Source organism: Murimonas intestini (genome assembly GCF_024622195.1).
Lineage (GTDB): Bacteria > Bacillota > Clostridia > Lachnospirales > Lachnospiraceae > Murimonas > Murimonas intestini.
Genome location: NZ_JANKBI010000004.1, coordinates 173,015 through 363,806, shown reverse-complemented (window position 1 = coordinate 363,806; position 190,792 = coordinate 173,015). Strand labels below are relative to the sequence as shown.

Annotated in this window: 159 protein-coding genes, 2 pseudogenes and 1 other annotated feature (1 of these 162 only partly in view); of the genes and pseudogenes, 125 read left to right on the top strand and 36 right to left on the bottom strand. The window is 46.0% G+C overall.

Annotated elements, in window-relative coordinates; genetic code table 11:
- Positions 1-146: 146 nt before the first annotated feature.
- Both NSB28_RS09440 and NSB28_RS09435 read right to left on the bottom strand, forming a co-directional pair.
- On the bottom strand, positions 147-1,712 hold the full coding sequence (locus NSB28_RS09440; protein WP_109626655.1) for a response regulator: 1,566 nt from the start codon (positions 1,710-1,712) through the stop codon (positions 147-149).
- A gap of 74 nt (positions 1,713-1,786) precedes the next feature.
- A complete protein-coding gene (locus tag NSB28_RS09435) occupies positions 1,787-3,526 on the bottom strand; it encodes a sensor histidine kinase (RefSeq protein ID WP_109626654.1) in 1,740 nt (579 codons plus the stop codon).
- Between the two features lie 125 nt (positions 3,527-3,651).
- Here NSB28_RS09435 and NSB28_RS09430 point away from each other — a divergent pair, with 125 nt between their 5' ends.
- From NSB28_RS09430 to NSB28_RS09410, 5 genes are read left to right on the top strand one after another with little or no spacing between them, the layout of a single operon-like run.
- Positions 3,652-5,094, top strand: a complete 1,443-nt coding sequence (locus tag NSB28_RS09430; RefSeq protein WP_109626653.1) for an ABC transporter substrate-binding protein — start codon at positions 3,652-3,654, stop codon at positions 5,092-5,094.
- Positions 5,095-5,147: 53 nt separating this feature from the next.
- Entirely contained in the window at positions 5,148-6,056 is a 909-nt protein-coding gene (locus NSB28_RS09425; RefSeq protein ID WP_109626652.1) for a carbohydrate ABC transporter permease, read from the top strand.
- Complete coding sequence (locus NSB28_RS09420) at positions 6,056-6,925, top strand: carbohydrate ABC transporter permease (protein WP_109626651.1); 870 nt, start codon at positions 6,056-6,058, stop codon at positions 6,923-6,925. Before NSB28_RS09425 ends, NSB28_RS09420 begins: the two co-directional genes overlap by 1 nt.
- Positions 6,926-6,975: 50 nt before the next feature.
- On the top strand, positions 6,976-8,307 hold the full coding sequence (locus NSB28_RS09415) for a carboxylesterase/lipase family protein (protein ID WP_109626650.1): 1,332 nt from the start codon (positions 6,976-6,978) through the stop codon (positions 8,305-8,307).
- Positions 8,308-8,313: 6 nt separating this feature from the next.
- Positions 8,314-9,237 carry a DMT family transporter gene (locus NSB28_RS09410; RefSeq protein WP_109626649.1) on the top strand — a complete coding sequence of 308 codons (924 nt, stop codon included), beginning with the start codon at positions 8,314-8,316 and terminating at the stop codon, positions 9,235-9,237.
- Between the two features lie 82 nt (positions 9,238-9,319).
- Here NSB28_RS09410 and NSB28_RS09405 read toward each other — a convergent pair whose 3' ends face one another.
- From NSB28_RS09405 to NSB28_RS09390, 4 genes are read right to left on the bottom strand one after another with little or no spacing between them, the layout of a single operon-like run.
- On the bottom strand, positions 9,320-10,183 hold the full coding sequence (locus NSB28_RS09405) for an aldo/keto reductase (protein WP_109626648.1): 864 nt from the start codon (positions 10,181-10,183) through the stop codon (positions 9,320-9,322).
- Between the two features lie 15 nt (positions 10,184-10,198).
- Complete coding sequence (locus NSB28_RS09400) at positions 10,199-11,632, bottom strand: sensor histidine kinase (protein WP_109626647.1); 1,434 nt, start codon at positions 11,630-11,632, stop codon at positions 10,199-10,201.
- Complete coding sequence (locus tag NSB28_RS09395) at positions 11,633-12,331, bottom strand: response regulator transcription factor (RefSeq protein WP_109626646.1); 699 nt, start codon at positions 12,329-12,331, stop codon at positions 11,633-11,635. It lies immediately after the preceding gene.
- 34 nt (positions 12,332-12,365) lie between these two features.
- Positions 12,366-14,741 carry an endonuclease MutS2 gene (locus NSB28_RS09390; protein ID WP_109626645.1) on the bottom strand — a complete coding sequence of 792 codons (2,376 nt, stop codon included), beginning with the start codon at positions 14,739-14,741 and terminating at the stop codon, positions 12,366-12,368.
- A gap of 220 nt (positions 14,742-14,961) precedes the next feature.
- On the opposite strand from NSB28_RS09390, the gene NSB28_RS09385 reads away from it, so the two are divergent.
- The 5 genes from NSB28_RS09385 to NSB28_RS09365 all read left to right on the top strand — a co-directional run bounded on the left by NSB28_RS09385 (position 14,962) and on the right by NSB28_RS09365 (position 21,318).
- Positions 14,962-16,599 (top strand): trypsin-like peptidase domain-containing protein, encoded by a 1,638-nt coding sequence (locus NSB28_RS09385; RefSeq protein ID WP_109626644.1) that lies wholly within the window; start codon positions 14,962-14,964, stop codon positions 16,597-16,599.
- Between the two features lie 125 nt (positions 16,600-16,724).
- Entirely contained in the window at positions 16,725-17,669 is a 945-nt protein-coding gene (locus NSB28_RS09380) for a 3'-5' exoribonuclease YhaM family protein (RefSeq protein WP_109626643.1), read from the top strand.
- Positions 17,670-17,989: 320 nt separating this feature from the next.
- Entirely contained in the window at positions 17,990-19,351 is a 1,362-nt protein-coding gene (rlmD, locus tag NSB28_RS09375) for a 23S rRNA (uracil(1939)-C(5))-methyltransferase RlmD (protein ID WP_109626642.1), read from the top strand.
- A gap of 299 nt (positions 19,352-19,650) precedes the next feature.
- On the top strand, positions 19,651-20,286 hold the full coding sequence (locus NSB28_RS09370) for a GIY-YIG nuclease family protein (RefSeq protein ID WP_109626641.1): 636 nt from the start codon (positions 19,651-19,653) through the stop codon (positions 20,284-20,286).
- A gap of 24 nt (positions 20,287-20,310) precedes the next feature.
- A complete protein-coding gene (locus tag NSB28_RS09365) occupies positions 20,311-21,318 on the top strand; it encodes a PDDEXK nuclease domain-containing protein (protein ID WP_069424093.1) in 1,008 nt (335 codons plus the stop codon).
- 296 nt (positions 21,319-21,614) lie between these two features.
- On the opposite strand, the gene NSB28_RS09360 is transcribed toward NSB28_RS09365, so the two are convergent.
- Entirely contained in the window at positions 21,615-22,430 is an 816-nt protein-coding gene (locus tag NSB28_RS09360; RefSeq protein ID WP_257497631.1) for a tyrosine-type recombinase/integrase, read from the bottom strand.
- Between the two features lie 158 nt (positions 22,431-22,588).
- A complete protein-coding gene (locus tag NSB28_RS09355) occupies positions 22,589-22,771 on the bottom strand; it encodes a hypothetical protein (protein ID WP_257497632.1) in 183 nt (60 codons plus the stop codon).
- A 110-nt stretch (positions 22,772-22,881) separates the two neighbouring features.
- Between NSB28_RS09355 and NSB28_RS09350 the strand changes: the two are divergent.
- From NSB28_RS09350 to NSB28_RS09255, 19 genes and pseudogenes are all read left to right on the top strand, one after another.
- A pseudogene (locus NSB28_RS09350) lies at positions 22,882-23,438 on the top strand (nucleotidyl transferase AbiEii/AbiGii toxin family protein).
- Between the two features lie 120 nt (positions 23,439-23,558).
- On the top strand, positions 23,559-23,897 hold the full coding sequence (locus NSB28_RS09345; protein ID WP_109626640.1) for a hypothetical protein: 339 nt from the start codon (positions 23,559-23,561) through the stop codon (positions 23,895-23,897).
- A 396-nt stretch (positions 23,898-24,293) separates the two neighbouring features.
- Entirely contained in the window at positions 24,294-24,740 is a 447-nt protein-coding gene (locus NSB28_RS09340) for an ABC-three component system protein (protein ID WP_257497633.1), read from the top strand.
- 16 nt (positions 24,741-24,756) lie between these two features.
- Positions 24,757-25,245: a three component ABC system middle component gene (locus NSB28_RS09335; RefSeq protein ID WP_109626638.1), complete on the top strand. Its 489-nt coding sequence runs from the start codon at positions 24,757-24,759 to the stop codon at positions 25,243-25,245.
- Positions 25,245-27,182, top strand: coding sequence for a DUF3732 domain-containing protein (locus NSB28_RS09330; RefSeq protein ID WP_109626637.1), 1,938 nt, complete (start codon positions 25,245-25,247; stop codon positions 27,180-27,182). The genes NSB28_RS09335 and NSB28_RS09330 overlap by 1 nt, the downstream gene beginning before the upstream one ends.
- 547 nt (positions 27,183-27,729) lie before the next feature.
- Positions 27,730-28,593, top strand: a complete 864-nt coding sequence (locus tag NSB28_RS09320) for a DUF6602 domain-containing protein (protein ID WP_109626636.1) — start codon at positions 27,730-27,732, stop codon at positions 28,591-28,593.
- Between the two features lie 373 nt (positions 28,594-28,966).
- Positions 28,967-29,596, top strand: a complete 630-nt coding sequence (locus tag NSB28_RS09315) for a CatA-like O-acetyltransferase (RefSeq protein WP_109626635.1) — start codon at positions 28,967-28,969, stop codon at positions 29,594-29,596.
- Between the two features lie 116 nt (positions 29,597-29,712).
- Positions 29,713-30,374 (top strand): annotated as a pseudogene (locus NSB28_RS24980) (CatB-related O-acetyltransferase).
- A 211-nt stretch (positions 30,375-30,585) separates the two neighbouring features.
- The gene (locus NSB28_RS09305) at positions 30,586-30,996 is read left to right on the top strand and encodes a DUF3795 domain-containing protein (RefSeq protein WP_109626634.1); all 411 of its coding nucleotides are present in this window, start codon (positions 30,586-30,588) and stop codon (positions 30,994-30,996) included.
- Between the two features lie 43 nt (positions 30,997-31,039).
- Positions 31,040-31,768, top strand: a complete 729-nt coding sequence (locus tag NSB28_RS24690) for a DUF3795 domain-containing protein (protein WP_306812159.1) — start codon at positions 31,040-31,042, stop codon at positions 31,766-31,768.
- Positions 31,769-31,831: 63 nt separating this feature from the next.
- Positions 31,832-32,245, top strand: a complete 414-nt coding sequence (locus NSB28_RS09295) for a DUF3788 domain-containing protein (RefSeq protein WP_109626633.1) — start codon at positions 31,832-31,834, stop codon at positions 32,243-32,245.
- Between the two features lie 231 nt (positions 32,246-32,476).
- On the top strand, positions 32,477-32,863 hold the full coding sequence (locus tag NSB28_RS09290) for a UPF0158 family protein (RefSeq protein ID WP_109626632.1): 387 nt from the start codon (positions 32,477-32,479) through the stop codon (positions 32,861-32,863).
- Between the two features lie 5 nt (positions 32,864-32,868).
- On the top strand, positions 32,869-33,009 hold the full coding sequence (locus NSB28_RS09285) for a hypothetical protein (protein WP_257497634.1): 141 nt from the start codon (positions 32,869-32,871) through the stop codon (positions 33,007-33,009).
- Between the two features lie 25 nt (positions 33,010-33,034).
- The gene (locus tag NSB28_RS09280) at positions 33,035-34,462 is read left to right on the top strand and encodes a Wadjet anti-phage system protein JetA family protein (protein ID WP_109626631.1); all 1,428 of its coding nucleotides are present in this window, start codon (positions 33,035-33,037) and stop codon (positions 34,460-34,462) included.
- Complete coding sequence (locus tag NSB28_RS09275; protein ID WP_109626630.1) at positions 34,463-35,101, top strand: DUF4194 domain-containing protein; 639 nt, start codon at positions 34,463-34,465, stop codon at positions 35,099-35,101.
- On the top strand, positions 35,101-38,397 hold the full coding sequence (locus NSB28_RS09270; RefSeq protein ID WP_109626629.1) for an SbcC/MukB-like Walker B domain-containing protein: 3,297 nt from the start codon (positions 35,101-35,103) through the stop codon (positions 38,395-38,397). Before NSB28_RS09275 ends, NSB28_RS09270 begins: the two co-directional genes overlap by 1 nt.
- A 3-nt stretch (positions 38,398-38,400) precedes the next feature.
- A complete protein-coding gene (locus NSB28_RS09265; protein WP_109626628.1) occupies positions 38,401-39,609 on the top strand; it encodes a Wadjet anti-phage system protein JetD domain-containing protein in 1,209 nt (402 codons plus the stop codon).
- Positions 39,610-39,745: 136 nt separating this feature from the next.
- Positions 39,746-39,997 (top strand): DUF3781 domain-containing protein, encoded by a 252-nt coding sequence (locus tag NSB28_RS09260; RefSeq protein WP_109626627.1) that lies wholly within the window; start codon positions 39,746-39,748, stop codon positions 39,995-39,997.
- Positions 39,998-40,031: 34 nt separating this feature from the next.
- Positions 40,032-40,412 (top strand): YdeI/OmpD-associated family protein, encoded by a 381-nt coding sequence (locus NSB28_RS09255; RefSeq protein WP_109626626.1) that lies wholly within the window; start codon positions 40,032-40,034, stop codon positions 40,410-40,412.
- A 116-nt stretch (positions 40,413-40,528) separates the two neighbouring features.
- Here the strand turns inward: NSB28_RS09255 and NSB28_RS09250 are convergent, their stop codons facing one another.
- Positions 40,529-41,914: an MATE family efflux transporter gene (locus NSB28_RS09250; RefSeq protein ID WP_109626625.1), complete on the bottom strand. Its 1,386-nt coding sequence runs from the start codon at positions 41,912-41,914 to the stop codon at positions 40,529-40,531.
- A 264-nt stretch (positions 41,915-42,178) separates the two neighbouring features.
- Here NSB28_RS09250 and NSB28_RS09245 point away from each other — a divergent pair, with 264 nt between their 5' ends.
- From NSB28_RS09245 to NSB28_RS09180, 14 genes are all read left to right on the top strand, one after another.
- Positions 42,179-42,628 carry a GNAT family N-acetyltransferase gene (locus tag NSB28_RS09245; protein WP_257497635.1) on the top strand — a complete coding sequence of 150 codons (450 nt, stop codon included), beginning with the start codon at positions 42,179-42,181 and terminating at the stop codon, positions 42,626-42,628.
- A 58-nt stretch (positions 42,629-42,686) separates the two neighbouring features.
- Positions 42,687-43,055 carry a hypothetical protein gene (locus tag NSB28_RS09240; RefSeq protein ID WP_109626624.1) on the top strand — a complete coding sequence of 123 codons (369 nt, stop codon included), beginning with the start codon at positions 42,687-42,689 and terminating at the stop codon, positions 43,053-43,055.
- A gap of 114 nt (positions 43,056-43,169) precedes the next feature.
- Positions 43,170-44,678 (top strand): DEAD/DEAH box helicase, encoded by a 1,509-nt coding sequence (locus NSB28_RS09235; RefSeq protein WP_109626623.1) that lies wholly within the window; start codon positions 43,170-43,172, stop codon positions 44,676-44,678.
- Positions 44,675-45,172, top strand: a complete 498-nt coding sequence (locus NSB28_RS09230) for an acetyltransferase (protein WP_109626622.1) — start codon at positions 44,675-44,677, stop codon at positions 45,170-45,172. The genes NSB28_RS09235 and NSB28_RS09230 overlap by 4 nt, the downstream gene beginning before the upstream one ends.
- Positions 45,172-45,762: a nitroreductase family protein gene (locus NSB28_RS09225; protein ID WP_392391509.1), complete on the top strand. Its 591-nt coding sequence runs from the start codon at positions 45,172-45,174 to the stop codon at positions 45,760-45,762. The genes NSB28_RS09230 and NSB28_RS09225 overlap by 1 nt, the downstream gene beginning before the upstream one ends.
- A gap of 33 nt (positions 45,763-45,795) precedes the next feature.
- Complete coding sequence (locus tag NSB28_RS09220; protein ID WP_109626684.1) at positions 45,796-46,398, top strand: DNA-3-methyladenine glycosylase I; 603 nt, start codon at positions 45,796-45,798, stop codon at positions 46,396-46,398.
- 212 nt (positions 46,399-46,610) lie between these two features.
- Complete coding sequence (locus NSB28_RS09215; RefSeq protein WP_109626620.1) at positions 46,611-46,985, top strand: GntR family transcriptional regulator; 375 nt, start codon at positions 46,611-46,613, stop codon at positions 46,983-46,985.
- A 1-nt stretch (position 46,986) separates the two neighbouring features.
- Positions 46,987-47,844 (top strand): ABC transporter ATP-binding protein, encoded by an 858-nt coding sequence (locus NSB28_RS09210; RefSeq protein ID WP_109626619.1) that lies wholly within the window; start codon positions 46,987-46,989, stop codon positions 47,842-47,844.
- A 2-nt stretch (positions 47,845-47,846) separates the two neighbouring features.
- Positions 47,847-48,485 (top strand): ABC-2 transporter permease, encoded by a 639-nt coding sequence (locus tag NSB28_RS09205; protein WP_109626618.1) that lies wholly within the window; start codon positions 47,847-47,849, stop codon positions 48,483-48,485.
- 132 nt (positions 48,486-48,617) lie between these two features.
- Entirely contained in the window at positions 48,618-49,187 is a 570-nt protein-coding gene (locus tag NSB28_RS09200) for a TetR/AcrR family transcriptional regulator (RefSeq protein WP_109626617.1), read from the top strand.
- 119 nt (positions 49,188-49,306) lie between these two features.
- Positions 49,307-49,933, top strand: a complete 627-nt coding sequence (locus NSB28_RS09195) for a class I SAM-dependent methyltransferase (protein WP_109626616.1) — start codon at positions 49,307-49,309, stop codon at positions 49,931-49,933.
- 206 nt (positions 49,934-50,139) lie between these two features.
- The gene (locus tag NSB28_RS09190) at positions 50,140-51,027 is read left to right on the top strand and encodes a ribokinase (RefSeq protein ID WP_109626615.1); all 888 of its coding nucleotides are present in this window, start codon (positions 50,140-50,142) and stop codon (positions 51,025-51,027) included.
- 149 nt (positions 51,028-51,176) lie between these two features.
- Positions 51,177-52,037, top strand: coding sequence for an RNA polymerase sigma factor (locus tag NSB28_RS09185; RefSeq protein ID WP_109626614.1), 861 nt, complete (start codon positions 51,177-51,179; stop codon positions 52,035-52,037).
- Complete coding sequence (locus NSB28_RS09180) at positions 52,034-52,720, top strand: DUF2461 domain-containing protein (RefSeq protein ID WP_109626613.1); 687 nt, start codon at positions 52,034-52,036, stop codon at positions 52,718-52,720. Before NSB28_RS09185 ends, NSB28_RS09180 begins: the two co-directional genes overlap by 4 nt.
- Before the next feature lie 12 nt (positions 52,721-52,732).
- Here the strand turns inward: NSB28_RS09180 and NSB28_RS09175 are convergent, their stop codons facing one another.
- Positions 52,733-53,650 (bottom strand): LysR family transcriptional regulator, encoded by a 918-nt coding sequence (locus tag NSB28_RS09175; protein WP_109626612.1) that lies wholly within the window; start codon positions 53,648-53,650, stop codon positions 52,733-52,735.
- 198 nt (positions 53,651-53,848) lie between these two features.
- Here NSB28_RS09175 and NSB28_RS09170 point away from each other — a divergent pair, with 198 nt between their 5' ends.
- From NSB28_RS09170 to NSB28_RS09150, 5 genes are all read left to right on the top strand, one after another.
- A complete protein-coding gene (locus NSB28_RS09170) occupies positions 53,849-55,153 on the top strand; it encodes an NCS2 family permease (RefSeq protein ID WP_109626611.1) in 1,305 nt (434 codons plus the stop codon).
- 55 nt (positions 55,154-55,208) lie between these two features.
- Positions 55,209-56,999 carry an adenine deaminase C-terminal domain-containing protein gene (locus tag NSB28_RS09165; protein WP_109626610.1) on the top strand — a complete coding sequence of 597 codons (1,791 nt, stop codon included), beginning with the start codon at positions 55,209-55,211 and terminating at the stop codon, positions 56,997-56,999.
- Positions 57,000-57,399: 400 nt separating this feature from the next.
- Positions 57,400-58,446 carry an aromatic acid exporter family protein gene (locus NSB28_RS09160; RefSeq protein WP_109626609.1) on the top strand — a complete coding sequence of 349 codons (1,047 nt, stop codon included), beginning with the start codon at positions 57,400-57,402 and terminating at the stop codon, positions 58,444-58,446.
- A gap of 26 nt (positions 58,447-58,472) precedes the next feature.
- Positions 58,473-58,726 (top strand) — a binding site (T-box leader).
- Positions 58,727-58,866: 140 nt separating this feature from the next.
- Entirely contained in the window at positions 58,867-60,624 is a 1,758-nt protein-coding gene (gene thrS / locus NSB28_RS09155) for a threonine--tRNA ligase (protein WP_109626608.1), read from the top strand.
- Positions 60,625-60,789: 165 nt separating this feature from the next.
- Positions 60,790-62,148, top strand: a complete 1,359-nt coding sequence (locus tag NSB28_RS09150) for an MATE family efflux transporter (RefSeq protein ID WP_257497636.1) — start codon at positions 60,790-60,792, stop codon at positions 62,146-62,148.
- Here NSB28_RS09150 and asrC read toward each other — a convergent pair.
- From asrC to NSB28_RS09130, 4 genes are all read right to left on the bottom strand, one after another.
- Positions 62,131-63,105, bottom strand: a complete 975-nt coding sequence (asrC, locus tag NSB28_RS09145; RefSeq protein WP_109626607.1) for a sulfite reductase subunit C — start codon at positions 63,103-63,105, stop codon at positions 62,131-62,133. The genes NSB28_RS09150 and asrC overlap by 18 nt on opposite strands.
- A 14-nt stretch (positions 63,106-63,119) precedes the next feature.
- The gene (gene asrB / locus NSB28_RS09140) at positions 63,120-63,914 is read right to left on the bottom strand and encodes an anaerobic sulfite reductase subunit AsrB (RefSeq protein WP_109626606.1); all 795 of its coding nucleotides are present in this window, start codon (positions 63,912-63,914) and stop codon (positions 63,120-63,122) included.
- Positions 63,901-64,923: an anaerobic sulfite reductase subunit AsrA gene (gene asrA, locus NSB28_RS09135; protein ID WP_109626605.1), complete on the bottom strand. Its 1,023-nt coding sequence runs from the start codon at positions 64,921-64,923 to the stop codon at positions 63,901-63,903. The genes asrB and asrA overlap by 14 nt, the downstream gene beginning before the upstream one ends.
- A 71-nt stretch (positions 64,924-64,994) precedes the next feature.
- Positions 64,995-65,684: a Crp/Fnr family transcriptional regulator gene (locus tag NSB28_RS09130; protein ID WP_257497637.1), complete on the bottom strand. Its 690-nt coding sequence runs from the start codon at positions 65,682-65,684 to the stop codon at positions 64,995-64,997.
- A gap of 294 nt (positions 65,685-65,978) precedes the next feature.
- Between NSB28_RS09130 and NSB28_RS09125 the strand changes: the two genes are divergently transcribed.
- The 9 genes from NSB28_RS09125 to NSB28_RS09085 all read left to right on the top strand — a co-directional run bounded on the left by NSB28_RS09125 (position 65,979) and on the right by NSB28_RS09085 (position 78,139).
- Positions 65,979-67,523 (top strand): DUF5605 domain-containing protein, encoded by a 1,545-nt coding sequence (locus tag NSB28_RS09125; protein ID WP_109626604.1) that lies wholly within the window; start codon positions 65,979-65,981, stop codon positions 67,521-67,523.
- A gap of 217 nt (positions 67,524-67,740) precedes the next feature.
- Positions 67,741-68,265 carry a nitroreductase family protein gene (locus NSB28_RS09120; RefSeq protein ID WP_109626603.1) on the top strand — a complete coding sequence of 175 codons (525 nt, stop codon included), beginning with the start codon at positions 67,741-67,743 and terminating at the stop codon, positions 68,263-68,265.
- 16 nt (positions 68,266-68,281) lie between these two features.
- Positions 68,282-69,298, top strand: coding sequence for a LacI family DNA-binding transcriptional regulator (locus tag NSB28_RS09115; protein ID WP_109626602.1), 1,017 nt, complete (start codon positions 68,282-68,284; stop codon positions 69,296-69,298).
- Between the two features lie 226 nt (positions 69,299-69,524).
- On the top strand, positions 69,525-70,925 hold the full coding sequence (locus tag NSB28_RS09110; protein ID WP_109626601.1) for an L-fucose/L-arabinose isomerase family protein: 1,401 nt from the start codon (positions 69,525-69,527) through the stop codon (positions 70,923-70,925).
- A gap of 78 nt (positions 70,926-71,003) precedes the next feature.
- The gene (locus NSB28_RS09105; protein ID WP_109626600.1) at positions 71,004-71,837 is read left to right on the top strand and encodes a transketolase; all 834 of its coding nucleotides are present in this window, start codon (positions 71,004-71,006) and stop codon (positions 71,835-71,837) included.
- Positions 71,830-72,798: a transketolase family protein gene (locus tag NSB28_RS09100; protein ID WP_109626599.1), complete on the top strand. Its 969-nt coding sequence runs from the start codon at positions 71,830-71,832 to the stop codon at positions 72,796-72,798. The genes NSB28_RS09105 and NSB28_RS09100 overlap by 8 nt, the downstream gene beginning before the upstream one ends.
- 1 nt (position 72,799) lies before the next feature.
- Positions 72,800-74,299: an FGGY-family carbohydrate kinase gene (locus NSB28_RS09095; RefSeq protein ID WP_109626598.1), complete on the top strand. Its 1,500-nt coding sequence runs from the start codon at positions 72,800-72,802 to the stop codon at positions 74,297-74,299.
- A gap of 190 nt (positions 74,300-74,489) precedes the next feature.
- Positions 74,490-76,241: an ABC transporter ATP-binding protein gene (locus tag NSB28_RS09090; protein ID WP_109626597.1), complete on the top strand. Its 1,752-nt coding sequence runs from the start codon at positions 74,490-74,492 to the stop codon at positions 76,239-76,241.
- Entirely contained in the window at positions 76,241-78,139 is a 1,899-nt protein-coding gene (locus NSB28_RS09085; protein WP_109626596.1) for an ABC transporter ATP-binding protein, read from the top strand. Before NSB28_RS09090 ends, NSB28_RS09085 begins: the two co-directional genes overlap by 1 nt.
- A 20-nt stretch (positions 78,140-78,159) precedes the next feature.
- Here the strand turns inward: NSB28_RS09085 and NSB28_RS09080 are convergent, their stop codons facing one another.
- Complete coding sequence (locus NSB28_RS09080) at positions 78,160-78,981, bottom strand: AraC family transcriptional regulator (protein WP_109626595.1); 822 nt, start codon at positions 78,979-78,981, stop codon at positions 78,160-78,162.
- A 357-nt stretch (positions 78,982-79,338) separates the two neighbouring features.
- On the opposite strand from NSB28_RS09080, the gene NSB28_RS09075 reads away from it, so the two are divergent.
- The gene (locus NSB28_RS09075; RefSeq protein ID WP_109626594.1) at positions 79,339-80,358 is read left to right on the top strand and encodes an alpha-L-fucosidase; all 1,020 of its coding nucleotides are present in this window, start codon (positions 79,339-79,341) and stop codon (positions 80,356-80,358) included.
- Between the two features lie 25 nt (positions 80,359-80,383).
- Positions 80,384-82,363 carry an alpha-amylase family protein gene (locus NSB28_RS09070; RefSeq protein ID WP_109626593.1) on the top strand — a complete coding sequence of 660 codons (1,980 nt, stop codon included), beginning with the start codon at positions 80,384-80,386 and terminating at the stop codon, positions 82,361-82,363.
- Positions 82,364-82,380: 17 nt separating this feature from the next.
- Here NSB28_RS09070 and NSB28_RS09065 read toward each other — a convergent pair whose 3' ends face one another.
- Positions 82,381-83,355 carry a LysR family transcriptional regulator gene (locus NSB28_RS09065; RefSeq protein ID WP_330665360.1) on the bottom strand — a complete coding sequence of 325 codons (975 nt, stop codon included), beginning with the start codon at positions 83,353-83,355 and terminating at the stop codon, positions 82,381-82,383.
- Between the two features lie 164 nt (positions 83,356-83,519).
- Between NSB28_RS09065 and NSB28_RS09060 the strand changes: the two genes are divergently transcribed.
- Positions 83,520-84,965, top strand: coding sequence for an aspartate ammonia-lyase (locus NSB28_RS09060; protein WP_109626592.1), 1,446 nt, complete (start codon positions 83,520-83,522; stop codon positions 84,963-84,965).
- Positions 84,966-85,047: 82 nt separating this feature from the next.
- Here NSB28_RS09060 and NSB28_RS09055 read toward each other — a convergent pair whose 3' ends face one another.
- The gene (locus NSB28_RS09055; RefSeq protein ID WP_257497638.1) at positions 85,048-86,592 is read right to left on the bottom strand and encodes a response regulator transcription factor; all 1,545 of its coding nucleotides are present in this window, start codon (positions 86,590-86,592) and stop codon (positions 85,048-85,050) included.
- Positions 86,582-88,411, bottom strand: a complete 1,830-nt coding sequence (locus NSB28_RS09050) for a sensor histidine kinase (RefSeq protein WP_109626590.1) — start codon at positions 88,409-88,411, stop codon at positions 86,582-86,584. The genes NSB28_RS09055 and NSB28_RS09050 overlap by 11 nt, the downstream gene beginning before the upstream one ends.
- A 199-nt stretch (positions 88,412-88,610) precedes the next feature.
- Here NSB28_RS09050 and NSB28_RS09045 point away from each other — a divergent pair, with 199 nt between their 5' ends.
- The 11 genes from NSB28_RS09045 (at position 88,611) to NSB28_RS08995 (ending at position 99,611) form a co-directional block, all read left to right on the top strand.
- A complete protein-coding gene (locus tag NSB28_RS09045; RefSeq protein WP_187374319.1) occupies positions 88,611-89,876 on the top strand; it encodes an ABC transporter substrate-binding protein in 1,266 nt (421 codons plus the stop codon).
- Positions 89,877-89,989: 113 nt separating this feature from the next.
- Positions 89,990-90,865 (top strand): carbohydrate ABC transporter permease, encoded by an 876-nt coding sequence (locus tag NSB28_RS09040; protein ID WP_109626588.1) that lies wholly within the window; start codon positions 89,990-89,992, stop codon positions 90,863-90,865.
- Positions 90,858-91,688 carry a carbohydrate ABC transporter permease gene (locus NSB28_RS09035; RefSeq protein WP_109626587.1) on the top strand — a complete coding sequence of 277 codons (831 nt, stop codon included), beginning with the start codon at positions 90,858-90,860 and terminating at the stop codon, positions 91,686-91,688. The genes NSB28_RS09040 and NSB28_RS09035 overlap by 8 nt, the downstream gene beginning before the upstream one ends.
- A gap of 68 nt (positions 91,689-91,756) precedes the next feature.
- Complete coding sequence (locus NSB28_RS09030) at positions 91,757-92,980, top strand: hypothetical protein (protein ID WP_109626586.1); 1,224 nt, start codon at positions 91,757-91,759, stop codon at positions 92,978-92,980.
- Between the two features lie 89 nt (positions 92,981-93,069).
- On the top strand, positions 93,070-93,744 hold the full coding sequence (locus NSB28_RS09025; RefSeq protein WP_109626585.1) for a response regulator transcription factor: 675 nt from the start codon (positions 93,070-93,072) through the stop codon (positions 93,742-93,744).
- The gene (locus NSB28_RS09020) at positions 93,732-94,907 is read left to right on the top strand and encodes a HAMP domain-containing sensor histidine kinase (protein WP_109626584.1); all 1,176 of its coding nucleotides are present in this window, start codon (positions 93,732-93,734) and stop codon (positions 94,905-94,907) included. The genes NSB28_RS09025 and NSB28_RS09020 overlap by 13 nt, the downstream gene beginning before the upstream one ends.
- A 249-nt stretch (positions 94,908-95,156) precedes the next feature.
- Positions 95,157-96,407, top strand: a complete 1,251-nt coding sequence (locus NSB28_RS09015; protein WP_109626583.1) for a glycosyltransferase family 2 protein — start codon at positions 95,157-95,159, stop codon at positions 96,405-96,407.
- A gap of 90 nt (positions 96,408-96,497) precedes the next feature.
- Positions 96,498-97,076 (top strand): CDP-alcohol phosphatidyltransferase family protein, encoded by a 579-nt coding sequence (locus tag NSB28_RS09010; RefSeq protein WP_243134910.1) that lies wholly within the window; start codon positions 96,498-96,500, stop codon positions 97,074-97,076.
- Positions 97,077-97,155: 79 nt separating this feature from the next.
- Positions 97,156-97,317 carry a rubredoxin gene (gene rd, locus NSB28_RS09005; protein WP_109626582.1) on the top strand — a complete coding sequence of 54 codons (162 nt, stop codon included), beginning with the start codon at positions 97,156-97,158 and terminating at the stop codon, positions 97,315-97,317.
- A 162-nt stretch (positions 97,318-97,479) separates the two neighbouring features.
- Entirely contained in the window at positions 97,480-98,649 is a 1,170-nt protein-coding gene (locus NSB28_RS09000) for an FprA family A-type flavoprotein (protein ID WP_109626581.1), read from the top strand.
- Positions 98,650-98,744: 95 nt separating this feature from the next.
- Positions 98,745-99,611 (top strand): DegV family protein, encoded by an 867-nt coding sequence (locus NSB28_RS08995; RefSeq protein WP_109626580.1) that lies wholly within the window; start codon positions 98,745-98,747, stop codon positions 99,609-99,611.
- 100 nt (positions 99,612-99,711) lie between these two features.
- Here the strand turns inward: NSB28_RS08995 and nagA are convergent, their stop codons facing one another.
- From nagA to NSB28_RS08980, 3 genes are all read right to left on the bottom strand, one after another.
- Complete coding sequence (gene nagA, locus NSB28_RS08990) at positions 99,712-100,851, bottom strand: N-acetylglucosamine-6-phosphate deacetylase (protein ID WP_109626579.1); 1,140 nt, start codon at positions 100,849-100,851, stop codon at positions 99,712-99,714.
- A 42-nt stretch (positions 100,852-100,893) separates the two neighbouring features.
- Positions 100,894-101,619 carry a glucosamine-6-phosphate deaminase gene (gene nagB, locus NSB28_RS08985; protein ID WP_109626578.1) on the bottom strand — a complete coding sequence of 242 codons (726 nt, stop codon included), beginning with the start codon at positions 101,617-101,619 and terminating at the stop codon, positions 100,894-100,896.
- Between the two features lie 91 nt (positions 101,620-101,710).
- Positions 101,711-102,316 carry a carbohydrate-binding family 9-like protein gene (locus NSB28_RS08980; RefSeq protein WP_109626577.1) on the bottom strand — a complete coding sequence of 202 codons (606 nt, stop codon included), beginning with the start codon at positions 102,314-102,316 and terminating at the stop codon, positions 101,711-101,713.
- 270 nt (positions 102,317-102,586) lie between these two features.
- On the opposite strand from NSB28_RS08980, the gene NSB28_RS08975 reads away from it, so the two are divergent.
- The 3 genes from NSB28_RS08975 (at position 102,587) to NSB28_RS08965 (ending at position 106,485) form a co-directional block, all read left to right on the top strand.
- Positions 102,587-103,567: a LacI family DNA-binding transcriptional regulator gene (locus NSB28_RS08975; protein WP_109626576.1), complete on the top strand. Its 981-nt coding sequence runs from the start codon at positions 102,587-102,589 to the stop codon at positions 103,565-103,567.
- Positions 103,568-103,725: 158 nt separating this feature from the next.
- Entirely contained in the window at positions 103,726-104,439 is a 714-nt protein-coding gene (locus NSB28_RS08970; protein ID WP_109626575.1) for a hypothetical protein, read from the top strand.
- Between the two features lie 327 nt (positions 104,440-104,766).
- A complete protein-coding gene (locus tag NSB28_RS08965; protein ID WP_257497639.1) occupies positions 104,767-106,485 on the top strand; it encodes an alpha-glucosidase in 1,719 nt (572 codons plus the stop codon).
- A 169-nt stretch (positions 106,486-106,654) separates the two neighbouring features.
- Here NSB28_RS08965 and NSB28_RS08960 read toward each other — a convergent pair whose 3' ends face one another.
- Together NSB28_RS08960 and NSB28_RS08955 are read right to left on the bottom strand one after the other, a co-directional pair.
- Positions 106,655-108,271 (bottom strand): CTP synthase, encoded by a 1,617-nt coding sequence (locus NSB28_RS08960; RefSeq protein ID WP_109626574.1) that lies wholly within the window; start codon positions 108,269-108,271, stop codon positions 106,655-106,657.
- A 158-nt stretch (positions 108,272-108,429) separates the two neighbouring features.
- On the bottom strand, positions 108,430-109,908 hold the full coding sequence (locus NSB28_RS08955) for a DUF1846 domain-containing protein (RefSeq protein WP_109626573.1): 1,479 nt from the start codon (positions 109,906-109,908) through the stop codon (positions 108,430-108,432).
- 216 nt (positions 109,909-110,124) lie between these two features.
- Here NSB28_RS08955 and ftsH point away from each other — a divergent pair, with 216 nt between their 5' ends.
- The 8 genes from ftsH (at position 110,125) to NSB28_RS08915 (ending at position 119,661) form a co-directional block, all read left to right on the top strand.
- The gene (gene ftsH / locus NSB28_RS08950) at positions 110,125-112,173 is read left to right on the top strand and encodes an ATP-dependent zinc metalloprotease FtsH (protein ID WP_257497663.1); all 2,049 of its coding nucleotides are present in this window, start codon (positions 110,125-110,127) and stop codon (positions 112,171-112,173) included.
- A 144-nt stretch (positions 112,174-112,317) separates the two neighbouring features.
- Entirely contained in the window at positions 112,318-114,150 is a 1,833-nt protein-coding gene (gene uvrC, locus NSB28_RS08945) for an excinuclease ABC subunit UvrC (protein ID WP_109626571.1), read from the top strand.
- A 111-nt stretch (positions 114,151-114,261) separates the two neighbouring features.
- On the top strand, positions 114,262-115,206 hold the full coding sequence (gene hprK, locus NSB28_RS08940; RefSeq protein ID WP_109626570.1) for an HPr(Ser) kinase/phosphatase: 945 nt from the start codon (positions 114,262-114,264) through the stop codon (positions 115,204-115,206).
- 2 nt (positions 115,207-115,208) lie between these two features.
- Positions 115,209-116,144 (top strand): ROK family glucokinase, encoded by a 936-nt coding sequence (locus NSB28_RS08935; RefSeq protein ID WP_109626569.1) that lies wholly within the window; start codon positions 115,209-115,211, stop codon positions 116,142-116,144.
- A gap of 104 nt (positions 116,145-116,248) precedes the next feature.
- Entirely contained in the window at positions 116,249-116,914 is a 666-nt protein-coding gene (locus NSB28_RS08930) for a response regulator transcription factor (RefSeq protein WP_109626678.1), read from the top strand.
- A gap of 104 nt (positions 116,915-117,018) precedes the next feature.
- On the top strand, positions 117,019-117,936 hold the full coding sequence (locus tag NSB28_RS08925; protein WP_109626568.1) for an ABC transporter ATP-binding protein: 918 nt from the start codon (positions 117,019-117,021) through the stop codon (positions 117,934-117,936).
- On the top strand, positions 117,929-118,759 hold the full coding sequence (locus NSB28_RS08920) for an ABC transporter permease subunit (protein WP_109626567.1): 831 nt from the start codon (positions 117,929-117,931) through the stop codon (positions 118,757-118,759). Before NSB28_RS08925 ends, NSB28_RS08920 begins: the two co-directional genes overlap by 8 nt.
- 20 nt (positions 118,760-118,779) lie before the next feature.
- The gene (locus NSB28_RS08915) at positions 118,780-119,661 is read left to right on the top strand and encodes a sensor histidine kinase (protein ID WP_109626566.1); all 882 of its coding nucleotides are present in this window, start codon (positions 118,780-118,782) and stop codon (positions 119,659-119,661) included.
- A 17-nt stretch (positions 119,662-119,678) separates the two neighbouring features.
- Here NSB28_RS08915 and NSB28_RS08910 read toward each other — a convergent pair whose 3' ends face one another.
- Positions 119,679-122,393, bottom strand: a complete 2,715-nt coding sequence (locus NSB28_RS08910) for a PBP1A family penicillin-binding protein (protein WP_109626565.1) — start codon at positions 122,391-122,393, stop codon at positions 119,679-119,681.
- Between the two features lie 160 nt (positions 122,394-122,553).
- Here NSB28_RS08910 and NSB28_RS08905 point away from each other — a divergent pair, with 160 nt between their 5' ends.
- The 3 genes from NSB28_RS08905 (at position 122,554) to NSB28_RS08895 (ending at position 124,585) form a co-directional block, all read left to right on the top strand.
- Positions 122,554-123,207: a YigZ family protein gene (locus NSB28_RS08905; RefSeq protein ID WP_109626564.1), complete on the top strand. Its 654-nt coding sequence runs from the start codon at positions 122,554-122,556 to the stop codon at positions 123,205-123,207.
- 94 nt (positions 123,208-123,301) lie between these two features.
- The gene (gene murI / locus NSB28_RS08900) at positions 123,302-124,126 is read left to right on the top strand and encodes a glutamate racemase (protein ID WP_109626563.1); all 825 of its coding nucleotides are present in this window, start codon (positions 123,302-123,304) and stop codon (positions 124,124-124,126) included.
- A 9-nt stretch (positions 124,127-124,135) separates the two neighbouring features.
- Positions 124,136-124,585, top strand: a complete 450-nt coding sequence (locus NSB28_RS08895; protein WP_109626677.1) for a YwiB family protein — start codon at positions 124,136-124,138, stop codon at positions 124,583-124,585.
- Positions 124,586-124,605: 20 nt separating this feature from the next.
- On the opposite strand, the gene NSB28_RS08890 is transcribed toward NSB28_RS08895, so the two are convergent.
- Complete coding sequence (locus tag NSB28_RS08890) at positions 124,606-125,091, bottom strand: hypothetical protein (protein WP_109626562.1); 486 nt, start codon at positions 125,089-125,091, stop codon at positions 124,606-124,608.
- A 255-nt stretch (positions 125,092-125,346) separates the two neighbouring features.
- Between NSB28_RS08890 and NSB28_RS08885 the strand changes: the two genes are divergently transcribed.
- The 19 genes from NSB28_RS08885 (at position 125,347) to NSB28_RS08795 (ending at position 151,891) form a co-directional block, all read left to right on the top strand.
- The gene (locus tag NSB28_RS08885; RefSeq protein WP_109626561.1) at positions 125,347-126,771 is read left to right on the top strand and encodes a polysaccharide deacetylase family protein; all 1,425 of its coding nucleotides are present in this window, start codon (positions 125,347-125,349) and stop codon (positions 126,769-126,771) included.
- 39 nt (positions 126,772-126,810) lie between these two features.
- Positions 126,811-128,370: a polysaccharide deacetylase family protein gene (locus NSB28_RS08880; RefSeq protein WP_109626560.1), complete on the top strand. Its 1,560-nt coding sequence runs from the start codon at positions 126,811-126,813 to the stop codon at positions 128,368-128,370.
- A gap of 42 nt (positions 128,371-128,412) precedes the next feature.
- Positions 128,413-129,885 carry a trigger factor gene (tig, locus tag NSB28_RS08875; RefSeq protein WP_109626559.1) on the top strand — a complete coding sequence of 491 codons (1,473 nt, stop codon included), beginning with the start codon at positions 128,413-128,415 and terminating at the stop codon, positions 129,883-129,885.
- 195 nt (positions 129,886-130,080) lie between these two features.
- Entirely contained in the window at positions 130,081-131,880 is a 1,800-nt protein-coding gene (locus NSB28_RS08870; RefSeq protein WP_257497640.1) for a cache domain-containing sensor histidine kinase, read from the top strand.
- Positions 131,877-133,406: a response regulator gene (locus tag NSB28_RS08865; RefSeq protein ID WP_109626557.1), complete on the top strand. Its 1,530-nt coding sequence runs from the start codon at positions 131,877-131,879 to the stop codon at positions 133,404-133,406. Before NSB28_RS08870 ends, NSB28_RS08865 begins: the two co-directional genes overlap by 4 nt.
- A 159-nt stretch (positions 133,407-133,565) precedes the next feature.
- On the top strand, positions 133,566-135,026 hold the full coding sequence (locus tag NSB28_RS08860; protein ID WP_187374317.1) for an ABC transporter substrate-binding protein: 1,461 nt from the start codon (positions 133,566-133,568) through the stop codon (positions 135,024-135,026).
- 92 nt (positions 135,027-135,118) lie between these two features.
- A complete protein-coding gene (locus NSB28_RS08855; protein WP_257497641.1) occupies positions 135,119-135,991 on the top strand; it encodes a carbohydrate ABC transporter permease in 873 nt (290 codons plus the stop codon).
- Positions 135,988-136,839 (top strand): carbohydrate ABC transporter permease, encoded by an 852-nt coding sequence (locus NSB28_RS08850; protein WP_243134908.1) that lies wholly within the window; start codon positions 135,988-135,990, stop codon positions 136,837-136,839. Before NSB28_RS08855 ends, NSB28_RS08850 begins: the two co-directional genes overlap by 4 nt.
- 8 nt (positions 136,840-136,847) lie before the next feature.
- Positions 136,848-140,042, top strand: a complete 3,195-nt coding sequence (locus NSB28_RS08845; protein WP_109626555.1) for a type 1 glutamine amidotransferase family protein — start codon at positions 136,848-136,850, stop codon at positions 140,040-140,042.
- A 2-nt stretch (positions 140,043-140,044) separates the two neighbouring features.
- Entirely contained in the window at positions 140,045-141,310 is a 1,266-nt protein-coding gene (gene larAH6, locus NSB28_RS08840; protein ID WP_109626554.1) for a nickel-dependent malate racemase, LarAH6 family, read from the top strand.
- A 1-nt stretch (position 141,311) separates the two neighbouring features.
- Positions 141,312-142,241: an AEC family transporter gene (locus NSB28_RS08835; protein WP_187374315.1), complete on the top strand. Its 930-nt coding sequence runs from the start codon at positions 141,312-141,314 to the stop codon at positions 142,239-142,241.
- A gap of 68 nt (positions 142,242-142,309) precedes the next feature.
- On the top strand, positions 142,310-143,548 hold the full coding sequence (locus tag NSB28_RS08830; protein ID WP_109626552.1) for a 3-isopropylmalate dehydratase large subunit: 1,239 nt from the start codon (positions 142,310-142,312) through the stop codon (positions 143,546-143,548).
- Between the two features lie 34 nt (positions 143,549-143,582).
- Positions 143,583-144,083 carry a LeuD/DmdB family oxidoreductase small subunit gene (locus NSB28_RS08825; RefSeq protein WP_109626551.1) on the top strand — a complete coding sequence of 167 codons (501 nt, stop codon included), beginning with the start codon at positions 143,583-143,585 and terminating at the stop codon, positions 144,081-144,083.
- A gap of 482 nt (positions 144,084-144,565) precedes the next feature.
- Positions 144,566-146,050, top strand: coding sequence for a ribosomal protection-like ABC-F family protein (abc-f, locus tag NSB28_RS08820; protein ID WP_109626549.1), 1,485 nt, complete (start codon positions 144,566-144,568; stop codon positions 146,048-146,050).
- Between the two features lie 60 nt (positions 146,051-146,110).
- Positions 146,111-147,088: a Gfo/Idh/MocA family protein gene (locus NSB28_RS08815; protein ID WP_257497642.1), complete on the top strand. Its 978-nt coding sequence runs from the start codon at positions 146,111-146,113 to the stop codon at positions 147,086-147,088.
- Between the two features lie 78 nt (positions 147,089-147,166).
- Positions 147,167-148,336 carry a glycosyltransferase gene (locus NSB28_RS08810; protein WP_109626674.1) on the top strand — a complete coding sequence of 390 codons (1,170 nt, stop codon included), beginning with the start codon at positions 147,167-147,169 and terminating at the stop codon, positions 148,334-148,336.
- The gene (locus NSB28_RS08805; RefSeq protein WP_187374313.1) at positions 148,323-149,039 is read left to right on the top strand and encodes a lysophospholipid acyltransferase family protein; all 717 of its coding nucleotides are present in this window, start codon (positions 148,323-148,325) and stop codon (positions 149,037-149,039) included. The genes NSB28_RS08810 and NSB28_RS08805 overlap by 14 nt, the downstream gene beginning before the upstream one ends.
- Before the next feature lie 93 nt (positions 149,040-149,132).
- On the top strand, positions 149,133-151,721 hold the full coding sequence (gene clpB, locus NSB28_RS08800) for an ATP-dependent chaperone ClpB (RefSeq protein WP_109626546.1): 2,589 nt from the start codon (positions 149,133-149,135) through the stop codon (positions 151,719-151,721).
- Entirely contained in the window at positions 151,718-151,891 is a 174-nt protein-coding gene (locus tag NSB28_RS08795; RefSeq protein ID WP_109626545.1) for a DUF4250 domain-containing protein, read from the top strand. The genes clpB and NSB28_RS08795 overlap by 4 nt, the downstream gene beginning before the upstream one ends.
- Positions 151,892-151,957: 66 nt before the next feature.
- Here the strand turns inward: NSB28_RS08795 and NSB28_RS08790 are convergent, their stop codons facing one another.
- A complete protein-coding gene (locus NSB28_RS08790) occupies positions 151,958-152,611 on the bottom strand; it encodes a hypothetical protein (RefSeq protein WP_109626544.1) in 654 nt (217 codons plus the stop codon).
- Between the two features lie 33 nt (positions 152,612-152,644).
- Positions 152,645-153,412, bottom strand: a complete 768-nt coding sequence (locus tag NSB28_RS08785) for a hypothetical protein (protein ID WP_109626543.1) — start codon at positions 153,410-153,412, stop codon at positions 152,645-152,647.
- Positions 153,413-154,586: 1,174 nt separating this feature from the next.
- On the opposite strand from NSB28_RS08785, the gene NSB28_RS08780 reads away from it, so the two are divergent.
- From NSB28_RS08780 to pgmB, 6 genes are all read left to right on the top strand, one after another.
- Positions 154,587-155,576: a LacI family DNA-binding transcriptional regulator gene (locus NSB28_RS08780; protein WP_109626542.1), complete on the top strand. Its 990-nt coding sequence runs from the start codon at positions 154,587-154,589 to the stop codon at positions 155,574-155,576.
- Positions 155,577-155,871: 295 nt separating this feature from the next.
- Positions 155,872-157,206 carry a sugar ABC transporter substrate-binding protein gene (locus NSB28_RS08775; RefSeq protein WP_207708149.1) on the top strand — a complete coding sequence of 445 codons (1,335 nt, stop codon included), beginning with the start codon at positions 155,872-155,874 and terminating at the stop codon, positions 157,204-157,206.
- 181 nt (positions 157,207-157,387) lie between these two features.
- Positions 157,388-158,266: a carbohydrate ABC transporter permease gene (locus tag NSB28_RS08770; RefSeq protein ID WP_109626541.1), complete on the top strand. Its 879-nt coding sequence runs from the start codon at positions 157,388-157,390 to the stop codon at positions 158,264-158,266.
- Positions 158,263-159,132 (top strand): carbohydrate ABC transporter permease, encoded by an 870-nt coding sequence (locus NSB28_RS08765; protein ID WP_109626540.1) that lies wholly within the window; start codon positions 158,263-158,265, stop codon positions 159,130-159,132. Before NSB28_RS08770 ends, NSB28_RS08765 begins: the two co-directional genes overlap by 4 nt.
- A gap of 10 nt (positions 159,133-159,142) precedes the next feature.
- A complete protein-coding gene (locus NSB28_RS08760; RefSeq protein ID WP_109626539.1) occupies positions 159,143-161,431 on the top strand; it encodes a glycoside hydrolase family 65 protein in 2,289 nt (762 codons plus the stop codon).
- A gap of 9 nt (positions 161,432-161,440) precedes the next feature.
- Positions 161,441-162,079: a beta-phosphoglucomutase gene (gene pgmB, locus NSB28_RS08755; protein WP_109626538.1), complete on the top strand. Its 639-nt coding sequence runs from the start codon at positions 161,441-161,443 to the stop codon at positions 162,077-162,079.
- A gap of 64 nt (positions 162,080-162,143) precedes the next feature.
- Here the strand turns inward: pgmB and NSB28_RS08750 are convergent, their stop codons facing one another.
- From NSB28_RS08750 to NSB28_RS08730, 5 genes are all read right to left on the bottom strand, one after another.
- Positions 162,144-163,622, bottom strand: coding sequence for an MGH1-like glycoside hydrolase domain-containing protein (locus NSB28_RS08750; RefSeq protein ID WP_109626537.1), 1,479 nt, complete (start codon positions 163,620-163,622; stop codon positions 162,144-162,146).
- A gap of 7 nt (positions 163,623-163,629) precedes the next feature.
- Positions 163,630-164,454, bottom strand: coding sequence for a carbohydrate ABC transporter permease (locus NSB28_RS08745; protein ID WP_109626536.1), 825 nt, complete (start codon positions 164,452-164,454; stop codon positions 163,630-163,632).
- Positions 164,451-165,329, bottom strand: coding sequence for a carbohydrate ABC transporter permease (locus NSB28_RS08740; RefSeq protein WP_109626535.1), 879 nt, complete (start codon positions 165,327-165,329; stop codon positions 164,451-164,453). The genes NSB28_RS08745 and NSB28_RS08740 overlap by 4 nt, the downstream gene beginning before the upstream one ends.
- 68 nt (positions 165,330-165,397) lie before the next feature.
- Positions 165,398-166,633, bottom strand: coding sequence for an ABC transporter substrate-binding protein (locus tag NSB28_RS08735; RefSeq protein ID WP_109626534.1), 1,236 nt, complete (start codon positions 166,631-166,633; stop codon positions 165,398-165,400).
- A 71-nt stretch (positions 166,634-166,704) separates the two neighbouring features.
- Positions 166,705-168,102 (bottom strand): ADP-ribosylglycohydrolase family protein, encoded by a 1,398-nt coding sequence (locus NSB28_RS08730; protein ID WP_109626533.1) that lies wholly within the window; start codon positions 168,100-168,102, stop codon positions 166,705-166,707.
- Positions 168,103-168,196: 94 nt separating this feature from the next.
- On the opposite strand from NSB28_RS08730, the gene NSB28_RS08725 reads away from it, so the two are divergent.
- Both NSB28_RS08725 and NSB28_RS08720 read left to right on the top strand, forming a co-directional pair.
- A complete protein-coding gene (locus tag NSB28_RS08725; RefSeq protein ID WP_257497645.1) occupies positions 168,197-169,018 on the top strand; it encodes an AraC family transcriptional regulator in 822 nt (273 codons plus the stop codon).
- 180 nt (positions 169,019-169,198) lie between these two features.
- Positions 169,199-170,086, top strand: a complete 888-nt coding sequence (locus tag NSB28_RS08720; protein ID WP_109626531.1) for a helix-turn-helix transcriptional regulator — start codon at positions 169,199-169,201, stop codon at positions 170,084-170,086.
- Positions 170,087-170,129: 43 nt separating this feature from the next.
- Here the strand turns inward: NSB28_RS08720 and NSB28_RS08715 are convergent, their stop codons facing one another.
- The 3 genes from NSB28_RS08715 to NSB28_RS08705 form a co-directional block, all read right to left on the bottom strand.
- Positions 170,130-170,585 carry a hypothetical protein gene (locus tag NSB28_RS08715; RefSeq protein ID WP_109626530.1) on the bottom strand — a complete coding sequence of 152 codons (456 nt, stop codon included), beginning with the start codon at positions 170,583-170,585 and terminating at the stop codon, positions 170,130-170,132.
- A gap of 50 nt (positions 170,586-170,635) precedes the next feature.
- Positions 170,636-171,814: a DUF5050 domain-containing protein gene (locus tag NSB28_RS08710; protein ID WP_109626529.1), complete on the bottom strand. Its 1,179-nt coding sequence runs from the start codon at positions 171,812-171,814 to the stop codon at positions 170,636-170,638.
- Positions 171,815-171,920: 106 nt separating this feature from the next.
- The gene (locus NSB28_RS08705) at positions 171,921-172,853 is read right to left on the bottom strand and encodes an AraC family transcriptional regulator (RefSeq protein ID WP_109626528.1); all 933 of its coding nucleotides are present in this window, start codon (positions 172,851-172,853) and stop codon (positions 171,921-171,923) included.
- Between the two features lie 175 nt (positions 172,854-173,028).
- On the opposite strand from NSB28_RS08705, the gene NSB28_RS08700 reads away from it, so the two are divergent.
- The 13 genes from NSB28_RS08700 to NSB28_RS08635 all read left to right on the top strand — a co-directional run bounded on the left by NSB28_RS08700 (position 173,029) and on the right by NSB28_RS08635 (position 189,206).
- Positions 173,029-174,114 carry a Gfo/Idh/MocA family protein gene (locus NSB28_RS08700; protein ID WP_109626527.1) on the top strand — a complete coding sequence of 362 codons (1,086 nt, stop codon included), beginning with the start codon at positions 173,029-173,031 and terminating at the stop codon, positions 174,112-174,114.
- A 24-nt stretch (positions 174,115-174,138) separates the two neighbouring features.
- Entirely contained in the window at positions 174,139-175,110 is a 972-nt protein-coding gene (locus tag NSB28_RS08695; protein ID WP_109626526.1) for a sugar phosphate isomerase/epimerase family protein, read from the top strand.
- Positions 175,111-175,161: 51 nt separating this feature from the next.
- Complete coding sequence (locus tag NSB28_RS08690; RefSeq protein ID WP_257497646.1) at positions 175,162-176,208, top strand: Gfo/Idh/MocA family protein; 1,047 nt, start codon at positions 175,162-175,164, stop codon at positions 176,206-176,208.
- A gap of 163 nt (positions 176,209-176,371) precedes the next feature.
- Positions 176,372-178,702, top strand: a complete 2,331-nt coding sequence (locus NSB28_RS08685) for a glycoside hydrolase family 65 protein (protein WP_109626525.1) — start codon at positions 176,372-176,374, stop codon at positions 178,700-178,702.
- A gap of 10 nt (positions 178,703-178,712) precedes the next feature.
- Positions 178,713-179,531: an MBL fold metallo-hydrolase gene (locus tag NSB28_RS08680; protein ID WP_109626524.1), complete on the top strand. Its 819-nt coding sequence runs from the start codon at positions 178,713-178,715 to the stop codon at positions 179,529-179,531.
- Between the two features lie 23 nt (positions 179,532-179,554).
- On the top strand, positions 179,555-180,475 hold the full coding sequence (locus tag NSB28_RS08675) for an aldo/keto reductase (protein WP_109626523.1): 921 nt from the start codon (positions 179,555-179,557) through the stop codon (positions 180,473-180,475).
- Between the two features lie 467 nt (positions 180,476-180,942).
- On the top strand, positions 180,943-182,811 hold the full coding sequence (locus tag NSB28_RS08670; RefSeq protein ID WP_109626522.1) for an ABC transporter ATP-binding protein: 1,869 nt from the start codon (positions 180,943-180,945) through the stop codon (positions 182,809-182,811).
- Positions 182,812-182,822: 11 nt separating this feature from the next.
- Positions 182,823-184,646 (top strand): ABC transporter ATP-binding protein, encoded by a 1,824-nt coding sequence (locus NSB28_RS08665; RefSeq protein WP_109626521.1) that lies wholly within the window; start codon positions 182,823-182,825, stop codon positions 184,644-184,646.
- A gap of 65 nt (positions 184,647-184,711) precedes the next feature.
- Positions 184,712-185,680, top strand: coding sequence for an RluA family pseudouridine synthase (locus NSB28_RS08660; protein ID WP_109626520.1), 969 nt, complete (start codon positions 184,712-184,714; stop codon positions 185,678-185,680).
- A gap of 36 nt (positions 185,681-185,716) precedes the next feature.
- Positions 185,717-186,583 carry a metallophosphoesterase family protein gene (locus NSB28_RS08655; protein WP_109626519.1) on the top strand — a complete coding sequence of 289 codons (867 nt, stop codon included), beginning with the start codon at positions 185,717-185,719 and terminating at the stop codon, positions 186,581-186,583.
- Positions 186,580-187,152, top strand: a complete 573-nt coding sequence (locus NSB28_RS08650; RefSeq protein WP_109626518.1) for a GNAT family N-acetyltransferase — start codon at positions 186,580-186,582, stop codon at positions 187,150-187,152. Before NSB28_RS08655 ends, NSB28_RS08650 begins: the two co-directional genes overlap by 4 nt.
- 29 nt (positions 187,153-187,181) lie before the next feature.
- Positions 187,182-188,354 (top strand): bifunctional GNAT family N-acetyltransferase/class I SAM-dependent methyltransferase, encoded by a 1,173-nt coding sequence (locus tag NSB28_RS24685; protein ID WP_306812158.1) that lies wholly within the window; start codon positions 187,182-187,184, stop codon positions 188,352-188,354.
- Positions 188,355-188,360: 6 nt separating this feature from the next.
- Entirely contained in the window at positions 188,361-189,206 is an 846-nt protein-coding gene (locus NSB28_RS08635; protein WP_109626517.1) for a class I SAM-dependent methyltransferase, read from the top strand.
- Positions 189,207-189,291: 85 nt separating this feature from the next.
- On the opposite strand, the gene NSB28_RS08630 is transcribed toward NSB28_RS08635, so the two are convergent.
- Positions 189,292-190,792: the 3' portion of an FtsX-like permease family protein gene (locus NSB28_RS08630; protein ID WP_109626516.1), read on the bottom strand. The gene runs 434 nt beyond the window's last position; only the last 1,501 of its 1,935 coding nucleotides appear in the window; its start codon lies beyond the right edge, outside the window — the gene reads right to left on this strand; it ends in the stop codon at positions 189,292-189,294.

Below are 190,792 nucleotides of genomic sequence, written 5' to 3'. Positions count from 1 at the left end.
TCGACAAGAAATTTCTACATATCTGGTTCTTACCAGAAAACATCATTTTTTATAGACACAGAAATTTTTACGCCCTCCTTATACTGGCATAAGGGCTATGCCAGTATAAGTGGCAAAGGTGTGTAAAAAGTATGCGTTTGAAATAATCATATCTCATTTCGGCTCCTGTACTGTTCAGGCGTCATATGTTCATATTTTTTAAATACCCGGAAGAAGTATTTTACATTGTCATATCCAACGCTCCTGGCTATCTGGTACATCTTTTTGCTGCTGTCAAGAAGCAGCTGTTTTGCTTTCTCAATGCGGATATGGTTCAGGTAGTTCACATATGTATCCCCGGTCTTTTCTTTGAAGAGATGGCTCAGATAGCTTCTGTTCATATAAAAGAGGGAGGAGAGAAATTCGATGGTCAGATTGTTCTGGTAGTGGCGTTCTATATAGACCTTCATCTTTTCAACTGTGTCATTTCCCGCGTAGACGCTCTGCAGCTTCAGTATTCCCGCTATATTTTGGAAAAACTGCAGATAGTACTGCTTTAGCTCTTCCAGGTCAAACAGGCCGTTTAATATATTCTGCATACTGCTGTTGGCGGAATCGGGGTTGATCTGCTCTATGTACTGGCTCATGATATGGCGCGCCTGGTCTGCCAGCCGGAAACAGAAAACTTTGATGTCATAAAGCGTATATGCGGCCTCCTGGCTGAAATGCAGGAACAGTTCATCCAGCAGCTCCCCGACCTGCTCTGACATGCCTGCCTCCACACGGAAGAGGAATTCATCCATCCTCTCCCAGACAATGGCCTGGGCCTCCTGGGGGCTTTTGCTGTAATAATAAGAATTCACCGTATCTCCTGGATGTCCGGAATTCAGCGCGCTCACTGTCTCAATAAAGGCTTCATGAAGCTCACCCAGGGAGTGGTGGACTCCGCTGATGCCGTAGGAGACATCAAGGGAGAGCTCAAAGAACAGATGGCCTAAGCTGCGCACAATCTGGCGGCAGAGATCCTTTGGCAGCAGGGCGGCATGCTCCGGGATAAAAAGGACGAGAAATCCCAGGGTCTTGTGATGGATATGCTGCAGATACAGAGCCAGATCGCCAAAACCATTCTCTTCCAGAAAATCCTGTATGTCCTTCTCATTTATGGGGGAAGGGCAGTGCAGGGTCATCAGGATCAGGTCATGTGTCCTGCTGATGAATTTCAGCTTTTCTGACGTGATGTTACAGGAGTCAGTATGGTAGCCCAGGACCACATTCTTGAGCATCTGGATATCGTATTCATATCTGGCGGATTCCCGGCTCTCTTCACTGGAAATCAGCTGGTTTTCTATAGCGGCGCCCTTTTCCAGCTGGGAGACTGCGCGCAGTACGGCGTCCTGCAGATCCTGCCTGCTGAAAGGCTTCAGGAGATAGTCCACAGCTTTTGCCGTGAGTGCGTGCTTCATGTATTCAAAATCCTTATAGCCGCTGATAACAATAATGCGCTTTCCGGGAAAGCGCTCTGTGAGGATTGGCAGCAGCTGTGTTCCGTCCATCACAGGCATGTTCATATCTGTTATGATAATATCAGGATCTGTTTCTTCTATCAGCTCCAGGGCCCGGCTGCCGTCCTCAGCCTCTCCCGCACAGGAGATCCGGTCTTTTAGAGGCTCCAGCTTTTTAATGGTGCCTTTTCTCATAAGCCCTTCATCATCGATGACAATATAAGTATACATATGTATCCTTCCCCTTTCATAAATAGCCGTATGCCTGCAGGATCGCGGCCCTTCGGCAGCAGTCCGGGATGCGGCTAAGTGAACAATACAGGCAGTTTAATAGTCATAGTGGTCCCCATGCCGGGTTCACTGTCAATATGCAGGCCGTAGCCCTCGCCGTAATAGAGCACTATCCTGGTATGTATGTTTTTAACACCGATGCTCTGTTTATTTCTCTGTCCAAGCTCTGTGAACCTGGCCGGCTCCATGAGTGTTTTTTCAAGCTCCTCTTTCTGTTCTTTTGTCATACCTGCTCCGTCATCAGAGACTGAGAGGTAAAGGAACCTGTCATCGTGCCAGCCCCTGATTTTGATGAAGCTGCCGCAGCGGCAGTACTGGAGGCCGTGGTAGAATGAATTTTCTACAAGAGGCTGGAGGATGAGCTTGAGCACTTTATAAGAATACATCTCTTCAGGGATTTCCAGTTTCAGGTCAAATTTATTCTCGAAGCGTATCCTCTGGATAGAGACATAATCCCTGACATGCTTCAGCTCGTCAGCCACGGTCACAAGTTCACTCTGTGTCTTGATGCTGTAGCGGAACATATCACCCAGCGCCAGCGCCATAGTCGAGATACTCTCCACCTCTTCCAGCTCCGCGATACTGTTTATAGATTCCAGAGTATTATAGAGAAAATGTGAGTTTATCTGCGCTTCCAGGGATTTCATCTGGGAATCCAGGGTTATCAGCTTGTTCTGCAGCTCTTTCTCAATATATTCTGACAATGTCTCTATCATATGGTTATACTCGTTGTACAGGACTCCTATCTCATCCGTCCTGTTGAGATATCGGGTGGTAGTCACCAGCCGGTCCCCTGTCTTGATGGCCATCTTGCGGCTCAGATGCACAATAGGCTTTGTGGTGCTGTAGGAGAGGTACACAGACAGGATGATAAATACCAGTCCGCAGATGAGGGAGATGGTGAGTATCATAGTGCGTGTATATCCGAATTCCTCATACAGCTCCTGATAATTAATGGAAAACAGAAGGCGGAACCCGTCCAGGTCCAGATCCTCTGTACGGATGCGGGCATTTTCAGGTGTCAGCTCTGTCTTCAGGGAGTCTATATTGCTGTAGAGCACATTTCCAAACGAATCCTCCACAGCCAGCATGGCGATGTCAGGGAGAGTGTTCACAGCGGACAGGTCAAAGAATTCAGGGCTGCAGTCTATGAGAAGCACACCCAAAAACTCGTGTGTATATACATCGAAGAGGGCCTGGGAAAAGGACAGGGAAGGCTTTAAGTCACCTGCTATAAAGAAATCCTTCTGGGACAGCCCGTTTATGTACAGTTTTCCCCCCAGGTCCACAGTCTGCTGGTACCAGGAGTCCTTCTCAGGCTCATAATCGGGGTGAACAGAGATATTTCCCCCATATCCGTATCCAAGCACAGGACCGGTTGGAGTGAAAATAAATATCCCGTTTAAATAGTCATGGGAGAAGATCAGGTTCTGGCAGATGAAGCTGATCTTCTGGTTGCTCTTCAGAACATCGTAGTCAGTGTAGCCAGGGCCGTTTTCCCGGTATTTTTTAATATTATCAATTATGGATTCTTCGGTCTGGGAGTAAAAGTTAAACATCTGGGCGATATTTTTCAGGTCCCCTATGGCGTCGTTTGCCTGGTCGGCTGCCTTGTCCACGATATTGTCAGCCACCTGGCTTGTCTGCTCTTCTATGAGCTTTGTATACCTGTCATAAGTAAAGCTGGTCACAATGGTAATTGGGATTATGGAAATAGTGATAAAGATCAGAAGGAATTTATTTTTAAGTTTCATATAGATTACCTCCGTGGAAAAACCTAACAATAGTATACCAGAATAACAAACAAAAGTATACTTTAAATGTGATATTATGTAATTACCATAAAGATTATGAAGAATAAATAAAGGGAGGCAACAAAATGAAGATGAAAAAAGTAATTGCACTTGCTTTGGCTGGAACAATGGCAGCTTCTATGGCCGCTGGCTGCGGAGGAAGCGGCAAGGATTCGTCAGCTACAGAAGCTGCAAAAACGGAGGCTAAAACAGAGGCTAAGACTGAAGCTAAATCAGATGATAAAACAGAAGATGCTAAAACAGAAGACGCTAATACAGACGACGCAAAAACAGAAGCTGCCGGAGATGAAGCGAAGGCAGAGACTACAGGAAAAGATATTACTCTCACAATGATGTTCTCAGGTACTGCTTCGGAAAATGATTTTGAGACACAGCAACTTCCGGGACTTGTAAAGGAAGCCTTCCCGAATATCACTCTGGAAGTCACAAAGCTCCCGGATGACCAGTACTATACAGCGCTGAAGACAAAACTGGCTTCGGGAGAATGCCCTGATATAATCCTGGCCCAGCCTAAATATGCAGGCGCAAATTCTGTGGTCGGTCTGGCAAAGGCAGGGTATCTGGAACCTCTTACGGATCTGGAATGCATTTCCTTAAATGAGGCGGGCGCTGAATCCATGAAGTATAACGGGGAAGTCTATGCGATCCCAAATGGTGTCAGCATACTTGGTACATATTACAATAAAGACATGTTTGCAGAAAACAATCTGGAAGTGCCCACAAACTGGGATGAATTTTTAAACTGCTGCAAGGTTTTAAAAGAAGCGGGTATCCAGCCTATCGTCATGGGCGACAAGGATATGTATGTAATGCAGTTCGGTCTTTACCAGATCGCAGCAAATACCGTGTATCCCCAGAATCCGGAATTTGACGACCAGCTGCGCACAGGCGAGACAAAGTTCACAGATGACGGTACATGGAACAAAGTCCTGGAAATGTACAAGACACTGTATGACAATGAATATATCAACACTTCTTCCCTGGGCTTAGGCGCACAGCAGGCTATCCAGAAATTCGTGGACGGAGAAGCAGCTATGATATTTGACGGTTCCTTCAATGCCCCGGCCCTTCAGGCACAGGGTAAAGCAGAGTTTGAAAGAGGATACTTCCCGCTTCCGGGAAATGCTGCAGGTGAGGAGCTCTACGGCGCAGTGGCAGCCGGAGCAGGCCCGGCCATCTATTCAGGATCTGAATATAAAGAAGAGTGCAAGAAGATCCTGGAACTGTGGTATGACGGAAAATCAGATATCTGGAAAGCACAGGCAGATACAGGAAAATTCGTAGTGACTTACGGCTACGGATCAGACACAGTCAATCCATTATTCCAGCCATTTGTAGACTTGTACAATGAAGGCAAGGTATTCTACTGGTGCAACCAGGGCTGGCCTGCAGGTGTAGAAAACGAGATGGAATCTCTGTTCGGAGAAATGGTGGGAGGACAGGGAACCACGATCGATGATATTACAAACGGAATGCAGATGAAATTCGAGGAGCTGTATACAGAATAAAGAAGGTGTAGGGGGATGCTCTTGTGGCATCCCCCTCATGGAAAGGAGAAATTATGAAGGAAAAGAAAAAGAGAGGTACTCCCATATCGCTTGTATTCCCAAAGAGGATGTACGTGTTCATTATTCCTGCGATCGCGCTGTTTTTAACCTTCTGGATCATTCCTGTATTCCAGCTGTTTTATTACAGTGTCACAAACTTTAATGGTGTTAACTATGATTACGATTTTGTAGGATTCAAGAATTACATGACTCTGTTCAGAGAGGGAACACTTGTAAATTCTATTAAAAACACTCTGATATACGCAGTCATCATGGTATTGGGAAGCAATCTCCTGGGCCTGGTCCTTGCTATGGCCCTGAATGTGAAGCTGAGGGGGAAGGCATTTTTCAGGACTGCATCTTATGTGCCGGCGCTGTTCTCAGCAATTGTGGTAGGCTTTATATGGTCCTACGTCTATATGCCTGAGAGCGGTATGATCGCCTCCCTCATGAATACACTGGGGCTTGACGGTTCCAGCTTCAATGTTCTTGGAAATTACAAGACAGCTCTGTATGCCATCGCCATTGTGGAAATGTGGAAGGCATTCGGAACAACTATGATCATTTATCTGGCGGGCCTGCAGACAGTAGATGAGAGCCTTATTGAGGCGGGCAGGATCGATGGGTGCACGGAATGGCAGCTGATCCGCAAGATCAAGCTCCCTCTGATATCCGCAACGATCACCATCAATGTGATCTTAAGCATCATCGGCGGCCTGAAGGCATTCGACTACGCATTCATTATGACAAACGGGGGCCCCGGAAAGTCAACAAATACCCTGATGTTTACCGTTTATAAGATAGCATTTACAGATCAGATGATGGGCAAGGCCAGCGCCCTTTCTGTAGTGGCGTTCATTGTAATTATCGCGATCACGATTTTTATGCTGTACTTTATGAATAAGAGGGAGGTGGAATTATAATGGCTAAGAGACAGAAGTCATATAAAGAAAAAGAGGCAGCTGCAAAGCTCTCGCCAGGCATCATCGTACTCTATATCCTGCTGATATTATTCTGCCTGCTTGTCATTTCCCCGCTGCTCATTGTTGTGTCCAGTTCCTTCAGGGAACCTGGAAATATGCGTTCCCCGCTGGAGCTTTTTACTCAGTTTTCATTTGACAGCTACATATCGGCATTTACCAAAATGAATTACCCCATGCAGCTGCTGAACAGCCTTATGACTACAGGTGGCTCTGTAATATTAATAGTTATCTTTGCAACCATGGCATCATATCCCATTGCCAGGATTAAATCAAAGACCAGCCGTTTTCTCTATTACTTCTTCATCGCAGGTCTTGTTATTCCTTCACAGATGGTTATCGTGCCTGTGGCCCAGATGTTTGGAAACCTGAATATACCAAATACAAGATTTACGCCCATGGTCATGTTCATAACCTGCAGCCTTCCATTTTCTACATTTTTGTTTACAGGCTTCATGAAAGGCGTGCCGGTAGAGATCGAAGAATCAGCTTATTTAGACGGCGCCAGCCTGTGGCAGCGGTTCAGCAGGGTCGTATTCCCTCTGCTCAAGCCTGCGACAGTGTCTGTAGTGATCACCCAGGGAATGTGGATCTGGAATGACTATTTCTTCCCAATGATCTTTATCTCAAAATCCAGCCAGTACTCACTTCCAGTAGGAATGATCCAGTTCTTAGGTGACAGGGAGAATCCGGCCCAGTGGAATGTATTGTTTGCAGCCTGTGTGCTGTGTGCCCTTCCGCTCATCGTGGTATTTGCCGTATTGCAGAAGCAGTTTATAAACGGTATTGCCGCTGGAGCAGTGAAAGGTTAGGCGCAGTGTTGAAAGGCTTGGCACAGCAATGAAAGGTCAGGTGTGTTAAAATGCAGCTGTGGGAAGTAATGACAGGAGAAGGAAAAGTCCGGGGTGTAAAGGAAGACGGATATACTGTATTTAAGGGGATACCTTATGCCCGGCCTCCTGTGGGAGAGTACCGTTTCCGCCCGCCTGCCCCTCCTTTTGTGAGGGAAGGTGTGCTGGAGGCAGACCATTTCCGGGATGCGGCTTTCCAGGAAGCACCCGAAGAGGGGACATTCTATGAGAAAGAATTTAACCGGGATGACAGATTCCGGGTGGGAACATCAGAAGACTGCCTGTATCTGAATATCTGGACTCCGGCAGAGAGTGAAGAGGATAATCTGCCCGTGGCATTCTGGATCCATGGAGGAGGTTTTTCCCATGGGAATGGAAGTGAGATGGAATTTGACGGCAGGGAGTACTGCCGAAGGAATGTTATACTTGTCAGCATACAGTACAGGCTGGGAGTTTTTGGATTCCTGGCTCATCCCTGGCTGTGTGGGGAGAATGAAAGAGGTGTTTCCGGTAATTATGGCATATTGGACCAGATAGCAGCCCTCAGGTGGGTAGTGGGAAATATCAGAGCCTTCGGCGGTGATCCGGAAAATATCACAGTTTTTGGCCAGTCAGCCGGGAGCATCAGTGTACAGACTCTAATAAGCACTGAACTTACAGAAAACTGGATAAAGAAAGCTATTTTCCAGAGCGCCGGAGGTTATGATACAGGCCTGAACCTGGCTGTGCCTGCCAGGGAAGCGATGGAGACGGGAGTAAAGTTTGCGGCCCGCTGCCATGCATCCTCTGTTCGGGAACTGAGAAGCCTTCCTCCCCAGGTGCTGCTGAGGAACCAGGAGGAGATGGCTGCTGAGTCTGACGGGCTTTCGCTCATCTTTATGCCAAATATTGACGGATATGTCCTGGAGGACGGGTACATGGAGCTTGCCAGTCATGGAAAAATAAAAGATATTCCCTATATGGCAGGCTGCACCAGAAATGATATATTTGTCACTGAAGAAATGCTGGCAGCAGGTGACAGAGGACAGCTGTACAGAGGATGCGGGGAATGGTGCCTGCTGCTTGAAAGGCTGGGCAGAGCTCCTGCTTATATATATTATTTTACAAGGCAGCTGCCCGGAGACGATGCAGGGGCCTTCCATTCCTCGGAACTCTGGTATATGTTCGGCACACTGGACAGATGCTGGCGCCCTATGACGGAAGCGGATCATGAACTGAGCAGCCGTATGCTGGACTGCTGGACAAATTTTATAAAATATGGAAATCCTAACGGAAAAGACTTGGGGCAGTGGGAAACTTATACAAAAGAGAACCCATATGTCCAGATCCTGGATTTGAGGTGATAAAAGATGGATTCGGAAAGTGTCTGCCTGCAGACAGACGAGGCGGGGGCCAGGAAGAAAGGTTACATTTATCTTATCCTTACATTTACACTGTGGGGAAGCCTGTATGTAGTGAGCAAGTTTGTGCTGGGCAGGCTCCCGGCCTTTACTATCTCCTTTGTGAGGTTTCTGCTGGCATTTCTGGCGCTGACGCTCATTGCGGGAAAATCTGAGACAAGGATTGAAAAAAAGGATTATAAATATATAGTATTGATCGGGTGCATGGGATATTTTATTGCAGTGGGAGCGCAGCTGCTGGGAACAAAGTACGCAGGTTCCGCTATGGCATCTCTGCTCAACTCTTTAAATCCGGTAACTATGACGATTTTTGCAGCAGTTATCCTGCATGAGAAACTTACGCTCAAGAAGGCTGCAGGCGTGCTGCTGGCCCTGGGTGGAGTGTATGTCATAATGGGAACCGGAGGAGACGGCGGCAGCCTGGCAGGGATTCTGCTGTCACTGTTTTCAGTCCTTCTCTGGTCAGCAGTATCTGTGATAACAAGAAGAGTGACTCAGAAATACGATCCTCTCCAGATCACAAAGTACGGGGCAGGTGCGGCAGCCCTGTGCTATCTGCCAGTCTGTACCTGGGAGATAGCAGCCGGAGGAGGCCTTCAGAATATTTCCGCAGATATCCCCTGCGTATTGTCCCTGCTGTATATGGGGATCGTCTGCACGGGTGTGGCCTATCTGCTCTGGAACAAGAGTCTGGCTGTACTGGAGGCTGGCACATGCTCTGCCTTTTATCCCATCCAGCCCCTTGTGGCCACTCTGCTTGGTATTCTTTTTCTCGGTGAGCGTGTGGAGCTTTCATTTGCTGCAGGAGCTGTGCTCATAGTGGCGGGCGTACTGATCAGCCTCAGGCCCGGCCGCTCCTGTGCCAGAAAATAATAAAAACGCACCATGGGAATAATGATATAGTATCAAGGTATCATATCATTAACCACGGTGCGTTTTTTAATTTATTAGAAGATTAGAAGAAATAATGTCCGTCTATCTTTTTCAGCTCTTTTTCCAGCAGTGCCATATCTTTGTCATTCAATGGATTTGCCAGGCACTCTTCGATGTGCTCTGTGACAAAGGAGAAGCTCTCAAAATTTCCGGGAGGAACTACAGCATCAGCGCCCATTGAAAGGGTGTATTTGATAGCTGCAATACCCAGCTCTTCATTTTCCGATATAGGCTTACACCAGGACTTTGGAAATCTGGACTGATGTTTCTCATCATCATTGATCCAGGCCCGGTGAATCAGTGTCTTCATGCCGAGAAGCCCGATATTCCGTTCTTTTGCAGCCCTGCTGATACGGCTTCCGAATTCCTTGCCCATATTGATGCCCCAGTTCAGGGGGAACAGCACAGTATCAAAGTCATAGAGGCTTATGGCTTTCAGAGCCACATCTTCATCATGGCAGGTAATGCCCAGCTTCCTGGTGATACCTTCTTCTTTTGCCCGTATCATGATTTCCATGACTCCGCCTTTTCCAAAGGCAGCCTCCAGTTCCTCCATTGTAGCCAGTCCATGCATCTGATAATTATCGAAATAATCTGTGTGGAGCAGGCGCAGAGATTCGTCCAGCTCACGCTCGCCCTCCGCGGCAAGCCGCTTGTTTGTCTTACAGGCCAGATAGATATCTTTCCTGTAAGGCTTTAAAGAGTTCCCCAGCTTTTCCTGGGCATCCCCGTAGGAGGGAGCGACGTCGAAATAATTGATCCCCTTATTTATGGCATATTCTACATACTGGTCAGAAGCTTCCTGGCCGTCTGACATGGAGACGATGCCTCCATATACTACAGGTGCGATCTCATAGCCCGTGTTCCCAAGTTTTCTTTTAGTCATTGCTGATCCTCCGATCTATTCATGATATTCCCTGGTGTCATCCGGCGCCAGATCCAGGGTGAAGGTAAATTCGCTTCCCACGCCCTCGGTGCTGACCACATTGATATTCTGGCCGTGTGCCTGGATGATCTCTTTCGTGATAGCAAGGCCGAGGCCTGTGCCTTTTTTATCTTTTCCTCTGGAAGGGTCTGTTTTATAGAAGCGCTCCCAGATTTTTTTGATACTGTCTTTTGGTATACCTTCTCCTGAATCCTTGACGGAAATGAATATCTTTTCATGCTTCTCCGTAGTCTCGATATAGATGGAGGAGTTTGGATAGCTGAATTTTATGGCATTATCTATCAGGTTGTAGAGGACCTGCTGGATCTTGCCCAAGTCAGCCCGGACAATGAGGGAAGGGGTGTCGAAAATCAGCTCGATAGTGATCCCCTTGGTGCGGCAGGTGCCTTCAAATGTGGCAGCAGTATTTTTTATGACTCTGTTTATGTCAAAGTCTGTCTTATCCAGCAGCGTCCCCTTGTCATCAAAATTATTCAGTGTCAGCAGGCCGCTGGTGAGTTTATTGAGTCTCTCAGTCTCAGTCAGAACGATGTTCAGATACTTTTCCTGCATCTCACAGGGGATGGTCCCGTCCAGCATGGCTTCCACATAGCCTTTAATGGAAGTCAGCGGAGAGCGGAAATCGTGTGAGATATTGGAAATGAATTTTCTCTGGTATTCTCCCGATTTATTCAGCTCACTTGCCATATAATTCAGGGAGGCGGCCAGATAGCCCATCTCATCTCTTGTCTCCACGGGCAGCTTATAGTTCAGGTTGCCGGCGGCATATTCGTTAGCCCCTGTAATGATCCGCTTCAGCGGCACATAGACTGTGAGCGCGAAGGTCAGCAGGATAATAAGGGACAGCAGCAGGATACATCCCCACGTAATATATACGATATTCAGTATGGAATTCTTCTCCCGGTCCAGCTCACTCAGATTATAATGCATGACGATGTAGCCTATTGTGCGGAACTCTGTAGTAATTGGAGCCAGCACGCTTAATACGTCTGAGGAGAACATATGGAAGAAATTGCCCTGCTGGTAGTACCCTCCGCTGAGGGCAGTAGGATCAAAGCCTGGTATGGGAACTGCCATCTCAGGATCATATTCCTTAACTGTATCAAGTATGATCCGGCCTTCCGTATCCACGAGCCATATCTGGACAGACTGGTAGGCGCCCAGAGAATTCAGCACACCGTAGACGCCTTCAGTGGAGGACGTGTTCTTATAGGACTGGACAAGGCGCCCGCTTGCCACGGTATTTGCCTCCTTGTACATGGATTCAGTCTTTGCCTTGATCAGATGGTTCTGGAGCAGCCTGGAAGAAAAAGTGGCTACAGCTATAAAACTTAAGACTCCGAAGCAGATGTAGGCAGCCAGGAATTTTAAGTACAGTGTCTTCTTCATCTAGTTCTTCACCTCGAACTTATAGCCGATTCCCCAGACAGTGGACAGTGCCCAGTGTTCGTTATCCTTGATCTTCTCCCTCAGCCTTTTGATGTGGACATCCACGGTCCTGGTATCCCCAATGTATTCATATCCCCAGATATGGTCAAGGAGCTGTTCCCTTGTAAATACCTGGTTTGGGGAGGAGGCCAGAAAATAAAGCAGTTCCAGCTCTTTTGGAGGCATGTCCACCGATTCCCCTTTGTATATTACAGAGTAATTCGTCTGGTTGATGATCAGGTCCGGATACTCCACATATCTGCCGGAGGGCTTGTTGGCAGGCTTGTCCGGCTGGAAACGGCGCAGCACAGCTTTTACCCTTGCAACCAGCTCCTTGGAATCAAATGGCTTGATCATGTAATCATCTGCACCCAGCTCCAGCCCCAGCACCTTATCAAAAATCTCGCCCTTGGCCGAGAGCATGATAATGGGCACATTTGAGCGCTGGCGCAGCTCACGGCAGACCTGGTAGCCGTCTATTCCGGGCAGCATCAGATCCAGCAGCAGCAGGTTCGGGGCAAAGGAATCGAATTCTCTTAAAGCCTCCTCACCGTCATTTACAATCTTTGTGTCGAAGCATTCCTTAGTAAGATAAAGGGATATCAGCTCCGCAATGTTATTGTCATCATCGACAATCATAATTTTTTGTCTGGCAACCATAATAAACCTCCCGCATTTTGTCTTCTATATTATGTCATTTGAATTCCACGATCGTAACTCCCGCGTCACCTTCTCCAAATTCGCCAAGCCTGTAGTTTGCTACATTTTTGGCACGGCGCAGGTAGGCGTGGACGGCTTTTCTGAGAGCCCCTGTACCCTTGCCGTGTACTACTCTTACCTGGGGGATGTGTGCCAGATATGCATCGTCCAGATATTTGTCCAGCTCAGCGATAGCTTCGTCTGTCGTCTTGCCGAGCAGGTTGATCTCTGTCCCCACGTAGGAGGACTTGGACATTTTGATCTTGCCGGTTCCTGTTTTGGAAAGTCCCGGTCCTGTGACAGAGGGTTCATCCAGGAGCTCCAAGTCTTTGATGTTCACCTGGGAGCGGAGTATGCCCATCTGCACGAACAGATCGCCCTTTGCATTAGGAAGTGTGCTCACCGTACCTTTCAGATTCAGGCTCAGGACCTTTACGCTGTCGCCTATTTTCAGCTCCCTTGGCTTCAGTTCTTTTTTGGGGGCCGGCGCTTTTTTATCAGCCAGCTTCTTTTCCACATTTGACATCTTTTCTCTTAAACGGCTGCGTTCCAGTTCCATCTCTCTGGCAGAGATGTTGGCTTTCCCGAATTTGTTAAAGTTCTTGATAGTAGTATCTGCAAATTCTTTGGCTTCACGCAGTGCGGCAAGAGCCTGCTCATTGGCCTCCCTCAGAATGTTTTCACGGCTGTTTTCCAGCTTTTGCTGCTTTAATTCAAGCTGTTTTTTCAGACCTTCGATCTCGGATTTGTAGCGCCTGATCTCTTCCTGCTCCTGCTCGATGGTCACACGGCTGTGCTCCAGGTCACTTAACAGGTCCTCAAAGCTCTCATCCTGTTCGCTGATCTGTTCTCTGGCCTCCTCAATGACAGCTTTAGGCAGCCCCAGTTTCTCAGAGATGGCGAAAGCGTTGCTCTTGCCTGGAATACCGATAAGAAGGCGGTACGTAGGCTGGAGCGTCTCCACGCTGAATTCACAGCAGCCGTTCTCCACGCCTGGTGTTGTCAGTGCAAATACCTTCAGCTCGCTGTAATGTGTGGTGGCCATGGCACGGACATTCTCCCTGTGAAGCCTGGAGAGGATAGCGATGGCCAAAGCTGCGCCCTCTGTGGGGTCTGTGCCTGCGCCCAGCTCATCAAAAAGAACAAGGGAATGGTCATTTACATGCTTCAGGATAGAGACAATGTTTGTCATGTGGGAAGAAAACGTACTTAAGCTCTGCTCAATGCTCTGCTCATCCCCGATGTCAGCAAAAACCTCCTCAAATACAGAGAGCCTGGAATGGTCAAAGGCCGGGATATGAAGCCCTGCCTGTCCCATCAGGGTAAACAGCCCCACTGTTTTCAGGGAGACTGTCTTGCCGCCTGTATTTGGTCCTGTGATGATGAGCAGGTTGAAATCATCGCCCAGGCGGATATCGATGGGTACCACCTTATGCTTATCCAGCAGGGGATGGCGTCCCTTTTTGATATTGACAATGCCCTGGTCGTTAAAATCAGGCTCTGAACCATTGTAGGATTTTGAAAGCTGGGCTCTGGCGAAGATAAAATCCAGTTTTGTAAGCAGCTTCAGATCCTCCAGAATGGCCTCTGATTCCTCAGCGGCACGTTCACTCAGATTGGAGAGAACGACCTCGATCTCCTTTTCCTCCTTAAGCTCCAGTTCACGAAGCTCATTATTGAGCTTTACTACAGCCATAGGCTCCACAAATATGGTGGAACCTGTGGAGGACTGGTCATGGATCATACCTGAGACCTGTCCCCGGTGCTCTGATTTGACTGGGATACAGTAACGCCCATTCCTCATTGTAATAACTGCATCCTGAAGATAAGTTCTCATAGAACCATTTACCATGGAACTTAACTGGCTGTGGACCTTATCATTTGTCAGTTTGATAGAGCGCCTGATCTGTCTGAGCGCCGGGGTGGCATCATCACTGATCTCCTCCTCAGAAACGATACAGCGGCGGATCTCACTGGACAGCAGAGTCAGAGGCTGCAGCTCCTCAAACAGCCCGTCAAGGCTGTCCGGCGCTTCCTCCGCATTCTCACGCCTGGAGAATGCCTTCACCCTGCTGCATGTTTCCAGAAGCCTGCAGATGCGCAGCAGCTCTTCAATGCTCAGAATACTGCCTATTTCCAGGCGCTTCAGGGAGCCGCGTACATCAGTTACGCCTGAAAAAGAAATACTTCCCTTCTGGTAGATCCTGGATAAGGCATCACTTGTTTCCTTCTGCATCTGCTGTATCTCACCCAAGTCGGAGGAGGGCAGCAGATTTTTACAGAGCTCCTTGCCGGGTACGGAGCCGGCAAACTCTGTGAGCTGGCTGATGATTTTTGTATATTCTAATGTTTTTAATGCTTTCTCATTCATAGTGTAAACCATTCCTTATACTGTTACTGTCTGCTTGTAGTTTTTTGTGCATAACAAAACTGCAACCGGCCGAAATGGGTCTGTAACGGACAGTCACTGCTATCCTTATATTTTAACCTATAATAGAGGAAATGGAAACATGAAATTTGTCCAAATTCATAGAATGTTCATATATATCTGCTAAAATAACCGGGTATTGTGTGAAAAGGGGAATTACACTATGGCGAAACAGGAGAAGAAAGAATTTGATTTTATAAATGAGCAGATAAAGACAAGGCCTTTTTATAAAAAGAAATGGTTTGCCAGGATGATGACGGGAATCGGCTGCGCAGTAGTATTTGGCGGAGTGGCAGGGGTGACCTTTGCAATCGTAAAGCCCTGGGCCGAAAAACAGTTTGGCAATCCGGAGCCCCAGACGCAGATCGTGATACTCCCGGAGGAATCGGAATCTGAGACAGAGAGTGCAGCTGAGACGGAGAGCGCGCTTAAGACAGAGAGCATGCCTGAGACAGAGAACATGTCTGAGACAGAGAGTGCGCCTGTGAAAGAAGGTGCGCCTGAGACAGAGAGTGCGTCTGTGACAGAGAAGGGGACGGCAGGGCCTCCAGAAGACGTGTCTGAGACAACTGTGCCCAGGACAGAGCATTCGGCAGAGCCCACAACTAAGCAAGCCGAGTCAGAGAGTCCAGCAGGCGATGATGATACAGAACCGGCAGTAAACAAAGCAGAGACAGAGCAGACGTCAAAGGAAACCAAGACGGAGCCGCCAGCAAAGGAAACGGAGCCGGAAAGCAAGGCTCCTGCAGAGACATCGGGGGCGGCCGGGACGCATGGGCAGACTGAAAATACAGAGTCTGGCGGAGAACAGGAAGAGCCGGAGAAAAAGGGAATGGAAATAGAAGATTACAAGATGCTGTACGGAAAACTTGCCGAGGTGGCAGGTGAAGCATCTAAATCAGTGGTGACTGTGACTGGTCTTCAGGAAAACGCGAATCTCTTTGATGATGTATACGGCAGCGATATACAGTCCTCCGGGCTGATTGTAGCGACTACAGGCTTAAATATTTATATTCTGACAGAGTGGCGTACCCTGGACGGATCCTCAAAGACTCTGGTTACATTCCCGGACGGATGTACAGCTGAGGCTGTTCTTCAGAAGAGAGATCCGGAGACAGGCCTGGCAATTGTCCGGGTGGCCTTCAGCGCCCTTCCCGCTGACATGAAGTCTGAGATAAAGATAGCTGAACTGGGGAGCTCCCAGAATATCAGCAAAGGCGATCCCGTCATCGCAGTGGGGAGCCCGCTGGGATACAGCAACTCCATAGCATTTGGCATGGTCACTTCCATGACAGAGACGCCGGCAGTTGACTGCTGTTACAACGTGATCACCACAGATATGATCGGCAGCTCCAACGGCAGCGGGATCATACTGGACTTGGACGGCAAGATCATAGGAATAATTTCTCAGGATTTTTATAAAGAAAATGAACAGATCACTGTATCAGGCATCTGTATCTCAGAGCTCAGGTGGCTGATAGAGACACTCTCAAACGACAGTGAGATACAGTATCTGGGCATAGTGGGCAAAGAGGTCACGGACAGCGTGGCAAAAGAGCTTGACATGCCGAAAGGCCTTTACGTAAAGAGCGTGGAGGTGGATTCACCCGCCATGTACTGCGGGATCAGGACTGCTGACGTCATCACTGCGATACAGGGTACAGATATAGAAAATATGGATGATTATGTGGAAGTGCTCCGCAGGCATAAGTCAGAAGATGTACTTAAAATAACGCTGATGCGCCAGGGACCGGACGGGTATGTGGAGATGACAAAGGATATTACGGTAGGGGCACGTTAGAGCATTTTTAAAACACGCTCCAGAGCGCAGCAGCGGCTCTTAGCAGCGCCAAGGTCAGGCAAGCCTGACTTTGGCTCGTTGCTTACGGAAATAAAAAGTGTCTGTAGGATTAAGAGGAGGAAGAAATGAAGTTTATTGAGACATTAAGAGAAGGAGAACGGGTAGGAGATATCTATCTGTGCAAATTCAGACAGGCAGCAGTTACAAAGAACGGGAAATCATATGAAAATGTGATCCTTCAGGACAAAACAGGCACATTGGACGCCAAGATATGGGAGCCCAATTCCCAGGGCATAGATGATTTTGAAGTCCTGGATTATGTATATGTGGTGGGAGACGTGACAAGCTTCCAGGGAGCGCTTCAGCTGAACATCAAAAGAGTCCGCAAGGCAAATGAAGGTGAGTATGAGCCGGCGGATTTCCTTCCTGTCAGCCACAGGGATATTGATGAAATGTACCAGGAGCTTCTCCAGCTCATTGGACAGATACAGGATCCGTACCTGAAGCAGCTGACTGACAGTTACTTTGTAACTAATGAGAACTTTATCAAGGCTTTTAAATTCCACTCAGCCGCAAAGAGTGTACACCATGGATTCGTGGGCGGCCTCCTGGAACATACGCTGAATGTGATGAAGCTGTGCGAATACTATGCGAACCAGTACTCCTTCTTAAACAGAGATCTGCTGTATACAGCAGCAGCATTTCATGATGTTGGCAAGATTCGCGAACTGTCAGCTTTCCCGGAAAACGATTATACGGACGACGGGCAGCTGCTGGGACACATCGTCATGGGAGTTGAGCTTGTGGGTGCCAGCATCCGCAGGATACCCGGGTTCCCCAAGAAGCTTTCCAGTGAACTGAAGCACTGCATCCTGGCCCATCACGGTGAGCTGGAATACGGTTCCCCAAAGAAACCGGCCCTCGCAGAGGCCCTGGCCCTGAACTTTGCCGACAACACAGACGCAAAGATGGAGACCTTCAAAGAAGCTCTCGCCAGCGGCGGCGACAACACAGACTGGCTTGGATATAACAGGCTGTTTGAATCGAACATTCGGAAGACCAGTATTTAGGAGCATGCAATCGTATGACCTATTGATCCTGGCATCAAGGAATTGAATATTTGGAATCAGGATGAGCTGTGAGGGCAGAAGAAATAATTATTTTCTGGCTTCACAGCTTTTCAAATATGCTTTAAAATAAAGAGAACAGCGGCGGAATGGCCGTTCATATCAATAGGCTCAATAAGTTAAAAATAAAATTTAAAGTTGGGAGATGTTTGAAAAAATGTTCACTGTGAAATGAGCAGTATACCGCAAAGCAGGGCAAACAGTTTCAGGGAATAAATTTTCAAACAGGCTTAGGAATACAGGAAGTGAGAGGAAGAGAAAGTATGCTGAAGAAGGGCGACATTGTACAGGTTAAAATCGAAGATATGGGAAATGATGGGGAAGGCATCGGCAGAGCCGAAGGTTTTACCCTTTTTATAAAGGACGCGGTAATTGGTGATACAGTGCAGGCACTTGTCATGAAAATGAAGAAAACATATGGATATGCCAGGCTGATGGAGGTGACTGAGCCGTCACCAGACCGGGTGACACCGGCTTGCCCAGTGGCAAGGCAGTGCGGGGGCTGTCAGCTGCAGTCCATGAGCTATGAAAAACAGTTAGAATTCAAAGAGAATAAGATAGCAAATCATCTCAGGCGTATTGGCAAATTTGAGGAGATCCCTATGGAGCCGATAATTGGCATGGAGCATCCGTTCGGTTACAGAAATAAAGCCCAGTTCCCTGTGGGAAGAAATAAAGAGGGAAAACTGGTAGCAGGATTCTATGCGGGACGTACCCACAGCATTATAGATAATAGAAAATGTATCCTGGGTGTGCCTGAAAATGAGATCATACTGGAAAAGGTACTTTCCTTCATGGAGGAATACGCCATAGAGCCTTATAATGAAGAAACCGGGACAGGCCTGGTACGCCACATATTGACAAGATACGGGTTCAGGACAAAACAGATCATGGTGTGCCTCATCATTAACGGCAAAGTTCTCCCCCATAAAGACAAACTGACAGAAAGCCTCTGCCAGATCCCGGGAATGACAAGCATCAGCCTGAACGTAAATATGGAAAAGACAAATGTGATCCTGGGCAGGGAAATTATCAGCCTGTGGGGCCAGACATATATCGAAGATTATATTGGAGATGTCAAGTATCAGATATCACCGCTTTCCTTCTATCAGGTCAATCCTGTACAGACAGAGAAGCTGTACGGACAGGCCCTGGAATATGCCGGCCTGACAGGAGGCGAGACTGTGTGGGATCTGTACTGCGGCATCGGAACTATCTCTCTGTTCCTGGCTGAGAAAGCAAGGAAAGTATACGGTGTAGAGATAGTACCCGAAGCCATCGAAGACGCCAGGAACAATGCAAGGATAAACGGGATACACAACGCAGAATTTTACGTAGGCAAAGCAGAAGAGGTACTTCCTCGTAAGTATAGGGAAGAAGGCATCACAGCCGACGTGATCGTGGTAGACCCGCCAAGAAAAGGGTGCGACGAGAGCCTCCTTGAAACAATTGTGCAGATGGCGCCCGAAAAGGTGGTGTACGTAAGCTGCGACAGCGCTACATTGGCGCGGGATTTGAGGTATCTCTGTGACAGGGGGTATGAGCTGCGGCGGTGCAGGGGGGTGGACCAGTTTGGGGAGACGGTGCATGTGGAAACCGTCACGCTTCTCGTGCGGAAAGGTTGATTCTACGGGCGTTTGCGGGATTATATGAGGAAAATGAAGTTGTGTTTTAACGAAAAGTGAGATGGATAAGTTTCCTCGGATGTGGGGATGGGGTAACGCCATGTGAATATGAGAAAAGTAATTTATTTCGTTGAAATGAACCACGGGGCAAAACCTATACTTTTTAGCAAAAGGTATACTCTGAAGCAAATGACCTACTTATGACAAAAATAGGGTACTTCGCTTTGATGGATTGATTAAAATACATTAAATTGAACTTAGCAATAATTAAAATTTTTGGAGGAAAACTAAGAATCAAAATGGAAGAAGGATATGTTTATATTCTACGTAATGATTCATTAAAAGGGCTGCTTAAAATAGGAAGTACAACATTCGGAGCTGAAAAAAGAGCCAAACAGTTATCTAATACTACAGCCATTCCTACCCCTTTTATAGTAGCTTATGAAATTTATGTTCGTCATTACGAAGAATTTGAAAAGACTATACATAATAAGTTGGCTATTTACAGAGTGAGTTCTAAAAGAGAGTTTTTTGAAGTATCTATTGAGAAAGTTATAGAAATAATGAATGATGAAAAAGAGAAGCCATATTACAAAGCAAATGATAAATATTCAGCTATTGAAATTTTACCCCAATTAGTAAAAAAATATGGTATCTATATTGAGCCCAATATTGTATCAGCAAGAATATATCAGGAAATAGATAAAGTCTATTTTGAATATACAAAGTATGAATATATAGCAGATTATTTAAAAGATCAAATTATAAAACGAATTGATTTAGGTTTCATAATAAACGGGGTAGATGAAAGAGATAAAACTTTTAAAGAAACAGTAGCCATTGAAACAAATGTGAATATTTTTCTTGGATTAGATGACCTTTCAATGGCTAATTGTGTTGGTGATTTATTTATAAAGGAATGGTTTAACATATAAAAGTGGTTAAATGGAAGGAGTTTTATGGAACAGAAATTTTATGAACAAATAAAATGTATTCTTTCGGAAGCCAGAGATAAAGTATATCAAACAGCAAACTTTGCAATGGTGGAGGCATACTGGGATATAGGAAAAAGTATTGTGGAACAGCAGGATGGTTATGAGAAAGCTGAATATGGTACCAGACTAATAGCAGAGTTATCGAAACAGATGACAATAGATTTTGGGAAAGGTTTTACGCCAACAAATCTCAAATATATGAGGCAGTTTTATTTGACGTTTCCAATTCGTCACGCACTGCGTGACGAATTGAGTTGGACACATTATCGCCTGCTTATGCGAGTGGAAAATGAAAATGCTCGTCAGTTTTATATAGAAGAGGCAGTAAAATCAAATTGGAGTACGCGGCAGTTAGAAAGGCAAATCAATTCGTTCTTCTATGAAAGGCTGCTTTCCAGCCAGAATAAAAAGGAAGTTTCGGAAGAAATTCAAAAATTAGAGCCTGCAAAAGTGCCAAAAGATATTATCCGTGACCCATATGTATTAGAGTTTCTGGGATTGAGTCCGAATAATGATTTTTATGAGAGCGATCTAGAAGAAGCATTGATAACTCATTTGCAGAAGTTCCTTTTAGAATTGGGGAGGGGATTTTCCTTTGTTGCCAGACAAAAGAGGATTACATTTGATGGACGGCATTTCCGAATAGACCTTGTCTTTTACAACTACATCTTGAAATGCTTTGTGTTAATTGATTTGAAAATTGGAGATTTGACACATCAAGATTTAGGGCAGATGCAAATGTATGTACATTACTATGAACGTGAATTAATGAATGAAGGAGATAATCCTCCAATAGGAATTGTATTGTGTGCGGATAAAAGTGAATCTGTAGTTAAGTATACGTTGCCAGAAAATGAAACACAGATTTTTGCATCAAAGTATAAGTTATATCTGCCAAGCGAAGAAGAGTTGTTGCAGGAATTACAGAGAGAATACCAAGCATTGGAATATGATAAGGAAAACGGAAAATAACATTATATTTTAGCGATGTGCAATTTTTGCAGGAAATTTATTAAAGGGGGTAAATGTTTTCATAAAGGGGTGATTTTTATTCAAAAGGGGTAGGCAGGGTAAATAAACGAAGAAATTTACCCCACCATGCTTATACAATAACCCTTTTTGCCATGTAGTATAATACAAGCGTTTCACCGCATGTGGAGACGGTGTGCCTTTTAGCCCGTAAATAAGCTTGCTTACTAAGGATACAGACGATAAAAGTAGTGATTTGCCTACCAGCTGCCTACCCTTTTTTAATTGGGTAGGCAAAATCATCTTACAGCTTTTTCAAAAATGTCAACAGCATCGCTCTGGAGCTTTTCTGTATTGAAGACATATCTTTCCAAAGTGGTCTTGATATCCTTGTGCCCCAGACGTTCCATAACAGTCCGCGGCCAGGCTCCATTTTCGGCGAGAATGGTCCCATGAGTATGCCTCAGGCAATGATGGTGGAACAAAGGGTTATTCAATGAATCATGGATCACGCGTACACAGTATTTAAAAGTATCGGTTGTAGTCAGCTCACCACTCTCTTTTACAGCAGCTGGCCATATCTCCTTATAGGGGACGATAATATCAGCCCTGGCCTGGGTTATTGTTCCATCGTCAGCAAGATAAGTTTTTAGATAATAAGGCCCGTATTTAAGCATATTTTTCTTACGGCTGGTAACTTCTTTTTTAAGTGCATTTAGTAGTTCAGGCCCAATCTTTATAGTTCGAAAAGAATCAAATTTAGGATTACACAGCACCCAATTTTTGTTTTGCATCTGCATTTGGTGGTTTACAGAAAGGGTGCTATTTTCAAAATCGACATCTTCAAGTAAATCTATCCCATAACTTTCCCCCAAACGTAAACCAGCATAAAATCCTGACATTAAAGGCAGATAAAAATGTGTACCTGCAAAACGTGCAAGGATGGTCTCCCACTCATCCAGAGACAGGATATAATCTGTCTTAGTCTGTGCGTTCTTGTCTACCGGGATTTTAGGGATTTTTACATAATCACAGGGATTATATTTAATATATTTACATGGCTGTACAGCATAATTCAGAGCGCCGGACAGACAGGTAAGTGAATTTTTAATCATGCTCTTTGACAGCCCCTTTTTAACCTTCAGATCATCCACCCAAAGTTGTATAATGTCGGGTTCCAGGGACGCGAGACGATACTTACCCAAAACAGGCTTAATATGGATACGGATTTTACTTTCATAATCTCTCTGGGTGTTATAAGAGAGATGCTTTTTTACATAATTTTCAAATCAGTAATCCATATAATCGGACACAGAGATCGTTGATGGGGTAAACACTCTTCCGCTCTGGTGCGGAAGCCGACTTTTGAAATAGGGTTGCGTTTTCCATCAACTCGGGCACCCTCGAAGCTGTATTCCCGGGTTTTTCCTCTTTTTCGTGTTAGTAATTCTCCCATAGTATCATCCTCCTTATAATTTTACGGTATTTTTTTATGAAAAGTGAGGTAGTCTTTGACACTACCGTGAAAATAATGGAGGTACTCTTATGATAAAGACAGCATGACAACTGAAGGATTTGATCCGCAACCTGTCAAAAGAAAAATCTGCGGATGCACAGATTTTAGTGAAGAATTATATGTTGGAGTGTTTTCTGGAACGCATTTCTCTTCTAAAAAATATATATCCACCGGCAATGCGATTACACCAAGAGAAGTCCGATACCATTTCAAATTCATGCTGGAGGATCGCACCATTGACATTATTGCGCATAATCTGGAAACGGTTCTGGCTGAGAAGCTAGAATCCATTATCACTCGGGCAGTTACCAATACACGGATGAGAGATTTTTATGATGTTAATGTTCTGTATCAGCTTTACGGAAAACATTAGACCAAACCGTGATGCATGATGCGTTGCTTGCAACAACTCGTAAACAGAGTACAGAAAACCATCTGCCAGAAGTTATGGATGAAGTGGAGAATAGTCCTATACTGCAGAGGTTTTGGTTACTTATCAGAATAAATTCTTCTATGCAGCGGAATAAACTGGGGCAATGTCATAATGGTGATGCGCGAACTGTGTGCTGAACAAATCAGAATTGCCAATAAGCAGCAAATTGATTGAGAAATCTAATCGAGAAGGTGAAGATTCCGTGTAACAAAACCATCGCATTTCTACCAAATGAGATGTGACAATTGTTGATATTGTGATATAATTGTAAAAAAGTGGAGAGGAGGTCTTCCAATGTCGAAACACCAAGCTTCTGAACAGATGATAGGCTATTTATATCAGGTTCGATATGCTTTAGCTTTATTACTGGATGATGAAAATCCTGATTTTCAAATAAGCATCGAAAAATTTGACGATGTTGCTTTTAGTCAGGATGGAGAACCAAGGCAGTTGATACAGTTAAAGCACCATGTGCAAAAGCATGGAAATCTTACAGATGCAAGTACTGACTTGTGGAGAACGTTAAAGGTTTGGATTGATACAATTACCAAAATCCCAGATATGCTTAATGAAACAAAATTTTTAATAATTACGACAGCCGTTGCACCTGATGAGGCAGCCTCAGACTTTTAAAAAAACAACGATAAAAGAAATGCGGATAATGCATATCAGAAATTAAAAAGTGTTTCTGACAAATCAGAAAATAAGGAACATAAAAAGTACTATGAGGCTTTTTCAAAAACAGATGAAAATACCCTGAAAAAGTTACTTAGTCAAATTTATATTATTGATAATGCAAGTAATATCATTGACGTTGAGAAAACATTTCGCAAGCAAATACGCTATAGTTGCATCCCCAAATATGAAGATTCAATATGTGAACGTCTGGAAGGCTGGTGGTATAAGAAAGCGATTGAGGCTCTCTGTTCAGACAATCCTATATTTGTTACTCAAAATCAAGTGAGGTCGTTTATAGTATCCATAAGTCAAGAATACACCGATGAAAATCTTCCAATTGATATTTTTGATGTGGGAGATTTCAAAGAAAGTGATTTGGGCGCAGATGAAAAGATTTTTTACGAGCAGCTTAAACTGATTTCAATAGGAAGCCGTCGGATGCAGATGGCACTAAGAGACTATTATCGTGCATTTAGACAAAGGGCTAATTGGATTAGAAATGATCTTCTTTATATAAATGAGTTAGGTAAATATGAAGAAAGATTAATTGACGAATGGGAGCATTCTTTTGCTTCAATGGAAGATGAGTTGATGGAATATGCGGGTGTGACCGAAGATGAGAAAATTAGAGAGGGTCGCAAGCTTTTTACTGATATCGAGAAGAAAGATATAAGAATTCGTCCAAAATGTCAAGAGGCTTTTGTAATGCGTGGTAGTTATCACATTCTAGCAAATCAACTTAGAGTAGGGTGGCATAAAGATTTTTATGATCGCCTCAAGGAACTATTGAATAATTAAAGGGAGGTGGTTACAAGTGAAAAGCTGGAAAATAAGAGCACATGAGGTGGCCTATCTCCTAAATCCGGCGTTCTGCGGGAGATTATTGTATACAACAATTAAGACTTATGGTGAGAAAACAAATCGTGCATTTCCGTTTCCACTTATTTACTTGGTTTTGCCTCTTGTACTTCACAAAGGAACCAGAAGTTGTATAAATAGCCGTACACAATTGCTATTATGGGTTCAGAAGTATCCACAATTGTTAATTGACTTTCCCCAAAGAGCAAAAGAATTGGTTCCGATTACAAATGAATCTATCGAATTTCTTTTGCAAACAGAAAAAATACTTTTAACTCCAAATGGAGAGTTAGAGGCACCAGCAAGTGCACGGTCTTTAAGCAAAACCAAATTTGTAGATGATGAAGTAACAGAGTGCATAAAAAAGAGTGAACATATAGCTAAATGGTTTGCAGGGGCTGGAAAAGTAGAGACAATATATGTTGAATTGGGGGTGAGACCATAATGCAGATACGTGAACTTGTGCTATATGGTTACAATGGAAAAGTGCGGCATCTTCCTTTCGTATTGGGTCAGGTAAATATTATTACAGGAAGATCAAAATCAGGAAAATCTGTAGTGGGAGATATCATAGATTATTGCTTAGGAGGGGACTCTTGCAATATCGCAGATGGTGTTGTTCGTGATAATGCATCGTGGTATGGGATTTTGCTTCAGTTTGATTGTGAACGTGTATTTGTGGCACGTAAAAACCCAGATAAAGGACAGCAAACAACAAAATTTTGTTACATTGAAGTTGGAGAAAAAATAGAGGTTCCTGAACAACTCAATTTTTTATCTAATACAAATGTTGCTGGAATTGAACAGGCACTAACGAGTAGGCTGGGAATATCAGAAAATCTAAATATACCACCTGAAGGACAAAGTCGCTTACCGCTGGCTGCTAATATTAGACATGCATTATACTATTGTTTTCAAGGTCAAGATGAAATTGCTGCAAAGAATTTTCTGTTTCACCACCAATCTGATGACTTCATTACCCAAGCGATTAAAGATACTTTGCCATATTTTTTAGGAGCCGTTAGCGAAGAAGCCTTGGCACTTGAAAACGAAAGAGTATTGCTAAAACGAAAACTAGTATTAGAAAAGCGAAAACTTGAAGAAAATCGTTATTTAATGGGCGGAGGTTTTGAAAGAGCAGTTTCCCTGATTGAGGAGGCCCGTCAAGTTGGTCTTATTGATAGTTTAACATCGGTTGACTATCAAGATTATCATGCAATGTATGCCGTATTACAAGATGCTATGAGCTGGACTCCAAGCAAGGTGGAATCCAATAATGCAATGGATCGCCTCACTTTTTTGCAAAGTGAACTGCAGAAGATACAGGAAGATTGCGATGAGATTAGCATTAATATTGAGAATGCCAAAAGATTTGTTGGAGAGACAACAGGATATTCTGGAGAAGCCAAGCACCAGAAGGTAAGACTGGAGTCAATTGGACTTTTTGAGCAACTAAATTTTGAACCAGAAAAGTGTCCGTTATGTTCTGGAAAGCTGGAACAACCGCTCCCTAGCGTGGAAATGATAAAAACCTCTATCAAAAATTTAGACAAGTCGATTGCAAATGTTACGCGTGAACAGCCTAAGTTACGCTCTTTTATTTCTGATTTGGAGCAGGAACGTGAGAAAAAACAAGAGATACTTCGGACATTTGAGGTTGAAATTGATGGGTTATACAGGCAGGATGATGACAAAAAACGCCTACAAGATTTAAATGCTAGGCGAGCCAAGGTTGTCGGGAGAATTAGCTTATGGGTTGAAAGCGTTGAGGCTGATATGGAATCAGAGAAGCAAGAGCAAGTGATTAAAAAAATTGAAGATCGTCTCACTGAAATAGATAGTATTCTTGATAGAGATTCTGTTGAGGAGCGAAAACAGTCAGTTCTTTCTCGCATACAAGGTAATATGACAGCTTGGGCTGAAGAATTGCAACTTGAACATTGCGATAATCCATACCGGCTTGATTTAAATAAAGTTACTGTTATAGTGGATAAACCAGAAAGGCCAGTGCCGTTAAAACAATTAGGTAGCGGTTCAAACTGGGTAGGAGTTCACCTTATTACTTATTTTGCGTTACAACAGTTCTTTATTATGGCAAATCGTCCTGTTCCAAGTTTTATATTTCTTGATCAACCTTCGCAGGTTTACTTTCCTTCAGAGTTGGATGAAAAGAATATTGACTGGAACGAAGTCAATAAAATGTACCAGTTTATAATTAGACGTACAGAGGAGATGAAAGGAAAGCTGCAGGTTATTATTGTTGACCATGCGGAACCAAATAAAGATAAGGAATTCTACAAAAAATACATTCGTGAAAACTGGTGGCCAATTGACAAAAACCTCGTGCCAAATGATTGGTATGAGAGTAAATCTCAAGAGTAATGCATAGGTTAATTTACATTTTGGAAATGGAAGCATCAGTCACAATCAGGCGATGGACAAAGCACAGACAGAATACAAAAAATACAGAGCCAAAACACTCAGTAGTGTGGAGCAGGACTATTTGGATAGCATAAAGCAATTGGAGCAAAAGAGTAAAAAGAAGTAAAAGCGAACTCTTCGGAAAATTTGAATGGTTCATAACAGTACAGATGCTATTTGAACCATTCGGGTTTGCTGAATAGTTCAGAATACGCCACATTCATCAGTTGTAAAGAAATTCTTTATATCTGCAGTTTGAGTTGTTCGAAATTTTGGATAACTGGATACGGAGTGTCCAAGGAAAAACGATGTCAAGACGATGGGAGTGGACCTATTCCCTCATAGCCATATTATCGGGTATGGAAAAGTTGAATAGTGTAGTGAGATTTAGGGTGACGGGCCTGATATAACAGGTAAAAAGACGATGTATGGAATTGATGCGGAGAGTGCTATCAAAAAGATGATGTGACGAAAAGATTTTACCAATAAACTAAAGGGAAAGTAAATTATGGCTAGTGAAATTTTTAAGAATATAATAGAGCAAAAAATAGATGTTTTTGCTAGTACTTTTGGAGATGTTGCAAATAATATCTTTACTAGAAAAGATAAAATATTCCATCCATTAGAGTACGGGATGTATAAGGAAAGAGCTGCAAAAGAGTTATTAATGTATACAAGTAATAAAAGTATCAATATTTCCGATGGTTTTTTAATTACCTCAAACAATAGTGTTAGCACACAATGTGATATTGTAATGTATAAAAATAATACTATTCCATTAATAGATAACGGCATATGTAAATTTTTCCCTATTGAGATTGTAAAAGGTATTGGTGAAGTAAAATCAACTCTTGATAAAAAAGAGTTCTCAGATGCTTTAATAAAACTTTCAAAAAATAAAATGTTGCTTGATGAACGATCTAAATCATCAATAACTCAATTAAATAAATTTGATGAATGTAATGAAATTTTTACATTTTTAATATGTAATAAGTTATCTTTTAACTTTACAGAAATTGATTTCGATGAGGTTTATAAGGATATTTCAGAAGTAAAGTACAGGCATAATGTGATTTTGAGTTTACATGATGGATTTTTTTCATATAAATTAACAGATACAGATGTATTAAAAAAGTTTGCGTCTATTATAAAAGGATCTGAGTTAAAAAATGATGATGCAATAATATGGGATTTTCCACATCATATAGTAGATGAAGCAGATTATAAATGTGATAATCATTTTATAGAAATTAACATGGACGATGAATATAATCATATTATACAGTTTCTAATCAGCATTAATTCACTTTTAGATAAAATTAATGAATATGAATTTTCCTTTGCCTCATATTTGACTTCTGATATTATTTAATATAGAAATGATTCAAAAGAAGTTATTTCTGTATGACATAAAACTTTTAATTCTTTAACGAGACAGATTAAGTCTGGCAGGTAAAACTATCTTATTCAAAAAAATTTTGTTGAATGCTTTATTGAATGTAGGGACTGTGACATTATTTGCAGTAAATCAGCTCGTTTATTGAGTTAATAGAAGAATAATCCTGTATATTACGGTAAAAATGCTTCCGGAATAACGGTTCAGATTCGCGCACGAGAATATTCATACCCATCAGCATACTTGAGACCAAAAGCAGATTAAAAACCCCTCTTACTATAGACTCATTACCAAAAATATAGTAAACTGAACTTATCATATCATAATTTAAATTTAGGAGGCAAAAGCTATGTCTAATCAATACAAGGTAATTGATGAAAAAACATGGAACAGGGCAATGCATTGTATGGTTTTCAGGAATAGTATCGAACCTGCATTTTGTGTGACATTTGAAGCGGATATTACAAACTTTAGACATACTGTTAAAGAGCAGGGGCTTTCCTTTACAATGGCTATGGTATATGCAGTTTGTAAATGTGCGAATGAAATTGAGGCGTTCCGCTATCGGTTTGCAGATGGACAGATAGTGTTATTTGACAGGATTGATACTGCATTTACATACCTGAATAAAGAGACGGAGCTGTTTAAGGTAGTGAATGTTCCGTTTATAGATGATTTGAAAGAATACTGTGAATTGGCGCTAAAGACAGCAGATGAACAGAAAGAATATTTTACAGGTCCCTTGGGAAATGATGTGTTCCAATGTTCTCCTATGCCTTGGGTTACATATACGCATATTTCGCATACGAATGCGGGGAAGAAAGACAATGCAACCCCTCTTTTTGATTGGGGAAAGTATTATGAAAAAGATGGACGGACAATGATACCGGTTTCTGTTCAGGCACATCATTCTTTTGTGGATGGTCTGCATATAGGACAATTTGTAGAAAAACTGCAGAATTATTTTGATGAGTGTTGATTTTGAAGCTGTAAAAATTGAAAAATGAAAATCGGAGAGGTGATATAGGTGAAACGATGCATTGTATTGAGCGGAATTGTCGAGTAAACCAATAATAATTTCAGGAGGTATTTAAGATGATTCCGCAAGATAAAATTTATCCGCGTTCTAATGATATGCAGACCGTATATTTGAAAAATGTTGTTAACAATGTGAATATTGAAGTGGGCGATTATACGATATACAACGATTTTGTGCATGATCCGTGTGGCTTTCAGGGAAATAACGTGTTGTACCATTATCCGATTAACGGTGACAAACTTTAAATCGGTAAGTTCTGTTCTGTTCTGTTGCGTGCGGCGCTAAATTTTTATTCACCAGTGCAAACCATGCAATGAAGTCGCTTTCCACATATACTTTTCCTATTTTCTTCGAAGAGTGGGATTTAGATGTGAAAAATATCACTTCAGCATGGGACAACAAGGGCGATATTATCATTGGCAATGATGTATGGATTGGATATGAGGCTGTGATTCTTTCAGGAGTAAAGATTGGAGACGGGGCTGTTATAGGCACAAGAGCTGTAGTTACAAAGGATGTTCCGCCATATACAATTGTTGGCGGTGTCCCGGCCAGACCAATCAGAAAGAGGTTTTCTGATGATATTATTTCTGAATTGCTGAGAATTCAGTGGTGGAATTGGCCCGCGGACAGAATCCGCAGGAATATTGCTGATATTCAATCGGGAAATATTGATGCATTGAAATCGTTTGACAGTATGGTTTGCAAGAAAATTTAATCTTATCTGATAGGGCATGAATGTTTTTAATTGGATATGGATGCAGGTTTTTGAAACAGCGGTAAAAAAGATGAAAACATGACATACAGTTGTCATATTGACTTTGATAAAATATTGCTGTAACAAACTGCAGGATGGAGCAAGAATGGGCATGGACAAATATTTTAAATAGGTGTTCATGCCTTTTTCTATAATGGAGGAGTGAGGGAATATGAAAATGCCGGAAAAAATAGAGCCTGCCATGTTTGCACCGTGTGGAATGAATTGTCTCGTGTGTTATAAGCATTGCTATCATAAGAGGCCATGTGCAGGCTGCCTGAATAGTGATTTGGGAAAACCGGAGCATTGCAGGAAGTGTAAAATAAAAGACTGCGCAAAAGAGCAGAATCTTACCTACTGCTTTGAATGTCCCTCTTATCCATGCAGGCAGATAAAGTTATTGGAAAAAAGCTATAATACCCGTTATTATGCCAGCCTTATAGAAAACAGCAGGATTGTACATAAACAGGGATTGACGGAATTTCTGGATAAACAGAGAGAAAAATACACCTGCCCGGAATGCGGCGGCATTATCTCGATTCATGACGGCGAGTGCAGTGAGTGCCAGCATAAAGTATGGTAAAGGTAAAAGAGAGGGTAAAAGAGAGAAGGGAGTGAAAGTACATATGGAAAAGCGAATAAGCTGCTGCGGAACAATATGTTTAGAGTGCGAGTATTATCCAGACGGGTGCCGGGGATGTGAAGAGATAGAAGGAAGGGTATTTTGGCTGGAATATACGGGTGAAAGTATTTGTGATATTTATGACTGCTGCCGGAAACAGAAAAAATTTGTCTGCTGCGGACAGTGTGACGAACTTCCCTGCCGCCGCTATGAACGAGATGATCCGACCAAGACACCAAAAGAGAATGAGGCGGATCATTGCAGGCAGATGAAGACTTTAAAGGTATATCAGGAGATAGAAAATCTGGTTTTGGATTTGCGTCAGCAGGATTCCAGGAAGGCATATGAAAGTCTTAAAGTGTTGAAACAAAAGAGCCGGGAGGATGCTTTTGTATATTCGTTTCTGGATGATTTTATTCAAATGATGGAGGATAAAAATTCCTATTTCAGAACCCGGGGATTACAGCTTATTGCGGCGAATGCAAGATGGGATGAGGACAATAAAATTGATGAAGTGGTTGATAAATATCTTAAACATATCATGGATGAAAAGCCGATTACGGCAAGGCAATGTATCCAGGCGCTGCCTGAAATTGCACAATATAAAGAAGGACTGAAAGCAGATATTGTGGAGGCGCTGCAGCATGCAAAACCGGAGTGTTACCGGGAGAGTATGATTCCATTGGTGAAAAAGGACATAGAAGAAGCACTGCAGAAGATTAAATGTTTATGACGGAAAAACAAGCGGTATTGGAAGCTAAGGGAACCATCCAAAATAGTATAAGAGAGGTTGATTATGATGGAAAAAATACCGGATATTGAAGAAATCAGAGCATTAGTTGGAGCTCCGCTTTGTGAAATATGGGTTAAATTGTGTGATGCGATTGACATGAAATATGAGATGGAATGTACCTGGAACAGCGGCGGCAAAGCATGGACGTATGAGTACAAATACCGCAGGGGCGGAAAAACACTGTGTGCACTTTATGCAAGGAAGGACTGCATTGGTTTTATGGTTATATTTGGGAAAGCCGAGAGAGAAAAATTTGAAGCTGTCAGAGCGGAATTTGGGACTGAGATTCAGAGAGTCTATGATGAGGCAACCACCTATCACGATGGAAAATGGATGATGTTCATGCCGCAGGATACCTCTATGTTTCCTGACTTTTTGAAATTACTGGAAATAAAGAGAAGGCCTAACCGGAAGTGATAGAAGATGTTTGAAGAGAATTCTGCGGTCTGCTTTGGAAAACTTACAGATAAAATGGTTATTTTGAATGAAAGCAGACGGAAAAACAAAGTCTTTTTATCTGGGACAGATACTCTCAGGCATAAGTAAAAAATTACTGAAACTTTTTACTTCTCATGCTATACTTAATAAAACAAATGTAAGAGCGGCATAGCGTTTACAAATTGTGAAAAAACAAGTTAAGAGGCAGGTTTGATCATACTAGAATTTGATTACGTAAAAATATTTGATAACAGAAGACAAGGGGATAGTGTGTTTCTTGCAGATGAGCTGGCTACTGGCCTGGATAATGAGGGATTGGAAGATGAAATTGATGAAAACCCCGGGCGTTATTTAAGGCTTCCAACGAAATTTGAGATTCATGAATATCATATCATGGAAGAATTTATCCAGACTTTAAAAGGTGAGAGGGCGGACAGACTGGAATACGCCATACAGGGGCGGGGGGCGTTCAGGAGATTTAAGGATATGGTTGGCAGAATGGGAATTTCACAGCAGTGGTATGATTTTCAGGCGGAATATTACAGGAATCTGGCTATTGAGTGGTGCCGGGATCATGGGTTAGAGTATACGGAGTGAAGCATGTGAATATCAGGCTTGCGGAAAAGTTTGGCAGGGTGATTGTGGCTGAGGATAGCGGAACGCTTATGGGCTGGCTGTGGTGGAATTTGTTCAGGGATAATATGCTGTTTATGAAGAATCTTGATAAATTTTCGGAATTATAATTGAGATAATTGGGGGAGGTGCAAAATGCTGCTTTTTGATAATATAGAGTATGAACATTTTTTTAATCCTCTATGCTGTAAGAATAGAAAAATATATTATGAGTGCATTTTGCAGCTCATTGAAAAGTCGAAGTCTGTTCCGCTTCTTTATGAAAAGGATGCCAGGGATACTTTGATTCTTTATTTTAGAAACTGTAAATATGTGGTGGCTGATGAGGACAACAGCGGGGATGCTGACGAGAATATCAGCAGTAAAAAATCGGAAACGGAGAATGCAAGTGCGCTTTTAAGGTATTTCAGGTATTGTGGCTGGGTTTCAGAAAAAGAGATTGGCAGAAATGGTGATAATATTGCCACAGTTTCGCCTTATTGCAGAAAAATGATTGATGCCATTGAGCGGATCTTTAACCGTGATAATAACCGCGGGGCGCTGACAAACCATATTTTCATGATTTATGATATCCTGCATTCTGCTTTTATTGTGGATCACGGAAGAACACTCAGACCATATTCGAGTATACTTGTCCCGGTAACGGATAGTGTGTCGGATTTGAAGAATGAACTTCTCATATTAAAAGACAGCATTCGTTCTATCATGCGGATGGTTATTAAAATGACTGAGACGAATCAATTGGGGCAGTTCATTATCAAGGATGAGATGATGGAATCATTTTTTAATGACTACTTTTTTATAAAGAAAGGCGGCCTGATTCCGGGATATATTGAAGAAATCGAAAAGATGCTGAGGAAGATCATAAAAACTGAAGTTTATGAGAACATGATCAAGGAGTATCAGAGTTTCAACAATGTAGATGAGATCAAGGCCCGTGAGACAGTAGATGGCCAGCTGGCTGAGGTCAGGAGTTTCATAAGCTATGATTATATTAAAGAGATGGATTTTATTGATAAGAAAATCAATAATTACTACAGTCTTTATTCCACCAGGATCCTTATGGTGTTAAGCAACAGTGTGAATATGCAGACGTATCTGAATGATCTGTTGATGGCAATTAAAGACTTTGATGCAGATGAGAAGAAAGAAATCCTGGATGATGTCTCGAAATTCTTTAGTCTGCAGTCTTATAAGTATGTTGGCAGGAAATCTATTGAGCGGAGAAAGAAGCGCAAGCCTAACACAAAGAGCGGCGCCCTGGTTATCAGTTCCTTATCGGATGAAGACAGGGCAAGGCTCACCAGGGAACTTTTGTATGAGTACCCTGACCGGTATGGAGTAAAGCAGGCTGCGGGTTATTTTAATAAGCTATTCATTGATAAAGAAAGCATAATACCGGGTGAAACAATGATCAGGACAAGAGATGACGCTATGATGGTAGCTGCCAGCATTATTTATTCCGGCAGCAGTGAATTCCCGTATGAAGTGGAATTTTTAGATGGGATAATTGAGACTGAGGCTGCTGTGATCAGCAAGATCAGGATAAAAAGGAAGAGCTGAATGGGTGATATTAGATTAAATATTTCTGTAAAGGAAGAAAATAATATATTGTTCAAACGCTGCATACGTAAACTGCTGGAGTCAACCTTCATTGTAGGTGATAAGGAGGAAAAGCTGTATGCATTTATTTCCAGGGAATCGAACAGGCAGGATATTTCGGATTATCTGCGCATGATCGGATTTGATGTGTTTGTTGACACTAATGTGAGAATTGCAATGCTTAAGCCTTATGAAGCAGACGAGGAAGCGGTAGGGCTTAAACGCGCCAATGTTGTCTCGTTTACAACGGAACAGTATCACCTGCTTCTTGTATTGTGGGAGGTGTATTTGGAGAACCTTGGCTACAATGATGAGAATGTTGTAATGCGTGGAGATTTGATAGATAAGATCAAGGTTTATGAGGTTGATTTGGATAAAGCAAAGCTGTCGGCGGCTATGAAGATATTTAAAAAATATAATCTGATTGATTATGATGCAAAAGATGAGTCGGAGGACGCGATCATAACTTTATACCCGTCACTCCAGTTTGGGTGGGACATTGCCCAGTTTCAGACTGTGACAGCTGAATATATGAAGAATGATCTGGAGGAAGATGAAGAAGAGGCATCTGATACAACTGGTGAGGAGGAGGACGAGTAATGATTAAACTGAAACAGATCCGGTTGATTAACTGGTATGCTTTTGGCCAGATTACCGTTCCTATAGGGTCTTTCACTCTGATCGCAGGGAAGAATGGAAATGGCAAATCCGTGTTCCTGGATGCAGTCAAATATGCTTTGTATGGAGATACTGTATTCAATAAATCAACTGAGAATAGGGGCAGCAGAACAGTGCCTTCATATACCAGAGGACTGCTGGACGCAACGGCAGGTACATATATGAGGCCGGCTGATAAGATGCCTAATGTGTACACACACATCGTACTTGAAATGGAGGAGGTACCCCTTAAGAGAAAATTTCTCCTGGGTACAGCCATTGATACAGATTCTGGAAATGGATGTAAGACACAGAGATATGTGATTGAAAATAAAACGTTAAGTGATGTTGCCCATACATATGTGCAGGATGGGCAGACTATTCCATATAGCACATCTGAACTTCAGAAGGCTTACGGACTCAAGATGATGGATGTGAGGGAGGGCCTTTCTAAGTTTATGCAGAGGACCGGTCTGCGCCTGAATGAACAGCAGTTAGCAGCCTTTAGACGTAAGCTGCGCAGCATTATGTCGTATGATCCAAATGCAAAGATCGACCAGTTTATCCGTGAGAGTGTACTGGAAGAAAAGAAGGTAGACTTTTCTAAGCTTGTGGAAGCGAAGAATAACATAGATACATTGAATGCCAATTTTGAAATTATTGATGCTGAGATCAGGGAGCTTGAGGGGATTATTAAGCTCTTTGATGAACTTAGGAGAGCCCGGAATACGATCCTGGCCGATGATGTAAAAATTACATATAAGCGTTTTCTGAAATGTCAGAAAGCATTAGAAGAAGCTTCTGGAAATATGGAAATTGCAGCGAGGCAGATTGACGAGGACGAGAAGCAGCTGAAAGTAATTGAAGTCCGTGAAAAAGAAACAAGAACAGCATATAATTCTGCAAAAGAAAACCTGAATTCCATGGATTGTGCCAAGGCGATCGTGGAGGCTGAAGAGATTTTGCAAAAAGCATATCAGTTGAAAGAACGCATGAAGGAAGAAAAGGAAAGGCTTTTGGGATTTCAGACAAAAGTCAGTGAATTGATTGCGTGGTTTGCAAAGGAACAGTATACAGTACCCCAGCAGAAGATCCTGTCTTCTTTGACGGAAGATATTGTGACCAGGGTTCAGAAGGAGAGCTGTGCTGCCGGTTTTTTGGAAGAAATCAAAAAGCGCAGGGATGAAATTCTCAGTAAGATAACGAGAATCAAAGACGAATTGGAAAGTAATCAGAGAGAACAGGATAAATGCCGGCAGATTATTGATGATTGTGAGGCAAAAAAGACTACTTTCTCAGAAATACCTGACTACGTAGCCTTGAAGAATGAAATCAACCGGGAGTTTGAAAAAAGAAAAATAAAGTCAGAGGCAAGGTTCGCCTGTGAATATGTATTGGGGCTTAAAGACGAGGCATGGAGGGATTCAGTGGAAGGATATCTGGGGAGACGAAGATATACAATTCTTGTTGAACCGGAATACTATGATATTGCAGATGATATATTGAATGCTTCTAAAAATAAATATGCCCACTTATTCAACACAAAACTTTTAATGAAGAAGCGTATCACTCCGGAAGAAGACTCGGTGGTCAGGTTTATTGAGGTGAAGAATCCGGTGGCGAAGCAGTATTTCGACTACCAGCTTGGAAGATTTCACGCTGTTGACAGGGATAAGGTGAGAAATTATGAGAATGCCATGTCAAAAGAGGGAAGGGTATCTGTTGCAATGGACAGCTATTTTCTGCGCTTTGACAGTATCAGATTCTATTGCTTCGGACAGGAAGCTATAGAACTGAACAGAATCAGAGCTGTTAAGAAATTGGAGAATCTGAGGCAGGTATATAGCGGATATAAGCAGCAGATGTCTGATGAAAAATCTAAAATGTCGTATCTGGATACGCAGATGAATTTCTTTGGTGAATACAATTATGATGCCTGCAGGGAATATGAAGAAGCACTGGTTGACTGTTCCAGGAAAGAATCAGAGCTTAAGGCGCTGAAGGAAGCGCAGAAGAATAATATGGAATACATGGAGCTTGCCCAGAGAGTCAGCGGATTGGAACAGGAACTGAAGGCAGTTGAGGATGAACGGGGAGCCGTATATGAAAATAAATCTCAAATGCTGACAGAATATAATATTAATAAAAATAACTGTGATAAATCCAGGGAAGATCTTGACATTGCCCGGAAGGAGTTAAAAGAGTATAAGGCTGGAAATAATACTGTCTATGCAAAGGCAATTGAAGATTATGATAAATTTATTGCCAACGGGAAAATAGGACCGGGCGGCACATTAAAGGATAGGAAACGTGCAGAACGTACTTTGGAAGAGGCGGGAAAAAATTTAAGGGGCGGACAGGCTTCTTATAACGCATCCAGAACAGGCGATAATCAGCTGCCAATGACGGACAGTTCTATCGCTTATTACCAGGAAAGAAAGTCCCGGATATGGATGGACGACAGAGAGGAAATACAGGCAAAATTAAAGGAACAGACACGCCGTTATGAAGAAATATTCAAGAATGAATTTGTTCTGACCGTACTAAAATCCTGTGAGGCTGCCAGAGATGATCTGAAGCTTATCAATGCTGAATTATCACGCCTGGAATTTAAATCAAAATATGCATTTGATGTGAAGTATGTAAAGGATGGTTCGGATTACGAAAAAATCCTGGAATACGCCAGGTATTTAAAAGAACGGGAAGATATTGGAACTTCATCAGGGCAAATGACACTGGATGCTATAACATCTTATTCTGACGGCATGGGAGAAGGGCTGGAGCAGGATATTAAGAAGATTATAAACCGTATTGTGGAAAGCAATGATAAAGAGAAGATTGAACATTATGCAGATTACCGAAACTACATGACTTATGAAATCCTTCTGACAAATGATGTGCTCACTAAGGCAAAGCTGTCTAAGCAGTCAGGCTATAATTCAGGCGCGGAGGTTCAGATCCCATATATGCTAATTCTCTTGTCTGCACTGCTTATGATCTATAATGACAAGAACAGTTCAACAAGGCTGGTGTTCATTGATGAGCCGTTTGCAAAAATGGACCCGACTAATGTAAAGATCATGCTGGGTTTCATGGAGGAACAGAATCTTCAGATGATTTTCTGTGCCCCGGATAAGACGGAGCTCATCGGGAACGAGTGCGATGTTGTACTTCCTGTGCTCCGGACAAGGCCGGATCTTATGGAGATGGGATTTATTGATATACATAAAGGAGTGTAGAACTTGACATACGAGGAAAAAATACTGACGTACCTGGCTGAGAATTACCGCAAAAGCAGGAAAGACACTGGCAATAATAAAACAAATAGAAGAACACAGGTAAAGCCGGAAAAACTATATAAGAAGTATAATGCCAATGAGGGTGATTTTGAAGAAATCTCAAAACTCAATCAGGCAGTGGAGGGCCTATCCCGGAAAGGTTTTATAACTGCAGAGACAGAAACCTTTGGAACACAATTAAAGTGCATTTACATGACGGATGAGAAAATAAAGGATATAGAGCACTACTTAACAGATAAGTTCGGATATACGCCGAAGGATATGAAGCTTCAGAAGCTTAAAGAACTGGTTGAAAGATATCAGAACGCGTCATCTATTTGTAAAAAGGAATGCGCCGTATTGGCAGAGTACATTGAAAGCAGGAAGATTCCAAAGAATATTGATGAACTGGATGATATATTAAAAGCAGTGGCTTTTATTGAAAAAAACCGGGAAGACCTCTATATCAGGGAAGTTTCCATGAAGGTATATGGGGACTCGAAGTTTTTTGAAGAGGAAACATTGCAGCCAGTCTGCAGTATGCTCCGCAAATACTCATGCAGATCTTTTGAAGATGAGTTGTTAGACGAGATCCTGCTGGATTTCCATATTTCAAAAGATCCACAGAAGCTTTGCATCAAAGGAAATGCTATAATAAACATATCCGGAAAAGAAGCAGATATAAGCGGTTTTTTAAACGGGATAGAGTTTCTGGCATCTGATTTGGCTAACATCTCGTCAGTTAAAATTATAGCGCGGGAGTTCATGACAATAGAAAATCGAACTTCATATCTCCGGTATCATGCAGATAACGTAGTGACATTTTATCTTGGAGGTTATGCAAACAGGTACCAGAGGGATTTCATCAAAATGGTGTATGCATCTAATCCGGATATTGTATACAGACACTTTGGGGACATTGATGCAGGCGGTTTTTGGATACATCACAATCTGTGTGAAGTTACAGGAGTGAAATTTGCCCTGTTTGCCATGTCTGTTAAGGAACTGCAGAATAAAGAATACGCTTTGTGCCTTCACAAACTTACGGATAATGACAGAAGCAGACTTCAGGAATTAAAAAAGATGGATATATATGCTGAGGTGATCAACTACATGCTGGAGCATGATACGAAGCTGGAGCAGGAGATTGTGAGTTTGACCTTGGCAAAATAAGGCCGGGTCTGTTCAGCAGCCGGATAAAACCCGGTGGTGGAAGAAAGAATGAAAGTTACAGAAGGAGAATGTAGTAAACTAAATATATTAGGATATTAGGATACGGAAATTTATAACAGGAAAGAGACAGCTAAATATGACAGAAAACAATGAATTATTAAAGAATCTGGATAAACTGCACACAACTGAACTAGGTGTAATGCGTATAAAAAGAAATCTGTCTCTGGATACAGATGATGTGGTGGAGTGGTGCAAATTCAAAATTAGTTCCGGGAATGCTGTTATTACAAGAAACGGGAAAAATTGGTATGTAAATGTGGATGGCTGCATCATAACGGTAAATGCGTATAGTTATACCATTATTACAGCACATAAGGAAAAGAGATGAACTATATAATTCAAATTTTGAAGGGGGACAGCGCATGAATGAACCGTTATGTTTAATGACGCGTGAGGAGTTTAGAGAGTGGCTCTCAGAGAATGGTCAGTCTGCTGACCGCCGCAAAAACAGTAAATGGTCTGATAAAAACAAGTCATTAGCTGAAAGCTTGGAGAAGCGGGGATTAATGACCGGTTTTGGAAGAGCAAAAATCGAGGAAGCCAGGAAGAACGGGCAGTGGGAGAATGCGGGTAAGCCTTCTGTCATTACAGAGGAACAAATTGAAGCGGTAAGCAGTTTGCTGAAACAAAATGAAAAAGCTTTTATTAATTTTCAAGGAATGTCTCCGTCTGTGAAAAAGACATATGCTAGGGCGTATTTCGATGCCAAGACAGATAAAGGACGTGAGAAACGTTTAGCGTAGTCCGATCTCACCTGCCATAAAGCCCCCAGCGGATCCTGGAGGCGCGCAGATGTATCACTTCATGTTCTGCATGGCGCGCACCTCCCGGCAAGAATGATGGGGCATTTTTGAATATATTATGGGTGTGCTTCTGTCACATTGTCATTAAGTGTTTTCCAGACACGACACATCATAACAGCAGCCACGATCAGTGAAATAACATCGGCAACGGGCGCTGAGTACAGCGGGCCCATTACACCGGAAGGAAAAACATGGGGCAGCAGTAAAATTAACGGTACGCTCAGGATAAAATCACGCAGGAGGGAGAGCGTCAGGGACATGACAGGTTTTCCGATTGACTGCAGAAAAATACTTGTTGCTTTTTGGATACAGCAGAGCAGGATTGTGGAGAGAAAAATCCGGAAAGCAAGGGAAGCAAATTCATTGTAGAGAGCGTTCTCACTTCCAAACAGGCTGATGATCTGTACCGGGAATAATTCAAAGGCCAGTGTGGAAATTACTCCAATGACAACCTCTGCCATAATCATGGTTTTATAGATCTGCTTTACACGTCTGCCGTTGCCTGCACCGTAATTATATCCCACAATTGGCTGACAGCCTGCGGCAATGCCGACAACAAAGGCGATCACGATCTGAAATACCTTCATGACAATACCGACCACGGTCATGGGAATGTCAGCGCCATATTTAGATAATGCACCATATTTAACAAGGGTGGTATTCATTACTCCCATAATTACTACTATGGACAGCTGAGTGAGCAGACTGCTGATACCCAGGGGCAAAATTTTTCCTGCAAGGGAAGCCTTGAGCTGAAAGCTCTCTTTCTTCAGTGTGAATGATTTTGTATGGAGCAGATAATATATGGCAAGTATGGCAGAAACAATCTGTCCGGCGATAGTAGCAAGCGCTGCTCCGGTCACGCCCCAGTGCAGCACAAAGATGGCAATAGGGTCCAGGATCATGTTCATGATACAGCCTATGAGGGTGGACATCATTGCAAATTTAGGGCTTCCGTCAGCACGAATAACAGAGTTCATTCCATTAGTGAAAATATAGAATGGAATTCCGAGGACGATTACATTAAAGTAGTCTTTGGCATAGGAGAGATTGTTCTCTGTTGCACCAAAGGCGGACAGAATCGGGTCGCGGAATACTGCAAAGAGTACCACAAGTACTATGCTGCAAAGGATGAGCCATATGACTGCGTTGCCCACGCTTCTGTGTGAATTTTCTGTATCCTTTTTACCCTGGCAGATACTTAGAAAGGCGGCACAGCTGTCACCGATCATCAGCGCTGCAGCCAGTGCTATAATGGTAATAGGGAAGACTACGTTTGTAGCGCCGTTTCCCAGATATCCCACACCCCAGCCGATAAAGATCTGGTCAACAATGTTGTAAAGTGATGATACCAGAAGTGACAGGATGCATGGAACAGAAAATTTGATCATTAGCTGTCTGACAGGAGTCACAGCTAAATAGTGGTTTGATGTTTCTTTCATTTTGAATCTCCTTTCATAGAAAAAGGCGGTAACCTGAGTATGTGGCTTTCGCACTCAGGTTACCGCCGATTTATCTTTTATATTTTAGCAGAATAAAATTTATTCTGTAATAGTTACTTTTTAACAAAGAATAAGTTTTTGCACAACAAAAATGTAAACAAGTGCTGTAGATATGCTTTATGTTGATAAGCCTGTTATTTCTTGGTATAATCCATGTTATCAAACCGCAGGCTGTAATAATCCCATATTGGAGGGTAATATAAAATGATGGACATCAGAAGGGCAAAACAAGAAGATATTTCAAGGATTGCAGAGATATTAGTTTTTACAAAGAGAATAAATTTTCGTCCGATTTTTCAGGATGATAAGTATTCGTTTGGGGAGATGCAGGTTTTATCTGTAGCTCAGGAATATATAGATAATCCCGGCATTTTAGATAGTATATGGGTCTATGATGATGAATTTGTGAAAGGCATGATCCATGTAGAAGATAAAGAAGTAAAGAAGCTTTACGTTGATTGTTTTTTTGAAAGTAAAGGTATTGGAGGAAAACTGCTAGAATTTGCAATTAAGAGTTTTGATGTCCGTTATTTGTGGGCATTAGAGAAAAATGAAAGAGCCCTGGCATTTTATGAAAGACACGGTTTCCATTATGAAGAGGTATGGCAATATGAGGAAGGGACCACAGAGCGCCTTCTAAAGATGGAACGGTGAATCAAAATCCTCTGCGTGCAATAATAAGGATGATATATTGTCAAAAAGGAGGACACAGATGAGTGATACGGATATAAAAGATATGGAAAAAGCCCTGGAGGCCATTCTTTCCATGGCAGATAAGGGAAAGAAAGCACAGGTTAAATTTCGGCGAGGGACTTCACAGTATACGCTGCTGGAAAATAGAATATACGCGCTGAATATAGCTTTTTCTTTAATAAATAAGGAATTGGGAAACGACATGTCGCAGGAATTTGAAAGAGCGGCTTTAGAAAATGCATGTGCGCCCATTCAGTCTCTGATCAGCAAGTCAGAAAAAGCACAGACAAAATTAAAGCCTGGAACCTGGCAGTATGTTATGCTGGAGAACAATATAAAAGCCTTATATATAGCCTGGCCATTGGTATTAAAAGAATTAGATAGATAAGTAAATGGCGGTTCATAAGTCTTTCACAAATTAGAAAATTTCCGAATCAGGATCAAAAGCAGCAGATGAGGCAGATCCGGAGCAAAAGTTCCGGATAGAGAAAGGTAAAATATAATGGCAAATGATTTTAATAATTACTCTCTTTCAGAGGAGATCCTGGAGGCATTAAACGGGCTGGGATACAGGGAGCCGACAAGCATACAGCGGGAAGTTATCCGCCCTATGCTTGAAGGAAAAAATGTGGTGGTGAAAGCGCCTACGGGAAGCGGAAAGACAGCAGCTTTCGCCATACCTGTCTGTGAGAGTATTGAGTGGGAGGAAAATGCGCCCCAGGCGCTGATTTTAGAACCCACAAGAGAATTGGCAGTCCAGGTCAGTGAAGAAATTTTCCATATAGGAAGGAAAAAACGGCTGAAGGTGCCGGCGCTGTTTGGAGGATTTCCTATCGACAAACAGATCCAGACTCTGCGGCAGAAGTCTCATATTGTGACGGGAACACCTGGGCGTATTATGGACCATCTACGCAGGGAGAGCCTGAGGCTGGACAAGATAAAGTGGCTTGTCATTGATGAGGCGGACTTAATGCTTGATATGGGATTTATAGATGAGGTTAAGAGGATCCTGGGGCTTGTTCCGGCGGACTGCAGGATTTCCCTGTTTTCAGCCACATTGAAACCGGAGATCCAGGAGCTGGCCGATGTATTTATAAAGGATACCACAGTTGTGCTTCAAGAGGCCACAAGTGAGCAGGCAGCGGCTATAACGGAAAAGATATATTTAACGGATCAGGAGAGTAAATATGATACTTTTCTTAATGTACTCATGGACGAGAATCCGCAAAGCTGCATGATCTTCTGCGGGACAAGGGAGATGACAAATACTCTGTTTCAGAAGATGCGCAGAAAGCGTATATTTTGCGGCATGCTGCACGGTGAGATGGAGCAGAGGGACAGGCTTAAGACTGTAGATGCATTCAGGAGAGGTTGTTTCCGGTTTCTGATTTCAACAGATGTAGCTGCAAGGGGAATTGATTTTGAAGAAATATCCCATGTAGTAAACTATGATTTTCCTTCAGGAAAAGAGGTGTATGTACACAGGATAGGAAGGACAGGGAGAAACGGAAAAAGGGGCACAGCTGTCAGCCTGGTGACTGAGGATGATAAAAGGATGTTAAAGCAGGTTGAGCTGTATGTGGGAAAGGAATTGCCATGTATGGAGCCTCCTGCTGCAGAGGAAGAAAAGGAAAAGGCATTCTGGAAATCCCAGCGTGTAAAAGCGGAGGTAAAGCCTAAAAAAGGTGAGGCTTTAAATGAAGGGATCATGCGGCTGTCGATCGGAGGCGGACGGAAGTCAAAAATGCGGGCGGGCGATATTGTAGGTACCCTTTGCAGCATAGAGGGTATGGAGGCCTCGGATATCGGGATCGTGGACATCAGGGACAGTCTGAGCTATGTGGAGATATTGAACCATAAAGGAAAACACGTAATGGAGTGCCTTCAGACGAAACCAATTAAAGGGAAGATACGTAAAGTCAGGAAAACAAGGCTAAATGATAAAGTAAATTTACAGATGAACGGTGAGGAAGATAAAGGGGTCAAAATGAACAGGGAGAAAAATATATGAAACTTGCAGAGGTGGAGAATAGGGACTTATCTTTGATCAGCGAACTCCTTAAAATATGGGAGGCTTCTGTCAGGATAACACACTCGTTTTTATCTGAAGCAGAGATTAAGAATATTGCAGAATATCTTCCCCATGCATTAAATTCTGTTCCACATTTAATTGCCGCTTTAAATATGGAAAATAATCCTGTGGGGTTTATGGGAATAGAGGGGAGAAAGCTGGAAATGCTCTTTATTTCCCCGGAAGAAATGGGAAAAGGAATTGGCCGGCAGCTGATTTTATGGGCCATGGAAAATTATGCGGTAAATGAAGTTGATGTAAACGAACAAAATCCGCAGGCAAGAGGATTTTATGAGCATATGGGGTTCCATGTTTTTGCCAGGTCAGAAACCGACGGCCAGGGGAATCCCTATCCGATCCTGCATATGAGATATGTGCAGGATTCTGGGCGGCGTATGATACGGCAGGCGAATAATACTCAGGAGGGCATATGATAAAAGAGATTGCAGACAGAAGAAGCATACGTAAATATTCAGAATGTGAAATATCAGATGAAGATATCAGAGATATTATCGAGAGCGGCATTTTAGCTCCCTCGGCAAAGAACAGGCAGCCCTGGAAATTCATTGTAGTTAAAGGGCGGCAGAAGGAGGAAATGCTCGATGTTTTCCGCAGAGGCATTATGCGGGAGGAAACAGAAGACGCGCTTCTAATAAACAGCAGGCAGCATCTGGCAGCTGCCAAATACACAATAAAGATCATGGAACAGGCGCCGGTATCCATATTTGTGATGGATGTACAGGGAAAGGGGCTATTTACTCCATTAAATGAAGAAGACAGGATCTATGAGATCGTGAATGTCCAGTCCATTGGAGCGGCCATCCAGAATATGCTCCTGACTGCAACAGAAAAAGGGATGGGCAGCCTCTGGATCTGTGATATATTTTTTGCTTATCAGGAGCTTTGCGAATGGCTGGGGGAAGAAGGGGACCTGCTTGCCGCCGTGGCCCTTGGGTATCCCCAGGAAGCTCCTCATGCCAGACCACGAAAACGTCTGGAAGATGTAACTGTGTGGAAGGAATAAAGCTGAATATTGTAAATGGAAGGCGGGGGACAGATGGAACGGTGCGGTTGGTGTACATTTAACGATAAGATGATAAAATATCATGACGAGGAGTGGGGGATACCGCTCCACGATGATCAGAAACAGTTTGAATTTTTGATGATGGAAGTCATGCAGTGCGGACTGAACTGGAATATGATGATTCAGAAAAGAGAGATTTTCCGCAGCTGTTTTGATGGGTTTGATTATGAAAAAATTGCTTCCTATGGTGAGGAGGATGTCCTGCGTATCCTGGGAACAGAGGGGATGATCAGGTCAAGACGCAAGATAGAGGCTGTGATACATGATGCGCAGTGCTTTCTTAAAATCCGGGAGGAATTCGGAAGCTTCAGCGCCTACATCTGGAATTTTTCAAATGGGAAAACGATTCTTTATGCAGGGCATCAGAAGGGAAAAATTCCGGCAAAAAATGGATTATCTGATATGATCAGCAGGGATCTGAAGAAGAGAGGATTCAAGTATCTGGGATCTGTTACTGTGTATTCCCATCTGCAGGCTTGCGGAATCATTAATGACCATACAGAAGAATGTTTCAGATACCGGGACATTGTGGAAAACTATCCTGTTATCCATAAGAGAAAGGATAAAGAAGAGTAGCGGATGGATTTTGGGAGAGTCAGCATTAGTCCTGATCCGCTGGTTTGGTTAGAGAATATAGATTTGAAAATATGGATTAAAGATGAGAGTGAGGCGGCTTTGTCTGCCTTGCTTTTTTATATAACATTATTGTGCGAAGTATATTGACAAGCATGTGCTATAAGTGTATAGTGTGCTTATGGAAACATCACACTGAGGGGGCGATAGAAAAAATGAAGGTTATTATTTCAAATACATCAGACCAGCCGCTCTACCAGCAGATCAAGGAACAGATGAAAGAAGCTATTTTCTCCGGGGAATTGAGGGACGGCGACCCGGTTCCGTCTATCAGGAACTTTGCAAATGACCTGAAGGTCAGTGTCCTGACGATCCGCCGGGTGTATGAAGAGCTTGAGAATGAAGGGTTTCTGTCACGGCAGGTGGGAATAGGGACATTTATCTCAACCGGGAATCTTGAACTGCTCAGAGAATCTAAAAGACGCGTGGTGGAACAAAAGATGGCAGATATGATAAAAGATGCAAAGGCACTGGGAATCCCCCAGGAAGAACTGCAGGAAATGATGGATATCTTATACGGGGAGGAATAGTATGGATAACATTTTAGAAGTAACAGGTCTGAATAAAAGATATAATAAGTTTTCACTGACGGATGTGAGTTTTACACTGCCGGAAGGATGTATTACAGGGTTCATAGGAGCAAATGGGGCAGGAAAGACAACTACCATCCGCGCTATACTGGGAATTATCGGGAGGGAATCAGGGCGCATCAGGATATTTGGAAAAGACCTGGAGGGAAATGAGAGGTCTCTTAAAAACAGGATCGGTGTTGTCTTTGATGACAGTTATTTCTATGACGAGCTGTCAATGGCGGAGATGAAAAGCATAGTTGCCCCGGCATATGACAAGTGGTGTGAGGCAGACTACAGGATGTATATGGAATTATTTAAGCTGGACGGAAAACAGACAATCTCGACTCTGTCCAAAGGGATGAAGATGAAATTTGCTCTTGCACTTGCGCTCTCCCATAAAGCCGAGCTGCTGATTATGGATGAGCCCACCAGCGGGCTGGATCCCCAGATACGCAGCCAGATCCTTGACATCCTTGGTGAATATATGAAAAAAGGCGGGCGGGGCGTATTCTTTTCAACGCACATTATTTCAGACCTGGACAAAATAGCAGATACTATTGTACTCATTGACAGTGGACGGATAATACTGGATTGTGAAAAAGATGTCCTGGTGGACAGGCACAGGAGAGTTAAAGGGGATATCAGCTGGTTAGATAATGAAAGCAGGGCGATGTTCTTAGATCTGCAGGCCACAGACTATGGCTTTAGCGGAATCACTGCAAGGCTGGATGAGCTGCGGCGGAGAATGCCGGATATTCTGGCGGAACGCCCTGATATTGAGGATATAATGCTGGCCTATATTGGAAGGGGGAAGTAATTATGCTTATCCATTTAGTGAAGAAGGATATTCTGATTTCAAAGAAGTATGCCCAGTTAGTTATACTTATGGCAATAGGCATACCATTGTTTATAGGATGGAGAATGCCGGAATTTGCACAGTATACGGGTTTCGCGCTGGCTGTGGTTTTTTCAGAGTTTATGTTCTTCCAGAATTTATCTATGAAGGAAAACCAGTATTCCAAAGCCTCGGCGCTTCTGTGTTCTACGCCTTACCCCAGCAGGGGGCTCGTACAGTCAAAGTATATTGTATTTATTTTGATCTTTGTATACTGTGTATTGATCTACTGGATAGAATCTCTGTTTATACCTCAGGTAGGGAGTATGAATCTGACTGGTGTTTTAGCGGTTTTTCTGGGAGCTTCAGTTGTATACAGTATTTATGTACCTTTACAATATAAACTGGGATATGACAAAACAAAGATATTTTTTATGTTGGTCATAATGGCATCCCCTGTCTCATTAGCTGCATTTGCAAAGTACGGAAATCTGAGACCGGACTTCTTAGACATGATCCCCGTGCTGCTGCAGAATGTACTGCTGTTTATGGCAGGAGCAGCCGTACTTTTAATTTCCATGAAGATCTCGGTTCATATATACAGGCATAAGGAGCTTATATAGATATTGGGAAATATCCTATTTACCAGAAACAGCTGCAAAGCTCTATTGATCTGCTGATGCTGAATAGTTGATTGAATATTATTCATTGACATATGTTCAATGAGGTGATATATTTATCCCAGAGGTGAGAAAATGCGTATATCAAAAGAGCCGGAGGTCAGGAAACAGGAGATCATAGACACAGCCATGAAGGTCTTTGCTGAGAGAGGCTATGAGGCTGTAACAATGAAAGATATAGCCAGGGAGATGAATGTAGCGTCAGGACTGTGTTATCATTATTTCCAGAATAAACAGGCTTTGTATGAAGAAGCAGTCAAAAAATATGCACAGTCCTGCAGCAGGAGTTTTATTGAAGTCTTCAGCCAGACAGATCTTTCGGTGAATGAGTGCATTGAGAGACTGGGGAAGGTGTGGCAGGAAGCAGAGGATGACTGTTCATATGTATATGCAGGTTTTTTCCATGAAAAGGGGAATGAGCTGTTCCACAGACAGCTGGACATGGAAATGCTGCATATTATTCTGCCGTATGTGGCTGCCTACCTGGAGGAATTAAAAAAGAGAAAAGAAATTAATGTGCCTGATGCCAGGGCGGCAGCCCTATTTATCCTGAATGGTGAGATTGGGCTTATTAATGACAGCGAGATGAATTCTGACCAAAAACTGGAGATCCTCAAGGAGTTTGTATTAAAAGTCTTAAAATAAATAACAGTGTAGATTTAAGCAAGCCCCGCCAATGCTGGCGGGGAAATTTACACCTGGATATTGAATTATAGTCAATGACACATGTTCAACCAATGATCAACAGGAGGGGTTATAGAGCTATGAATACAAAGAAAAGAATGCAGGAAAAAACAAAGTCGTATTTTGACAAGGAGGCAAAGGAGTATGATTCCAGCAGTGACGGTAAATTTGTGAAGTGTATGTACTCAGAGATCGTCAGCAGGGTTATGGAGCTTCAGGGGAGAAAGATACTGGATCTGGGGTGCGGAAATGGAAATGTTATCAGAATGCTTCAGAAAAATAGAGAGGCAGAATATTCGGGCGTAGATATTTCAGAGGCAATGATCCGGGAAGCACAAAAAAGAGTGGGGAAGGGAGTGGAGTTAAAGGCAGCAGACGCGGCGGCGCTCCCATACAGCAATGATATATTTGATATCATAATCTGCAATGCCTCTTTCCACCATTATACTGACCCGGATGCGGCGCTGGAAGAGATAAAAAGAGTCTTAAAACCAGGGGGAACACTGGTGCTTGGTGACCCCACAATTCCGGTTGGCCCCGTCCGATGGCTGTTTAACAGGGGGCTGCAGTATGGAAACAGCGGGGATTACCGGATCTATGGGAAAAAGGAAATCATTGTCCTGCTGAGTAAGCATGGCTTAGAAGCAGAAAAGTGGAAAATGATTAACTGGCACACGTTTGTCCTAAATGCCGTAAAACATAGCTGAGTACATCTGTGCTGAGCCAGTTCTCTGTGATTGCTTCAAACAGGGCATCCTGGTATTTCTGCTGAAAAGTAAAAACGAGAGTTGACTTATTGACGTGTTGCTTATAAAATACCGATAGAAGAAAGCATTTTAAGAAATCGTTTTCACTGAAAGCAGGCTTTCTGGGGCCGGAATGCTGCAGAGATTAGATTATGGGAGGGAAAAAGATGAAGGTATTAAATATGGGGTCACTGAATCTGGATTATGTCTACACAGTAGACCATATCCTGAAAGGCGGGGAAACGCTGGCGTCTAAAAAAATGGAAGTATTTTGCGGGGGCAAGGGTCTGAACCAGTCTATTGCCATGGCGAAAGCAGGAGTGCCTGTCTTTCATGCAGGACTTATAGGGGAAGAGGGAGAGCCTCTCCTTGCAGTGTGCCAGGAGAATGGGGTAGATACAGGATATATCCAGAAGATAGAGGGCAAGAGCGGACATACGATTATCCAGGTAGACAAGGAAGCCCAGAACTGCATTCTGCTCTATGGGGGCAGCAACAGGTCATTTACAAAGGAATATATTGACAGGGTGCTGGAAGATTTTGGGGAAGGTGATCTGCTGATCCTGCAGAATGAAATAAATCTCCTGGACTATGTGGTAGACAGGGCATATGATAAGAATATGGTCATTATCCTGAACCCGTCGCCTATGGATGAGGCGCTTGAGGCTGTGGATATGGGAAAGATATCTATATTTCTCATGAATGAGATAGAAGGCGCCCAGATAGCAGGCACGGAGAATCCTGAGGATGTGCTGGCTGTCATGAAGGAGAAGTTTCCGCAGGCCAGAGTGGTGCTGACACTAGGCAGGGACGGCTGCATTTACCAGGACAGTGAAAAGCTCTGCCGGCAGAGTGCTTATGAGGTTAAGGCTGTGGACACTACGGCTGCCGGGGATACATTTACAGGCTATTTCATAGCAGGACTGCTTAAAGGCATGGAGATTGAGAAGATACTGGATATGTGCGCCAGAGCATCAGCCATTGCAGTCTCAAGAAAAGGTGCGGCTGCATCCATACCCATGATGGAGGAAGTGATCAGGGCATCACAGAAATAAATAATAATGACAAAAGGCGTCTGGATTGAATTGCAATTCAGGCGCTTTAGCTTTATATTATTCGTAACTATTTGGCAGGTCTGTGTATTTACTATTTTATATGTCACAAATCCGGACGGGGACTGTCTAATTATCAGGAGGTAAAAATAATGGAAAATAAATTACAGACAGAAATGGAAATTTTGATCGATCAGGCGATCGCAGGGGATAAGAAAGCGCTGGAGCTCATTATAGGTGATATCCAGGACCTGGTGTTTAATCTGTCCCTGAGGATGCTGGGCATGGTTGCAGACGCTGAAGATGCATCACAGGAGATCCTGATCAAGGTAATGACACACCTCTCTTCCTTCAGGCGTGAGAGCAGCTTCAGCACGTGGGTGTTCAGGATCGCAGTAAATCATCTGAAAGACTACAAGAAAAATATGTTTTCGCGTTATCCGCTCAGTTTTGAGTATTATGGCGAGGATATAGCAAGCGGGAAGGAGAAGGACGTGCCTGACATGACTATGGGAGTGGATCAGGCCATTCTGGAGGAGGAGCTTAAGATGTCGTGTACAAATGTAATGCTCCAATGCCTTGATAAAGAGAGCAGATGCATTTATATTCTTGGCACTATGCTGAAAGTAGACAGCAGGATAGCTGCCGACATACTGGAGATCACTCCTGAAGCATACAGAAAACGCCTGTCCCGGGTGAAAGAAAAAATGGCGGCCTTTCTGGAGGAATACTGCGGCCTCTCAGGTAAGGGGATGTGCAGGTGCAAGCGGAGGATCAATTATGCGGCAGCCACCCACAGGCTCAATCCTGCCAGGCTGGAGTATACAGTGATGGAAAAGGGAAATGAGGGAATCCTCAAAAAATGCAAGGAAGCAATGGAAAAAGTAGATGATCTGTCATTTGTATTCTGGGATATGCCTTTTTACCGCACCAGCCCAAAAGCAAGGGAGTGGATAGAGGGATTTCTGGGATCAGAAGAATTTAAGACAATCGCAGAGGGGGAATTAAATTGAATACGAAGATAATGCTGGAGTATCTGGCAGATTTAGAGAAAAATAATACAAAAGAGTGGTATAACGGGCATAAGGAGGAATACAGGGCGGCAAATGAGGAATTCCTTCAGCTGACAGGTGAGCTGATCTGTGAGATCGGCAAGGCAGACCCGTCAGTCTTGGGACATGAGCCAAAAGATCTGACCTTTAAACTGGTGAGAGATACAAGATTCAGCAAGGATAAATCTCCGTATAACCCGTGTTTCCGCGCAAATATCTCCTCAAGGGGAAAGCTGCCTGTCCCGGTGGGATATTTTCTTGTGATCAGGCCGGGCGGACGCTCCTTCCTTGGAGGCGGGCTTTTTGCAGATATGTTTAAGGATGCCACGGCCATGGTGAGGGATCATATCTCGGCACATGGTGAGGAATGGGAAAATATTATCAGTGATCCGCAGTTTAAGGAGCTTTTTGAGGTAAAGGGAAATGCGCTGAAGAACGTTCCGGCCGGATATGACAAAGAACATCCCCAGGCTGAGTATCTGAAATATAAGAGCTGGTATCTGGAAGCATACATAGCGGATGAAGATATTCTGGATGGGGAGGGATTTATAAGAAAAGCAGGAGAGATATGTGCAGTCATGAAACCCTTCAATGATTTCCTGAACAGGGCACTGGCAGATTTCAAGATGCCGGAGCGCCCATAGTATTCCACTAAATTAACTGAAATACTCTTTTGCAATACAAATGAAGTCCTGGGCGTAGGCAGTCAGGTACGCTCCTCTTCGGAAAGCCAGGATCGTGGTGGTGAATGCTTCATCATCACCAAGTGAGAAGCACACAGGCGGTCTCTCAAATGACATGCTGCGGATATAAGTCTCAGGGGCAAAACAGATCCCCTGGTTCTGTGAGGCCAGCAGCAGCGCTGCCTGGGTGTTGCGGGTATAAAAAGGTATCCCTGGTTTAATATGGTGTTTTTCAAGCAGGCGCTGTGTGATGGCGCCTGTATTTTGTTCCGGGAAATGAAGGATAAATTTAGCGTCTGATATCATCGTCCAGTCCAGCAGGGGGTAATTCCCTCCGGCAGCCAGAAAATCAGGGTGCCCGGCCGCGAGGGGATGATCCGGGGAGACGGCAAGAAGGACAGGCTCACAGCCAAGGATCTCGCTGTCCAGCTTAGGGTCAAGCCGGTCCTCACTGAAAATAGCAAAATCTATCCTGGTATCGTCCAGCAGCCGTTCCTGGATGGCGTGTGTCTCCTCAAGAAAGTTGACACGGATATTGGGATGCTGTCTCCTGAAGGACGGCAGGATCTGCGGTATCATGCAGGAACTGCGCATCAGCGGAATAGCTATATTTAATTCTCCGTCGTTGCAGGAGAGCAGGTCCTGGCGCTCGTGCTCCCAGTCCTGGGTCAGAGCCAGGACTTTTGCAGCGTATTCCATATACCTTCTGCCTGCATGTGTGGGAATATAGCAGTTATCCACGCGGCTAAACAGCTTTAAGCCCAGGTCACGTTCCAGCTTCTGCAGGTGTTTGCTGAGAGTGGGCTGGGATATGTAGAGCTCCTGGGCTGCTTTTGTGATATTCTGATGCCTGGCGATACAGAGTACATAGTTCAGTTCGTGTATATTCATAGTTATCTCCGTTTTCAAATTCCGGGTATATGGAATCCTGCTGCGTAATATTTCATTTACTTGCCGGTTTTCTTATTCCAAATTGGAATCGCTGTCATGGCTAAGATGAATTAGACTTTCAATTATGTTTATTTTACAATGATTACAGCTGAGAAGCAAGGAAATACAAGGAGAAAATAAAAGCAAGGAGAGAGACAGATGAAACAGTGGTTGGAGAAGAGATTTAAATTATCAGAGTTCCACACAAATGTGAGGACCGAGCTGCTTGCCGGGCTCACAACCTTCGTGACTATGGCGTATGTGCTGGCTACAGTCCCGAATATGATGGAGTCCGCAGGGCTTAATAAGCATGTGATGTTTACTGTATTAATACTGCTTGTCATCCTGACGACTTGTGCCATGGCATTCTATACGAACAGGCCTTTTGCGCTGGCGCCGGGGCTGGGGAGCGTGGGTATCGTGACTGCCATGATCGCAAATGACGGGATATCGCCTGAAATCGCGGCAGGTGTTATATTCTGGAGCGGTGTGCTGTTCATTGCCATATCGTTTCTGGGCCTGAGGGAGGCGGTAGTGAAGGTCATCCCCGTCAGCTTAAAGCATGCAGTCAGCGCAGGTATCGGCCTGTTTATTGCGCTTCTGGGCGCTAAGAGCTGCGGACTGATCATCGCCAATGAGGCAAAGAAAAGCCTGGGCTTCGGTGACCTGACCGCACCAACAGTTATAGTGGCTGTGATCGGATTTGTGATCCTGCTCATCCTGAAATCCAGGAAAGTACCCGGTGACATGATCATAGCTATTGCCCTGACGACACTTGTTGGTATACCATTTGGAGTGACAAAGCTGCCTGAGAGCCTCTTTACTATGCCGGCTAATATCGGGGAGCAGTTTATGCGCATTGATTTTACAGGGGCTTTGAATTTTGCATATATCCCGTTTTTGATCGCTCTGTTTGTGCCTGACTTCTTTTCCACCTTCGGCACAGTTCTGGGCGTGGGAGCTAAGGCCGGTTATCTGGATAAGGACGGAAACCTTCCGGGAATCGATAAATGCTTTAAGGTGGATGCAGTGGCAACAAGCTTCGGTGCACTGTTTGGCATGCCCAGTATGACAACATACCTGGAATCCTCCGCAGGAGTGGAGGCAGGAGGCAAGACAGGGCTGACAGTTATCTTTACATCGGTTTTCTTTGCCCTTGCCCTGATACTGGCGCCGGTAGCGCTGATGATACCATCGGCTGCCACAGCTCCTGTTCTTATGTACATTGGCATTAATATGCTGGGAGCCATGAAGAATATCCGTTTTGACGATATGACAGAAGCGTTTCCGGCCTTTGTATGCATTGCATTTACGATCTTTGGAAATAATATCGCAAACGGTATATGTGCCGCCCTGCCTGTTTATGTGATCATGAAAATCGCATCTGGAAAAATTAAAGAGATCCGCCCTGTAATGTGGATCCTTGTAGCAGTGTGCCTGCTGTATTTCTATTCAATTATTTAATCGCCTGCGGCAGTTTGGGGAAACCAGACTGCTGAAGGTTCAGACAGGAGGATATATGGAAAAAGCGGATTTGCTCATAAAGGGTACAGAAGTTTATAATTCTTATCTGAAAAAGTTCATTCCTGCAGATGTATATGTCAAAGGTGAGCGGATATGGTATGTGGACACTAAGGGCTGCATGGGAATGGGAGGCCAGTCTGAGGACGAGGGGAGGCAGCAGATAGAGGCCGGCCGTATTCTTGACGGCAGAGGGCATCTGATGCTTCCTGGCTTCATAGATATCCATATGCATATTGAAAGCTCTATGATGACGCCCGTTTCATTTGGTGAGCGCGCTGCGTCCTGCGGGGTGACAACACTTGTGTCGGAGCCTCATGAGATAGCGAATGTGATGGGAATGCAGGGAATCCATGAAATGATAAACGGAGCCAAGGATTCCCCTGTTGATATTTATTATGGCATTCCAAGCAGTGTTCCGTCCACAAATGAAAAGCTGGAGACAACAGGGGGTGTCATAGGATTTGAAGAGATGAAGCACCTGATGCAGGAGGACGGTGTAGTCTGTGTTGGTGAGGTGATGAATTACCGGCAGATAGTCCGGGGGGATGAACTGGAAATCACCAGATTCCTGGATTATCTCAGGGAGGAGGATCCCCAGGCTGTGGTTGAGGGGCACTGTCCGTCACTTGTGGGCCTGGACCTGGCGAAATTTCTCTACAGGGGAATTGATGCCGACCACACAGAGCATAATCTGGAGGAGATCAGGGAGCGCTTTGAAAACGGCATGTTTGTAGAGCTCCAGGAGAAAATGTTGAAGCGGGAGATACTGGAGTATATCATAGATAATGGATTGTATGAACACTGCTGTTTTGTGACAGATGACACTATGGCGGATGAACTTAAAGAACACGGACAGCTCAATTACATTGTCCAGAAGGCCGTAGATATGGGATTTCCGTTGAAGGAAGCCATATACTGTGCATCATATACCCCGGCCAGAAGGATGAATCTGAGAGACAGAGGGGCCCTGGCGCCTGGAAGAAGGGCGGATTTCCAGCTGGTCAGAAGAGAAGAGCACATGATCTTTGAGCCGGACTATGTCTTTAAAGACGGAAAAGAGATTTTCTGTAAGGGAGAGACGGGAAGGCAGCTGCGTCCCTACGGGTTTCCCACGGGATTTTACCACAGTGTGCATCTTGACTCCATCCTGGCAGAGCAGCTGGAGCCCCCACTTCCCCGCAAGGTGAGGGAGAGGACTTTAAACGGCGGTCGTGAACGCATCCTTGTCCGTGTCATAGAGGTGCATGACGGATGCACACAGACGAAAGAAAGCCATGTGGAAATGGAAGTGGCTGACGGAAAGCTGCTGTGGCAAGGGACAGGCTGCATGCTGGCTGCAGTCATGGAGCGTCACGGAAGGAATGGAAATATAGGCTATGGATTTGTGACAGGGGACTGTATAAAGAGAGGGGCTGCTGCCACCACCTACTATCATGACCATCATAACCTCATGGTCATCGGGGCTGATACAGATGATATGCTGACAGCGGCAAGAAGACTGATACAGCTTCAGGGAGGGATATGCACAGTGGAGGACGGGCGTGTTGCCTCGGAGCTGCCTCTGCCTGTCTGCGGCATCCTGTCAGAGCTTCCCGCGGATGATATAGGCAATATGCTCCGCTCAGTCAGAGAGAGCCTCATTGATCTGGGATACAGACATTATAATCCTATCATGTCATTATGCACCCTGGGACTTCCCGTCAGTCCGGCCCTTAAACTCACAGACTGCGGACTGGTGGATGTGGCAAAAGGTGAGACGGTGCCTCTTTTTCTTACAGAGGCATAGGATGTGTTATTTGTCACAGAGTGATAAGCAATCAACCAGGAGGCAGAAGTGCTCCGCAGTATAAGAAAGGGAGAGTGCGTAGAGACGTGCCCTCCCTTTCCTGTGTTTAAAAATGGTTGCGGATAAGGCAGAATAATAGAGCTGGTTATTTTGGGTATAGTATGTATATATGCCGGCATATTTGGTGAAGGTAAGTCATTACTGTTCAAATGACGCTGTTCTGCCAGGTGTTTTCTTGCGTATTTTGCACGGAAATCCCCAGGGCTGCAGCGCGAAACTTTTACGTAAATCACGGGGATTTCAGCGCCAAAATTTCTTTACATCGTTTATATCTGCAAGTTATAATGATTATTAGCAGGCAATAAAAAAACAACCATAGAAAGGCGGAGGTGACAATCAGTTGAGAGCGGGCAGAAAAACCGAGATTATTAAAATATTGATCCAGGCTTTGAAAATAGCTGTAGGAAGCTGTATCGGGATATGGATTGCAGAGTGGATGCAGCTGGAATATGCATCGTCGGCAGGTATCATAGCGCTGCTGACCATAGCGACTACCAAGTGGGAGACTCTGAAGCTGTCATTTTTCCGTGTCCTCACCTTTGCCATGTCAGTCATTCTTTCGAAAATCATATTTATGCATGTGGACAGCCAGTGGATCGCCTTTGGACTGTTTATCTTTCTGCTGATCATTATAAGCGAATCTATTGGATGGAAGGCTACCATATCTGTGAATGCGGTTATCGGCACACATTTTCTGGCCACCCATAATTTTACCTGGCATTTTATATTGAATGAATTCCTGCTGGTACTGATCGGAATCACCATCGCCGTGCTTTTGAACCTGTTTCAGAACAACAGCGCCCAGAAAAGCAGGATCATACAGGATATGAGGGAGACGGAAGGAGCGCTGCAGACCATATTGGAGGAACTTGCCCATTATCTGATGAATGAAGAGGACAGGATAAATGTCTGGGAGGATATCATCGGCCTGGAAAAACGTCTGCAGATTTTCCTGGACAGGGCATATGATTATCAGAACAATAATCTCCAGTCACATTCAGGATATTATATCCAGTACTTTGAGATGCGGATAAAACAGTTCGGGGTACTTCACAATCTGCATTATGAGATGAAAAAGATAAGGAGCCTGCCTGCGCAGGCCAGGATCATATCAGATTACATCACATATCTGACACCCTATGTAAAAGAAATGAACATCCCTGTCAGGCAGATTGAGAAACTGCAGGATATATTCGAAAAGATGAGGGAAGAGCCGCTTCCTGTCACACGTGAAGAGTTTGAGAGCAGGGCTATGCTCTACCATATCCTCATGGACCTGGAGGAATTCCTGATCTTCAAGAAGAGATTTGTGGATCTGCTGAATGAAGAGCATTTCAGGGTATACTGGCAGATGGATATGGAAAAAAGCCTTGACGTAACAAAATGACCTGCTATAATATGATTAATAACATAAGAAAAGCGATGACGGAAAGAGTAGTCAGACGGAAACATCCAGAGAGAGGGAGCACAGGTGGAAGCCCCTTATGAAGAAAGTCTGACGAAAACCATTCCTAAGCTGCTGCGCTGAAAGACTGAACTGTTCCGGATCTGCCGGACCGGGGGAGGGAGTAGGCGCTGACGTATGCCTGCGTTAAAGGATAGGATTTGTTTGAATCCGAAGTGAAAAGTTAAGGTGGAACCGTGCATGAAAAGTGTGCACCCTTATATTTAGACGATCTGTCTATCTATAGGGGTGCTTTTTTATTTTATTGGAAACTTCATTCTGCAGTCCTTTCTTATGTTATCTGCTCTCAGCAGGGAACCCGCAGAAAAATATGAGAAATATGGAAGAAGAGGAGATTTTAGCATGAAAGTAAGTATGAAGGATGGAACAATTAAAGAACTGGGATTTGATTCTGAGGAAGGAAGGGCGGCATTCCGGCACACGACAGCCCATATTCTGGCACAGGCGGTCAAGCGTCTGTATCCGGAGACAAAGTGCGCCATTGGGCCGTCTATTGAAAAAGGTTTTTATTATGACTTTGAATTCAGCTTTCCATTTACAGCAGAGAATCTGGAAGATGTGGAGAAGGAAATGAAGAAGATAGTAAAAGAATCCCTCCCTCTCAGAAGATATGAGGCCAGCCGGGAGGAGGCCCTGGCCCTGATGGAAGAGAAAGACGAGGAATACAAGGCTGAGCTGATCAGGGAGCTGCCCTGCAGGGAGGCTGTCAGCTTCTACCAGCAGGGGGAATATACGGACCTGTGTGCCGGCCCCCATGTATCTAATACAAGCCTGATCAGGGCCTTCAAGCTGACAGGTGTGGCTGGCGCTTACTGGAGAGGAAATGAGAAGAATAAGATGCTTACAAGGATTTACGGGACGTCCTTCCCCAAGTCTTCTGAACTGGAGGCGTATCTGAAGCAGGAAGAGGAGGCAAAGCTGAGAGATCACAGAAAGCTGGGAAAAGAGCTGGGATTATTTACAATGATGGAAGAGGGGCCGGGCTTTCCGTTCTTTCTGCCTAAAGGGATGGTCCTGAAGAACCTGCTTATAGATTATTGGCGCAGGCTTCATCAGAGAGAAGGCTATGTGGAAATATCCACACCCATGATGCTGGAGAGGAGCCTCTGGGAGACATCGGGACATTGGGACCACTACAGGGAAAATATGTACACAACAGTCATTGATGAGAAGGATTTTGCCATTAAGCCCATGAACTGCCCGGGAGGGATGCTTGTATATAAGATGGAGCCGCGTTCCTATAAGGACCTGCCTCTCAGGATGGGAGAGCTTGGCCTTGTACACAGGCATGAGAAATCCGGGCAGCTGCACGGGCTGATGAGGGTGCGCTGCTTTACACAGGATGATGCCCATATTTTTATGACAGAGGAACAGATCACAGATGAGATTAAGAGGGTGATCAGCCTTATTGATGAAGTATACAGCAGATTCGGCTTTAAATACCATGTGGAGCTCTCTACAAGGCCGGAGGACAGCATAGGGAGCGATGAGGACTGGGAACTGGCTACAGATGGGCTTAAGAGCGCTCTTGACGCCCTTGGCATGGACTATATTATAAATGAGGGGGACGGGGCTTTTTACGGACCCAAGATAGACTTCCATCTGGAGGACTCCATAGGCAGGACGTGGCAGTGCGGGACGATACAGCTGGATTTCCAGCTCCCGCTGAGATTTGAAGCAGAGTATGTGGGGGCTGACGGAAAGAAACACAGACCCATTATGATCCACAGGGTAGTATTTGGCTCGATCGAGAGGTTCATAGGGATACTCATAGAACATTATGCGGGAAAATTCCCCTGCTGGCTTGCCCCTGTCCAGGTAAAGATACTTCCTGTATCAGACAGATTTGCAGGATATGCACAGGAGGTGATGGAGAAGCTGCGTGAAAAAAATGTGCGCTGCGAGATAGATATGAGAGATGAAAAACTGGGCTATAAGATCAGGGAGGCACAGCTGGATAAAGTCCCCTTTATGATGATAGTTGGGGAGAAAGAAAAAGAATCAGGGACAGTTTCACTCAGGAAAAGGGATGCCGGAGATATGGGAGCTGTCAGCCTCAGCACATTTCTGGAAATGGCGGAAGCCGAAGAGGAGGCTTGACAAATTTCTGGTCCATAAGCTATAATGATAGCGCTCATCGGAGGCAAATTACTCTAAAGAAGTAACAAGCCGGATAAGATGGCGGGCTGAAACGCCTGCTGCCTTGTCCGGCTTTTTTGAGTACAAATACGTTCTTGAACATGAAGGGATTAAGGAGAAAGGTTTATGGAAAACACGAAGAATTTTACAGAAGGAAAAATATTCTCACCCCTTATGGGGTTTGCGCTGCCGGTGCTTCTGGCGCTTTTTCTGCAGACAATGTATGGAGCTGTGGATATGCTGATCGTGGGACAGTTTGGAAATGCGGCTTCTGTATCGGCTGTTTCAACCGGAAGCTGGATGATGCAGGTTATCACTTCAGCTATCGTGGGCCTGGCTATGGGAACGACTATCCTGCTGGGGCAGAAGATCGGGGAGGGCAGGCTCTCGGATGCGGGCAGGGTAGTTGGAGCCAGTATCTGCATGTTTATAGTCATAGGCATAGCAGTGACTGTGCTGATGCAGCTGCTTGCAGTGCCCTTTGGGAAGGTCATGCAGACGCCCCTGGAGGCATTTGATGATACCATATTGTATGTGCGTATCTGCTCAGCAGGCTCGGTCTTTATTATTGCCTATAATGTGCTGGGAAGTATTTTCAGGGGGATGGGCAATTCTAAGATGCCGCTGATTACAGTAGCTATTGCGTGTGTTGTAAATATAGCAGGGGATCTGCTTCTTGTAGGGGGCTTCCACCTGGGGGCGGCAGGCGCTGCCATAGCCACAGTGTTTGCCCAGGCAGTCAGCGTCCTGCTGTCATTTGTTATCATCAGGAAGCAGAAGTTCCCGTTTGAGTTCGGGAAGGAATACATAAAGTTTCACAAGGGCTATGTCCCGGCTGTCCTCAGGCTGGGGTTCCCCATCGCGCTCCAGGATGTCCTTGTCTCTGCCTCATTTCTGGCAATCACGGCAATCATCAACACGCTGGGAGTTATCGCATCCGCTGGAGTAGGAGTGGCGGAGAAAATCTGCGGATTCGTGCTGCTGATCCCGTCAGCGTGTTCCCAGGCCATGTCAGCCTTTGTTGCACAGAATACAGGGGCCGGAAAGCCTGCCAGGGCCAGAAGGGCGCTGCTCTACGGCATCCTTGTATCTCTGGGGCTTGGAGTCTTCCTGGCATATTTTTCTTTCTTCCATGGAGATATCCTCTCGGGGATGTTTGCAAAAGATGAGGCGGTCATACTCGCCTCGGCAGAATATCTGAAGGCATATGCCCTGGACTGCCTGCTTGTATCATTTGCATTCTGTTTTACGGGATATTTCAACGGCTGCGGGAAGACCACCTTTGTCATGATACAGGGGATCGCAGGCGCGTTCTGTGTCAGGATCCCTGTATCTTATCTGATGAGCCTTATAAAACCTGTATCACTGTTCAAGGTCGGCCTGGCCATCCCGCTCTCCACAGCCTTCCAGATCATACTGTGTGTGGGTTATTTTGCCCTTCTTGGGAAGAAAGAGAGACAGAGAATATCATCTTCCGGTAAATGATATCCCATTGCTCCAATACAGCGGGGTATATACCTTTGCGATCTCCGGGAGTGTGACATCTTTTAGCGCCCATTTTTTGTACTCCTCAAAGCCGGTGCGGTCCACGATGTAACCAATGTGCTCTTTTCCGCCCGGCGCGGTGCGGTCGATATAATGTTCCACGTAATCGTAGGTGTTCAGGATTATCTTTATGATACTCTCTTCGTCAGCCCACTTGATAAAATCTTCCCCGAGACGGGGGTTCCTTTTGCCGCTTCTCCCGAACAGGGTGAGGCGGTAATATTTTTTACCGCTCCTTGTCCAGGCTGATGTGGGGCAGTTCAGGATACATTCACCGCAGCCGATACATTTTTCTTCATTTCTGGACGGCCGGAAGCTGACAGCAGTGAGAGCCTCCACAGACTTCCTGCGGCAGGCCTTCACACATGCGGAGCATGTCACGCAGCGGTCTTTTTCAAGCACAGGCAGCGTCATGCCGATGATGCCGAAATCGTGCATGCGGACCTTTGCACAGTCATTGGGGCAGCCGGTCAGCGCTATCTTGAAATGCAGGTCGTTTGGAAAAACGGCCTTTTCTATTCTCTGTGCAAAGGCGGTAGTATCATAGCAGGCGAAAGGACAGACCCGGTTTCCGATGCATGCGGAGATATTCCGGGTGCCGCTTGCCGGATAGCCCTTTCCCGGATCAGCCTGGTTAATGTTCAGGCCCTCGATGATGGGCTGAAGCATGGCATTGACCTGGGGCATATTTTCATAATCGATTCCGGGGATCTCAAAGCCCTGGCGGTTTGTGATATGCACTGTGCCGTTGCCGAATTTTTCAGCGATTTCCTGTATAAGTGATAAATATCCTGCGTCCAAATGGCCGCCGGGCACACGGATCCGGGAAGCAGTCTTGCCCCTGACCTTGGTGACGCGAAAAGCATTCTTTTTAAGCTTTTTAGTATTGATATCCATATCTTGTTCCTCCTCTAGTCCAGCAGGGTGCTGCCCCTGGAATAATTAAATACAGGGCCGTCCAGACACACATAGGCATCGCCTATGCGGCAGTGGCCGCATTTTCCTATTCCACAGCACATTTTTCTTTCATGGGAGATCCATATCTGCTCTTCTGACAATCCCCGCTCCAGCAGAGCTTTTACAGAAAAACGCATCATTGCGGGAGGACCCACCACAATGGCGGCGGCATTTTTAATATCCTTAAACTCAAGGCCAGGTATATATTTGGTCACCAGCCCCTGGGGGAAGGTAGGATCTGCTGTATTATCATCCACAGTCAGGATCACATTAAGACGTTTTTTCCAGAGCGCAAAGTCCTCCCGGAAAAGGATATCCTTCGGAGTTTTAAAACCGGCGATAAGAGCTGCGGATACTGCTTTTTCCGTATGGCTGGCAAAATAGGTGATTATGCCACGGACAGGGGATACTCCTGTTCCCCCGGCTACGATCACAAGTTCTTTGTCCTGGTAATCCTCCGTGTTAAATCCGTTCCCGTAAGGCCCTCTCAAATAGAGGGATGTTCCCTTGTACTGTTCGAAAATCTCGTTTGTCACTTTGCCTACACGGCGTATAGTCAGGTCGATGCTGCCGTTGCCGATTCCGCTCACGGAGATGGGGGCCTCCCCGTATCTGGGAATAGAGACCTCAAAAAACTGTCCGGGACGGACATCTCCCACATAGCTCATGCGGAAGGTATATTCTATGTCAGTATGAGGGATAACCTCAAGGACTTCAGAGAGAAAAGGCACATACTCATTTTTTGTCATTTCCATTTACCTCCTCCATGGCTTCCTCCAGCTTGTTCAGACAGCCGGAAAATGAAATATATTCAGGACAGACATCATCACACCGTCCGCATCCCACGCACATCTGATAGCCGTTCCTCTTTTTGAAATCAAGCGCCTTATGAAGTACCTTAAAACGCATGCGCTCCCCGTAAGCCTTCCGGCAGCCTGCGCCTCCGGCCACCTCAGTGAAACCGTCGACCATGCAGGAGGCCCATACCCTCCGCCGTTCTCCGGCTTTTGGATTGTCTGTATATGACAGGTCCTGCATGGTGAAGCAGGTACATGTGGGGCAGGAGAAATTACATCTTCCGCAGGCTATGCAGCGGCTGTCATATTCTTTCCATATGCTGCTCCCAGCGGCGGAGGAGGAAAGGTTCTCAGGGATATGTACGCGGGTGGGCGTCTCTGTCACATGGCATGGAACTACTTCGCCCTGTCTGGTGGAATGGGGAACAAGGAAATCTTCAAGATCCTTTGATCTGCAGTCAACTCTGTATTCGCCGTCTATGAGATCTATGCTCATATCATAGCCTGTTGGTATATTTGTCTCCATATCTACACAGAAGCAGGTGGAGAATGCCCGGGAACAGCCCATCAGCACAAATTTTGTGTGATCCCTGAGCTGACGGTAATAGTGATCTTCAAATACATTTCCAAGGTAAATGGCATCCAGCCTCCGGACTGCGTGGAGGTCACAGCTTCGAAGGAAGATCAGACGGTCCCTGACAGGCGGCCGGGGCTCACTGACGGAATCCTCCGTGTAATAAAATAATGTCTGTGTAAGAGGCAGAAGCACCTCTTTAGGTGAAAATCTGGATTTCATATGAAAAACCACATCTTCAATGGCTGAAATCCTGTCATAACGGACAAGATCAGTGTCAGAAAACGCACCCTTCCCCGGAAAAAGCTTTGGGGCGAAGATGTCATATTTTTCGGAAAGGCCTGAAATGACTTTATTAATGCCTTCCGGACTAAAATAATAGCCCATACTGTTGCACCTCTTTTCAATAATCTTTTAAAGAGTATAACAGATGGGCTTTTGACAAGGCGTGAGGAATATCACGTTTCTTTGACATAATTTTTCAGGGCATCTCTGTCCGGGATGATAAAGTGGTTTTTCTGGTAGAGAATGAGGCCTTTTTTGCTCAGCAGGGCTACCTGGCGGGAAACAGTCTCGCGCTTGGAGCCCAGGAGCTCGGCCAGATAGGTGATGCTCATACTGATATCAATCATGGTGCCCTCACTGCAGGGGACTCCATAGTCGAGTGAGAGCTTCCAGAGCTTCGCAGCCAGCCTGATATCGCCCCTCACATTATTGGAAGTGTTTTTTAACTGATGGTAGAGACGGCGTATTTTAAGCGCCATGGAATCCATCACCGCTGCGGTCAGTTTAAAATCCTGCTCCATAATATGCAGAAAAAGAGGGGCAGGAAATGAGAGCACATAAGAATCTTCAATGATCTCACAGTTTATGGAGGCTGCTTGGGACTGGAGGATCACTTCATTTAACATGTCGCCCTTGCCGCAGATGAAAATGATTTTTTTCTCATACAGGTGGTTGAGCTTGTAAAGTGCGGCCTTGCCCTCCGCCATAAAATAAACATTGCTGACAGAGTCCTTGTCTAAAAAGAGATGCTCACCTTTCAGGAAGGGCTTCAGACAGGCGCAGGCGGCCAGCGCAGCGTAGGAAGAGGGGGATATATCATTAAAAACGGGCATGGATGAAAATGCATTTTTCAGATTTATCATAAAAGCGGCTCCTTTAAGATGACTGTTTACGGCCAGGTAAAAGCGCGGGTAAGCGCTATATGTAATATTATAGGATGGGGCGGGCGTGAAAGCAAGCCTCGCAGAAATAAATTAGTACTGGACAAAAGTTTAAAAATGGTTTATATATAGTTTATAAACGTTAAAATATAGTGCTGTCAGGTGGAAAGTAAAAAGAAAATGAACAAAAAGTTTAAGAAACAAGCTAAAAGTTTAAAAAGACTGGAACATTAAATTCTGCCGGGCTGTACAGCAAAAATCAGGAGGTCAGTCAAGATGGGGACAAGCTATAACAAGAATGTAGAACGATGGGATGTGTTTGAGGTTTCATGTGAAGGCAGAAAAGATGGAAATCCTTTCACGGACCATGATATTACAGGAAACTTTAAGGGTCAGAATGAGAATGTGACTGTAGACGGATTTTATGACGGAGACGGTGTGTATAAGGTACGTTTCATGCCTTCCTTTGAGGGTGAATATGAATTTACCATATCAGGCAGTTTTAAGCAGGATCAGGGGGAGGAAGTAAGCGGAAGATTTACAGTAACACCTGCATCAGAGGATAACCATGGCCCTGTCAGGGTGGCAAATACATACCATTTTGCATATGAAGACGGAACACCCTACTATTCTGTGGGCACTACCTGCTATGTGTGGGATCTTCAGTCAGATGAAAGGATCGATCAGACGCTTGAAAGTCTGACAGAGGCAGGATTTAATAAAATAAGATTCTGTGTATTTCCAAAGCATTATGATTATAACCTGGGAGAGCCGCGCTCTTATCCCTATGAGGGAACTCCCATGGACAGCAGTGTTCTGACGAAAGATAATTTTTTGCAGTATACAGGAGCGGCCAGCGGAAATGACTGGGATTTTACAAGGTTTAATACTGAGCACTTCCGCCATATTGAGAAGTGTATACTTGCGCTCAGGGACAGAGGGATAGAGGCTGACCTGATCGTGATGCATCCGTATGACAGGTGGGGATTCTCCTGTATGACAGAGAAACAGGATGACCTGTACTGGAAATATGTGCTAGCCAGGTTCTCAGCTTACAGGAATATCTGGTGGTCGCTTGCAAATGAATACGACTTGTTCCTGCATAAGACTATAAAAGACTGGGAGCGTTACGCCTCCATAATATGTGAGAAGGATGCCTACAGCCATCTGCGGTCTATCCACAACTGCAGGCCTTTCTATGACCATACACGCCCCTGGATCACCCACTGCAGCATCCAGCGCCAGGACCTGTACAAGTCTGCGGAGCTGGTCAATGAATGGAGACAGAGGTATAAAAAGCCGGTAGTCCTCGATGAGATAGCATATGAGGGAAATATACAGCACGGGTGGGGGAATATAAGCCCGGAAGAGATGGTGCGCAGGTTCTGGGAAGCAGTGTGCAGGGGAGGATATCCGGGACACGGTGAAACATACATGAGCGGGGATGACGTACTCTGGTGGTCACACGGCGGCAGATTAAAGGGAGAGAGCTGGAAGCGTTTTAAATTTCTGCATAAGATCATGTGCGAGACACCGGGCATAGGCCTTGCCCCCTATGAGAAATGCGGCTGGGATGAGGTGTGTGCGGTGCCGGAGGAGACAGCACAGATGACGCCTGTAAGGGATTACTATCTCTTCTACTACAGCTTCATGAGGCCGTCATTCAGGGAATTCTATTTTGACGATAATACAGAAGTGGATGTGGAAGTCATTGATACATGGAATATGACTATAGAAGACAGAGGGACTCACAAAGGCAGGTTTAAAATAGAACTGCCCGGAAGGGAGTATATGGCTGTGAGGATCAGGAAACACAGATAAGAGCGGCCATGCGCCTCCCAATATAGAATTAATCATAGAGGGATACTGCAGGCTGCAGTATCCTTCTGTCATAGTTGGGCTTTATACGTTACTGTTCACATGTCACCGTTTTGCGAGGTATTTTTGTGCAAATTACATAGATTATTTTTATATTGTGTGATATATTGTAACTATTATGAAGCCTGCGGTAAGCGGAAAATTAAAAGGAGGAATAGGAATGAACAAAGAAGTACTGGATGTAATCAAGACACGCAGAAGCATCAGAAAGTACCGTCCGGAGCAGATCCTGGAGGAAGAGCTGGATGCTGTTCTGGAGGCAGGGACATATGCGCCTACAGGCATGGGTAAACAGTCTCCTGTGATCGTGGCAGTTCAGAGAGAAGAGGACATGAAAAAGCTTGCCAGGATGAATGCAGATATCATGGGAAGCAAGGGAAATCCTTATTATGGGGCGCCAACCATCGTGCTCGTATTTGCAGATGGGAAAAACGGCAACCACGTGCAGGACGCCAGCTGCGTACTGGAAAATATGATGGTAGCTGCTCACGCCCTGGGGCTTGGGTCATGCTGGATCAACAGAGAAAAGGAAATGTTCGGGACAGAAGAAGGACGGGCTCTCATGGAGGAATGGGGTCTGGATCAGGGACTGGAGGGAGTGGGAGCGCTGGCCCTCGGTTATCCGGAAGGAGACGCACCTGCCCCGGCACCCAGAAAACCAGACTATATCAGGATCATCAGATAAAGGACGTGAACCAATCATGAAAGTGAGCATTAAAGACATCAGCGAGAGGACAGGGTATTCTCCTGCGACTATATCAAATGCGCTGAACCATAAAAAAGGTGTGAATAAAGAGACTGCTGCAGAGGTATTCCGCGTTGCCCGTGAGATAGGCTACATCAATGAGAACTCCATATCCAGGATCAAGCTGGTGATTTTTAAAAAGAATGGCTCAATTATTGATGACACGCCGTTTTTCCCCACTCTGGTGAGCGGATTTGAACAGGAATGCCGGAGCCGGGGATATGAGATGGTAGTATGCAATGTGGACCAGCGGGAGGAGGACTACGAGGCACAGGTCAAAAGCCTTGTGAATGACGTGAGTTCTGCTTCTGTCATACTGGCCACAGAGATGGCGGAGGAGGACCTGGAGCTCTTTAAGGGCTCCAGGACCCCTCTCGTCATTCTGGACTACTGGTCAGAGAGTATGGAATTCAATGCTGTTCTGATCAACAATGCAGATTCTGCCAGGATGGCTACAGAGTATCTCATACAGAAGGGACATACCAGGATAGGCTATATAAGGGGCGCCTACAGGATCAAGGGCTTCCGCTCCAGATGGGTGGGCTGCCAGACTGCGGCAAGAAAACACAGGCTGGAGATCAGGGATGAGGATATTATTACACTATCCCCCACTTCAAACGGAGCCTACAAGGATATGCTGGCCTATCTGGAGAACGCAGAGGATCTGGCAACTGCGTTTTTTGCAGATAATGATATGATCGCCCTGGGTGCTATGAAGGCGCTGCAGGAAAAAGGGTACAGGATCCCGGAAGATGTATCTATTGTGGGCTTTGACGACCTTCCTTTCAGTGAGATATCATCGCCGCCTCTCACCACACTGAGAGTACCCAATCAGGAGATGGGGCGCCTGGCAGTGCGCAGGGTAGTTGAGCTCATCCAGAATCCCAGCAATGTAGTCACAAAGACACAGGTCTGCACAAGTTTTATTGAACGTCAGACAGTACAGGAGATATCAGACGGATTGAATATATAAACATTTATATAAATATTTACATAAAAGTTTTATATAAAACGGATAGGGGTGAAAAATACCTCTGTTTTATTATGCAAAATTTACAATTATGCCCTGGAATAGTTGGGAGATATTGACGAAAAAGGAAAAAAGCTTAAAATGCTATTGAAATAACATGTAAAATATTTATAATAATATTTAGATGCAATGCGAGTAAAATTTTACCTTAAAAATGGAGGTATTTAAAATGACAAAAATCAAACTGGGCTTTGCGCCTACAAGAAGAAGTATTTTCAGCGCACCTGACGCCATCAAATACAGGGGGCTGACAGCAGAGAGACTTACGGAACTGGGAGTGGACTTTGTCGATATCACAGATATCAATGAAGAAGGCCTTCTGTATAATGATGAAGACATGTACAAGATAGCTGAAAAATTCAAAGCGGAGAAGATTGACGGACTTTTCCTGCCCCACTGTAACTTTGGTACAGAATATGAGTGTGCCAGACTTGCAAAGGAACTGAATGTGCCTGTACTGCTCTGGGGGCCGCTGGATGAGAGGCCGGATGAGAACGGGGTGCGCCTGCGTGATACACAGTGCGGATTATTTGCAACAGGAAAGGTGCTCAGGAGATTCCAGATCCCGTTTACATATATGACCAACTGCAGGCTGAATGATCCTGTTTTCGAGCGCGGTCTCCGGGACTTTATGGCTGTCTGCAATGTAGTAAAGACCTTCCGCCATATGAGGATACTTCAGATTTCCACAAGGCCTTTTGATTTCTGGACAACCATGTGTAATGAAGGAGAGCTTCTGGAAAAATTCAATATCCAGCTGTCACCTATCCCTATGCCTGAACTGACAGATGCAGTTAAGGCTGCTAAGGAGGAAGGGACTCAGGTAGCAGAAGTAATGAAATACTGCCGTGACAACATGGAGATCTGCGTAAAGGACAATGAACTGGAAAATGTAGCTGCCCTGAAGGTTGCCATGAAGGGGCTGGCTGAGAAATACGGATGCCAGGCTATAGCCATCCAGTGCTGGAACCAGCTGCAGTGTGAGCTGGGGATCATGCCGTGTGCGGCTAATTCCCTGCTGAACGAGGAAGGAATTCCTGTAGTCTGCGAGACAGATATCCACGGCGCCATCACAGCGCTTCTTGTGGAAGCGGCAGGTATGGGCGAGACAAGAAGCTTCTTTGCTGACTGGACTATCCGCCATCCTGACCTGGCTAATGGGGAACTGCTGCAGCACTGTGGCCCGTGGCCGATCTCTGTGGCAAGGGAACGCCCGAAGCTGACATATCCTCTGGCATTTGACCATCCTGGCAGCATCACCGCTGAGGCAAAGCACGGAGAGGTGACACTCTGCCGTTTTGACGGGGACAACGGAGAGTACTCCATGCTCCTTGGAAATGCAAAAGGTGTGGATGGTCCTAAGGGAATGGGAACATATCTCTGGGTAGAGGTAGACAATATTAAACGCCTGGAAGAAAAGATCGTGACAGGTCCGTATATCCATCACTGTGTGGGAATCCACAAGGATGTTGTTCCGGTACTTTATGAAGCATGTAAGTATATGGGCGTGAAGCCGGATCTGTATGACCCGGTGGAAGAAGAGGTAAAGGCTTACCTGCGCGGCGAATGACAGCTGCGCTGTGACGGAGTGAACGCGGTGGGGCTGTGAGGACACAGCCTGCACTGCATCAGAGAGGAGAAAATCAGGATGGAAAATTTAAAAGCAAAGTCCTTCGAACTGCGCCAGAATGTCCTGGATATGATATCCAGGGCAAAGGGCGGCCATATAGGAGGGGACTTCAGTGTAATGGATATACTGGTAACCCTTTATTTCAAACAGATGAATATCAGTCCGGAAAATATGGACGATGAAGACAGAGACAGGTTCGTGCTCAGCAAAGGCCACTCAGTGGAGGCTTACTATGCTGTGCTGGCTGCGAAAGGATTTTTCCCCATCGAAGAAGTAATAGAAAACTTTTCAGCTTTCGGATCTAAATACATCGGACATCCCAACAACAAGCTTCCGGGAATCGAGATGAACTCAGGCTCTTTGGGTCACGGCCTTCCCGTGTGCGTGGGCATGGCTCTGGCAGGCAAAATGAATAAAAAGGATTACAGGGTATACACGGTCATGGGTGACGGTGAGCTGGCTGAGGGTTCTGTGTGGGAAGGTTTTATGGCAGGGCATCAGTACAAGCTGGATAACCTGTGCGCCGTAGTTGACAGGAACCGTCTGCAGATATCAGGAAGTACAGAGGATGTCATGGGCCATGATGACCTTCAGAAGAGGATAGAAGGCTTCGGATGGCATGTGATACAAGTAAACGGAAATGATATAGAAGAATTGAACGCGGCTTTTGAGGAGGCCAAGACGGTAAAGGGCTGCCCCACAGCTGTTATTGCAAATACAATAAAAGGCTTCGGCGGCGGAGACGTGATGGAAAATAAAGCGGCATGGCACCATAAAGTACCTTCTGCAGATGAATATGAACAGATCAAAAAAGAATTGGCAGCAAGGAAGGAGGCGGCTCTTCATGAATAAGATACCTAACAGGCAGGCCATCTGCGATGTGCTGATGGAAGAAGCCAAAACAGATAAAGATATTGTCGTGCTGTGCAGCGATTCAAGAGGCAGCGCTTCCCTTGCACCCTTTGCGGCAGCATTCCCGGAACAGTTTGTAGAAGTAGGGATCGCAGAGCAGAACCTGGTCAGCATATCAGCAGGGCTGGCTAAATGCGGCAAGAAGGCATTTGCTGCATCACCCGCCTGCTTCTTGTCCACCAGGAGCTATGAACAGGCAAAGATCGATGCCGCATACTCCAACACAAATGTGACCCTGATAGGCATCAGCGGCGGTGTCAGCTATGGAGCGCTGGGGATGAGCCATCATTCTGCCCAGGATATCGCAGCCATGGCAGCTATACCGAATATGCGTGTCTATCTGCCAAGCGACCGTTTCCAGACTGAGAAGCTGTTCAAGGCTCTGCTCAGAGATGAGAAGCCGTCCTACGTGCGTGTGGGCCGTAATCCTGTAGAAGATATCTATTCAGAGGAAAGCTGTCCGTTTGAGATGGATAAAGCAGTTGCATTTGTAGACGGAGTGCCGTCGGCAGATACAGCCTCCTGGGCAGATGAAGAATTTGATGCTGCAATCATAGCATGCGGTGAGATGGTGCGCCCGGCAGTGGAAGCGGCAGCTCTTTTAAAAGAGCAGGGCAGGCGTGCAGTAGTGCTGGATATGTACTGTGTGAAGCCTCTTGATGTGGAGTCAGTCATCCAGGCTGCCAGCCGCTCAAAGGCAGTTGTGACAGCTGAGGAGCATGCCCCGTTCGGAGGTCTTGGATCTATGGTGAGCCAGGTGGTGGGAGCAAACTGCCCGAAGAAGGTTATTAATCTGGCATTGCCGGATGCACCTGTGATCACAGGCACATCGAAGGAAGTATTCGATTACTATGGATTAAATGCTGAGGGAATCGCTAAAAAAGTAATGGAGCTGATATAAGATGGCAGGATATATATTGGGGATCGACCAGAGCACCCAGGGCACCAAGGCCATGATATTTGACGGGGCCGGAAAGATGCTTGGACGCTTTGACCTGCCCCACAGGCAGATAGTAAATGAGAAAGGCTGGGTATCCCATGACCCTGAAGAGATCTTTGCAAATACGGTGAAGGTAGTGGAGGGAGTTATCGGGAAGACTGGTATAGACAAGAACCTGATAAAAGGCGCCGGCATCAGCAACCAGAGGGAAACTGCCCTTGTCTGGGATAAGCAGACAGGCAGGCCTCTTGCCCCTGCTATTGTATGGCAGTGCTCCAGGGCGGCAGAACTGTGCAGCAGGCTGGAGGAGAACGGCAGCGGACAGATGAGCGGTGAGGAGTGCCGCGCTGCAGTTAAGAATACTACGGGAATTCCCATGTCTCCTTATTTCCCGGCGGCTAAATGGTCATGGATACTGGAAAATACACCCGGAGCGAAGGAAAAGGCGGCAGCGGGGGAACTGTGCTTTGGTACGATTGACACGTGGCTTGTATACTGCCTCACAGGCGGAAAGTCCTATAAGACGGATTATTCTAATGCATCCAGGACACAGGCGTTTGATATAGTGAATCTGTGCTGGAGCCCTGAGGTGTGCGGCATTTTCGGAATAGACCCGAAGGCTCTTGCAGAGGTGTGTGATTCGGACAGCTGCTTTGGAATGAGTGATTTTAACGGAGTGCTGGACAGGGAGATTCCTATACACGGCGTGATGGGAGATTCCCATGGCGCACTTTTCGGGCAGGGATGCCTGAAAAAAGGTATGATAAAGACAACCTACGGCACAGGCTCCTCCATCATGATGAATATCGGGGAAGAACCGGTATTTTCCACACATGGAGTCGTGACTTCCCTGGCATGGAGCAGAAACGGCAAGGCAGAGTATGTGCTGGAAGGAAATATAAATTATACAGGAGCTGTGATTACCTGGCTGAAGGATGATATGAAGCTTGTCTCATCGCCGTCAGAGACAGAAGAGCTGGCAGGTTTGGCGAATAAGGAAGACACTGCATATCTCGTGCCTGCTTTTACAGGCCTGGGAGCTCCCTACTGGAACAGCAAGGCAAAGGCTTCCATTGTGGGGATCACAAGGACAACAGGAAGGGCAGAGGTGGTGAAAGCCGGACTGGAATGCATTGCTTACCAGATCACAGATATTGTCAAAGCAATGGGTGAGGATGCAAAACTGGCAATCGGAGAACTGCGTGTGGACGGCGGTCCCACAAGAAATGCATATCTGATGCAGTTCCAGAGCGATATGCTGGGGATTCCTGTACAGGTGCCGGATGCTGAGGAGCTCTCAGGAATAGGGGCCTCCTATATGGCAGGGCTTGCTCTTGGCATGTATGATGAGAAGGTATTTGAGACTATAGGAAGAAGCAGATTTGAGCCTTCCATGGACGAAAAAGTAAAAGACAAGAAATATGCCGGATGGCTGGATGCAGTGCATTCGGTGCTCAGGTAAACAATTAAGAAGAGAGGCCAATTTCCTGCTGCCGGGTTAACCGTACAGGAAATTGGCTTCTTTTGGTGTGCCGGAGAAACCGGAAACAGGGAACCTTTACATTAAAAAAGTGAAAATTCCGTGAACGGATAGACATTTTTGGCTCAAAATGGTAAAGTTACTATGAAATAATAAACAGAGGAGAATCGGCATGTTAAAGACTTTAGGTGCACAAGTGAAGGAATTCAAAAAAGCGTCTGTCCTGACTCCGGTGTTCATGATACTGGAGGTGATCATGGAGACGGTGATTCCGCTTTTGATGGCTTCTATTATTGATGACGGTGTGGAAAAAGGAGACATTAGCCATATCTATGCGGTGGGGGGATGGATGGTAGCTGCGGCAGCAGTAGGGCTCTTTGCCGGGGTTATGGGCGGAAAATTCGGCGCAAGGGCGTCCACGGGGTTTGCAAGGAATCTGAGGGAAGCCATGTTTGAGAATATACAGACCTTCTCATTCGCCAATATTGATAAATTCAGTACGGCTGGGCTTGTAACCAGGCTTACAACTGACGTGACAAATATGCAGAACGCATACCAGATGATACTCAGAATGTGCATGAGGGCTCCCGCCAGCCTGATCTGTGCCATGGTCATGGCCTTTACGATAAATGTAAAGCTGGCCAGCATCTATCTGGCGGCAGTCATCTTGCTGGGGACGTGCCTGTTTTTTATCATGAATAATGCCACCAAGTATTTTCAGCAGGCGTTCCCCAAATACGATGATATGAACGCTTCTGTACAGGAAAATGTATCGGCCATCCGTGTGGTAAAAGCATATGTGAGAGAAGAGCATGAGATATCTAAATTCCACAGGGCCAGCGGCAATATTTACAAGATTTTTGTGAAGGCTGAGCGCAACCTGACTTATAACGCGCCTCTGATGCAGTTTACCGTATATGGCTGTATCCTTCTGATATGCTGGCTGGGAGCAAAGATGATCGTGGGCACGACTCTTACTACCGGGGAGCTGATGAGTCTTCTGGCTTATTGTATGAATATCCTCATGAGCCTTATGATGCTCTCCATGGTCTTTGTAATGATAACCATGAGTATTGCCAGCGCGCGCCGTATCACGGAGGTGCTTAATGAAAAAAGTGACCTGAAAAATCCTGAGGCTCCTCTTTATGAGGTGAAGGACGGAAGCATAGAATTCAGGCATGTGGACTTTGCATATAATAAGGAAAGTGAGAAACCTGTCCTTCAGGATATTACCCTGTCCATCAGGCCGGGTGAGACCATAGGGATCATCGGGGGGACAGGAAGCGCGAAGACGAGCCTGGTGAACCTGATCAGCCGCTTGTATGATGTCACTTCAGGACAGCTGCTTGTGGGCGGGAAAGACGTAAAGGAATACGATATGGAGACACTCAGAAATGAAGTCTCTGTGGTACTTCAGAAAAATGTACTGTTTTCAGGCACCATCCTGGAGAACCTCCGCTGGGGAAATAAGGAGGCCACAAAGGAAGAGTGCATGGAGGCCTGCCGCATGGCCTGCGCCGATGAATTCATAGAGAAGATGCCGGAGGGCTATGAGACACATATCACCCAGGGCGGAAGCAATGTGTCAGGAGGGCAGAAGCAGAGGCTGTGTATTGCCAGGGCGCTGCTGAAAAAGCCTAAGATACTTATACTGGATGACAGCACCAGCGCTGTGGATACAGCGACGGATTCGAAAATCCGCCGGGCGTTTAAAGAAGAAATACCCGATACCACAAAGCTGATCATTGCCCAGAGGATATCGAGCGTAGAAAATGCCGACAGAGTGATCGTGATGGAAGACGGAAGGATAGATGGTTTTGATACTCCGCAGAATCTCCTGGAGACCAATGCGATCTACAGAGAGGTATATGAATCACAGACAAAGGGCGGCGGAGATTTTGATGAGAAGGCAGGTGAAGAATAATGCCGGGACCGGGAAGAGTTATGGGACCGAAACCAAAGGTTAACAATCCCATGGGGTTACTGAAGCGTCTTATGAAATATGTGATGAAAAGCTACATGGTGCAGTGGATATTTGTGCTTATACTGATCTTTGTCAGTGTCCTGGCTAATGTACAGGGTACCATGTTTATGAAAAGGCTGATCGATGAATACATCACGCCGATGCTGACGTCTGGCCAGCCGGACTTTGGCCCTCTGGCGCTGGCGATCGGGAAGGTGGCGGTATTTTACCTTGCAGGCGTGGCTGCTACTTTTGCATATAACAGGATCATGGTATACGTGACCCAGGGCACTCTGCGCAGCCTGAGGGATGACCTGTTTGCCCATATGGAGATGCTTCCCATCAAATACTTTGATACAAATGCCCACGGAAATATCATGTCTGTTTATACAAATGATATTGATACACTGCGGCAGATGATCAGCCAGAGTATTCCTCAGATCGTAAACAGCGTCATCACTGTGGTCAGTGTATTTGTCAGTATGCTTATACTGAATATCCCCCTGACCTTTGTGACTCTGGCCATGGTGGGTATCATGCTTTTTTCCACCAAAAAGCTGGCGGGACAGAGCGGTAAATACTTCGTGAGCCAGCAGACAAACCTGGGGGCTGTCAACGGATATATTGAGGAGATGATGGACGGCCAGAAGGTAGTAAAGGTATTCTGTCATGAGGAGGAGACGCTGGAAAAATTCAAAGAGCTCAATGACAGGCTCTTCGAGAGCTCTGACAGAGCCAACTCATTTGCAAATATGCTGGGGCCTGTGAATACACAGCTGGGCAATATCAGCTATGTAGTCTGTGCCATAGTGGGAGGGATCCTGGCCCTGAGCGGTTTTGGCGGTTTTACCCTGGGCGGGCTTGCCAGCTTTCTGACCTTCAACAAAAGCTTCAACGGGCCTATCAACCAGGTCAGCCAGCAGTTAAATGCTATTGTCATGGCCCTGGCCGGCGCTGAGCGGGTGTTCAGGATGCTGGATGAAAAGCCGGAGGAGGATGACGGATATGTCACCCTTGTGAATGTGACTAATGAGGACGGAGCGATCCGGGAATCAGAAAAGAGGACAGGACAGTGGGCCTGGAAACATGTGCATCAGGCAGATAATTCTGTGGAATATGTAGAATTAAAGGGCGATGTGGAGTTTGAAGATGTGAATTTCGGGTACAGTGATGAGAAAATAGTGCTCCACGATGTAGATCTGTTTGCAAAACCGGGACAGAAGATTGCCTTTGTAGGATCTACAGGCGCAGGAAAGACAACGATAACAAACCTGATAAACAGATTCTATGATATCCAGGAAGGCAAGATCAGATATGACGGCATTAATATAGAAAAGATCAGGAAGAATGATCTGCGCCGGTCTTTAGGGATCGTGCTTCAGGATACCCACCTTTTCACAGGGACTGTAGCGGAGAACATCAGATTCGGGAAGCTGGACGCCACTGATGAGGAGGTGGAGGCTGCGGCCAGGCTGGCAAATGCAGACAGTTTCATACAGAGGCTGCCTCAGGGGTACGACACAGTACTGAAAGGGGACGGTGCAAATCTCAGCCAGGGCCAGAGACAGCTGCTGGCTATCGCAAGGGCAGCCATCGCAGATCCTCCTGTGCTTATACTGGATGAGGCCACCAGTTCCATTGATACAAGGACAGAGCGGATCGTCCAGGATGGAATGGATAAGCTGATGAAGGGCAGGACCACATTCGTCATTGCCCACAGACTGTCTACGGTCCGCAATTCTGACTGTATCATGGTCCTGGAGCAGGGGCATATCATTGAAAGAGGCACCCACGACCAGCTCATAGAAGAAAAAGGAAGGTACTACCAGCTCTACACAGGAAATGCCATATCAGCCTGAGAGACAGGCCGGAAAGTATATTACTTTCTGGCCTGCCCCGGTGATATTCCGTAGGTGGAACGGAAGTCCCTGCTTAAATGTGAGGAGTCGCCGAAGCCGGTGAGTTCGGCAATCTCACTTATGGGAAGGCTGGTGGTCTCCAGATAGTGCTTGGACCTCTCAAGACGGAGACACTTAATGTACTTTAAGGGCGGCATTCCGAAATGATGTTTAAAATAACGGATGAACGCCGTGGGGTGCATGTAGAGAAGGCGCGCCAGCTCTTCCACCTTTATTGGTTCATTTAAATGATTTTCTATATATTCCACGATGGAAGCCGGTTTAGTAGAATGCATGGAGAGCTCCTGCATGTGATTGTGGCCGGAACGCTCGAACAGGATACCGATAATTGAAAACAGGGCAGCCTGGTGGGCAAGCGCATTCCCGATGGAAGCTTCATTTTCAGAAACAGCATCTTCATATAAGAATAATGTCCTGAAAAAACCGCAAATCTCTGAGAAATCCTTCTCATCATTAAAATCCCAGACTGTGATATCATGGAAATGTTCAAACAAGTCATTTCCGTCCGACAAAGCTGTAAAATGCAGCCAGTATTTTACAAGATGCTGCTCCTCTGTCATGGCAAAAGAGTGGGTGAGGCCCTTGGGGATCAGCATGGCCTGGCGGGCTTTCAGATGGTAGGTCCTGCCCCCGGCAGTTATCTGGGCAGATCCCTCTAAGGGGAAATAGAGCTTATGCAGTGCAAGGGAGACATTGGAGCCTGCCCATGACGGGGGGCAGGCAGTATAATTTCCGCCGTAAACTTTAATTTTCAGGTTTGATATATATTCAGATAGGACCATTAGTTTTCCTCATTTTGTAACTGTTCAGTACCTTCACAGTTACATGCAAAAATCCATTTTAAATCGCCTCCGGCGATGGGATTTTTGCACCCTTGAATCATTTTTTTACGGTCTGTGCAGTAAATGCACAGACCTGCTGAATAGTTACCTCTTTTTTTAATATTTATTGTCAGTTTCCATTATAAAGGTTTTTAGGGAAAAGTAAAGGGAATAAGTGCGGGGCCATGGGCTAGGAATCAGAAAATAACTGCTAGTTTTGTACATTGCAAAAGCCCCTTTTTTTATTATAATGAAAGTATGAAAAATGAAAATTTATTCCGTCTGCGGACGGGAGGATGCTCAGATAAGGAGGATGAAATGGATTTAAGGAAATGGTTTAAAGAGGCGCAGTATGGGATGATGGTGCACTGGGGGCTGTATTCGCTCCTGGCAGGAGAGTGGAAGGATAAGAGGAGCGGCTGCTATAGCGAATGGATCCAGGCACACTGCGATATCCCAAATGCGGAATATGCCAAATTGGCAAATGCTTTCAACCCTGTATTTTTCAATGCGGATGAATGGGTGAAATTTGCAAAGGACTGCGGAATGAAATATTTCGTGGTTACTACAAAGCACCATGACGGGTTTGCCATGTTCCGCACCAAGGTGGATAAATACAATATTGTGGATGCAACTCCATTTGGAAGGGATTTTGTGGGAGAGATCGGTGAAGCCTGCTATAAGCACGGCCTGAAAATGGGTCTCTATTATTCACAGGACCTGGACTGGCATGAAGAGCATGGCGGCGGCTACAAATCAGGCCATATACCCTGCCAGGGGACAGCATGGTGCAACAACTGGGATTTCCCCAATGACGATAAGAAGGATTTTAATATCTGCTTTAACAACAAGATCTATCCCCAGGTGGAAGAACTGCTGAGGAATTATGGGGACCTCTGCCTTATCTGGTTCGACATGCCAATGACCCTGGAGGAAGCTCAGAGCCGTAAGCTCTATGAAGCTATCAAGAAATACCAGCCGGAATGCCTGATCAATTCAAGGCTGGGGAACGGCGTATATGACTATGTGTCTTTAGGGGACAATGAGATTCCGGATTCTATGCCTGAAAACGTAGAACTGGATCCGGAAGCAATGAACGGGATCGAAGGATTCAAGCCATCCCCCTACGGACTGTATGAGACAGCAGCCACTATAAATAACAGCTGGGGATACTGCGCATGGGACCAGAACTGGAAGAGTGCAGAGCAGATCGCAGCCAACAAGAAGAAATTAAACGGAATGGGGATCAATTATCTGTTAAATGTAGGTCCGGACGGCCTGGGGCGCATCCCACTGGCATCCAGAGAGATCCTTAAAAAGGTAGCTGAGACATTCTAACTAATAAGAGAAGAGAGGTAGAAACATGGTACAGTTAAGTCCAAGACAGGTACATCTTGATTTTCACACATCTCCGGCCATTGACGGCATCGGGGAAGAGTTCAGCAGGGAGAATTTCCAGGCAGCATTAAAGGAAGGAAATCTCTCAAGCATCACAGTATTTGCAAAATGCCACCATGGCCAGTGCTACTATCCTACAAAAGTAGGGACTATGCATCCGGGGCTGAAATTTGACCTGCTGGGCGAGATGGTGGATGCGGCTCATGAGATAGGTGTGAAGGCGCCGATCTACATAACGGCAGGCTGGTCTGCCATGGATGCCGAGAACCATCCTGAATGGTGTGGCAGAAAGAAGGACGGCAGCATATCTGCGTCAAATTATGATTTTTCATGCGGGCCTGATGATCCCAAGCCGGCATGCTCCTGGATAGATCTCTGCCTCAACGACGGCAGCTATGCCCGCCATATCTATGATATCACACAGGAGGTCTGCGACAGGTATGAGCATGTGGACGGACTTTTCTATGATATCTGCTTTATCAGAGAGGCATGCTACTGTGACGAGTGTGTTGCGGGCATGAAAGAAATGGGGCTTGATCCTTCCAATGAAGAGGACGCAAAGAAATATTATGTAATAAAGCATCAGGACTTTATGAGAAAGTGCGGGGAGATCCTTCACAAAAAGCATCCGGAAGCTTCTATTTTCTTTAACAGCGGCGGAGCTGAGCCTAATATGCCGGAATATCATGACGGTTCCACTCATTTTGAGATGGAAGACCTTCCCACATCCTGGGGCGGATATGACAAGATGCCGTTCAGGGCAAAATTCTTTGAGCGCACAGGAAAGAGCTACCTGGGCATGACAGGTAAATTCCATACCGACTGGGGTGAATTCGGAGGATTTAAGCCGGGAGAGGCATTAAAGTTCGAGGTTGCATCCATGATGACCTACGGGGCCAGATGCTCTATCGGTGACCAGATGCATCCAAGCGGAAAGATGGATATGGAGACATACCGCAATATAGGATATGCCTACAACTATGCCCAGAAGATAGAGGAGTACAGCCTCCACGGCAGACCTACAGCTAAGCTTGGCATCTATCTGTCAAAGAATGATACAAGCAATGAGGGCACGGCAAAGATGCTCCTGGAGAGCCAGATTGATTTTGATATTGTATATCAGGACCACTTTGAGGAATTTGATACGGTGATACTCCCGGATTATGTGGAATTATCAGATGGGGCTGTGGAAAAACTCCAGGAATTTTTAAAGGCTGGTGGAAAACTTTTATTTACAGGGGAGAGCCTTGTAAAGGACGGAAAATTCCAGATCGATGCAGGGATCCGCTATGAAGGAAACTACGGATATGAAAAGGATTACCTCCTCATCGGTGACGAACTGGGAGAAGGCACGGTAAGATCCCCGTTCCTGGCATACAGCCCTGCGGTAAAGGTAGAGGTGGAAGAAGGGGACGTACTGGCAAATGTGATGCTGCCTTACTTCGGACGTACATATGGGAAATACTGCAGCCACAAGAACACACCGTACAATCCTGCTGATTATGACCACGCGGCAGCTGTGCAGAACGGTAACATCATGTATCTGGCTCACAAGATGGGCGAGATCTATAAGGGATATGGCTCTGTATACCACCGCAGGTACTTTATAAACGCACTCAGAAGGCTTTACGGAGCACAGGCATTTGAAGTGAAGATGCCGAGCGCAGGCCGTGCAGCCATGAGATACCAGGCAGAAGAAGGGCGCTACTGCTTAAGCCTTCTGTACGCATCTCCCATAACAAGGGGAGCAGTGGAAGTTATAGAGGATATGCCGCCTCTGTACAATGTTCCTGTAAAGATCCATGTTCCTGAGAAAATCACACGTGTGGTGACAGCAGTGTCAGGGGAAGAGATTCCGTTTACTAGAGACAATGGAACAGTGGAATTCTGTGTGCCATATGTACAGTGCCACCAGATGGTCGTACTTGAGACAGAGCAGGCTTAAAACGCTGTTCATGGCGGTCAGAAAGCCTGAGATTCATCTATCAGATTGATAAATTCCTGCATGGCCCTGGTGACATATCTGCTGCGTTTGCGGTAAAAGCAGACCTGGCGCATGATCTCAGGGTCATCCAGCTTGTAGTAGATCACATCCGGGTGGGGCAGAACGCACCGGATAAGGGTATCACTTATAAAAGAGATACCCATGCCTGAGCAGGTGACATTGTAGGCAGTCATGAGCTGGTCCAGATAAAGGATCACTTTGGGGCGGAAACCGTGCTTGGCACAGAGGGCCATACCGCGTTCTCCAGTATCATTTTCAGATTTTAAAAATATAAAAGGCTCATCCCTGAAGCTGTCCAGGGGGACGGGCGAAAACTTATTTTCCAGATAGGCGCCGGATTGTACACATTCTGCGCTTATCTGGTATTTTTTTAGGGACTGGTTGATTTCCAGGCATTTTGGGACAGCCAGGATCATGTATTCCCTGTTATAGAGGTGTCCTGCAAAGATGGAATCGTCAAAGGTATAATTGTCTATGATAAGGTCCAGACCTCCCAAAAGGAGCTGCTGCTCCAGCTGGCCTGTGCTCTCCTCAAGAAGGCTGACATGGATCCTGGGGTAGCGTCTTGTAAATTCAGTGATCAGGGGAGGGAGCACATAAGAGGAGAAGAGATTGCTGCCGCCCAGGGAAAGAGAGCCAGTCTCCAGCTGGTTCAGATCCGATACATAGCGCTCAAAGTCATTCTCTATATTCAGGATCTGTTCTACGGCCTTTATGTACTTTTCACCGCAGTCTGTCAGCCGGATGGGGTTGCAGCTCCTGTCAAATAAAGGGGAGCCGATCTCCTCCTCCACACGCTTCACCGTGGCGCTTAAAGCCGGCTGTGAAATGTAGAGGTTTTTGGCTGCTTTGGAGAAGCTTTTTTCATTATAGACTTCATAGACGTACTTCATGGAAGAAAACATATTGCTCATATTTGCCCTCGCTTTCATGTTCGTGCTCCGCACGATAAGGTATAACATACAGGTTATATAATATATAGAATTTTTTGTATTTGCTTATATTGTAAGACTCTTATATAATGATGTCAACATAAAACATGTCAATAAGGAACCGGGGGTCCGGAAAACAAAAGTAAAAGAGGAGATAAGGTATAATGGAAAAGTTATTGAAGGATGGAATGGAATACCGTACAGAGAATGATTCAATCGGGAAAAAGAGAGTTCCGGAAGATGTATACTACGGTGTACAGTCTTTGAGGGCAGCTGAAAATTTCAGGATCACAGGTCTTTCCATGCATCCGGAGATCATTAACAGTCTTGCACACATCAAAAAAGCTGCGGCCATTACAAACTGTGAGGTAGGCATTCTGGATAAGAAGATTGCAGACGCTATTGTAAAGGCGTGTGATGAGATACTTGCAGGCAAGCTGCATGAATACTTTATCGTAGACCCTATCCAGGGCGGAGCCGGTACATCCCTGAACATGAACGCCAATGAGGTTATCGCAAACCGCGCCATCGAGATCCTGGGCGGCAAAAAAGGTGATTATTCTATTGTTAACCCGAATGACCATGTAAACTGCGGACAGTCCACAAATGACGTGATCCCCACAGCAGGCAAGATGACCTCCTGGAAGCTGATCGAGCATGCCCAGAAGCAGCTGCGCCGCCTCTACACAGCTCTTTGTGATAAAGCCCAGGAGTTTGACCATATCATCAAAATGGGACGTACACAGATGCAGGATGCAGTTCCCATCCGTCTGGGACAGGAATTCAAGGCTTACTCAGTAGCCATCCAGAGGGATATTAACCGTATGGACAAAGCCATGGATGAGATGCTCACCTTAAATATGGGCGGAACAGCCATCGGAACAGGGTTAAACGCTGATGAGCAGTATTTGAGAAGGATCGTGCCAAACCTGGCACAGATTACAGGAATCGGATTTATCCAGGCATATGACCTTATTGACTCTACACAGAACCTTGATCCATTTGTTGCAGTGTCAGGAGCTGTTAAGGCATGTGCAGTGACCCTCTCCAAGATATCAAATGACCTCCGCCTTATGTCCTCAGGCCCCAGGGCAGGATTCGGTGAGATCAACCTTCCTGCTAAGCAGAACGGATCATCCATCATGCCGGGCAAGGTGAATCCTGTTATTCCTGAGGTGGTAAACCAGGTGGCCTTTAATATCATCGGAAACGATATGACAATTACAATGGCTGCAGAGGCCGGACAGCTTGAGCTGAATGCTTTCGAGCCTATCATCTTCTACTGTCTCTTCCAGTCCATCGATACACTGGGCTATGCAGTTGAGACCTTTGTAGACAACTGTATCACAGGAATCACAGCAAATGAAGACCGCTGCCGTGAGCTGGTAGAGAACAGCGTGGGAACAATCACAGCCATCTGCCCGCATGTAGGCTATGAAAAAGCAGCAGCCGTGGCAAAAGCGGCAATTAAGTCCGGGGCGTCTGTCAGAAGTCTGGTTCTCAAGGAAGGCCTCCTCGGGGAAGAAGACCTGGAAAAGATCTTAGAGCCAACTAACATGACAGAGCCTGGAATCTCAGGAAAAGACCTGATTTTAAAGGGCAATAAATAAGCAGAGCGGCTGACTACATATAACAATATATAATGAAAGAATATGACAAAAGGTCCGGAATATTTTTCCGGGCCTTTTGCTGTTATTTTAATAAACTCCGGTATTCTTTCGGATTCTGACCTGTGAAGTCTTTAAATATACGGCTGAAATAGTGCTGGTCGGTAAATCCCAGCATCTCACTGATCTCTTTTATTGAAAATACGGAATCTGACAATAATTCACAGGCATCATGGATGCGCAGCTCATTGATCAGCTTTAGGGGAGACTGGCCTTTCTGCTTTTTAAAGACCCGGGTTAAATAGGAATGATTAAAGTGATAGTTTTTAGCAAGCTCTGCTATATTAATGGACTCTTTATAGTGGAGTCTGATGTAGGAGTCCATTTCCTCTATGGCTGTTTCAATCTCACTTGGAACAGATTTGTTCAATTTTATCCAGTATACAAATTCCTGAATGATCCTTTCAGCTCCATCGGACAGGGTGGGCTGTGTCTCAAGGCTAAAATAAACTGCAGACTGCATCTGTTCATAATCAAGGTCGGAAAAGTACAGGCACTGCTGCAAAATTGTAAACAACTGCATCAGCATCTTTTCAATCCACTGCTGAGGATATCTGTTTTCTTCCCACTCCTGAAACATAGGCTTTAATGCCTTCATAAAACCGGCCGTATTGCTTGTATGGATTAAAGAATAAAAATAGCTGATAGAGGCAGCAGGAAATACAGCGGGGGGGAGGACAGCTGATGGCCCCGGTTTTGGCAGCAGTGACGAGGAACCAATGATTAATGAGGAAAACAGCAGTTTGCGCAATGATACCCATTCACTGTGCAGGTGTGAAAAGCTTACCTGGGACTGGCCGCAGGCCAGGGTCACATTAGGTCCTGAGAGCAGCTGGATAAGAGACTTCTGGATAAAAAGTCCAACATCCTGGGGAGAGGAGTTGAGGTCCCCGGTAAGGATTAATTTTATATTGTCAAACTGCTGGGGGAATACCCAGAAATCAGAGATATCAAATGGGGCGGATGCAAAAAGGGCCTCCCAGGGAAGACAGCTGAAACTGTCTGCCTGATTTTGATCCGGTAAAGCTGACTGCTGGCAATGAGTATGGAGATTGCCGAAACAGACAAGAAAACAAGTAAATTTACGTTCTGCAATCTCCCGGATAAAGGGCAGGTCTGAAGGAGGAAGCTGATTATTATTCAGCTGGCCGTATAGAAGGGAATAAAGCTTATGATCCCTTTTCTTCCTGATCTCAGCCCCCAGGGAGTTCAGCAGTGCTGCTAGCGCATCAAGCTTAAGGGGTTTTAGCAGATAATCATATACCCTGTACTGCAGGGCTGTGCGGGCATAATCAAAATCATCATAGCCGCTTATGATGACAACATAAATATCAGGGTAATCGTTATAAACAGTTTTTGCCAGTTCAAGACCATCCATAACAGGCATGCGGATATCCGTAAAGATAACATCAGGATGGATTTTTTTAATAAGTGCAAGCGCTTCTTTTCCATTAAAGGCATCTCCCGAAACCTGAAAATCGGAAGAGGCAGCTGCAATCTTCTTCTTTATGTTGTTCAGTAAAAGGATCTCGTCTTCTACCACAAGAACCTTGACCGGGTCATACTTCATGATATGTACCTCCATTGTTTGTTTCCGCGGGCAGCGGCCCGCCTATGGTAACGCGCGCACCACCTTCAGGGGGATTCTCAAGTTTGAAAACCATCTGGTCTTTATAAAGCAGATGCAGCCGGATATAGAGGTTCATCAGTCCCAGGCCATTTATATTTAAGTCAGAAATAGGGTTATCCGCTTTGAGCCCGGCACTTTTTTGATAAAATTCATCCAGATATTCCGGGGAAAAACCAGAACCTGTATCCTGCACCTGGATCATCCAGAAAGAATTTTGTATATATCCGCTTATAGTTATCACCCAGGGCGGGTCAACCTCCAGACCGTATTTCACGCAATTTTCCACAAGAGGCTGTACGATCAGTTTTGGGACCTGCAGGGACATCAGAGAAGAATCAATATCCAGATGGAACTGGATCCTTTCTTCATATTTTATTTTTATCAGATTAATATACGAGACGGTATGCTCAATTTCCTGCTCCAGCTTTACATTTCGGGCAGAACCGGAAGAAATATAGCGCAGCAGTAAAGAGAGATCGTCACATACCTGGCTGATTTTAGCATCATCCCCCTCCTCGGCCAGGATACTGATAGAAGCCAGAGTATTATAGAGAAAATGGGGATTCATCTGGGACTGCAGCGCCAGCATCTGTGCATCCACGGCCATGGTATGGGCGGAGACCACATCCTTCAGCGATTTCTGAAGGTTTGATTTCATCTGTCCGAATGAACAATAAAGGGAAGTTAATTCACGGAAACTGTTTTTGTATTCAGGCAGTTCGAATGTATCCAGATTATCAAGGGTCAGAGTGCGCGCGTATTGCTCCAGTTTCTGAAGAGGGGCAGACACGCTGGTGGCTATTTGATTTGTTATAAATAAAGTCAGCAGTAAGACTACAAGGGTAACTACTATAATCAAGGTACGGAACTGGTAGAAAGAAAAGAACAGATCCTCTTCAGACTCCGCTACAAAAACAGTCCATTTTGTAAAATCAGAAGTCTTGTGAGTGAAAAGGACAGGCTTATTTTCCAGTGTCCTGGCAGTGCTGGGCATATCTGTATAAGATTCCGGGTGGGTAAGTACATCTGCGATATATGTCTTTGTCTGTTCGGGGATCGTTTCTCCATAAGGATATATGAGCTCCTGCGCCTGGTTATATACAAAGATTTTTTTCTTTTCTTTTTCATTGTGGATGGCATCTTCTATCCTCTGGCAGATATATGGATACTGCAGCTGTAATTCCAGGATAGCAGTTTCCCTGGTGGGATTTTCAGGAGAAAAGGCCCGGCAGAGAGAAATCATTGCCTCATCAGTGGTATTTAATTCAGGAAAATGAGCGGGCAGTATGACTTTTTTGCCGTAGGCATCCAATACCTGCTGACCCCAGGGAACCACATCCAGAGGGCTTTCTGTGCGCTTCTCAAATGAAGATGTCATGCCCACATGTACATATCTCCCTGAAACATCGAACATATTTAGTTCCATATGATTAAAGGACAGCCTTATAATTTCAAATAATGTATCAGAAAAGGCCATCCTGCCGTAATATGCACCTGCAGTATCGGAATAGATATCTTTTACAAACAAAGCCTGAAGCTGGTTAGAACTGACGATTCGTTTTGAAAGCTGGTCCAGCTGGTCCAGCTCTGTGTCCAATAGGGTACATATATTATCACAGTCTGCAAGAAGCTCTCCTGTAGCATTTGCCCTTAGTGTATTTCCCCAGATAAAATATAAGAAAACCATAAATATGATTATGATTGATAATATTAGTGCCGCATAACGCCACAATAGCTTAAAATGCAGAGACTTCATCATGACACCTCTTTTATAATTTCGTACATAAACATAATGTACTTTCTTTGAATTATAGGCGATAATTACAGAAGATACAAGGAGGCAATCAGATTAAGCACAAAAAATGCACAATGTAAAGTCGATTTTGTTTAAAGATATCTGTGAAAAAATCGGTATAATGAAGATATCAAATAAAACTCAATGCGGAGGAGGAACAGGTATGAGAAATAAGAAAGCAGCCGGTATCATGGCAGCGGCTATGGCATTGTCCATGGTTACAGTACTTTTTAACTGTGAGGAGGTACATGCAGAAGGAGGAAAAACAATCACAATCGCAGCAGGCACAGGATGGGTTAAAGACATAGATAAAGAGCTGGCTGCAAAATATGAGGAGGAGTCGGGCAATAAGATTGAATGGCAGATAAGCCCGGATGACCAGTATGAGAATGTCCTGGGATCAAAGCTTGCAGTTGGGGAGGGAGCAGATATATTCTATACAAGGTCCGGGACCACGATCAATAAATACCAGCCGGAAAAATACATGATGGATCTCTCAGAGCAGGAGTGGGTGAGCCGTTATGTGGACTGGGCAAAGGAAGGCACCTCTTATGACGGCAAAACGATGCAGTTCCAGACATGGAGTGTAGACGGCTGGGGGATACTTTACAACAAAGCAATGTTTGAAGAGGCAGGAATTACGGAGGTTCCAGACAGCTATGAAAGCTTTAAAGCTGCATGTGACAAGATACTTGCTATAGGAAAGACGCCAATTTATGATCCTGGCGCTACCCAGTGGCATTTAGGGGTCTGGCTGGGTGAGCTGACAACGCAGATAGAAAGTGATAATGCGGGATTTTACGCAGGACTTAATGACAACAGCCAGGTATTTGCAGGACAGGAAGGACTGGCAAAGGCTTTGGACCAGCTGGCTGAAATGGAAGAAGCGGGATACTTTGGTGATGACTTTATGTCTAATACCTGGGAAGATGCAGTAGCTAAAATGGCATCTCAGGATTATGCAATGTGTGTGACATACACTACATTCCCGGCAGAAGTGGAAGCGGTTAATCCGGAGCTTACACAGGATTCATGGGGAATGTTCCCTATACCTTTAAATGACAATAAGGTTTTCGGTACATCTGCGGGAGGTATCGGCCGTTGTGTAAACAAAGATACAGAGGTATCAGACGCAGTGTATGACTACTTTGAATTCTTATCAAGACCGGAAAATTTAACAGCATATTATGATGCGCGCCTGGATCTGGGTCCGTGTTCGTTTACAGACATTCCGGGAAATGTGCCCGCAGTCTATGAAGATGTTGTGGGCAATGCGACAGGAACAGGACTTGCAGCTGAAGATGGAATCCTGTACTGGGATAACACTCAGGTTGGAAATCTGATACAGGCAATGTTCGTAGGCGGTTCAAGTGCAGAAGATGTACTGCAGGGTATTGATGACATCAGACAGCCTAGCTTTGGGGAATAGACATCCGGAGATCACGGAATGGGGAATGGCTGAAAAAGCCATTCCCCATATTAGTTACCGTCCGCTCTGCGGCCGGCAGCATGTCTATATTTTTCAACATCAGGAGGAGTGTAATGTATAAGAAAAAATTTTATGGGATGAGGTTTATAGTTCCGGCCCTGATATTGTATACGGTACTATACATCATACCGACTATAGCGGGCATGGTAATTTCATTTACTGACTGGAATGTCACAAGACCCGGGATCCATTTTGTAGGCCTCCAGAATTACGCCAATATATTTATGTCAAAAGGAGGGCCATATCTGGCAAGCCTGAAGCATACAGCGGAATTTACTGTGGTGACAGTAATCCTGAAGACTCTGCTGGGATTAGGCCTGGCCCTGCTGCTGAATAAAGGGCTGAGAAGCAGAAATGTATTCAGGATGATTTTCTTTCTTCCATATGCGCTTGCGCCGCTGATCATTGGTATATCCTTTGTATCAGTGTTAAAACCGGACGGCCCTTTAAATACAATACTCAGATCAGTGGGGCTGGAAGCTCTTGTACATTCATGGCTGGCGGAAAAGGGTACTGCGCTGGGTTCAGCTATGGCTGTTGAGGTATGGAGGATGGCAGGGTGGAATATGATGATCCTTCTGGCCGGTCTTCAGATGATACCGGATGAATACTATGAGGCTTCATCTATAGATGGGGCAGGACCGTGGAAACAGTTCTGGAAGATTACACTTCCGTTTCTGCGGGCGCCTCTGACGACTGTCATTGTGTTAAACACCATACACGGACTTAGGGTATTCGACATTATCTATTCCCTGACAGGAGGAGGCCCGGGAGGATTGACGGAAGTGATCAATACACAGGTATTTAAAGAATTCGGTTTAGGACGTTATGGTATGGCAAATGCGCTGAATGTTATTATTTTTCTGGTTACAGTAGTGATTGCGCTGGGGATGCAGAAGGCGCTGCGCGGAAAGGAAGATAATGGATAAAATAAAAACAATAAAAAAGCTGAAATTATTGATACGATTTTTATTTACTGCGGCATGCAGCTGCCTGATACTTCTGCCGATCTATTTTATCGTCATAAATTCGCTTAAAACAGTAGAGGAATCACGGTATTTGAGCTTCAGCCTGCCTGCCTCATTTCAATGGAGCAATTATATAGAAGTAATAAAGGCGGGATCTCTCATCCGTGCTTTTGGAAACAGCATGCTCATGGCTGGAGGATCCGTCATTATATGTATAGTGACAGGTTCCATGGCCTCCTATGCACTTAGCAGAAGAAAGACGAAGCTGAACAATTTTCTTTACGTTTACTTCTTTCTCGGGCTGATCGCGCCGGTAAATTATGTCACGACCCTTTTTACATTGAAATTCCTGCATTTACAAAATACATACCCTGGAATTATTCTGGAATTTGGCACACTGGGTATTCCTTTCCTGGTATTTTTATATTATGGATTTTATGAAGGCATTCCCAGGGAACTTGATGAAGCTGCCGTCATTGACGGGTGCAGTCCGTTCCAGCTGTTTTTTAAGGTGATCTTTCCCCTTTTGAAGCCGGCCACGATCACGGGCTTTGTACTGAACTTTCTGGGAGCCTGGAATGATTTTGTGACGCCGCTGTATTTACTGAGTGACAATAAAAAATTGGGGATGACTAATTCAATCTACAATTTCTTTGGAGAGCATTTTAATGATTGGAATATGATATTTGCAGATATTATTTTAACAATAGCACCAATACTGATAATTTATCTGTGCGGGCAGAAGTATATTGTCAGCGGTACTGCGGGGGCGGTTAAGGGCTAGTATAACTTCCGGTAAATAAATTAATAAGGCATTCTTAAAATTAATCAGCAGACGAAAGGAAGAAGCATATGGTCACAGAAAATGAAAAGAGATATCTGAGAGAATTAGCTAAGCAGCAGAGGGAACTGGCCAATAAACCAGTCATGAAAGAGAGAGAACGCCTGTGGTATCTCCACAATTCATTACAGGGGGAGCGGCCAATGGTAGTGATGGAGGAAGAGACTTTTCTTGAAGAAATCCTGCCTCCCCTGCAGTGTGTGAGCGGGGACGGCAAATGGATGGAGAAGCAGATACTAAAAACCATATTGCCGGAGCAGTTATTTCAGGATGATAAAGTAGTGGATGATGTATTTAAAGTGGATGTCCAGGCAGAGATGAGATTGTTCGGTGTTCCGGCAAAAAAGATATTTGCTTCTGACGGCCTTGGCTTTCATATTGAACCGGTTCTGGAGACACTGGAAGAAGATATGGGTATACTGAAAGATTCGGCATTTTTCTATGATGAAGAAGAAACCATGAGAAGAAGGGATACAGCAGAAGAAGTCTTTGGAGATATCCTTCAGGTGAGATTATATAATTCAGTTAACCACTGGGGGTTTGCACTGACAGAAAAAATAGTGACCCTTATGGGAATGGAAAATATGTATGTTGCCATGAAGACTGAGGAGGATGATTTTCATACTCTGATGTCAAGGCTGGTGGCAGAAATGGTCAGGTTTCTGAGATGGGAGGAAGAGAAAGGGATCCTGTTCCTGAATAATGGAAATGATTATATGGGCAGCGGGAGCTACTGCTTTTCCAGGGAACTTCCGGGGGAGGATTTCCAGGGAAAGGTTCTGGCAAAGCATTTGTGGGGACATATAAACAGCCAGGAGAGCATAGGGATATCTCCGGATATGTACCACGAGTTTATTGCACCTTACTTCAGCAGGATGGCGGAAGAATTCGGGCTTTTATATTATGGATGCTGTGAACCCATACATTTATATTGGGACCGTGATATTTCCAGATATCCGAATCTGCGGAAGGCTTCAATCTCACCATGGTGTAATGAAGAGATCATGGCAGAGCGCCTGAGCGGGGGGAATGTCATATATTCCAGAAAACCTTCTCCCAATTACCTGGGTATCAAAAAAGAATTTGATGAGGAAGCCTTCAGGAAATATATACGGCACACAGCTGATCTGACAAAAGAATGCAAAACAGAGTATATCTTCAGGGATATCTACCGTTTAAACGGAAATCTGGAAAAGCTGAAAAGAGCTGTACAGATCGTGCATGAGGAGGCTTAGGAGAATCGTACAGCTAAGTTAAATGGAAATAAGTTGATGCAAATTTGATAAATCCCCATTATAATTGTGGAAGATGGGAGGTTTATCATATGGAAAATACGATTTTAATTGTTGATGATGAGATAGATATCGTAACTATGCTGCAGGATTATTTTGAGCTGAGCGGATACAGGGTGCTCACAGCCCTGAGCGGCAGGGAGGCTATGGAAAAGGCTGAGAAAAGCCCTGACCTGATCCTGCTGGATATTAATATGCCTGATATGGACGGACTTGAGGTATGCAGGAAGATCAGGGATTTTGTGGCATGTCCGATCATATTCCTGACAGCCAGGATAGAGGAAGAAGACAAGATCAAGGGACTGAAAAGTGGTGGTGACGATTATGTAGTTAAGCCTTTCAGCATAGATGAGCTGGGGGCCAGGGTAGAAGCTCACCTGCGCAGGGAGCAGCGTCATCTGGGGGCATCCCAGGTGAAATTTGACAATGATTTCGTGATAGATTATTCGGGGAGATGTGTCTATTACAAAGGCCGGGATCTCGGGTTTGTGAAAAAAGAATTTGATATTATTGAGTTTCTCTCCCAGAACAGGGGACAGATCTTTGATAAAGAGAGGATATATGACAGGATATGGGGATTGGAGGGCCAGGGTGACAGCAGTGTGATCGCGGAACATGTGCGCCGTATCAGGGCAAAAATGGCTGATGCGGGCTGCCGCTCCTATATTGAAACAGTATGGGGGGTAGGTTATAAATGGGCAAAATAAAGAATATGTCTTTAAAGGGTGCATTTATGATGTACATGCTGGTGTTCATAGTTCTGGGGCTGACGGTGGCAGTGTGCCTCAATACTATGTTCAGCAATGCAGAGGCGGACAGGGCCCTGAGCTATGTCACTGACCGCTATCAGGAGATTGAATACTGGAATTCCAGGGGGATCTATACTTCAGAGGGGGTATATTTTGTTTTTTCAGATGAGGACAGCCATTTTATCAGGGTCTGTTCCATACTGGCGGGACTGAGCCTTCCGCTTCCGTTTATAGCGGGCATAATCATGGCGGGACTGCTGTTTTACCGCAATAAGCTTAAAGAGCCCATAGAGATGCTGATCAGTGCGGCAGGGAAGATCAGCAAGAATGACCTTGATTTTCATATTTATTATCCCAGAAGGAATGAGATGGGACAGCTCTGTGCTTCTTTTGAACTGATGCGCCACTCACTGGAGGTAAGCAACAGGGAGAACTGGAGGGCTATGGAGGAGCGCAGAAGGCTTAATGCGGCATTTTCACATGACCTGAGGACGCCTCTCACTGTGCTGAGGGGGTATGTGGATATGCTGGGAAAATATCTGCCCGACGGCAGAGTTTCTAAAGAAAAGATGATAAAAGTGGTACAGACCATGGGGGAGCATATACAGAGACTGGAAAACTATGTGTCAGGAATGAGCACTATGCAGAAGCTGGAGGATATCAGCTTTGAGCCGCAGCTTGTTGAGGGCGAAAAGGTGGAAGCCGAGCTGAAGGCAGCTTCAGAGATCCTGTGCCGGGAGAAGGAGCTGAAGCTTCAATATACTGAGCGCATAGCCAGAAAGATGCTCAGGCTGGACGAGAGGATGGTGCAGCAGGTGCTGGAGAACCTTATGGCAAATGCTGTCAGGTATGGGAAAGAAGAGATTAAGCTGACCCTTTATGCAGAGAAAGTGTATTTTACAATGATTGTTGAAGATGACGGGGAGGGATTTTCAAGCAAGGCCATAGAGAATGCCACTTCTCCATTTTATAAGGAAAAAGAAAATGTCTACGACGCACACTTTGGGCTGGGACTGAATATATGTAAAGTGCTGTGTGAAAAACACGGAGGTTTTCTGGAGATTTCCAACGGCGAAAATGGGGGCGGGCGTGTCAGGGCAGATTTCAGGATGGATCTGTAGAGAAAATTACAAAAAGTTTACAAAAAAATCAAGATCAGTTGATAAAATATTGATTATTACTATTTATAATCCGCATAAGGCATAGAGGACTGGTATGCATTCACGTCTGTTTGCCTTTTGCGGGTTTTGTCTGGTAAGGAGAACGCCGCACTGTTCCTGCAGTATGAACCTGCAGGGGAACTGAAGTTTATTTTACCCCGTATGAGGAGGGGCTTTCCAGGGATATGGAAAACGGAGGGGAGTTTAAAGATGCGTACACTGGAAATAGTCAACATTTTTATTGCAGTATTTTTTGTGGCAGCTTATGCATATCAGGTGATCTATCTGATAGTGGGACTTGTGAAGAAGCCGGAGGTGCCCAAGGAAACGGTCATGAACAGGATAGCAGTCCTGATCTGCGCCAGAAATGAGGAGGCTGTGATAGGGCAGCTGCTGGCAAGTGTCCGCCAGCAGACATATGCAGGGCAGTATGTAGATATTTTTGTGGCGGCGGATAACTGCACAGATGATACTGCCGGGACGGCCCGACAGGCAGGGGCAATTGTCTATGAACGCTTTAACAGGGAAAGGGTGGGCAAGGGTTATGCCCTGGAATTCCTGCTGGATAAGATGGAAGGCGACGGGAAGATATATGATGCCTATCTTGTTCTGGATGCTGATAATCTGTTAGATGAACATTACATAGAAGAAATGAATAAAATGCTCTGCGCAGGGCATCGTATTATTACAAGCTACAGGAATTCCAAGAATTTTGGAAGCAATTGGATATCAGCGGGTTATTCTCTGTGGTTTTTAAGAGAATCCAGGTATCTGAACCAGGCCAGGATGACACTGGGGACCAGCTGTGCCGTATCGGGCACAGGCTTTATGGTGCACCGGAGTATAATAGAGAAGAATCATGGATGGAAGCATTTTCTCCTGACAGAGGATATAGAGTTCACTGTGGACAGTATCCTGCAGGGGGAGAAGGTGGCTTACTGTAAAGATGCTATCCTCTATGATGAGCAGCCTGTTACTTTTTCACAGTCCTGGTGCCAGCGTATGAGATGGGCCAAGGGAAACCTGCAGGTATTCGAAAAATACGGCAGGTCACTGGGCCGGACTCTGGGCAGAGAACACAGCTTTGCCTGTTTTGACATGCTGATGACCATCATGCCTGCCGTGATACTGACATTTCTGTGCTGTCTGTTAAATGGCGCTGCTGTAATTGTGTCAGCAGCCTATAAGCCTGTATACCTGGAGCGTATAATGGCAGAGGCAGGATTTGCCCTGTTCAATGTATATATAACTCTGTTTATGATGGGATTTATCACGGTCCTGAGCGAGTGGAAGCGGATCCAGGCTTCCGGATTTAAAAAGATTCTGTACAGCTTTACTTTTCCTGTTTTTATGCTGACTTATATCCCTGTCACAGCTTCAGCGCTGTTTAAGAAGGTAGAATGGAAGCCCATACGCCACGATATATCCAAATCACTGGAAGAGGTGAGGATGCGGTCCTGACAGTGTGAAGATACTGAACAGTTATGAATATTTTTAGTTGCGGATTCTGCACTTTGGTGAGATAATAGGTTGCAGAAAGGCGGGAGAGAGATGGCTGATACAAAAGAGAAAATGCCGCTTGTGAGACAGATATTTACCATTCCAAATATGATGGGGTATTTCCGCATTATACTGATACCATTTATTGTCTGGAGGTATCTGACTGCGGAAACAATTGTGGATTACAGGGTGGCAGCACTGATCATTGGAGTATCCGGGATCACGGATTTTCTGGACGGTTTCATTGCAAGGAAGCTGAACATGGTGACAGAGCTGGGGAAGGCGCTGGACCCCATTGCCGATAAGCTGACTCAGGGAGCAATTGTACTATCCCTTTCTTTCAGGTTTAAATGGATGATACCTCTTGTAGTGCTCTTTGTGATAAAAGAAGGTTTTATGGGCATTATGGGTATTATTTTCCTCAAAAAGGGAATGATGCTGGATGGGGCTAAATGGTTTGGCAAGGTATGTACGGCAGTCCTGTATGTTGTCATGTTCATACTGATACTGTTCCCGGAGATACCGATAGCGGCTGCAAACAGCATGATCATTGTCTGTATTGCACTGATGCTGCTTTCATTTGGCATGTATATTCCGGTTTTTTATAAAATGTGGAAAGAAGTACATTGACAAAATCAAAAAAATGGTATATATTATTTACAGTAATAATTACTATTATTAAAACAAATCCAGAAAGGAGATTTTTTATATGAAAAAATATGTTTGTGATGTATGTGGCTATGTGTATGATCCCGAGGCAGGAGATCCGGAAAACGGAATCGAGCCGGGAACAGCATTTGAGGATATCCCTGATGACTGGCTGTGTCCTCTCTGCCAGGTAGGAAAAGACCAGTTTTCAGTAGACGAGTAAGATTAAAAATTAATAGAAGTGAAAATGATATCTGCCAATTTTTTAATTGGCAGATATTTTGGGATATATACAAATAATTATACCTTATCGTGCGAAGCACGCCCATCCGAAGGATTAAGTTATGGGATGCACGGAGGTGTATGCTTTCAGGAGGAAAAGAAGATGGACCGTTTGGAAATTAAAAAAGGGATTTATTTTGTTGGAGCTGTGGACTGGGATGTGAGGAGCTTCCACGGATATTCTACGAACAGGGGAGCTACTTATAATGCTTACCTGATCGTTGATGAAAAAATAGCGCTTATTGATACTGTAAAAGCGCCGTTTGCTGAGGAGCTTCTGCGCCGTGTGAGGGAAATCGTAGATCCTGCAAAGGTGGATTACCTTGTGTCAAATCATGTGGAGATGGATCACTCTGGAGCTATTCCCCAGGTGATGGAGGCGATGCCAAATGCAGTGATCGTAACCTCTGCTCCCAGCGGTCTGAAAGGCCTGAAGGCCCATTACGGCGACAAGTACCAGTATATGGGTGTCAAAGCAGGGGACAGCTTAAAGCTGGGCAGCCGCAGCTTAAACTTTGTGGCAACGCCTATGCTGCACTGGCCGGACAACATGGTGACATATTGCCCTGAAGAAAAACTCCTTTTTTCCAATGATGCTTTCGGTCAGCATTTTTCTTCTAACCTGCATTTTGATGACCAGGTGGATCTGGCTGTGGTACTGCAGGAGGCTAAAAAGTATTACGCAAATATATTGATGCCGTATGGTGTACAGACCCAGAAGGCACTGCAGATCGTAAAGGGACTGGAGCTGGATATGATAGCTCCCAGCCATGGGGTCATCTGGAGAAGCCATATCCAGGATATCATGGCAGCTTATGATGAGTTCAGCAATGGGGAGACTAATGAGGAGGCTGTGGTTGTATATGATTCCATGTGGCATTCTACGGAAAAGATGGCAAGGGCCATACTGGAAGGCTTCACCAGGGCCGGAGTTTCAGCAAAGCTGTTTGACCTGAAAGTCAATCATATCTCTGATATTATGACAGATGTGCTAAAGGCCAAATATATTGCCGTGGGATCGCCCACACTCAATAACAATATGATGCCGACAGTAGCCTCATTTCTCTGCTACATGAAAGGCCTTGCACCTAAGAAGAGGAAATTTTTAGCTTTTGGCTCCTATGGCTGGGGAGGCCAGAGCATCCCGCAGATCAGAGAGAGCCTGCAGGGGATGGGGTTTGAAGAGATTATGGAACCGGTTAAGTTAACATATATCCCTACAGAAGAGCAGCTTCTTTATATAGAAGAAAAAATTGCTGAAAATATGGGTTGAAATGTTTGAGTAAGTCCGGTACAATGATATGATAGCTGTAAGCAGAAACAAATCGGTAAGAAATCTGTGAGTATTGAGATCGAGGAAGGTTAATAATGAAAAAAATAGCGATTGTAACGGACAGTAACAGCGGCATCACTCAGGAACAGGCCGGAGAGCTGGGAGTATTTGTACTCCCTATGCCGTTTTTTATTAACGGTGAGATGTTTCTGGAAGGCATTACGCTGACCCAGGAAGATTTTTATGCAAGGCTTGAGGAAGATGCTGATATTTCAACTTCACAGCCTGCGCCGGCAGATGTGATGGAACTGTGGGACAGAGTGCTGGAAGAATATGAGGCTGTCGTTCATATACCCATGTCAAGCGGTCTGAGTGCGTCCTGCGCTACTGCCATGAGTCTGTCCAGAGATTATGACGGAAAAGTCCAGGTGGTGGACAACCAGCGTATTTCTGTAACTCAGAAGCAGTCTGTCATGGATGCCATGGAACTTGTGAGGCAGGGCAGGACAGCGGAGGAGATCAAAACTATTCTTGAGAAGGAGAAAAAGGAATCCAGCATTTATCTCACTCTTGAGACACTGAAATACCTGAAGAAGGGCGGCAGGATCACTCCGGCTGCTGCTGCGATAGGGACGATCATTAATCTGAAGCCGGTACTTCAGATCCAGGGCGACAAGCTGGATGCATTTTCAAAGGTCAGAGGCAAGGCCAAGGCTAAGCGGATCATTCTGGATGCGATTAAAAATGACCTGGATACACGCTTTAGAGAATATAAGGAAAAAGGACAGATGTGCCTTGCTGCCGCATATGGCGGAAATATGGAGGAGGCACAGGAATGGCTTGCTGAAGTTAAGGAGACATTTCCGGATATGGAAGTGACAATGGATCCAATATCTCTGAGTGTAGCCTGTCATATTGGGAGTGGCATCATAGCGCTTACATGTTCTAAGAAGATAGTGTGATAAGTGTCCGCAGGCAAGGCTGACACAGACAAATACAAAAGGCAGAAGCACCGGGATATCCTTCCTGTGTGCTTCTGCCTTTTTAAATTTATCCTGGGTGTTATTCTGCCTCAGGGTATTTTTTTCCTCTCAGATAGACGCCTGCCAGTTTCAGATCCTTGTCCAGAAGGACCAGGTTGGCAATCTTTCCAGGGGTGATGCTTCCGTATTTGTCATAGATGCCGGCTGCCTTTGCAGAATTGACAGCTGCGCACTTGATCGCTGATTCCAGGGAGATACCCATCTTCTTTACAGCGGTGCGGACGCAGTCCATCAGGTTTGTGGCAGAGCCTGCGATCGTTCCGTCCGCAAGTGTAGCCAGATTTCCGACTACCTTGACTGCCTGGCCGCCCAGAGAATAATCCCCGTCTGTGAGTCCTGTAGCCATCATACTGTCACTGATCAGGATAATCCTGTCATCTCCGAACATCTTGAAAGTGGTGCGGACTACACTGGGATGGATATGGACGCCGTCACAGATCAATTCCACTCTGCAGTGGGGGCTGTCACATGCCGCACCTATCACTCCGGGAGCTCTGTGTGAAAACGCAGGCATAGCGTTGTACAGATGTGTGGCCTGTCTTGCACCGGCATTGTATGCCTTCAGGGCAGTATCATAATCAGCTGTTGTATGGGCCAGGGAAATACCCACTTCATTGTGAAGAGCCTCGATAAATTCCATGGAGCCTTCCACTTCAGGAGCAATATCCACCAGCTTCACCAGGCTGCCGGATGCGGCCTGGAGACGTTTAAACATTCCGATATCAGGTTTATGGATATACTGGCCGTTCTGAGCGCCCTTTTTGGCCGGGCAGATAAACGGCCCTTCCATATTTATGCCGCAGAGGATGGCGCCTGTCTCGCTTTTATAGGAAGCGGCAGCAGAGCAGATCTCTGTCAGCTTTTCCTCACTGAAGGTCATAGTAGCCGGGACGATGCTGGTGATGCCGTTTGCAGCTTCATAATCAGCGATAGCCCTGAAAGCCTCGTGGGTCCCGTCACAGAAATCATAGCCTACGCAGCCGTGGAAATGCAGGTCTGTAAGGCCGGGGACGGCATAAAGGCCATCGGCTTCAATAACTTCTTCATCCGGGTCTGCAGCAGCCATCTCACTGTCAATAAACAGCCCGTCTCTCATGCAGATATCTTTTGTCTTAAAGCCGCCCCGTTCAGTGAATACCATTGCATTTTTGATAATCATAGTTACTAATTCTCCTTATTTCTCTTCTAAAATTATAACTTTTTAGAGCTCAGCTGCAGCAGCTTCGTCGGCAATGATGGTCACATCAGGATGGAACTGGAGGATAGATGCAGGAACCTGAGGTGTCACAGGGCCGTCTACCACTTTTTTGAGGATAGCTGCTTTGTCAGCGCCGCTTACAACTACCAGGATCTTGCGGGCCATCATGATGTTCTGAATACCCATGGTATATGCCTGGCGGGGAACATCTGATTCAGATTCAAAGAATCTTTTATTTGCTTCGATCGTACTCTCTGTTAAGTCTACACAATGTGTTCCCTTGGGGAAAACATCACTCGGCTCATTAAATCCGATATGGCCGTTATGTCCCAGTCCGAGAAGCTGCAGATCAATGCCGCCGACTTCATTTATAATATCGTCATGGGCTTTGCATGCCTTGTCAGCATCCGGTTCTTTCCCGTCAGGCACATATGTATGAGCTTTGTTGATATTGACATGGTCAAAAAGATTGTGGTTCATGAAATACCGGTAGCTCTGGTCGCTGTCACCGGAAAGGCCTCTGTACTCGTCCAGGTTTACACTTGTAACTGCAGAGAAGTCAAGATCACCATTTTCGTAGCTTTTAATAAGCTCCTTATATGTTCCCACAGGTGATGAACCTGTTGCGAGGCCAAGCACACAGTCAGGCTTGGTGATGATCTGTGAAAAGATGATGTTGGCAGCTTTTCTGCTCATGTCTTCATAATTTTTTGTTATACAAACTTTCATGATAGTTCTCCTTTTCTGTTAAATAGGTTTCCTTTCTGCAAAAATCCGTTTAAAAACGCCTGCGTGATGGGATTTTTGCACCCTTACCGTATTATCTAAGTATAGCGGCTGCAAAATACCGGGGCAAGTGAAAATCTGGGGTTTCATTGACTATTTTTGTGAAGCTTGCAAAATGAGTATTCCCTTCACTTTCCTTTATTTTGTAGAAATTACAGGTAATGACAGAGCCTGTGTCAAAATCTGAGTGGCCGTAGACATACTGTATAAGCTCCAGGGGCACAGTCAGCTCGAGAGTCCAGTGATCTTCAAAAATCCGGCCTCTGCAGCAGCAGGCCTCATAAAGGCTGTCAGGGTATATACTGCGGTCCTTCCGTCCATCGCCATATTTGGCATGAAGGGCACCGTTGGCATTTGCTTCAAAGTTCAGATAGCAGTCAGGACGTTCCAGGGGATAAAACTGGAAAAAAGCTTCCATAGTACTGTCAAGATGGACCGGGTCATTCACATTTTTGTAGATTCTCACCGGGTCTTTTTCTTCACATATCATTTTTACATAGAAACCTGTTCCCGGCAGAAAAGCGAGATGGCCATATGTCCTGGGACGGTATGTGCCTCCCCAGTTGTACTGATCTACATAAAATACAGGACAGCTGTCAATCTCTTCCTTTGAAGAAATGCGATGGATTTCATACTCCATAATTTTTCTCCTTGTATACTTAGATATTTATGCGGAAAATCTGAACATATTTCAGAAAACCGCCTGGTAAAAACAGTGTATCATACTATTAGAAAGAAAAAAAGAATCAATTTTTCAAAACGGGGTTGGTAAAAATTGTGGCAATTATTCAGCAGGTCTGTGCGTTTATAAATTATGTGAAATTGTTACGCAGCTTTACACAGGAAAATGTATATGGTAAGATAGATGCAACGTATTATCTTGAATGCAAATTTAAAAGAGGTGTATATTTTGGCGAGCATCAGGGAAGTAGCTAAGAGAGCGGGGGTAGCTGCCTGCACAGTATCAAGGGTGATGAACGGCACAGCCTCAGTAGCCCCTGAGACAAGGAAAAAGATAGAATATGCGATGAGAGAGCTGGACTATATTCCAAATGAGCTTGCCCGTGGTATGTTCCGCCAGAGAGCCGGTATAGTGGCTATGCTGGTGCCAAGTATCCGGCATCCTTTTTTTGCATCCCTGGCGGACTGTATAGAGAACCAGCTGTTTTTCAGGGGATATAAGCTTATGCTCTGCAGTACCTCCGGTGAGACAGAGAGAGAACGGGAATATCTAGGCTTTTTAAAATCCAATATTGTGGACGGCATCATTATGGCTGTGAGCAGCCTGGACAGAGAAGAGTATGCAGCCCTTGAAAAACCCGTGGTCATGCTGGATTATTACGTAAATGACAGTATTCCGTTAGTCACTGCCGACCACAGGATGGGGGGAAAACTGGCAGCTGAGGAGTTTATACGGAATGGATGCAGACTTGTCCTTCACCTGTGTGATGAAGAGAAGGCTGACAGGGTGGTTTCCTTTGAGAGCCATCTGGAGCTGGAGCGGATCCTCGGGGAACACGGCATAGAGAGCAGGAGGATAAGCATCAGCTGGAACAGCCCTGATATGGAGGTCTACACAGAGGAAGCCAGAAGGCTGCTGAGGGAATACCCTGAGGCGGACGGAGTGATGGCGGCCGATATGGTTGCCGCTGCTTTTGTAAATGCGGCGCTGGAGTCAGGAAAAAAGGTGCCGGGGGAATTCTGTGCTGTGGCATTTGACGGAACTTATGCGGCTGATATGAATGGCAGAGAACTTACTTCCGTGGTGCAGCCTGTAGAAAAAATGGCAGAGAAGGTGGTGGAGATCATGGCACGGCTGCTGGAAAAACAGCGGCCCAAGGAGACAGACGTGAGGATTCCCGTGACTCTCAGGTACGGAAAGACCACCTGATTATGCGCATAACCTGAAGGAAATCTTAAGTTTCGCTCAAGTTTGTGAATAATTTGTGAGACAAGTTGACAGAATGATTAATGAGAGTGTAAAATGTTGAAGTAAGAAAGTGCGTAGCTGAAGGAAGTTCAGATAATTATGCAAAGGGGGCTATAAATATGAAGAAACGTAAGATAGCAGTTCTCCTGGCGCTCACCCTGACGGCAGCCAGTGTGATAGGAGGCTGTAACAAAGAAGAAGAGACAGAGAAGCCAACAGAGACTCAGATGCAGACGGAGACGCCGGCAGCGACCGAGGCTCCTACAGAGAAGCACACGGAAAAGCCTACAGAGGCCAAAGAGTCTGAGACAAATAAACCTGGTGAATCAGAATCAAACCAGCAGTCAGAATCTAACAGTCAGACTGAAGCCGGACAAGGTACAGACGGAACTCAGAGTACAGAAGGCGGACAGACTGCACAGACAGGTGCACCTAAAAGCACCAGCGGTTCAAACGATGAAGATACACAGCGCTGGTTCTTTGACAAAAATGGAAATACAGTATATGCACACATAGATTCAAATGGAAACTGGATAGGCGACAACGGCGAAGAATTCTATTTCTATGAAGAAGGTGTGGAGGACAGCAACGGCGTCACATACTACTATGACCCGCCAACAGGTTCTTCAGGCTCATCAGGAACATCAGGGTCAGGCACTTCATCGTCATCAGATATTGAAGATCCCGACTACTATGATTTCTATGATACAAATGGAAATCATATCATTGCAAGGCAGAATGAAAAGGGCGAATGGGTAGATGACAACGGCAACTCCTACACATTCGGCGAAAAAGGCGTAACTGACAGCAAGGGCAATTTCCATCCGTATTAATTTTCTGCGGTCATTGGCGCGGCAGGCAATGGAATGTTTTAGCTGAGAGTGAGAAATATGCTGCGGCAGACAAAAGACAGTTTAACATGTCTTCTGTCTGCCGCTTTTTTATTCTATAGGAAACGAAGTTTCCTATAGAATAAAAACCCTCCGGGAGGATGCGCAGCTGCGCGCGCGGAACAAAAGCTGCGCTATTCATAATATTGGCTCGCGGAGTGCACAAAGCGCACTTTTGTTCTCTTGACTCTGAGCAGATGCAAGAGTATAATACAGAAAGAATGAAACATGTTTCAATACTGCGGGAAGTGATCAGGAAAGGAGTCAGAGATGATGGAGAAGGAATGGTGGAAAAAGGCGGTTGTTTATCAGATTTACCCTAAGAGCTTCAGGGATGCGGACGGTGACGGGAGCGGAGATATTAAGGGGATTACAGAGAGGCTGGATTATCTGAAGTGGCTGGGGGCGGATGTGCTGTGGGTATGTCCTGTATACTGCTCGCCCATGGATGACAATGGTTACGACATCTCTGACTACTATCATATTGATCCCTGCTTTGGGACAGATGAAGATATGGATGAACTTATAAGGGAAGCTGACAGGCGGGGAATGAAGATCCTCATGGACCTTGTAGTGAACCACACCTCTGATGAGCACGAATGGTTTAAAAGGGCATTGGAGGACCCTGAAGGTGAATACGCAGGATATTATATTTTCAGGGACGGCAGGGATGGAGGGCCGCCTGATAATCTCCGTTCCTATTTTGGCGGTTCAGCCTGGGAGCCTGTGGGAGACGGCTCAAGATATTATTTCCACGCCTTTGGGAAGAAACAGCCTGACCTGAACTGGGAGAATGAGAAGGTAAGAGATGAGATAATAAACATGGTGAATTACTGGCTGGATAAAGGGCTGGGAGGCTTCAGGGTGGATGCAATAGGAAATCTGAAGAAAAACCTGGATATCAGCCGTTATCAGCCCGATGGAGAAGACGGACTCTCTTATGCGGGGACGTATATACTGAACCAGCCGGGGATAGAGAAATATCTGGCGGAGCTGAGGGACAGGGCATTTAAGCCCCACAACAGTATGACAGTGGCTGAAGTGAGTGTATCAGATGATGAACTGGAGGAATTTATCGGAAAGGATGGTTTCTTTTCTATGGTATTTGATTTCAGCTATGCCGATATAGATATCCCAAAGACAGGAGAGTGGTATCTGGATACAGGATGGACCACGGCAGACTTAAGAGAGAATATCTTTCATTCCCAGCTGGAAACACAGAAGTGTGGATGGGGAGCGCTTTATCTGGAAAACCATGACCAGCCCAGATCTGTAAATAAATATCTGCCGCCGGAGGATATAAATGATCACAGCAAGAAGATGCTGGCCACGCTGTATATGCTTCTGAGGGGCACGCCGTTTATCTATCAGGGCCAGGAGATCGGTATGACAAATATCAACATGGACAGTCTGGCAGATTATGATGATATCGCTACCGCAGACCAGTATAAACGGGCCCTGGAATATGGAATGACAGAGGATGAGGCCTGGAATGCTGTGAGCAGAAGGAGCAGAGATAACAGCAGGACTCCCATGCAGTGGGACAATGGAAAAAATGCCGGATTTTCCAGTGCAGACAATGTATGGCTGAAGGTTAATCCCAACTATGAGCATATAAATGTCAATGCAGAGAGCCGGGATGAGACATCTGTACTTCAGTATTACAGGAAGCTGGTAAGCCTGAGGAAAGAGGGCAGATATGCAGACATCATCACAGAAGGGGAATTCAGGCCTTGTGAGTCAGAGGGCGATACCATCTGCTATGTCAGGGAAAAGGATGGCAGGGGCCTGCTGGTTTTAAATAATTTCGGAAAACGTCAGGAGAGCGTAACTGCAGAGAAACGTTTTAACAAGGTTGTCAGCGCCAGCTATGGGGACAGAGACGGGGAAGGAAATGTAAAAGGTTCCGGGGAAGGACGGCGGGACAGGGCAGATGCCATAGAATATGTACTGCGGCCCTATGAGAGCCTTGTGCTGGCAGAGGACTGAGAAAACAGTGTGATTCACGCAGCTTCAGGCATGTCCACCTGGCTCGCTGCCCGCAGGATTAAAGATCAAAGGAAAAGCATGGTATGTACAGCGCTTCAGGCGCCATTAAACCATACCATGCTTTTTGTATGATAATCGGCCAGTGCTTTGGCAGGAGAATATGAGCCGCTCAGGCTGGTGGATTTTCGGACCGTTTTACGGCAGCGTCTATGAATCCGCGGAACAGGGGATGAGGCCTGTTTGGACGTGACTTGAGTTCCGGATGTCCCTGGGTGGCAAGGAAAAATGGATGGTCCTTTAGTTCGATCATCTCAACAATGCGTCCGTCCGGGGAGATGCCGGACAGGGTCAGACCGTTTGACGTAAGTACGCTGCGGTAATCATTATTCACTTCATAGCGGTGCCTGTGGCGCTCATAGATAGTTTCAGAGCCGTACAGCTTATAAGCAGTGGTGGACTTGTCCAGAACACAGGGATAAGAGCCGAGCCTTAAGGTTCCCCCGATGTCTTCTATTCCGTCCTGGTCAGGCATGAGGGCAATGACAGGATGCGTGGTGGAGGGGTCCAGTTCAATGCTGTGGGCGTCGTTATAACCGGCTACGTGGCGGCAGAATTCCACAATAGAGAGCTGCATTCCAAGGCAGAGTCCGAGGAACGGGATCTTTTTAGTGCGTGCGTACTGGATGGCAGCGATTTTTCCCTCAATTCCCCTGTCACCGAAACCTCCGGGGACCAGGATGCCGTCCATGGAACTAAGTATTTCACCTGCATTTTCAAGGGTCAGCTGTTCAGAATCCACCCAATGGATATTCACAGTGGCGCGGCTGGCGATCCCGCCGTGTTTCAGGGCTTCCACCACACTGATATAGGCATCATGCAGCTGGATGTATTTTCCTACAAGGGCTACGTCCACCTCTCTTGTAGGATTGCGCAGGGCTTCCACCATTGATTTCCAGTCCTCCAGGTCAGGTTCAGGGCAGGGTAGCTTTAGGCACTCGCAGGCTACCTCGGCCAGGTGCTCCTTTTCCATGGCAAGCGGTGCTTCATAGAGATATTCCACATCTAGGTTCTGAAGCACATGGCTGCTGGGCACATTGCAGAACAGGGCGATCTTGTCCTTCAGACGGCTGTCCAGGGGCAGCTCGGAGCGGCAGACTATTATATCCGGCATGATTCCCATGCCCTGCAGTTCCTTGACACTGGCCTGGGTGGGTTTAGTCTTCATCTCACCGGAAGCCTTCAGATAAGGGATCAGAGTGACATGGATCAGGATGGCGTTTTCGTGGCCCACATCGTGCTGGAACTGGCGGATCGCCTCCAGGAAGGGCTGGCTCTCGATATCTCCTACAGTTCCTCCCACCTCAATAATGGCGATCCTCGTCTCATCTGAGGTGAAATTGCGGTAGAATCTGTTTTTGATCTCATTTGTTATATGGGGGATGACCTGTACGGTTCCGCCGCCGAAATCTCCCCTTCTTTCCTTATGGAGCACGCTCCAGTAAATTTTGCCTGTGGTGACATTAGAATTTTTATCAAGGCTTTCATCAATAAAGCGTTCGTAATGTCCAAGGTCCAGGTCTGTCTCCGCCCCATCGTCGGTGACAAAGACTTCCCCGTGCTGGATAGGGTTCATGGTTCCGGGATCTATATTGATATAAGGGTCAAATTTTTGCATCGTCACTTTATATCCCCGGGCCTTCAGCAGCCTGCCCAGGGATGCTGCGGTGATCCCTTTGCCCAGGCCTGAAACTACGCCTCCGGTAACAAATACATATTTTACTGGCATATTCTTTCCTCCTGCGATCTGATAATAAAAGTACTGAAGAGTTACGTACTGAATAATTAAAAAAAGAGTCCGAAATTAAGCGCAAAGCGCTGCATTTCGGACTCCCTTGTCCATCACATTCCTGCATTATATACTAATTGGATTCAGTTGTAAAGGGTCTAATGATAAATCCTGTTGTGTTCGTATTTCGCCTCACTTGTGAGCTGTATGCCAAGACGCATAAAGGTCTTCATGTCCACTGTGGAGAGCATGACTGAGGTGTGTACCTGGCAGCCTTTGAGCTGGGGCAGCTGCGCAAGGGCAAGCTGGGCCTCCTGGCTTGTGGATGCGCTCATGGAAAGGGCGATAAGCACCTCATCTGTGTGGAGCCGGGGATTCTTGCTTCCAAGGTAGCTGGTCTTCAGTCTCTGGATCGGCTCAATAGCCTCAGGGGAGATCACATGATGCTCATGGTCAATGCCTGCCAGAGCTTTCAGCGCATTCAGAAGAAGAGCGGCAGAAGCGCCGAGCAGATTTGTGGTCTTTCCGGTGATCATCCTTCCGTCATCGAGCTCCATGGCTGCAGCAGGGCCTCCTGTGATTTCCGCACGGCGCAGCGCAGCTCCCACTACTCTCCTGTTTTCGGCAGTTACCTGTGCGCGTTCCATGAGAAGCTCCAGTTTATATACCTCATCCTCTGTGCAGGAACCTGTCAGCAGGCCGTTCAGCGCGGCATAGTAACGCCTGATGATCTCCTGGCGGGAGGCTTCGCGGCACGCTTCATCATCAATGATACAGCTTCCTGCCATGTTTACGCCCATGTCCGTGGGAGATTTATAAGGGCTTTCTCCGAAGATCCTGCCGAAGATGGCGGTAAGGACAGGGAAGATCTCGATATCCCTGTTATAGTTGACAGCAGTTTTTCCGTAGGACTCCAAATGAAAAGGATCGATCATATTGATATCATTCAGATCAACAGTGGCGGCCTCATATGCAAGGTTGACAGGGTGCTTCAGTGAGAGATCCCAGATGGGGAATGTCTCAAACTTGGCATAGCCTGCATTGATGCCCCGCTTCTGCTCATGATAGAGCTGGGAGAGGCAGGTGGCCATCTTGCCGCTTCCGGGTCCCGGAGCTGTTATCACTACAAGAGGTCTTGTAGTTTCTATATATTCATTTTTTCCGTAGCCGTTGTCACTTACGATAAGCGGAATATTGCCCGGATAGCCTTCTATAGAGTAATGTGTATATACCTTGACACCCAGTTTCTTCAGACGGCTTTTAAACAGGTCTGCACTTGACTGGCCGGAATACTGTGTGATGACTACACTGCCCACATAGAGCCCTTTTTCCTCAAAGGAATCTATGAGACGCAGGACGTCAGTGTCATATGTGATGCCCAGGTCACCGCGGACTTTGTTCTTTTCAATATCCCCGGCGCTGATGACGATGACGATCTCAGCCTGGTCTGCCAGCTGCATGAGCATCCTCAGCTTACTGTCCGGCTCAAATCCCGGCAGGACCCTGGAAGCGTGGAAGTCGTCAAAGAGCTTCCCGCCGAATTCCAGGTAGAGCTTATTGTCAAACTGGTTAATCCTCTCCCTGATATGCTGGGACTGCGTTTTCAGGTATTTCTCATTATCAAATCCGATTTTCATATACTTCGTACCTTTCCTTGCATTTCTAGACATGTTTTGCAGATAATAAAGAGTATACTACATTTGTGAAGTGTTATGCCACTGGTTTTTTAGAAAACCTTTAGAAATTCACATGATTTTAACAAACTTATGATTTATTTGTCTTGATTTATCGGAGGACAGTACTTATAATAAAGGGGACTTAGTACGAGGAGGAAAAAGATGAATAATAACCAAATGCCGCAAAACGGGCCGGGAAATGGTCCAGGTAACGGTCCGAATAATCAAAATAATCCAAATAATCAAAATAATAATTCCAACGGGAAACCTCCAAAGGGCGGTCAGACAATCGTCATTTTTTTAGTGGTGACTTTGCTTACTCTTTTAGGCATGAGCCTTTTCAACAATATGCTGAAAGATTCGACCTCAAAGGAAATCAGTTACGACCAGTTTATGGAAATGGTGGATAAGGGTCAGGTTGCGAAGGTAACGATCTCCAGTACAGATATCGTGATCGTGCCCAAGGAACAGCCCTATCAGGGGGTTGAGCTGACTTATTATACAGGCGTTATGGATGACCCTGATCTGACAAAGAACCTTCTGGCTGCCGGAGTGGAATGTAATCAGGAGATACCTGACGGGACTTCAGCTCTGATCCTGAATCTGCTGCTGACATTTGTGCCCCTGATACTTGTCTGGGTACTGCTGTGGTTCATGTTCAGGAAAATGTCGAAAAGCGGCGGCGGTGTCATGAACGTAGGCAAAAATAAGTCAAGAGTCTATGCCCAGAAAGAGACAGGCGTGACATTCCGGGATGTAGCCGGACAGGACGAAGCGAAGGAATCTCTCCAGGAGGTTGTGGACTTCCTTGAGAATCCGGGCAAATACACACAGATCGGTGCCAAGCTTCCAAAGGGCGCCCTGCTTGTAGGTCCTCCGGGAACAGGTAAGACACTGCTGGCCAAGGCGGTGGCAGGGGAGGCACATGTGCCGTTCTTCTCGATCTCAGGATCTGATTTCGTGGAAATGTTTGTAGGTGTTGGTGCGTCGCGTGTCCGTGACCTTTTCGAGGAGGCCAAAAAGAGCGCTCCATGTATTATCTTCATTGACGAGATCGATGCTATCGGTAAGAGCCGTGACAGCAGGTACGGCGGAGGCAATGATGAGAGGGAGCAGACGCTGAACCAGCTTCTGGCTGAAATGGATGGTTTTGACACATCTAAGGGGCTGCTGATCCTGGCTGCGACAAACAGGCCTGAGGTTCTGGATTCCGCGCTTCTGCGTCCGGGACGGTTTGACAGGCGTATCATAGTGGATAAACCTGATCTGAAAGGCCGTGTGGATATACTCAAGGTACATTCAAAGGATGTGCTTCTGGATGAGACAGTAGATCTGGAGGGAATAGCTCTGGCAACTTCAGGAGCTGTGGGTTCAGACCTGGCGAACATGATAAATGAAGCAGCCATCCTTGCAGTCAAGAAAGGCAGGAGGGCAGTTTCCCAGCAGGATCTGTTTGAGTCCGTAGAGGTAGTACTTGTAGGTAAGGAAAAGAAAAATAAGATCTTAAGCCAGGAAGAGCGCAGGATCGTATCTTACCATGAGGTGGGCCATGCTCTTGTGAGCGCGCTCCAGAAGGATTCCGAGCCGGTTCAGAAGATCACCATTGTGCCCAGGACTATGGGTGCACTGGGGTATGTAATGAATGTTCCTGAGGAAGAGAAATTCCTCAATTCTAAAAAAGAGCTGGATGCCCGCATTGTGGAATGTGTGGCCGGGCGTGCGGCTGAGGAACTTGTGTTTGACAGTATCACCACAGGCGCAGCCAATGATATTGAGCAGGCTACGAAGCTGGCCAGGGCAATGATCACCCAGTACGGAATGTCCGACAGGTTCGGCATGATGGGGCTGGAGCTGCCTGAAAACCAGTATCTGGATAACCGCACGATCTTAAACTGCAGCGATGAGACAGCTGCGGAGGTGGACCATGAGGTCATGAAAGTGCTTAAGGCTGCATATGCAGAAGCAAAGCGCCTCCTTTTGGAGAACCGCAGGGCTCTTGATGAGATAGCAGCATTCCTGATCGAGAAAGAAACGATCACAGGAAAAGAGTTCATGGAAATATTCCGCAAGGTAAAGGAATCTGAACTGAGTGACGGTAATGCTGACGGCACAAGACAGCTGGAGGACAGCACAGCCGGAAAACCGGCTCTGGAGGATAAACAGCCGGAGGAAAGCCAGCAGAAGGTGCCGGATGTAATTATCATGCCTGATCCGGATACAAAATAAAACACTATCCCGTGAGATGTTTCCGTGTGTTTGTCGGAGAATCCGGGGCAGCAGCCCATACCGCCGCATGATGCGCCGGTACGGGCTGTTTTCACGTAATACTGCATATGGTACTGTATCACTGATGAGAGAGGAAGACAGGATATGTTTAATATAGAAGAAGAACTGAAAAAACTGCCCGCCCGCCCCGGCGTCTACATCATGCATGATGACAGGGATGCCATCATTTATGTGGGCAAGGCCGTCAGCCTGAAGAACAGGGTAAGGCAGTATTTCCAGAGCAGCAGGAATAAAGGCGCCAAGATAGAGCAGATGGTGACGCATATCAGCCGTTTTGAGTATATCGTGACAGACTCAGAGCTGGAGGCCCTTGTACTGGAGTGCAACCTGATAAAAGAGCATATGCCCAAGTATAACACTATGCTGAAGGACGACAAGGCCTATCCGTTTATCAGGGTGACTGTGAATGAGGATTTTCCGAGAGTGCTCTTCTCCAGGACCATGAAGAAGGATAAATCCAAGTATTTCGGGCCTTATACCAGCGCGGGGGCGGTGAAGGATACAATAGAGCTCATACATAAGCTTTATAAGATCAGGACCTGCCACAGAGTGCTGCCCAGGGATATAGGAAAAGACAGGCCCTGCCTGAATTACCATATCAAACAGTGCAGTGCCCCCTGCCAGGGCTTCATCAGCCAGGAGGAGTACAAAAAGTCAATTGACGGTGTGATCGATTTTTTGAGCGGCAATTATGCGCCCATCCTGAAAATGCTCCAGTCCAGAATGGACGAGGCTTCAGAAAATATGGACTTTGAGGCGGCGATCGAGTACAGGGAGCAGCTAAAAAGCGTAAAACAGGTGGCACAGAAGCAGAAGATCACAAGCAGCGACGGGGAAGACAAGGATGTCATCGCCATGGAGTCAGATGATACGGATGCAGTGGTGCAGGTGTTCTTTGTCAGGGACGGCAGGCTGATAGGCAGGGATCACTTTTACCTGCGCGTAGCCCCGCAGGATACGAAGGGGGCCATACTCGGCAGCTTTGTGAAGCAGTTCTATGCAGGGACGCCTTTTATTCCAAGAGAGCTGATGCTGCAGGAGGAGATCGAGGAGCCTGAGATCATAGAGGACTGGCTGACGCAGAAGAGAGGACAGAGAGTCCATATACGGGTACCAAAGCGGGGATCAAAGGAAAAGCTGGTGGAATTGGCGGCCAGAAATGCCCAGATCATCCTGAGCCAGGACAGGGATAAGATAAAGAGGGAGGAAGGGCGGACCATAGGAGCCATGAAGGAGATCGCGGAAATCCTGGGGCTGGAAAATACAGTGCGCGTGGAGGCTTTCGATATATCTAATATCAGCGGGTTTGAATCAGTTGGTTCCATGGTAGTCTATGAGAAGGGTAAGCCAAAGCGCAGCGACTACAGAAAGTTCAAGATAAAATCAGTGAAGGGTCCTGATGATTATGCCAGCATGGAGGAAGTGCTCACAAGACGCTTCAGCAGAGGGCTTGAGGAGAGTGCAAAGGAGATGGGAAGCTTCAGCGTATTCCCTGACCTGATTATGATGGATGGAGGAAAAGGGCAGGTGAATATCGCGCTCCAGGTGCTTGAAAAGCTGAATCTGTCCATTCCCGTCTGCGGCATGGTAAAAGATGACAATCACAGAACAAGAGGGCTTTACTATAATAATGTGGAACTTCCCATAGACAGGAATTCAGAAGGCTTTAAGCTGATCACCAGGATCCAGGACGAGGCCCACAGGTTTGCTATAGAATACCACAGGTCACTGAGAAGCAAGGAGCAGGTACATTCTATCCTGGATGATATAGATGGCATCGGTCCGGCCAGGAGAAAGTCACTGATGAGGACATTCAAATCCCTGGAGGCAGTGCGGGAGGCAAGTGTGGAAGAACTGGCGGGGGCCCCTTCCATGAACGAGGCCAGCGCCAGGAAGGTATATGAATTTTTCCATTAAGAAAATTTATTACGGTTTGATGTTCCGGAATAAGTATGGTAGAATAGTAACAAAACAGGCAGTCCCCAAAGGGCGCTGCCGGGAGAATGAATTTGGAGAAGGAGAACATCTATGAGCAGCGTACCTTTAACGAAATTAGTAGAAAAGCTGAATTTAAAAAATGTGACGCCTGATATTGATATGTCGCCCGTTAAGCTGACACTTCCGGATATCAACAGGCCGGCCCTGCAGCTTACAGGGTATTTTGATCATTTTGATTCAGAGCGAGTACAGATAATCGGATATGTGGAATATACTTATCTGGAGCATCTTCCAAGAGAAAAGAAACTGCCTGTATATGAACAGTTTCTGGCCAGCAAGATCCCCTGCGTCATATATACGACTAAGACAGAGCCGGATGAGGATATGCTGGAGCTGGCCCACAAGTACCAGGTCCCGGTGCTCACTACCACCAAGACCACATCCTCCTTTATGGCGGAGATCATCAGGTGGCTGAACGTAGAGCTGGCTCCCTGTATCTCTATCCACGGAGTGCTGGTGGATGTATACGGCGAGGGTGTCCTGATCATGGGAGAGAGCGGTATCGGCAAGAGCGAGGCTGCCCTGGAGCTGATCAAGAGGGGACACAGGCTTGTATCAGATGATGTGGTGGAGCTGCGCAGGGTCAGCGATGAGACTCTGATAGGAAGCGCGCCGGATATTACAAGGCACTTTATAGAGCTGAGAGGTATCGGCATCATTGACGTAAAGACGCTGTTCGGTGTTGAGAGTGTTAAGAATACCCAGTCTATCGACCTTGTCATCAAGTTGGAAGAGTGGGACAAGGAGAAGGAATACGACAGGCTGGGACTGGAAGAGGAATATACAGAGTTTTTAGGAAATAAGGTCGTCTGCCATTCACTTCCCATCAGACCGGGCAGGAACCTGGCCGTTATTGTTGAATCGGCAGCAGTTAACCACAGGCAGAAGAAGATGGGATATAATGCAGCCCAGGAACTGTACAACCGTGTGCAGAATTCACTGGCTAAAAGAAGAACACCAGAAGGAGAAGAATAGTTATGAAGAAATATTGTTTTGGAATTGATGTAGGCGGAACTACTGTAAAGTGCGGACTGTTTGATGTAAAGGGAGAAGTGCTGGATAAGTGGGAGATCCATACAAGAACAGAGAATAACGGGATCAATATCCTTCCTGATGTGGCGGATACTATCGCTGCCAAGATTCTTGAGAAAAAGCTGGACAGGGAAGAGATAGCAGGAGTGGGCATCGGTGTGCCGGGGCCTGTTGATGAAGAAGGGAATGTCATGGTGGCAGTGAATCTCCACTGGGGATATCTGCAGCTGACAGAAGAGATGGAAAAAATGACAGGGCTTCCTGTTCGTGCAGGAAATGACGCTAATGTAGCGGCTCTTGGCGAGATGTGGAAGGGCGGCGGAGCCGGATACCATAATGTAGTCATGGTGACCCTGGGAACAGGAGTGGGCGGCGGCATCATCGTCAATGGCAAAATCGTCACAGGCAGCCACGGAGCCGGCGGTGAGATCGGACATATACATGTGGAGGATTCCATGGAAGAGAGCTGCAACTGCGGGAATAAAGGATGTCTGGAGCAGTTTGTATCAGCTACAGGGATCGTCCGCCTTGCAAATAAAATGCTGGATGAGTCAGATGCGCCATCTGTTCTCAGAAATGGGCCGGTCAGCGCCAAGACGGTATTTGATGCAGTCAAGGAAAAGGACGGACTGGCTGCGGAGATCGCAGAGCAGTTTGGAAAATACCTGGGCACGGCACTTGCAGTTATCGCAGGCGTTGTAGATCCGGAAGTATTTGTTATCGGCGGAGGGGTGTCCAAGGCCGGACAGGTAGTCATCGATTATATAAGGAAGTATTACAGGGAATATGCTTTCAGCGGATGCAAAGATACAGCGTTTGCACTGGCTGAACTGGGAAATGATGCAGGTATTTACGGAGCAGCAAGGCTGGTTTTGGACTGATACAGCCGGGCGCAGTCAGGGGCTGCCGGAGCCTGCCGCTATGGTGCGGCAGGGCCGGCAGCCTTTTGCAGTCCAGGAAATATGACAGACAGGGTGCAGAAAAGATGGAACAGAAAATATTAATTATTGAAGACGATACAAATATAAACAATATGACAGCCGAGTACCTGGGGCAGAATGGATACAGCTGCGTGCAGGCTTTCTCGGGCAGTGAGGGAATGCTGCGTTACGGAATGGAGAAATTTGACCTGGTCCTGCTGGATCTGATGCTGCCGGGAATCAGCGGTGAGGAGCTTTTGGGCAGGTTTGCCGGAAAGACGCCGGTGATCGTGCTGTCGGCAAAGAATGAGCTGGACAGTAAGGTGAGCCTGTTAAGTGCGGGAGCTGATGACTATATATGCAAGCCCTTTGAACTGAGGGAGCTGCTTGTCAGGATACAGGTACAGCTGCGCAGGGTGAGCTACAGCAGCGAGGACAGTGAGATCACTTACAGGGAGTGGAAGATCAATCCAGATACCCAGGAAATGACAGTTTCAGGCACACCAGTGGAACTGACCCGCCACGAGTTCAAGATCCTTGAGCTGATGGCGCGCCATCCCAAAAGAGTATTCACTAAGCAGGTCATCTATGAATATGCCTGGGAGGATGAATGCTATATTGAAGATAAGACGATCAATGTCCATATCAGCAATATCCGCTCTAAGCTAAAGGAGAGCGGCACTGACCAGTATATCCAGACAGTCTGGGGAATGGGCTTTAAACTTTCTTAAACTTTTCTTTGCGAAGATTGAAGATTTCTTTTGTATACTCATGTCATGGTAAAGAAAAGACAGCTGCTGACAGCAGCCAGATGAAAGATATGGAGGTCAGTAAAATGACAGAATATGCAGTAGAGACCCAGGGACTCACGAAGATCTACGGTGATAAAGCGGCCGTGGACCATGTGGACCTCAGGGTAAAATCAGGAAGTATTTATGGATTTATCGGAAGGAATGGGGCAGGTAAATCTACTACTCTGAAAATGATCAGCGGACTTGTTCATCCGTCACAGGGTGATATCCGGGTATTCGGAAAACCGGTGAGCGGGGAGACGGCAAGAAGGAGGCTGGGCATCCTGATAGAAGCTCCGGGACTCTACCCCAATTTAAGCGCCAGGGAGAACATGCTGCTGAAAGCAAAATGCATGGGCCTTGTAAAGGATGGCGGTGTCGATGAGGCTATGGAACTGATGGGAATAGCAGACACAGGCAAGAAAAAAGTGAAGAGCTTTTCCATGGGGATGAAACAGAGGCTGGGCATAGCAATGGCGCTTCTGGGTAATCCCGACCTGCTGGTGCTGGATGAGCCCATAAACGGACTTGACCCGGAAGGGATCAGGGAAATCAGGGAGAGTCTGAGAAGGCTTAATGAAGAGCAGGGGAAGACGATACTCATCAGTTCCCATATACTGGGAGAACTCAGCAAGCTGGCGTCGGATTATGGGATTATTAAAGACGGGGAGCTTATCAGGCAGATGTCAAAAGAAGAACTGGAAGAGATATGCAGGGATTTCCTCCTTCTGGAGGTGGACAATGCTGACAGGGCAGCCGCACTTTTGTCTGAGACAATACCGGAAGCCGAATACGAGGTGTATGACAGAAAGACCCTGCATATTTACGGTTTCATGGATACGGGGACAGTCAACACTCTTATGGTGGAACATGGAATAACAGTTACAGGCTGTTCCGTACACAGTATGGATCTGGAAAATTACTTCCTGAACCTGATGGACGGAGGTGAAAGACATGCTTAATTTGCTGCGTATGGATATCAGAAGGATGGTTAAAGGAAAATCTCTGTATGTGTGCCTTGGGATACTTTTATTTACAACTGTACTGGCATTTGGGCTGATGTATGTGGTACTGAATCCTGACGCCAGGGAACTGGCTGTTAATATGGGCCTGAGGCTGGAAGTCGGGGGTGAGAGCCTTGACAGCGCCGCAGCCGGGGCTATGGAAGAGCTGGCCGGCACTACAGGCGTACTCGATATGTTCCGCCAGACAAATATAAAAGGCGGGCTGTTCGCAGTAGTGGCAGGAATTCTGGCGGCAGTCTTTGTCTGCTCTGATTTTGAAAGCGGTTTTGCAAAAAATATTTTTTCCGTTCATGAGAAAAAGTGGAAGTATATATGCAGCAAGCTTTTGATGATGGCCATAGTCAATTTATTTTATCTGCTGGTGACATTTCTTGTCACGCTGCTGCTGAATGCGGCCACCGGGGGATTTTTCGCCTGGAACGCTCCGGACAGCTGCCTGTTCTATCTGGCTGGCATCTGGGTCCTGATGAATGGCATGTCGGCGCTTATGATTTTTATCAGCGCCACATTCAGGAGCAAGGCGGCAGGATGTACAGCCGCTGTTATCATAGGCGCCGGATTCATTACTATGATAGCGGGAGCTGTCTTCTCACTCACCGGAACACAGTGGCTCCAGGATTATTTTCTTTTCTCATCGATCGAAAATTATCCGCTGGCATATGGAGGTGTGGGAGATCTTTTGCCGGCGGCAGTGGGAGCGGCCCATATTATACTTTGGACAGTGCTTGGAAGCATAATATTGAGCAAAAAAGATATCTGACAGGAAAGGCGGTATTTTATATGGGATTCATAGCTGCAGCCGCAGGGCTGGCATGTCTCCTGCTTGCTGTACAGCTGTGGCGGTACAGGCTGGAGATCAGGAATATCAGAAAGCAGTTGGAGCTGGTCAGAAATGGCAGTTATATAGAGGTGGGTACAGGAGTCAGGAATAAAGAATTCCTGGCCCTTTGCCGTGAACTGAATGATTTGATAGACGCTGTCCGTAAGAAGGAGACAGGGCACAGGAGTTCCCAGCTCAGACTGAAGCAGACGATCTCCAGTATCGCTCACGATATCAGGACCCCGCTCACAAGTGCAGCCGGGTATCTGCAGATGCTGTGTGAGTGCACAGACGAGGTGAAGGGGCGGCGGTACCGTGAGATCATCGGTAAACGGCTGAGTGAGTTAAAGGATATGTTAGAGGAGCTGTTTTTGTATACAAAGCTTTCCAGTGATGATTATGCTGTAGAATGTGAACCTGTGAGTATTTATCCTGTATTCTGCGAATGTATACTTGGCATGTACTGTGAATTCGAGGAACATTCTATGGAACCCGCCGTCAGGTTCCAGGATGAAAAGGTCAGGCTCATGGCTTCAAAAGAAAGCCTTGCCAGGATAATCCACAACCTGCTGCGAAATGCTCTGCTGCATGGAGGCGGGGATATAGAGATAGAGCAGAAGGGTACAGAACTTATATTTTCAAACAGGGCAGAACATCCGGAGAATATAGATACGGAGCGTCTTTTTGAACGGTTCTATAAAGCAGACAGTTCCAGGTCCAAAGGGTCATCAGGCCTGGGTCTGGCCATAGTGAAAGAATTGACAGAAAAAATGGGAGGCAGGGCAGAGGCCAGTGTCAAAGAAGGCCGCCTGATCATCACCCTGACGCTGCGTCAGGGCTGAATCAGGCAGCCCTTTTTTTATTGCTGGGGAACCTCCTGTCCGGCATCGCCGCCTCCATTTTCAGGAGGGACGCCACCGTCTTCACCGTTTTGTCCGTTTTCACCCGGATCACCCGGATTTTCACCGCCGCCGTTCTGGTCAGGTGGAGCCTCACCTTCCTGGGGAGCTTCAGTCTCGGACTCGGACTCCTTTTCTTTATCCCCGCCCAGCAGGTCGTCTATCTGTTCGATCACTGTGTGTCCCGGACATGTCTGGTAAGGCGGTGCATAATTGGAATCTTCCGTAGTACCTTCACTGCCGGCCGGCCTCTTGATACAGATCTTGTTGAAGGACGGGCAGGTACTTGTAGCCAGAAGTCCTGTCTTGGAACATACGGAAACTGCTACATGCAGGTCACAGCTCTCAGTAGGTTCAGTGCCTGATACAAAGTACTCTTCGTAGGCCTGAGAGCCTCTCGGGTCATTGCTGCATACGCCAGGTATAGCCAGCTTGCCCGACTTGCGGCATACTGTGGTCTTTACAATATTGGCGGGCACTTCAAACTGCATGGCGGGCAGTTCAGCATGGATACGGGTCATGATAGAATTCCAGAGCACCTTGCTGTAAGTGTGGTAGATATCTCCTTCGGGAAGCTCGTCATTGTTGTCATATCCGCCCCAGATACCGCATGTATAATATGGAGTGTAGCCTACAAACCATATATTCCTGTAATCATCAGTAGTACCTGTTTTTCCGGCCACAGCCATCTCGCCCAGGTTGATCCCTGAAGCTGTTCCCCTGGTGACTACATCCTGCATTGCGCTTGTAAGCAGGAAAGCAGTAGTGTCCTTGATAACTGTCGTGCTCACCGGGCTGTTGTCTATGAGTGTGTTGCCGTCTACATCTTCAATTTTAGTGTAGAATTTTGGTTTGTTATACTGGCCCTTATTGGCAATGGTAGCAAATGCGGCTGTCAGCTCCTTATTGACAACGCCGTCTGTGATACCGCCAAGAGCCAGAGGCTGGCGGACATCCAGATTCACATCATCGTAGAGGGTAGAGATGCCGAATTTCTCTGCATAGTCAAATCCAAGCCGCGGTGTGATCTGTGTCAGACACTTAACGGCAACTACATTGACTGAGTTGGTGATGGCGTCACGGATGGTGGTCATTCCTTTATACTGGTTATAGCTGTCCCAGTTTTTCACCTCCACACCCGTTGTATAAGCATACGGCTCGTCATCAAATACGGTTGCCAGAGTCATTCCGGCGCTGTCGATGGCAGGTGCGTAAGTGCTGACGATCTTAAAGGTTGAACCCGGCTGTCTCCTTGTGGAGGTGGCGCGGTTCAGGGTAAGGCTGGCCTCTTTCCTGCCGCGGCCGCCTACGATGGCTTTCACAAAACCTGTAGACTGGTCCATGATGACAACGGAAGCCTGCGGCTGGGGGATCAGGGAGACGCGTTCTGTCAGGACTGTATCCCCTGATTTCAGGACTGACTGTTTGTACTGCTGTGCGTATGCTCTTGCCGTATCGTCATCATCAAAGAGCAGGTTGAAATCCGGTTCCCCGTTTTCCTGGAAATAAGTCAGCAGGTCGTTTGTGTCATAGCTTAATACTTCTCCGTCCTTCTGCTGTATGCTCAGGGCATAATCAAGACCTGTCTGCACAAAGGAGGGATAGTTGGCAGGATTGGCAAATTCTTCGTCACAGATCTGCTGGATAGCGTCATCCTGGGCTGAATAGACCTTGAGGCCTCCGCTGTAGAGCGCTTTATATGCCTGAAGATAGGAATAGCCCAGCTCTGTCTGCAGATCGTCCATTACCTGGTCGATGAGCGCGTCCACATAATAAGTATATACAGAGGTCTGCTCAGTCTCTGAGTCAGTCTTCTGGATACGGGAGTATACATCATCAGCCAGAGCCTCATCCATCTGTTCCTGCGTAATGTATTCCTGCTCAACCATCTTTTCAAGAACTACCTTACGCCTGTCCGCATTATTTGAAGGATAGAGGATAGGGTTATAGGCAGTGGGGTTCTGGGAGATCCCCGCCAGGACAGTGGACTCAGAGAGTGTCAGTTCAGATACATCCTTGTTGAAATATCTGTGGGCTGCTGCCTGCACGCCGTAAGCTCCTGCCCCCAGGTTGATCGTGTTCAGGTAATCCTCCAGGATCTGCTCTTTAGTCATGCTCTCTTCCAGCTTAACTGCCAGATACTGCTCCTGGAACTTTCTCTTGAATTTTTCTATCAGGTTTGTTTCTGTCACCCAGTCTGTAAAGACATTATTCTTCAGCAGCTGCTGTGTGATGGTGCTGGCTCCTTCAGAAAAATGCCCGCTGGTCACTCCAATGAGTCCTGCTCTGATGATACCTCTTATATCGATGCCGTTGTGCTGATAAAAGCGTTCGTCCTCGATAGCGACTACGGCATGCTGCAGGTCCAGGGGGATGTCAGCTATTTTGACAAGGGTTCTGTTGGAGGTGGGTTCCGTAAGTTTCTGGATAGGATTTCCTGTCTGATCATAAATATAGGTAGCTGAGGCAGTTGGAGCCACGTTCATATTTGATATGTCAGGAGCGCTGTCGATCAGGCCCTTAACGATGCCATACCCGGCGCAGCCGCCTGCCACGATCAGCACCAGGAGGCATATGAGGACGGCTTTAACGACAGTCAGGCCGACTTTTTTTCCTACCTTGGAACCGGTCATATCTTTTTTCTTTTTAGAGAGATTTTCCCTTCCGTAATTCATGTATAACCTCCTTGTATTGGAAGATGCTTTAAGTATAACAAACATATCTTTTGAAATAAAGACAAAAATGGAAAATTCAGTTGTTCTTAACATATTCTTTAGGTATAATCTTTAGTATATCATTTACCCATTTACGTATTTTAATCAGAAGGATGAGGATATGGAAAAGAAAAAAATACTTTACCGGGGCGGAGAAGGGGAAATTTCCGAAAAAAAATCCCGGTTTATAGCGACAGTACGGCCTGTGTCCTGCCCGGAGGAGGCACAGGAGTTTATAGAAGAGATGAAAAAGAAATACTGGGACGCTTCCCACAATTGTTTTGCATACAGTATCGGTGAAAATCCTCCCACAGAGCGCTGCAGCGATGACGGGGAGCCCCAGGGGACAGCCGGAAAGCCTATCCTGGATGTGATCCGCGGAGAGGGACTTCATGATGCGGCAGTGGTAGTCACCAGATACTTCGGGGGGACCCTGCTGGGAACAGGCGGACTTGTCAGAGCATATTCAAAGGCGGCCCAGGAAGGGATCAGCGCCTGTGAGGTGATCGAGAAGCAGAGCGGAAAGGCAGTGACGCTGAAGGCGGAGTATACAGACATCGGAAAGGTTCAGTATCTTATCGGCCAGAGGAAGCTGGCTGTGCTGGAGAGTGAGTATGCTGATTCTGTTATCCTGAAGGTGCTGGCTCCCGCGGATGAATGGGAAAGCTTCAGGGATGAGATCACAGAAGGGACTGCGGCAAGGACAGTATTTATGGAGGAAAAGGATGTGATTTTTGCCTGGGCGGATGGGGAACCCCTGATTTTTGGGCTTTAATATCAAAACTTCACTTGAAATCCATGGTGTTTGAGGGTAGAATAGGGAAGTGAATGCAGAAGTTAAAATAAATGATTTAAAGGTGCAAAAATATATGAGCATAAATAATGAAAATCCCATCGGGATCTTTGATTCAGGGGTGGGCGGTCTGACCGTGGCCAGGGAGATCATGCGCAATATACCAAATGAGCGCATTGTGTATTTCGGGGACACAGCCAGGGTGCCGTATGGAAGCAAATCGAAAAATACGATATTGAAATATTCCAGGCAGATCATACGTTTCCTGCGCACACAGGATGTTAAGGCTATCGTTGTGGCGTGCAATACGGCCAGTGCATATGCGCTGGAGGAGATCCGTCAGGAGCTGGATATCCCTATAATCGGCGTGGTGAAGCCGGGGGCCAGGGTAGCCTGCCAGGCCACCAGGAATAAAAGGATCGGTGTGATCGGCACTGAGGCAACAGTGAACAGCCAGGTCTACACCACATTTATACAGAAGCAGAATAAGGATATACAGGTGGTCGGGAAGGCCTGTCCTCTGTTTGTGCCTCTGGTGGAGGAAGGGCTCCTGAAGGACCCTGTAACAGTAGAGATAGCCGGCAGGTATCTGGGCGAGCTCCTGGAGAAAGACATTGACACGCTGATCATGGGCTGTACCCACTATCCCCTCATCAGGTCTACGATCCGCCAGATAGTCGGGGAGAAGGTAACTCTCGTGAATCCTGCCTATGAGACGGCGAAGGAGCTGGAGGCGCTCTTAAGAGAAAAAGGGCTGGCCAGTGAGAAGCCTCAGGATGGAAAAGGGGACTGCTACCGTTTCTTTGTAAGTGATGCGGCGGATAAGTTTAAGCAGTTTGCTAATTCTATACTGCCCTACGATATTGAAACTACGAGACAGATCAATATAGAAGAATTTTAGGTGGATATTATGACAAAAGAGATTTTGCTCAGTATTAAGGGACTGCAGTTTCTGGAAGATAATAATGAGGACGAGATAGAAGTCATCACTACAGGCACATATTTTCAGAAGGATGGAAGACACTATATAAAGTATGATGAAGTGATGGAGGGGTTAGAAGGCAAAATCCAGAACCTCATAAAAATAAACGGAAAGAGCATGGAGGTCACAAAGAGGGGGCTCTCCAATGTCCATATGGTTTTTGAAGAAAATAAGAAGAATGTGACCTACTACGATACGCCTTTCGGCAATCTGCTGGTAGGGATCGCCGCGACAAATATTGATTTGAATGAATCAAAGGATATTATTGATGTAAAGGTTGATTATGCGCTGGAAGTGAACTATGAACATCTGGCTGATTGTACGATAAGCATGAATATTCAGGCAAAAGACATGAAAAGACCCCATTTGCTTCAATAAGGACAAATGGGGTTTTGACATCATTTTTTCTGCTTTTTATCAGTTTTGGAGGCTTCGTTTTTTGTAACCTTGCTTTTGATACGTTTGAAGAAGCCCTGTTTTTTAGCTGTCTGCTCCAGCGGTCCGCGTACACCTTTTACTTCCATTATGTAAATACCGCTGACAACAGCTTTTACTTCTTTTTTAACCGGCACGGTATCATAGATCTTTGCGTCGCAGACTAAAGACATGATCCTGGGTCCAACCTTGGCTTTTACGATAGGAAGTTTTGTTCTTCTCATCAGTTTTGGGGTCTGGTCGATCACCATCTGAGGGAGGCCGGATTCTTTCAGCTTCATCTTCTTCTTATCAATGATCAGCATGGAGACGGTCTGTTTGGCAGCTTCCATCTGTTCCTGCTGGACAGCCTGCTTCTTCTGTGCTCTTCTTCCAAAAATGAACAGAGCAATCAATAAAACGACCAAAACTGCCAGAATGATGAGCAGGACAGTTAATAATGTAGGCATATGTCATCCTCCTGAAAAATTATTTATATGTAACTGCTCAGGCTGTATGAACTGAGTTGTTACCATTCCTGATTCATTCTAACATCCTTTAGAAAAAAGTGCAATATTTCTTTAAGGTTTCTTAAAGAATTTAGTAACAATTACATGCTATAATACATGAGAATGCGACAGGTCTGCCTGCGCATTTGAAGATGTGGCCGCGCCCTGCGTATGAGCTGGTGCGGATTGGAACAATACGAGAGAGGAAGAATAATAATGGAACCAGAACAGGCCAGAAAAAGAAGGGCGCAGGAGAAAGCGGCGCTCAGAAAACGCCAGCTGCTGATAGGCAAGGTGATCATTGTCCTGCTGATGCTGATCATATGCGTACTCTGCTACATGCTGCTCAACGGGACCCTGACGGAGGGGAAACCAAAGAAAGATGCCCAGACGGAAGGGACGGCGGGGACAGAACAGATGACGGAGCCGGTGACAGAGAGCGCTGCCCAAAAAGAAAAGGATCTGATCGCACAGGCAGACCTGAAGGCAGCCATGTACGATTATGATGCGGCTGTCAGCCTTCTGAAGAATTCTGGCATGTATGAATCCAGTACGGGAATGAAACAGGCGGTGGCAAAATACGAAACTGACAAAGCGGCATGTGTGGAATATCCTCTGGAGCAGATAACACATGTATTTTACCATACACTGATAAAGGATCCGTCTAAGGCATTTGACGGGGATGACAAGGAAAAGGGTTATGAACAGTTTATGACTACGATAAATGAGTTCAACAAAATTACCCAGTCCATGTATGACAAGGGCTACGTCCTTGTGAACCTGCATGATATGGTTACTTTTGATGAGAATGGAAATACTGTCAGGGGCAAGATCATGCTGCCTCCGGACAAGAAGCCATTCGTGCTTTCTCAGGATGATGTGAGCTATTACCACTATATGGACGGTGATGGCTTTGCGTCAAAACTGATCGTAGATGATAATGGTGATGTGAAGAATGAGTATGTGGAGGATGACGGGACGGTCAGCGTGGGTGATTATGACCTGATTCCCCTTCTTGACAGCTTTGTAAAAAAGCATCCTGATTTTTCTTATCACGGGGCAAAAGGCACAATAGCCCTGACTGGTTACAATGGAGTGCTGGGATACAGGACTGACAGTGATTACAGGGATAAAAAGAACCTTCAGGACAACCAGAGGGAATATCTGGAGAAGCATCCGGATTTCGACTTTGACAGTGAAGTGGCAGGCGCCAGGAAAGTGGCTGAAGCCATGAAAGAAGACGGCTGGGTATTTGCCAGCCATACATGGGGACATCTGAATGTCACAAATGAGCCTCTGGACAAGATTAAGACGGATACAGACAAGTGGAAGGCAAATGTGGAAACTATCGTGGGTCCTACAGATATCATTATATTTGCGTTCGGGGCCGATATTGGCAGCTGGGAAGGCTATTCGGGAAATGAGAAGTTTGACTACCTGAAGAGCCAGGGATTTAATATCTACTGTAATGTAGACGCATCCCAGACCAGCTGGGTGCAGTTTGGAGATAACTATATGCGCCAGGGAAGAAGAAATTTGGATGGCTATCTTATGTATTACAGCCCGGATAAGCTGACGGATCTGTTTAATGTGGATGAGGTATTTGACCCGTCCAGGCATACACCGATCCCGCAGCTGTAAATCCCTTCAGGCTGACCAAAACATTGCGGAGGAGAAGACATGGAAGACGAAAGAAAACAAAGGATGGAGGAGCGCAGAGCCAGGAGAAAACGGCAGGTGCTGATAAGCAGGATCATAATTTTAGTGCTTGTGTTGATTATTGCGGTGTTCTGTGTTATCCTTGTAAAGTATATCCTGGACAAGAAAGATAAAGGAAACCATAATGCTGATGTATCCACAGAACAGATGCAGACAGAACAAAACCAGACAGAGCAGGGCCAGGCAGGCCAGGACCAGACAGAACAGAATCAGATAAGTCAGGGCCAGGATGGCCAAAGCCAGACTGAGGGGGCGCCTGCGGGCACTGAGGCAGTGACTGAGGCAGCAGCCCAGACGGGACAGCCTGCCCAGGGAGACCAGGCAGTGATGGATGAGGCGGCTTTGAAGGCGGCCATGTATGACTATGACGGAGCTATAGAGCTGTTGAAGAGTCAGACGTCGTATTCAGCCAGTGCCGATATGCAGAAGGCGGTAACAGAGTATGAGAGCGCCAAAGCAGCATGTGTGGAATATCCGCTGGACCAGGTTACGCATGTATTTTATCACACCCTCATAAAAGACCCGTCCAAGGCATTTGACGGGGATGGAAATGAAGCCGGTTATAATCAGGTCATGACTACGATCGATGAGTTTAATAAGATCACCCAGTCCATGTATGAAAAGGGTTATGTGCTGGTGAATCTCCACGATATGGTGACTTTTGACGAGAATGGGAATGCTGTGAAGGGTAAGATCCTGCTTCCGCCTGATAAGAAGCCATTTGTCCTTTCCCAGGATGATTTGAGCTATTATCATTACATGGACGGTGACGGATTTGCATCCAGGCTTATCGTGGATGAAAATGGACAGGTCAAAAATGAGTATATTGAGGATGATGGATCTGTATCAGTAGGTGATTACGATATGGTTCCGCTGATTGATACATTTGTTAAGGAGCATCCTGATTTTTCCTACCACGGTGCAAAGGGGACGATCGCACTGACTGGGTATAACGGTGTGCTGGGTTACAGGACCGACACTGATTACAGGGACAGGACAAGCCTCCAGGAAGATCAGCAGAAGTTTTTAGATGAGCATCCGGATTTTAACTATGACCAGGATGTGGAAGCAGCCAAGAAGGTAGCAGATGCCATGAAGGCAAACGGATGGGTATTTGCCAGCCATACATGGGGCCATTTAAATGTTGAGCAGGAAGGTCTTGAAAAGATCAAGACTGATACGGCGAGATGGAAGGCTACTGTTGAGCCGATCGTAGGTCCCACTGACATCATTATTTTTGCATTCGGAGCTGATATCGGAAGCTGGGAAGGCTACGAGGGCAACGAGAAGTTTGAGTATTTAAAGAGCCAGGGCTTCAATATCTACTGTAATGTAGATTCAAGCAAGTACTGGGTACAGTTTGGAGATAACTATATGAGGCAGGGACGGAGAAATCTGGACGGATACCGCATGTATTATCATACAGATCCTAATGGAAACGACTTTTTGGATGATCTGTTCGACGCAGAGTCAGTATTTGATCCGTCCAGACCGACGCCGGTTCCTGAAATGGGATCATAGCAACCAGCATTAACAGCATAGTAAAGAGAGGATAAGACTATTATGAAGAAAAAGATTGTCGCAGCCATACTTTTAAGTACAGCGCTGCTTGCAACAGGATGTGCAGCAAATAACGCTGAGACATCAAAGACAACAGAGAAAGCTGCAGAGACTGCTGATAAATCAGAGACAGAAAAGACAGATACAAAAGCCACTGAGGCAGCAGAAACAGAGAATAAAGACACAGAAAAAGGCAGCACAGAGGAAGCTGCGGCTCCTGGTTCAGAAGACGGTACAGAAGGAAGCACAGAGTCTCCGGCTGACAAGGCAGAGGTGGATCTCACAAAGGAAGAGCCTGCATATAAAGCTCTTGACTATGTGACACTGGGCGAGTACAAGGGACTTACTGTCTACTACGATCCGGTGGAAGTGACTCAGGATGAGATCGACAGCGCGATCCAGAGCGATATCAGCCAGAATGACAAGATGGAAGAGATCCAGGACGGCACAGTGGAGAACGGTGACGTTACAAATATTGATTATGAAGGCAGTGTGGACGGAGAGGTATTCGACGGCGGCAGCGATAAGGGCTATGACCTGACAATCGGTTCAGGCGCATTTATCCCAGGATTTGAGGATGGCGTTGTGGGCATGAAGTCAGGGGAGACAAAGGACGTAAAGGTAACTTTTCCTGAGACATATTCACTGAATCCGGATCTGGCAGGAAAAGAGGCAGTGTTCAAAGTAACTGTTAATACCATAAAGAGGACGCCTGAATTGACAGATGCCCTTGTAACGGAAATTTCTGAGTATAGTACAGTGGATGAATACAAGAAGGCCCTTGAGGACACTCTGAAGCAGCAGAAAGAATCACAGCTGGATTCTCAGAAGCTCAACGACGCATTTTTCCAGGTTTACCAGGCATCTACGATCAACGAGTATCCTGAGGATGTTATCGCATACCGTGTGGCAAAGATGAACGCTACTTATGAAGAAGTTGCAAAGCAGGCTGAAATGACTCTGGATGAATACCTTCAGGCAAATGCTGGCATGAACCTGGATGAATTCAATTCACAGCTGACACTGACTCTGCGCAATTCACTTGTCTCAGAGCTCATTTTAAAAGCTATTGCAGAGTCAGAGGAAATGACAGTGTCAGAAGATGAGTACCAGAAGGCTCTGGAAGAAATAGCTGCAAATGCAAATGTGACTACAGATGACGTAATTGAGCGTTACGGCAGGACAACGATTGAGACAAATGTCCTGACAAATAAGGCTATCCAGTTCCTCCAGGACAATACAACATTTGTAGAGGGCAAACCGGAAGAAAGCACAGAAGCCGCTACTGAAGCCCAGACAGAAGCAAAGGGAACAGAAGACACAACAGAGGCAGAGACACCAGCTGAATCTGAGACAGCAGGAGAAGAGCAGGGACCGACAGAGACAGAGGAAGAGACTACTGCCGGAGGTGAGGGACCTGGCATGACAGAGGCTGGTTCAGAGGCGGAAACACCGGCTGAGACAGAAGCTCAGTAAATATTCAGCGGATATTGATATTGCGGCAGCAGAGCTGCTGAAAGAATAAAGAAACCGGATATGGCATGCGGGGAACCGCAGCCATATCCGGTTTTTTTGTCCCTGTATTTGATATGCCCAATATGGCAAATAATGACAATTATTGATTTTGCCATGATTATGGGATATAGTTTATCTAAGAAAGGACGGCGTAAAATGAAGAAACTGCATTATAAGATCGCACTGCTTTCCTCGGCTTTTGGACTGGTAGTCCTGGCAGTGGGTGTATTTGTGCTCTATTATTATATCAGCCGGAATGACAGGGATAATGTGGAGTACTCCCTGAACAGTGTTACGAAAGAGATCTCCATGATTATAGATAATAAGCTGGAGCTGATGGATAACCAGGCTGTGACATTTATTTCCAACCAGGACATGATCCGCTGCCTTAAAAATCTCACATATTCAGATGACAGGAATGAGGATTACGAAGCATCAGTCCAGAACAGTCTTATGGAGATACGCAGATATGTTGACAGCAGTTTTGTGAGCGGCAATTATTACCGTTTCTGTGCATTTACCAGGTCAGGAAATTTGTTTTCAGGCAATGAAGACAGGGTACTGAATCCTGAGGTTATTGCAGGCAGGATAGAAAAGCTGGACTGGCTGGATGAGGTGGAGGAAGCCGCCGGACGCAGGGTGATACTGCCTCTTCATAAAGACAGCTGGTCACAGAAGGAGGGCAGGGATGTATTCTCTGTAGCCAGGGTAATACGCGACCCGGGAAAGGGAATCGGATATGTGGAGGTCCAGGAGACTGCAGAATATTTAAGCAGGATATGCTCTAATTCTCAATATGATATTCTGGTACTGGATCAATATGGTGCTCCTGTCTTTGGAAATGGAGGCCTGGGTGATGAGAACCTCAGCGGGGAAAAGCTTACATACTGCAGAGAGCTGATCAGGGACGGAAAAACGAATGACAGCGGCAAATACGGACTTACGGGAGTCAAAACATCGAATGAAACAGGCTGGAGCGTGGCTGCCATACAGAATCCTGAGCTGGCAGGCCAGTCATTCAGGACTGTTCGCAATGTGCTGGTGGGGGTGGCTGCAGCATTTATGATAGGGATGGTCTGTCTGGCCTATTATATGGCCAGCCATATGACAAAGCCTCTGCGCGAGCTGCGGACAGCCATGGAAAATATGAGCATGGAGACAATGGCAGATACGGACAGGATCGTCAATGAGAAGGAGGACGAGATTGTGTCACTGAACCACTCATTCAGGATTATGAAGAATAAGCTCAATGAGTCGGTGGAAAGAGAGGTGGAGAGCAGGTCCAGGCAGCTGCAGTCACATTTTAACGCCCTCCAGGCACAGATCAACCCTCATTTTATCCACAATATGCTCAATGTAGTGATGGAGCTGGCTCTGGAGGAAAGGCCGGATGATGTGGTGGAGGTATGTCAGAGGATATCTGACATGATGCGGTATTCCACGGCATCGGAAAACCAGCCTGTGACTATTGGGGACGAGATTACTCATACATCCAATTATCTGGCGCTGATGAAGGAACGTTTTGGGGATAAAATAACGTATGAGATCTCTGCAGATGAAAACATCAGGAACATTCAGATACCCAGGCTCATTGTCCAGCCTATTGTTGAGAATTCGTTTTATCATGGTTTTGCAAAAGAGAGACGCACTCTTCACGTGGAGATCCTGGCGGCAGCCAGAGAAGACGGAGGCTGGGAGATAAGCATCCAGGATGACGGGATAGGGTTTGGGGAGAATGTGCTGGCCGGGCTGAAGCAAAAGATAGAGGATTATCAGAATGGTGTGATGGGGAAAGAAGATGATGTCAGAGGGGGAATAGGCAGCCTGGGACTTTTAAATACATTTGCCCGGCTGGAGCTGTTTTATAACCAGCAGATCAGGTTTACGCTGGAGAACAGGGCAGAGGGCGGTGCAAGAGTAGTATTTTCCAATATTTGTCAGGAGGCAGGAAGATGAAATACAGAATAGTGATAGCAGAAGATGAGCCTGTAATCCAGAGGTACAATAAAAGAATCGTAGAGCGCAATACGGAGGAATTTGAAGTGTGCGCCCTTTGTGAAAATGGGGAGGATGTGCTTGAATATTTAGAAGAACATGAGGCGGACGTAGTCATGACTGATGTCAGGATGCCGGCCATGGATGGGATAGAGCTTATACGGGTCCTGAAGGATAGGAGGCCCGGAATCATAACGGTGGTACTCAGCGGATATCAGGATTTTCCCTATGTGAGAGAATGTATGAAGCTGGGGAGTGAGGACTACCTTCTGAAGCCCTTAAAGGACCCGGTAGTGGCTGATACACTGAAGAGCCTGAAGGAAAAGCTGGACAGGCAGCGCCTGAAGCACCTGGAACAGCAGTTTGAGGAATTTATCAAGAAAGGTGAGATGGCGGAGGAATTTATACAGTGGCTGGAACTCAATGGCAGGGATCACGTGCTGGTGCTGCTGCGCAGCGGATGTCCCCATGCCGGCAGCTTTGAAACTCTTCTTCCCGTGGGAAATCCCCGCCTGTTTGAACTAGTAAAGGAGTGGGGACTGCAGGAGCTGGTCATGGCCGGGGGCCGCTACATAAATGAACGCCTGATCCTGCTGCGCAGAGGGAGCTTAAGGAGGTTCTGCGCTCTTCTGGAGAAGCGTGCAGAAGAGATGCAGGGGAAAAATTATTATACATGCATCTATGAAAACCTGGGAAGTGATTCCAGCAGAGTCCAGGAGAAGATATGCCTGCTCACAAAGACGGCAGATGAGCAGATGGTCGTAGGAAAGACCATTATGGGGCGGCCGGAACAGTTTTTTTCCCGCAGCTATACGGATATTGACAGCAGGCTGAGAGGGAAAATGACAGCCCTGGTAAAGGGCGGACAGTGGGAGGGGCTGAAGGATGTAATTATTGAACTGTTCCGTATATGGGAGAATGAACAGGCTTCCCTTCATTGGATCCAGTCTGAGGTCATGGATATCATCACACTCATCCACATGAATATGGGAGGGAAACAGCCTGATTTTATAAAGAAGGCGCTGGAGGCCATGGACGGAGCTTATGTCTATGCCAGGAGCGCCAGTGATATTTTGTTTAACCTGTGTGATTTTGTGACGGAGCAGGTGAACAGCAGGAGGGAATACAGAAAGGATTCGAAGGAGCTTTATGAAGATATCAGGGACTATGTATATAAAAATATCAGCAGCAATATACGGCTGAGGGATATCACAGAAAGGTTCTACATATCCCAGACATATGTAAACCGCCTTTTTAATAAATATGCAGATACTTCATTCTATGATTTTGTACTTGCAGAAAAGATACTTCAGGCAAAGCACATATATGAAGAGAATCCTGGGGCAAAGATACGTGAGGTGGCCCAGATGCTGGGATTTTCGGATGCAGGATATTTCGGGAAAGTGTTTAAGGCCAGAACAGGTGAGACTCCCTCAGAATATGCAAAAAATATAGACAGCAGCCATGGGGCTGATAAAATGACCTGAGCGGATGCGCCAAGCCATACTTAATACTTTAAAGGTAGAAGACAGCACAAGTGTCAGATGTTACATTATATTGTGCTATTTTCTACCTTTTTGTCTGAGGGGACAGATTGGTATAATAAAGCCACAAATACAAAGGGGAAGGTAAAGGAGGAAGGTTATATGAAAAAGAGTTTGGTGCTGGCGTTAACTGCATGTCTGATCACAGGTTCTCTGGCGGGGTGTAAGGGGGCAGGCGGGGATCAGAAAGAGACAGCAGAAAAGAAAGAGACAGCAAAGACTGAGACACAGGCGGATACTAAGGAGGAAACAGGTGCCGGGACAGAAAAGGGCGGGGAGTCCGGGACCACGACTGAGGCAGCCGGCAGTGAAGAGACGGGGGCAGGTGAGAATGGGACAGGAGATGTGACATGGGAGGATACTCTTACCATCCCGGCGCTTGTAGGCCCGCTGATCAATGATGGTGTAAGAAATCAGATGGCCAGGTTTGAAGAAAAATATAATGTTGAGTTTGAGGTGGAACAGGTATCTGATGATAATTTCAGCACCCTGGTCACTGCAAGGGCTGCAACAGGGGAACTGGACGGACTGGTGGAATGGCATTCAGGAGCGGCTATGAGCAATATTGCTCCCACGGAAAATCTGGAGCCTGTGACAGGGGAAGCTTTTTTGGATAATCTGGAGGATATTTACAGGAAAAGTGTAGAGTTAAGCGGCGAGACATTTGGTGTACCTATCATGCCGGTATATGCAGGAGGTTTTGCGTATAACAAGAAAATCTATAAGGAACTGAACCTGGAGGTGCCAAAGACATGGGAACAGTTTGTGGAGAACTGCAGGGCGGTAAAGGATGCGGGATATACTGCAGTGGTTGGATCCTTTGACACAAAATCTACAGCACAGATGATATGGCTTACAGATTTCTACAATGTACATTGTGAATATCCGGAGTTTGAGCAGGATTATACGGCTAATAAGGTCCGTCTGAAGGATATCCCCAGCTATGTGGATTCATTCAGGAAGATGGAGGATGTATCATCAAATGGATTCTACAATGAAGATTATCTGTCAACCAACAGAGAACAGGCGATCAGTATGCTGGCAGAGGGGAAAGGCGCACATTACTGCCTGCTGACCAGGGAATTAGTAAACGTGCTGGCAGCTAACTATCCGGATGCTATTGGCGATATTGGATTTTTTGCCACTCCCGGAAATGACCCGGACAAGACTGGTATTACAGTTTGGATGCCCCACAGCTGGTATATTGCAAAGAATGCCAGTGAGGATGTGAAGACAGCTCTTAAGCTCTGGATGACATATGTGACTTCCCAGGAAGGCCTGGATGCGTATTTTGAAAAACAGTCAATGGCAGGTCCTGTCATGGTGAAAGGAGCCCGGTATCCCACGGATATGTATGAGTGTGTGAAAGAGGCCATCAGCTACTATGACAATGGCAGCTGGTATCCGGCTCAGGAATTCGTAACCCCCATAAAGGGAGCAAGCACGCCGAATATATGCGTTGAGGCCGCCAGCGGAGCCATCTCACCGGAAGAAGCAGTACAGCAGATAGACGATGACAATGCAAAAGTAGCCATCCAGCTTGGTCTGGAAGGCTGGAAATAAAGAGTGAAAGCCAGCCCTGCAAAAGTAGATATCGTTTTACAGGTAAATATACTTTTGCGGGGCTTTTTATGCCTTAAAAGGAGGTCTGATATATGAGCGCGAAACGGTTAAAAGGCAGGATGTACCCGATTTATTTTATGATCCCTGCCCTTGTGATATATATTGTTATTTTTATAATCCCTACCTTTTCCTCTTTCTTTTACAGCTTTACAAAATGGACGCTGACAGATTGGGACTTTATAGGATGGGACAATTACAAAACATTTTTTTCAGAGCCGTCCCTGCGCATAGGCCTGAAAAACACATTGATCTATGGATTCGGCACCAGCTTTGGCAAGGTGGTGATCGCACTGCTGCTGGCTGTCCTGCTGACTAAGGGGCTGAAGATCCAGGGATATCTGAGAACAGTCATATTTTTCCCCACACTGCTGAGTGCACTTGCGGTAGGCTTTACTTTTAAAAGTCTGATGCATCCTACGACAGGGCTTATCAACACTGCCCTTGGCGCCCTGGGGGCGGGGAGCATACACTGGCTGACGAATGAGAAGATCGCTCTGTTTTCTGTGATGGGAATAGATATCTGGAAGGGGCTCGGGGTAGCCACATTGATCTATATTACAGGGATCCAGTCTATTCCCAAGGATTACTATGAGGCTGCAAAAATAGACGGAGCCAGTGGGGGACAGTCTTTCAGGTTTATCACCCTTCCGCTTATAAGGACAGCCATGAATTCAGTCATCACGCTTTCCCTGATCGGAGGCCTGCGCAATTTTGACCTTGTATATTCTACTACAGGCGGCGGGCCTGGATTTGCCACGGAACTGATGACAACTGTCACATACAGGATGTTTGCGGCAGGGCTTTACGGACTTTCAACAGTTGGGAATGTAGTGCTCTTTCTTATTATAACGGCGATCGCATTTCCTCTGTATGGTTATCTGGGCAAGAAGGAGGTGGAAATGTGATTGGAGGAAAAGGCAAAAAAATAAGGACTGTATTATGGCAGGCTTTTGCAGTTTTCATTACTATATTTATCTATCTGATCCCGTTTTATTTTGTAGTCATCAATTCAATGAAGACAAAGAAGGAAGCGGGCCTTATGGCAATAAGCTTTCCGGCAGAGTTTTCCCTGACACAGATATTTGAAAATTACAGGGAGGTTTTAACCAGCAGCAAATATCTTGTTCTTAGAGCTTTTAAGAACAGCATCCTGCTGACTGTGATCAGCGTCTGCCTCATCATACTGTTTACCTCTCTGCTGGCCTATATTATCCAGAGGCGTCAGGATGGGCTGTCTAAGTTCCTGAATTTTCTGATCCTGGCAGGGCTGATCGTCCCTGTATCTATAGTGCCAACCTACAGGCTGCTGCAGAGCATCCACTTAAGCGGCACGCTGTTTGGGCTGATACTTGTGGAGGTAGCCACCCAGACCAGCTTTGCCACGATCCTGTTCCGGGGATATTTTCCCAATATTCCAAGAGAACTTGATGAGGCAGCCGTCATTGACGGATGCGGTCCCGTAAAACTGTTTTTTAAGATCATGCTGCCTCTGGCTAAGCCTGTGATCTCCACGGTGATCGTTCTGACAGCGCTGCATATATACAATGATTTTACAAACCCCCTGTATTTTCTTCCGGGAAGCAAAAACGCCACCATACAGCTGTCTATCTATACGTTTTATGGCATGTATGAAAGCTCCTGGAATTTGATTTTTGCTGATGTTGTGCTGATATCTATACCTGTACTGATCTTATACATTATTTTCAATAAGAGGATTGAGGCAGGTATGGTATCAGGAGCCGTGAAAGGATAGGTGAGAAGATGGGAATGTATGATAAGAGCGCCGGAAAATGGAGCCAGGAGGAGTTTGAACACCCGGGTGCAGAATACAGGGAGGCGCCGTTCTGGGCATGGAACTGCAGGCTGGAACTGGATGAACTGAAAAGACAGCTGGACGTCTTTAAAGAAATGGGAATGGGCGGTTTCTTTCCCCATTCCAGGTCCGGCATGGCCACCAGGTATTTAAGTGACGAGTTCTTTGGGCTGGTGAAAGAATGTGCGGAGTACGGAAAGAAAAAAGGTCTGCTCTGCTATCTCTATGATGAAGACAGATGGCCGTCAGGCGCTGCAGGGGGACTGGTGACAAAGGAGATATGTTACAGGGCAAGACACATGGTGATCTCGCCAGACAGACTGGAAGGGTACGAGGCGGGCAGGGAGTCTTTTGAGAAGCTGGAGTCTGAATACCAGCCGGATGACCGGGGGAACACTGCAAAGCCAAAGGGTTATTTCATCTGTTGTTTCCGGGTATGGCTGAAGGAGGGATATCTGGAGCGCTATGAGATAATGCGGGATATACAGGATGGGGAAGGTATATGGTATGTTTATCTTCAGCTGGAGGAGGAGTCTCCCTGGTATAACGGACAGACATATCTGGATACGCTGAACAAAAGTGCGGTGGAACGGTTTGTGGAATTGACATATGAAGGTTATTACCGGCACATGGGTGAAATGTTCGGGGACGGGATACCTGCTGTCTTTACTGATGAGCCGCAGTTTACGAAAAAGGACTCTCTCATGGATCATGACAGCAGGACGCCTGTAAATTTTCCATATACGAATGACTTTGATGATACATTTGCAGCCCGGTACGGATATCACATAGAAGACAGGCTTCCTGAGTTGATATGGAACCGGGAAAATGGGAAACTCTCCCAGGCCAGGTACCATTACCACGATCATGTCTGTGAACGGTTTGTTGAAGCTTTTTCTGATACCATAGGAGCATGGTGCCAGAGACACGGTATTGTATTTACGGGCCATGTATTCTGGGAAGACAATCTTTACCTTCAGACAAGGGCTGTGGGGGAGACTATGAGGTTTTACAGAAGCTTCCAGATTCCGGGGGTGGATATGCTCAGGGATGACCATTTTTTCGTTACGCTGAAACAGTGCCAGAGTGTGGCCAGACAGAAGGGCAGTGCAGGGATAATGTCAGAATTGTACGGTGTCACAAACTGGCATTTTGATTTTAAGGGCTACAAGATACAGGGGGACTGGCAGGCAGCCCTGGGTGTGTCCTTCAGAGTGCCCCATCTTTCCCTGGTGTCCATGGAGGGGGAAGCCAAAAGAGATTTTCCGTCCAGTTTTAACTACCAGGCTCCGTGGAAGGAAGAATATCCTCTGATAGCAGACCATTTTGCAAGGGTGAACACAGCCATGACAAGGGGGAAACCAGATGTGAGGGTTGGTGTCGTCCATCCCATAGAATCGTACTGGGTGAACTGGGGAGTGAATACCCAGCTGGATGGGATCAGAAGCCAGCAGGACAAACATTTTCAGGATATGGCCGAATGGCTGCTGTTTGGGCTTGTGGATTTTGACTATATCTCAGAATCCCTGCTTTCAGATGAGCCTGAGGATTGTGCGGACGACAAGGTGATGCATGTTGGGGAGATGGGGTATGAGGCTGTTATCGTACCAGACTGTATCACGCTGCGCAGGACGACTCTGGAACGGCTGGAGCGATTCAGGAAAAGAGGGGGAAATGTAATCTTTATGGGCCATATTCCTGAGTATATAGATGCGCTTGAATCAGGGGAGGCAAAGGCGCTGGCAGAGATATGTACCTGTATTCCGTTTGAGAAGCATGCCCTTCTGGAGGCAGTGGAGAAATACCGTTTTCTGGATGCCACACTTCTGGCAAGAGAACTGCCGGATGATTATAGGACATTTTACAGGGATATCCTGTCAGGAGCCAGGATCAATAATCTTATTTACCAGATGAGGACAGACGGGGATAACAGGTGGATATTTCTGGCCCATGCATATAATTCCAACCAGGACACAGAGTGGCCGGATGAGACAGAATTTTCTGTAAAGGGATTCTGGAAGATCACCCTGTATGACACTCTGACCGGCGGGAAGAAGGAGACAGATGTTATTTACCGTGATGGCAGAACGTGGTTTTATGAAGATGTGTACAAACAGGACAGTTTCCTGTGGCTGCTGGAGCCGGCAGAGATGCCTGCTGAGGGGAGCATACAGAGATATCATGACGGCCCTGGGGAGAGGGAAGAGTACAGGGTACAGAGACTGGATGTGCCGGATGATGTCAGATTTGAAGAACCGAATGTTTATCTGATGGATTATGCAGAGTGGGAAATTGACAGCGATGGCTGGCAGAGTCAGGACAATATTTTAAGAGTGGATACAAAAATAAGAGAAAAGCTGGGCTGGCCGGTCAGATCACATAAAAATGTGGAACAGCCATGGGTCAGAGAGTCAGAGCAGGAGGAGGAATATCCGCTGAAGCTCAGATACATGATATATTCAGAAATTGAGTGTGAAGGAATGCTGGCACTGGAAAGGCCCCAGGATCTGGAACTGTATTTCAACGGAGAAAAGAAGGAGTGTGCCCCGGAGGGGTATTTTGTGGATAAATCTATCCCTGTCCTGAAAGGTTTCAGAGTCAGGAGAGGAGAGAACACCATTGAGGTCCGTCTGAGGTACAGCAGGCTTACAAATCTGGAATCTATGTATTTTCTGGGAGATTTCGGAGTGGCTGTACACGGTGACAGAACAGCGCTGACAAGACGGAAGCGGGAGATAAGGATCGGTGATATTGTGCTCCAGGGATATCCGTTCTACGGAGGGAATCTGGACTATGTATTCAGGTTTACAGCTGAAGAGAAGGGACAGGCCCAAATATTTATTCCCCGCTATGAAGGACACCTGACAGCAGTGTGGCTGGATGGGGAGAAGCTTGGACCTGTGGCCTTCGCCCCTCATAAGAAAAGCCTGGGATGTCTTGAAAAGGGGGAGCATGAACTGCGGATAAGAGTGTATGGGAACAGGTTTAATACCTTTGGCCAGCTTCATCTGCCTGATATCAGGTGGACATACTGGGGACCTGATTCCTGGAGGTCCCATGGTTCTAACTGGCTGACGTCCTATCACTTCAGACCGGCAGGGCTGGTGACCAGCCCGGAGCTTCTCTGGAAAAAGGAGGAGTGAAAATGAAAGTTGAGCTGGGTTATGGGGATGGATTCAAAAGTTTATGGATCCCTGAGGATATGCAGGCGGATATAATGAGGGCTGGCAGCTGCCCGAAAATGGAGGGAAAAGAAGGAAGAAAGCCGGTTGAGGAAGCTCTCCTTTGTCCCATTGGCACCGGCAGGCTGAGGGATCTGGCAAAAGGGAGGCACAACATAGTGATCATCACAAGTGATATCACCAGGCCTATGCCTACCTGGGCCGTTATGCCGGATATTCTGGCGGAGCTGAAGCAGGCCGGGGTGAAGCCGTCTGAGATCACGCTTGTGTTTGCTCTTGGAAGCCACAGAGGACATACTAAAGAGGAGAAGGTGCATCTGGCCGGGGAGGCTGTGAGCAGGGAAATAAGGTGTATTGACATGGATCCAAATGATTTTGTGCATATGGGTCAGACTGCCCACGGAACACCGGTGGATGTCACCAGGGCAGTGGCGGAGGCAGATTTCTGCATCTGTCTGGGGAATATAGAATACCACTGGTTCGCAGGATACAGCGGAGGGGCCAAGGCTGTCATGCCGGGGGTATCCACCAGGGAAGCGATACAGATAAATCACAGTCTGCTTACTGATGAGGAGGCTGTGGTGGGAAATGCGGACAGCCCTGTGAGGAGGGATCTGGAGGAGGCGGCTCTGTACTGTCCTATTGACTTTATATTGAACGTCATCCTGGACGAGCATAAAAATATAATTCATGCTGTCGCCGGACATTACATCCTGGCCCACAGAGAGGGCTGCCGTCTGCTGGATGAGATATATGGACGGGAGATAGATGAGGAGGCGGATATTGTAGTGGTATCGCAGGGCGGAAGGCCCAAGGACCTGAATCTGTATCAGATGCAGAAGGCTCTGGACAATGCAAGGCATGCCGTGAAAAAAGGCGGGATTATTATACTTACTGGAGAGGCAGGTGAAGGGCTGGGGGAACCTGTCTTTGAAGAGTGGATGGTAAATGCGGGCAGTCCGGGCGAGATATTGGAGCGGATCAGAAGAGAATTCAGGCTGGGGGGCCATAAGGCGGCAGGATTTGCGCTTACCATGGAAAAAGCAGAGATTTTTCTTGTATCTTCTCTTGAGGATGAGTTTGTCAGGAGTATTTTTATGAAGCCCTATCATGAACTGCAGGATGCTTTTGATGCAGCAGTCATTTCAAAGGGGAGGGGGGCCAGAGTACTTGTCATGCCCTATGGAGGCTCTACCCTTCCCATACTCAGGAAAGAACGGAGAGGTTAATATGGCTGACAGCATTACAGGTATTTTGTCGCTCCTTATATTGATCGGAGTAGGTTTCTGTATAGCAGGAAAAGAGTGGTTCGGGGAAAAGGGCAGGGATGTTGTATCTAAATTCTGCGTCAGGCTGGCAATTCCCTGCTATATGTTCTGCAATGTATTATCTGCATGTGAGAGCAGGGAGAAGCTTATCGAGATGTGCCGGGCGCTGCCGGCGCCTCTGGCTAATATACTTATATGTACGGGGCTGGCGCTGCTGCTGGCTAAGGCGGGCAGAGTCCCCCGGGGACGGAGAGGCGTATTTATTAATGCAGCTGCATTTTCAAATACAGTGATCGTTGGCTTTCCGGTCATTATGGCTCTTCTGGGAGAGGCGGCAATGCCGGACGCCATGGTATACTATATGGCCAACACAGTACTGTTCTGGAGCCTGGGTACATGGCTGCTGCGCAGAGATGCAGGGATCAGAGAAAGGATACAGATAAGAAAATTCTTTTCCCCGGCCATCATAGGACTGCTTGCGGGAATAGCGGCGGTCCTTGCAGGCATCACGCTGCCGCCATTTATCATGTCTCCTGTCACTTATCTGAAAAATACAGTGACGCCGCTGGCAATGATATTTATTGGCTGTGTGATCCGTACAAATGGAAGAAAAGATATCAGGCCGTCAAGAGAGCTTGTATGGATCCTTATTTTCAGATATCTGGCATCGCCGGCACTTATGATCGCTGCCTGCAGCATGATAGACCTGCCCGTTTCCATGAAACAGGTTTTCTGCATTATGACTGTGATGCCGGCAATGACGCAGCTGGGCATCATGTCAAAAGAGAGCGGAAGCGATTATGGTTTTGCATCTGTAGTGATCACAGTCACGACTGCACTCAGTATGGTACTGATCCCCATCTATATGGAATTGTTCAGGCTGCTGCTGTGAAATGAAAGATATATGGTGAAGAGGACAGGATCAGGAAATGAATTTTTAATTTTAGGAGGGCATTATTTATGCATGCAATTGAGAAGATACTCGCCAGAGCCGGCGGAAGGGAAGAGGTACATACAGGAGAGATCGTGATGGCAAAGATCGATTTTGCTGAGATCAATGATCTTTACCTGCAGACGATTAATTCATTTTATGAGATGGGCGGTGAGAAGGTGTGGGACCCTGAGAGAGCGGCATTTGTCTTTGACCATTATGCTCCCTGCCCCACAGTGAACGCGGCGGAAAATCACAGACAGATGAGAAGCTTTGCAGTACGGCAGGGGCTTAAATACCACTTTGATATCAACGCCGGTGTATGCCACCAGGTCATGCCTGAGGCAGGGCTTGTCTATCCGGGAATGATACTGGCTGCTACTGATTCCCATACAACGACACATGGGGCGTTTGGAGCTTTCGGGACAGGAGTGGGGGCTACTGATATGGCAGCTGTACTTCTGACGGGGGAGCTGTGGATGCGGGTTCCTGAAATTATTGAGATACGTATAGAAGGAAAACCGGACCGGAGCACTATGCCCAAGGATGTGATCTTATATGTGCTGGGTCAGATGAAAGCTGACGGGGCAGTTTATAAAGGTATAGAATTTACAGGCAGCTATGTAGAGCAGCTGGGGGTTCCGGGCAGGATGGTGCTCTGCAATATGGCAGTGGAGATGGGGGCCAAGACAGCTTATATGCAGCCAAATGAGGAAGTCCTTTCCTATGTGTCACAGAGGGCAGTAAGGCCTTATGAGGTGCAGGAGACAGACCCTGACTTCCAGTATGCGGAGAGATATATCTTCAATGTGGATGGCCTGGGGCCGCAGATAGCAGTCCCTTACAGCGTAGATCACGTAAAACCTCTGGCAGAACTGGAAAAAATCATGGTTGACCAGGTTCTGATAGGTACCTGCACGGGAGGGCGGACAGAAGACATTGGGACAGCAGCGGGGATACTGCGGGGTAAAAGGATAGCGGAGGGTGTGCGGCTGGTAGTGATCCCTGCCTCCACAGAGGTTATGCGTGAATGCCTTGATAAAGGATATATACAGGAACTGCTGGATGCAGGAGCCACACTTTCAACTCCGGGCTGCGGGCCGTGCCTGGGCGCCCATGAGGGAGTCATAACAGCAGGGGAAGTATGTGTGACTACATCTAACAGGAATTTTCCGGGGCGGATGGGAAGCAGGGAGGGCAGGCTGTATCTGGCATCCCCGGCGGTGGCCGCCGCATCTGCCCTGAAGGGATATATTGCATCTGTCTGACAAAGCCGCAGTTTATATATGGAGGGAATTTATCATGAAGACAAAATATCAGGCGCCTGTACTGGTGCTGGGTGACAATATTGATACGGACCAGATCTATCCGGGACGGTTCCTGGATCTGTCTGAGCCGGAGAAAGTGGGAAAGCACTGCTTCGCGGGCATAGACGAACAAATATCAGAAGCATTTCCGAAAGGCGGGATCGTGGTGGCAGGAAGAAATTTTGGCTGCGGCTCCAGCAGGGAGCATGCGCCTATTGCGATGCTGAATATGGGGGCATCACTTGTGATCGCAGATTCATTTGCCCGCATTTTTTTCAGGAATGCCATTAATCTGGGGCTTCCTGCCATAGTGTGCAGGGGACTGGCACAGAAGGCGGAAAATGGTGATATCCTGGAAGTTGATCTGGAGCAGGGCACTGTGGTCCTTAAGAGGACAGGCCAGGTGTTTACGGCTGAGAAGCTGGGAGAGAAGGCTCTTGAGATTCTGAATGCCGGCGGAATCAAGCCGATGATGAGATCAATGTATCAAAGGTAAAGGAAGAAAACAGCGGACAGGCAGTCTTGACAAATGCGGGCAGCCATGTTATGTTGGTAGATAATTAGAGATAAATCCTGGCAGCAGGGACGCGGGGCGTGCCTGAACTGCATACGGGAATGCAGTATGTTCCTGTAGGTGATTGTCTCAAAACAGACAGAAGGCTCTGCCTTCGTAATGATTGGAGATGGAAAGATGAGCATAGATTTCTGCAGATAATGAATAACATTATGGACGGGCGCAGCAGCCCAGCGTATAATAAAGGCTCGGGTATACAAATGGTGTACCTGTCTGCTGTGCCCTGCAGGAATCTACTTTCATCTGTTTAGAAGCATGAGGTGCAGTGTATGCATCAGACCGTGCAAAGAAGCGCAGGAAGGTATTTCCTGCGCTTTTTATAATGCGGCAGTACCTGGAGCATTTTTCAAACATGCTTTGGCGCTTGCAGGAAAACTGCCGCGGATGTACGGAGGCAGAATTATATGGCACAGATCAATGTGAGTAATTTAACGTTTTGTTATGAAGGAAGCTATGACAATATCTTTGAAAATGTCTCTTTCAGGATAGATACCGGCTGGAGGCTGGGATTTATTGGGCGGAACGGAAAAGGCAAGACAACATTTTTGAAGCTGCTCATGGGAAAACTGGAATATGAGGGCAGCATCAAGTCACCCACAGTATTTGAGTATTTCCCTTTTGATACAGGGGATATATCCAGGAATACTCTGGATGTGATAGAGGGGATCCATCCGGATTATGAATTGTGGATGCTCTGCCGGGAACTGGATCTGCTGGATGTGGATGCAGAGGTCCTGTACAGGCCCTTTGAGACACTGAGCAATGGGGAGAGGACGAAGGTGCTGCTGGCGCTGCTCTTTTCCAGGGAAAATGAATTTCTTCTGATCGATGAACCTACAAACCATCTGGATGGCGAAGCCAGAGAGAAAATCATGGAATACCTGAAAAAGAAGAAAGGGTTTCTGCTCGTCTCCCATGACAGACATTTTCTGAATGGATGTGTGGATCACATTCTTGCTCTGAACAAGACAAATATAGAGATACAGCAGGGCAATTTCGATACATGGCAGCAGAATAAGAAGCTCCAGGATGAATTTGAGATGGCTGAAAACAGAAAGCTTCAGAAGGATATCGCCAGGCTGACAGAGGCAGCTGCAAGGACGGCGGGCTGGTCAGACAAAATAGAGAAAACAAAATTTGGAGGGGACGGGTTGGGCCCTAAACCGGACAGAGGGTTTATCGGACATAAATCCGCTAAAATGATGAAGCGGGCAAAAGCCGTGGAGGGAAGGATTAGCGGAGCTGCCGAAGAAAAGAAAAAACTGCTTAAAAATATAGAAGAAGAGGAAGAAATCAAATTATTTCCTCTCGTATACCATAAAGAAGTACTTATTGAGGCAAAAGACCTTTCCCTGTCATATGATGGAAAGACAGTCTGTTCTCATGTGAACTTTGCCCTGCGCAGGGGGGAGAGGATCGCGCTCGCTGGAAAAAACGGATGCGGGAAGTCAACTCTGCTGAAGAAAATCATGGGTGAAGATATAGAGACAGGCGGAGAACTGAGGGTGGGGAGCGGCCTGATCATTTCTTATGTCCCTCAGGATGTCAGCGGCCTGAAAGGGCGTCTGGAGGACTTTGCCGAACAGAACGGGATTGACGGCACTCTGTTTCGGGCGCTTCTTCGGAAACTGGATTTCTCAAGAGTTCAGTTTGAGAAGCGGATGGAGGACTACAGCCAGGGCCAGAAGAAAAAAGTGATGCTGGCAAGAAGCCTGTGCCAGCAGGCACATCTCTATATTTGGGATGAACCCCTCAATTATATTGATATTTTTTCAAGGATACAGCTGGAAAATCTGATCCTTAAATATCATCCGGCAATGATTTTTGTGGAGCATGATAAAGCTTTTGTGGAAAAAACAGCGTCAGATGTGATATACTTACAGAATTAAGCAGAAGCCGGATAAGCCCGGCACGCGGAAATAATGTATAAACCTGGGAGGTATAAGCAGATGAAGGCAGGAATAGTCGGTTCAGGAAAAATAGTGAAGGAATGCCTGAGGGCAATAGACGGCGCTGCCGGTGTGCAGGCAGCGGCCGTCTGTGTGAGAGAAGGCAGCCGCAGTAAGGGTAAAGAGCTGGCAGAAAAACATGGCATCCCGCTTGTATGTACTGATTATGAGGAATTTTTAAAGCTTGACAGCCTGGACATCATCTATATAGGGATAATAAACAGCATGCACTATGAGTATGCTAAAAAAGCGCTGGAGCATGGGAAGAATGTTATACTGGAAAAGCCCATGACTACAAGTGCCGCTGAAATGGCACAGCTGGCAGGTATTGCAAAGGAGAAGGGGGTATTCCTGTTTGAGGCGATCACCACTCTTCATTATCCCACATTTGCTTTTATTAAAGAGCAGATATCAAATATCGGGGATATAAAAATGGTACAATGTAATTTTTCGCAGTATTCAACCAGATATGACAATTATCTGGCGGGTGTGGTGCAGCCGGTTTTTGACCCGAAGCTGTACGGAGGAGCACTGTATGACATAAATGTCTATAATCTGCATTTTGTGACAGCGCTGTTTGGAAGGCCGGAGAAGATCAGCTACCATTATAACAGCGGGTATAATGGGGTGGACACGTCCGGTACACTCATTCTGGAATATCCGGGAATGGTGGCGTCGTGCACTGCGGCAAAGGATTCCTACAGCCCCTGCTTCGGGGTGATACAGGGGACGAAAGGCTATGTGCAGGTGGACGGAAGTGTCAGTTTGTGTACCCTGGCCAGGTCAGTCACAGATCAGGGAGAATTGACATTTGCATGTCCGGAGGCGGCCAGCCGCATGTGCTTTGAGTGGGAAGCTTTTGCTGATATGTACGCCAGGAAGGATTTGGAGGAATGTTATAAACTTCTGGAGCACTCTGTCATGGTGATGGAGCTTCTGGAAGCAGCCAGGGAAAATGCAGGGCTGCGTCTCGGCTGAGACGGAAGAAGCAGACGGCGCATGCAGAAATGCCGGAGCGTGTGTGCCGGGTTAGAAATAAGAAGGCGGGAGAATGAGATGAAAATATTATTGATTGTAGATCAGTTTGACAATGGAAATAACGGGACGACAATGACATCCCAGAGGCTGTATGAAGGGCTGAAGGAGCTGGGCCATGAGGTGCGTGTGGTAAGCACGGGAGAGAGCAGGAAAGATAAATATGTAGTAAAAGAATATTATCTTACGCCAATTGTACACCACATAGTGACAAAGCAGGGGATGACATTTGCAAAGCCTGATGAGAATATCCTGAGAGAGGCCATAGGCTGGGCAGAGCTGGTGCACTTTATCCTGCCCTTCCAGCTGGCAAGCCGCGGCCTTGCAATAGCAAAAGAGCTGGGAGTGGTGCACACGGCGGCATTCCATCTGCAGCCGGAGAATATCACATACACTCTGGGAATGGGGACATCACCAGGGGTCAATAAGAAGCTTTATCAGTTTTTTTACAGTCATTTCTATCGTGAATTTACACATATCCACTGTCCCAGTGAGTTTATAGCGGGAGAGCTGAAGAAAAACGGATATGAGGCAAAGCTTCATGTTATTTCTAACGGAGTGGACCCGGATTTTGTATATGAGAAAAAGGAAAAGCCGGCAGAGCTGCAGGGCAGGTTTGTCATCGTCATGGTTGGCAGATATTCAAATGAAAAGCGCCAGGATGTGCTGCTGGAGGCAGTGAGGCTCTCGCGTTTCTCTGACAGGATCCGGGTGGTCCTGGCCGGACAGGGTCTGAACCATCATAAATATGAACGTCTTGGAAAGAAACTCCCGAATCCTCCTATCCTGAAGTTCTACAGCCATGAGGGGCTTCTGGATGTCCTTGCATGGTCAGATCTCTATGTGCACGCGGCTGATGCTGAGATCGAGGCCATTTCATGTCTTGAGGCCATAGCCAGGGGCCTTGTCCCGGTTATCGCGGACAGTGAGAAATCAGCGACACCCCAGTTTGCACTTGATGAGAGAAGCCTGTTTGAAGCCGGAAACAGCCGTGACCTGGCGGAAAAGATAGATTACTGGATAGAGCAGGATGAAGAGCGCAGGCGGATGGAAAAGGTATACAGTGAGCATGCTATGAAATATAATCTGAAATCGTGTGTGAAAAAGATGGAGGAGATGTTCACGGAGGCTCTCATGGAAGATGAACAGTGGCAGTCTCAGGAAGCGGGAGTGGATTATGCGGGATATTGAGGAAGAGCATATCGTAAAAATGTGGACGCCGATTCCTTTCAGGATCAGTGAAAAATATAAATTTTTTCCGGGCAGCCTGTTATTTAAGGCGGCAGGAGGAATATTAAAGACAGTGATCTTTTTGATCGTCACGATTCTGGGCCGGGCAGTGTGGGGACTTAAGATCGAGGGCAGAGAAAACTTCAGGAAGGTGAAAGGCGGTATGGTGACTGTCTGCAATCATGTGCATATGCTGGACTGTGTATTTCTGGCAAGTGCACTGAGAGAGAGGCATGTCTGTTTTCCAACTCTCCAGTCCAATTTCCAGATACCTGTCATACGCCATATCATAAGGCTGCTGGGGGCGGTGCCTATACTGGAGTCTAAAAAAGGATTTAAGAAAACCATGGAACAGCTCGAAGGATATTTAAAAAAAGGCGGCATAGTCCATCTTTACCCGGAGACAGTGCTGCATCCATACTGCCGGGAGCTGAGAGGTTTCCACAGAGGCGCATTTGTGCTGGCATATGACTGTGATGTACCTGTGCTGCCTATGGTTGTCTCGTTCAGAATGCCGGGCAGGATAGCCAGGCTCTACAGGAGAAAGCCATATGTGACATTGAAGATCCTGGAGCCGGTAATGCCGGATAAAAGTGCGAAGAAAAAAGCTGAGAGTGAACGGCTGAAAAATGAAGTTTATAATAGAATGTGTGCTGCTCTTTAAAAAAGTGCTTGCAATTTAAAAAAAGTATGTTATAGTAGTTATAGAACAAACAACAAACCTGTGTGTTCATTAACGGACGGAGGAGGTTCTATTATGAATATTAATAAATTTACGCAAAAATCACTGCAGGCAGTGAACGATCTGGAGAAGATCGCTTATGAATACGGCAATCAGGAGGTGGAGCAGGAACATCTGCTGTACAGCCTTTTAAATCAGGAAGACAGCCTGATCTTAAAATTAATTGAAAAGATGGAGATAGATAAAGAGCATTTTGCCAGAAACGTTGAAAATGCTCTTGCCAAAAGGACTAAAGTCTCAGGCGGTCAGCCTTATATCGGCCAGCATCTGAATAAAGTCCTGGTCAGCGCCGAGGATGAGGCCAAGGCTATGGGAGATGAATACGTCTCTGTGGAGCATTTATTCCTGGCAATGATAAAATATCCGAATCCTGCAATTAAGGAGATATTCAGGGAATATGGGATCACGAGAGACAGGTTCCTGCAGGCGCTGTCAACAGTTAGAGGCAACCAGAGAGTCACAACTGACAATCCGGAAGCCACATATGACACCCTGAACAAATATGGACAGGATCTGGTAGAAAAAGCCAGGGACCAGAAGCTTGACCCCGTTATCGGGCGTGACTCAGAAATAAGGAATGTGGTACGTATCCTCTCCAGAAAGACGAAGAACAATCCGGTCCTTATCGGTGAGCCCGGCGTGGGCAAAACAGCCGTGGTGGAAGGCCTGGCCCAGCGTATAGTCCGGGGAGATGTGCCGGAGGGACTGAAAAATAAGAAGATATTTTCACTTGATATGGGTGCGCTGGTGGCAGGAGCCAAGTACAGAGGCGAGTTTGAGGAACGTCTTAAAGCTGTTCTGGAAGAAGTCAGAAAGAGTGACGGTGAGATCATTCTTTTTATAGATGAGCTTCACCTGATCGTGGGAGCGGGCAAGACAGACGGCGCCATGGATGCGGGAAATATGCTTAAACCCATGCTGGCCCGCGGTGAACTGCACTGTATCGGGGCTACCACCCTGGATGAATACCGGCAGTATATTGAGAAGGATGCAGCGCTTGAGAGAAGGTTCCAGCCTGTGATGGTTGATGAACCAAGCGTGGAAGATACTATTTCCATCCTGAGAGGATTAAAGGAGAGGTATGAGGTATACCATGGCGTTAAGATAACTGACGGCGCACTTGTGGCTGCAGCCACTTTATCCCACCGCTATATCTCAGACCGTTTCCTGCCTGATAAGGCTATCGACCTGGTAGATGAGGCCTGCGCCCTGATTAAGACAGAGCTGGATTCTATGCCTGCGGAGCTGGATGAGCTTCAGAGAAAGATCATGCAGATGGAGATCGAGGAGGCTGCCCTTAAGAAAGAGACGGATAAGCTCAGCCAGGACAGGCTGAGTGTCCTTCAGAGGGAGCTGGCAGAGCAGAGGGATGAATTTAACAGTAAAAAGACTCAGTGGGACAATGAGAAGCATTCAGTGGACAGACTCTCCAAGCTGCGTGAACAGATCGAGGCCATGAATAAAGAAATAGAGATGGCCCAGAGAAATTACGACCTGAACAGGGCGGCGGAGCTTCAGTATGGTGAACTGCCAAAGCTTCAGCAGGAGCTGTCAATAGAAGAAGAGAAGGTTAAAAGCCAGGATCTTTCTCTGGTGCATGAGAATGTCACAGATGAAGAGATTGCCCGTATTATTTCCAGATGGACGGGAATTCCTGTCTCCAAGCTGACAGAAGGGGAGAGGACTAAAATCCTGGGGCTGGATGATGAGCTGCACAAACGTGTCATAGGCCAGGATGATGGTGTATCAAGAGTAACAGATGCCATCCTCCGCTCAAAAGCAGGTATTAAGGATCCTACAAAGCCGATCGGTTCGTTCTTATTCCTGGGCCCCACAGGCGTGGGCAAGACGGAGCTGGCTAAAGCCCTGGCGGAATGCCTGTTTGATGATGAACAGAATATGGTCCGCATTGATATGAGTGAGTATATGGAGAAATATTCTGTGTCCAGGCTGATCGGAGCGCCTCCCGGATATGTAGGTTATGAGGAGGGCGGACAGCTTACGGAGGCTGTCAGAAGAAAACCGTATTCAGTAGTGCTTTTTGATGAAATAGAGAAAGCACATCCTGATGTATTTAATGTGCTGCTCCAGGTACTGGATGACGGGCGTATCACGGATTCCCAGGGGAGAACAGTAGACTTTAAAAATACAATTCTCATTATGACCTCAAATATCGGATCAGCCTACCTGCTGGAGGGCATCCAGGAGGACGGCAGTGTCAGGGAGGAAAATGAAGAGATGGTCATGAATGACCTGCGGGCTCATTTCAGACCGGAATTCCTGAACCGTCTTGATGAGATCATTATGTTCAAACCGCTGACAAAGGACAATATCGGCCACATTGTGGACCTGATGATGGCTGACTTAAACAGGAGGCTGGAAGATCAGGAGATCAGTCTGGAGTTGACAGATGAAGCAAAAGATTATATCATAGAAGGCGGCTACGATCCGGTATACGGAGCAAGACCTCTGAAGAGGTTCCTGCAGAAGAATGTGGAGACTCTTGCAGCGAGGCTGATCCTTTCCGGAGAGATCGGAGCCGGTGATACGATACTTCTTAAAGTAACTGATGGAAAATTAACGGCGGTGAGAAAAGAGAAATGATACCAAAAGACCCGGTGATATTGCTGAGTTATGTCAATACCCAGCTGAGAGATTATTATCCCAGCCTGGATGAGATGTGCCGCAGCCTGTCCGTGGACGGAAGGCAGATCGTGGAGGCTCTGAAGGGAATCGACTACGAGTACGATGCTAACAGCAATCAATTTATTTAGTTGTTAAAGGGAAGTGCCATTGCGGCACTTCCCTTTAATCGCAGATAGCCTGAATTATTTTACAAATTATTTTACGATTTTATTAGCAGCCTCTAAGTATAACGTAACTGTCTGGCTTTCTTTATTTTTGTAATAGCTTCTGATTTCAAATGACTGGCCATCCTGATTTTGAAAGAGCGCCAGACTTAATAATAAATATTTTTTACCAGGTGAATATACCTTGTTGAAGCTATAACCATCCTTTTCTATTTCCTGGCTCCTGTAAACCATAGTGTCTATTGGCAGGGAATCTAGAATTTTATTTAGCCCTTCTCCAATTTCCTTATAATTTTGGGAGTTTACATCTACCAAATATCCTACGCTGGCCAGATATTCTGTCTCATCTTCATGGTTCAATGGCGAAAATATGCAGCAAAGGTGTGCATCGCACTCCAATTCTTCAATGTAGCAGTAGGGCTCTTTTGACACGGAATATACTGTTTGCTGTTTTTCAAACTGTCCTTCCTCAAGGCCAAGATTTTTCAGAAATTCTTCTTTGCTGAGCATTGAATCATCAGTTATTGTTCCCCAATAGTTATTTTGATAATAAATACCGTCATCGTGGAAAAATACATCCTTTACTGATTCAACATGATGCAGCTTTTCGTGCTTCTCCACGCATCCATATAGTAACAAGCCGGAAGCCAGCAGTAATATTAAAAACAGAAAGTTTCTTTTCAACTTAACCCTCCCAGCTCCCTTCAATGTCAGGTACTAATAGTTTATCCTATCTTTAAAGTTATAGGTGACTCCAAAATACTTACTTCCATTACAATTATAATTAAAAGTTACGTTTAAATAATTTTCATGTTCATAAATTCGAGTATAAAGCATTGTGTTTCCTGGCCAACTACGTGTATTAGTGTAGTTAATCTGATTGAGGTTGAATGTGGTTCTCTGCCCTGATAGTTCGTATAATACATTCTCTCTTTCAGGTATCTGACTTGGATAAGAATACTTATCAGCATAAACTCTATAGTACATATCCAAATTTCTTAATGAATTTACATTACTATTAGTACTCTGGACAATACATCTTGCTCCTAATGGATAAAACATTGCTTTAGATATAGTATCCCGTACAACCACAATTTCACCATAAACCGTAACATAACTATCACTTTGACTATAGCCAAAAGGTAAAGTATCTGTGCTATTTGCTACATATGCATTTATTAAGTTTCCATCATCATCCACAGCATAGGGTACTGCTATAGTAATTTTTGACATTCCTATACCTAAGTCCTCGCTGTATAAAAAGGCTTTTTCTTCTCTTGAAACACTCCGTGTAAGTTCTCCACTTTGGAGATTGATTATCTGTACATCTTTACCCTTTATTCCTGTTTTTTCGAGTAAATATTCTGTATATTGCTGTTCAGACAATTTTGCATCATTATCTGCTGCTAAAGCCGGAATCGAAATTAAGTTAATTAATAAACTAAATACTAGAATACTGCACAAAACACTACTTATTCTCTTCATAGTCTATTCCCCCTGGCATGATATAGTCATAGCTAAATGAGCTATACTCATCATTAATAAGCTATATCGCTACTGGATGTAGGAGGTTTCCCCAGTATTGATACGTGTATAAGCCACTTCTTTTCACTTCTTTTCTTGTATAGTTATTCAAGTTTCGATTTTGTCTTGTTTATAAGAATTAATATTTAGTAGTCAGGACAAAAGCGGTGTTCCTCCTAAGGGGCGGCTTTGTCGACATATATTAAAGTTATCTTTTAGTTACACAAAAACTGAGATGGGATTAATTGGAAAATTGGTTAAAAAATAACTTGTTGACTCTAACTATAAAGTCACATTGTTAATATTTTTGGAAGTCATTGGAAGTCAACGGAATCATCTCCTTTAATTTCAATCGCACTATATTGTCTGATAATATAATATTACAAAATATAATAATTGTCAATATTGATGGTTTCGAATAAAAAGTTTGTATGTATAATATTATATATAAATTTATAAGATAAATAATAAAAAATTGCTAATTTATTATTGGATCTTATATATTATTTTGGCATCACAAAAATTTATAAAGATAATAATGAGAATACATTATAAATCAATACTAAATTAGTGGCTTTATCTTGAATAGATAACACATTTCAAAATATTTTATCGGAATATATATTAAAAAAATATAATTATTTTCGTTAAAATATACAATTTTTTTATTCAGCTATCAATAACTGGTATGTATTTCATCTATGCATCCTACTTGCGATTAAGTATTATAAGAACGTTCATAAATAGTTATTCAACAGGTCTGTGCATTTACTGCACAAACCGTAAAAAGTGATTCAAGGGTGAAAAGGCCCCATCGCCGAAGGCGATTTTAAATGGATTTTTACAGGAAACTGTGAGGGTACTGAATAGTTACATAAATATTAAAGATATTATCGATATTTGCTAAATATAAGCATACCTCACCAGATTAAATCATGTGATGTCACACTGAAATAATTTACTTGTAAAAACAACAAAATAATAGTAAAATAGTAAATAAAGTAAAGTAAAATGCAAAGTAAAACCAGTAAAATAAGTAAAATTAAGAAAATGCCAGGCTGAGAGGCCGGCAGGAGAGCTATGTGGGGCTGGTGCGGGCTGTTACGAAAATGATAAAGGGAATGAGGGTGTAATTATGGTAGGGATCAAAGATGTTGCAAAAGCGGCGGGGGTGTCGGTTTCAACGGTTTCCAATGCCTTAAACGGCAGAAAGAATGTGGGGGAGGAGACAAGGAATAAGATTCTTCAGCTCTGTGAGGAGATGCAGTATTTTCCCAATGCTGCGGGAAAGAATCTGAAGTCGGGTACGAGCAATACCATACTGTTTAATTTCAGCGATTTTGACAGGAGTTTTTACCTGAAAATCATTGAGGGGATCAATGATTATGCGAATGCGAATAATTTTGACCTGATGATCTGCACGAATAAATCATGTGAGAAATACATGAGAAGCAACCTGACAAGCGGGTGCATTACTCTTGATGTGAAGATGGGCAATGAGGTTATGAACAGGGCTGCAAATGAGAATTATCCTATTGTTGTGCTGGACCGGGTGCTGGATAATCCCCATATCAAAAGCATTGTAGTCAATAATTATGATCCCATGGTGGAGATGCTCCAGGGGGTGGTTGACAGAGGCTACAGGCGGTTCAGCTTTCTGGGCGGGCTGGAGAGTACAGATGACAACAGCGAGAGGTATCAGGCATTTCTGGATGTGATGGAAAAAAACTCCATTCCCTTCCAGCGGCGGAATTACTATTCCGGCGACTACAGGGAAAAGAGCGGATATACAGCAGCTAAGATCATGACTCTCTCAGGGGAGGTACCGGAGGTCATAGTATGTGCAAATGACAACATGGCTATAGGCGCGATCCGCGCATTCCACGAGAGCGGACTGAGGGTGCCCCAGGATGTGGCGGTGACAGGCTTTGATGACTGCGACCTGGCTGAAGCCATGGGCCTGACAACAGTCTGTATACCTAATTATGAGAGGGGATACATGGCAGCCCAGAGTCTTGTTGATATTATCAGAGGAAATTCAGATATGGAGACTCTCAAGATCTCGGCTTCAATAAAGTGGAGAAAGTCCGTGTGGGATAAAAGGCCGCGGAATATGGTAAAATAGGTCAAAAATGGTAAAATTAAGTAAAATAATAGTAAATAATTTTATTAAAAAATGAAAAAATGTATAATATAGCTTGAAGTCTAAAGGCTGATTATACATTTTTTTTGTAAAAATTTCTCAAAAATATGCAAGATAACGGAAAAACAAAGAAAAGCTATTGACATAATAGTAATTCTGCTGTATCATTCAAGTATAACGTTTTACAAAAGAAAACGAAAAGCCCGGGCCACGGGCTAAGATGGCCGGTAAATTTAAACTTACAATCTTATTAATCAAATCAAAGGAGGATATGATTATGAAATTGAAGAAAGTGACAAGTGTATTACTCGCAGCAGCTATGACAGCATCCATGGTATTGGCAGGATGCGGAAATTCATCCAGCGGTGAGACAAAGAAAGCTGAAGACAAGACAGAAGCAGCTAAGGAAACAGAAGCTCCCAAAGCTGATAAGGTTGAGACGGAAGCTGCCAAGACACAGAGCGGCGATGATGTAGAAAGCGCTAAGAAGATCATCCTTTTCCAGTCTAAAGTAGAGATCATCGACCAGCTGGAAGAACTGGCTGAAGCTTACGAAGACGAGACAGGCGTGGAAGTTGAAGTATGGGGAACTACAGGAGATGATTATTTCCAGCAGTTAAAGACAAAACTGGCAAACAATCAGGGACCTACAGTCTTCTCACTGGCTCCGGGAGCTGAATCAGTCCAGATGACATCTTACCTGGCAGACCTGAGCGATATCTCATTTGCGGACAAGATTGCAGAGGGCATGGGAAATGAGATCGACGGCAAGCTGGTAGGCATTCCTTACACAGCTGAAGGTTTTGGACTTGTCTATAACAAGAGCCTCTATGATCCTTCTAAAGTAACAGATACAGATTCACTCATCAAATATCTGGAAGAGCAGAAGGCGGCAGATATCAATGGGCTGGGACTTTCATCTGAGAGCTATTTCCTGATCGGACATATACTCAATACTCCGTTCGCACTTCAGGAAAATCCTGTAGAATTCGTACAGAAGCTGGGAGCCGGCGAAGTGAAGATGGCTGACACACCGGAATTCCAGGAATTCGCAAAACTTTATGCAGCAATCAGAGATAATTGTGTAAATCCTCTGGAGCAGACATATGATAAAGAGATCGGTGATTTTGCAACAGGAAAATCTGCAACTATCCATCAGGGCAACTGGGCAGCAGGCATGTTCGCTGATTACGAAATGGATTTCGAAATGGGACTTGCTCCGCTTCCTCTGGCAGGAAATGATAAACTTGCAGTAAGCGTTCCGACAGCATGGTATGTAAATTCACAGGCAACACCGGAAGAGCAGAAGGCAGGAAAAGAATTCCTTGAATGGCTGTATACAAGTGAAACAGGAACAGATTATCTCATGAATAAATTCGGTTTCATCCCTGTAGTAGATGGTATGGAAAACGAAAACATGGATGTTCTTTCACAGGATGTATCTAAATATATCGCAGACGGCAAGACAATCACATGGCCGATGAACGAATGGCCGGCAGGAAGTGTTGACGTTTACCTTGTACCAGTAGCTCAGGAGTTCTTCACAACAGATATGACACCGGAAGATTTCCTGGCAAAATTAGACGAGGCATGGGCTCAGGCAAGCAAATAAGCCTGCTGCTTAATGTGTAAGCAGCACCCCGCGGGACAGCGGCGTGTATTAGGAATCAAATAAGCCTGGCCGCATGGTCTGAAGGCTTACGGAGAAATGTTATATGAAAGTCTACGGCTTCCTGGCAAAACAGGAAGCCGTATGACTAAAAGCCGGTATGAACGGCAAGGAGTGATAAGAGATGAAGAAAAAGAAAACAGCAGGCTGGTATGCCTTGTTTACCCTCCCACTAATTTTTATATTCAGTTTAGTAGTCGTGATACCGTTCCTTATTGGTATTGGATATTCTTTCTTTTCATGGGACGGTCTTCCATTAAACCCCAAGATTTTTGTAGGATTTGAAAATTACGTTAATTTATTCAGTGACAGCAGATTTATGACATCAGCAGGACATACGGTATTATTTACAATATTCGCGATTATCCTGATCAATATACTGGGCCTTGCCTTTGCACTTATGGTAACAAGCAAACTGAGAGTGAAGAATGCAGCAAGAGCCATGCTTTTCATGCCGTACCTGATCGGTGGCCTGATCCTGGGTTATATCTGGAAATTTATATTTACGGATGCATTCCAGGCGATCGGTGAAGCCACAGGCCTCACAGGGATCTTTTTTAACTGGCTGCTCAACCCCAGGTTTGCTCTTGTAGCGCTTGTTATTGTAAGTACATGGCAGATGGCGGGATACATCATGATCATCTATATAACAGGAATTATGGGGATTCCGGATGATGTGATCGAAGCTGCACAGGTAGATGGAGCAGGTTTCTGGCAGACATTGTTCAGAATCAAGTTTCCTCTGATCATGCCGTCATTTACAATCTGTCTTTTCATGACACTGTCTAACTGTTTCAAGATCTTCGATGTAAACCTGTCCCTGACAGGCGGCGGACCCAGCAATGCAACAGAAATGTTCGCCATGAATATCTACAATGAAATATTCTCACTGAACAACTTTGGATACGGGCAGGCTAAGGCTATCGTATTCTTCCTGGTTGTCGCAGTTATTACAATGGTTCAGGTATCTATCACTAAGAAGAGGGAGGTAGAGATGCAATGACAAATACAGCGAAGACAAAAGTTCACAAGTCAAGAAGCGTTAAGAGCGTTATTTTAAACATAGCGGTAGTGGCATTGTGCCTCTGCTATCTGTTCCCGATCTACATTATCCTGGTGAATTCTTTTAAGAGCAGGAGCGAGCTCTACGATAACATACTGGCCATTCCCCAGAGCTTCAGTTTCCAGTATTATGCCAAGGCCATGGATAAGATGAATTTCCTGAGGGCTCTCAGCAATTCTGTTATAGTAACTGTCGTATCCATCCTGTTTATTATAGTTCTGGCTTCCATGACTGCATGGATGCTGGTGCGTGTGAATAATAAACTCAGTAAAGTTTTGTTCAATATTTTTGTAGCTACAATGCTGATCCCTTTCCAGACACTGATGATGCCTCTTATGCAGGAGATGGGCTGGATCCGCGATACACTGCATATCCCCATGATGGATACGCTGGGCGGCCTGATATTTATGAATATAGGTTTCGGGGCCAGTATGGCCGTGTTCCTCTTCCATGGATTTGTCAAGTCCATACCCGTATCACTGGAGGAGGCGGCAACGATCGACGGATGCAATAAATTCGGAGTATTCTGGAAGATCGTATTCCCCATGTTAAAACCCACAACAGTGACGGTCATGATCCTGGATGTTATCTGGATCTGGAACGACTACCTTCTGCCCTCACTAGTTCTGTCCAGCAAGGCGAACAGGACCATTCCGCTGTCCACCTTCTCTTTCTTCGGACAGTTTACGATCCAGTGGAACATGGCGATGGCAGGACTGATGCTCACCATCATCCCTGTAATTATTTTCTATCTCTGCGCCCAGAAATATATCATCAAGGGTGTCGCGGCAGGCGCAGTGAAGTAAGGAGAGACCTATGGCAACGAAATTTGTTTATGAAGTGGAAGGCCTGAGCCTTGATAATGATGCGCTTGTTCTGAATGAAACAGTATTCCATAACGCTAACGGATATATCGGCGTGCGGTCGAATTTCGAGGAAGGATATCCTCAGGGGTATGACTCTATCCGCGGTGAGTATATCAATGGTTTTTATGACATTGCGGAAATGAAGCAGGCGGAGAAGCTCTTCGGGTTTGTGGAAGAGAAGCAGACCATGCTGAATGTGGCAGACACACAGGGAATCTACCTGTCTGCAGATGGTGAGGAGTTCTCCATGTTTGAAGGAGAAGTGCTCTCCAGCAGAAGATATCTGGATATGGAGGGCGGATATACTGGCCGTGAAGTCACATGGCGTTCTCCTAAAGGCAGAGAAATGCGTATCACAGTCAAGAGGATGACCTCATTTGAAAAACTGACATTATTTACAATTGAGTATACAGTGGAAGCGCTGAACTTTGAAGGAAATGTGCTGCTGACCTCCACCCATATCGGGGATGTGAAAAACTACTGTAATCCTGATGACCCCAGGGTAGCGGGGGAAAGCTTCAACCACCTGGTGCCTGTCAGGGCAGCTCTGGAAGGAGGGGTATCATGTCTTGTGACAGATACATCAAAATCAGGGCTTACTGTGTGCACTGCCGTGAAAAATGTGCTTTCTAAAGAAGCAAAAGAAGAGTGTTTTGTGGCAGGGCACAGGGCAGTCTGCAGGTTATCCACATATATGGAAAAGGGAGAATGCATAACTCTTACAAAATATTCTGTGTTTGTGGACAGTATTCGTCATAAAGATGTGATGGAGGCTGCTAAGAAGGAACTGGAAGAGGCTCTGGAGCGTCCTATGAGTTACTGGTATCAGGCGCAGAAGGAATATCTGGACAAGTTCTGGAACCAGTCTTCTCTGGAGATAGAAGGGGATGACGATTTAAGCCTTGCTGTGCGCTATAACCTGTATCAGCTGGTACAGTCAGTGGGTAAAGATGAGCACTGCAATATTGCTGCAAAAGGACTGAGCGGCGAGGGATATGAAGGGCATTATTTCTGGGATACAGAAATGTATATGCAGCCATTCTTCACTCTCACTAACCCGAAAATAGCAAAAAATCTGATTGCCTACCGTTATTCTATCCTGGATGCTGCAAGAGATAATGCAAAGATCCTGGGCCATAAGAAGGGGGCGCTGTATCCCTGGAGGACTATCATGGGCAAGGAATGTTCGGGATATTATCCTTCCGGGACAGCCCAGTATCATATAAACGGTGATATAGCATATTCAGTGACTGCTTATTACCTTGCCACAAAGGATCTGGAATTCATAGCCGAAAAGGGTGCGGAGATCATCTTTGAGACAGCCAGGCTCTGGATGGATGTGGGGCACTTTTATAAAGGAAAGTTTGTGATCAATGCAGTGACAGGCCCTGATGAATATACGTGTATGGTAAATAATAATTATTTCACAAATGTGTCTGCCCAGTACAACCTGCATTGGGCCCTGCGTTTCTATGAACTTCTGGAGGATGCAGGCATGCTGGATAAGGTGAAGGCGAAGCTGGGACTGACAGAAGAGGAACTGGAAGGTTTTAAGAAAGCAGAAGAATGCATGTATCTTCCTTATGATGAAGAGCTTGGAATAAATCCCCAGGATGATTCTTTCCTCAGCAAGCCGGTATGGGATATAGAAAATACGCCGAAGGAAGATTTTCCGCTTCTGCTGCATTACCATCCGCTCCACCTGTACCGTTATCAGGTCTGCAAGCAGGCAGATACGGTTCTGGCACATTTCATATTTGAGGACGCACAGTCTTTAGAGACGATCAGGAAGTCCTTCGAGTACTATGAGAAAGTGACGACCCACGACTCTTCACTGTCCACATGTATCTACAGCATAGTGGCAAGCAAGCTGGGTCTGGATGACAAGGCCTATATGTACTTCGGGGACTCCGCGAAGCTGGATCTGTTCAACACTCATCATAATACAAAAGACGGTATCCACACAGCCAATATGGGCGGCAACTATATGGCCATCGTCTACGGGTTCGGAGGACTGCGTCTGAAAGAGACGGGACTTTACTTTGAGCCCTCCCTCCCGAAACAGTGGACAGGATATAAGTTCAAGATCAAATATGAAGGCAGCCAGATCCAGGTAGAGATCGATGAGAGCGGAAGTACCTTCAGGCTTGTTAAAGGGGATGCAAGAACCATCTTCGTATACGGAGAAGAGTATCTGGTGGAAGACAGTGTGAAAGTGCCCTTAAAGAGAGTGAGGTAAAATAAAGATATGAAATACAGAGCTATTATTTTTGACCTGGACGGCGTGATCTGCCATACAGACAAATATCATTACCAGGCATGGAAAGCCGTGGCAGATAAGCTGGGAATCTATTTTGACGAGGCCATCAACAACCGCCTCCGGGGAGTCAGCCGGATGGAGAGCTTCGAGATCATTCTGGAGCGCTATGAGGGCACCATGAGTGAAGAAGAGAAAGTCCGTTATGCCGCAGAAAAAAATGAGATATATAAAGAACTTCTGAAAAATATGACTCCCGGGGACCTGAGCCCTGAGGTAAAAGATACTCTGGATGCCCTGCGTTTGGCAGGCGCGAAGCTGGCTATCGGATCATCCAGCAAGAATGCCAGGTTCATTCTGGAGCGCCTGGGCCTTGACGGCTATTTCGATGCAATATCTGACGGAAACAATATCACTAATTCCAAGCCGGATCCTGAGGTGTTTGTAAAAGCCGCCAGTTTTGTGGGAGAGAAGCCGGAGGACTGCCTTGTGGTGGAAGACGCAAAAGCAGGGCTGGAAGCGGCTATAGCAGGAAAAATGGACTGTGCCGCCATCGGTGATGCCGTAAAGTGCGGGCTGGCAGATTATAATCTGGAAACATTTGCAGATTTGAAGAAAGTAGCTGAATAGGTAGATGATAAGATAAGAAGATGCCAAAACACTGCGGAAACGCAGGTCAGGCATCTTCTTTTTGTTACGGGGTGCTTTTTAAAATTTTCAGCCCCTTTTCCCCGCCAAAATGTGTCCCGTCTTTATCGTAGATAATATTGTATCTTTTGCCACGGAACCAGAGGTTTTCTACTCGGAAATATGTCCAATCCCGGGGAATAAGGGGATTCACTTGAAGCTCCCCATGTTTGCCCGGTCCGATGCCCAGAAGGTCATTGAGGACGAGGTCACAGAACATGGAATGGTTATAATCTTTGCCCCTCTCATATCCACCTGTTTCTCTCCTCCAGCCCTGTTTCTCTAATATCTGTCTGGCTGTCCATATCCCGGTGTCAGGATCCATATCCTCGTCGATCCAGGGGAGAACAGTGCCGTCATCTTTTTTCAGGTGCTGGCTCTGGGCATAGAGCTTCAGCCAGCTGTAATAGTCTTCAATGGTGATTACATCCTGCTGGTAATTTTTCAGCAGGACGGCAGCTGCCTTCAGGGTCTGGGTAGTTGCATAGGGCCACACAGGACCGTTCCAGAGGCACTCATGTTCATTTTCAAACATGTACCTGTGATGCCTCCGCTCTGCTGTTGTAAATCCAAATCTCCCGGCAAATCCGTTTTTTGTGAGAAGCTGGCTAAAAGCACTCTCATAGCCAGGGTCAGGAAGCCCAAAATACCACGGTATATATCCTAAGAGCTCTCTGACGTCACTGTCTTTATCAATAGGCCCAAAAGATTTTTCAGATGTCTCCTGTCCAGGATAGTTCATGGGTATGACACGGAAAAAGTCATTCCGCCAGAGGCAGTCCTGTACGTTTTTTTTGATCAGGAGCGCTTTCTGTTCAAAGGTGTCCTGGATTTCTTTTTGTCCGGCCAGTTCTGCATATCCGGCGATCGCTTTGGCGTCCCCGTACTGGTAAGAATTGAAGGTGGGACGCAGGCCGCTTCCGCTTATGGACATTTCCATGCAGTCCCTGTCATCATCAGACCAGCAGAGGCCGTATCCTGTCATGTGATTTTGCTCACGTACCTTATAATCCCGGATGAAATCCTGCAAAAGTCCTGTCCCTGTTTCAAAATCACCAGTGATCAGACTGTATTGCCAGGCGGCATGCGCGAGCCAGGAGCTGTAGGAAAATTGGTCTCCGCTGCCCTTCAGCCAGAATAACAGATAGTCTTTTAAATAAGTTTTTGCGTTTTTCAGCCATCTTCCCTCTTCCAGATGGAATCCGGCGGCACAGTTTATGGTATTATACGCCCCTGCCCAGGGGACAGGAGGCAGAAACTCTGTCACTACCATGCCCTCAGGTGTTTTTTTTAGATGTTTGCGGTATACCCACCAGCGAAAATAATAGATTTCTTCTATTGTTTTGTCAGGACAGTCCAGAAGGGGAATCTCCTGTCTTAGCCATTCCAGGGCTTCACCGTTTGGTATGGCCTGCCTGTAGATCTCTTCATCCTGGCTGTTAAATTGTTCAACGTAATTTTTTAGCTTTTCCTGCAGTTCTTTCATGAGTTTATTATCCCTTCACAGCACCGGCAGTAACACCGGCCACAACATATTTTTGCATTACAATATAGAGAGCGGCAATGGGGATGATGGAAAAGGCCAGAGCCGTGAGCGCATAATCCCAGCGGTTCGAATGGATAGAAAAAAAGGAATATATGGCAATGGTCAGAGTTTTTTTGGACTGGCTGGATAACATAATGCTTGCCAGAGCATAGTCATTCCAGATCCACAGGGCGTAAAGCACTGCGATACTGGAGGTTATGGGCTTCATCAGCGGAAACACGATCCTGAAAAAAGTATTTACCGTAGAGGCCCCGTCGAGTCTGGCGGCCTCCTCAAGGCTTATGGGCACATTTTTGGCAAAGCCTTCATACATGAAAATTCCCATGGGGGCATACAGCGTGATCTGGATCCACATATATCCCCAGGTGGTGTCATTGATATGCAGAGCCGAAGCCAGCTTGGCAATGGGGATCATAAAAGTCTGGAATGGCACCAGCATGGAAGAAAGCAGCAGGACCGTAATGATCTTGCTCATTCTGGAATTGTCCCTGGTCAGCATCCATCCTGCCATGGAGCTTACAAGCACGGAAATGAGCACAACTCCCACAGCGATGATCAGCGTATTTTTTAATACAGTAAAATAGTGCATGTTCTGTATGACATAGCTGATATTATCAAGAAACAGGCTTTCAGGAAGCGTAAACGGGTTGACGATGATTTTTCCCAGAGGCTTGAACATATTCAGCAGAACCATCAGAACAGGCATTATATATAGGAGGCCCAGTGCAATGCTGACTATTTCCAGGACTAACCGCCCGATTTTTTTAATCACATCTCCACCTCCCTTTTCTTGGTAAACCCGGTCTGTATAAAAGTGACAGCTATGACAATGATTAAGAGTATCATGGCCTTGGCAGAACCGTAGCCCATTCTGTTTTCACTGAAGGCTGTTTTAAACACATCCAGCGCCATTCCCTGTGTAGCCCGGCCTGGTCCTCCGTCTGTCAGTGACAGGTTCATGTCAAACATCCTGAAGGCGCCTGCAATGGTGTTAAACAGGCAGATTGTGATTGAAGGCATCATGAGCGGGAGAGTGATCTTGAAAAAACGCTGGATCCTGCCGGCGCCGTCTATGGCTGCACTCTCATAATATCCCTTGTCAATAGACAGAAGCCCTGCAATATAAATGATCATATTATAACCGGCGCCCTGCCAGAGAGATACGATCAGGACGGCGATCCACGCTGTCTGCGGGGAGGCGAGGAGCTTTGTGCCCAGGATGCTTATCCCTGTTATCTTGCCAAGCTGAGGCACTGCCTGATTCAGTATAAATTTCCAGAGCATGCCTGCAACTACAGCGCAGATCACATTAGGAAGGAAAAAACAGGTGCGCATCCAGACAGAGCTTTTCAGGCGTCCCGTCACCCAGAGCGCAAATGCCATAGCCAGAAGGTTTGTCAATATGACACTGAAAAAAGCATATTTAAAAGTGAAAATGAGAGATGCAAAATAATTTTTATCACCAGTGAACAGCTTGATATAATTGTCCAGCCCTACAAATTTTTTAGCGTTGCTGATTCCATTCCAGTCATACAGGGAATAACCTATCCCCAGGATAATGGGCAGTAAATAAAACAAAAAAAAGGAACATAGAATCGGACCTACGAACAGTCCATAGTTCAGCCAGTATTTTTTATTCTTTTTCATTCCTGTCTCCTCCGGTATATTTAAACAGCGCGGGGACTTTCAGGAGCCATAAGTCCCCGCATCTTACATTATTCAGCAGTCATTTCTGTCCAGAGCTGGTCGATGGCACTGAGTACTTCTTCTCTGGAAGAATCACCTGATACGTATTTCTGGTATTCTTTTCCGGCGTTTTCACGGAAGGAGTCCGGCCATTTCTGCCACCACCACTTGTAGGTCATTCCGCTTTCCATATATGCCATGGTGGATTCAGAAAGTTTATTATTCCCCTCATAGGTCCATCCTTTAAAACATGGAACGATCTTATAGCCTGTCAGGAGTATTTCTTTGGCGGTATCGCTTGTGGTCACCCAATTGATAAAATCAATTGCAGCTTCCGGATGAGGTGAACCTTTTCCCACATGCCAGCACATATTGGCGTCAACGATCATTTTCGTATCTTCCGGATTTTCAGTAATAGGAAGGGCGAAGATGCCGCAGTCCAGTTCAGGATCGATGGGGTTTACAGTATCCCAGATCCAGTCTCCCTCAAAAGCCATGGCACATTCACCGGTGGCGAAGGCAGCGCAGGTTTCATTCCAGCCGTAGCTTAAGGAATCAGGCAGGCCATACTTCAGCATCAGGTCTATTACGTCAAAGGTGCGCTGCATCTGCTCATTATCGGAAAAGGTGGCTTCGCCGGCATACAGCTTGTCTGTAAAATCCTGTGTATCCGGGATATATGCATATCCTCCTGCACTCATCAATTGGCCAAGCAGCCAGGCATCGCCGAATTCATTGGCAAAAGGCGTGATTCCCGCGTCCTGTATCTGCTGGCAGAGGCTTTCCAGCTCAGAGAAGGTGGTGGGTATCTCCCAGCCGTTCTCCTGGAACATGGTCTTATTATAGACGATCCCCTCCCCGGCCATGGTAAAAGGCATTCCCACTACTTTTCCGTCCAGTGTTACACATTCCAGCGCTTCATCAGAAATACTTTCCACCCACGGCTGGTCAGAGAGGTCTGTGATGTAATCGGTATACGCCTTCATGACATTATAGCCTTCTGTATAGAAAATTTCAGGTATATTGCCCGCCTGAAGGTTTGTTTTCAGGTTTGTGCTGTCTGTGACAAGTTCAATAGTCACATTAGGATGCTCGTCCATATAAGCCTGGATAAGCTGTCCGGCGGCTTCCTGGTATTCTGGCTGTGCCTGTACGAAAGAAATCGTAACCGGTTCATCAGCTGCAAGGCTGGTAATTCCGGCTGACATTGTTGTACAGGAGACTGTTGAGAGTGCTAATAATACTGCTGTTGTTTTCTTTGACATAAGAAATCCTCCTCTTTTATTATATTTGATTTGTTAAATGTGAGAATATACTGGTGTCCCCCCTTTCGCAGCTATGCGGTAGTTTTCTGCTCTTTTAAACAGTTCTTCTTAAATACTTCCTGTATCCTCACAGCTATCTCTGATATACTGCCCTCCCCAAAGGATGCAACTGTTGTTTTTACAGTATTCTGGAGTGGTTTTGTCCACTTGTCTTCTATATTTTGTATTCCAATTGCTGCCCCCACAATACTGCCGGCTGTTCCGGCATTGCAGTCTGTATCCAGACCGCACATGACAGCTGTCGTGATTGTTTTTTCGTAATCGAGTTCGCCGTGCAGCAGTGCAAGCACGACAATTGCCAGATTGTTTATGGCCGCTGCAAACGGCAGTTCTGCGTATTGCTGATAAATTTTATCACAGACAGGTATCCAGTCCTGGCATTCCTGATACCATAACCTTACATTATGTACAGCCTCTGCTGCTCTCGACTTTGGCGGTATGACTGCCAGACCGCTGTCGAGTATCTGGTCTATGCCGGGCTGCTTTGTCAGTGCAGCGCTTATGCAGCCGGCAATAAACATGCCTGCATAAATGCCATTTTTTGTAAGACTAAAAGAGCAGTCCCTGTAAGCCAGTTTGGCAGCTCCAACAGGATCACCGGGATTCAGATATCCCCAGAGATCAGTTCGTATTTGTCCATCCAGGCATTCTCTCCAGGGATTCCATTTAGTCGGTATCTCTTGCAAATGTTGTTCTCTTTCCTGTCCTTCTTCCAGATTTATATAATTATAATAAGCCTGTCTGGATGAACACCAAAACCAACGGTATGGAATATTTTCTGTCCAGATCTGTCCTATCTGGTCGCTGGTAAATTGATATCCGTATTTTTCTGCCAGCAGCAATGCCAGGATCGTGTAGTGAACATCATCATCGGGCTGGACATAATGAATATGTCCCCTGGTGCTGGGGATGCAGTCCTCTCTCAGGTGGAGGTTAAGTTTTCTGGAGTAGCCTTCCACATAATCATCTAAAGGGTACTGACCGACACTTTCCAGATACTCCCTGACCTGACAGCGGTTCCAGCCTATCTCCAGGGGCTTTCCCAAAACAACCCCGGCAAAGCGTCCGTGAACTGCCCCTGATATTCTTTCACTGTATTCTTCTGGTGATAAAGCTTCCCAGTGTGGAATGGCGGAAAAAACTTTTTGGATCTCATCAAAGGTCTCAGGTTCCTGATAGGCGTAACCTGCCCGCAGTCCCTTCTGCCGGAGGTTCCACAGCTTTTCGTAGGCTTCCTTCCAGTATTCTTCCTCAGTTCCGTCAGAAATGCAGATATTTCCATCAGGGATAGGAAGCTGTTCTCCCGTGTGTGTGTCAGGCCTTAGTGCATCCTCAATCTGATAACCTTCCTGTAGAAGCTGAAAGAATTCTTCTTTATATAATACTTTCCAATTTGCGTATCCGGGCATCTGATACCACCTTTCTGAATTGCTTGTTTTTTGAAGATATATTTATTATAATGCTTATATATTCACTGATTCTATGCGGAAAAGGAGAAAAACTATGCAAAAAGTACGCTCAAATTCTTATATTTATTTTCAGGAAAACTTGAATGAGGATTTTCCTGTTTACTATGTCTTATGGACACAAAAGCACACTTCTTTGAATGATCTCCATTATCATAATTGCGCGGAAATCGGTATCTGCCTGAAAGGCAATGGTGTTTTCTTTATACGTGACAAGGTCTATCCTTTTCATAAAAATACGGTTTCCTTTATCAACGAGGGCCAGCCTCACATAGCCCAAAGTCCTGATTCCAATCCCAGCGAATGGATTTTCATCTTTTTTCAGCCAGAATACTGGAATCTGCCTGAACTGCCCAAAACACATGTCCTTACAAACCATAAAGAATACGTTACCTGTGTTAATATGCTGGTTAGTGAGCTGAACAGACCTGATGAACCTCTTGCCAGGAAAAGTATTGAGCATCTCCTTTCGCTTCTGACTATTGGTTTTTGCCGGTGCCAGGAGTCCAATAAAGGAGATCAGGAATTGCTGTCACAGGATTTTCATCTGATCTCACCGGCCATTAGTTATATCAGTCTGCATTATACAGATGAGATAACAGTAAACAAGATGGCAGAACTATGCGGCTTTTCTACAGGCCATTTTTCTAAGCTGTTCCGCCAGTCTACAGGAATGACTCCAAAGTCCTACCTGGATACTGTGCGTATTACCGTGTCAGAGAATTACCTCACGACAACGGAACTGCCTATTCTGGAAATTGCGGGTTTGTCGGGGTTTGGTACCCTGTCTTCTTTTAACAGGCTTTTTCAGCAGTGCCATCATCAGTCTCCGCGTGAATTCCGGAAACAACACCGTTAAATATACTCATTATTATAAGGGAGCGACAGCAGAAGACAATGGTTAAATTTAGCAGATACTTGTACAAAAACCACATTATCAGTTGTAAAATATGACTGTTTTGTTATAATGGAATATAGAAATATAGTGGAATTATAAGAAAAAGTATATAAAAATATTTGCAAATAAGAGGTGACATTTATGGAATATATTACTATAGCCACTCCGCCTTACCCGTTCTTTATCTATTCGGGGGATGCTTTATACAGACCCGGAGATTTTCACAGGAGACGTTCCGGCCTTGGATGTTTTGATCTGTTATTTGTGGAAAAGGGTGAGTTGTTTATGACAGACGGGCCTTTTTCGTATCATCTGAAGAAAAATGATATGCTGATCCTGCACCCGGACCGCACCCACTGGGGGCATAAACCCTGCCAGACTACCAGCTATTTTCACTGGCTGCATTTTTACAGCACGGAGTCTTATGAGTATACAGATACTATTTCCAGAAATCCACAGCTGCCTGGCCGGGAATTCAGGTTTTACCGGGTAGCCACCTCGACGCTGCTGCTCCCCTCACAGATGCATTTCTCAGAACCTGATGCTTCAAAATTTATAAGTCTTCTTCAAAGCCTGGAGTCTCTGTCCATTAACAGATACCAGCAGAGCGCCATGGTGGAAAAAAAGCTTGTAAATAATAACGCTCTGCAGAACCAGCTTCTTTTTGCAGAGCTGTTAATGATGCTGAATTTATCTAAAGAGGTCTCAGGCGGCAATGAAATCGCCTCGCTGGCCATGCAGTATTTAAAATCCCACTATGCCCGGGAGATCTCACTGGCTGAGGTGGCGGCGGCAGTAAACTGCCATTCATCCCATCTGATCCGCTGCTTTAAAAAAGCGTACCAGATGACTCCAAACGAAATGCTTAACAGCATCCGGATGCAGCAGGCTAAGATGCTTCTGGAAAGCAGCGGCTTGTCTTGCTCAGAGATTGCGGCGCAGACAGGTTATTCTTCCGCCTCTTATTTCAGCAAATTATTTAAAAAGCATTTTGGTATGTCACCCCAGGAATACCGGAACAGTAACTGAACTTTTTTCGTATTATTTGGCAGGTCTGTGTATTTACCATTTTTCACTCAATTGTGTCATACAGATATGAGTTCAGAATATTCTGCGGTGCGTCATAATAGAAACTGCTATTGTAATCATCAATCTTGTCACTGATAAAGGAATTGTAGGCAGCAAATAATGCTTCAATTACATCCATTTTCTTCTCACTTGCTATCCCGAGAATCAGGCGTTTGTACACTTTCCCTATGTCCCAATAGCTTGGAACAGCGTATTTTGCACGGGCCACATTATCAAACGTACCATGCTGTATTCTGGCGGATTGGATAAAGTCATCACTGACCCGCTCTATATTATCGCTGTGATAAATATCCGCCAGATTATATATTTTTTCTATAGATGCTTTTCCCAGAGCATTTACCACGTCAGACCGCCTGTTTTTTGTCTTTCGGGCAATGTATTCTATCAGACTGCAAGTGAAGAACAGATCATTATCTTTTGGATTTTCTCTTCCTGTCATTACTGCACCTCCTCAATTATTTCTTATCGTGCGAAGCACGCCGCTGCCGCTTAAAAACGTGTGCGATAATATTCCTGTGCCTTAGTATTCTGGTTATAAATGCTGTAATAGACATAATTGTCTGCATATCCAAGGACACTGCCTTTTACTGTTCCTATCTCTTTTGTACTGCCGTCTGATTCATTGAACTGGAACAAGACGGTGTTTTCCGGCTGGCCAGTGGATGAATAATAAAAACCGTTTTCACATTCACCTATAACAGAAAGCCCTGGTCCTGTAATAACGGCAGTTTCTGTCCCATCTTTCACATTAAGCTGTACAATGCGGCTTTCTTCTGCCCCATAGGAAAGAAGATAAATGTAATTGCTGTCAGCAAACACGGGCGTCTTCATTTTGCCGGGGGCAGTGCGGCTGATTTCTTTTTTTGTGCCTGTCTCTGTGTCAAGTTCAGTCAGGGACATGGCAGCATCAGGAATGCTGCCGGCCGGCTCGGCATGAGAGTAATAGACCTTGCTGCCATATGACAGGAGTCCGGAACCGCAGGCAGGGTCGATCTGCCGGGCCTCTCCCTTTTCTATATCTACTTCGTACAGCGGCCGGGTGCTCACATCTGTGCGCCCGCCAATATAGTAGAAATGGTCATTACAGAATATCATTTCTACATCACCCCACAGCTCAGGAAGACCTAGTTCTGAAACGGCCTGCGTGATAGAGTCATATTGGAGTATACTAAATTGCATTGCATTATCCGGCGCACTTGTGAAAAAGAACTTCTCACCAATCATTCCTATAGGATGTATTGGGCTGCTGTATTCCATAAGCAGCGTCTCGCTGCCATCAGCATAAGAACAATAGTAGAAGCCCTGGTCTTTTGTATAGTATAATCCTTCTTCTGCGGCAAGAAGATTGTAATCCATTTTGCCTGTGAGTTTATATTTTTCGCTGCCTTCATGATAAATGGTGATGCTGCTGCCCATTCTCATGCTTGTCCAGCCGTTGTGGTTTACATAGACAGAACCGGAAGAGAATCTGGCTGGCTGGAGTTCTTCCGCTGTGGCTGGCTGGAGCTCTTGTGCAGGTGCGGTGCCGGTATTATCTTTTTTGATAATAGTCAAGACAAGTATTACAAGTACGCAGACCATAATAACGCTGAGCACAGCTGACGTGATGATGAGGCCGTTTACGAGACGGCTTCCCGTAGCTTTTGTTTCCTTACTTCTAACGGACATAACATACCTCCTGATATGAAAACCTTATATGGCCATTATATACTACATAATATAAAAAATCAAAATAACTGTTTGGCTCTTCAGCGCAGGAGGACGGGTCACGTTACTATTCACACGTCACCGTCCCGCGAAGCGTGTTACTGGTCACAAAATCCCTGTAGGATGAGGGTGTAAATCCAGTAATCTCCTTGAACTTTCTGATAAAATAGCTCAGGTTATCAAAACCCACCAGCAGGCTGATCTCAAGTATAGTCATATCTGTGGAGGCCAGCCTTGTGCAGGCTTTTTCAATCCGGAAATTGTTCAGGTACTCTACAAAATTCCGTCCAAAGTTCTGCTTAAAATACCGTGAAAAATATTTGCCTGACATGTGGAATGCATCAGCAATATCCTCCAGATACAGCTTTTCATCGTAATGTTCCTGGATATAGGAAACGATTTCTTTCAGCTGCCTGTCTTTTCCGGCATTTGCTTTCTTGCCCATCTCCTCGGTGGTCAGAAGCAGTCTGTTCTGTATCAGACAGCTGATGATTTTCAGAAGGGAAGCCTTGACCCGCAGTTCATATCCCGGCAGTTTCCTGTCAAAAGTTTCAATGATATCCAGAAGCTCCTCGTATACTGGAACAGCAGCAAGGGAATCATGGGAAAGCAGTGTGGGGAAAAACAGCTCCTTGTCTGAGAGCGGATCCAGATAATTGCTCTGGGCGTAGTCATATCCGGCGAAGCATAAGAAATCCAGAGGGAAATCACACGCATGGTATAGCAGGCCGGGATCAGTGGAGGATATCTGGTGCAGCTCCCCCTGGTTCACAAACAGGATGTCACCTGCTTTTACAGGATATTCCCGTCCGCTGAGAAGGACCTGGGCACATCCCTTCTGGAAGCAGAGGATCTCTACCTCTCGGTGCCAGTGGGAAGTGACAAAAAGCGTGTCAGAGGGATTGATCATACGGTAAGTGGCAAAGGAAAACAGGGCCGTTCCGTGTGGTTTTATTTCATGCAGCTGCTTATCTACAGCAAGTGTACCTTCACTTTTCATTAGGTGCCTCCTGATGGTGGAAATAATGCTATCCAAAGGAGATATTTTGCAAGAAATATCAATTTAAGATGGATATAATGCAATTATAAGAGATGCAGGAGAAAAAGGCAAGGGCGGGATAAAAAGCCGCGAAAGTATCGCTGAAATGATAAAAAATAATTAAGGAGAATTTAAAATGGACAAAAAAATGAGAGTAGGAATTGTAGGCTGCGGTGGAATAGCAAGAGGAAAACATCTTCCGGCGATCAGAGAACAGGGAAATATAGAGGTTGCTGCATTCTGTGACCTGATCGAGGAGAGAGCAGTTGATTACAGAGAGAAATACGGCTGGCCGAATGCTAAGATTTTTACAGATTATAGAGAGATGCTCAAGGAAGATCTGGATGCAGTTTATGTATTGACTCCTAATAAAGCCCACAGCACGATCACCATCGACGCCCTTCATGCGGGAAAAAATGTTATGTGTGAAAAGCCTATGGCTAAGACAGCAGCTGATGCCAAGGCAATGCTGGATGCAGCTAAAGAGACGGGAAAGGTCCTGACTATCGGTTACCAGAACAGATACCGTCCGGATTCCACTTATCTGAAACGTTCCTGCGACAATGGTGACCTGGGTGATATTTATGTGGCTAAGGCTCATGCAATCAGGCGCCGCGCTGTCCCCACATGGGGAGTATTCCTGGATGAGGAAGCACAGGGAGGCGGCCCGCTTATCGATATCGGCACACATGCACTTGACCTGACACTCTGGATGATGGATAACTACCAGCCGGAATCAGTGATGGGCTCTGTATATAAGAAGCTGGGCGACCAGACTGAGACAGCCAATGCCTGGGGTGACTGGGATCCCAAGAAGTATACAGTAGAGGATTCCGCATTCGGTTTTATTAAAATGAAGAACGGTGCAACGATCATGCTGGAATCTGCCTGGGCGCTGAACAGCCTGGAGGTGGATGAGGCGAAGACAACACTTTGCGGTACAAAAGCAGGAGCTGATATGAAAGACGGACTGCGCATCAATTCTGTCAAATACAATAAGCAGATCGTGGAGAAACCGGAGCTGGATCCGGCAGGCGTGGCCTTCTATGACGGCAAGGGCGAGAACCCTGATGTGATCGAGCAGCAGGTATTCTATGATGCAGTCATGAATGGAAAAGACGTGGTTGTAAAGCCGGAGCAGGCATTTGTAGTCACACAGATCCTGGAAGCGATCTACCAGTCTGCCAGGACAGGAAAACCAGTATATTTTGACGAGAAATAACTATTATAGCAGGAGGAAGTAAAAATGAAATTAGGAGTATTTAATCCGGTACTTAATGACCAGTCTTTCGAAGAAGCATGTGCATATTTGGAAAGACATGGCGTTCAGATGATAGAAGTAGGATGCGGCGGCTTTCCGGGAAAAGCACACTGCGACCCGAAGGTTTTATTAAATGACGAGGCAAAGCTTCAGGAGTTTAAAGATACTCTTGAGAGGCATAACCTGACCATCAGCGGTTTCAGCTGTCATGGGAACCCGATCCATCCTGATAAAGAGACAGCCAAAAAGTTTGATGAGGACCTGACAGATGCTATCCTGCTCTGTGAGAAAATGGGTATTTCTATTCTGAATACATTCTCAGGCTGCCCGGGTTCTGATGAAATGGCCCAGAAGCCAAACTGGGTGACATGCTCCTGGCCGGAAGACTTCAGTGAGATCCTGGAGTGGCAGTGGGAGAAAGTGCTGATCCCATACTGGAAGGAGAAGGTGGCATTTGCAAAGGCTCACGGCGTAGATAAGATAGCTCTTGAGCTTCATCCGGGATTCTGTGTTTACAATACACATTCCCTTCTCCGTTTAAGGGAAGCGGTGGGCCCGGAGATCGGTGCAAATTTAGACCCGAGCCACCTGTTCTGGCAGCAGATGGATCCAATCGAAGTAGTGCGTGTTCTGGGTGAGGCAAATGCCATCTTCCACTTCCATGCAAAGGACACTCAGATCAATGAGCATATGTGCAGGATCAACGGCGTGCTGGATACTTCCTATTACGGAGACGCTCTGAAACGCTCCTGGTTCTTCCGTTCCATCGGATATGGCCATGATATGGGGTACTGGAAAAAGCTCATCTCTGAGCTGCGCATGGTGGGATATGACCATGTCATCAGCATTGAGCATGAGGACGGGCTTATGAGCCAGAATGAAGGGCTTGTGAAATCTATCGAAGCATTAAAGCAGATCATTATATTTGAAGACCCGGGAGAAATGTACTGGGCATAATACTATAGGACCGGATACCGAGACGGGATCTGGGCAAGGAGGAACGTAAAAGTGGCAGACAGGGATTTTACCATGGCTATAGTTGGATTTGGAGGCATGGGAAACTGGCACAGAGAACTGGTGGAGACGATTGACCATCTCCGTGTAAAAGGGATATATGACATCAAGGAAGAACGCAGGATATTTGCAAAGGAGTGCGGCCTCTATGCCTACAGCAGCCTGGAAGAGGTGCTCTCAGACAGTGAGATCGATCTGATCCTCTGCGCGACTCCCAACGACGTTCATAAGGAAGTTGTGATAAAGGCACTGCAGGCGGGAAAAAATGTGGTCTGTGAGAAGCCGGCTGCCATCACATCAAAGGATTTTGAAGAAATGATGGCAGCACAGAAGACAGCGCGTCTTTTTGTACATCAGAACCGCAGATGGGATGAGGACTACCTGACAGTGAGGAATATACTGGAGCAGAAAATGCTGGGACCGGTATTCAAGATCGAGTCCAGAGTCCACGGCTCCAGGGGAATCCCGGGAGACTGGAGAGGCTGCAGGGAACATGGCGGCGGCATGGTCCTGGACTGGGGTGTGCATATCCTGGATCAGGCTCTGCAGATGATTGACGGAAAAGTAAAAAAGGTATATGCTGAACTTACAAACGTTACAAATGAAGTGGTAGACGATGGATTCACAGCCACACTTTTCTTTGAAAACGGTCTTGTATTTATGCTTGAGGTAGGAACCAGCAATTTCATAAACCTTCCCCGGTGGTACGTGCTGGGCAGAGACGGAAGCGCAGTTGTGCGTGACTGGGATCTGAGCGGCGAGGTGGTACGTGTCACAAACTGGGACAAGAATGATGCAGTTCCGGTGAAGACAGCGGCAGGGCTGACAAAGACTATGGCACCCAGGACCGAGGATACGATTTGCACAGAACCGCTCCCGGTAGTTCACAGTGACATCCGGGACTATTACAGGAATGTAATGGGGACTATATCAGGAGATGCAGAGCAGATCGTCAAAAATGAGGAAGTGCTCCGTGTCCTGAAGCTGATGGAAGCTATTTTCCGGTCAGCAGAACTGAATCAGACAGTAGATTTTGAATAACAGCAGCTAAGTCTGCACATAGTAAAGATACAGGCACAAAAAAGTGCCCGGCTGGCAGGGATGCTTCCGGTCCGGCTCTTGAGCTTCAGGTATGAGGCTTAAGGGGCGGGCTGGAAGCTATACCTGTATTTAGGCGCTGCAGGAAGACGAAAGGAGAAACGGTATGGATACGGCGATGAATTATGAGAGGGCGAAACAGTGGATTCTGGCGGAGGACCGGTTCACACCTGAGAGCCTGGGAAAATGCGAGTCTGTCATGTGTCTGGGGAATGGATATATGGGGCTGCGCTCCGCACTTGAAGAAGAGTATGTAAATGAGAAAAGGGATTTATTTATCGCAGGTACGTTTAATAAATTTGACGAATCTGAGGTTACAGAACTGCCTAATGCTGCTGATGTGACATCTATGGAGCTGCATTTAAAAAGCGAGCGCTTCAGCTTGGAATCAGGGCGCATAGAGAATTACGAGAGGTTCCTGAACCTGAAGACAGGTGAGCTTGTCAGGAATGTCATCTGGATCTCTCCCAGGGGCAAAAGGGTCCGCCTGACTTTTAAGAGGATCGTGTCCATGAAAAGGATGCATGTCATAGCGCAGCAGGTGAGTATCACGCCCCTTAACAGAGATATGAAGATACGTCTCCGTACCGGTATTGACGGGCAGGTGACGAACAGCGGCGCACAGCATTTTTCAGAGGGTGAGAAGAGATTCTATGACCATAAATATATGCAGTACGTCTCAAGGACAACTGAGAGCGGCATCACCTTTGTGACAAATTCGGCTGTGAAGCGGGAGGGCTTCGGCAGCGGCGAAGAAGGCCGAATAGGTATGGGAAGGCGCCATGTATACTGTGATTATGAGTGGGATGCAGCCATGGATGAGACAGTTACTTTTGAAAAGATATCAAATGTCCATACGCTGAGGGATTTAGAGCACGCAGGACGGACGGTGCAGGAGCTTCAGGAGGAGTCTGTGCGTGAACTTCAGGAGGCGCTTAAATGCGGCTATGACATCCTGGCCAGAGAAAGTGCTGCTGCCTGGGAGGAAAAGGTGTGGAGCCGGGCCAGGATAAGTATTGATTCTGAAAACGAGCTGGATGAGCTTGCGGTCCGCTTTGCACAGTACCATATGGCAGTAATGACGCCGGCTCACGATGAGAGGATGAATATCGGGGCAAAGGGCCTTTCAGGTGAGGGATACAAGGGACATACATTCTGGGATGCAGATATTTTTGTGCTTCCTTATTTCACCTTCACTTTTCCTGAAACAGCCAGGAAGCTTGTGAAATACCGCTACCTTACACTTCCGGGTGCACACAAGAAGGCGCAGGAGAATGGTTACGCAGGGGCGCAGTTTCCATGGGAATCGGCATGGTATGATGACGGTGAGGTGACGCCTGCTTTCGGGGATGTGGACATAGTGACAGGCAGGCCTCAGACTATCTGGTCAGGCAAGATTGAGCAGCACATCACCTCAGACGTAGTGTTTGCCATGTGGCAGTATTATCAGGCGGCAGGGGACCAGGCCTTCATGGATGACTATGGGTATGAGCTTCTGTTTGACACGGCAGTGTTCTGGGCCTCCAGGCTGGAGTACAGTGCAGATGACGGGAAATACCACATCAATAATGTGATTGGCCCTGATGAATATAAAGAGCATGTAAACGACAATGCCTACACAAATTATATGGCCTGGTGGAATCTGAACAAAGCTGTCAGCTGCTATGAAGAGCTGTCAGAGGAAAAGCCGGGGCTTCTTGGGAAACTGTCAGAGAAGCTTAACCTGGAGTCATATTATGAAAAGTGGCGGGAACTGGCCGGAAAGATATATCTGCCCCAGCCGGGAGCAGATCTTGTCATTCCCCAGGATGCTTCTTACCTTACCCTTGAGGATATCGACCTGACAAAATATAAAGAGCAGGAAGAGGTGCTGCTCATCTACAGGGATTATAATGCTGAGCAGATTAACAAGCTGCAGGTTTCAAAGCAGGCTGATATAATGATATTGTTCTATCTGCTGGAGAATTATTTCACAGATGAAGTGAAAAAGGCCAACTGGAATTATTATGAGCCCAGGACGCTTCACGATTCATCATTGTCACTTTCTACACACTGTATACTGGCAAATGATATCGGAGACAGGGATATGGCCTACAGCCTGTACCAGAAATCTTTGAATATAGATATGGGACCCTTCATGAAGAGCTCAGACGGAGGAATCCATTCTGCATCTATCGGAGGCATCTGGCAGTCTGTAGTATTCGGATTCGGAGGAGTGCGCGTCCTTGAAGGAAATCTGAGGATACGTCCAAGCCTGCCCAAGAAGTGGAGGAAACTTTCTTTCCATCTGAACTGGCATGGGCAGGATCTTTTCTTTACAGTGACAAAGGAATCAGTGAAGATAGAAAACAGGACGAGAGTGAAGGCAGCTGATATTGAGATAGCAGGAAAAGTATATCAGGTATTTGATGAGATAGAAGTAAGTACAGAGAGGTGAGGTTAAAAGAATGGCAGAGACGGCAGCATTAGTGAACGGTTATACTGTAACTCCGGTAGATAAAGATACCTGGCGGATAACAGATATCTTTCAGGATTATATGTATCTTGTCCAGGGAAAGGAGAGGGCGGCCCTGATCGATACGGGAATGGGGCAGCCCGGGCTCTCCCGGGTCGTGTCTGCCCTGACAGACAGGCCTGTGATCGTCCTGAACACCCACGGGCACCTGGATCATGTGGGATGCAACCAGGAATTTGATACAATATACATGCATCCCTCTGACAGGGAGGTGCTCGGGCAGCACAGGAGCCAGGCATACAGGGAGAAAATAAGGAGCCTTGCCGGGGACGCAGGGCTGGTACTGACTGAGGAAGAACTGCAGAGTATAATCTGTCTGGGAGACCAGAGTGAGCCCCGGCCCCTTCAGGACTGCCAGATGATAGAGCTGGGCGGCAGAAAACTGGAAGTGATCCATACACCGGGGCATACAGGGGGCAGCGTCTGTTTTCTGGATGAAGATGCGCGCCAGCTGTTTTCAGGGGATACAATCTGCCACTTGGGTGTTATGCTCTCTTTCCCGGAATCTGTGCCGGTATCCGGTTTTGCGGACACTGTCAGAAAGCTGAAGGCCAGGGAAAGGCAGATAGAGAAAATCTATCCGGGGCATCATGCAGTACCTTTGGACTGCGGGTATTTTGACCAGTATCTGGAGTGTGCGGCGCGCCTTTTAAATGATCCTGAGGGCGGGACGGCTGAGCATTCCGTTTTTGATGATTTCTACAGATATTTTTATAAAGATGTCAGTCTCACATATAAAACAGTGGAGTGATATAAAAGAGAAGGAGAATTAAAATGAGAACTATGAATCTTGGAAGGACTAAAGCCCAGGTACCTGTAATTGCCGTGGGATGCATGAGGTTAAATGGGCTGGAGGAGAGGGAGGCTGAGAGATTTATAAATGGCGCAATGGAGCTTGGGCTGAATTTCTTTGACCATGCCGATATCTATGGAAAAGGGGCATGTGAGGAGCTGTTTGCTAAAGCTGTACATATGGACAGCCGGAAAAGGGAGAAGATGATCCTGCAGTCAAAGTGCGGTATACGTCCGGGAGTAGCATTTGATTTTTCTAAAAAATATATCCTGGAATCCGTGGACGGGATCCTGAAGAGACTTGATACAGAATATCTGGACGTTCTTGTTCTCCACCGCCCTGATGCGCTGATGGAGCCGGAGGAAGTGGCTGAAGCCTTTGACAGCCTGGAGCAGTCAGGCAAGGTGAGGCACTTTGGCGTATCCAACCAGAAGCCCATGCAGATACAGCTGCTACAGAAATATGTAAAACAGCCTGTGGCTGTAGATCAGCTGCAGTTTGGGATATGCCATGCAGGTATGATAACCCAGGGCATTCATGTGAATATGGAGGATGACGCGGCTGCAGACAGGGATGGAAGTGTTCTGGATTTCTGCCGTTTGAATGATATCACTATACAGGCGTGGTCGCCGTTCCAGTATGGTTATTTTGACGGTGTCTTTTTTGGAAGTGAGAAATATCCAAAACTCAACAAGGTGATAGATGAGACAGCAGAAAACTATGGGGTCAGCGCAACTACAATAGCGGCGGCATGGATACTGCGCCACCCTGCGGGGATCCAGATAGTCTCAGGCACTATGAATGCCGGAAGGCTGGAGGAAATAGCGCAGGCAGCAGATATCCGCCTGACAAGGGAAGAGTGGTACAGGATCTATATGGCAGCAGGGAATATCCTTCCATAAGCAGGAATCCCGTTACATTATACAAAAAATACTGGAAAATTTGTGGAAAATGCCATCAGCTATAGTACTTGACTTTCCAGTAGGGGTGGGATATACTGATTAAACGATTTAACATTAACTATTAATTTTAAAGAAAGGAGGCAGGCAAGATGAAAAACACTAGTAAATTATACGCGGCATCCGCGGCAGGATTATTATCTAACAGAATAGCGTTTAAGAAACTGGAAATTCAGCGGACATTTTGCCTGCCTGTTTAACTGGCTTCCACAGAGTAATAAGCATGATTATGCCAAGATGAAGTGCATATCGTGCAAAAAAGGCATCTTTGCGGCTGTGGCGGATAGAAGGATAAATAGGGTATTAATGCGCTCCTGGGTTAACCGGGGGCGCTTTTTATTAGGGGAATTCTTCGGAAAACCCTGACTCCATAAGAAAACACAACGAAGGAAAACGGGAGGGAAAAATTAATGGAGAAGAGAAAAACGGGGAAGTTACATGTGATTACCCGGTTCCTGAAAGGAAATCTGCACATGTTTGTACTGGTATTAGTATTTTCTATGCTGAATACCGTGTTTAACTCATTAACGCCTCAGATCGTCAGGATATCTGTGGATTCGGTCATAGGCGGGGAGCCTTATAATCTTCCGGGCTGGCTGATAACGGCCCTGAATCTGGAGGCTCTGAGGGGCAGCGGGTGGCAGGTGCTTCTGCTGGCAGGCGCTGCTATTATGGTGACGGCCATTATATCCGGCCTCTGTAATTACGTGAGCAAGATGGAGATGGCAAAAGGCTCAGAGGGGTTTGTAAAAGGCATCAGGGACCAGCTCTATGCACATATCCAGAAGCTGCCTTTCTCCTGGCATGTGAAGCATCAGACAGGTGAGATCATCCAGAGATGTACTTCTGACGTGGAAGTGATAAGGAACTTTGTGTGTAACCAGATGGTAGAAGTGTTCAGACTGGTATTTTTAATTGCCCTGTACATGGGGATCATGTTTTCCATGAATGTAAAGATCACATTGGTGGCATTGGCCTTCATCCCGGTGATCATCGGGTACTCGGGCTTCTTCTATTCCAGGATAGCAAAGAGGTTCCTTTCAGCCGATGAGGCTGAGGGAGAGCTCTCCAGCACAGTCCAGGAGAATCTGACAGGAGTGCGTGTTGTCAGGGCCTTCGGGCGTGAGAAATTTGAGATCCAGAGATTTGACGAGAAGAATGAGAAGTTTGCAAACCTGTGGATCAGGCTGGGGAGGCTTATGAGCGCCTACTGGGGTATTGGGGATTTGATTACTGGGCTTCAGATACTGACAGTTATCTGTGTAGGTGTCATGTCCTCAGTAAACGGAGATATCTCCCTGGGAGAATTCCTGGCATTCGTATCCTACAATTCAACTTTGATCTGGCCTGTGAGAGGGCTTGGACGTATCCTGTCTGAAATGAGTAAGGCGGGAGTATCCATCGACAGGGTCGCATATATACTTGACTCCGAGGAGGAGCAGGACCCGGCTGACGCACTTACGCCGCCCATAGACAGGGACATTAAATTTGAACATATTAATTTTTCATACGGCACAGGCTATCCGGTGCTCAAGGATGTAAACTTTACTATCCCTGCGGGGAAGACCTTTGCGATACTGGGAGGAACAGGAAGCGGAAAATCCACGCTTGTCCACCTGCTGAACAGGCTGTATGACCTGCCTGCTGAATGCGGCAGGATCACCATAGGCGGAGTGGATATTGCAGATATGAGCAGGGAGCACCTGCGCAGGAACATCGGGATGGTGCTGCAGGAGCCGTTCCTTTTCTCAAGAGGGATTGCGGACAATATAGCGATCACCAGAGAAGAGGTAAGACATGAGGAGATAAGGGAAGCAGCCAGGATCGCATGCGTGGATGATTCTATCCAGAATTTCCACCACGGATATGAGACTATAGTAGGTGAGAGAGGCGTTACCTTATCAGGAGGGCAGAAGCAGAGGGTGGCTATAGCCAGAATGCTTATGCAGAAGGCCCCGATCATGGTATTTGATGATTCACTCTCCGCAGTGGACGCTGAGACAGATGCAAAGATCAGGGAGGCCCTGCAGGAAGAGATGGGCAAAGCCACAGTGATACTGATCTCCCACAGGATCACAACACTTATGCAGGCAGACTGCATTCTTGTGCTGGATGACGGGAAAGTGGCACAGATGGGCACACATCAGGAACTTATTAATCAGGATGGCATCTATAAGTGCATCTATGACATTCAGATGAACAGTGAAGACAGAAAAGAGCTGTTTTCTGAAGAACTGCCTGAAAGCTGCAAATACTGCAATAAGGCAGCTGTGAAATAAAGGAGGAGCTTATGCGCTACGAGGAACAGGAATTTACAAAATCCTTTGACATAAAAATATGGAAAAAGGTCCTGCCTTTTATTATGAATTTTAAAGGTATATTATTTATGGTTATTGCGCTGAACTTGTTCTGCGCTCTGGCGGATATCGCACTGCCGCTTTTCCAGCGCTATGCCATTGATAATTTTATAGAAGAGAAGACACTCTCAGGGCTTGGCGTATTTGCAGCGGCCTATGCTGTTGTCATTGGGCTGCAGGCATTGAGCGTTATCTTCTTTACAAGGGGAAGCATGAAGATCGAGATGCGCCTGGGCAGGGATATGAAAAAGGCGTGTTTTGAGCATCTGCAGACATTGTCCTTCTCCTACTATAACGTGACTCCGGTGGGTTACATACTGGCCAGGGTCATGAACGACACGAATAAGATTGCAGGTCTTGTCGCCTGGAACATGGTGGATATGCTGTGGGCATCATCCTATGTAATCGGTGTATTTATTGCCATGCTGCTGCTGAACTGGAAACTGGCGCTGATCGTTATGCTGATCGTTCCGGCCATTGCTGTTTTGACTGTATATTTCCAGAACCGCATACTGAACTGGAACAGGAAGGTAAGAAAGATCAATTCCAGGATCACCAGCGCCTACAATGAGGGGATCATGGGGGCCAAGACCTCCAAGACTCTTGTCATTGAGGAGAAGAATGCGGGAGAGTTTCAGGAGCTTACGCAGGAAATGCGTGTGGCAGGCGTTCGCGCCGCAAGGCTTTCAGCCATCTATCTTCCCCTTGTACTTTTCTTCAGCTCACTGGCTACAGCCGTAGTGCTGGCAAAGGGCGGCAACATGGTGCTTGATAATCTGCTCATGATTGGTACATTGTCCGCTTTCTCTTCTTATGCGGTAGGGATTTTTGAGCCTATCCAGCAGCTGGCCAGGAACCTGGCAGAGGTGATCTCTGTGCAGGCAAATATAGAACGTGTGGCGGGCCTTTTGGAAGAAGAGCCAAAGATCACGGATACGCCGGAGGTAATCGAAAAATACGGAGATTCCTTTGAGCCGAAGAAAGAGAACTGGGAGGAATTAAAAGGAGACATTGAATTTAAGGATGTATCCTTCCATTATCCGGACGGAAATGAAGAGGTGCTCAGCCACTTCAACCTGAAGATACCGGCAGGAACTACAGTCGCTATCGTAGGTGAGACAGGCGCCGGCAAGAGTACTCTTGTAAATCTGGCCTGCAGGTTCTTCGAGCCCACCGGGGGGCAGATCCTCATCGACGGAAGAGACTACAGGGAGCGGAGCCAGCTGTGGCTGCACAGCAATATCGGCTATGTGCTGCAGAACCCCCATCTCTTTTCAGGTACGGTCATGGACAATATACGCTATGGAAACCTGGAAGCTACAGATGAGCAGATTATTGCGGCAGCAAAAGCGGTATCTGCAGACCAGGTAGTAGAGAAGCTGGAAAAGGGATACCAAAGTGATGTAGGCGAGGGCGGCGACATGCTGTCCACAGGTGAAAAGCAGCTCATATCCTTTGCCAGAGCAGTGCTGGCAGATCCCAGGATATTCGTTCTGGATGAGGCGACCTCATCTATTGATACCCAGACAGAGCAGCTGATCCAGAATGCTACCCTGCAGCTGCTGGAGGGAAGGACGTCCTTCCTTATAGCCCACAGGCTGTCCACCATACGCCAGGCAGATGTGATACTGGTGGTGAAGGACGGCCGGATCATTGAGCAGGGAACACACAAGGAGCTGCTGAAGAAGAAGGGATATTATCATGACCTGTACAGCAAGCAGTTCATGGAGGAGTCTGCTCAGAGGATACTGGCATAGTGAGATTGGAACGGATGCCTGCAGGGCATATGGCCCTAATATGTGTATTAAAATAAGGTGTGTGTATGGAACGACGGGTTGAGATAGAGGTTTCACATGAAGATGAGGGGCGGACAATTGAAAAGATGCTCACAGAAAGGCTGGGGCTTACAAGAAAACAGGTAAGCCAGGCTAAATTCCGGAGCGGCGGCATCTGTGTCAATGGTGTCAGGCAGAGGGTGAACTGCAGAGTGCATGAAAATGACAGACTGCAGGTGCTTTTGGAGGAGGAATCCACCTCCTCCGCACATCTGGTACCCTTGGATGTGCCGCCGGATATACTGTATGAAGATCAGGACCTGCTGGTGGCGGACAAGCCGGCAGGTCTTGTTGTACATCCGTCTCCCGGACATTATGGGGATTCTCTGGCTAATATGCTGGTCAGTTATTTTGAAAACAAAGGCAGCCATGTTATGATACGCCCTGTGGGGCGTCTGGACAGGGAGACGTCAGGAATCATGGTCTTTGCAAAAAACCAGGCCGCGGCCTCCCGGCTGGAGAGGCAGAAGGCGGAAGGAATCTATAAAAAAGAATATCTGGCCCTGGCATCCGGCTGTCCGGAAAAGAAATCCGGGGAGATCAGACAGCCCGTCAGGAGGATTCCGGGGGAGCTGATGAAAATGGAAGTATCACCCTTTGGGAAGGATGCATGGACAGAATACGAGATATTAGAAGAATACAGAATTGAGAAAGAACATATGAGGGCAGCGGCTTCTCTTGTAAGGCTTGAGCTTCATACGGGAAGGACACACCAGATCAGGGTACATATGGCATATATGGGGCACCCTCTGCTGGGAGACACTTTATACGGGACAGACAGTCTGCAGCGGAAAAGTGCGGGGGGAGGCGCTGCAGGTTTAATAAGAAGAGCAGCCCTTCATGCATCAGGGGTGACGCTCATCCAGCCTTTTACAAAAGAAAGATTGTGTTTTAACGCCCCCTTCCCTGAGGATATGAAGCGCTGCGTAGATTCTTTCCTTTGCAGGACAATATAAGTATTGCAGTTATTCGCTGTATCAGGAGGAAAACAGATGGACATTGGGGTTTTATCAGATATTCATGGAAATTATATTGCATTGCAGTCATGCCTCAGCTTTCTTTTAAGACAGAATATCAGGACTTTTATTTTCCTGGGAGATTACGCCGGGGAACTGGCATACCCGGAAAAAACAATGCAGATACTGTATGATATGGATAAGCAGTATGAATGTTATTTTGTCAGGGGGAATAAAGAAGATTATTGGCTGAATTACCGTTTGGCGGGGGAAAAGGGCTGGAAAGAGGGAGATTCAACAACAGGCTCCCTGCTGTATACATACAGGCATCTGACTGGCAGGGATTTAAGTTTTTTTGAAGCGCTTCAGCACGCAGGGAGGGTCACAGTTAAGGGAAAGCTGGATATTACTATCTGCCATGGCTCACCCAATAAAGTGAATGAAAAGCTGCTGCCTGACAGCCAAAGGACATATGAGATAATGGACATGGCTGATACTTCCGTTATTTTGTGCGGACATACGCATATACAGGACAGAATCGAATATGGCGGCAAGCTTGTGCTCAATCCGGGGTCAGTGGGGGTCCCTTTGTCCAGCAGAGGAAAATCACAGTTTCTTATACTCCATGACACAGCTGAGGGCTGGTCGGAAGAATTCTGCAGCCTGGAATATGATGTGGAGAAGGTTATAAGAGAGCTGTATGAATCAGGTCTTGATAAGATGGCGCCTTCCTGGTGCCGCATAACTGAGAATATGCTGCGCAAAGGAAATATCTCACACGGGGAGGTATTAAACAGGGCAATGGAGCTCTGCAGGACAGAGACAGGGCAATGCAGCTGGCCGGATATCCCGGAAATATTCTGGGAGAAGGCTATGGGAGAGAATAAGGAGGGTGGACGATGAAGCATATAGGAACGCAGAGGATTGAAACAGAAAGTATTGTACTGCGCAGGTTCAGAGAAGATGACGCAGAGGCAATGTATAAGAACTGGGCTTCAGACCCGGAGGTAGTAAAATTTTTGACCTGGCCTGTTCATGACAGTGCAGAGACATCGGGAAACATAATAAAAAGCTGGATAGCAGGATATGACAATATGGAGCAATACCAGTGGGCTGTCATTCTAAAAGAAAATGGGGATGAACCCATCGGAAGTATCGGCGCAGTCAGGCTGGATGATGATACAAGGATGGCACATATCGGCTACTGCATCGGCCGCAGGTGGTGGAACCAGGGGGTAATGTCCCGGGCTTTGCAGGCTGTGATAGATTATATGTTCAGCCAGGGAGATTTTAACCGCATCGAGAGCAGGCATGACCCGAGGAATCCTAATTCTGGAAAGGTAATGAAGCACTGCAGGATGCAGTATGAAGGGACAATGCGCCAGGCGGATGTGAATAATCAGGGGATTGCAGACTGCAGTTTCTATGCTGTATTGAGAACAGACTGGGAGGATGACAGGGAACTCGTATAATGGGGTAAAAGGAGCAGGAGGGATACAAATTGGAAATAAGGGAATATCAGCCGGAGGACTGCAAAGTGTTTGCAGAGCTGTTTTATAACACAGTGCATTCTGTGAATGCACGGCATTATACACAGCAGCAGCTGGAGGCGTGGGCGGATGGAAAGCCGGATATAGATGCATGGGATGAGTCATTCAGACGGCATTATACGCTGACGGCCCTCATTGACGGAAAGATAGCCGGATTCGGGGATGTGGATGATACAGGATATCTGGACAGGCTGTACGTGCACAGAGATTATCAGGGGAGAGGTGTAGCTTCTGCCCTCTGCAGCATGCTGGAGAGCAGGTATCCTGATAATGATATCACTGCGCATGCATCAATCACGGCAAGACCCTTCTTTGAAAAAAGGGGATATCGTATGGTGAGGGAGCAGCAGGTGGAGAGAAAGGGGACCATGCTTACTAATTTTGTCATGGTAAAGCCGGCACTGTCCGGAATTACAGAAGTAATAATCAGAAGCAATATAGATTCATATATGAAGGAATTGAAGAATTGGCTGAGTGATACTCAAGATGTGAAGCTGGAGGAAATGTCTGATTTCTTCAAGGCAAGGCTGGGGGAATATGAAGAACACATGGCAGTCTGGAAGAAAGCATATGAGTACATGGGCCAGATCGTTCCGGGAAGCTGCAGAAACATACTGGATCTGGGCTGCGGGACAGGGCTGGAGATCGATGAGATAAGAAAAGCCGGAAATAAAGGAAAGATCACAGGAATCGATATGTCAGAAGATATGCTGGGCTTGCTGCAGCAGAAACATAAAGATGTACATACCATATGCGCAGATTACTTTCAATATGACCTGGGTTCAGATATCTATGATGCGGCTGTGTCATTTGAATCCCTGCACCATTTTAAACCGGAGAAAAAGGAAGAGCTGTTTAAAAAGATATATAGATCCTTGAGGCAGGGAGGAATCTATATAGAAGCTGACTATATCGCCTGCTGCGAAGAAGAGGAAGAACTTCTTATGGAGGTATGTGATTCTAAGCGGAAGAAAGAGCAGATACCTGATAACGTATTCGTACATTTTGATATACCCCTTACCGCAGGGCATGAGATGGAGCTGCTCAGAAATGCAGGGTTTGAGGATGTACATTTGGTATGCAGTATTGAAGGCGCGGCATTTATAACAGGGATAAAGAGGTAGACGGACATGTATAAGAAAATATTAGAATATGCCAGAAGATTTCCTGAACTATATGAACCATCCTCAGCCCCCTTCTGGGATGATGTACATATTTCAGAAAGTATGCTGGATGCGCATCTGGACCCTGATTTTGACGGTGCCTCCAGAAATATGGCATTTATGAAAGCTTCTGTTGAGTGGATATGCAGTATCTGCAGCCCAGTCCGTGGGAAGAAGCTGCTGGATCTGGGCTGCGGCCCCGGGATATATGATAAAATGTTCTGTGAGGCGGGCTTTGAAGTGACAGGGATCGATATTTCAAGACGTTCCATCCAGTATGCCGCCGGACAGGCAAAGCAGGATGGTATGGATATAGAATATATCTGTAAAAATTATCTGGAGATGGATTACCAGGGGATATATGATGTGGCCACGCTCATATACTGTGATTTTGGAGTGCTGTCTCCCAAAGATAGAAGGTCTTTGCTTATTAAGATAAAGCGTGCACTGAAGCCGGGCGGCATATTAATATTGGATGGCTTTACACAAGAGCAGCTGAAGGGATATAAGGAAGGCAGTACTGTGGAGTATTTAGACGGCGGGTTCTGGAAAGATGCGCCATATATATGTATACAGAGAAACCGCCTGTATCCTGACACCCGGAATTATCTGGAGCAGTATATCATTATTTCAGAGGACGACTGCCAGTGTTATAACAACTGGAACCAGATATTCAGCAGAGAATCATTTGATATGGAGCTGAGGCAGGCCGGTTTTGAAGATATGGAATATTTTGGGGATGTGGCAGGGGAAAAGTGTCTGGAAGGCTCAGAGACAATATGCGCTGTGGCAAGATTGCAGAGGCATTTCTGAATTAAGGTTGAGGCGGCAAACCGTGGTGGTTTACCGCCCCTAAGCTTTGTGGAAAATATATGTTAATCCGGAGAGGGAACTGGCTCTAACCTAAGATGCTCCTTCTGTACCCGATATATGTGGCTGCGAAATAGAGCAGATAGATTATGAAGAATAATCCCAGTCCCGTAGCCATGGAAGACCAGAAGATAGAAGGCGTGATTATCTCCAGCAGGATATTCTTTATACAGCCTGAGATAAACAGGGAGAGCGGAACGGGCAGGAGCAGCGGGATACCGAAGTAGAGCAGAAGCTGTTTTAATATTATCTTTCCTATTTTGCCGTCCGTGACACCCAGCTTAGACAGGATATTGTAGCGGAAACGGTATTTGGAAGCTTCGCTCAGCTGCTGCACAGCCAGTATAGCTGCAGCGGTACATATAAATATAAGTCCTGTATAGTATAAGCCGAAGGCAAAGATGATTATGCTGGCACGGCTGTCATCTATTACCCTGCTCTTAACATTCCAGCCAACGTATGATACGGTGTCTGAATCATCATCCTGTTCATAAGTGCTGCACAGATAGGTAAAATCTTCCTCGCCTGTCTGCCGGGTGGAGGTCATTACAAAGGAGGTCTGGACAGTAGAGAGTTCTTCAGCCTGTTCATCCGGCAGGACCAGGATATAGCCTACACCGATGACGCCGCTCTGGGAGAGGGGTTCGTCAAAGGCAGCCTGGAGAGAAAGGGTAACTCCATTTAAAGAGAGGGGCAGTTCCTCCATACGTTTGGCTGTGTCCTTGTATTGTGAACTTCCATGAATAATATAATGGCCGTCCTGGAGTTTAACAGGTTCATAACCCAGCATTTGCCGGAGGGCTGCATAATCACTGAAGGAAATTGCATAATCTCTTTCAATGTAGTTGGGGATGCCAAACCTGTCGTAGACAGAACTCTGCCTGCAGTCATAGATAGTTACCATCCGTTCTTCTTTTATGGCGCCTGTATTCCTGAAATGCTCTGCTGCCGGCGCCAGCAGGGTAGGATCCGGGGCTGTTACCTGGATATCAAAGGCACAGCGGTTCAGGCTCTGCAGTTCAAAAAACTTATTAAAGAGCATGGCATTCTGTGTGCATGCCAGAGTCAGGGTCAGCAGCATAGCCAGTGTGCCTATTGTGAAACTCATTGTCCTGAGTTTTGCAGACAGGTTTCTGTAGATAAACATATTATCTTTTTGGAACTTCTTCTCATTTTTTCCCAGAAATATCTTGACCAGGAAGCCGGCAAGGGTAATATAAGAGCCATAGAGCCCTCCTATGAGCAGCGCCAGCCCCAGAAACAGGATTTCGCCGGAGAACAGGGCAATATTGTGGAATATAGTATACAGCAGCCCGCAGCCGGTTCCCAGAAGCAGGAAGGAGACCACAAACAGTATCCAGTGGCTTTTTTTACTTGACAGCACAGCGTTCTCATTGCGTTTTTCCGCGTAGAGCAGATCACATATTTTAATTTTCTTAAGCTTTCTGCCCGTGCGGAGCATGGAAAAAGCATAGATTATGAATACATACAGCAGAGTCAGCAGCACTGCAGGCAGTGAAAAGCTGGCG

Excerpts from the sequence above, each read along its gene's own strand:
- NSB28_RS09050 (WP_109626590.1), bottom strand. The coding sequence starts at position 88,411 with ATGATGAAGTCTCTGCATTTTAAGCTATTGTGGCGTTATGCGGCACTA.
- NSB28_RS09280 (WP_109626631.1), top strand. The coding sequence starts at position 33,035 with ATGCTGCTTTTTGATAATATAGAGTATGAACATTTTTTTAATCCTCTA.
- thrS (WP_109626608.1), top strand. The coding sequence starts at position 58,867 with ATGAAAGTAAGTATGAAGGATGGAACAATTAAAGAACTGGGATTTGAT.
- NSB28_RS09095 (WP_109626598.1), top strand. The coding sequence starts at position 72,800 with ATGGCAGGATATATATTGGGGATCGACCAGAGCACCCAGGGCACCAAG.
- NSB28_RS09205 (WP_109626618.1), top strand. The coding sequence starts at position 47,847 with ATGCTTATCCATTTAGTGAAGAAGGATATTCTGATTTCAAAGAAGTAT.
- NSB28_RS08715 (WP_109626530.1), bottom strand. The coding sequence starts at position 170,585 with ATGACAGGAAGAGAAAATCCAAAAGATAATGATCTGTTCTTCACTTGC.
- NSB28_RS08965 (WP_257497639.1), top strand. The coding sequence starts at position 104,767 with ATGATGGAGAAGGAATGGTGGAAAAAGGCGGTTGTTTATCAGATTTAC.
- tig (WP_109626559.1), top strand. The coding sequence starts at position 128,413 with ATGAAGAAAAAGATTGTCGCAGCCATACTTTTAAGTACAGCGCTGCTT.
- NSB28_RS08935 (WP_109626569.1), top strand. The coding sequence starts at position 115,209 with ATGAAGAAATATTGTTTTGGAATTGATGTAGGCGGAACTACTGTAAAG.
- NSB28_RS09235 (WP_109626623.1), top strand. The coding sequence starts at position 43,170 with ATGGCAAATGATTTTAATAATTACTCTCTTTCAGAGGAGATCCTGGAG.
- NSB28_RS09360 (WP_257497631.1), bottom strand. The coding sequence starts at position 22,430 with ATGATTAAAAATTCACTTACCTGTCTGTCCGGCGCTCTGAATTATGCT.
- NSB28_RS08695 (WP_109626526.1), top strand. The coding sequence starts at position 174,139 with ATGAAATTAGGAGTATTTAATCCGGTACTTAATGACCAGTCTTTCGAA.
- NSB28_RS08880 (WP_109626560.1), top strand. The coding sequence starts at position 126,811 with ATGGAAGACGAAAGAAAACAAAGGATGGAGGAGCGCAGAGCCAGGAGA.
- NSB28_RS09420 (WP_109626651.1), top strand. The coding sequence starts at position 6,056 with ATGGCTAAGAGACAGAAGTCATATAAAGAAAAAGAGGCAGCTGCAAAG.
- NSB28_RS08780 (WP_109626542.1), top strand. The coding sequence starts at position 154,587 with ATGGTAGGGATCAAAGATGTTGCAAAAGCGGCGGGGGTGTCGGTTTCA.
- NSB28_RS08770 (WP_109626541.1), top strand. The coding sequence starts at position 157,388 with ATGAAGAAAAAGAAAACAGCAGGCTGGTATGCCTTGTTTACCCTCCCA.
- NSB28_RS09010 (WP_243134910.1), top strand. The coding sequence starts at position 96,498 with ATGGCTGATACAAAAGAGAAAATGCCGCTTGTGAGACAGATATTTACC.
- NSB28_RS08760 (WP_109626539.1), top strand. The coding sequence starts at position 159,143 with ATGGCAACGAAATTTGTTTATGAAGTGGAAGGCCTGAGCCTTGATAAT.
- NSB28_RS08655 (WP_109626519.1), top strand. The coding sequence starts at position 185,717 with ATGGACATTGGGGTTTTATCAGATATTCATGGAAATTATATTGCATTG.
- NSB28_RS09000 (WP_109626581.1), top strand. The coding sequence starts at position 97,480 with ATGGACCGTTTGGAAATTAAAAAAGGGATTTATTTTGTTGGAGCTGTG.
- NSB28_RS08750 (WP_109626537.1), bottom strand. The coding sequence starts at position 163,622 with ATGAAAGAACTGCAGGAAAAGCTAAAAAATTACGTTGAACAATTTAAC.
- NSB28_RS08735 (WP_109626534.1), bottom strand. The coding sequence starts at position 166,633 with ATGTCAAAGAAAACAACAGCAGTATTATTAGCACTCTCAACAGTCTCC.
- NSB28_RS08845 (WP_109626555.1), top strand. The coding sequence starts at position 136,848 with ATGGGAATGTATGATAAGAGCGCCGGAAAATGGAGCCAGGAGGAGTTT.
- NSB28_RS08925 (WP_109626568.1), top strand. The coding sequence starts at position 117,019 with ATGACAGAATATGCAGTAGAGACCCAGGGACTCACGAAGATCTACGGT.
- NSB28_RS09415 (WP_109626650.1), top strand. The coding sequence starts at position 6,976 with ATGCAGCTGTGGGAAGTAATGACAGGAGAAGGAAAAGTCCGGGGTGTA.
- NSB28_RS08805 (WP_187374313.1), top strand. The coding sequence starts at position 148,323 with ATGCGGGATATTGAGGAAGAGCATATCGTAAAAATGTGGACGCCGATT.
- hprK (WP_109626570.1), top strand. The coding sequence starts at position 114,262 with ATGAGCAGCGTACCTTTAACGAAATTAGTAGAAAAGCTGAATTTAAAA.
- NSB28_RS09405 (WP_109626648.1), bottom strand. The coding sequence starts at position 10,183 with ATGACTAAAAGAAAACTTGGGAACACGGGCTATGAGATCGCACCTGTA.
- NSB28_RS08870 (WP_257497640.1), top strand. The coding sequence starts at position 130,081 with ATGAAGAAACTGCATTATAAGATCGCACTGCTTTCCTCGGCTTTTGGA.
- NSB28_RS08915 (WP_109626566.1), top strand. The coding sequence starts at position 118,780 with ATGGGATTCATAGCTGCAGCCGCAGGGCTGGCATGTCTCCTGCTTGCT.
- NSB28_RS09245 (WP_257497635.1), top strand. The coding sequence starts at position 42,179 with ATGATGGACATCAGAAGGGCAAAACAAGAAGATATTTCAAGGATTGCA.
- NSB28_RS09330 (WP_109626637.1), top strand. The coding sequence starts at position 25,245 with ATGCAGATACGTGAACTTGTGCTATATGGTTACAATGGAAAAGTGCGG.
- NSB28_RS09105 (WP_109626600.1), top strand. The coding sequence starts at position 71,004 with ATGGAAAATTTAAAAGCAAAGTCCTTCGAACTGCGCCAGAATGTCCTG.
- NSB28_RS09255 (WP_109626626.1), top strand. The coding sequence starts at position 40,032 with ATGAATGAACCGTTATGTTTAATGACGCGTGAGGAGTTTAGAGAGTGG.
- NSB28_RS08910 (WP_109626565.1), bottom strand. The coding sequence starts at position 122,393 with ATGAATTACGGAAGGGAAAATCTCTCTAAAAAGAAAAAAGATATGACC.
- NSB28_RS09015 (WP_109626583.1), top strand. The coding sequence starts at position 95,157 with ATGCGTACACTGGAAATAGTCAACATTTTTATTGCAGTATTTTTTGTG.
- pgmB (WP_109626538.1), top strand. The coding sequence starts at position 161,441 with ATGAAATACAGAGCTATTATTTTTGACCTGGACGGCGTGATCTGCCAT.
- NSB28_RS08720 (WP_109626531.1), top strand. The coding sequence starts at position 169,199 with ATGGAATATATTACTATAGCCACTCCGCCTTACCCGTTCTTTATCTAT.
- NSB28_RS09170 (WP_109626611.1), top strand. The coding sequence starts at position 53,849 with ATGAAACAGTGGTTGGAGAAGAGATTTAAATTATCAGAGTTCCACACA.
- NSB28_RS09080 (WP_109626595.1), bottom strand. The coding sequence starts at position 78,981 with ATGGTCCTATCTGAATATATATCAAACCTGAAAATTAAAGTTTACGGC.
- NSB28_RS08920 (WP_109626567.1), top strand. The coding sequence starts at position 117,929 with ATGCTTAATTTGCTGCGTATGGATATCAGAAGGATGGTTAAAGGAAAA.
- NSB28_RS09355 (WP_257497632.1), bottom strand. The coding sequence starts at position 22,771 with ATGGGAGAATTACTAACACGAAAAAGAGGAAAAACCCGGGAATACAGC.
- NSB28_RS09100 (WP_109626599.1), top strand. The coding sequence starts at position 71,830 with ATGAATAAGATACCTAACAGGCAGGCCATCTGCGATGTGCTGATGGAA.
- NSB28_RS09385 (WP_109626644.1), top strand. The coding sequence starts at position 14,962 with ATGGCGAAACAGGAGAAGAAAGAATTTGATTTTATAAATGAGCAGATA.
- NSB28_RS08675 (WP_109626523.1), top strand. The coding sequence starts at position 179,555 with ATGAGAACTATGAATCTTGGAAGGACTAAAGCCCAGGTACCTGTAATT.
- NSB28_RS08860 (WP_187374317.1), top strand. The coding sequence starts at position 133,566 with ATGAAAAAGAGTTTGGTGCTGGCGTTAACTGCATGTCTGATCACAGGT.
- NSB28_RS09240 (WP_109626624.1), top strand. The coding sequence starts at position 42,687 with ATGAGTGATACGGATATAAAAGATATGGAAAAAGCCCTGGAGGCCATT.
- NSB28_RS08785 (WP_109626543.1), bottom strand. The coding sequence starts at position 153,412 with ATGAAGAGAATAAGTAGTGTTTTGTGCAGTATTCTAGTATTTAGTTTA.
- NSB28_RS08810 (WP_109626674.1), top strand. The coding sequence starts at position 147,167 with ATGAAAATATTATTGATTGTAGATCAGTTTGACAATGGAAATAACGGG.
- NSB28_RS08700 (WP_109626527.1), top strand. The coding sequence starts at position 173,029 with ATGGACAAAAAAATGAGAGTAGGAATTGTAGGCTGCGGTGGAATAGCA.
- asrC (WP_109626607.1), bottom strand. The coding sequence starts at position 63,105 with ATGGATATCAATACTAAAAAGCTTAAAAAGAATGCTTTTCGCGTCACC.
- NSB28_RS08765 (WP_109626540.1), top strand. The coding sequence starts at position 158,263 with ATGACAAATACAGCGAAGACAAAAGTTCACAAGTCAAGAAGCGTTAAG.
- NSB28_RS09120 (WP_109626603.1), top strand. The coding sequence starts at position 67,741 with ATGAACAAAGAAGTACTGGATGTAATCAAGACACGCAGAAGCATCAGA.
- NSB28_RS09435 (WP_109626654.1), bottom strand. The coding sequence starts at position 3,526 with ATGAAACTTAAAAATAAATTCCTTCTGATCTTTATCACTATTTCCATA.
- clpB (WP_109626546.1), top strand. The coding sequence starts at position 149,133 with ATGAATATTAATAAATTTACGCAAAAATCACTGCAGGCAGTGAACGAT.
- murI (WP_109626563.1), top strand. The coding sequence starts at position 123,302 with ATGAGCATAAATAATGAAAATCCCATCGGGATCTTTGATTCAGGGGTG.
- NSB28_RS09090 (WP_109626597.1), top strand. The coding sequence starts at position 74,490 with ATGTTAAAGACTTTAGGTGCACAAGTGAAGGAATTCAAAAAAGCGTCT.
- NSB28_RS09390 (WP_109626645.1), bottom strand. The coding sequence starts at position 14,741 with ATGAATGAGAAAGCATTAAAAACATTAGAATATACAAAAATCATCAGC.
- NSB28_RS09020 (WP_109626584.1), top strand. The coding sequence starts at position 93,732 with ATGGGCAAAATAAAGAATATGTCTTTAAAGGGTGCATTTATGATGTAC.
- NSB28_RS08635 (WP_109626517.1), top strand. The coding sequence starts at position 188,361 with ATGTATAAGAAAATATTAGAATATGCCAGAAGATTTCCTGAACTATAT.
- NSB28_RS09315 (WP_109626635.1), top strand. The coding sequence starts at position 28,967 with ATGTCTAATCAATACAAGGTAATTGATGAAAAAACATGGAACAGGGCA.
- NSB28_RS09195 (WP_109626616.1), top strand. The coding sequence starts at position 49,307 with ATGAATACAAAGAAAAGAATGCAGGAAAAAACAAAGTCGTATTTTGAC.
- NSB28_RS09045 (WP_187374319.1), top strand. The coding sequence starts at position 88,611 with ATGAGAAATAAGAAAGCAGCCGGTATCATGGCAGCGGCTATGGCATTG.
- NSB28_RS09270 (WP_109626629.1), top strand. The coding sequence starts at position 35,101 with ATGATTAAACTGAAACAGATCCGGTTGATTAACTGGTATGCTTTTGGC.
- NSB28_RS08955 (WP_109626573.1), bottom strand. The coding sequence starts at position 109,908 with ATGAAAATCGGATTTGATAATGAGAAATACCTGAAAACGCAGTCCCAG.
- NSB28_RS08705 (WP_109626528.1), bottom strand. The coding sequence starts at position 172,853 with ATGAAAAGTGAAGGTACACTTGCTGTAGATAAGCAGCTGCATGAAATA.
- NSB28_RS09275 (WP_109626630.1), top strand. The coding sequence starts at position 34,463 with ATGGGTGATATTAGATTAAATATTTCTGTAAAGGAAGAAAATAATATA.
- NSB28_RS08660 (WP_109626520.1), top strand. The coding sequence starts at position 184,712 with ATGGAACGACGGGTTGAGATAGAGGTTTCACATGAAGATGAGGGGCGG.
- NSB28_RS09400 (WP_109626647.1), bottom strand. The coding sequence starts at position 11,632 with ATGAAGAAGACACTGTACTTAAAATTCCTGGCTGCCTACATCTGCTTC.
- NSB28_RS09115 (WP_109626602.1), top strand. The coding sequence starts at position 68,282 with ATGAAAGTGAGCATTAAAGACATCAGCGAGAGGACAGGGTATTCTCCT.
- NSB28_RS09305 (WP_109626634.1), top strand. The coding sequence starts at position 30,586 with ATGAAAATGCCGGAAAAAATAGAGCCTGCCATGTTTGCACCGTGTGGA.
- NSB28_RS08905 (WP_109626564.1), top strand. The coding sequence starts at position 122,554 with ATGGAAAAGAAAAAAATACTTTACCGGGGCGGAGAAGGGGAAATTTCC.
- NSB28_RS09175 (WP_109626612.1), bottom strand. The coding sequence starts at position 53,650 with ATGAATATACACGAACTGAACTATGTACTCTGTATCGCCAGGCATCAG.
- NSB28_RS09320 (WP_109626636.1), top strand. The coding sequence starts at position 27,730 with ATGGCTAGTGAAATTTTTAAGAATATAATAGAGCAAAAAATAGATGTT.
- NSB28_RS09425 (WP_109626652.1), top strand. The coding sequence starts at position 5,148 with ATGAAGGAAAAGAAAAAGAGAGGTACTCCCATATCGCTTGTATTCCCA.
- asrA (WP_109626605.1), bottom strand. The coding sequence starts at position 64,923 with ATGGGCTATTATTTTAGTCCGGAAGGCATTAATAAAGTCATTTCAGGC.
- NSB28_RS09370 (WP_109626641.1), top strand. The coding sequence starts at position 19,651 with ATGGAAGAAGGATATGTTTATATTCTACGTAATGATTCATTAAAAGGG.
- NSB28_RS09430 (WP_109626653.1), top strand. The coding sequence starts at position 3,652 with ATGAAGATGAAAAAAGTAATTGCACTTGCTTTGGCTGGAACAATGGCA.
- NSB28_RS08835 (WP_187374315.1), top strand. The coding sequence starts at position 141,312 with ATGGCTGACAGCATTACAGGTATTTTGTCGCTCCTTATATTGATCGGA.
- rlmD (WP_109626642.1), top strand. The coding sequence starts at position 17,990 with ATGCTGAAGAAGGGCGACATTGTACAGGTTAAAATCGAAGATATGGGA.
- NSB28_RS08795 (WP_109626545.1), top strand. The coding sequence starts at position 151,718 with ATGATACCAAAAGACCCGGTGATATTGCTGAGTTATGTCAATACCCAG.
- NSB28_RS09220 (WP_109626684.1), top strand. The coding sequence starts at position 45,796 with ATGGAACGGTGCGGTTGGTGTACATTTAACGATAAGATGATAAAATAT.
- NSB28_RS08890 (WP_109626562.1), bottom strand. The coding sequence starts at position 125,091 with ATGCCTACATTATTAACTGTCCTGCTCATCATTCTGGCAGTTTTGGTC.
- NSB28_RS09070 (WP_109626593.1), top strand. The coding sequence starts at position 80,384 with ATGGTACAGTTAAGTCCAAGACAGGTACATCTTGATTTTCACACATCT.
- NSB28_RS08895 (WP_109626677.1), top strand. The coding sequence starts at position 124,136 with ATGACAAAAGAGATTTTGCTCAGTATTAAGGGACTGCAGTTTCTGGAA.
- NSB28_RS08650 (WP_109626518.1), top strand. The coding sequence starts at position 186,580 with ATGAAGCATATAGGAACGCAGAGGATTGAAACAGAAAGTATTGTACTG.
- NSB28_RS09440 (WP_109626655.1), bottom strand. The coding sequence starts at position 1,712 with ATGTATACTTATATTGTCATCGATGATGAAGGGCTTATGAGAAAAGGC.
- NSB28_RS09030 (WP_109626586.1), top strand. The coding sequence starts at position 91,757 with ATGGTCACAGAAAATGAAAAGAGATATCTGAGAGAATTAGCTAAGCAG.
- NSB28_RS08685 (WP_109626525.1), top strand. The coding sequence starts at position 176,372 with ATGGATACGGCGATGAATTATGAGAGGGCGAAACAGTGGATTCTGGCG.
- rd (WP_109626582.1), top strand. The coding sequence starts at position 97,156 with ATGAAAAAATATGTTTGTGATGTATGTGGCTATGTGTATGATCCCGAG.
- NSB28_RS09345 (WP_109626640.1), top strand. The coding sequence starts at position 23,559 with ATGTCGAAACACCAAGCTTCTGAACAGATGATAGGCTATTTATATCAG.
- NSB28_RS09215 (WP_109626620.1), top strand. The coding sequence starts at position 46,611 with ATGAAGGTTATTATTTCAAATACATCAGACCAGCCGCTCTACCAGCAG.
- NSB28_RS09260 (WP_109626627.1), top strand. The coding sequence starts at position 39,746 with ATGACAGAAAACAATGAATTATTAAAGAATCTGGATAAACTGCACACA.
- NSB28_RS09410 (WP_109626649.1), top strand. The coding sequence starts at position 8,314 with ATGGATTCGGAAAGTGTCTGCCTGCAGACAGACGAGGCGGGGGCCAGG.
- larAH6 (WP_109626554.1), top strand. The coding sequence starts at position 140,045 with ATGAAAGTTGAGCTGGGTTATGGGGATGGATTCAAAAGTTTATGGATC.
- abc-f (WP_109626549.1), top strand. The coding sequence starts at position 144,566 with ATGGCACAGATCAATGTGAGTAATTTAACGTTTTGTTATGAAGGAAGC.
- NSB28_RS09055 (WP_257497638.1), bottom strand. The coding sequence starts at position 86,592 with ATGAAGTATGACCCGGTCAAGGTTCTTGTGGTAGAAGACGAGATCCTT.
- NSB28_RS09380 (WP_109626643.1), top strand. The coding sequence starts at position 16,725 with ATGAAGTTTATTGAGACATTAAGAGAAGGAGAACGGGTAGGAGATATC.
- NSB28_RS08885 (WP_109626561.1), top strand. The coding sequence starts at position 125,347 with ATGGAACCAGAACAGGCCAGAAAAAGAAGGGCGCAGGAGAAAGCGGCG.
- NSB28_RS08730 (WP_109626533.1), bottom strand. The coding sequence starts at position 168,102 with ATGCCCGGATACGCAAATTGGAAAGTATTATATAAAGAAGAATTCTTT.
- NSB28_RS09190 (WP_109626615.1), top strand. The coding sequence starts at position 50,140 with ATGAAGGTATTAAATATGGGGTCACTGAATCTGGATTATGTCTACACA.
- NSB28_RS09210 (WP_109626619.1), top strand. The coding sequence starts at position 46,987 with ATGGATAACATTTTAGAAGTAACAGGTCTGAATAAAAGATATAATAAG.
- NSB28_RS09150 (WP_257497636.1), top strand. The coding sequence starts at position 60,790 with ATGGAAAACACGAAGAATTTTACAGAAGGAAAAATATTCTCACCCCTT.
- nagA (WP_109626579.1), bottom strand. The coding sequence starts at position 100,851 with ATGATTATCAAAAATGCAATGGTATTCACTGAACGGGGCGGCTTTAAG.
- nagB (WP_109626578.1), bottom strand. The coding sequence starts at position 101,619 with ATGAAAGTTTGTATAACAAAAAATTATGAAGACATGAGCAGAAAAGCT.
- NSB28_RS08865 (WP_109626557.1), top strand. The coding sequence starts at position 131,877 with ATGAAATACAGAATAGTGATAGCAGAAGATGAGCCTGTAATCCAGAGG.
- NSB28_RS09200 (WP_109626617.1), top strand. The coding sequence starts at position 48,618 with ATGCGTATATCAAAAGAGCCGGAGGTCAGGAAACAGGAGATCATAGAC.
- NSB28_RS09130 (WP_257497637.1), bottom strand. The coding sequence starts at position 65,684 with ATGATAAATCTGAAAAATGCATTTTCATCCATGCCCGTTTTTAATGAT.
- NSB28_RS09040 (WP_109626588.1), top strand. The coding sequence starts at position 89,990 with ATGTATAAGAAAAAATTTTATGGGATGAGGTTTATAGTTCCGGCCCTG.
- NSB28_RS09230 (WP_109626622.1), top strand. The coding sequence starts at position 44,675 with ATGAAACTTGCAGAGGTGGAGAATAGGGACTTATCTTTGATCAGCGAA.
- NSB28_RS09085 (WP_109626596.1), top strand. The coding sequence starts at position 76,241 with ATGCCGGGACCGGGAAGAGTTATGGGACCGAAACCAAAGGTTAACAAT.
- NSB28_RS09395 (WP_109626646.1), bottom strand. The coding sequence starts at position 12,331 with ATGGTTGCCAGACAAAAAATTATGATTGTCGATGATGACAATAACATT.
- NSB28_RS08680 (WP_109626524.1), top strand. The coding sequence starts at position 178,713 with ATGGCAGAGACGGCAGCATTAGTGAACGGTTATACTGTAACTCCGGTA.
- NSB28_RS08815 (WP_257497642.1), top strand. The coding sequence starts at position 146,111 with ATGAAGGCAGGAATAGTCGGTTCAGGAAAAATAGTGAAGGAATGCCTG.
- NSB28_RS08775 (WP_207708149.1), top strand. The coding sequence starts at position 155,872 with ATGAAATTGAAGAAAGTGACAAGTGTATTACTCGCAGCAGCTATGACA.
- NSB28_RS08665 (WP_109626521.1), top strand. The coding sequence starts at position 182,823 with ATGCGCTACGAGGAACAGGAATTTACAAAATCCTTTGACATAAAAATA.
- NSB28_RS09110 (WP_109626601.1), top strand. The coding sequence starts at position 69,525 with ATGACAAAAATCAAACTGGGCTTTGCGCCTACAAGAAGAAGTATTTTC.
- NSB28_RS09250 (WP_109626625.1), bottom strand. The coding sequence starts at position 41,914 with ATGAAAGAAACATCAAACCACTATTTAGCTGTGACTCCTGTCAGACAG.
- NSB28_RS09035 (WP_109626587.1), top strand. The coding sequence starts at position 90,858 with ATGGATAAAATAAAAACAATAAAAAAGCTGAAATTATTGATACGATTT.
- NSB28_RS09065 (WP_330665360.1), bottom strand. The coding sequence starts at position 83,355 with ATGAAAGCGAGGGCAAATATGAGCAATATGTTTTCTTCCATGAAGTAC.
- NSB28_RS08930 (WP_109626678.1), top strand. The coding sequence starts at position 116,249 with ATGGAACAGAAAATATTAATTATTGAAGACGATACAAATATAAACAAT.
- NSB28_RS09185 (WP_109626614.1), top strand. The coding sequence starts at position 51,177 with ATGGAAAATAAATTACAGACAGAAATGGAAATTTTGATCGATCAGGCG.
- NSB28_RS08710 (WP_109626529.1), bottom strand. The coding sequence starts at position 171,814 with ATGTCCGTTAGAAGTAAGGAAACAAAAGCTACGGGAAGCCGTCTCGTA.
- NSB28_RS08995 (WP_109626580.1), top strand. The coding sequence starts at position 98,745 with ATGAAAAAAATAGCGATTGTAACGGACAGTAACAGCGGCATCACTCAG.
- NSB28_RS08960 (WP_109626574.1), bottom strand. The coding sequence starts at position 108,271 with ATGCCAGTAAAATATGTATTTGTTACCGGAGGCGTAGTTTCAGGCCTG.
- NSB28_RS08670 (WP_109626522.1), top strand. The coding sequence starts at position 180,943 with ATGGAGAAGAGAAAAACGGGGAAGTTACATGTGATTACCCGGTTCCTG.
- NSB28_RS24690 (WP_306812159.1), top strand. The coding sequence starts at position 31,040 with ATGGAAAAGCGAATAAGCTGCTGCGGAACAATATGTTTAGAGTGCGAG.
- NSB28_RS09365 (WP_069424093.1), top strand. The coding sequence starts at position 20,311 with ATGGAACAGAAATTTTATGAACAAATAAAATGTATTCTTTCGGAAGCC.
- NSB28_RS08855 (WP_257497641.1), top strand. The coding sequence starts at position 135,119 with ATGAGCGCGAAACGGTTAAAAGGCAGGATGTACCCGATTTATTTTATG.
- NSB28_RS08830 (WP_109626552.1), top strand. The coding sequence starts at position 142,310 with ATGCATGCAATTGAGAAGATACTCGCCAGAGCCGGCGGAAGGGAAGAG.
- NSB28_RS09060 (WP_109626592.1), top strand. The coding sequence starts at position 83,520 with ATGGAAAAGTTATTGAAGGATGGAATGGAATACCGTACAGAGAATGAT.
- asrB (WP_109626606.1), bottom strand. The coding sequence starts at position 63,914 with ATGACAAAAAATGAGTATGTGCCTTTTCTCTCTGAAGTCCTTGAGGTT.
- NSB28_RS09165 (WP_109626610.1), top strand. The coding sequence starts at position 55,209 with ATGGAAAAAGCGGATTTGCTCATAAAGGGTACAGAAGTTTATAATTCT.
- NSB28_RS08825 (WP_109626551.1), top strand. The coding sequence starts at position 143,583 with ATGAAGACAAAATATCAGGCGCCTGTACTGGTGCTGGGTGACAATATT.
- NSB28_RS08740 (WP_109626535.1), bottom strand. The coding sequence starts at position 165,329 with ATGAAAAAGAATAAAAAATACTGGCTGAACTATGGACTGTTCGTAGGT.
- NSB28_RS08725 (WP_257497645.1), top strand. The coding sequence starts at position 168,197 with ATGCAAAAAGTACGCTCAAATTCTTATATTTATTTTCAGGAAAACTTG.
- NSB28_RS08970 (WP_109626575.1), top strand. The coding sequence starts at position 103,726 with ATGAAGAAACGTAAGATAGCAGTTCTCCTGGCGCTCACCCTGACGGCA.
- NSB28_RS08980 (WP_109626577.1), bottom strand. The coding sequence starts at position 102,316 with ATGGAGTATGAAATCCATCGCATTTCTTCAAAGGAAGAGATTGACAGC.
- uvrC (WP_109626571.1), top strand. The coding sequence starts at position 112,318 with ATGTTTAATATAGAAGAAGAACTGAAAAAACTGCCCGCCCGCCCCGGC.
- NSB28_RS09025 (WP_109626585.1), top strand. The coding sequence starts at position 93,070 with ATGGAAAATACGATTTTAATTGTTGATGATGAGATAGATATCGTAACT.
- NSB28_RS09125 (WP_109626604.1), top strand. The coding sequence starts at position 65,979 with ATGGGGACAAGCTATAACAAGAATGTAGAACGATGGGATGTGTTTGAG.
- NSB28_RS09295 (WP_109626633.1), top strand. The coding sequence starts at position 31,832 with ATGATGGAAAAAATACCGGATATTGAAGAAATCAGAGCATTAGTTGGA.
- NSB28_RS09075 (WP_109626594.1), top strand. The coding sequence starts at position 79,339 with ATGGATTTAAGGAAATGGTTTAAAGAGGCGCAGTATGGGATGATGGTG.
- ftsH (WP_257497663.1), top strand. The coding sequence starts at position 110,125 with ATGCCGCAAAACGGGCCGGGAAATGGTCCAGGTAACGGTCCGAATAAT.